Annotated in this window: 223 protein-coding genes, 2 tRNA genes, 1 pseudogene and 1 riboswitch (1 of these 227 cut by a window edge); of the genes and pseudogenes, 109 read left to right on the top strand and 117 right to left on the bottom strand. The window is 47.2% G+C overall.

Annotated elements, in window-relative coordinates:
- Positions 1 to 242: 242 nt before the first annotated feature.
- Positions 243 to 1,343 (top strand): tRNA (uridine(54)-C5)-methyltransferase TrmA, encoded by a 1,101-nt coding sequence (trmA, locus tag NJR55_RS04045; protein WP_253618088.1) that lies wholly within the window; start codon positions 243 to 245, stop codon positions 1,341 to 1,343.
- On the opposite strand, the gene NJR55_RS04050 is transcribed toward trmA, so the two are convergent.
- The 3 genes from NJR55_RS04050 to efp form a co-directional block, all read right to left on the bottom strand.
- Positions 1,340 to 1,744, bottom strand: a complete 405-nt coding sequence (locus NJR55_RS04050; protein ID WP_253618091.1) for a MerC domain-containing protein — start codon at positions 1,742 to 1,744, stop codon at positions 1,340 to 1,342. The two genes, trmA and NJR55_RS04050, sit on opposite strands and share 4 nt — an antisense overlap.
- A gap of 102 nt (positions 1,745 to 1,846) precedes the next feature.
- Entirely contained in the window at positions 1,847 to 2,824 is a 978-nt protein-coding gene (epmA, locus tag NJR55_RS04055) for an EF-P lysine aminoacylase EpmA (RefSeq protein WP_275978044.1), read from the bottom strand.
- 6 nt (positions 2,825 to 2,830) lie between these two features.
- Complete coding sequence (efp, locus tag NJR55_RS04060) at positions 2,831 to 3,400, bottom strand: elongation factor P (protein ID WP_253618093.1); 570 nt, start codon at positions 3,398 to 3,400, stop codon at positions 2,831 to 2,833.
- Between the two features lie 108 nt (positions 3,401 to 3,508).
- Here efp and epmB point away from each other — a divergent pair, with 108 nt between their 5' ends.
- The gene (epmB, locus tag NJR55_RS04065; RefSeq protein WP_253618095.1) at positions 3,509 to 4,555 is read left to right on the top strand and encodes an EF-P beta-lysylation protein EpmB; all 1,047 of its coding nucleotides are present in this window, start codon (positions 3,509 to 3,511) and stop codon (positions 4,553 to 4,555) included.
- Entirely contained in the window at positions 4,552 to 4,872 is a 321-nt protein-coding gene (locus NJR55_RS04070; protein ID WP_253618097.1) for a primosomal replication protein PriC, read from the top strand. The genes epmB and NJR55_RS04070 overlap by 4 nt, the downstream gene beginning before the upstream one ends.
- Here the strand turns inward: NJR55_RS04070 and NJR55_RS04075 are convergent.
- From NJR55_RS04075 to NJR55_RS04085, 3 genes are all read right to left on the bottom strand, one after another.
- A complete protein-coding gene (locus tag NJR55_RS04075) occupies positions 4,853 to 5,359 on the bottom strand; it encodes a DUF3016 domain-containing protein (RefSeq protein ID WP_253618099.1) in 507 nt (168 codons plus the stop codon). The two genes, NJR55_RS04070 and NJR55_RS04075, sit on opposite strands and share 20 nt — an antisense overlap.
- Positions 5,360 to 5,482: 123 nt before the next feature.
- Positions 5,483 to 7,129, bottom strand: coding sequence for a chaperonin GroEL (groL, locus tag NJR55_RS04080; RefSeq protein WP_253618101.1), 1,647 nt, complete (start codon positions 7,127 to 7,129; stop codon positions 5,483 to 5,485).
- 58 nt (positions 7,130 to 7,187) lie between these two features.
- Positions 7,188 to 7,478 (bottom strand): co-chaperone GroES, encoded by a 291-nt coding sequence (locus NJR55_RS04085; protein ID WP_011235507.1) that lies wholly within the window; start codon positions 7,476 to 7,478, stop codon positions 7,188 to 7,190.
- 164 nt (positions 7,479 to 7,642) lie between these two features.
- Between NJR55_RS04085 and cutA the strand changes: the two genes are divergently transcribed.
- The 12 genes from cutA (at position 7,643) to NJR55_RS04145 (ending at position 20,094) form a co-directional block, all read left to right on the top strand.
- Positions 7,643 to 7,963 carry a divalent-cation tolerance protein CutA gene (gene cutA, locus NJR55_RS04090; protein WP_253618103.1) on the top strand — a complete coding sequence of 107 codons (321 nt, stop codon included), beginning with the start codon at positions 7,643 to 7,645 and terminating at the stop codon, positions 7,961 to 7,963.
- Positions 7,960 to 9,666, top strand: coding sequence for a protein-disulfide reductase DsbD (locus NJR55_RS04095; RefSeq protein WP_253618104.1), 1,707 nt, complete (start codon positions 7,960 to 7,962; stop codon positions 9,664 to 9,666). Before cutA ends, NJR55_RS04095 begins: the two co-directional genes overlap by 4 nt.
- 144 nt (positions 9,667 to 9,810) lie before the next feature.
- Entirely contained in the window at positions 9,811 to 10,269 is a 459-nt protein-coding gene (gene aroQ, locus NJR55_RS04100; protein WP_011235510.1) for a type II 3-dehydroquinate dehydratase, read from the top strand.
- 14 nt (positions 10,270 to 10,283) lie between these two features.
- Entirely contained in the window at positions 10,284 to 10,739 is a 456-nt protein-coding gene (gene accB, locus NJR55_RS04105; protein ID WP_253618106.1) for an acetyl-CoA carboxylase biotin carboxyl carrier protein, read from the top strand.
- A gap of 20 nt (positions 10,740 to 10,759) precedes the next feature.
- Entirely contained in the window at positions 10,760 to 12,109 is a 1,350-nt protein-coding gene (gene accC / locus NJR55_RS04110; protein ID WP_253618107.1) for an acetyl-CoA carboxylase biotin carboxylase subunit, read from the top strand.
- A gap of 3 nt (positions 12,110 to 12,112) precedes the next feature.
- Positions 12,113 to 12,994: a 50S ribosomal protein L11 methyltransferase gene (gene prmA / locus NJR55_RS04115; RefSeq protein ID WP_253618109.1), complete on the top strand. Its 882-nt coding sequence runs from the start codon at positions 12,113 to 12,115 to the stop codon at positions 12,992 to 12,994.
- A gap of 124 nt (positions 12,995 to 13,118) precedes the next feature.
- Positions 13,119 to 14,090, top strand: a complete 972-nt coding sequence (gene dusB / locus NJR55_RS04120) for a tRNA dihydrouridine synthase DusB (protein WP_253618110.1) — start codon at positions 13,119 to 13,121, stop codon at positions 14,088 to 14,090.
- A 7-nt stretch (positions 14,091 to 14,097) separates the two neighbouring features.
- Complete coding sequence (fis, locus tag NJR55_RS04125) at positions 14,098 to 14,391, top strand: DNA-binding transcriptional regulator Fis (protein ID WP_011235515.1); 294 nt, start codon at positions 14,098 to 14,100, stop codon at positions 14,389 to 14,391.
- A 78-nt stretch (positions 14,392 to 14,469) separates the two neighbouring features.
- Positions 14,470 to 16,026, top strand: a complete 1,557-nt coding sequence (gene purH / locus NJR55_RS04130; protein ID WP_253618111.1) for a bifunctional phosphoribosylaminoimidazolecarboxamide formyltransferase/IMP cyclohydrolase — start codon at positions 14,470 to 14,472, stop codon at positions 16,024 to 16,026.
- 86 nt (positions 16,027 to 16,112) lie between these two features.
- Complete coding sequence (locus NJR55_RS04135; protein WP_253618112.1) at positions 16,113 to 16,940, top strand: class I SAM-dependent methyltransferase; 828 nt, start codon at positions 16,113 to 16,115, stop codon at positions 16,938 to 16,940.
- Between the two features lie 18 nt (positions 16,941 to 16,958).
- Positions 16,959 to 18,242, top strand: coding sequence for a phosphoribosylamine--glycine ligase (gene purD / locus NJR55_RS04140; RefSeq protein ID WP_253618113.1), 1,284 nt, complete (start codon positions 16,959 to 16,961; stop codon positions 18,240 to 18,242).
- 73 nt (positions 18,243 to 18,315) lie between these two features.
- Positions 18,316 to 20,094 (top strand): bifunctional diguanylate cyclase/phosphodiesterase, encoded by a 1,779-nt coding sequence (locus tag NJR55_RS04145; RefSeq protein WP_253618114.1) that lies wholly within the window; start codon positions 18,316 to 18,318, stop codon positions 20,092 to 20,094.
- Here the strand turns inward: NJR55_RS04145 and NJR55_RS04150 are convergent.
- Positions 20,078 to 20,443: a MaoP family protein gene (locus tag NJR55_RS04150; RefSeq protein WP_253618115.1), complete on the bottom strand. Its 366-nt coding sequence runs from the start codon at positions 20,441 to 20,443 to the stop codon at positions 20,078 to 20,080. The genes NJR55_RS04145 and NJR55_RS04150 overlap by 17 nt on opposite strands.
- 207 nt (positions 20,444 to 20,650) lie before the next feature.
- On the opposite strand from NJR55_RS04150, the gene NJR55_RS04155 reads away from it, so the two are divergent.
- On the top strand, positions 20,651 to 21,646 hold the full coding sequence (locus NJR55_RS04155; RefSeq protein ID WP_253618116.1) for a DUF4382 domain-containing protein: 996 nt from the start codon (positions 20,651 to 20,653) through the stop codon (positions 21,644 to 21,646).
- Between the two features lie 39 nt (positions 21,647 to 21,685).
- Here the strand turns inward: NJR55_RS04155 and NJR55_RS04160 are convergent, their stop codons facing one another.
- Entirely contained in the window at positions 21,686 to 22,909 is a 1,224-nt protein-coding gene (locus tag NJR55_RS04160) for an Nramp family divalent metal transporter (RefSeq protein WP_253618117.1), read from the bottom strand.
- 166 nt (positions 22,910 to 23,075) lie between these two features.
- On the opposite strand from NJR55_RS04160, the gene NJR55_RS04165 reads away from it, so the two are divergent.
- The 3 genes from NJR55_RS04165 to NJR55_RS04175 all read left to right on the top strand — a co-directional run bounded on the left by NJR55_RS04165 (position 23,076) and on the right by NJR55_RS04175 (position 27,058).
- Positions 23,076 to 24,917 carry a GNAT family N-acetyltransferase gene (locus tag NJR55_RS04165; RefSeq protein WP_253618119.1) on the top strand — a complete coding sequence of 614 codons (1,842 nt, stop codon included), beginning with the start codon at positions 23,076 to 23,078 and terminating at the stop codon, positions 24,915 to 24,917.
- A 2-nt stretch (positions 24,918 to 24,919) separates the two neighbouring features.
- Positions 24,920 to 25,837 carry a histone deacetylase family protein gene (locus tag NJR55_RS04170; RefSeq protein ID WP_253618120.1) on the top strand — a complete coding sequence of 306 codons (918 nt, stop codon included), beginning with the start codon at positions 24,920 to 24,922 and terminating at the stop codon, positions 25,835 to 25,837.
- A gap of 75 nt (positions 25,838 to 25,912) precedes the next feature.
- On the top strand, positions 25,913 to 27,058 hold the full coding sequence (locus tag NJR55_RS04175) for a dicarboxylate/amino acid:cation symporter (protein ID WP_253618122.1): 1,146 nt from the start codon (positions 25,913 to 25,915) through the stop codon (positions 27,056 to 27,058).
- Positions 27,059 to 27,130: 72 nt separating this feature from the next.
- On the opposite strand, the gene NJR55_RS04180 is transcribed toward NJR55_RS04175, so the two are convergent.
- The 3 genes from NJR55_RS04180 to orn form a co-directional block, all read right to left on the bottom strand.
- Positions 27,131 to 27,206: transfer RNA gene (locus tag NJR55_RS04180), tRNA-Gly, on the bottom strand.
- Between the two features lie 31 nt (positions 27,207 to 27,237).
- Positions 27,238 to 27,313 (bottom strand) — tRNA-Gly (locus NJR55_RS04185).
- Positions 27,314 to 27,381: 68 nt separating this feature from the next.
- Positions 27,382 to 27,933, bottom strand: a complete 552-nt coding sequence (gene orn, locus NJR55_RS04190) for an oligoribonuclease (RefSeq protein ID WP_253618123.1) — start codon at positions 27,931 to 27,933, stop codon at positions 27,382 to 27,384.
- 69 nt (positions 27,934 to 28,002) lie between these two features.
- On the opposite strand from orn, the gene rsgA reads away from it, so the two are divergent.
- From rsgA to NJR55_RS04205, 3 genes are read left to right on the top strand one after another with little or no spacing between them, the layout of a single operon-like run.
- Entirely contained in the window at positions 28,003 to 29,046 is a 1,044-nt protein-coding gene (gene rsgA / locus NJR55_RS04195; RefSeq protein ID WP_253618125.1) for a small ribosomal subunit biogenesis GTPase RsgA, read from the top strand.
- 2 nt (positions 29,047 to 29,048) lie between these two features.
- Positions 29,049 to 29,927 (top strand): archaetidylserine decarboxylase, encoded by an 879-nt coding sequence (gene asd, locus NJR55_RS04200; protein WP_253618127.1) that lies wholly within the window; start codon positions 29,049 to 29,051, stop codon positions 29,925 to 29,927.
- Positions 29,924 to 30,652, top strand: a complete 729-nt coding sequence (locus NJR55_RS04205) for a glycerophosphodiester phosphodiesterase (RefSeq protein WP_110013392.1) — start codon at positions 29,924 to 29,926, stop codon at positions 30,650 to 30,652. The genes asd and NJR55_RS04205 overlap by 4 nt, the downstream gene beginning before the upstream one ends.
- 12 nt (positions 30,653 to 30,664) lie before the next feature.
- On the opposite strand, the gene NJR55_RS04210 is transcribed toward NJR55_RS04205, so the two are convergent.
- From NJR55_RS04210 to nudC, 4 genes are all read right to left on the bottom strand, one after another.
- Positions 30,665 to 33,763 carry an efflux RND transporter permease subunit gene (locus NJR55_RS04210; RefSeq protein ID WP_253618129.1) on the bottom strand — a complete coding sequence of 1,033 codons (3,099 nt, stop codon included), beginning with the start codon at positions 33,761 to 33,763 and terminating at the stop codon, positions 30,665 to 30,667.
- A 3-nt stretch (positions 33,764 to 33,766) separates the two neighbouring features.
- Positions 33,767 to 34,822 (bottom strand): efflux RND transporter periplasmic adaptor subunit, encoded by a 1,056-nt coding sequence (locus NJR55_RS04215; RefSeq protein ID WP_253618130.1) that lies wholly within the window; start codon positions 34,820 to 34,822, stop codon positions 33,767 to 33,769.
- 108 nt (positions 34,823 to 34,930) lie between these two features.
- Complete coding sequence (gene hemE / locus NJR55_RS04220) at positions 34,931 to 36,007, bottom strand: uroporphyrinogen decarboxylase (RefSeq protein WP_253618131.1); 1,077 nt, start codon at positions 36,005 to 36,007, stop codon at positions 34,931 to 34,933.
- Between the two features lie 78 nt (positions 36,008 to 36,085).
- Positions 36,086 to 36,883, bottom strand: coding sequence for an NAD(+) diphosphatase (gene nudC, locus NJR55_RS04225; protein ID WP_253618132.1), 798 nt, complete (start codon positions 36,881 to 36,883; stop codon positions 36,086 to 36,088).
- A 102-nt stretch (positions 36,884 to 36,985) separates the two neighbouring features.
- On the opposite strand from nudC, the gene rsd reads away from it, so the two are divergent.
- A complete protein-coding gene (rsd, locus tag NJR55_RS04230; RefSeq protein ID WP_253618133.1) occupies positions 36,986 to 37,462 on the top strand; it encodes a sigma D regulator in 477 nt (158 codons plus the stop codon).
- Positions 37,463 to 37,536: 74 nt separating this feature from the next.
- On the opposite strand, the gene fkpA is transcribed toward rsd, so the two are convergent.
- Positions 37,537 to 38,277, bottom strand: a complete 741-nt coding sequence (fkpA, locus tag NJR55_RS04235) for an FKBP-type peptidyl-prolyl cis-trans isomerase (protein WP_253618134.1) — start codon at positions 38,275 to 38,277, stop codon at positions 37,537 to 37,539.
- A 124-nt stretch (positions 38,278 to 38,401) separates the two neighbouring features.
- On the opposite strand from fkpA, the gene NJR55_RS04240 reads away from it, so the two are divergent.
- From NJR55_RS04240 to NJR55_RS04250, 3 genes are all read left to right on the top strand, one after another.
- The gene (locus NJR55_RS04240) at positions 38,402 to 39,367 is read left to right on the top strand and encodes a WD40 repeat domain-containing protein (protein WP_253618135.1); all 966 of its coding nucleotides are present in this window, start codon (positions 38,402 to 38,404) and stop codon (positions 39,365 to 39,367) included.
- Positions 39,364 to 39,588 (top strand): SlyX family protein, encoded by a 225-nt coding sequence (locus NJR55_RS04245; RefSeq protein WP_011235537.1) that lies wholly within the window; start codon positions 39,364 to 39,366, stop codon positions 39,586 to 39,588. The genes NJR55_RS04240 and NJR55_RS04245 overlap by 4 nt, the downstream gene beginning before the upstream one ends.
- 74 nt (positions 39,589 to 39,662) lie before the next feature.
- Positions 39,663 to 40,562: a phosphoribulokinase gene (locus NJR55_RS04250; protein ID WP_011235538.1), complete on the top strand. Its 900-nt coding sequence runs from the start codon at positions 39,663 to 39,665 to the stop codon at positions 40,560 to 40,562.
- Here NJR55_RS04250 and NJR55_RS04255 read toward each other — a convergent pair whose 3' ends face one another.
- From NJR55_RS04255 to NJR55_RS04280, 6 genes are all read right to left on the bottom strand, one after another.
- The gene (locus tag NJR55_RS04255) at positions 40,563 to 41,414 is read right to left on the bottom strand and encodes a 23S rRNA (adenine(2030)-N(6))-methyltransferase RlmJ (protein WP_253618136.1); all 852 of its coding nucleotides are present in this window, start codon (positions 41,412 to 41,414) and stop codon (positions 40,563 to 40,565) included.
- 3 nt (positions 41,415 to 41,417) lie between these two features.
- Positions 41,418 to 41,849: an OsmC family protein gene (locus NJR55_RS04260; RefSeq protein ID WP_253618138.1), complete on the bottom strand. Its 432-nt coding sequence runs from the start codon at positions 41,847 to 41,849 to the stop codon at positions 41,418 to 41,420.
- Positions 41,850 to 41,878: 29 nt separating this feature from the next.
- Positions 41,879 to 42,229, bottom strand: coding sequence for a DUF3802 family protein (locus NJR55_RS04265; RefSeq protein ID WP_011235541.1), 351 nt, complete (start codon positions 42,227 to 42,229; stop codon positions 41,879 to 41,881).
- 69 nt (positions 42,230 to 42,298) lie between these two features.
- Positions 42,299 to 43,768: a succinylglutamate-semialdehyde dehydrogenase gene (gene astD / locus NJR55_RS04270; RefSeq protein ID WP_253618145.1), complete on the bottom strand. Its 1,470-nt coding sequence runs from the start codon at positions 43,766 to 43,768 to the stop codon at positions 42,299 to 42,301.
- Positions 43,769 to 43,782: 14 nt separating this feature from the next.
- Entirely contained in the window at positions 43,783 to 44,805 is a 1,023-nt protein-coding gene (gene astA / locus NJR55_RS04275) for an arginine N-succinyltransferase (RefSeq protein ID WP_253618147.1), read from the bottom strand.
- Between the two features lie 13 nt (positions 44,806 to 44,818).
- Positions 44,819 to 46,036, bottom strand: a complete 1,218-nt coding sequence (locus tag NJR55_RS04280) for an aspartate aminotransferase family protein (RefSeq protein WP_253618149.1) — start codon at positions 46,034 to 46,036, stop codon at positions 44,819 to 44,821.
- Between the two features lie 328 nt (positions 46,037 to 46,364).
- Between NJR55_RS04280 and NJR55_RS04285 the strand changes: the two genes are divergently transcribed.
- Entirely contained in the window at positions 46,365 to 47,069 is a 705-nt protein-coding gene (locus NJR55_RS04285) for a flagellar brake domain-containing protein (protein WP_253618150.1), read from the top strand.
- A gap of 5 nt (positions 47,070 to 47,074) precedes the next feature.
- Here the strand turns inward: NJR55_RS04285 and NJR55_RS04290 are convergent, their stop codons facing one another.
- From NJR55_RS04290 to rpe, 5 genes are all read right to left on the bottom strand, one after another.
- Positions 47,075 to 48,247: an HDOD domain-containing protein gene (locus tag NJR55_RS04290; protein WP_253618152.1), complete on the bottom strand. Its 1,173-nt coding sequence runs from the start codon at positions 48,245 to 48,247 to the stop codon at positions 47,075 to 47,077.
- A gap of 68 nt (positions 48,248 to 48,315) precedes the next feature.
- A complete protein-coding gene (locus NJR55_RS04295; RefSeq protein WP_253618153.1) occupies positions 48,316 to 48,897 on the bottom strand; it encodes an anthranilate synthase component II in 582 nt (193 codons plus the stop codon).
- A gap of 4 nt (positions 48,898 to 48,901) precedes the next feature.
- Positions 48,902 to 50,947 carry a bifunctional diguanylate cyclase/phosphodiesterase gene (locus NJR55_RS04300; protein WP_253618155.1) on the bottom strand — a complete coding sequence of 682 codons (2,046 nt, stop codon included), beginning with the start codon at positions 50,945 to 50,947 and terminating at the stop codon, positions 48,902 to 48,904.
- A gap of 8 nt (positions 50,948 to 50,955) precedes the next feature.
- Positions 50,956 to 51,963 (bottom strand): tryptophan--tRNA ligase, encoded by a 1,008-nt coding sequence (gene trpS / locus NJR55_RS04305; RefSeq protein ID WP_253618156.1) that lies wholly within the window; start codon positions 51,961 to 51,963, stop codon positions 50,956 to 50,958.
- An 11-nt stretch (positions 51,964 to 51,974) separates the two neighbouring features.
- On the bottom strand, positions 51,975 to 52,649 hold the full coding sequence (gene rpe, locus NJR55_RS04310) for a ribulose-phosphate 3-epimerase (RefSeq protein ID WP_253618158.1): 675 nt from the start codon (positions 52,647 to 52,649) through the stop codon (positions 51,975 to 51,977).
- Positions 52,650 to 52,784: 135 nt separating this feature from the next.
- Here rpe and NJR55_RS04315 point away from each other — a divergent pair, with 135 nt between their 5' ends.
- Positions 52,785 to 53,087, top strand: coding sequence for a hypothetical protein (locus NJR55_RS04315; protein WP_253618159.1), 303 nt, complete (start codon positions 52,785 to 52,787; stop codon positions 53,085 to 53,087).
- Positions 53,087 to 53,308: a DUF2970 domain-containing protein gene (locus NJR55_RS04320; RefSeq protein ID WP_253618161.1), complete on the top strand. Its 222-nt coding sequence runs from the start codon at positions 53,087 to 53,089 to the stop codon at positions 53,306 to 53,308. Before NJR55_RS04315 ends, NJR55_RS04320 begins: the two co-directional genes overlap by 1 nt.
- A 90-nt stretch (positions 53,309 to 53,398) precedes the next feature.
- Here the strand turns inward: NJR55_RS04320 and prlC are convergent, their stop codons facing one another.
- Entirely contained in the window at positions 53,399 to 55,438 is a 2,040-nt protein-coding gene (gene prlC, locus NJR55_RS04325) for an oligopeptidase A (RefSeq protein ID WP_253618162.1), read from the bottom strand.
- A gap of 134 nt (positions 55,439 to 55,572) precedes the next feature.
- Between prlC and NJR55_RS04330 the strand changes: the two genes are divergently transcribed.
- The 4 genes from NJR55_RS04330 (at position 55,573) to NJR55_RS04345 (ending at position 61,100) form a co-directional block, all read left to right on the top strand.
- Complete coding sequence (locus NJR55_RS04330) at positions 55,573 to 57,870, top strand: S9 family peptidase (RefSeq protein WP_253618164.1); 2,298 nt, start codon at positions 55,573 to 55,575, stop codon at positions 57,868 to 57,870.
- Positions 57,871 to 58,009: 139 nt separating this feature from the next.
- Complete coding sequence (gorA, locus tag NJR55_RS04335) at positions 58,010 to 59,362, top strand: glutathione-disulfide reductase (protein ID WP_253618166.1); 1,353 nt, start codon at positions 58,010 to 58,012, stop codon at positions 59,360 to 59,362.
- Positions 59,363 to 59,449: 87 nt separating this feature from the next.
- Positions 59,450 to 60,160: a cold-shock protein gene (locus NJR55_RS04340; RefSeq protein WP_253618168.1), complete on the top strand. Its 711-nt coding sequence runs from the start codon at positions 59,450 to 59,452 to the stop codon at positions 60,158 to 60,160.
- Between the two features lie 688 nt (positions 60,161 to 60,848).
- A complete protein-coding gene (locus NJR55_RS04345; protein ID WP_253618170.1) occupies positions 60,849 to 61,100 on the top strand; it encodes a hypothetical protein in 252 nt (83 codons plus the stop codon).
- 112 nt (positions 61,101 to 61,212) lie between these two features.
- Here NJR55_RS04345 and NJR55_RS04350 read toward each other — a convergent pair whose 3' ends face one another.
- Complete coding sequence (locus NJR55_RS04350) at positions 61,213 to 61,680, bottom strand: hypothetical protein (RefSeq protein ID WP_253618172.1); 468 nt, start codon at positions 61,678 to 61,680, stop codon at positions 61,213 to 61,215.
- A 375-nt stretch (positions 61,681 to 62,055) separates the two neighbouring features.
- Between NJR55_RS04350 and NJR55_RS04355 the strand changes: the two genes are divergently transcribed.
- The 7 genes and pseudogenes from NJR55_RS04355 (at position 62,056) to NJR55_RS04380 (ending at position 65,074) form a co-directional block, all read left to right on the top strand.
- Positions 62,056 to 62,697, top strand: coding sequence for a hypothetical protein (locus NJR55_RS04355; RefSeq protein WP_253618173.1), 642 nt, complete (start codon positions 62,056 to 62,058; stop codon positions 62,695 to 62,697).
- Positions 62,690 to 63,442 (top strand): DUF3307 domain-containing protein, encoded by a 753-nt coding sequence (locus tag NJR55_RS04360; protein WP_253618175.1) that lies wholly within the window; start codon positions 62,690 to 62,692, stop codon positions 63,440 to 63,442. The genes NJR55_RS04355 and NJR55_RS04360 overlap by 8 nt, the downstream gene beginning before the upstream one ends.
- Before the next feature lie 37 nt (positions 63,443 to 63,479).
- Positions 63,480 to 63,674 (top strand): hypothetical protein, encoded by a 195-nt coding sequence (locus tag NJR55_RS04365; RefSeq protein WP_253618176.1) that lies wholly within the window; start codon positions 63,480 to 63,482, stop codon positions 63,672 to 63,674.
- 24 nt (positions 63,675 to 63,698) lie between these two features.
- Positions 63,699 to 63,890 (top strand): annotated as a pseudogene (locus NJR55_RS13710) (pirin family protein); the annotation flags it as partial.
- A gap of 15 nt (positions 63,891 to 63,905) precedes the next feature.
- Complete coding sequence (locus NJR55_RS13715; protein WP_338034527.1) at positions 63,906 to 64,394, top strand: pirin family protein; 489 nt, start codon at positions 63,906 to 63,908, stop codon at positions 64,392 to 64,394.
- 50 nt (positions 64,395 to 64,444) lie between these two features.
- A complete protein-coding gene (locus tag NJR55_RS04375) occupies positions 64,445 to 64,840 on the top strand; it encodes a hypothetical protein (RefSeq protein WP_253618178.1) in 396 nt (131 codons plus the stop codon).
- Positions 64,841 to 64,882: 42 nt separating this feature from the next.
- The gene (locus NJR55_RS04380) at positions 64,883 to 65,074 is read left to right on the top strand and encodes a hypothetical protein (RefSeq protein ID WP_253618180.1); all 192 of its coding nucleotides are present in this window, start codon (positions 64,883 to 64,885) and stop codon (positions 65,072 to 65,074) included.
- A 19-nt stretch (positions 65,075 to 65,093) separates the two neighbouring features.
- On the opposite strand, the gene NJR55_RS04385 is transcribed toward NJR55_RS04380, so the two are convergent.
- Positions 65,094 to 65,768, bottom strand: coding sequence for a hypothetical protein (locus tag NJR55_RS04385; protein WP_253618181.1), 675 nt, complete (start codon positions 65,766 to 65,768; stop codon positions 65,094 to 65,096).
- Between the two features lie 138 nt (positions 65,769 to 65,906).
- Here NJR55_RS04385 and NJR55_RS04390 point away from each other — a divergent pair, with 138 nt between their 5' ends.
- On the top strand, positions 65,907 to 68,783 hold the full coding sequence (locus NJR55_RS04390) for an insulinase family protein (protein ID WP_253618182.1): 2,877 nt from the start codon (positions 65,907 to 65,909) through the stop codon (positions 68,781 to 68,783).
- Between the two features lie 22 nt (positions 68,784 to 68,805).
- On the opposite strand, the gene NJR55_RS04395 is transcribed toward NJR55_RS04390, so the two are convergent.
- From NJR55_RS04395 to NJR55_RS04410, 4 genes are all read right to left on the bottom strand, one after another.
- The gene (locus NJR55_RS04395; RefSeq protein ID WP_253618183.1) at positions 68,806 to 70,494 is read right to left on the bottom strand and encodes a M1 family metallopeptidase; all 1,689 of its coding nucleotides are present in this window, start codon (positions 70,492 to 70,494) and stop codon (positions 68,806 to 68,808) included.
- A gap of 127 nt (positions 70,495 to 70,621) precedes the next feature.
- The gene (gdhA, locus tag NJR55_RS04400) at positions 70,622 to 71,974 is read right to left on the bottom strand and encodes an NADP-specific glutamate dehydrogenase (RefSeq protein WP_253618184.1); all 1,353 of its coding nucleotides are present in this window, start codon (positions 71,972 to 71,974) and stop codon (positions 70,622 to 70,624) included.
- A gap of 62 nt (positions 71,975 to 72,036) precedes the next feature.
- Entirely contained in the window at positions 72,037 to 73,233 is a 1,197-nt protein-coding gene (locus tag NJR55_RS04405) for a GGDEF domain-containing protein (RefSeq protein WP_253618185.1), read from the bottom strand.
- 2 nt (positions 73,234 to 73,235) lie between these two features.
- Entirely contained in the window at positions 73,236 to 73,679 is a 444-nt protein-coding gene (locus tag NJR55_RS04410) for a YaiI/YqxD family protein (protein ID WP_114982459.1), read from the bottom strand.
- A 127-nt stretch (positions 73,680 to 73,806) separates the two neighbouring features.
- Between NJR55_RS04410 and NJR55_RS04415 the strand changes: the two genes are divergently transcribed.
- Together NJR55_RS04415 and NJR55_RS04420 are read left to right on the top strand one after the other, a co-directional pair.
- Positions 73,807 to 74,436, top strand: coding sequence for a peroxiredoxin (locus NJR55_RS04415; RefSeq protein ID WP_253618186.1), 630 nt, complete (start codon positions 73,807 to 73,809; stop codon positions 74,434 to 74,436).
- A 128-nt stretch (positions 74,437 to 74,564) separates the two neighbouring features.
- Entirely contained in the window at positions 74,565 to 76,205 is a 1,641-nt protein-coding gene (locus NJR55_RS04420; protein WP_253618188.1) for a methyl-accepting chemotaxis protein, read from the top strand.
- On the opposite strand, the gene NJR55_RS04425 is transcribed toward NJR55_RS04420, so the two are convergent.
- From NJR55_RS04425 to hemH, 4 genes are read right to left on the bottom strand one after another with little or no spacing between them, the layout of a single operon-like run.
- Positions 76,202 to 78,502, bottom strand: a complete 2,301-nt coding sequence (locus tag NJR55_RS04425; protein ID WP_253618190.1) for a putative bifunctional diguanylate cyclase/phosphodiesterase — start codon at positions 78,500 to 78,502, stop codon at positions 76,202 to 76,204. The genes NJR55_RS04420 and NJR55_RS04425 overlap by 4 nt on opposite strands.
- Before the next feature lie 27 nt (positions 78,503 to 78,529).
- Positions 78,530 to 79,033 carry a type VI secretion protein gene (locus NJR55_RS04430; protein ID WP_253618192.1) on the bottom strand — a complete coding sequence of 168 codons (504 nt, stop codon included), beginning with the start codon at positions 79,031 to 79,033 and terminating at the stop codon, positions 78,530 to 78,532.
- An 18-nt stretch (positions 79,034 to 79,051) separates the two neighbouring features.
- Positions 79,052 to 79,555: a retropepsin-like aspartic protease family protein gene (locus NJR55_RS04435; protein WP_253618193.1), complete on the bottom strand. Its 504-nt coding sequence runs from the start codon at positions 79,553 to 79,555 to the stop codon at positions 79,052 to 79,054.
- An 11-nt stretch (positions 79,556 to 79,566) separates the two neighbouring features.
- Entirely contained in the window at positions 79,567 to 80,661 is a 1,095-nt protein-coding gene (gene hemH, locus NJR55_RS04440) for a ferrochelatase (protein ID WP_253618196.1), read from the bottom strand.
- 134 nt (positions 80,662 to 80,795) lie between these two features.
- Between hemH and NJR55_RS04445 the strand changes: the two genes are divergently transcribed.
- Together NJR55_RS04445 and NJR55_RS04450 are read left to right on the top strand one after the other, a co-directional pair.
- On the top strand, positions 80,796 to 81,380 hold the full coding sequence (locus NJR55_RS04445) for a YqaA family protein (RefSeq protein WP_253618198.1): 585 nt from the start codon (positions 80,796 to 80,798) through the stop codon (positions 81,378 to 81,380).
- 15 nt (positions 81,381 to 81,395) lie between these two features.
- Positions 81,396 to 82,442 (top strand): hemolysin family protein, encoded by a 1,047-nt coding sequence (locus NJR55_RS04450; protein ID WP_253618199.1) that lies wholly within the window; start codon positions 81,396 to 81,398, stop codon positions 82,440 to 82,442.
- Here NJR55_RS04450 and NJR55_RS04455 read toward each other — a convergent pair.
- The gene (locus NJR55_RS04455) at positions 82,359 to 83,117 is read right to left on the bottom strand and encodes a sulfite exporter TauE/SafE family protein (protein ID WP_253618201.1); all 759 of its coding nucleotides are present in this window, start codon (positions 83,115 to 83,117) and stop codon (positions 82,359 to 82,361) included. The two genes, NJR55_RS04450 and NJR55_RS04455, sit on opposite strands and share 84 nt — an antisense overlap.
- A gap of 145 nt (positions 83,118 to 83,262) precedes the next feature.
- On the opposite strand from NJR55_RS04455, the gene trhO reads away from it, so the two are divergent.
- From trhO to NJR55_RS04485, 6 genes are all read left to right on the top strand, one after another.
- Entirely contained in the window at positions 83,263 to 84,186 is a 924-nt protein-coding gene (gene trhO / locus NJR55_RS04460) for an oxygen-dependent tRNA uridine(34) hydroxylase TrhO (RefSeq protein ID WP_253618203.1), read from the top strand.
- A gap of 146 nt (positions 84,187 to 84,332) precedes the next feature.
- A complete protein-coding gene (locus NJR55_RS04465) occupies positions 84,333 to 84,809 on the top strand; it encodes a Dps family protein (protein WP_253618205.1) in 477 nt (158 codons plus the stop codon).
- Positions 84,810 to 84,978: 169 nt separating this feature from the next.
- Entirely contained in the window at positions 84,979 to 85,374 is a 396-nt protein-coding gene (locus NJR55_RS04470; protein ID WP_253618207.1) for a response regulator transcription factor, read from the top strand.
- Complete coding sequence (locus tag NJR55_RS04475; RefSeq protein ID WP_253618209.1) at positions 85,371 to 86,123, top strand: YaiO family outer membrane beta-barrel protein; 753 nt, start codon at positions 85,371 to 85,373, stop codon at positions 86,121 to 86,123. Before NJR55_RS04470 ends, NJR55_RS04475 begins: the two co-directional genes overlap by 4 nt.
- Before the next feature lie 256 nt (positions 86,124 to 86,379).
- Positions 86,380 to 87,195, top strand: coding sequence for a HEAT repeat domain-containing protein (locus NJR55_RS04480; RefSeq protein WP_253618211.1), 816 nt, complete (start codon positions 86,380 to 86,382; stop codon positions 87,193 to 87,195).
- Positions 87,188 to 88,597: a glycosyltransferase family 2 protein gene (locus NJR55_RS04485; protein ID WP_253618213.1), complete on the top strand. Its 1,410-nt coding sequence runs from the start codon at positions 87,188 to 87,190 to the stop codon at positions 88,595 to 88,597. Before NJR55_RS04480 ends, NJR55_RS04485 begins: the two co-directional genes overlap by 8 nt.
- A gap of 59 nt (positions 88,598 to 88,656) precedes the next feature.
- On the opposite strand, the gene NJR55_RS04490 is transcribed toward NJR55_RS04485, so the two are convergent.
- Positions 88,657 to 91,113 (bottom strand): TonB-dependent receptor plug domain-containing protein, encoded by a 2,457-nt coding sequence (locus NJR55_RS04490; protein WP_253618215.1) that lies wholly within the window; start codon positions 91,111 to 91,113, stop codon positions 88,657 to 88,659.
- A 179-nt stretch (positions 91,114 to 91,292) separates the two neighbouring features.
- Between NJR55_RS04490 and NJR55_RS04495 the strand changes: the two genes are divergently transcribed.
- Positions 91,293 to 91,490: a DUF3185 family protein gene (locus NJR55_RS04495; protein WP_253618217.1), complete on the top strand. Its 198-nt coding sequence runs from the start codon at positions 91,293 to 91,295 to the stop codon at positions 91,488 to 91,490.
- Positions 91,491 to 91,505: 15 nt separating this feature from the next.
- Here NJR55_RS04495 and NJR55_RS04500 read toward each other — a convergent pair whose 3' ends face one another.
- The 9 genes from NJR55_RS04500 to trxA form a co-directional block, all read right to left on the bottom strand.
- The gene (locus NJR55_RS04500; protein WP_253618219.1) at positions 91,506 to 92,831 is read right to left on the bottom strand and encodes an MFS transporter; all 1,326 of its coding nucleotides are present in this window, start codon (positions 92,829 to 92,831) and stop codon (positions 91,506 to 91,508) included.
- Between the two features lie 15 nt (positions 92,832 to 92,846).
- Positions 92,847 to 93,590: a phosphotransferase gene (locus NJR55_RS04505; RefSeq protein ID WP_253618220.1), complete on the bottom strand. Its 744-nt coding sequence runs from the start codon at positions 93,588 to 93,590 to the stop codon at positions 92,847 to 92,849.
- Complete coding sequence (gene pnuC / locus NJR55_RS04510) at positions 93,587 to 94,213, bottom strand: nicotinamide riboside transporter PnuC (RefSeq protein WP_253618222.1); 627 nt, start codon at positions 94,211 to 94,213, stop codon at positions 93,587 to 93,589. The genes NJR55_RS04505 and pnuC overlap by 4 nt, the downstream gene beginning before the upstream one ends.
- Positions 94,206 to 94,463, bottom strand: a complete 258-nt coding sequence (locus tag NJR55_RS04515; RefSeq protein WP_253618225.1) for a YkoF family thiamine/hydroxymethylpyrimidine-binding protein — start codon at positions 94,461 to 94,463, stop codon at positions 94,206 to 94,208. Before NJR55_RS04515 ends, pnuC begins: the two co-directional genes overlap by 8 nt.
- A gap of 11 nt (positions 94,464 to 94,474) precedes the next feature.
- A complete protein-coding gene (locus tag NJR55_RS04520; protein ID WP_253618227.1) occupies positions 94,475 to 96,604 on the bottom strand; it encodes a TonB-dependent receptor in 2,130 nt (709 codons plus the stop codon).
- 49 nt (positions 96,605 to 96,653) lie between these two features.
- A riboswitch (TPP riboswitch) is annotated at positions 96,654 to 96,752 on the bottom strand.
- 50 nt (positions 96,753 to 96,802) lie between these two features.
- A complete protein-coding gene (fre, locus tag NJR55_RS04525) occupies positions 96,803 to 97,504 on the bottom strand; it encodes an NAD(P)H-flavin reductase (protein ID WP_253618229.1) in 702 nt (233 codons plus the stop codon).
- Complete coding sequence (ubiD, locus tag NJR55_RS04530; protein WP_253618231.1) at positions 97,505 to 98,977, bottom strand: 4-hydroxy-3-polyprenylbenzoate decarboxylase; 1,473 nt, start codon at positions 98,975 to 98,977, stop codon at positions 97,505 to 97,507.
- 7 nt (positions 98,978 to 98,984) lie between these two features.
- Complete coding sequence (rho, locus tag NJR55_RS04535) at positions 98,985 to 100,253, bottom strand: transcription termination factor Rho (RefSeq protein WP_011235587.1); 1,269 nt, start codon at positions 100,251 to 100,253, stop codon at positions 98,985 to 98,987.
- A gap of 250 nt (positions 100,254 to 100,503) precedes the next feature.
- Positions 100,504 to 100,830: a thioredoxin TrxA gene (trxA, locus tag NJR55_RS04540; protein ID WP_253618233.1), complete on the bottom strand. Its 327-nt coding sequence runs from the start codon at positions 100,828 to 100,830 to the stop codon at positions 100,504 to 100,506.
- Positions 100,831 to 100,921: 91 nt separating this feature from the next.
- Here trxA and rhlB point away from each other — a divergent pair, with 91 nt between their 5' ends.
- Together rhlB and NJR55_RS04550 are read left to right on the top strand one after the other, a co-directional pair.
- Positions 100,922 to 102,199: an ATP-dependent RNA helicase RhlB gene (gene rhlB, locus NJR55_RS04545; RefSeq protein WP_253618235.1), complete on the top strand. Its 1,278-nt coding sequence runs from the start codon at positions 100,922 to 100,924 to the stop codon at positions 102,197 to 102,199.
- A 37-nt stretch (positions 102,200 to 102,236) separates the two neighbouring features.
- Complete coding sequence (locus NJR55_RS04550) at positions 102,237 to 103,127, top strand: Ppx/GppA phosphatase family protein (RefSeq protein ID WP_253618237.1); 891 nt, start codon at positions 102,237 to 102,239, stop codon at positions 103,125 to 103,127.
- On the opposite strand, the gene hemB is transcribed toward NJR55_RS04550, so the two are convergent.
- From hemB to trmH, 11 genes are read right to left on the bottom strand one after another with little or no spacing between them, the layout of a single operon-like run.
- Entirely contained in the window at positions 103,124 to 104,131 is a 1,008-nt protein-coding gene (gene hemB, locus NJR55_RS04555) for a porphobilinogen synthase (protein WP_253618239.1), read from the bottom strand. The genes NJR55_RS04550 and hemB overlap by 4 nt on opposite strands.
- 17 nt (positions 104,132 to 104,148) lie before the next feature.
- A complete protein-coding gene (locus NJR55_RS04560; protein ID WP_253618241.1) occupies positions 104,149 to 105,927 on the bottom strand; it encodes a sensor domain-containing diguanylate cyclase in 1,779 nt (592 codons plus the stop codon).
- Positions 105,920 to 106,711, bottom strand: coding sequence for a TatD family hydrolase (locus NJR55_RS04565; RefSeq protein ID WP_253618243.1), 792 nt, complete (start codon positions 106,709 to 106,711; stop codon positions 105,920 to 105,922). The genes NJR55_RS04560 and NJR55_RS04565 overlap by 8 nt, the downstream gene beginning before the upstream one ends.
- A complete protein-coding gene (tatC, locus tag NJR55_RS04570) occupies positions 106,701 to 107,435 on the bottom strand; it encodes a twin-arginine translocase subunit TatC (protein ID WP_253618245.1) in 735 nt (244 codons plus the stop codon). Before tatC ends, NJR55_RS04565 begins: the two co-directional genes overlap by 11 nt.
- Positions 107,428 to 107,778, bottom strand: coding sequence for a Sec-independent protein translocase protein TatB (gene tatB / locus NJR55_RS04575; protein WP_253618247.1), 351 nt, complete (start codon positions 107,776 to 107,778; stop codon positions 107,428 to 107,430). The genes tatC and tatB overlap by 8 nt, the downstream gene beginning before the upstream one ends.
- Complete coding sequence (tatA, locus tag NJR55_RS04580; protein ID WP_253618249.1) at positions 107,779 to 108,000, bottom strand: twin-arginine translocase TatA/TatE family subunit; 222 nt, start codon at positions 107,998 to 108,000, stop codon at positions 107,779 to 107,781.
- 20 nt (positions 108,001 to 108,020) lie between these two features.
- Positions 108,021 to 109,682, bottom strand: coding sequence for a ubiquinone biosynthesis regulatory protein kinase UbiB (ubiB, locus tag NJR55_RS04585; RefSeq protein WP_253618587.1), 1,662 nt, complete (start codon positions 109,680 to 109,682; stop codon positions 108,021 to 108,023).
- Positions 109,683 to 109,684: 2 nt separating this feature from the next.
- Positions 109,685 to 110,290 (bottom strand): ubiquinone biosynthesis accessory factor UbiJ, encoded by a 606-nt coding sequence (locus NJR55_RS04590; RefSeq protein ID WP_110013436.1) that lies wholly within the window; start codon positions 110,288 to 110,290, stop codon positions 109,685 to 109,687.
- Entirely contained in the window at positions 110,290 to 111,045 is a 756-nt protein-coding gene (gene ubiE / locus NJR55_RS04595) for a bifunctional demethylmenaquinone methyltransferase/2-methoxy-6-polyprenyl-1,4-benzoquinol methylase UbiE (RefSeq protein ID WP_011235599.1), read from the bottom strand. The genes NJR55_RS04590 and ubiE overlap by 1 nt, the downstream gene beginning before the upstream one ends.
- Before the next feature lie 41 nt (positions 111,046 to 111,086).
- Positions 111,087 to 113,168 carry an ATP-dependent DNA helicase RecG gene (recG, locus tag NJR55_RS04600; protein WP_253618250.1) on the bottom strand — a complete coding sequence of 694 codons (2,082 nt, stop codon included), beginning with the start codon at positions 113,166 to 113,168 and terminating at the stop codon, positions 111,087 to 111,089.
- A 9-nt stretch (positions 113,169 to 113,177) separates the two neighbouring features.
- Positions 113,178 to 113,858: a tRNA (guanosine(18)-2'-O)-methyltransferase TrmH gene (gene trmH / locus NJR55_RS04605; protein ID WP_253618252.1), complete on the bottom strand. Its 681-nt coding sequence runs from the start codon at positions 113,856 to 113,858 to the stop codon at positions 113,178 to 113,180.
- Positions 113,859 to 113,954: 96 nt separating this feature from the next.
- Here trmH and NJR55_RS04610 point away from each other — a divergent pair, with 96 nt between their 5' ends.
- Positions 113,955 to 115,163, top strand: coding sequence for an EAL and HDOD domain-containing protein (locus NJR55_RS04610; protein ID WP_253618259.1), 1,209 nt, complete (start codon positions 113,955 to 113,957; stop codon positions 115,161 to 115,163).
- A 5-nt stretch (positions 115,164 to 115,168) separates the two neighbouring features.
- Here NJR55_RS04610 and NJR55_RS04615 read toward each other — a convergent pair whose 3' ends face one another.
- Positions 115,169 to 116,698, bottom strand: a complete 1,530-nt coding sequence (locus tag NJR55_RS04615) for a bifunctional GNAT family N-acetyltransferase/carbon-nitrogen hydrolase family protein (RefSeq protein ID WP_253618261.1) — start codon at positions 116,696 to 116,698, stop codon at positions 115,169 to 115,171.
- A 122-nt stretch (positions 116,699 to 116,820) separates the two neighbouring features.
- Between NJR55_RS04615 and NJR55_RS04620 the strand changes: the two genes are divergently transcribed.
- Entirely contained in the window at positions 116,821 to 118,161 is a 1,341-nt protein-coding gene (locus NJR55_RS04620) for a Na+/H+ antiporter NhaC family protein (protein ID WP_253618264.1), read from the top strand.
- Here the strand turns inward: NJR55_RS04620 and NJR55_RS04625 are convergent, their stop codons facing one another.
- The 4 genes from NJR55_RS04625 to gmk form a co-directional block, all read right to left on the bottom strand.
- Positions 118,162 to 118,554: a RidA family protein gene (locus NJR55_RS04625; protein WP_011235605.1), complete on the bottom strand. Its 393-nt coding sequence runs from the start codon at positions 118,552 to 118,554 to the stop codon at positions 118,162 to 118,164.
- 1 nt (position 118,555) lies between these two features.
- Positions 118,556 to 120,661: a bifunctional GTP diphosphokinase/guanosine-3',5'-bis pyrophosphate 3'-pyrophosphohydrolase gene (gene spoT, locus NJR55_RS04630; protein ID WP_034822695.1), complete on the bottom strand. Its 2,106-nt coding sequence runs from the start codon at positions 120,659 to 120,661 to the stop codon at positions 118,556 to 118,558.
- A gap of 102 nt (positions 120,662 to 120,763) precedes the next feature.
- Positions 120,764 to 121,033, bottom strand: coding sequence for a DNA-directed RNA polymerase subunit omega (rpoZ, locus tag NJR55_RS04635; RefSeq protein ID WP_011235607.1), 270 nt, complete (start codon positions 121,031 to 121,033; stop codon positions 120,764 to 120,766).
- Positions 121,034 to 121,101: 68 nt separating this feature from the next.
- Positions 121,102 to 121,734: a guanylate kinase gene (gene gmk / locus NJR55_RS04640; RefSeq protein ID WP_253618266.1), complete on the bottom strand. Its 633-nt coding sequence runs from the start codon at positions 121,732 to 121,734 to the stop codon at positions 121,102 to 121,104.
- A gap of 76 nt (positions 121,735 to 121,810) precedes the next feature.
- Here gmk and NJR55_RS04645 point away from each other — a divergent pair, with 76 nt between their 5' ends.
- On the top strand, positions 121,811 to 123,058 hold the full coding sequence (locus tag NJR55_RS04645) for a CynX/NimT family MFS transporter (RefSeq protein WP_253618268.1): 1,248 nt from the start codon (positions 121,811 to 121,813) through the stop codon (positions 123,056 to 123,058).
- Here the strand turns inward: NJR55_RS04645 and NJR55_RS04650 are convergent.
- Entirely contained in the window at positions 123,042 to 123,632 is a 591-nt protein-coding gene (locus tag NJR55_RS04650; RefSeq protein ID WP_253618270.1) for a TetR/AcrR family transcriptional regulator, read from the bottom strand. The two genes, NJR55_RS04645 and NJR55_RS04650, sit on opposite strands and share 17 nt — an antisense overlap.
- Before the next feature lie 143 nt (positions 123,633 to 123,775).
- On the opposite strand from NJR55_RS04650, the gene pyp reads away from it, so the two are divergent.
- Together pyp and NJR55_RS04660 are read left to right on the top strand one after the other, a co-directional pair.
- Complete coding sequence (gene pyp, locus NJR55_RS04655) at positions 123,776 to 124,153, top strand: photoactive yellow protein (RefSeq protein ID WP_253618272.1); 378 nt, start codon at positions 123,776 to 123,778, stop codon at positions 124,151 to 124,153.
- Position 124,154: 1 nt separating this feature from the next.
- A complete protein-coding gene (locus NJR55_RS04660) occupies positions 124,155 to 125,423 on the top strand; it encodes an AMP-binding protein (protein WP_253618274.1) in 1,269 nt (422 codons plus the stop codon).
- Here NJR55_RS04660 and NJR55_RS04665 read toward each other — a convergent pair.
- Positions 125,420 to 126,679, bottom strand: a complete 1,260-nt coding sequence (locus NJR55_RS04665; protein WP_253618276.1) for a PAS domain-containing protein — start codon at positions 126,677 to 126,679, stop codon at positions 125,420 to 125,422. The genes NJR55_RS04660 and NJR55_RS04665 overlap by 4 nt on opposite strands.
- A 58-nt stretch (positions 126,680 to 126,737) precedes the next feature.
- Here NJR55_RS04665 and NJR55_RS04670 point away from each other — a divergent pair, with 58 nt between their 5' ends.
- Both NJR55_RS04670 and NJR55_RS04675 read left to right on the top strand, forming a co-directional pair.
- Positions 126,738 to 128,780 (top strand): BCCT family transporter, encoded by a 2,043-nt coding sequence (locus NJR55_RS04670; protein WP_253618278.1) that lies wholly within the window; start codon positions 126,738 to 126,740, stop codon positions 128,778 to 128,780.
- Positions 128,781 to 128,892: 112 nt separating this feature from the next.
- On the top strand, positions 128,893 to 129,783 hold the full coding sequence (locus tag NJR55_RS04675; RefSeq protein ID WP_253618280.1) for a MaoC family dehydratase: 891 nt from the start codon (positions 128,893 to 128,895) through the stop codon (positions 129,781 to 129,783).
- 14 nt (positions 129,784 to 129,797) lie between these two features.
- Here NJR55_RS04675 and NJR55_RS04680 read toward each other — a convergent pair whose 3' ends face one another.
- From NJR55_RS04680 to NJR55_RS04690, 3 genes are all read right to left on the bottom strand, one after another.
- Entirely contained in the window at positions 129,798 to 131,072 is a 1,275-nt protein-coding gene (locus NJR55_RS04680) for a metal-dependent hydrolase family protein (protein ID WP_253618282.1), read from the bottom strand.
- 94 nt (positions 131,073 to 131,166) lie between these two features.
- Positions 131,167 to 131,619 carry an RrF2 family transcriptional regulator gene (locus NJR55_RS04685; protein ID WP_253618284.1) on the bottom strand — a complete coding sequence of 151 codons (453 nt, stop codon included), beginning with the start codon at positions 131,617 to 131,619 and terminating at the stop codon, positions 131,167 to 131,169.
- An 18-nt stretch (positions 131,620 to 131,637) separates the two neighbouring features.
- Positions 131,638 to 132,579 carry an META domain-containing protein gene (locus NJR55_RS04690; protein WP_253618286.1) on the bottom strand — a complete coding sequence of 314 codons (942 nt, stop codon included), beginning with the start codon at positions 132,577 to 132,579 and terminating at the stop codon, positions 131,638 to 131,640.
- Positions 132,580 to 132,809: 230 nt separating this feature from the next.
- Between NJR55_RS04690 and NJR55_RS04695 the strand changes: the two genes are divergently transcribed.
- Positions 132,810 to 134,945: a TonB-dependent receptor family protein gene (locus tag NJR55_RS04695; RefSeq protein WP_253618288.1), complete on the top strand. Its 2,136-nt coding sequence runs from the start codon at positions 132,810 to 132,812 to the stop codon at positions 134,943 to 134,945.
- Between the two features lie 65 nt (positions 134,946 to 135,010).
- Here the strand turns inward: NJR55_RS04695 and NJR55_RS04700 are convergent, their stop codons facing one another.
- Both NJR55_RS04700 and NJR55_RS04705 read right to left on the bottom strand, forming a co-directional pair.
- On the bottom strand, positions 135,011 to 135,958 hold the full coding sequence (locus tag NJR55_RS04700; protein ID WP_253618289.1) for an ATP-grasp domain-containing protein: 948 nt from the start codon (positions 135,956 to 135,958) through the stop codon (positions 135,011 to 135,013).
- 9 nt (positions 135,959 to 135,967) lie between these two features.
- Positions 135,968 to 137,191 (bottom strand): APC family permease, encoded by a 1,224-nt coding sequence (locus tag NJR55_RS04705; protein WP_253618291.1) that lies wholly within the window; start codon positions 137,189 to 137,191, stop codon positions 135,968 to 135,970.
- An 88-nt stretch (positions 137,192 to 137,279) separates the two neighbouring features.
- Between NJR55_RS04705 and NJR55_RS04710 the strand changes: the two genes are divergently transcribed.
- From NJR55_RS04710 to NJR55_RS04720, 3 genes are read left to right on the top strand one after another with little or no spacing between them, the layout of a single operon-like run.
- Positions 137,280 to 138,644, top strand: coding sequence for an SLC13 family permease (locus NJR55_RS04710; RefSeq protein WP_253618293.1), 1,365 nt, complete (start codon positions 137,280 to 137,282; stop codon positions 138,642 to 138,644).
- 60 nt (positions 138,645 to 138,704) lie between these two features.
- On the top strand, positions 138,705 to 139,043 hold the full coding sequence (locus NJR55_RS04715) for a zinc ribbon domain-containing protein YjdM (RefSeq protein WP_253618294.1): 339 nt from the start codon (positions 138,705 to 138,707) through the stop codon (positions 139,041 to 139,043).
- A 21-nt stretch (positions 139,044 to 139,064) separates the two neighbouring features.
- Complete coding sequence (locus NJR55_RS04720; RefSeq protein ID WP_253618296.1) at positions 139,065 to 140,273, top strand: alkaline phosphatase family protein; 1,209 nt, start codon at positions 139,065 to 139,067, stop codon at positions 140,271 to 140,273.
- Here NJR55_RS04720 and NJR55_RS04725 read toward each other — a convergent pair.
- Positions 140,270 to 140,764: a DUF4199 domain-containing protein gene (locus NJR55_RS04725; protein WP_253618298.1), complete on the bottom strand. Its 495-nt coding sequence runs from the start codon at positions 140,762 to 140,764 to the stop codon at positions 140,270 to 140,272. The genes NJR55_RS04720 and NJR55_RS04725 overlap by 4 nt on opposite strands.
- Before the next feature lie 103 nt (positions 140,765 to 140,867).
- Between NJR55_RS04725 and pgsB the strand changes: the two genes are divergently transcribed.
- The 3 genes from pgsB to pgsW are packed head-to-tail and all read left to right on the top strand — an operon-like array spanning position 140,868 to position 143,811.
- Entirely contained in the window at positions 140,868 to 142,073 is a 1,206-nt protein-coding gene (gene pgsB, locus NJR55_RS04730) for a poly-gamma-glutamate synthase PgsB (protein WP_253618300.1), read from the top strand.
- Positions 142,070 to 142,645, top strand: a complete 576-nt coding sequence (pgsC, locus tag NJR55_RS04735; RefSeq protein WP_253618302.1) for a poly-gamma-glutamate biosynthesis protein PgsC — start codon at positions 142,070 to 142,072, stop codon at positions 142,643 to 142,645. The genes pgsB and pgsC overlap by 4 nt, the downstream gene beginning before the upstream one ends.
- A gap of 14 nt (positions 142,646 to 142,659) precedes the next feature.
- On the top strand, positions 142,660 to 143,811 hold the full coding sequence (gene pgsW / locus NJR55_RS04740; protein WP_253618304.1) for a poly-gamma-glutamate system protein: 1,152 nt from the start codon (positions 142,660 to 142,662) through the stop codon (positions 143,809 to 143,811).
- A gap of 25 nt (positions 143,812 to 143,836) precedes the next feature.
- Here pgsW and NJR55_RS04745 read toward each other — a convergent pair whose 3' ends face one another.
- Positions 143,837 to 144,727, bottom strand: coding sequence for an LOG family protein (locus NJR55_RS04745; protein ID WP_253618306.1), 891 nt, complete (start codon positions 144,725 to 144,727; stop codon positions 143,837 to 143,839).
- 77 nt (positions 144,728 to 144,804) lie between these two features.
- On the bottom strand, positions 144,805 to 145,251 hold the full coding sequence (locus tag NJR55_RS04750; RefSeq protein ID WP_253618308.1) for a GNAT family N-acetyltransferase: 447 nt from the start codon (positions 145,249 to 145,251) through the stop codon (positions 144,805 to 144,807).
- A gap of 133 nt (positions 145,252 to 145,384) precedes the next feature.
- On the opposite strand from NJR55_RS04750, the gene NJR55_RS04755 reads away from it, so the two are divergent.
- Complete coding sequence (locus tag NJR55_RS04755) at positions 145,385 to 146,563, top strand: MFS transporter (protein ID WP_253618310.1); 1,179 nt, start codon at positions 145,385 to 145,387, stop codon at positions 146,561 to 146,563.
- 135 nt (positions 146,564 to 146,698) lie between these two features.
- Here the strand turns inward: NJR55_RS04755 and NJR55_RS04760 are convergent, their stop codons facing one another.
- Entirely contained in the window at positions 146,699 to 147,121 is a 423-nt protein-coding gene (locus NJR55_RS04760; protein ID WP_253618313.1) for a secondary thiamine-phosphate synthase enzyme YjbQ, read from the bottom strand.
- Between the two features lie 86 nt (positions 147,122 to 147,207).
- On the opposite strand from NJR55_RS04760, the gene NJR55_RS04765 reads away from it, so the two are divergent.
- Both NJR55_RS04765 and NJR55_RS04770 read left to right on the top strand, forming a co-directional pair.
- Positions 147,208 to 147,642 (top strand): nuclear transport factor 2 family protein, encoded by a 435-nt coding sequence (locus NJR55_RS04765; RefSeq protein WP_253618315.1) that lies wholly within the window; start codon positions 147,208 to 147,210, stop codon positions 147,640 to 147,642.
- 26 nt (positions 147,643 to 147,668) lie between these two features.
- Complete coding sequence (locus NJR55_RS04770) at positions 147,669 to 147,947, top strand: peptidylprolyl isomerase (RefSeq protein ID WP_034822733.1); 279 nt, start codon at positions 147,669 to 147,671, stop codon at positions 147,945 to 147,947.
- A 21-nt stretch (positions 147,948 to 147,968) separates the two neighbouring features.
- On the opposite strand, the gene NJR55_RS04775 is transcribed toward NJR55_RS04770, so the two are convergent.
- On the bottom strand, positions 147,969 to 148,439 hold the full coding sequence (locus tag NJR55_RS04775; protein ID WP_253618317.1) for a hypothetical protein: 471 nt from the start codon (positions 148,437 to 148,439) through the stop codon (positions 147,969 to 147,971).
- Between the two features lie 131 nt (positions 148,440 to 148,570).
- Here NJR55_RS04775 and NJR55_RS04780 point away from each other — a divergent pair, with 131 nt between their 5' ends.
- The 3 genes from NJR55_RS04780 (at position 148,571) to NJR55_RS04790 (ending at position 150,462) form a co-directional block, all read left to right on the top strand.
- A complete protein-coding gene (locus tag NJR55_RS04780) occupies positions 148,571 to 149,194 on the top strand; it encodes a methyltransferase family protein (protein ID WP_253618319.1) in 624 nt (207 codons plus the stop codon).
- Positions 149,176 to 149,334, top strand: a complete 159-nt coding sequence (locus tag NJR55_RS04785; protein ID WP_253618321.1) for a DUF2256 domain-containing protein — start codon at positions 149,176 to 149,178, stop codon at positions 149,332 to 149,334. Before NJR55_RS04780 ends, NJR55_RS04785 begins: the two co-directional genes overlap by 19 nt.
- 228 nt (positions 149,335 to 149,562) lie before the next feature.
- Positions 149,563 to 150,462, top strand: coding sequence for a sensor domain-containing diguanylate cyclase (locus tag NJR55_RS04790; protein ID WP_253618322.1), 900 nt, complete (start codon positions 149,563 to 149,565; stop codon positions 150,460 to 150,462).
- A 63-nt stretch (positions 150,463 to 150,525) separates the two neighbouring features.
- Here the strand turns inward: NJR55_RS04790 and NJR55_RS04795 are convergent, their stop codons facing one another.
- The 3 genes from NJR55_RS04795 to NJR55_RS13720 all read right to left on the bottom strand — a co-directional run bounded on the left by NJR55_RS04795 (position 150,526) and on the right by NJR55_RS13720 (position 152,790).
- Entirely contained in the window at positions 150,526 to 152,394 is a 1,869-nt protein-coding gene (locus tag NJR55_RS04795; protein ID WP_253618324.1) for a DUF885 domain-containing protein, read from the bottom strand.
- Positions 152,395 to 152,493: 99 nt separating this feature from the next.
- Complete coding sequence (locus NJR55_RS04800) at positions 152,494 to 152,640, bottom strand: hypothetical protein (RefSeq protein WP_253618326.1); 147 nt, start codon at positions 152,638 to 152,640, stop codon at positions 152,494 to 152,496.
- A gap of 18 nt (positions 152,641 to 152,658) precedes the next feature.
- On the bottom strand, positions 152,659 to 152,790 hold the full coding sequence (locus NJR55_RS13720; protein WP_275978045.1) for a hypothetical protein: 132 nt from the start codon (positions 152,788 to 152,790) through the stop codon (positions 152,659 to 152,661).
- A gap of 105 nt (positions 152,791 to 152,895) precedes the next feature.
- Here NJR55_RS13720 and NJR55_RS04805 point away from each other — a divergent pair, with 105 nt between their 5' ends.
- From NJR55_RS04805 to NJR55_RS04830, 6 genes are all read left to right on the top strand, one after another.
- A complete protein-coding gene (locus NJR55_RS04805; protein ID WP_253618328.1) occupies positions 152,896 to 154,041 on the top strand; it encodes a Fic family protein in 1,146 nt (381 codons plus the stop codon).
- A 205-nt stretch (positions 154,042 to 154,246) separates the two neighbouring features.
- On the top strand, positions 154,247 to 157,180 hold the full coding sequence (locus tag NJR55_RS04810; protein ID WP_253618330.1) for a di-heme oxidoredictase family protein: 2,934 nt from the start codon (positions 154,247 to 154,249) through the stop codon (positions 157,178 to 157,180).
- A 242-nt stretch (positions 157,181 to 157,422) separates the two neighbouring features.
- Positions 157,423 to 158,058, top strand: coding sequence for a DUF2975 domain-containing protein (locus tag NJR55_RS04815; RefSeq protein ID WP_253618332.1), 636 nt, complete (start codon positions 157,423 to 157,425; stop codon positions 158,056 to 158,058).
- On the top strand, positions 158,058 to 158,270 hold the full coding sequence (locus NJR55_RS04820) for a helix-turn-helix domain-containing protein (protein ID WP_253618334.1): 213 nt from the start codon (positions 158,058 to 158,060) through the stop codon (positions 158,268 to 158,270). Before NJR55_RS04815 ends, NJR55_RS04820 begins: the two co-directional genes overlap by 1 nt.
- The gene (locus NJR55_RS04825) at positions 158,267 to 159,541 is read left to right on the top strand and encodes a serine hydrolase domain-containing protein (protein ID WP_253618336.1); all 1,275 of its coding nucleotides are present in this window, start codon (positions 158,267 to 158,269) and stop codon (positions 159,539 to 159,541) included. The genes NJR55_RS04820 and NJR55_RS04825 overlap by 4 nt, the downstream gene beginning before the upstream one ends.
- 31 nt (positions 159,542 to 159,572) lie before the next feature.
- Positions 159,573 to 162,002: a serine hydrolase domain-containing protein gene (locus tag NJR55_RS04830; protein WP_253618343.1), complete on the top strand. Its 2,430-nt coding sequence runs from the start codon at positions 159,573 to 159,575 to the stop codon at positions 162,000 to 162,002.
- Between the two features lie 5 nt (positions 162,003 to 162,007).
- Here the strand turns inward: NJR55_RS04830 and NJR55_RS04835 are convergent, their stop codons facing one another.
- The 3 genes from NJR55_RS04835 to NJR55_RS04845 all read right to left on the bottom strand — a co-directional run bounded on the left by NJR55_RS04835 (position 162,008) and on the right by NJR55_RS04845 (position 165,752).
- On the bottom strand, positions 162,008 to 163,078 hold the full coding sequence (locus NJR55_RS04835) for a hypothetical protein (protein ID WP_253618345.1): 1,071 nt from the start codon (positions 163,076 to 163,078) through the stop codon (positions 162,008 to 162,010).
- A complete protein-coding gene (locus NJR55_RS04840; RefSeq protein WP_253618347.1) occupies positions 163,078 to 164,763 on the bottom strand; it encodes a molecular chaperone HscC in 1,686 nt (561 codons plus the stop codon). Before NJR55_RS04840 ends, NJR55_RS04835 begins: the two co-directional genes overlap by 1 nt.
- Before the next feature lie 125 nt (positions 164,764 to 164,888).
- Complete coding sequence (locus tag NJR55_RS04845) at positions 164,889 to 165,752, bottom strand: YicC/YloC family endoribonuclease (RefSeq protein WP_253618349.1); 864 nt, start codon at positions 165,750 to 165,752, stop codon at positions 164,889 to 164,891.
- Between the two features lie 211 nt (positions 165,753 to 165,963).
- On the opposite strand from NJR55_RS04845, the gene NJR55_RS04850 reads away from it, so the two are divergent.
- Positions 165,964 to 166,860 carry an alpha/beta fold hydrolase gene (locus NJR55_RS04850; RefSeq protein WP_253618351.1) on the top strand — a complete coding sequence of 299 codons (897 nt, stop codon included), beginning with the start codon at positions 165,964 to 165,966 and terminating at the stop codon, positions 166,858 to 166,860.
- Positions 166,850 to 167,923 (top strand): RNA polymerase sigma factor, encoded by a 1,074-nt coding sequence (locus NJR55_RS04855; RefSeq protein WP_253618353.1) that lies wholly within the window; start codon positions 166,850 to 166,852, stop codon positions 167,921 to 167,923. Before NJR55_RS04850 ends, NJR55_RS04855 begins: the two co-directional genes overlap by 11 nt.
- A 21-nt stretch (positions 167,924 to 167,944) precedes the next feature.
- Here the strand turns inward: NJR55_RS04855 and smrA are convergent, their stop codons facing one another.
- Positions 167,945 to 168,532: a DNA endonuclease SmrA gene (gene smrA / locus NJR55_RS04860; protein ID WP_253618355.1), complete on the bottom strand. Its 588-nt coding sequence runs from the start codon at positions 168,530 to 168,532 to the stop codon at positions 167,945 to 167,947.
- A 137-nt stretch (positions 168,533 to 168,669) separates the two neighbouring features.
- Between smrA and rph the strand changes: the two genes are divergently transcribed.
- Positions 168,670 to 169,383, top strand: a complete 714-nt coding sequence (gene rph, locus NJR55_RS04865; protein ID WP_224798449.1) for a ribonuclease PH — start codon at positions 168,670 to 168,672, stop codon at positions 169,381 to 169,383.
- Positions 169,384 to 169,419: 36 nt separating this feature from the next.
- A complete protein-coding gene (gene pyrE, locus NJR55_RS04870) occupies positions 169,420 to 170,064 on the top strand; it encodes an orotate phosphoribosyltransferase (protein ID WP_253618357.1) in 645 nt (214 codons plus the stop codon).
- A gap of 85 nt (positions 170,065 to 170,149) precedes the next feature.
- On the opposite strand, the gene NJR55_RS04875 is transcribed toward pyrE, so the two are convergent.
- Positions 170,150 to 171,826 (bottom strand): cyanophycinase, encoded by a 1,677-nt coding sequence (locus NJR55_RS04875; protein ID WP_253618359.1) that lies wholly within the window; start codon positions 171,824 to 171,826, stop codon positions 170,150 to 170,152.
- Positions 171,827 to 172,176: 350 nt separating this feature from the next.
- On the opposite strand from NJR55_RS04875, the gene NJR55_RS04880 reads away from it, so the two are divergent.
- Positions 172,177 to 173,463, top strand: a complete 1,287-nt coding sequence (locus NJR55_RS04880) for an ABC transporter substrate-binding protein (protein ID WP_253618361.1) — start codon at positions 172,177 to 172,179, stop codon at positions 173,461 to 173,463.
- On the opposite strand, the gene trmL is transcribed toward NJR55_RS04880, so the two are convergent.
- Positions 173,447 to 173,911: a tRNA (uridine(34)/cytosine(34)/5-carboxymethylaminomethyluridine(34)-2'-O)-methyltransferase TrmL gene (gene trmL, locus NJR55_RS04885; protein WP_253618363.1), complete on the bottom strand. Its 465-nt coding sequence runs from the start codon at positions 173,909 to 173,911 to the stop codon at positions 173,447 to 173,449. The genes NJR55_RS04880 and trmL overlap by 17 nt on opposite strands.
- A gap of 54 nt (positions 173,912 to 173,965) precedes the next feature.
- Between trmL and fieF the strand changes: the two genes are divergently transcribed.
- Positions 173,966 to 174,895 carry a cation efflux pump FieF gene (gene fieF, locus NJR55_RS04890; protein ID WP_253618365.1) on the top strand — a complete coding sequence of 310 codons (930 nt, stop codon included), beginning with the start codon at positions 173,966 to 173,968 and terminating at the stop codon, positions 174,893 to 174,895.
- Here fieF and NJR55_RS04895 read toward each other — a convergent pair.
- The 6 genes from NJR55_RS04895 to glnA all read right to left on the bottom strand — a co-directional run bounded on the left by NJR55_RS04895 (position 174,885) and on the right by glnA (position 181,951).
- Complete coding sequence (locus tag NJR55_RS04895) at positions 174,885 to 175,889, bottom strand: alpha/beta hydrolase (RefSeq protein WP_253618367.1); 1,005 nt, start codon at positions 175,887 to 175,889, stop codon at positions 174,885 to 174,887. The two genes, fieF and NJR55_RS04895, sit on opposite strands and share 11 nt — an antisense overlap.
- A complete protein-coding gene (locus NJR55_RS04900; RefSeq protein ID WP_253618369.1) occupies positions 175,886 to 177,148 on the bottom strand; it encodes a sensor histidine kinase in 1,263 nt (420 codons plus the stop codon). The genes NJR55_RS04895 and NJR55_RS04900 overlap by 4 nt, the downstream gene beginning before the upstream one ends.
- Before the next feature lie 95 nt (positions 177,149 to 177,243).
- Entirely contained in the window at positions 177,244 to 177,924 is a 681-nt protein-coding gene (locus tag NJR55_RS04905; RefSeq protein WP_011235659.1) for a response regulator transcription factor, read from the bottom strand.
- A gap of 75 nt (positions 177,925 to 177,999) precedes the next feature.
- Positions 178,000 to 179,406, bottom strand: a complete 1,407-nt coding sequence (ntrC, locus tag NJR55_RS04910) for a nitrogen regulation protein NR(I) (protein ID WP_253618371.1) — start codon at positions 179,404 to 179,406, stop codon at positions 178,000 to 178,002.
- Complete coding sequence (gene glnL, locus NJR55_RS04915; RefSeq protein ID WP_253618373.1) at positions 179,396 to 180,469, bottom strand: nitrogen regulation protein NR(II); 1,074 nt, start codon at positions 180,467 to 180,469, stop codon at positions 179,396 to 179,398. The genes ntrC and glnL overlap by 11 nt, the downstream gene beginning before the upstream one ends.
- Positions 180,470 to 180,541: 72 nt before the next feature.
- A complete protein-coding gene (glnA, locus tag NJR55_RS04920; protein ID WP_011235662.1) occupies positions 180,542 to 181,951 on the bottom strand; it encodes a glutamate--ammonia ligase in 1,410 nt (469 codons plus the stop codon).
- Positions 181,952 to 182,261: 310 nt separating this feature from the next.
- Between glnA and typA the strand changes: the two genes are divergently transcribed.
- Entirely contained in the window at positions 182,262 to 184,103 is a 1,842-nt protein-coding gene (gene typA / locus NJR55_RS04925) for a translational GTPase TypA (protein ID WP_253618375.1), read from the top strand.
- Positions 184,104 to 184,177: 74 nt separating this feature from the next.
- On the opposite strand, the gene trhA is transcribed toward typA, so the two are convergent.
- Entirely contained in the window at positions 184,178 to 184,843 is a 666-nt protein-coding gene (trhA, locus tag NJR55_RS04930) for a PAQR family membrane homeostasis protein TrhA (RefSeq protein ID WP_253618377.1), read from the bottom strand.
- A complete protein-coding gene (locus tag NJR55_RS04935; protein ID WP_153850151.1) occupies positions 184,840 to 185,121 on the bottom strand; it encodes a DUF3081 domain-containing protein in 282 nt (93 codons plus the stop codon). The genes trhA and NJR55_RS04935 overlap by 4 nt, the downstream gene beginning before the upstream one ends.
- Positions 185,122 to 185,301: 180 nt before the next feature.
- Here NJR55_RS04935 and NJR55_RS04940 point away from each other — a divergent pair, with 180 nt between their 5' ends.
- Positions 185,302 to 185,916, top strand: a complete 615-nt coding sequence (locus tag NJR55_RS04940; RefSeq protein ID WP_153850152.1) for a TetR family transcriptional regulator — start codon at positions 185,302 to 185,304, stop codon at positions 185,914 to 185,916.
- Here NJR55_RS04940 and NJR55_RS04945 read toward each other — a convergent pair.
- From NJR55_RS04945 to NJR55_RS04965, 5 genes are all read right to left on the bottom strand, one after another.
- Entirely contained in the window at positions 185,913 to 186,413 is a 501-nt protein-coding gene (locus NJR55_RS04945; RefSeq protein ID WP_253618379.1) for an MgtC/SapB family protein, read from the bottom strand. The two genes, NJR55_RS04940 and NJR55_RS04945, sit on opposite strands and share 4 nt — an antisense overlap.
- Before the next feature lie 3 nt (positions 186,414 to 186,416).
- On the bottom strand, positions 186,417 to 186,932 hold the full coding sequence (locus tag NJR55_RS04950) for an NADPH-dependent FMN reductase (RefSeq protein WP_253618381.1): 516 nt from the start codon (positions 186,930 to 186,932) through the stop codon (positions 186,417 to 186,419).
- A 21-nt stretch (positions 186,933 to 186,953) separates the two neighbouring features.
- Positions 186,954 to 187,595: a DUF2959 domain-containing protein gene (locus tag NJR55_RS04955; protein ID WP_253618383.1), complete on the bottom strand. Its 642-nt coding sequence runs from the start codon at positions 187,593 to 187,595 to the stop codon at positions 186,954 to 186,956.
- Positions 187,592 to 187,831: a hypothetical protein gene (locus tag NJR55_RS04960; RefSeq protein WP_011235670.1), complete on the bottom strand. Its 240-nt coding sequence runs from the start codon at positions 187,829 to 187,831 to the stop codon at positions 187,592 to 187,594. The genes NJR55_RS04955 and NJR55_RS04960 overlap by 4 nt, the downstream gene beginning before the upstream one ends.
- A gap of 70 nt (positions 187,832 to 187,901) precedes the next feature.
- Complete coding sequence (locus NJR55_RS04965) at positions 187,902 to 188,621, bottom strand: SDR family NAD(P)-dependent oxidoreductase (protein WP_253618385.1); 720 nt, start codon at positions 188,619 to 188,621, stop codon at positions 187,902 to 187,904.
- Between the two features lie 69 nt (positions 188,622 to 188,690).
- Here NJR55_RS04965 and NJR55_RS04970 point away from each other — a divergent pair, with 69 nt between their 5' ends.
- From NJR55_RS04970 to NJR55_RS04980, 3 genes are read left to right on the top strand one after another with little or no spacing between them, the layout of a single operon-like run.
- Positions 188,691 to 189,545 carry a virulence factor BrkB family protein gene (locus NJR55_RS04970; protein ID WP_253618589.1) on the top strand — a complete coding sequence of 285 codons (855 nt, stop codon included), beginning with the start codon at positions 188,691 to 188,693 and terminating at the stop codon, positions 189,543 to 189,545.
- Between the two features lie 55 nt (positions 189,546 to 189,600).
- On the top strand, positions 189,601 to 190,038 hold the full coding sequence (gene dtd / locus NJR55_RS04975) for a D-aminoacyl-tRNA deacylase (protein ID WP_253618388.1): 438 nt from the start codon (positions 189,601 to 189,603) through the stop codon (positions 190,036 to 190,038).
- Positions 190,039 to 190,043: 5 nt separating this feature from the next.
- Positions 190,044 to 190,946, top strand: coding sequence for a bifunctional GNAT family N-acetyltransferase/hotdog fold thioesterase (locus NJR55_RS04980; RefSeq protein ID WP_011235674.1), 903 nt, complete (start codon positions 190,044 to 190,046; stop codon positions 190,944 to 190,946).
- A gap of 9 nt (positions 190,947 to 190,955) precedes the next feature.
- On the opposite strand, the gene hutH is transcribed toward NJR55_RS04980, so the two are convergent.
- The 3 genes from hutH to hutC are packed head-to-tail and all read right to left on the bottom strand — an operon-like array spanning position 190,956 to position 194,882.
- Complete coding sequence (gene hutH / locus NJR55_RS04985; protein WP_253618390.1) at positions 190,956 to 192,491, bottom strand: histidine ammonia-lyase; 1,536 nt, start codon at positions 192,489 to 192,491, stop codon at positions 190,956 to 190,958.
- Positions 192,492 to 192,500: 9 nt separating this feature from the next.
- Entirely contained in the window at positions 192,501 to 194,177 is a 1,677-nt protein-coding gene (gene hutU, locus NJR55_RS04990) for a urocanate hydratase (protein WP_253618392.1), read from the bottom strand.
- 3 nt (positions 194,178 to 194,180) lie between these two features.
- The gene (gene hutC / locus NJR55_RS04995; protein ID WP_253618394.1) at positions 194,181 to 194,882 is read right to left on the bottom strand and encodes a histidine utilization repressor; all 702 of its coding nucleotides are present in this window, start codon (positions 194,880 to 194,882) and stop codon (positions 194,181 to 194,183) included.
- 123 nt (positions 194,883 to 195,005) lie between these two features.
- On the opposite strand from hutC, the gene hutI reads away from it, so the two are divergent.
- Entirely contained in the window at positions 195,006 to 196,232 is a 1,227-nt protein-coding gene (gene hutI, locus NJR55_RS05000) for an imidazolonepropionase (RefSeq protein WP_253618396.1), read from the top strand.
- Here hutI and NJR55_RS05005 read toward each other — a convergent pair.
- Positions 196,183 to 197,232 (bottom strand): formimidoylglutamase, encoded by a 1,050-nt coding sequence (locus NJR55_RS05005; RefSeq protein WP_253618398.1) that lies wholly within the window; start codon positions 197,230 to 197,232, stop codon positions 196,183 to 196,185. The two genes, hutI and NJR55_RS05005, sit on opposite strands and share 50 nt — an antisense overlap.
- Positions 197,229 to 197,714, bottom strand: a complete 486-nt coding sequence (gene rraA / locus NJR55_RS05010) for a ribonuclease E activity regulator RraA (protein ID WP_253618400.1) — start codon at positions 197,712 to 197,714, stop codon at positions 197,229 to 197,231. Before rraA ends, NJR55_RS05005 begins: the two co-directional genes overlap by 4 nt.
- Positions 197,715 to 197,874: 160 nt before the next feature.
- On the opposite strand from rraA, the gene NJR55_RS05015 reads away from it, so the two are divergent.
- A complete protein-coding gene (locus NJR55_RS05015) occupies positions 197,875 to 199,947 on the top strand; it encodes a putative bifunctional diguanylate cyclase/phosphodiesterase (protein ID WP_253618402.1) in 2,073 nt (690 codons plus the stop codon).
- Positions 199,948 to 199,970: 23 nt separating this feature from the next.
- Here the strand turns inward: NJR55_RS05015 and hslU are convergent, their stop codons facing one another.
- The 5 genes from hslU to priA all read right to left on the bottom strand — a co-directional run bounded on the left by hslU (position 199,971) and on the right by priA (position 206,584).
- Positions 199,971 to 201,323 carry an ATP-dependent protease ATPase subunit HslU gene (gene hslU, locus NJR55_RS05020; RefSeq protein WP_253618404.1) on the bottom strand — a complete coding sequence of 451 codons (1,353 nt, stop codon included), beginning with the start codon at positions 201,321 to 201,323 and terminating at the stop codon, positions 199,971 to 199,973.
- A 1-nt stretch (position 201,324) separates the two neighbouring features.
- The gene (gene hslV / locus NJR55_RS05025) at positions 201,325 to 201,882 is read right to left on the bottom strand and encodes an ATP-dependent protease subunit HslV (RefSeq protein WP_253618406.1); all 558 of its coding nucleotides are present in this window, start codon (positions 201,880 to 201,882) and stop codon (positions 201,325 to 201,327) included.
- Between the two features lie 83 nt (positions 201,883 to 201,965).
- Positions 201,966 to 202,532 carry an SPOR domain-containing protein gene (locus NJR55_RS05030; protein ID WP_253618408.1) on the bottom strand — a complete coding sequence of 189 codons (567 nt, stop codon included), beginning with the start codon at positions 202,530 to 202,532 and terminating at the stop codon, positions 201,966 to 201,968.
- Between the two features lie 6 nt (positions 202,533 to 202,538).
- On the bottom strand, positions 202,539 to 204,281 hold the full coding sequence (gene argS, locus NJR55_RS05035) for an arginine--tRNA ligase (RefSeq protein WP_253618410.1): 1,743 nt from the start codon (positions 204,279 to 204,281) through the stop codon (positions 202,539 to 202,541).
- A 92-nt stretch (positions 204,282 to 204,373) separates the two neighbouring features.
- On the bottom strand, positions 204,374 to 206,584 hold the full coding sequence (gene priA, locus NJR55_RS05040; RefSeq protein WP_253618412.1) for a primosomal protein N': 2,211 nt from the start codon (positions 206,582 to 206,584) through the stop codon (positions 204,374 to 204,376).
- A gap of 167 nt (positions 206,585 to 206,751) precedes the next feature.
- Between priA and rpmE the strand changes: the two genes are divergently transcribed.
- Together rpmE and NJR55_RS05050 are read left to right on the top strand one after the other, a co-directional pair.
- A complete protein-coding gene (gene rpmE / locus NJR55_RS05045) occupies positions 206,752 to 206,970 on the top strand; it encodes a 50S ribosomal protein L31 (RefSeq protein ID WP_011235687.1) in 219 nt (72 codons plus the stop codon).
- A 241-nt stretch (positions 206,971 to 207,211) separates the two neighbouring features.
- Positions 207,212 to 208,456 (top strand): malic enzyme-like NAD(P)-binding protein, encoded by a 1,245-nt coding sequence (locus NJR55_RS05050; protein ID WP_253618415.1) that lies wholly within the window; start codon positions 207,212 to 207,214, stop codon positions 208,454 to 208,456.
- Positions 208,457 to 208,615: 159 nt separating this feature from the next.
- Here the strand turns inward: NJR55_RS05050 and metJ are convergent, their stop codons facing one another.
- Positions 208,616 to 208,939 (bottom strand): met regulon transcriptional regulator MetJ, encoded by a 324-nt coding sequence (gene metJ / locus NJR55_RS05055; protein ID WP_011235689.1) that lies wholly within the window; start codon positions 208,937 to 208,939, stop codon positions 208,616 to 208,618.
- 174 nt (positions 208,940 to 209,113) lie between these two features.
- On the opposite strand from metJ, the gene NJR55_RS05060 reads away from it, so the two are divergent.
- The gene (locus NJR55_RS05060) at positions 209,114 to 211,555 is read left to right on the top strand and encodes a bifunctional aspartate kinase/homoserine dehydrogenase II (protein ID WP_253618417.1); all 2,442 of its coding nucleotides are present in this window, start codon (positions 209,114 to 209,116) and stop codon (positions 211,553 to 211,555) included.
- A gap of 38 nt (positions 211,556 to 211,593) precedes the next feature.
- Here the strand turns inward: NJR55_RS05060 and NJR55_RS05065 are convergent, their stop codons facing one another.
- A complete protein-coding gene (locus NJR55_RS05065; RefSeq protein ID WP_253618419.1) occupies positions 211,594 to 214,056 on the bottom strand; it encodes a penicillin-binding protein 1A in 2,463 nt (820 codons plus the stop codon).
- 190 nt (positions 214,057 to 214,246) lie between these two features.
- On the opposite strand from NJR55_RS05065, the gene NJR55_RS05070 reads away from it, so the two are divergent.
- The 12 genes from NJR55_RS05070 (at position 214,247) to NJR55_RS05125 (ending at position 224,946) form a co-directional block, all read left to right on the top strand.
- Positions 214,247 to 215,071, top strand: coding sequence for a hypothetical protein (locus tag NJR55_RS05070; RefSeq protein ID WP_253618421.1), 825 nt, complete (start codon positions 214,247 to 214,249; stop codon positions 215,069 to 215,071).
- Complete coding sequence (locus NJR55_RS05075; RefSeq protein ID WP_253618423.1) at positions 215,059 to 215,595, top strand: hypothetical protein; 537 nt, start codon at positions 215,059 to 215,061, stop codon at positions 215,593 to 215,595. Before NJR55_RS05070 ends, NJR55_RS05075 begins: the two co-directional genes overlap by 13 nt.
- The gene (locus NJR55_RS05080; RefSeq protein ID WP_253618424.1) at positions 215,588 to 216,415 is read left to right on the top strand and encodes a hypothetical protein; all 828 of its coding nucleotides are present in this window, start codon (positions 215,588 to 215,590) and stop codon (positions 216,413 to 216,415) included. Before NJR55_RS05075 ends, NJR55_RS05080 begins: the two co-directional genes overlap by 8 nt.
- Complete coding sequence (locus NJR55_RS05085; protein ID WP_253618425.1) at positions 216,412 to 217,695, top strand: type IV pilus secretin PilQ; 1,284 nt, start codon at positions 216,412 to 216,414, stop codon at positions 217,693 to 217,695. Before NJR55_RS05080 ends, NJR55_RS05085 begins: the two co-directional genes overlap by 4 nt.
- A gap of 137 nt (positions 217,696 to 217,832) precedes the next feature.
- The gene (aroK, locus tag NJR55_RS05090) at positions 217,833 to 218,366 is read left to right on the top strand and encodes a shikimate kinase AroK (protein ID WP_011235696.1); all 534 of its coding nucleotides are present in this window, start codon (positions 217,833 to 217,835) and stop codon (positions 218,364 to 218,366) included.
- A gap of 18 nt (positions 218,367 to 218,384) precedes the next feature.
- A complete protein-coding gene (aroB, locus tag NJR55_RS05095; protein WP_253618426.1) occupies positions 218,385 to 219,458 on the top strand; it encodes a 3-dehydroquinate synthase in 1,074 nt (357 codons plus the stop codon).
- A gap of 45 nt (positions 219,459 to 219,503) precedes the next feature.
- On the top strand, positions 219,504 to 221,099 hold the full coding sequence (locus NJR55_RS05100) for an AAA family ATPase (protein ID WP_253618427.1): 1,596 nt from the start codon (positions 219,504 to 219,506) through the stop codon (positions 221,097 to 221,099).
- 81 nt (positions 221,100 to 221,180) lie between these two features.
- On the top strand, positions 221,181 to 222,053 hold the full coding sequence (locus tag NJR55_RS05105; RefSeq protein WP_011235699.1) for a Dam family site-specific DNA-(adenine-N6)-methyltransferase: 873 nt from the start codon (positions 221,181 to 221,183) through the stop codon (positions 222,051 to 222,053).
- A complete protein-coding gene (locus NJR55_RS05110) occupies positions 222,050 to 222,502 on the top strand; it encodes a GNAT family N-acetyltransferase (RefSeq protein ID WP_034822789.1) in 453 nt (150 codons plus the stop codon). The genes NJR55_RS05105 and NJR55_RS05110 overlap by 4 nt, the downstream gene beginning before the upstream one ends.
- Complete coding sequence (locus NJR55_RS05115; RefSeq protein ID WP_253618428.1) at positions 222,499 to 223,290, top strand: class I SAM-dependent methyltransferase; 792 nt, start codon at positions 222,499 to 222,501, stop codon at positions 223,288 to 223,290. The genes NJR55_RS05110 and NJR55_RS05115 overlap by 4 nt, the downstream gene beginning before the upstream one ends.
- Entirely contained in the window at positions 223,274 to 223,765 is a 492-nt protein-coding gene (locus NJR55_RS05120) for a peroxiredoxin (protein ID WP_153850173.1), read from the top strand. Before NJR55_RS05115 ends, NJR55_RS05120 begins: the two co-directional genes overlap by 17 nt.
- Positions 223,765 to 224,946 carry a BaiN/RdsA family NAD(P)/FAD-dependent oxidoreductase gene (locus tag NJR55_RS05125; RefSeq protein WP_253618429.1) on the top strand — a complete coding sequence of 394 codons (1,182 nt, stop codon included), beginning with the start codon at positions 223,765 to 223,767 and terminating at the stop codon, positions 224,944 to 224,946. The genes NJR55_RS05120 and NJR55_RS05125 overlap by 1 nt, the downstream gene beginning before the upstream one ends.
- 135 nt (positions 224,947 to 225,081) lie before the next feature.
- On the opposite strand, the gene NJR55_RS05130 is transcribed toward NJR55_RS05125, so the two are convergent.
- From NJR55_RS05130 to NJR55_RS05140, 3 genes are all read right to left on the bottom strand, one after another.
- Entirely contained in the window at positions 225,082 to 225,453 is a 372-nt protein-coding gene (locus tag NJR55_RS05130) for a hypothetical protein (protein WP_253618430.1), read from the bottom strand.
- Positions 225,454 to 225,548: 95 nt separating this feature from the next.
- Positions 225,549 to 226,283, bottom strand: a complete 735-nt coding sequence (locus NJR55_RS05135) for an SIMPL domain-containing protein (RefSeq protein ID WP_253618432.1) — start codon at positions 226,281 to 226,283, stop codon at positions 225,549 to 225,551.
- Between the two features lie 109 nt (positions 226,284 to 226,392).
- Positions 226,393 to 226,977, bottom strand: a complete 585-nt coding sequence (locus NJR55_RS05140) for a hypothetical protein (protein WP_253618434.1) — start codon at positions 226,975 to 226,977, stop codon at positions 226,393 to 226,395.
- A 364-nt stretch (positions 226,978 to 227,341) separates the two neighbouring features.
- On the opposite strand from NJR55_RS05140, the gene NJR55_RS05145 reads away from it, so the two are divergent.
- Positions 227,342 to 228,304, top strand: a complete 963-nt coding sequence (locus NJR55_RS05145; RefSeq protein WP_253618436.1) for a DUF4350 domain-containing protein — start codon at positions 227,342 to 227,344, stop codon at positions 228,302 to 228,304.
- A gap of 129 nt (positions 228,305 to 228,433) precedes the next feature.
- Here the strand turns inward: NJR55_RS05145 and NJR55_RS05150 are convergent, their stop codons facing one another.
- From NJR55_RS05150 to NJR55_RS05160, 3 genes are all read right to left on the bottom strand, one after another.
- The gene (locus NJR55_RS05150; RefSeq protein WP_253618438.1) at positions 228,434 to 229,603 is read right to left on the bottom strand and encodes an acyltransferase family protein; all 1,170 of its coding nucleotides are present in this window, start codon (positions 229,601 to 229,603) and stop codon (positions 228,434 to 228,436) included.
- A gap of 152 nt (positions 229,604 to 229,755) precedes the next feature.
- Positions 229,756 to 230,490 carry a LytR/AlgR family response regulator transcription factor gene (locus NJR55_RS05155; protein ID WP_253618440.1) on the bottom strand — a complete coding sequence of 245 codons (735 nt, stop codon included), beginning with the start codon at positions 230,488 to 230,490 and terminating at the stop codon, positions 229,756 to 229,758.
- On the bottom strand, positions 230,487 to 230,686 hold the final stretch of the coding sequence (locus tag NJR55_RS05160; protein ID WP_253618442.1) for a sensor histidine kinase. It continues 886 nt past the right edge of the window; the window shows 200 of its 1,086 coding nt (coding positions 887-1,086); its start codon lies off the right edge, out of view; the stop codon is at positions 230,487 to 230,489. Before NJR55_RS05160 ends, NJR55_RS05155 begins: the two co-directional genes overlap by 4 nt.

Here is a 230,686-nt window from a genome sequence, read left to right on the forward strand (position 1 = left end):
TTTTTAGAAAACTTAGGTTTTCGGCGGCTTCGTTGCCTGCCTTGAACGTGGAGCGCATTTTAGAGATTTAACTCGTCCCGTCAAGCGCTTTTAGCGCCTTTCTAACTGTTTTTTTACTGACTGCGTAAAGTTTCAGCAAATGTGATCAAATCCAACATAAATAAAGGGCGTTGGCACATAAAGGCATTGATGCGTAAAATAGAAGCCAGACTAATTACTGGCAAATATGGCGTAACTTCATAATGACTTACAAACGAATCGATACATCTGAATACCCACAACAACTCGCACAGAAGGCAGACCGGGTTAGAGAGATGTTTCGTCCTTTTCACATTAATGAGGTGGAAGTGTTTGAATCGCCCGCCAGTCACTACCGGATGCGCGCTGAGTTTCGGGTTTGGCACGAAGGCGACGACTTGTACTACATTATGTTTAACCCTGAGACACGTGAAAAAATCCGCATGGATAAATTCATGCCAGGGAGCCTGCTTATTAATAAACTAATGAAAGAGCTTATTAGTTTATTAAAGCCGAATGAGGTTTTACGTCGCAAACTGTTCCAAGTGGATTTCCTGACCACCACCACCGGTGAAGCCATTATCTCTTTACTCTACCATCGCTCTTTAGATGACCAATGGGAACAGGAAGCCATTCAGCTTCGCGAGGCCCTGATCTCTATAGCTAAGGTTGAGCTTATAGGAAGAGCTCGTAAACAAAAACGCGTGTTATATAAAGAAAGCGTCACTGAAGAAGTTAAGGTTGATAGAAAAAGCTATCTGTCTCTACAAACCGAGAACAGCTTCACTCAGCCAAATGCCATTATTAATCAGCAAATGATCAGTTGGGCTAAACGCCACGCTGGCAACAATTCGCATGACTTACTAGAGCTTTATTGCGGCAACGGCAATTTTACCTTACCGCTGGCTGAGAATTTTAATCGCGTTTTAGCTACTGAAATTAGCAAAAGTTCTGTTGCGGCGGCTCGCGAGAACGCAGAATTGAACAACATTCAAAATGTCACCGTTGTTCGTATGTCTGCCGAGGAGTTTAGCGCAGCTTTAAGCGGTGAACTGGAATCTAAACGGGCGGCTGATGCCGAGATTCACAGTTTTGATTGTAAAACCGTATTGGTTGATCCACCCAGAGCCGGGTTAGATAAAGACACATTGAAGTTGGTGTCTCAGTACCAAAGGATAATTTATATTTCCTGTAACCCGGAAACTTTGACAGAGAACATTCATGATTTATCCAGTAGTCATAAAGTGACTGCAGCTGCAATGTTCGATCAGTTTCCCTACACAGACCACATTGAAACGGGCGTTGTTCTGGAAAGGAAGAGTTAGCCTTGAACAGGCTCTTCAGCCACCGGGCCAAAATTAAGTTTGCGGCTTAAGCGGAGATTCGAGACGTGAGCATAAATAATAAGGCCGGCACCGAATAGAATAATAACAGGTTCACCCCAGTGTCCCAGAATATCGCGTTGGGAGTAGATAAATGCGCCTAACAGCAATAATGACAACAGGTGCCATTTACCATGCTTTCGAGCTCCGCTAATAAGAGATAAAAGCCCGATAACAACACTGAAGCCTAAAATGGTGTTTTCTAGTAAATCTTCACCGATAAAAGCCAGACCAGCCATAGCTAATAACGGCAGAATAACAGGCAGCAATAAGCAATGAATCGCACACAAAGTGGTGACCCAAATTCCTGCTTTATCCAAATTTTTGGATGCTGTTGCTGACATACTCGAAACTACCTTCTACGTAAACCTAAGCTGTAATATTATAACATACGAAAAGAATAGCCAAGGGAGATCAGAAAAAATTGTTTTCTCAGGCGATTCTGATCAAGCAGTTTGAATAGAAAAAGGCAGCACTTCGGTTATTGATTTCGCCCTACAGGCAATCATCAGCAGCCGATCGAAACCCAATGCAACGCCTGAGCACGCAGGGAATCCCGATTCTAACGCCGCCAATAAACGAGTATCTTCGGGTTGTGTGGGCAAATTCAACTGTTTACGTTGTTGGTTATCCTGGTCAAAACGCAGGCGTTGTTCGGCTGGATCCGCAAGCTCATTATAACCATTGGCCAATTCCACGCCCTGATAATAAAACTCAAACCGCCTGGAGACACGCGGATTGTGCAAGTCAATTTTTGCCAAAGCAGCTTGCGACTTCGGAAACTCGGTGACGCAAACCGGTACCTCCGCAGGAAACTTGCCTTCTATTAATTCCGAAAAGGCGACTTGAAGAATGGTACTTTCATCGGCTTCTTTGGACATCCAGTCCGTTAAAGCAGGTTGTTCAACAAGCTGTTGTCTGATGTTTTCAACACCGGAAGTCGTCAAAGGGTCTTCGCCAAGGTGATCAATAAAACACTGCTGATAAGTGATGACTTTCGTTTCCGGTGCGCCACACATTTCAACCAGTAGTTCTGAAACTTCTGCAATTAGCTGAATATCGTCGTACCCAACCCGATACCACTCAAGTAAAGTAAATTCAGGATTATGAAAGCGTCCTATTTCGTCGTCGCGAACCACATGGCTTAATTGATAAATGTCTTTTCCATAAGCCGCAAGAATTCTCTTCATTGCGTATTCTGGAGAGGTTTGCAAATAGAGCGTTCTATTTCCTGAAGCCAGCGGGTACTTGAATTCCGTGGTGAGATTATTCAGATGGCAATCGGTTACCCCAAACTGAGACAACAAATGCGTATCGACTTCGGTTACCTTCCTTTCATAAAAAAACTGGCGGACTTGCCGCATGAAATCAGCGCGTTTAACAAGCACTGACCAATCTGCTGCTGGCCGCCAGTCGGTCGTCATATCTATTTACTTTTGAACGCGGGAAACGTATTCGCCCGAGCGAGTATCAACTTTGATCACTTCGCCAATTTGTACAAATAACGGAACACGAACAACAGCGCCTGTACTCAGCGTGGCAGGTTTACCACCAGTGCCGGCAGTATCACCTTTAAGCCCAGGGTCAGTTTCAGTAATTTCCAATTCAACAAAGTTTGGCGGCTGAACATTAATCGGCTTCCCTTCCCATAGGGTCAGAGTACAAACATCCTGCTCGACTAACCATTTCTCAGCATCGGCAACAGCTTTGGCGTCTGCCGGAACTTGCTCAAAGGTTTCGTTATTCATAAAATGCCAGAACTCACCATCGTTATAAAGATAAGACAGTTCCAACTCAATAACATCAGCGCCTTCAACAGACTCACCCGACTTAAAGGTTTTCTCAACCACTTTACCGCTGATTAATTTGCGAATTTTAACGCGGTTAAAGGCCTGACCTTTACCGGGCTTAACCATTTCATTTTCAACGATCGAGCATGGCTCGCCGTCCTGCATGATTTTTAAACCACCTTTAAATTCACTCGTACTATAATTCGCCATAACAAGACTTTCCTTTGTAAATGCCTGATCATTTGCGCGCAATAATAAAACAAATAGCGACTTTTTTCAGGTAAAATATAGAGTATTTGCAGCAGTCGCGGAGGCGTAGTGCCTGAGCCAGCGTATCCTATCTCTATAAATGATCGTCCTGACTGGCAGTTCGAGCTGAAACAAGCCTATACCCAGCCAGAAGAACTGCTACGTGCACTCAAACTCGATCCCGCATTATTTAGTGAGGATATCAAAGCCCGTAAGCTCTTTGCTATGCGCGTGCCAAAGCCTTTTGTTGCACAAATGAAAGAACAGGACAGTAACGATCCATTATTACGTCAGGTTCTTCCTTTACACAATGAATTTAATTCGGCTCCCGGTTACAGCACCGACCCCCTGCAAGAGCAGCAAGGCCCCGTAAACGGACTTCTGCACAAGTATAAAAGCCGGGTATTGTTGATACTGCAAGGCGGCTGTGCAGTCAATTGCCGTTATTGCTTCCGGCGTCACTTTCCATACGACGAATTAATCTTCAGTAAACGCCAACTAGCGGAGACACTGGAGTACATCCGACAACATCCGGAAATTAATGAGGTGATTCTGAGCGGCGGCGACCCTCTGATGGCGAAGGACGAGCGGCTTAAAGGTTTAATTAACGAATTTGAATTATTGCCCCAACTCACCCGTTTACGTATTCATAGCCGGTTGCCAGTCGTGATACCCTCCCGCCTGACGCATAAGCTTAAAGAAGTGCTCAGCAACAGCCGCTTGCAAAGTGTTCTGGTGCTTCACGCGAATCATGCAAATGAGATTTCTCCTGAGTTAGCCGAGGCACTCGATGACTGGCACCACGCGGGTATTCATTTACTGAACCAGAGCGTCTTACTTAGCGGAGTAAATGATAATTTAGCCGCGCTTACCGAGCTTAGTGAAAAGTTATTTAATGCCCGGGTTATGCCCTACTACTTGCACCAGTTGGACAAAGTTGAAGGCGCGAGCCATTTCGCGGTTAGTGACGAGAAGGCACAAGCCTTGTGGCAAAAAATGACTCATGAATTACCTGGGTTTCTGGTTCCTCGTCTGGTCAGAGAGGAAGCTGGCGAGCTCAGTAAAACAGCTATCATGCCGGACGGCACTAATACATTAACAGAGGAAAAACTATGAGCGATAACCTGGAAAGTGTAGAAAATAAACTACAGGAGCATCTTCAGCAACTGTATCGTCAAGTAATTGATGCAGACCAGTACCTTGATGACCTGCGTCAACAAGGCAAAGCCAAGTTCCAGGGCGTTTTCGCTGAGCAAACTGTATTTGAAAGCACGGGTAACCGTTTTCAGCCCTACCTTAATGAAATTGCCGGAAACTTTGAAAAATGGCAGCAGGACAAAGAAAACGAGCAGCAGTTGCAGTTACTGGTACAACAATTACAGTTAATGACTGAAACTCTCGCTCGTCTTAAAGCTATTCGTCAGGCTGGTTAACAAAGGTTTCTTCGAACCACTGAGTCAGCATCTGCTTTTCAAAATATAAGTCATCCCGTCTCATTCGTGATGCCAGGCTGTCGTAGTTAAACCCCATATTTTTTACGTGAGCCTGGCCTTCCTTTATAGCGTCGCCCGATTTATCGACTAAGCGATAATCAAATTCCATTCGCGGGAAATCAATTTCCCGAACAATGCGCACGTAATTTGAACTCGAGCGTCCAAATGTCGGTTCAACCCGGCCAGTTAAATCGACGTCCGTTACGGTAATTTCCAGTTTCTGATCTTCCGGAAGCTTTGCCGCCAACCCCTGAAAATGCTCAGTAAGCTGATCCATGACCTTTTTCTGGTAACGATCACGTAAACCATCCGCCGGTCGAATATCTGTGTAACTATCAACATCTTTCCAGGAAACTTCAGCCGTACCAGCATATGCTGTAAAACTACAGGCTAATAAAGCCGCTCCCAATATACCTTGAACACGCATGCTATCTTCCTCCCATACAATCGCCAAGGGTGTCATCTTTCTGTTAGAACACGAATAACGAAAAAAATTCCATAAAAAAAGGGAGCCATCAAGGCTCCCCTTTTCAAAAGTGGGTTGGGAGGCCTACATCATGCCGCCCATACCGCCCATTCCACCCATGTCGCCGCCAGGCATGCCGCCTGCGTTGTCATCCTGAGGAATGTCAGCAATCATCGCTTCGGTGGTGATCATCAGTGCGCCAACAGATGCTGCGAACTGAAGTGCTGAACGGGTTACTTTGGTTGGATCCAGAATACCCATTTCCAGCATATCGCCGTAGGTATCGTTACCCGCGTTGTAACCGTAGTTACCTTCGCCGCCACGAACATTGTTAGCAACCACTGAACCTTCAGCGCCAGCGTTCATTGCGATTTGACGCAACGGCGCTTCCATCGCACGCAGGGCTAAACGAATACCAACGTTCTGTTCTTCGTTGTCACCACGCAGTTCTGCCAGTTTGCTCGCAGCGCGAACCAGAGCAACACCACCACCAGGCACCACGCCTTCTTCAACAGCTGCACGAGTTGCATGCAACGCATCTTCCACGCGTGCTTTTTTCTCTTTCATTTCCATTTCAGTAGCAGCGCCGACTTTAATCACCGCAACACCGCCAGCCAATTTTGCCAGACGCTCCTGCAGTTTTTCACGGTCGTAGTCAGACGTAGTGTCTTCCATCTGCTGCTTGATTTGGTTAACGCGACCGTCGATAGCGGTATCGTCGCCATTACCGTCAACAACAGTAGTATTGTCTTTAGTAATCACAACGCGCTTCGCTGTACCTAAGTCTTCCAGCTGAGTTTTTTCCAGCTCCATACCAATTTCTTCAGAAACCACAGTACCGCCGGTCAGAACAGCAATGTCCTGCAGCATCGCTTTACGACGGTCGCCAAAGCCTGGTGCTTTAACCGCAGCAACTTTAACGATGCCACGCATGTTGTTCACAACCAGAGTTGCCAGCGCTTCGCCTTCAACGTCTTCAGCAATAATCAGCAGAGGTTTACCAGCTTTAGAAACACCTTCTAATACCGGCAGTAACTCGCGGATATTAGAGATTTTCTTATCAATCAGAAGAATGAACGGGTTGTCTAATTCAACCGAACCGCTTTCCTGATTGTTAATGAAATAAGGAGACAAGTAACCGCGGTCGAACTGCATACCTTCAACAACGTCCAGCTCGTCAGTCAGTGCCTGGCCTTCTTCAACGGTGATAACACCTTCCTGGCCTACTTTGTCCATTGCCTGAGCGATGATTTCGCCAATAGTGTGATCAGCGTTTGCAGAAATAGTCGCTACCTGAGCAATGGCTTTGCTGTCGGCACAAGGTTGAGAAATTTTCTTCAGCTCTTCAACTGCAGCGATAACCGCTTTGTCGATACCGCGCTTAAGATCCATTGGGTTCATGCCCGCAGCTACTGACTTCAGACCTTCGTTAACAATGGCTTGAGCCAGAACGGTAGCGGTTGTTGTACCGTCACCCGCTTCGTCGTTTGCTTTAGACGCGACTTCTTTAACCATCTGCGCGCCCATGTTCTCGAACTTGTCTTCCAGCTCGATTTCTTTCGCGACAGAAACACCGTCTTTGGTAATAACAGGAGAACCATAAGATTTATCTAATACAACGTTACGACCTTTTGGACCCAGCGTCACCTTTACTGAATCAGCAAGAATGTTAACGCCTTTCAGCATTTTTTGACGTGCTGTGTTACCAAATTTGACTTCTTTAGCTGCCATTTTTGCTTTTCCTCTTAAATTCGTTTATTCGGTTGTGCTAGTAAGCGTTTCTGACGTCTTATTCTTCAACAGCCAGAATGTCGCTTTCACTCATGATTAAGTACTCTTCACCGTCAATTTTCTCGGTTTTAACACCGTAGCCTTCATTGAACAGCACTTTGTCGCCAGCTTTTACGTCTAGTGCACGTACCTCACCGTTATCCAGAATGCGGCCTTTGCCTACTGCTACGATTTCACCGCGAGTAGATTTTTCTGCCGCAGAACCAGTCAGAACAATGCCGCCAGCCGATTTCGCTTCGACTTCGGTGCGCTTAATAATGACTCGATCGTGTAAAGGACGAAGTTTCATTGTTGATAACTCCTCAACCTATTGTTGTTAGTGGTTAATACCCCTAAGGGGCGGATAAATATGTGTGTGCACATTAAATGGGGGAGGAATTTTTGTTATCAAGGGGGAAGCACAAAAATTTTTATGCTAATTTGCAAAACGGACAGGCGCTATAGGGAGGTTCTATGACTCAGCAACCACAATTAATTTTATGCACCACAGACAGTTCTGACTCAGCTAAACAACTGGCTCGTTCTCTGCTCGAAAAAAAGCTCGTGGCCTGCGTCAATATAGTGCCTAATATGACCTCTATTTACTCCTGGCAGGGTGAATTGCATGAAGACCAGGAGTGGCTTTTGCTGATAAAATCGACTGCGGAACGTTTCAGTGACATAAAAAGTGCCATCAGTGCTATTCACCCTTACGATTCTCCAGAATTAATCAGCATCAATATTGAAGATGGTTTACCCGATTATCTGACGTGGATACAGGACTCAGTTAAATGATACAAAGATTCATCACATGTCTCGCAGCCTTAACCCTGGTTTTTGCAGTCGTTGCGCCAGCACATAGTGTGCAGTCGAATCCATTCCAGCAGGACAATCAGTTTTTGTCGGTAGATCAGGCTTTTGATTTCGACAGCGAAGTTAACGGCAACAAAGTGACCGTCAGTTGGGTTGTTGCCCCCGAGTACTATTTGTATCAACACCGCTTTAAGGTGGTTCCGGAAAATGCGTTAGCCGCAGAACCCGAACTCCCGCAAGGCGAGTCTCATAACGATGAGTTTTTTGGCGAATCAATTGTGTACCGGGACTACGTTGAGTGGTCTTTTACACTTAACCCGAAGTTTTCCAGCAACACCATTACCGTTCAGTATCAGGGCTGCGCTGATGCGGGGCTCTGTTACCCGCCCACAGAAAAGCAGATTAAACTCTCCAGTATTAGTGAGATTAGCTCCACCACCGCACCGCCAAACACAGACAGCAGCCTGTTCGGTATAGGTGAACAACATTTAATTATTACATTGTTACTCTTTTTTGCTTTGGGTATTGGCTTAGCTTTTACCCCCTGCGTGTTTCCTATGTACCCCATTTTATCCGGCGTTGTGCTGGGCAACCGTGAACGTAACTGGAAAAACACACTTTGGCTTTCCTTTATATACGTTCAGGGTATGGCCATTACCTATTCTTTATTAGGTCTGGTTGTGGCGTCGGCGGGTATGCAGTATCAGGCTTATTTTCAGCATCCGGTGGTGTTAATTGTTCTGGCTGTATTGTTCGCCCTTTTTGCTTTAAGTATGTTCGGGGCTTATACGCTGCAGCTTCCTATTAGCTGGCAGTCGAAACTGCAAAGCTTTAGCGGCCAGCAAAGTGGTGGAAATGTCATTGGCGTCTTTATTATCGGCGCTATTTCCGGCCTGGTTGCATCGCCCTGCACCACGGCTCCGTTGTCAGGAGCCTTACTCTTTATTGCGCAATCGGGCGATATGGTAAGCGGCGCCGCTATTCTTTACGCATTAAGTCTGGGTATGGGCGTGCCGCTTATTTTATTCGGCTTAAGTGGCGGCAAGCTTCTGCCCAAAGCCGGCGCATGGATGAACGTAGTTAAGCAGTTCTTCGGTTGGCTGTTATTGGCAGTTACCTTATTCTTAATTGAGCGCCTTATTCCGACCAGTATCAGTATGTGGCTATGGATTTTCTACTTTATTCTTGCCGCCGTATCTCTGGCTGTTTCGATAAGTCAGCCGCTTCGCACCACCACAAAAGTTATCACTATTGTATTTCTGGCAGCGGCAGCTACTACAGGCAGTTACTGGCAGGTGAATAAAGCGCAGCTGGAACAAAAAAGTCACGGCCTTTTTACTGTCGTTAGTAATGTTAGCGACATACAGCAACAAATAGCTGAGAGTGACCGTTGGGTAATGCTAGACCTTTACGCTGACTGGTGCGTGGCCTGCAAAGAATTCGAGCAGTACACCTTTTCTGATGAACAGGTTCAGACGCAATTTCAGAAATTTAAACTTATTCAGGCCGATGTTACCCGCAATAATGCGCAAGACGTGGAAATTCTGAGTCGCTACAAGGTGCTGGGTCTGCCCACTATTCTGTTCTTTGACCCGGAAGGCAAAGAACGCTCTGAATACCGGGTGACCGGTTATATGAACGCTGAAGATTTCGAAAAGCATCTGGAAAAGATAGTTTCCGAGTAAACTTGTGCCTAAATGCGCTGATAAGACCAGTAAAGTGCTGCAATCTTGCTTTTTTTCCCTATAATACTGTTGTTATAGGAACCCAAACTGAAAGTTGTGGTCACTTTAAATAGTTTTCGTAACTTCACAGCAAATGGCGGCACAATGGCAGAACGTTTTAAAATATTAGTGCTCAATGGCCCAAATCTAAATTTACTGGGGCAGCGTGAACCAGAGCTTTATGGCAAGCAAAGCCTGGATGATATCGCTGATTCGCTGGGAGCCATTGCTAAACAACACGCAACAGCACTAGATTTCCGTCAGTCCAATGCTGAACACCAGTTAATTGACTGGATTCAGCAAGCCGCCAAAGACTCTGTCGATTATATTGTTATTAATCCGGCAGCCTACGCACACACCAGTGTGGCCTTACGCGATGCGTTATTGGCTGTGAAAATCCCTTTTATTGAAGTACACCTTTCTAATATTTATCGCCGTGAGAGCTTCCGCCACCATTCGTATTTAGCGGACGTGGCCGACGGCGTTATCTGCGGGCTTGGTGCCCGTGGTTATGAATACGCTTTACAAGCAGCTTTAACTACATTGAACAACACAGATAACTAAAGGTAGACGTTAGCATGGATATCCGAAAAATTAAGAAACTGATCGAGCTCGTTGAAGAATCTGGCGTAGCGGAACTGGAAATTACCGAGGGCGAAGAGTCAGTTCGGATTAATCGTTACAGTGCGCAGCCTGCGCCTATGCAATACGCGCCGCAGCCGCAACACGCCCCTCAGCAAGCGCCACAATCGGCTCCGGCAAGCCAACCGGCAGTTGAACCAGCCAGTGAAGAAATTAGCGGTCACGTTGTTCGCTCGCCTATGGTTGGAACCTTCTACGAAGCTCCATCACCTGATGCAAAGCCTTTCGTTACTGTTGGCTCTCGCGTTAACGCTGGTGAAACACTGTGCATTATTGAAGCAATGAAAATGATGAACCAGATTGAAGCAGACAAATCCGGTGTCGTTAAACAGATTTTAGTAGATAACGAAGAGCCGGTTGAATTTGATCAGCCACTGTTTATCATCGAATAAAGTAACCGCAGGTATTTGTCATGTTAGATAAAGTGGTCATTGCCAACCGTGGCGAAATTGCACTGCGCATACTGCGAGCCTGTAAAGAGCTCGGCATTAAAACAGTGGCAGTTCATTCAACGGTTGATAGAAACCTTAAACACGTTTTACTTGCAGACGAAGCAATTTGCATAGGTAAAGCGCCAGCGAACGAGAGCTACCTGAACATTCCCCGTATTATCAGTGCAGCTGAAATTACGGATGCAGCAGCTATTCACCCGGGTTACGGCTTTCTGGCCGAAAACGCCGATTTTGCTGAACAAGTTGAACAATCTGGCTTCATTTTTGTCGGACCAACGCCGGATCTTATTCGTCTTATGGGCGACAAAGTATCAGCCATTAAGGCAATGAAGAAAACCGGCGTTCCTTGCGTTCCGGGGTCAGATGGCCCTCTGGATGACGACGACGAGCGTAATAAGAAGCTTGCTAAGCGCATTGGTTACCCTATTATTATTAAAGCAGCAGGCGGCGGCGGCGGTCGTGGTATGCGGGTTGTACGCGAAGAGAGCGAATTACTCAGCTCTATCACTATGACTCAGAACGAAGCTCGTGCAGCCTTCGGCAACCCTGTTGTTTATATGGAAAAATTCCTTGAAAATCCTCGCCATGTGGAAATTCAGGTTCTGGCCGATGGACAAGGCAATGCCATTCATTTAGGTGAACGTGACTGCTCGATGCAGCGCCGTCACCAGAAGGTTGTGGAAGAAGCACCTGCGCCGGGCATTACGCCAGAAATGCGCAAATTTATTGGTGAGCGTTGTGCCAAAGCCTGTGTAGAGCTGGGCTACCGTGGTGCCGGTACATTTGAATTCTTGTACGAAAATGGTGAATTCTACTTCATTGAAATGAACACCCGTATTCAGGTTGAGCATCCGGTTACCGAGATGGTCACAGGTATCGACTTGATTAAAGAGCAGCTGCGCATTGCGGCCGGTCGTCAGCTTTCGGTCAGCCAGGAAGATGTTGTCATTCGTGGTCATGCAATTGAATGCCGGATTAACGCCGAAGACCCTGAAACCTTTACACCGTCGCCAGGCACTATTACCCGTTTCCACTCTCCGGGTGGCTTTGGTGTGCGTTGGGACTCACACGTTTACGCGGATTACAAAGTACCGCCGAACTATGACTCAATGATAGGTAAGCTCATTACTTACGGCGAAAACCGTGATATTGCGATTGCCCGCATGCGTAATGCTTTAAGTGAATTGATCATCGAAGACATTAAAACCAATATCCCTTTGCAAAAATCGATTATGGCAGATGAAAACTTCCAGCACGGTGGAACCAATATTCACTACCTTGAGAAAAAACTTGGTATAGGCGGGCATTAATTAATGCCCTGGATACAACTCACCCTCTCCTGTAGTGAAGAGCATGCGCCCCAGGTGGGTGACATGCTCATGGCTAACGGCGCTCAGGCGGTAACTTACCGCGACGGCGCCGACACACCCATTTTTGAGCCCCGCCCCGGCGACGTTATATTGTGGGAGCACACTCTAGCCACAGGCTTATTTGACGCCGACGCAGATGTCAAAGCCATTATTGCCAACCTGAAACAGTCCAACATTTTCGGTAGTGACTTGCAGTACAAAGTCGATGCACTGGAAGACAAAGACTGGGAACGCGAATGGATGGATAATTTTCATCCGATTCAGTTTGGCGAGAATTTATGGATTTGCCCCAGCTGGCGGGAGATACCAAAACCTGAAGCCGTTAATATTTTGCTCGACCCCGGCATGGCTTTTGGTACCGGAACACACCCAACAACCGCTATGTGTCTGCGCTGGATAGATGCCAACCCGCCAACAGGAAAAACCGTTGTCGACTTTGGTTGTGGCTCGGGAATACTCGGCATTGCCGCGTTATTATTTAACGCTGAGCACGTAGTTGGCATTGATATTGACCAACAGGCGCTGATTGCGACGAAAGATAACGCTGAGCGTAATAAAGTGGGCGATAAATTTAGCCTTTACCTGCCCAGCCAACAGCCTGAAACACAGGTTGAGCTTGTGCTTGCCAATGTCCTTGCCGGACCTTTGCGAGAGCTTGCTGATACCATACTCGGCTTTGTTGCCCCCGGAGGACAACTGGTTTTATCCGGTATTCTGGAACGGCAAATAGAAGGGGTTATTGAGGCTTATGAACCTCAGATCAAATTCGACACTCCGACTATAGACGGCGACTGGGCAATGCTCAGCGGCACCCGCGTTGGTTAACAAGCGTACGCTTTGTCAATAGTAAAAAATGAAAAAAAGACTCAAATTGCGTAATAAATAGCCTTTTCTTTATCGCGCAAATTCCCTAAAATTCCTCACCCTTTCGCTGAGTAGTTTTTAACCGATGCGGATTGGTCCATATCAACTCGACAATCAGGTCATATTAGCTCCCATGGCTGGAGTTACTGATCAGCCGTTCCGTCAGCTGTGTTACAGCACGGGGGCTGGACTTACAGTATCAGAGATGCTGTCCAGTAACCCGAAGGTATGGCAGACCGATAAATCCAGGCAACGCATGGATCATTCGGGAGAGCTGGGCATTCGTGCTGTGCAGATAGCAGGCTCTGAGCCGGCATTAATGGCCGAAGCAGCGCGCGTGAATGTGAGTATGGGTGCGCAGATTATTGACATAAATATGGGCTGCCCGGCGAAAAAGGTAAACAAGAAGATGGCTGGCTCGGCGCTTATGCAGCATCCCGAGTTAGTAGAAGAGATATTAACAGCTGTGGTTGCAGCTGTTGACGTTCCGGTAACACTGAAAACCAGAACCGGTTGGGATCCTGAACACAGAAACGGTATTGATATAGCGCAGCTGGCAGAACGTTGCGGTATTCAGTCTCTTGCCATTCATGGTCGTACTCGTGCCTGCATGTACAAAGGCATTGCCGAATACGACACCATAAAGGCAATTAAGAAGGCTGTTTCTATCCCGGTAGTGGCTAACGGCGATATCCGTACACCACTGCAGGCTCAACAGGTTTTAGAGTACACCGGAGCCGACGCCATTATGATTGGTCGCGGCGCGCAGGGTAACCCCTGGCTGTTTCGGGAAATTGCTCATTTTCTTGAAACAGGACAGGAGCTAAGCCCGCCGTCCTTAACCGAAGTGGCTGAGACCGTTATTCATCACGTTGGCAAACTGCACGAATTTTACGGCAGTTACCAGGGTGTCAGAATCGCCCGGAAACACGTTGGTTGGTATTTAAAAGAAAAAGCCAGCAATGATGAATTCAGGCAAACATTTAATCGTCTTGAGGATGCCTGCGAGCAACTTAAGGCACTTGAAGATTATTTTGTCACTGTAGAGAAGAGATAAGCGCATTATGTTTGATCAAAACCCTAGTCGTGAGAACGTATCTCCCCTAACCACTATCGGCAATAACGCACAGCCAAAGCCACTGCGTGATTCCGTAAAACAAGCATTGAACAGTTTTCTGCGTCAGCTTGATGGTCAGGATCCTGAAGAACTTTACGAGTTAGTGCTATCTGAAGTAGAAGCACCGTTACTTGAAGAAGTCATGACTTACACCCGGGGTAATCAAACCCGCGCCGCAACCATGTTAGGCATTAACCGCGGCACCTTACGCAAGAAGCTGAAAAAATACGGCATGAATTAAGAAGTTTTTTGGGCGCCTTTTGGCGCCCTTTTTTTATTAACCTCCCCGTAAGTTAACTCAGTATAGAAAGGCAAAACAATGGAAACCCGTCCAATCCAACGCGCTTTAATCAGTGTTTCTGATAAAACCGGTATTGTTGAATTCGCTCAAGCTTTGGCTAAAAAGAACATTGAAATTCTCTCTACAGGCGGTACAGCCAAACTGCTTCGTGACTCAGGCATTGCCGTTATTGATGTTTCTGAACATACCGGTCAGGAAGAGATTATGGGCGGACGGGTAAAGACACTGCACCCTAAGGTTCATGGCGGTATTCTAGGTCGCCGCGATGTCGACCAGAATGTTATGCAGGAGCAAAATATTGCTCCTATCGATATGGTTGTAGTGAACCTGTACCCCTTCGCTGAAACGGTTGCTAAAGAAGGCTGTTCTCTCGAAGACGCTATTGAGAATATCGATATTGGCGGTCCGACTATGGTTCGTGCGGCTGCTAAAAACCACAAAGACGTGACCATTGTTGTGAATGCCAGTGACTACCAGCGCGTGCTTGCTGAACTTGAGGAACAGGGTGGAGTCAGCCACAGCACCCGTTTTGACTTAGCTGTCGCGGCATTCGAACACACCGCTCAGTACGACGGTATGATTGCCAACTACCTTGGTAAACAACTGAGTGAGAATAACTTTGCGCGCACTTTGAATCTGCAGGTATCGAAAAAGCAGGACTTACGCTACGGCGAAAACTCGCATCAGTCGGCGGCATTCTATACTGAGCGCAATGCACCAAAAGGTACCGTTTCCAGCGCGACTCAAATTCAGGGCAAAGCGTTGTCCTTTAACAATATTGCCGACACAGACGCGGCACTTGAGTGCGTAAAAAGCTTTGTTGAACCAGCCTGCGTTATTGTTAAGCACGCAAACCCTTGCGGTGTTGCAATAGGTGAATCTATTACCGACGCGTATGACCGCGCCTTTAAAACCGACCCTACCTCCGCATTTGGTGGCATTATTGCTTTTAACCGCGAGCTAGATGAAGCAACCGCAACCGCTATTGTTGAGCGTCAGTTTGTGGAAGTTATTATCGCTCCGAGTGTCAGTGAAAGCGCTAAGGCTGCTGTTGCCGGCAAAAAGAACGTTCGCTTACTGGAATGTGGTGAGTGGTCGGACTCTGTTGAGCAACTGGACTACAAGCGCGTCAACGGCGGTTTACTGGTACAGGACACGGATAACCAGGACTTCATTCAGGACGACCTGAAAGTCGTCACCGAGAAACGGCCAACTGAAGCACAGATGACCGACTTACTGTTCTGCTGGAAAGTCGCTAAGTTTGTTAAGTCTAATGCCATTGTTTATGCCAAAGACGGTATGACCATAGGTGTTGGTGCAGGCCAGATGAGCCGGGTTTACAGTGCCAAAATTGCGGGTATTAAAGCCGCTGATGAAAACCTCAGCGTACCGGGTTCGGTCATGGCGTCGGATGCTTTCTTTCCGTTCCGCGATGGCATTGACGCCGCAGCTGAAGCCGGTATAACCGCTATTATTCAGCCGGGCGGTTCTATCCGCGACGAAGAGATCATTGCTGCTGCCAATGAACACGGTATTGCGATGGTCTTTACCGGCATGAGACATTTCCGTCACTAAGCACCTTTGCTGATAACTGCAGCATTGCGTCAGTAACGTTTGGGGGCTAGTCTTATAGGCTAGTTCTCAACTCTACAGGTGATAGTATGAAAAAAATAATAACTTCTGTTTCCGCCCTTGCACTCGCAAGCATCCTTGGTGCCTGTTCGCCAGCTCCTGAAGCCGACTCTTTGCAAGCCGCTATTGACCATGAATCACGTACTGACAAGTATCAGGCTCGTGACGAATTCCGTCATCCCAAAGAAACCTTAGAGTTCTTTGAATTAGAGCCAAGCATGACGGTCGTTGAAATTTGGCCGGGCGGCGGTTGGTACACTGAAATACTGGCACCTTACCTTGCCGACGAAGGACAGCTTTACGCTGCGCACTTTCCTGAAGATTCAGGCAGCGATTATTACCAACGCTCTCTGGAAAAATTCAAAGAAAAATTAACCACCAACCCGGTTTATGGGAATGTAAATTTAACTGAATTTGCCCCGGGCTCTGATAGCGAAATTGCACCGGCAAGAAGTGCCGATAGAGTTCTGACTTTCCGCAACCTTCATAACTGGTACATGCAGGAAGGTGAAGAAGGCGTAGTACAGGCATTCCGTCAGTTTTATCAAACACTAAAGCCTAACGGCATGCTGGGTATCGTTGACCACCGTCTGCCTGAGTCGAAAGAGGCTGAAGCATTCAAAGATTCGGGTTATGTAAAAGAAAGCTGGGTCATCGATTTAGCCGAGCAAGCAGGCTTTGAGTTTGTCGCCAGTGCCGAAATCAACGCAAACCCGAAAGATACAGCCGACCACCCTAAAGGCGTATGGACTTTACCTCCGACTCTAACTCTGGGTGATGAGGATAAAGACAAATATGAAGCCATTGGTGAAAGTGATCGTTTCACCTTGAAGTTTCGCAAACCCGTTACAGACTAACAGGACAAAGCTAACCTTATGAAAGTATTGGTCGTTGGCGGCGGAGGCCGTGAACACGCTCTGGCGTGGAAAGCAGCACAATCAAACCAAGTTGACTGTGTTTATGTTGCACCCGGTAATGCAGGTACAGAGCGTGAGCCAAACCTGACAAATGTTGCCATTGGTGCCGAAGACATCGAAGGCTTACTTAACTTTGCCAAAAAGGAAGGTATAGAGCTGACTATCGTCGGGCCGGAAGCGCCATTAGTTGCAGGTATCGTTGACCGCTTCAGCGAAGCAGGATTAGCGGCTTTCGGCCCAACGGCTAAAGCATCACAGTTGGAAGGTTCTAAAGCTTTCAGCAAGGACTTTCTGCAACGTCACAGCATACCCACAGCCGACTACCAGAACTTTACTGAGGTTGAGCCAGCGAAAGCTTATGTCGCTGAAAAGGGTCTTCCTATTGTCATTAAGGCCGACGGACTGGCCGCTGGCAAAGGCGTTATTATTGCCGAAAGTCAGGAACAGGCTGATGCCGCTATCGACGACATGCTGGCCGGTAACCGTTTCGGCGATGCCGGGCATCGCGTTGTTATCGAAGAGTTTTTACGCGGTGAAGAAGCGTCTTTCATTGTTATGGTTGACGGTAAACATGCCATACCTTTTGCCTCAAGCCAGGATCATAAAGCCCGCGATAATGGCGACAAAGGACCTAACACCGGCGGTATGGGCGCGTATTCGCCCGCTCCGGTGGTTTCTCCGGCGATCCATGACTGGGTCATGCAGCATGTGATTAAACCCACTGTCGAAGGAATGGCAGCAGAGGGGGCACCTTACAAGGGCTTTCTGTACGCTGGTTTGATGATTGCTGAAGACGGCACCGCCAAAGTACTGGAATACAACTGTCGCTTTGGTGACCCGGAAACTCAGCCAATTATGATGCGGTTGAAATCCGATCTGGTCGAACTTTGCCTTCAGGCAATTGAGGGCAAGCTCAACCAGGCACCTATCGACTTTGATGAGCGTGCCGCAGTTGGCGTGGTTATGGCCGCGGGTGGGTACCCTGAAAGCTATGCAAAAGGTGACGTCATTCACGGTTTGCCGGATCACGCACCTGAGAACCAGAAGGTATTCCACGCCGGGACTAAAATGGACAATGGCAAAGTGGTCACTAGTGGTGGTCGAGTTTTGTGTTGTACGGCTTTGGGTGACACTGTTACAGAAGCACAAAAACTGGCGTATCAACTGGTCGATCAAGTGAGCTGGAACAACGCCTATTACCGTACGGATATCGCTCACCGCGCAATAAAACGCGAGAGCTAAATACTTACCTCCTGTCATAGCACTGTCATAAAATAAAACTAAGCTTTTATGTCGTGCTGTAACAGGAGGTTCCATGTCAGGGTCTGATTTAACTCAAGAGCTGTTAAGCCTTATTCAGGAAAAACAGCTTTATCCTCTATTCCAGCCTGTTATGGACACTTCCCGCGGAATTGTTATTGGCCACGAAGCTCTTATTCGTGGACCCAAAGGCCACCCTCTTGAATTCCCGGATCGCCTGTTTTCTCTCGCCAGCCAGGTACAGTTACTCTCTGAACTAGAGCTTGCCTGCCGCTCGGCAGCAATGGAAGCGTTTCAAAAAAACGCAATGCAGGGAAAGCTATTTCTTAACGTTAACCCTAACGTTTTGCAGGACGACAGCCACCCTCATGGCTCAACATTACGCTTGTCTCAGCAATTCGGCATAGCGCCGGAACAAATCGTTATCGAAATTTCAGAGCGTTACCCAATTGAAGATACCGAGAACTTAAAACACGCTATTATTCATTATCAGAAACTGGGGTTTATGATAGCAATTGATGATTTAGGAGCCGGTTACTCAGGGCTGAAACTCTGGTCAGAATTACGTCCTGACTATGTGAAAATTGATCGATACTTTATTCATTCTATTGAAACGTCCTCTGTAAAAAGAGAATTTGTACAAAGTATTTTATCGCTGGCCACCAGTCTGCGCACAAAAGTTGTTGTGGAAGGCATTGAAACCCCAGATGAGCTTGAGCAATTGCAGGCCATGGGAGTTAATTATTGTCAGGGGTTCCTGCTTGGCAGACCCGCGCCTTATCCGGTGTTGGAGGTTCCGTCCTCGCTGCTGCTGCCGCATCATCATGTTGCATTAAACTACCAAAGCACTATCGCCAGTGTGGTCGATACCATTCATTGCGTATCAGCTCATACGCGCTCATCTGAAGTACTTGATACCTTTACACAGGACAAAACCTTATCTTCCCTGCCCGTTATTCATGAGAAGAGAGTCGCCGGAATTATTCGCAGAGAAAAGATTATGGAATTCTTTTCCGGTTCCTACGGTCATGCACTTTATGCCAACAAACCGGTTTCTTACATAATGGACGAACACCCTCTTTCCGTTGACTGGCAAACGTCGCTGGAAGAAGTAAGCCAACTTATTACCGATAACGACGAAGTCGATATTTATCAGCACATTATTGTGACTAAAAGCGATGTTTACTACGGTGTGGCATCCATTAAAAACCTACTACGCAGGATAACTGAATTAAAGGTTAACAATGCACGCCATGCTAACCCTCTAACTCAACTGCCGGGCAACGTGGCCATTAACCAAATTATCGAAGACCAACTTTCCCGGGCACGGTCATTTCACGTAGCCTACTTTGATTTGAACCATTTTAAGCCCTACAACGACATTTATGGGTACGAACAGGGCGACCAAATTATTAAATGGCTGGCACAGATACTGCAAAAGCAATTATTCAGACACGGTCATTTCATTGGTCACATTGGCGGAGACGACTTTGTGGCCATTTTCAAAGACACAGATAAAGAACAAACCGAACAACAATGTAATAAAATTATCAGAGATTTCGAGCAGGATATTACCCGTTTTTATCATCAGGAACACATTGATTTAGGGGGAATAAAAGCGCTATCCCGAAACGGCACACCGGTTTTCTATCCTTTACTGGGCCTCGCTATAGGAGTTGTTCAGCCTGACCCTTCCGAGTGTTTATCGCATCACGATGTCGCACTGCTGGCCAGTGAAGCCAAAAAAGAAGCCAAACAATCTGACGGCAGCCATTGCTACATGTGCCACCGTCAAAAACCCAGACGTTTACGCCAAATCAGTCCTCAACAATAAGATCGTCTTCCGTATCCGAGGCTGAACTGAAGGTGTCATCAGCAAATTTCCCCCGACCATACATACTGGCAACCTTAGGCCGGTGAATTCGCGCCTGATACTTGGCCCAAACTTTTTCTACAGTACTTACCGGAGCTTGCTCACCTTTGCACGCAGCCAGTAATTGGATGTCTTCTTTTAAAGTCGGCTTAAACTCACCGTTCAGCATAGCTGTAATCAAACAACCATAATGAGTCAATGCGTCGCTTTCCCGAATTGAAAAGTCGCCGGAGCGTGAAAAGCCATAAGGATAGTTGCGGAAATCGTTAAACGGTTTCTTTAACAGTGATTCACGGGTCATCTTGGTCATGTGTAAGCCCTTCCTACAGACTAAAAACCGAACAAAAGTCTGTCGTTGTATACGACAAAGACGATATAGAGCTAACTCAGAACTTTGTCAATGAAAATTTTTGTAAAATGCCTTTTAACAAATTCTTACCGCATCTATAAATTAGCCTCACGTAATCAAATATGCCATTTTTTCCCCTATTATTTTACAGCTGAAAGGAAGAGCACTATGAATAAGTTAATGTTAACAACTCTGGCTACCGCTACGTTAAGTCTGGCTGCATGCGGAGGCTCAGATAGTAATGACACTAACGATGTCGCTCAGTTCTCATTAGGTATCAGTGACGCCCCTGTCGACAATGCAGAATCCGTTGTCGCCTGCTTTAACGCAATTGAGCTTACGGGAAATGGCGACTCTCCCCGCACTTTCACTGTTGGTGAAGACATAGAGGCCCCTGAAGAAAATGATCTTTGCACTAACGAGGAAGGTCAGCCCATAGCTAACACCATAGGTATTAATTTATTAGAATTCACCGGTAACGATTCTATGATGTTTCTGGAAGATGCTGAAATAGAAGCAGGGCAATACGGTCAATTGAGGCTGGTTATGGCCGATGGCTCATACATTATGGCCGACACAAATAGTGATGGGGAAGCAGAGAAGGTGAGTGTTCAGGTTCCTTCTAATGAACTTAAACTGGACGGCTTTATTGCCGATGCCGGTGGCAACCTTAACTTTACGGTGGAATTTGACTTACGCAACTCAATGACCAACCCAGTAGGACAAAGCCACTATATTCTTAAACCCAGAGGCGTTCGTTTAGTCGATAATTCTACGGTTGGCCACCTGAAAGGAACCGTAGCTGAAGGCGCACTGCTGTTTAATAACACTTGCACCGTGGCACCGGAAAACACGGAGGAGCCAGTTGCTTATGTCTATCTATACGAAGGTAGTGATCTTGACGAAGCAACTCTGGCGGATAACGGTGGTGCAGAAGAAAATACGCCGTACGCCAGCACAGCGGTTTACTTTGATGGCGTTAATACCTACGACTTTTCGCTTGGGTTTATTGCCGCAGGGGACTACACCGCCGCGCTAACCTGCAATGGTAACGACGATCCTGAAGCCGACGATGACATTAACTTCTTCTTAACGGAGGATGTCAGTATTGAAGCGTCCAGCGAACCACAAGAACTTGAGTTTATTGGTGCCGCCAGCGAGTAACCTCAAATTAAAATAAGGCTACAGGGACGTAGCTTTTACCTACCAAAACCCAAAAGCGGAACCAAGACTTCTACCACTCAGCACTACAGAAATCAGAAAAATAATTGCAGCTAAAATATTTTGCAGCAGTGAGTTGCGATATTTCCCCAACAGAGGGCTTTGGCAAAGCCACCAGAGAAAGCCGACTATCACGGGCAGCAAGATGCCATTAGCCACCTGTGCAAACCAGATTACGGTAACTGGATTAATACCAACACTGGAAATAACAATGCCAATTACCAGAATCGTGAACCAGATAATCCGAAAGGCTTTGCTGCGTAAATTAACTGACCAGCCCATAATTCCACATAGTGCATAAGCACTGGCTAAAGGCGCTGTTGTTGCCGACGAAATACCCGCCGCGAACAACCCTATTGCCATTAAATATGTGGCGCCGTCTCCAAACAATGGTCTTAAAGATTCAGCCAGGTCGCCGGCGCTTTCTATCTCAATTTTCTGACCAAAGAAGGCCGAGGCAGCTGTAGCCACAATAGCCATAGAAATAAGGCCACCAAAAGGAATAGAAAGAAAAAGATCACGTCGCGCGGCTGGCAATTCTTCTGCTGTTTTCCATTTTTTGGAAACACTGGATGCATGCAGGAAAATATTATAAGGAACCACAGTGGTACCAATTAAAGCCACCACCGTTAAAGTCGCTCCGGTCGGCATGGAAAAACCAAAGGTACCAGTGAATACCGCGTCCCAGTCCGGACCTGTTAATAGAAACGTGCCGATAAAAGCCACGCTCATTAACAGCACCATAACGATAAGAGCTCGCTCTATCACGCGCGCATTCCCGGACCAGAGTATCAATAGCGCAATAATACCAATGACAAGCGCCCAGGCATTGCTCAGCCAGCGGTCAAGTAAAGGTACCGGTCCAAGCAATTCGCTTGCACCCAGGCTTGCCCCGGAAAGGTTGCCCCCCTGATAGACACTATTGCCAATAGCAATAGCACTAAAAATGAGCAACAGCGCCAGCCACCGAAGCCAGCCAGAGGTTAAATTATTACGAATATTCTCGCCCAGACCAGCTTGAGTGACTAACCCAATACGGGCAGACATTTCCTGCAAAATGACACAGGCGACAACGGAAAACAGCAACGCCCACAGCAGTGCATAGCCGAAATTAGCACCAGCTAATGAAGCAGTAACTACCGTTCCCGGACCAATAAAAGCAGCAGCGACCAGAGCGCCTGGACCAAAGTTAGACAGTTTCAGCATAAGTATTCCTGTTCCCCGGCGACAACAGAAAAGTTAATTTTTTGAGTAACCCATTTATTGTTTTTATTTTGCATGGGAAGCATGTCCGTTTGACGGTAATTTAACCGCTGAGTCTATCTCACTTTAGAGGATTGCACAAAACACCTCACTGCGGTAAAACAGTGCTATGACAAAGACAAAACTAGACTGGTCAAAAATACTAAAATCCGGGCAGAGGATCTTTATAGGTTCGCATGCTGCGGTGCCTACGGCGCTTATTGATGACCTGATAGAAAATGCGAAAAACCTGCACGATATTGAAATTGTGCAGTTAATGACGCTGTCCGATAATAAGTGGGCAGGTCCTCAGTATCAGCAACTCTTTAAGGTAAACACCTTTTTTATTGGTGGTGATACCGTACGAACGGCGGTTAACGAAGGGCGCGCAGATTACACCCCCAGCTTCATTTCCGATATTCCTAATTTATTCAGTAACGGAATTCTGCCACTGGATGCGGCCTTAATTATGGTCAGCCCCGCCGACAAGTATGGTTACCATTCCATGGGCGTGTCGGTTGATGTAGTTGCCGCGGCAGCTAAATCGGCTAATACGGTGATAGCTCAGGTTAACCCTAATATGCCGGTTACCTATGGTCAGTCGTTTTTACACACGAATCAGATTGACCATTTTTGGGAACATGCTGCACCACTACCGGAGCTGCCACCGCCAAGCCTGGAAAACAATAAAATCATTGAACGTATAGGCCAGTACATTGCGTTGCTGGTTGAAAATGGCGCGACTCTGCAAATTGGCGTGGGCACTATTTGCGCGGCGGCACTGCGTTACCTGAGCAATCACAAAGATCTTGGTATTCATAGTGAGCTTATCACCGACGATGTTATGCACCTCATGCTCAAGGGAGTTATCAACAATCGTAAAAAAACCTTTCACCCAAACAAAATCGTCACCAGTTTTTGTATGGGCTCTAAAGCCTTGTATGACTTTGTTGATCACAACCCGCACGTTGGCTTTTACCCCAGCGAGTACGTTAACTCGCCGGCTAATGTCGCCCGTAACGACAAACTCGTAGCTATTAATAGCGCCATTGAAGTGGACTTAACCGGACAGATTGTTTCCGACTCCATAGGACATCAGTTTTACAGCGGTATTGGCGGGCAAGTTGACTTCAGTCGTGGCGCTTCCTTAAGTAAAGGTGGTAAGCCCGTCATTGCCCTGCCGTCGACTACCGAAGACGGTAAGGTGTCACGGATTGTGCCTTTTATTCGTGAAGGAGCCGGAGTGGTCACCACACGAGGGCACGTGCACTATGTCGTAACCGAATTTGGGGTGGCGTCGCTGCGCGGGAAAAGTATCCGCGAACGCGCGTTAGAACTGATTCGTGTTGCTCACCCTAAATTCCGTAGCCACCTGTTACAGGAAGTACGCAAACACTACTGGGTGCCCAACTACCAGCAACAAACGCCTGTCGATGTGCCTGAACTTGGTGACATCGGCTTTAAAAAACTAAAAATCAATAATGAGTCTTTTGATTTAAGACCGCTTTATCCCTCGGATGAACGACGATTGCAGGAGTTTTTCTACTCTCATACAAAAGAAACTCTGCAGCTACGATACAACGCAGTGCCCACCAACATGACCCGGGAAAAATCCTGTAATTTGGTCAGCGTTGATCAGTCCAAAGACCTGGCTCTGTGTATTGTTCGCCAAAAGGGTTCAGCGGTTCAAATTCAGGCCGTAGGACGTTATTACTTTATTGAGTCTCAAAATAGCTGTGAAGTGGCTTTTGTTACCCGTGAGAAGTATCAGGGGCGCGGCATGGCAGGCATGTTACTGGATGAAATGATCCGTATTGCCAAAGAGCGCAAACTGGACAGTATGCAGGCCTATGTTCTGGCAGCTAATAAGCCCATGCTCAGCGTGTTCGAGCGCGGAGGCTTTAAACGTCTACCCAGTGAAGAGCCCGGAGACGTGCTGCTGAAACTCGATCTGAACGAGGACGCAGACTAGCTATGTCTATCGTTGTTTTTAGTCACTCAGATTGCCTGGATCATATTCCTGATGAACAACACCCGGAGTGCCCGGCGCGCATAGCAGCCATTAACGACCAACTGATTCGCTCCGGAATGGACTTTGTTCTGGTCAGAAAAGACGCCTCCGACGCGCCTCTGGAGGCTATTTACAGAGCCCACACCAAAGAGCATGTCGACTTTGTTTTCGCGCAGATTCCGGAGTACGACCACGAGTGGATTGATCCGGATACCTTAGTAACCGCAGGCAGTAAAAGCGCCGCCCTGAAGGCTGCCGGAGCCGCCATCAATGCGGTGGATGATGTGCTGACCACTTACAACAAACAGGCCTTTTGTGCTGTACGCCCGCCCGGACACCACGCCACTCGCGATAAAGCGATGGGCTTCTGCCTGTTTAATAATGTTGCTATTGCCGCTTATCATGCTCTGGAAACGCACGGACTTGAACGCGTTGCCATTGTCGACTTTGATGTGCACCACGGTAACGGAACGGAAGACATTGTTCAGGGCGACGAACGCATCTTATTTTGTTCTTCTTTTCAGCAGGCGTTTTACCCCTTTACCGGCGAGGACACCAGCGCAGACAATGTCCACAACGTTCCCTTACCCGCAGGATGCAAAGGCCCGCAATGGCAGGAAGCCGTTAGCCAGCAGTGGTTTAAGGCGTTAGAAGACTTTGCACCGCAATTGATACTAATTTCCGCGGGCTTTGACGGCCACGCCGAAGACGACATGTCGCAGTTCTTACTGAAAGAAGAAGACTACCACTGGATAAGCCTCAAACTTAAAGAAATTGCCGATAATCATTGCGACGGCCGTATCGTATCTTGCCTGGAAGGCGGGTATAATCTCAGCGCTTTAGGCCGCAGCGTGGTTGCGCATTTAAAAGGCTTGCTCTAATTAGCTAAGGCTTAAATAGTGCCTAAAACAGCAGGCCTCCATTCGTAAAAACATTCATAAAAAGAGTCGAGTATTATGGGATTAATTCTTAAGCTAGTTGCGGGTATTGTCGCCGGTATTCTCATTGGGCTATACCTGCCCGAGTGGGTCAGCCAACTGTTATTGACCTTTAAAGCTCTGTTTGGTCAGTTGTTATTCTTCACTATCCCATTACTTATTTTATTCTTCATTACCAGCGGTATTGCCAGCTTACCAAGCAACTCCGGAAAAATGCTGGGGAAAACCTTAGGTATTGCTTATGCCTCTACCGTCATCGCGGGTAGTGTTGCGTTTTTCGCCGCCAGCCTCGTCGTGCCCTGGCTAACCACCGATGCTCAGAGTGTTTCTACCGAAGCCAAAGCCACTATCGAGCCCTTTATTGAGCTGTCAGTTCCGCCGCTTATGGAAGTCATGTCAGCGCTGGTTTTAGCCTTCATCTTTGGACTGGGTATAGCCAGTACCAAAGCGGAAAGCTTGAAGAAACTGTCAGATCAGGGCCGTGACATTATCGAGTTGCTGTTAGTTAAAGTTATTATTCCATTACTGCCGCTGTATATTGCCGGTATCTTTGCTGAAATGGCCGTTGCTGGCACCGTGTTTAACACCCTGAAAACCTTTGGTGTGATACTCGTACTCGCCGTTGCCCTACACTGGGTTTACCTTACCTCTATGTACATTATGGCGGGAATTAAAACCGGCCGGTCACCGCTGTTTTTAATCAAAAATATGCTGCCAGCCTATTTCACAGCATTAGGTACTATGTCGAGTGCCGCAACTATTCCGGTCACCCTGCAAAGCGTGCGTAAAAACAAAGTCGATAACGACGTAGCCAACTTTACTGTGCCGCTTTGCGCTACCGTTCACTTAGCCGGCTCCACCATTACCATTGTCAGCTGTGCGGTCGCGGTTATGGTGCTGCATAATTCTCTGGCCATTCCCGGTTTCTTTACCATGCTGCCGTTTATTTTAATGCTTGGCATTGTCATGTTAGCCGCACCAGGTGTGCCCGGCGGCGCCGTTATGTCGGCGGTTGGCCTATTGGGTTCAATGCTGGGCTTCGGCGAAACCGCTATCGCCTTAATGATAGCCCTGTACATGGCACAGGACAGCTTCGGTACCGCCTGTAATATTACGGGTGATGGTGCTATAGCTATGTTTGTGGATAGTTCGAAGAAGAGTTAGCAAACGAAGGTTCAGAACATTGAATCGCTGGTGCGTATCAAATTCAATTTAAACGTACTAGCGATTAAAATTTGGAGCGGGAAACGAGATTCGAACTCGCGACCCCAACCTTGGCAAGGTTGTGCTCTACCAGCTGAGCTATTCCCGCGTATTGGTACTTCTGGTGGAAAGACTGACGTTGGAGCGGGAAACGAGATTCGAACTCGCGACCCCAACCTTGGCAAGGTTGTGCTCTACCAGCTGAGCTATTCCCGCTTCGTCAGTGCGGCGTGTATTCTACTGATACCACCGATAAGGTCAATAGTTTTCGCGCCGCAATTGGTTTATTTGCTGAAAAAATGCTCTCGATAGTGCTGTAATTCTGCAATAGACTCGCGAATATCCGCTAAAGCCTCATGCGCACCTGACTTTTTAAAGCTATTAGCAACTTCCGGGTTCCAGCGTTTAGCCAGCTCTTTTAACGTACTGACGTCTAAATTACGGTAGTGGAAAAAAGCTTCCAGTTCAGGCATATGCTTTGCCAGAAAACGGCGATCCTGACAGATACTGTTGCCGCACATTGGCGATACACCAGCATCAATGTACTGCTTTAAAAACTCAATGGTCTCTGCAGCCGCTTTACGTTCGTCGTGCTGACTCTCCTTTACCCGCTCAACCAGACCGGAGCCGGTGTGCGTTTTTACATTCCAGTCGTCCATTCTGTCCAGGTACTTTTGCGGCTGATGAACCGCAATAACAGGCCCTTCGGCCAGAGTGTTTAACTCGGCATCGGTGACTATGGTAGCCACTTCAATAATATGATTCTCATCAGGCTCCAGGCCTGTCATTTCAAGGTCAATCCAAATTAAGCGTTGTTTCTTATTGTCCTCGGTCATTACCCTGCTCTCTCAATACAATTTGTTGTATGATAGCGTCATTTCTAGCACGACAACAGGTTAACGGGCTTGGTAAAACGCAGACGTCTTAACAAAGGTCAGCAACGGCAAGTATCAGTCAATCAGAAAAAACGACTGAAAAACACCGATATAGAATGGACTGACAGCCAACTTAATGCGCCGGAGCCCGGTCGCGTTATCAGCCGCTTTGGCCAACATGCCGATATCCGTGACGAGCAGGGAAACACCTACCGCTGCCATATTCGCCGAGTCATCAGTAGTCTGGTCTGTGGCGACAGCGTTTTATGGTCCAGATCTTCAGTCGAGCAACAAGGAATGCAGGGTGTGGTGGTTGCCGTTCAGGAGCGCGACAGTTTGCTTTCGCGCCCCGACTACTACGACGGTCTTAAACCGGTTGCCGCTAATATTGATCAAATCTTTATTATCTCGAGCGTATTACCCAGCTTCTCCTCTCCAATTATCGATCGCTACTTAGTCGCCTGCGAAGACATTGGCATAGAGCCGGTTATTGTCCTGAATAAAGCCGATTTACTGCCGGAAATAGACGAAGAAGAGCGCAACCATATCCAGCAGCGCTTAAAAGACTACGAGAGTATTGGCTATAAAGTCCTTAACGTCAGCAGCGCGACTCTGGATGGTCTGGATGCCCTGCAGGACATGCTAAAAGACAGTATTTCTATTGTGGTTGGACAGTCGGGAGTGGGCAAATCCTCGCTGGTCAATCAACTGCTACCTGACGTGAACGCCGAAACAAATTTAGTGTCCGATAATTCAGGATTAGGACAGCACACAACCACAGTCGCGACTTGGTATGACTTAAAGCAAGGCGGCGCATTGATTGACTCCCCCGGGATTCGGGAATTTTCATTGTGGCATCTGGAACCCGAGCGAATCGCTCGTTGCTATGTGGACTTTCGCGACTATTTAGGCGGCTGTAAATTCCGTGACTGCAAACACGCAGACGACCCGGGTTGTGCATTACAGGAAGCTGTCAGCAACAATCAATTGCATGACTGGCGTCTTTCTAATTATCATCGCATTATTGAGACTATGAAAACACAAAAGCCCAGTCGGGCAATTAGAGGTAAATAACTGTGGCTAAGACCGATAAAGTCAAAATCTTCTTCCAGCATGTCATGCCTAAGCATTTAATTTCCCGGTTAATAGGAAAGTTTGCTGCGGCGCGTGCCGGATGGTTTACTCAGCTGTTTATCCGTTGGTTTATCCGACAGTATAAAATTGATATGAGTGAAGCCATTGAAGAATCGCCAAAAGCTTATAAAACCTTTAATGCGTTTTTTACCCGCCATTTAAAACCTGAGCTCAGACCCTTAGAGGCCAGCGAAAGCGAACTGGCTCATCCGGTCGATGGTGCAGTCAGCCAATTGGGCGACATTGAAAACGGACGTATTTTCCAGGCCAAAGGCCACGATTATTCGTTACAGGAATTACTGGGAGGCAACGAAGAAGACGCGAAACCTTTCGTTGACGGTAAATTCGCGACCATTTATTTAGCGCCAAAAGACTACCATCGCATTCATATGCCCTGCGACGGCGTGCTGAAAAAAATGATTTATGTGCCAGGTGACTTGTACTCCGTTAACCCTTTAACGGCGGCTAATGTCCCTAACCTTTTTGCCCGAAATGAACGCGTGGTTGCCATTTTTGATACCGAAGTTGGCCCCATGTCACTCGTATTGGTTGGCGCTACAATCGTTGCCAGTATCGGTACTGTATGGTCCGGTACCATAACGCCTCCTACCGGCGACCGCATTCAAAGCTGGTCATATCCAACCTCGGGACACTCTGCTATACATCTTAAAAAAGGTGAGGAAATGGGGCACTTCAAACTGGGCTCAACCGTTGTGTTAACCTTTGCTAAAGACGCTATTGAGTTTGACGATGAACTTAAACCTCAGTCAGTAACTCGCATGGGTGAGGTGATGGCAGAAATAAAAGAGAGCGACGATTGATTTTATGGGCTCACCGAGGAGCCAGTTATGAGGCTCCGGAAAACACGCTCGCCGCGTTCTCGCGCGCAATGGACAGCGGAGTGCATGGCATAGAGCTGGATGTATACGCCATTGACGGTGAGCGTTTTGTCTTTCACGATCGGTATTTAGAACGCCTGACCGCCACCCCGGGCAGATTAAAAGATTTAACCGCAGAGCAAATTCGGCATCTGAAGGTCTTCGGTCAGCAGTCTATCCCCACGCTGCGAGAAGCTTTAGCTCATATTAACGGACATTGTCATGTCAACATCGAGCTTAAAGGCGATGTGCCGACCAAAGAGCTGTTACTGGACGTTGATTACGCTCTGCAGAACTCGAATTTTAAGCCCGAGCAACTGCTGGTTTCGTCTTTTAACCACCATTGGTTACAACGCCTTAAAAAGCGTCGTCCCAGCATTAAAATTGGAGCGTTAAGTGCCAGTTGCCCTTTGAGTTATTGCTACTTCGCTGAAGAACTCAAAGCCTTCTCAGCTCATTTCGCTGTCGACTTTGTGACACCTGAGTTAGTCGCAGATGGTCATCGCCGGGGCTTACAAGTTTATGTCTATACTGTGGATGGCCAGCACGACATTGAAGAACTGCACGCAATGGGAGTCGACGGTATTTTTACTAATCACCCAAGTTATGCACAAAACGTCGTTGCCGGCCTGACCACTGCCGGCAACGAACCTATTCTGCACTATTAGCACCGCAGACCATCAACTATGATGGTCTGGATACTCTTCCTGTAAAGATTCCAGTTTACGCGTGATAGCCATTGGTGAGCTGGTATTCTTCGCCAGAGCGATATACAGAGCCGGAATAACAAATAACGTCAAAAATGCTGACACTGCAACCCCGGCAAAAATCACCGTACCAATGACCATACGGCTTTCAGCTCCCGGACCTGAACCGAGGATAAGTGGCACGGAACTCATTAGAGTAGTGAACGCCGTCATCACAATAGGTCGTAAACGCTGTTGCGCGGCTTTAAGCACGGCTTCTTTGAACTCCACTCCTGAGTCACGCAACTGATTCGCAAATTCAACAATAAGAATACCATTTTTCGCAGCCAGACCAATGAGCATCACTATGCCTATCTGACTATATATATTGATGCTCATTCCGGCCAGATACAGCGCCATTAAAGCCCCAACTATAGCCATAGGCACCGCCAGCATAATGACCAACGGATGGATAAAGCTTTCAAACTGCGCAGCCAGAACCAGGAAGGTAATGACCAATGCCAACCCAAAAACAAAGACAATTGAACTGCCACTCTCTTTGTACAGTTGAGACTCGCCTTTATAATCAATTGAGACATCTTCCGGCAATTTTTCCTGCACCACGCCTTCCAAATAACTTAAAGCTTCACCCAGTGAATATCCCTCAGCCAGATTCGCTTCAATGGTTACGCTGCGCATGCGGTTGTACCGGTTAAGTCGGGCTGAAGTCGCCTGCTCAGTAATGGTTACGAGGTTAGAAAGCGGAATCAATTCATCACTTTTACGCGAACGTACATAGATATTATCTATGGCGCTGGGGCTACGGTAATCGGCCTTTTCGCCCTCCAGCATCACGTCATATTCTTCGCCGCGATCAAGGTAGGTTGTCACTCGCCTTTGGCCTAATACAGACTGCAGGGTGATACCTATATCCTGCACTGAAACGCCCAAATCAGCCGCGCTGGCTTCATCCACCTGAATCAGTAATTGTGGCAAAGTTTCTTTATAGTCACTGTCCAGATCCTGTAAACCCGGGTTGGTAGACGCTTCTTCAATAACAATGTCACGAAATTCAGCTAAGCGCTCGTAGGTATTCCCCTGCAACACGAATTCGACCGGACGACCGCCTCCGCCGCTAATACCACTCCGCATAAAAGCGAACGCCTGAACGCCGACAACCGAATCCAGCTGAGAACGCATTTCTTCCATAAGATCAAAACTTGACCAGTCACGCTCATCAAAGGGAACGGCACCGACGATAGCAATACCGGCGCTACCACCCCAACCGGGAGCACGAACAATCAAACGGTCAATCTTGCCTTCATCAATATAAGGCAAAAGAATCTGTTCTATTTCGTCCATATGTCTGGAGCTGGACTCGAAACTTGCGCCTTCGGCACTGCGCACCTGAATGTAAAAAGTACCGCGGTCTTCAGGTGGCGCGAATTCTTGTGGAATAAAGCTGAATAAACCAAACGCAACAACGCCCGACATCACCACCAACACTATTGCCATCACAGGCCGCTTAACGCTTTTCTCAAGCACGCCACGGTAACCTTGTTCCAGCCAATTAAAAGTTGCATCAAAAGCCTTACCAAATTTACTGGTACGCTCTTTTTTACTCAGTATTTTAGAGCTCAGCATTGGCGTTAGCGTCAGTGCAGCAATACTGGAGAAAGCAACAGCAGCGGCTATGGCAAGGGCAAACTCCGTAAAAAGCTTACCGATATTTCCATCTAAGAAAGCCAGTGGCACAAACACCGAAATTAACACCAGCGTGGTGGCAATAACGGCGAACCCGACTTCTCGGGCACCGCGATAAGCGGCCAGGATAGGTGGCTCTCCCTCTTCTATGCGACGGTAAATGTTTTCCAATACCACAATGGAGTCATCAACCACCAAACCAATAGCCAGTACCAGCGCCAGCAGGGTTAGCAAGTTTATGGAAAAGCCCAGCGCAAATAGCACCATGTAGGAAGCGATAATAGCCACGGGTACTGTCAAGGCAGGCACTATGGTGGCTCTGATATTCCCTAAAAACAGGTAAATAACGACAATAACCAGTGCCATCGCCACAGCCAGAGTGTTGTACACTTCATCAACAGAGCCCTGGATAAATATCGACGAGTCATAGCTGGGTGCCAGATACATGGTTTCGGGCAGAGTTTCCTGAATTTTTTTCATTTCTCGGTGAACGTTCTTCACCACATCCAGGGTGTTACCTTTCGACTGTTTAATGACACCGACACCAACCATGTTAACGCCATTACCCCGGAAGTCGGTTTTATCATCTTCGGCACCCAGTTCTACCCGGGCCACTTCACCCAACCGGACTAAGTAACCGTCGTCGCCCTGTCGTATTACCAAGTTTTTAAAGTCTTCCGGCGATAGATACGCTCGAGCCATACGCACCGAAAACTCTCTGTCGGTTGACTCGACTTCACCTGCCGGAAGCTCAACGTTTTCTTCACGCAAACGGCTGACGATGTCGGTTACCGTCACCTGCCGTGCCGCCATAGCATCGCGGTCCAGCCAGACACGCATGGCGTAGCGACGGTCACCACCAATAACTACCCGTGCAACACCATCGGCAACTGACAGACGGTCTACGATGTATCGCTCCGCATAGTCAGTTAGCTCCAGAATCGACATGCTCTCGCTGCGAAGGTTATACCAGACAATGGTACTCTCATCGCTTGAGGCCTTTGAAACTTCAGGGGGGTCAGCTTCTTCCGGCAGGTTATCAAGTACCCGGGACACCCGCTCACGAACGTCGTTAGAAGCAGCATCAATGTCTCGAGTCAGATTAAACTCGATACTGATACTGGATCGCCCGTTGCGGCTGCTAGAGCTAATGTTTTTAATGCCTTCTATGCCGCTAATACGGTCTTCGACTAACTGCGTGACCTGAGTTTCTACAACTTCGGCGGAGGCGCCGGGGTAGTCTGTATCAATAGTAACTATGGGACGATCAATATCCGGATATTCGCGCAACGGCAGCATGGTAAAAGCCACAATACCGAAAACCACCAGCAGAATATTCAGTACGGTTGCAAAAACCGGACGTTTTACAGAAAGGTCTGACAACAACATAATTTAACCTCCCTGCACAGCAACGGGTACACCGTCACGAAGGCGAACAATACCTTCTATAATAACTTCTTCTCCGGGTTTAAGGCCGCCTGTAATTTCCACAATACCGGGCTTACGTCGACCAATAGTCACTTCTTTTTGGCGCGCCCGGTTATCTGGTGTTAACACATACACATATTGTCTGTTTTGAATGGGGATAAGCGCTTTTTCCGGCAGTAACAAAGCTTCGTCAATGCTTCGCAACAAGGTTATTTGTAAAAGCATTCCCGGACGCAGACGTTCATCATCATTATTAATTTTCGCCCGCACTTTTACTGACCGCGTTACCGGATCCACACGAGAATCAATGCTGGAAATACGCCCAATAAACTGTTCTCCCGGATATGCACGGCTGCGGGCAATCACTTCCTGATCTACGGCAATACTAGCGAAATAACGTTCAGGAACGCTGAAGTCCACTTTAATAGGTTTGATATCATCAAGCGTTGTAAACACATCACCCGGACTGACCAGAGAACCGGCGCTTATTTCACGAATACCTACACGACCTGAAAATGGCGCATAAATTTTCATTTCATTTAAGGTTGCTTCCGCCACTTCTAAATCGGCCTGGAGTCCATTGACCCGAACTTGTTGTTCATTAAGTTGTTGTTGTGAGGCTGCATTACCACGACGCAATTCATTTATTCGTTCCAGCTGGCGCTTTGCTTCGTCTAAACTAAATTTGAGTTGTTGCACACGAGCTACTTCTTTACGCGCATTTAACTCAGCCAGAAGTTGTCCCTGCTCAACTAAGTCACCGCTTTCAAAATAGATTTTTTCAACAACATCCTGAGTTTGCGCGGTAATACGAACCGTTTCATTGGCCATGGCGGTGCCTAACGCTTCGATAGTATCGCGGAACTCACTAATTTCAGCGGTCTGAGTTTTAACCGGAACCGACTGTTCCTTTACCTCTTCAACCTTAGTTTCAGGCGGAAACCCAAACAGATACACAGCTGCCGCAATCAGGACAACGACAACAATAGTAATGGGATTAATCCAGGAACGTTTCGCCATGCTTACCTCTAGGTTCTTTGTACAACATTTTTACCATGAACTATTGTACGCAAAACACCGCTCAAAGGCGGTGCACTTAACGAGGATTCTGGCGGTTTAATCGCAAATTCAATCGTTTGAGTGAAACGCGGGGCTGTATTTGTGAATAGCGTTAATAAAAGCAGCAGCATGCTCCGGGTCTACTTCGGGGTGAATGCCATGCCCCAAATTGAACACATGACCAGTACCTGAACCATAGCTTTGTAATATGCTTTGTACTTCTTGTTCAATCCGCTCTGGTTTCGCATACAATACGCTAGGGTCCATATTTCCCTGCAGCGCGACTTGCCCACCAACACGAGCTCTGGCATCGGATAAATCAGTGGTCCAATCCACACCCAGCGCATCAGCACCGCTGGCAGCCATTGCTTCCAACCATTGCCCGCCATTTTTGGTAAATAAAGTAACCGGCACTTTGCGTCCGTCGGCTTCACGTGTGAGACCCGCTACAATTTTTTCCATGTAAGCCAGAGAAAATGCTTTGTAGTCACGTGGTGATAAAACTCCACCCCAGGTATCGAATATCATGACCGACTGCGCACCTGCGGCAATCTGCGCATTTAAATACTGAGTAACGGACTCAGCCAAAACATTTAACAACGTATGCATAGCTTCAGGATCAGCAAACATCAGTTGCTTCACTTTGGAGAAGTTTTTGGTGCTGCCGCCTTCAACCATGTAGGTTGCCAGTGTCCACGGGCTGCCAGAGAAACCAATAAGTGGCACACTGCCATTCAGTTCACGACGAATAGCACGCACAGCATCCATCACGTAACCCAGCTCATCTTCCATATCGGGCACGGCCAGGTTTTTAATAGCGGCCATGCTGCGTACCGGGTCTTTAAACTTAGGACCTTCGCCAGCCTCAAAATATAAACCCAGACCCATAGCATCGGGAATGGTCAGAATATCACTGAATAGTATGGCGGCATCCAGGTCGAACCGGCGCAACGGTTGCATGGTCACTTCGCAAGCCAGCTCAGTGTTTCGGCATAAAGACATAAAGTCGCCAGCCTGACCGCGCACTTCTTTATACTCAGGTAAATAGCGACCAGCCTGGCGCATCATCCAGACGGGTGTGCGATCAACAGGTTGTTTTGCCAATGCACGAAGATAACGATCATTTTTAAGCGCCGGAGCGGTCATAGCGAATCCAATTATTTGTCAACATCAATGCCCGGTATTTTATCAGTCCGCAGGCATTGGCTCCATGAAAACTTATGCTTACCTCTTTTGAGATAGGTCAATCAACGTTCTTGCTATGGTTCCTTCCGGCGGAATATCCGGAAGGTCGTCAAAAGCAAACCAGTCGCCTGTCACCAATTCGTGCGGATCAATATGCAATTCGCCCTCTGCCCAATCTGCAGTGTATCCCATCATTAGCGAATGAGGAAAAGACCAGGGCTGGCTTAAATGATACTGAATGTTCTTAACACGGATGCCAGCCTCTTCATAAACCTCGCGTTCTAAGGCCTGCTCCAGACTTTCGCCAGCTTCAACAAAGCCTGCCAATATAGAGTGCAAGCCAGGTTTATGGCGCTTACCCTGAGCCAGTAAAATTTTGTCATCTTTGCGAATAGCCACGATAATGCATGGCGACACGCGCGGGTAACAACGGTGCTGACACTGATTACAGTGCATCGCCAGCTCCCACTCAATGGTCTGCATGCGGGCACCGCAGCGACCGCAAAAGCGATGAGTATTCAAAAAGTCGCTGAATTGACGAGCTCTGCCAGCCATCGCAAACTTTTCCATGTCATCCACGGTAAGCAATTGTCGTAAAGGCGCGAACTCCCCACCAATAAACTGTTCGTCCATATAGTCGGCCATAACCAAATAACAGCTACGCTCCCGCAGTTCACCTATTTCCACTACCCGGTAGTCATTTAAGTCTGGAAAGCCCAGATCTTGCAGACAGCCAAAGGGGACTTCTCCGGTATCATCCAGAAAAAGATGGTCAGAGCTCACTACAAACCACCAGGCAGGTTCATCAGCCGCCGGTTTTGAATACAAAGTCGCCATATTAATCCCGCGTATCAAATGCGTTTGGTTTTCTGTAAAATCAGTTGAGTTCTAATGCTTCTGAATTTACATTAGGTACTGAAACTATAGACGGAGAGTATCATGTTAAGCCGTAATGAGCAGGCAAAAAAGCGCTGGGGCGGCGCTCATAAAAGTATCGACCTATGGCTATCCGAGCGCCAGGACTTACTGGTGAATTACTTTAAACTTGCCGCGCTCCCGCCTTATGAAAGCATTCGCTCGGGCTTACCCGATGTCACTGATATCCGTGACTTTTGCGGTCAATTAGTCGACTACGTCTCGAGTGGTCATTTTGAAATTTATGACCAAATTGTGCGCGAAGCTTCATCTCAGGGAAACTCAGTTGATGATTTGGCTGATGAGTTATTCCCTTTAATTTCTGACACAACCGAAATAGCGTTAGATTTTAACGATAAGTACGGTGAGATAAGTTCAACTGACCACTGTGAAACCTTCGATAGAGATTTATCGGCACTTGGTGAAGCATTGGAATTGAGAATGGAGTTTGAAGATAAACTTCTCAACCATTTAGACGAGCATAATTTAATAACAGCTTAAGCTGACTTTTATTGAATTTATAAAAACGCCGGCAATTCGCCGGCGTTTTTGTATAGATGAAAACTCAACTGAGCTTATTCGCTATCCGGTTCGTCTTTTTGTACGTTAAGTAATTCAACGGTAAAAATCAGCGTTGAATTTGGTGGGATTTGACCATCACCCAGTTCACGATCTCCATAGGCAAGTTCAGACGGGATCACAAAACGGTACTTAGCACCTTCCTTCATCAACTGCAGACCTTCAGTCCAGCCCGGAATAACTCGGTTTAGCGGAAAAGATGTAGGCTCGCCACGTTCATAGGAACTATCAAAAACTTCCCCATTAACCAACGTGCCTTCGTAATGAACTTCTACCATGTCGGTTTCCGAAGGGCTAATACCGTCGCCTTCTTCAAGAACTTCGTACTGAAGACCTGAATCCGTTGTTTGAACACCTTCTTTTTTCGCGTTCTCGGCTAAATAGGCTTTGCCTTCTTCCGCCGCTTTCTTACCCAATACGTTTTGACGTTGTTCCATAACTTCTTTGCGCATAGTGTTCAGGATTTTTTCAGCTTCCTCATCACTTAACTGAGGATCACCTTTAACCGCATCCACAAAGCCAGCAATAACAATATCGCGTTCCAGCATGAAATCCGCTTCTTCCTGACGTTCTAAGTTACGTGCAATAAACCCGCCAACAGAAGAGCCTAAAGCATAAGCCTGCTTGTCTTTGTCTGTTTTTAATTCCGTATCATTCGCCGGAAATTTTTCTTGTGAGCAGGCCGCCAGTACCAGCGCGATAGCTGAAATAGCTAACGGCTTCATCAGTTGTTTCATCGTTTTCTCCAATTATCGTCTTGCATCCTTTCGGACTATGCCATAATAGTGTTATCTAACAGAACCATACTACACAACCACAAGGAACTTGCCTATGCCTTTTCTTAAGCTCTGCGGTGCGTTTATGTTGCTGGTTGTAATCACCGGTTGCCAACCTGCACCGGAAAAGGTCAAGAAAACAATTCACGCTGAAAACGGCACCTACGCCGCTGATATTTCCAACGACGGAAACTATAGTCTAGTCTCTACAGACGAAGCTGGTTTGCTGCTGTGGCCACGTTATGCCACCAATGCCAAGTACCAATGGCAGCATAATGAAAACACCGTCTCTCAGATTATAGACGTTGATATCAGCGCCGACGGGGAAGTAGCGGTTGCAGCATCGCGTAAAGAATTCTCCATGTGGGATATTAATAATGGTGAAAACCTGGGATTCTGGCAAATAGGTTCAGGCGATATACAGAAACTGGTGGTCAGTAAAAAAGGTGGAACGGTGGTGCTTGGAAAGCAAGACGGTACACAGGTTGCTTTCAACCCCGCCTCGGGTCGACGTATTGAGTTTTATGGTCATACCGAAAGTATTAATGTTCTTGATATTTCGCCCAATGGTTTTTACGTTCTAAGCGGTTCAAACGACCATTCGGCTATTCTGTGGGATACCAGGAGCGGCCAAATAGTACACCGCTGGCCGCTGGAAGGGCGGATCACACAGGTTGCTCTGCACCCTGATGGTAACTTCGCGTTTATCTCAGATGCAATTGATAATGCGGTTATCCGCTCGCTGCCAGATGGCGAAATTGCTTCAAAACTTAAATTCATAGAGCGCCATAAAATTTTTAGTGCTGCGCGGTTTAGCGCATCCGGTGATTATCTCATTACCGGGTCGCCATCACGTCAAATTGCAATCTGGGACACCTCGACGGGAGAAGAACTCACGCACTGGCGGGTTGATTTACGCGACGGAGGGCGTCCCAGCAACGCTGCCGTGTTGGCCGTCGTATTTGATGAAAAACAGCAACAGGTAATTAGCGAGAGTTCTGCAGGTCTTGCTGAGTGGTGGAATATTGATTTAACAGGTAGTAAAGAATGACAGTAGAGAAGATAGAAGCACAATTAACTAATTTGGAAATGCAGTTAACATTTCAGGAAGACACTATTGATTCACTAAATAAACTGGTTACTGAGCAGACTCAGCAAATGAGTGAAATGCAAAAGCAAATTCGCTGGTTAGGAAAGCGCCTAAAACAAATGCAGGAGAATCAGTCGACTGACTCAGATCCGGCAGACGAACCACCCCCTCCTCATTATTAAAGCGTTGGGTTTACCTTGACCTTAGTAAGTCAGGTCAGTATAACAACTGTTCTTATTTAGTTTGCGAGAATGTTATGTCATCAAAGCACCCGATTATTGCCGTTACCGGTTCATCTGGAGCAGGAACAACCACCACAGGCCAAGCCGTACGCCATATCTTTCGTTCGTTAGATGTGAGTGCAGCTTTTGTGGAAGGTGACAGTTTTCATCGCTACTCCCGCCCTGAAATGGATTTAGCTATTCGCAAAGCTCAGGAGCAAGGTCGTCATATCAGTTACTTTGGTGCCGAAGCCAATGACTTTGACCGGTTAGAATCCTTATTCCGCTCTTATTCACAAACCGGCAATGGCAAAGTACGCCGTTATTTACACAGCTTTGATGATGCAGTGCCCTATAACCAGATGCCCGGCACTTTCACGCCCTGGGAAGAACTTCCTGAAAGTACCGATGCGCTTTTCTACGAGGGTCTGCATGGCGGTGTTTGCGGGGACGGCTACGACGTAACTCAATATGTTGATTTATTAATCGGCATGGTACCCATTGTTAACCTTGAGTGGATCCAGAAGTTGATTCGCGATACCTCGGAGCGGGGGCACTCACGTGAAGCGGTTACCACCAGCATTATTCGTGGAATGGAAGATTACATTCACCATATTGTTCCGCAGTTTTCGCGTACTCATATCAACTTCCAGAGAGTACCTACGGTTGATACGTCCAACCCTTTCAGTGCCAAGGATATTCCCTCACTGGACGAGAGTTTTGTTGTTATTCGGTTTCGCGGTATTAAGAACGTCGACTTCCCCTATTACCTGCAGATGATAGACGGCTCGTTTATGTCACGTACCAGCACCCTGGTTGTGCCCGGTGGGAAAATGGCCTTAGCCATGGAGCTTATTCTGACACCGCTGATAGAACAAATTATGGAAAGGAAAAACCAGGTTCGCCGTCAGGTTGACTGGATATCAAGTAAGTAATTACTCACCAACTAACCAGCGACTGTGAAAGTTAGCTCCTTTATCCTGAGCCAGAGTCTTGCACAAGACGGGTAACAGATGCTCGCTGTCCTGCACCACGCCATAAGGCGGATTAACCCAGAGAAAGCCACAGCCGTGAAGTCCCTTACGCTCATCATTGGTGCGTATATTCAGCTCCATGATCAGAGTCTTAGGCAGACCCGACAAAGCGCCAACATCACGGTGAAAAGCCGCCGTTTTCAGCTCATCTTTAATAGGATACCAAACCGCAAAACTACCGCTTTGCCAGCGTTTTAAGCCCTGTTCAAGCGCACTGACAACATCGTCAAACTCCGTGGTGTTCTCAAAAGGCGGATCAATAAGTACCAACCCACGCTTTTCAGCAGGGGGCAATTGCGCACGCACAGCCTGATACCCGTCCATAGGAGCCAGTATTTGCACTTGTTTGTGTCGACCCAAAGGGGTGTTTTTAAGGGTTTCTGCGTCTTCTTTATGCAGTTCACAAACAACTAACCGGTCATTTTCACGTAAAAATTCGGAGGTTATGACTGGTGAACCGGGATAATACCTAAGCTTATCTTGCTCTTCGTTTAATTTACGCACGGAGTTTAAGTAAGCGGCGGCTAAAGGTTCTTCAGCTGAGTACTCAGCAAAACGGACAATGCCCTGTTCAGCTTCGGCGGTTCTTACTGCCTGATCGCCTTGCAAATCGTAGTAACCGATACCACCGTGAGTATCGAGTACGAAGTAGGGCTTATTTTTTTGCTGAAAATACTCCAACGCCCGTGCCAACAGCAAATGCTTAAAAACATCGGCAAAATTGCCGGCATGAAAAATGTGTCGATAGTTCAAAGATCAGTCGTCTTGTTGAGGAGATTCAATACGGTAACTGTGGGTAATATTAACCGAAGCTTCCAGCATTTTAGCTACCGAACAGTACTTGTCGGCTGACAGTTTCACCGCACGCTCTACGTGCTTCTCGTTGATATCCGTGCCCACTATCACGAACTCCAGGTGAATGTCGGTAAAAACCTTTGGTACTGAATCAGCACGTGTTCCTGACAACTCACAATAGCAACGCTGAAGGTTCTGCTTAGCTTTTTGCAATATACTGACCACGTCAACAGAAGCGCAGCTTCCCGCGGACATGAGTACCATTTCCATAGGACTCGGGGCTTTACCGGGGCTGTCACCATCCATAACCACTTGATGACCACTACCTGAGGTAGCCACAAAAGTCATGCCCTCTACCCAGGTGATCTTTGCATTCATGCTATTTGCTGACATTGAAGATCCTTGCTGAAATCAATAAAAGACTACAGTCGGTAACTTTGCAGACGCTCATCGAAAAGGTTTTTTACCAGACCGACAAACTCGTTAATGAAGGCTTCCTGCTGCGGAGTCGGGTGTGTATCCAGAACTTTCGATAACACTTCTTCTAAATCGTAAACGATAGCATCCGTTTCCCGGACAATATCCAGCCGCACAGCCTCATCAAGCTCATTCTGCTCAAACACTGCCATCATGCTCTCTGACAAGCGTTCTTCCATAAAGTCGCGCAAAGTGTAATCCGCAGTTCTTGCGCTGCTACTTTGTTCAGTGAAGACCGGTAACTGACCTGTCAGGTACTGGATTAACTCAATGTATCCGTCTGTTTCAACTATCATCTGTTTCTCTTTGTCACGCGGCCAGGCAACCCATACGTTGCCCAGCCACTAAACTAGCACAGATTGCGATTAAAATTTAAGCCCTGGTGCTAAACTCTCAGGTAAGCTCATGCTGTCAGCTTCCACCGAGGCAACCGGATACGCGCAATAATCCGCCGCATAATACGCACTAGCACGGTGATTACCGCTTGCACCAATACCACCAAAAGGTGCGGCACTGCTGGCACCAGTAATCGGCTTATTCCAATTCACAATACCTGCACGAATGTGTTTAAAGAAGTAACGATAGGTTTGCTCATCGTCACACAATACACCAGCAGACAAACCATAACGCGTATTGTTCGCTTCTTTGATAGCCGCATCGAGATCTTTAAAACGATACACTTTCAATAATGGTCCGAAATGCTCTTCGTCCGGTAAATCTTCAACTCCGGTTACATCCACAATACCCGGAGTGACAAACCCTTTCTTCGAGTCAGCCTGCTTCATACGAACTAATGACTTAGCTCCTTTATGCAACAGCTCATTCTGTGCATCGACCATTTCGCCCGCAGCTTTAGCAGAAATCATAGCACCCATGAATGGCTGCGGATCAGCTTCGTAGTCGTCGACCAGAATATTCTCGGTTACTTCAATGAGGCGTTCCAGTACAGCACGGCCTTGCTCAGAATCTTCGATGAACAAGCGGCGTGCGCAAGTGCAGCGTTGACCAGAAGTAATAAAGGCCGATTGCACAATATTGTGCACCGCTGCATCAATATCAGCCACATTAGTCACCAACAATGGGTTATTACCGCCCATTTCCAGCGCCAGAATTTTATCCGGACGACCGCCAAATTGTTTGTGCAATAAGTGGCCGGTGTTTGATGAGCCGGTGAAATACAGACCATCAATTTGTGGATGTGCTGACAATGCTTTACCGGTTTCCACTTCGCCCTGAACAAGGTTGAGAACACCCGCTGGAATACCCGCTTTTTCCCATAACTTAACAGTTTCCTGAGCCACCATAGGAGTCAATTCGCTTGGCTTAAATACCACGGTATTACCCGCAATAAGCGCCGGTACAATGTGCCCGTTAGGCAAGTGACCCGGAAAGTTATAAGGACCATAAACGGCGACCACACCGTGAGGCTTGTGGCGGATAAAGGCTTTTGCGCCCGGCATGTCGTTTTCCACGGTACCAGTGCGTTCATGGTAGGCTCGTTCTGAAATAGCCACTTTACCCATCATAGCGCCAACTTCGGTACGAGTTTCCCAAACGGGCTTGCCGGTTTCTTTAGCCATGGTACGAGCCAAGTGCTCTTTATTTTCTTCCAGCAATTCAGAGAATTTTTGGCAGACAGCCAAGCGTTCTTCAACACTGCGACCAGACCAATCCGGAAATGCCGCTCGCGCTGCCAAAATGGCCTTTTCAACCTGAGTTTCACTGGCAGCTTCGCCACTCCAGATAACTTCGTTTCGTGCTGGATCAATCGATTTAAACAGCTGGCCTTCACCAGCTTCCCAACAACCGTCAATAAATTGAATACTGTTCGTCATACAAATACTCCTGCTTAGAGTGCAACAATGCGGGCTTCATCGCCGCTTTCTAAATGCATTGCCTGGGCTTGTTCTGTCGTCAATATGAGTTCGTCTGCACCTGCTGGTAAAGACAGTTTGGTCGCACGGAAGTTCTTCAGCTGTGTGTTGCAGACAATATGAGGAATACCTTCAGCTTCCGTGGTAGATTCGCTTACAGTTACCGTCACTAAACGGCTGTTACGAACACTGTTCAGATTACACACTTCGGCTTCAACCGTGGGTCCTGCGTCAAATATATCGACGAAGCCGCGGAAGCGGAAACCTTCCGACTCCAGCAATTTCAGTGCCGGGCGAGTATTATCGTGAACTTTACCGACAACCGCCTGCGCTTCTTTACTCAACAAGTTAGTATAAATAGGGAAGCGTGGCATTAACTCAGAAATGAAGACTTTATCTCCTATGCCACTTAAGTAGTCGGCTTTAGGAAAGTCCATTGAGAAAAAGTTCTCTTCCAGCCAGTTCCAGAATGGCGAATCACCATTTTCGTCTGAAACACCACGCATTTCGGCTATTACCCAGTCGCTGAAACGCTGTTTAAATTGCGCTAAAAACAGCATACGGAAACGAGACAAAGTACGTCCGTTCATATTGTGCCGGTAGGGTTCGCGCAAAAACAGAGTGCATAGCTCGGAAACACCTGTGTAGTCGTTACACAAGGTTAAGGTTTCCAGTGCATTATAAATATTGAGCTTTTCTGAATGATGCACAACTTTACCCAAACGGTAATGCCAGAAGGCTTCATTCAAACCCACCGCAGCTTCAATACCACTGACACCTGCAATAGTACCGGTTTCAGTATCTTCCATAACAAACAGGTAGCTTTCATCACCCGGTGTTTCAACGGTATCTTTAGCGAATGCTTTTTGCGCCGCGTTAATGCGGCGCTCCAGCAGCGACTGGTCTACCGGTAAGGAAGTAAAACCATGACCGGACTCAATCGCACACTGGTATAACGCTTCGTAATCTGACGGCTTAATGGGTCTGATTAGCAACATAAAACAGCCTCAGTTATTGACCGACGACCTGAGCAACAGCTTTTTCAAAGCGCTGCAGGCCTTCTTTAACGTCTTCTTCAGAAATAACCAGTGACGGGGTAAAACGCACCACATTAGCACCGGCAATCAGTACCATCACGCCATGCTCCTGGCCTGCCAGCAAGAAGTCGCGCGCACGCCCTTCGTACTCTTTATTCATTGCCGCGCCAAGCAATAAGCCCTGACCACGGATTTCGCTAAACACGTTATATTTTTCGTTAATTGCGGCCAGTTGCTCTTTGAACCACTGCTCACGTTGCTTCACACCGTCCAGCGTTTCCTTAGTATTCACAACATCAAACACCGCTTCTGATACAGCGCATGCCAGTGGGTTACCGCCGTATGTACTACCGTGTGTACCCGGCTTAAGATGCTCCGCAATTTCCGTGGTGGTTAGCATAGCGCCAATAGGGAAACCGCCGCCCAATGCTTTTGCTGAAGTCAGAATGTCCGGCGTTACGCCTAGCTGTTCATAAGCATAAAGGCTACCGGTACGACCAAAGCCTGTTTGCACTTCATCAAAAATCAATAACGCATTATTTTCGTTACACAGTTCACGTACTGCTTTAACGAATTCTACGTCAGGGCTTACTACGCCACCTTCACCTTGCAATGGCTCCATCATTACGGCGCAAGTTTTGTCGGAAATCAGTTCTTTTAGCGCGTCGATGTTGTTGTAATCCACATGCTCAATAGCGCCAGGTTTTGGACCAAAACCGTCAGAGTAAGCTGGCTGGCCACCCACGGTTACGGTAAAGAAGGTGCGCCCGTGGAAACCTTTAGTGAAAGCAATAATTTGTTGCTTATGCTCACCGTGCTTTTCAATTGCCCAGCGACGCGCCAGCTTCAATGCGGCTTCGTTGGCTTCAGCACCAGAGTTAGCATAGTAAACGCGGTCAGCAAAGGTGGCTTCGGTTAGTTTCTTTGCCAGACGAATTGCCGGTTCGTTGGTAAACACGTTACTTAAATGCCACAGCTTCTGGCTCTGTTCCTGTAGGGCTGACACCATCGCAGGGTGGCAATGACCAAGACAGTTCACAGCGATACCGCCAGCAAAGTCGACATACTCACGACCTTCCTGATCCCAAACACGAGCACCTTCTCCTTTAACGGGAATCATCGATGCCGGGTTGTAGTTTGGAACCATTACATCATTAAACATTTCACGGTTTACTGTCTTATTGTCTGTCATTACTCTCGTCCTTATCGCCTTAGCGAGTTAACAAAGGTGTCAACAAATTCATCTCTAAAAGTAGCCGGCTATTATGCCAAAATTTGCGCAGTTTGTCTGTGATAATTCGGTTATAAATCCCTAAACCCGAGGGTTTACGCTTTTCTTGCATAAGATACGAATAGTTATGCTAATGCATGCTGAAACTATGAATCTTTAGTCATTATTTTTTAGGACAGGAAAAATGTACTCCCTGAATTAACATTTAACTACGTATAATTACATTGATTTTTAATTGGTGTTAATTTAGCCTGAATTATTGAATAAATGTTCGGCTGGAAAAGACGTTATGGAAAATCAGACTCCGCCTCTGAACGCCTCATCTCAACCACACTTAAAGCTTACCTATTTACGTCCGGGCGACGTAATTGATGTTGAGTTTTCTTCGGCAACCAAGGTACGCACCAAGCTTCAGATTGTAGGCTTTGATACCGGTAACTATTTATTGTTAAAACAGCCGAACCCACGCACTGATGGAAGTTACGCCGATGTGTTATATGAAGGTAACCCGGTTATTGTTCGCTTGGTTTTAGAGGGGGAAGCGGGTGAATGCCTGGCGTTTAAAACAAAGATCCGGGCCGTCTCGAATATCCCTTTCCGGTTGCTGTATCTGGATTATCCAAAACAAATTGAGAATCGCGCATTGCGGGCGCAACGGCGTGTGCGAACTCATATTCCAGTCGATGTTACTGCAGACGGCAGTCAGACCAAAAGCAAGAAAAAGTTAGCCAGTGGCGTTATTGTCGATATCTCTTCTGCCGGTTGCCGAATTGTGTTTAAGGCGCAGAATCAGACGGGTAATGTCACTCATATGAATATAAAAATCAGTATTGGCTCGGGTTCACAGAAAGAGCCTCTGACCCTTTCAGGTCAAATTATGAATCAACGCAAAGAGCACGGAATGATAAGTGTTGGCGTGCGCTTCACTGACGAGGAAGCGCATATCGGTAAAGTGTTCGACCATTTATTAATCGACACCGAGTTCGAGTGTTGAAGCTGCTATTCCGGCACAACTATTGGCGGGCGTTTTAAGCTCACATTGTGCAAGCGGGCCACAGTTTCTGAGGTTATCGAATGCTTGTTTAACAGATGCTTTCCCTCTTCCAGACTGGCCAGATCCACTTCCCGCAGCATTCTGAATTCGCAATAAGCATTAGCCTGAGCTAAGGCTTCGGCGTATTCAGATTCATAACCTTTGTCTTTCGTTTTACTTTGCGTAAAAGCCAATAAGTGTTTGCTTACCGGAACACGCTTTAACCCCCAGCCTTCAGCGACCAGGTAACTTACGTCTTTATCCTTTTCCAGCATTAAATCGCGCAGAAAACGCTCGTCCGGAGTCAAGGTAACAATAGTATTGTGGCGCTCCGGTGACTTATCGTTAACGCTCTGCATAGCGAATTCGCGCTGCACATCATCAAATAAACGCAAATAAAGCTTGGTTAAGGCAATTTTTCCCAGCTCATGGAACATACCAATGGTATAGGCTAAGACCGGATCTCGCAGGTTACGCTCTACCGCAATATTGTGAGCAGCAATAGCCGTACCCAACGAATGCTCCCAAATTTTGCGGCGGAATAAGGTGAACGGTTGTGTGGCCGGCGGCAGCCAGTTTTGCATAATGTAAGCAGGAGCCAGCAGGCGCAGGTTTTCGGTACCCACGAAGCTCATCGCCACCCGAAGGTTATCAATTTTCATCTGCTTATTGCGATCAATAAACGGCGGTTGATTGACCGTACGGATTAAGCCCGTATGAAACCAGTCCATACCTTGCACAACAGACTCAATCCGGCGCATAGAAGCGGCCTTCATGCTAAGCGTATCGAGCAATTCAGGTAATTTTTCGGGTAGTGGAATCAAGCGTTCGCGAATGTAGTCACCATCTTCTATGGTTTTCAAAGCACGATGATAAATCTCTTCATGCAATTCATCAGAAATACGATCGGCATAACGTTGGCGCGCCTGCGCTTTACGATCTCTCTCCTCGTAATTCAGACGCTCAACTTCTAATAGTTTACGTAGCTGCTCATGTTCCTCGTCATCGGTACCATCTTCCTTTGAACGAGTTTTACGCGCAAACGGGAAGCTTATCAGATAGTTGATGAAGCGTTTTTCTAAGCGCAAAGCGGGGTCGTTACTGCCGCCTTCTGTGGTACCCGCGAAAAAGTGGAACATGTTACCTCGGTATTAGCTGAACTGCGGCAGTATTATGTTGAATAAGCAGAGAAAATACTACTTACTGATTATCGTATATAACGTAAAAAATTCGCTAACAGATTATGTCCTTGTGCTGTCATCACAGACTCGGGATGAAACTGAACACCAAACAGCGGCAAATGCCGGTGTCTTATTGCCATAATCTCGAGCTGACCTTTTTCGGTTTCTGTATCGGCATCAATGACAAAATCTGTTGATAAGCTTTCAGGAGAAACAACAAGGGAATGGTAACGGGTCACTTCTAATGGGTTATTCAGCTGTCGGAAAAGTCCTTCGCCGGTATGTTTAATCACACTGGTTTTTCCGTGCATAACTTTTTCTGCCCGGACAACATCTGCACCAAAAACCTGCGCCAATGCCTGATGACCAAGACACACACCTAATATTGGCAGCTTAGCCTGAAAGTGCTCAATAGCAGCCAAAGATATTCCCGACTCGTCGGGGGTACAGGGTCCAGGTGATATAACAAGCGCTTGCGGCGCTAACTGTTCTATGTCGGTAAGAGTTAATTCATTATTCCTGAAAACACTAACGTCTTCGCCTAGTTCCCGAAAGTAGCGCGCAAGGTTGTGAGTAAATGAATCAAAGTTATCAATTAAAACAATCATACTGCTAGGCCAGCCGCTCGCTTAGCCAGTCTTTAAAATGGACTGGCCGGGCGAAGTAGAACCCCTGCAATAAATCAGCGCCATTTTCTTTCAGTAATTTAACCTGAGTTTCAGTTTCTACGCCTTCTGCTACCGAGGAAACCGATAGAGATTTAGTCATATTCAGCATAGCCAGCAGCAGCCCCATATGTTTGTCATTCACCTCTGCAAGCTGAACAAACTCCCGGTCTATCTTTAGTTCGCCTATTGGTAGTTGCTGAATGCGCATGAAATTAGAATACCCGGTACCAAAGTCATCAATAGAAAAAACGACGCCGAGCTCGGCAAGCCGAGACATTGTTTGCTCAACTATTTCAGGGTCCGCTAACAGTAAGTTTTCGGTAATTTCAATGGTCAGTTGATTCAGCGGCGCATCCTGTTCGGCAAATATTTTCTGTATTGTCTCGACATAGTCGTTTTGTAAAAATTCAATAGGACTGACATTCACCGCTATACGATCATTAAGCCCTTTATCGCTCAGCTGCCGCACAACAAAAGCAACCTGACTCAGCAATTCTTTAGCCATAGGAATAATCAGCTTAAAACGCTCCGCAATTGGAATAAATTGATCTGGAGGAATGATCTCTCCGGCTTCGTTGCGCCAACGCATTAGAGCCTCTGCACCGCGAACAACGCCGTTGGTATCCACCTTAGACTGCAACCAACATTCGAACTGACCTTTACCCAAGGCTGCCCGCAAAGCCACTTCTGTTTTAGCATCGGTTACAACCGAATTAGATATTTCTGCTCTGTATACCGCAACTTTATCCCGGCCGCTATGTCGCGCATTAGACGTTGCCGTATCGGCCTGTGACAGCAGTCCGGAAGCATTTTCATCGCCGCCACTTAAACTGACACCAACACTTGCTGTGAGGTAATGCGTCTGGAACGCCGTTTTAAACGGCTCGCGCAGTACGCTATGAAGCTCATCAATAATAGCCAGGCTGGTCTCGGTAGAGTTCTGCATAACCCCCACCCAGAATCTGTCACCAAGATCTCTCGCTATCCAGCCCGAATCGCCAATAGTTTTTCTCATTCGTTGTGCAATTAACTGAATAACACGGTCACCTTCCTCGTGTCCGTGAATTGTATTAACGCGGTTAAAGTAGTCAATATTAACGGCTGCGACAGCAATGGGTAAATGGCTTTCAATGCGTTTCTCAACCAGGTCAAGAAAACGATGACGGTTTGGTAGCCCCGTTTGTTCGTCAAAATTTGCTAAATACTCAAGCTTACGGGCATTTTCTTTTTGCTCGGTAATATCCCGTATAACGCCGACATACTGCGTTTCACCAGAATGAGTGACCTCGGTTACCGCCAAATCAATAGGAAACACTTCTCCGGTTTTACGCTTAGCCTGAACTTCGCGGCCAATACCAATAATGCGGGCGCGGCCTGTTTTTTGATAAGCACTAATATAACGGTCATGTTCACGGGCATAGGGTTCGGGCATTAACACGCTGACATTTTTACCTTTCACTTCAGCGGCGCTGTATCCGAACATGCGCTCAGCCGGCGCACTAAAGTTAATAATAATGCCGTTATTGTCGATAGTAATAACCGCATCCAGTAAGTTGTCCAGTGTACTGCGTAAGGTGTTAGCTTGCTCTTGTAACTGCTGCAAACGGTACTTTTTAACCGTAATATCCTGAATGGCACCAAATAGTGCCATGTCACCATTTTTCAGCGTTCGGGTAATACCCGTAATAGCAACCCAGTGAATTCTTCCACTTCTGTCTTTAAGACAACTTTCAGCTGACCAGCTATGGTGATTTTGAAAGCTTTGCTCGACCAGGTGTTCAATATTTTCACGGTATTCAGGAAGGTGAAACGCCATTGCCTGTTCATAAGTAATGGGTTCATCCTCGGCTACACCATGAATTTCTCTTAACTGAGGGCTCCAGTATAAGTCTCCGGACGCGGGTCCATACCAAAAGCTGCCAATGTTTGCCATGGTTTCAACACTAGTTAGCAACTCCTTTTCGCGCTGTTCCGAAGATTCATCTGCCATAGTTAAATTTATCCTGGGTAAGGTACAAAACCTACCGCTTTATAAACATCTGACAAAGTTTTTGCTGATGCTTCACGGGCCTTATCAGCACCTTGTTTCATAACCTGCTGCAAAAATGCCTGGTCATTACGCATTTCGTGATAACGCTGCTGTATAGGTTCCAGCATGGCCACCACAGATTCCGCCACATCCACCTTTAAATGCCCGTACATTTTATCTTCGTACTCAGGTACCAGCTCGTCTATCGACTTACCGGTGGCAGCTGACATAATGCTCAGCAAATTCGAGACACCCGGCTTTTCTTCCTGATTAAAGTAAATGCGTGCCTGCTCATCAGAGTCGGTAACGGCTTTCTTAATTTTCTTCAGAATCTTCTTCGGTTCTTCCAACAAGCCTACAAAGTTATTCGGGTTATCGTCCGACTTTGACATTTTCTTAGTCGGCTCCTGCAGTGACATCACCCGCGCACCGACTTTCGGAATCATTGGCTCCGGAATCGTAAAAATATCGCCATACAAGTTATTAAAACGCTCAGCAACATTACGGGTCATTTCCAGGTGCTGCTTCTGGTCATCCCCCACCGGCACTTCATTCGCCTGATACAACAGAATGTCTGCCGCCATTAGCGCTGGGTAGGTAAACAAACCCGCGTTAATATTACTGGCGTGACGCTGAGACTTATCCTTAAACTGCGTCATACGGTTTAGCTCACCCATTTGCGTGTAGCAGTTAAGCACCCAGGCTAATTGAGAATGTTCCGGCACGTGCGACTGAATAAACACCGTACTCTTTGCCGGATCAAGGCCACAAGCCAGATACAAAGCCAGTCCATCCAGAGTTGCTTGCTGCAGTTTTTCGGCTTCCTGGCGTACAGTAATGGCATGCTGATCAACCAGCATAAACTTACAGTCATGAGTGTCCTGCATCTTAACCCACTGACGTAATGCGCCAATATAATTACCAATAGACAACTGTCCCGACGGCTGACAACCACTTAACACAATTGGTTTCGACATTCCTGTTTCCTCTAAGAACCTGTTACCGCAGCGATTTCATCGCGCATTGTCTGGATGACACTGGCGTAATCATCCGCATTAAAAATAGCGGAACCGGCCACGAACATGTCCGCACCCGCTTCCGCTATTTCACCAATATTTGAAACCTTAACACCGCCATCCACTTCCAGGCGAATATCTCGCTCACTCTTATCTATCAACTTGCGCACCGCTCTGAGCTTATCAAGCGTTGACGGAATAAAAGACTGCCCACCAAAACCCGGGTTAACCGACATCAGTAAAATGACATCCACTTTATCCATAACATGCTCAAGGTAATGCAACGGTGTCGCAGGGTTTAGCACTAACCCCGCCTGACAGCCGTGCTCATGGATAAGTTGCAACGTCCGGTCAACATGGTCGGATGCTTCCGGGTGGAAAGTAATGATAGAAGCCCCGGCCTCTGCAAAGTCAGGAATAATACGGTCAACGGGCTTAACCATTAAATGCACGTCAATTGGTGCTTCAATTCCGTAGTCACGTAACGCTTTGCATACCATAGGACCTATCGTCAGGTTAGGCACGTAGTGGTTATCCATCACGTCAAAATGCACGACATCGGCGCCGGCGTTCAATACCGCGTCAACTTCTTCCCCTAAACGCGCAAAGTCCGCAGACAGTATTGACGGTGCAATTAGTGGTTTCATTGTTCGTTTTCCTGACCTATTTCAAAATGATGCTTATTGTAGCAGTTAACCCATGACAAAAAAATTCGCAATGATGACTAGAATTTTTACAAAATCGCTGATAAATTAGTCAATCAAGACTTGAGAGGGACTTTCATGCGATTACTCACAATAATAACGTCACTGGCATTAGCTGCGTTTACTGCGCTTGCTATTGTGAGTCCTTCCTCGCTCGTTGCTGAGCAAAACGCCACCCAGCGCTGTCAGCAGCTTGTCACTGAAATGGAACCCAGTAACACCTCTGTTGAGTGTCAGTTAGCTGCAGAGCAAGTGACATGGTTTAGCTGGTTAAAAGGCGACAGCCGTTCCGTACAATTTCACTTCTTCGACTTGATTGAGTTAATCTCAAGTTCAAGCGACAGCAACAAAAAACATTATCAAAACGAATACACTGATTAATGTCTGAATCTACCGAAAACAAAACCTCTAAACCAGGTGTCTTTAGTATGGTTATGAGTGTGTTGGCGGCATTTTTAGGTGTACAAACAGAAAAAAACCGCCAACGAGACTTCCAGCATGGTAGCCCGAAAGCCTACATCATCATTGGCGTTATTCTTACTATCCTATTCGTCTTTGGTTTAGTCGGCCTCGTCAACCTGGTCATGGCTATCGCAGCCTGATGCCCCACCGTACCCTGACATTCATCTCAGGTGCAATGTCGAAATAGCACACACAATTGTGAATTCAATATCGCACCTGATGCAATAGCATCAGGCTACTATGCCGCTATGACGTAACAAAGCTTCGGCATTCGGTTCGCGACCACGAAATTCCTGGAATAAATCTGCGACTTTACGGCTGCCACCACGTTCCAGAATGACGTGTAAAAAGTCTCGCCCGGTTGTAGCGTTGAATATGCCTTCCTCTTCAAAGCGTGCAAACGCATCAGACGACAGCACTTCAGCCCATTTGTAACTGTAATAACCTGCCGCATAACCGCCAGCAAAGATATGACCAAAACTGTGCTGGAAACGGTTGTATTCCGGTGGAATACGTACCGAAGTTTGCTGACGCACTTCATCCAGAATTTCGCTAATTCGCGCACCTGTATTTTCGTCAAACTCATGGTGAATACGCATATCAAAAAGCGAGAATTCCAATTGTCGCATCATTTGCATAGCCGACTGGTAATTGCGCGCAGCCAGCATTTTCTCCAACAGTTCCTGTGGCAGCGGCTCGCCGGTTTCGTAGTGACCAGAAATAAGCGCCAGTGCTTCCGGTTCCCAGCACCAGTTCTCCAGAAATTGACTCGGCAACTCAACAGCGTCCCATTCAACACCGTTAATACCAGACAGACCAGCGGTATCGACCTGAGTTAACATGTGGTGCAAACCATGACCAAACTCATGGAATAATGTCAGCACTTCATCGTGAGTAAAGAGTGCAGGCTTACCACCCACCGGCTTACTAAAGTTACAGGTTAAAAAGGCCACCGGGTTTTGCAGTTCGCCGTCAGCATGCACTCTGCGGCCAACAAAGTCCGCCATCCAGGCACCACCACGTTTGCCTGAACGTGCGTAGAGATCCAGATAGAAACTGCCTCGCAAATGTCCATCGGCGTCGTGAATGCGGAAGAAGCGCACATTCTCATGCCAGGTTTTTACGTCTTTTTGCTCGCTAACCGTCATGCCAAACAGGCGCTTAACCACCTCAAACAAACCGTTTAGCACTTGTTGCTCAGGAAAGTACGGGCGTAATAATTCATCAGAAATAGAATAGCGCTGCTGTTTTAACTGCTCACTAAAGTAAGGAACATCCCAGGCTTCCATTTTCTCCACACCTTGCTCTGCAGCAAAGGTTTCAATTTCAGCATACTCGGCTTTCGCCTGTGCTTTGGACTTGTTAGCAAGATCCTGCACAAAATCTAACACCTGCTCCGGTGAATCGGCCATTTTCGTCGCCAGCGACATTTCAGCAAAGTCGTTAAAACCTAATAACTCAGCCATTTCATGACGCAAAGCCAAAGTTTCGTTCATTACCTCGGAGTTATCGAACTCTCCGCCATTAGGCCCAGTTTCCGACGCACGAGTCACAAAAGCCTGGTACATTTCTTTGCGCAGCTCCCGGTCTTCGGCGTACAGCATGACCGGCAGATAACTTGGAATATCTAAAGTGAACAGCCAGCCTTCTTTTTCCTGGTCTGCTGCGGTTTCTTTTGCCGCTTCTTTGATGCTTTCCGGCAAACCCGCAAGGCGGCTTTCATCGGTAATCAGGCAAGTCCATGCATGGGTGGCATCCAGCAAGTTGTTGCTGAAGGTTGAAGACAGGTCAGACAGCCGCGATGAAATTTCAGCATAACGTTTCTTTTTGTCTTCGGGTAAGTCCACACCCGACAAACGAAAGTCACGTAAGGTGTCGTTAATGAGCTTTTGCTGAGCTTCGGTCAAGGCGTCGAACTCGTCACTTTCACGCAGTGCCTGATAAGCATCAAATAGGCCTTTGTGTTGTCCTACATAGGTTGCGTAGTCAGACAACAACGGCAGGCAACTGTCATGCGCTTCACGCAGTTCCGGCGTGCTTACTACAGAGTTCAAATGCGAAACCGGCGCCCAGACATGCTCAAGCTTTTCATCCGCATCGGTCAAAGGTTCAATCAAACCATTCCAGCTAAAATCACCACGTTCCAGTACTTCATCAATAGTTTTTCGAGCGTGTTTTATGCACTCTTCAACAGCGGGTTGAATATGTTCGGGTTTAATTTTCTCAAAGTCCGGAAGCTGGCTCTGTTCTAATAGCGGGTTATGGCTCATTTTTACCTCAATTTTTCAAAATGCTTACAATGGATATTGGGGCTTTCGGCTAGTCTTCAACCACGCTTATGTGGTTTCCTACGTTTTTTGCGGTATTATCAGTTCGTTAATAAATCAGAATAAAGGTAAATGTCATGTCTGACACCTCTTTTCGATCTTTACGCTTATTGGCCGGATTAACGGCTATTATTACCTTAAGCGCCTGTAGTAACCTGGGTGGACAATCCACTGCGGACTCCGATGAAGCTGACGTAACAGGCGTTAGCCAGCTGACAGCGGAAAAAATATTCGCCAGCGATACCTTCAGTATTGACCGCCCGGCTCCAACTCGCTGGCTGGAAGACGGCTCAGGTTACACGACTTTAGAGCAGTCCAACTCAGCCGATGGTCGCGATATTGTTCGTTACCATCCTGAAACCAACGAGCGCACGGTTTTAGTCAGTGCTGAACAGCTTACCCCGAAAGGTAAGGACAAAGCGCTGGATATTGCCAATTACGTCTGGTCCGACGATGGCGAGAAAGTGCTTATTTTCACCAATACCAAGCGCTCGTGGCGTACCCATACTCTGGGCGACTACTGGGTGCTGAACCGCAACAACAACGAATTACGCCAACTGGGTGGTAATGCGCCCGAGTCGACTTTGCAGTTTGCCAAGTTTAATCCGCAAGGTACAAAAGTCGCATTCGTTATGCAGAACAACATTTATGTGCAGGACCTTAGCAGCTTTACTGTCAGCGCGCTGACTAACGACGGCAGCGAAACTATAGTTAACGGCACCTTCGACTGGGTTAACGAAGAAGAGTTTTTCCTGCGCGACGGTTTCCGCTGGAGCCCGGATGGCCAGCACATTGCATACTGGCAGTTGGACACCGAAGGCACGCCAGTATTTACTATGATCAACAACACCGACGGACTCTACCCAACGTTAAAAGAGTTCCCTTACCCGAAAGTAGGTGAAACTAATGCCGCTATGCGCATTGGGGTAATGCCGGCCAGTGGAGGTAAAACGCAGTGGATGGATATTCCCGGAGACCCTCGCCAGCATTATCTGGTGCGCATGAACTGGGCCGGCAACAGCGAAAAACTGTTAATTCAACAACTGACCCGCAAGCAGCACATTAACCGCGCTTTTATCAGTGATATCGAAACCGGCCGTAGTCAGGAGTTGTTACGCGAAAGCACCGACTCGTGGGCCGAATATGTCGACGACATTCACTTTTTAAATGATGGTCGCGAATTTACCTGGTTAAGCGAGCGCAGCGGTTATCGCCATATTTACCGAGTGCAACGCGACTCAGGCAGAACCACCGCCATTACCCGCGGTAACTGGGACGTAGTTGAAGTACTGCGTGTAAACGAAGAAAACGGCTGGGTCTATTTTATTGCCTCACCAGAAACACCGCTGGAGCGTTACCTGTTCCGCGCCAGCTTAGACGGCAGCGGTCGCCTGGAGCGCTTAACTCCGGACATGGACGGAACCCACAGTTACAGCATTTCGCAAGACGCCAAATACGCTGAACATACCTTTAGTTCGGTTAAACAGGTTCCGGTTACTAATATGATTTCACTGCCGGATCATGAAGTTATTCGCACGGTGGTTGACAATAACGAGGTACAGCAAGCGGTTGAGCAGGTGCAGAAACAACCGGTTGAGTTTTTCCGGGTGGAAGCTCGTGACGGGTTAGAGCTGGACGGCTACATTATGAAGCCGACTGACTTCGACCCCAGCAAAGAATACCCCATTTTGTTCTACGTTTACGGCGAACCCTGGGGGCAGACAGTGGCCAACCGCTGGGGCGGCTCACTGTATTTATGGCATACCATGCTGACACAGCAGGGCTATATTGTTGCATCTATTGATAACCGCGGCACCAAATCACCACGCGGCTTTGACTGGCGCCGTTCTATTTACAAGAACCTGGGCGTTGTTACCGTACGCGACCAATACGATGCGCTGCAACAAATGCTGGAACGCTGGGACTTTATTGATGAAAACCGTGTAGGCATCTGGGGACACAGCGGCGGCGGTTCACAAACCCTGAATGCGTTATTCCGTTACCCGGACAGCTACCACATGGGTATGGCGCTGGCACCGGTACCCGATTTAACGCTGTACGACACCATTTATCAGGAGCGGTACTCTGGTTTACTGCCTGAGTCTGCCGAGCGTTATAAAGAAACCTCAGCCATTACTCACGCTGAAAACCTACAAGGCGACTTACTGTTAGTGCATGGTACGGGCGACGATAACGTTCATTTCCAGGGCAGCGAGCGCCTGGTCAATGAGCTGATTAAGCATGGTAAGCAGTTCGAGTTTTTTGCCTATCCGAATCGCTCTCATGGTATTTACGAAGGTGAAGGTACCACCCTTCATTTACGCACCATGATGACCGAGTTTGTGAAAGAGAACTTACCAGCTGGCGGGCGTTAGTCGGTAGAGCAATAAACTGATCTTTCGATTACCGCTATCGGTATAAAAGTCATGACAACCCCGTGTCTTTATTTGCAAGATGCGGGGTTTTTATTCAAGATATGCGCAGTTTTTGAATTAAGTACAGGAGTTAAGCCGTATGAGCAGACATTATGACTATCTTGCGATAGGTGCAGGTAGTGGTGGCATTGCCTCAGCTAACCGCGCAGCTATCCGTGGCGCAAAAGCCGCCGTTATTGAAGCAAAAGCCGTTGGCGGCACCTGCGTAAACGTGGGCTGCGTTCCGAAGAAAGTCATGTGGTATGGCGCTCATATTGCTGAAGCCATAAAGTACTCACCTTCATACGGTTTCGAGCTGGAGCAAAAAGGTTTTGACTGGGCCACTATGGTTAAGAACCGTGAAGCTTATATTGAGCGCATTCACGGTGGCTACCATCGAGGCTTTCAGGGCAACGGGGTAGAGTTTATTGAAGGCTTTGCTAAATTCGTTGACCACAAAACAGTTGAGGTTAACGGCGAAAAAATTACTGCCGACCATATTACCGTTGCAACCGGCGGACGGCCGCTAATTCCGGAAATTCCAGGCGCTGAGCATGGCATCGACTCCGATGGCTTTTTTGCTCTCAATGAACAACCTAAGAAGGCAGCCGTTATTGGAGCCGGTTACATTGCGGTGGAAATTGCCGGTGTCTTCCATGCCTTAGGTACTGACACTCATTTAATGGTACGCCGTGACCGCCCTCTGCGCAGCTTCGATAAAGATATTACTGACGGCTTGCTGGAGCGCATGAAACAGGACGGCCCTGAGCTTCATACCGAAACGACCGTTCGTGAAGTGGTTAAGCAAGACGACGGTACGTTAACGCTGCACTTTGAAAATGACCAGTCAATGGAAGGCGTAGACTGTTTAGTGTGGGCAATAGGCCGCGTACCATCCACCGATAAAATTAACCTCGAATGTACCGGTGTAGAGGTGGATAGCGAAGGCTTTATTAACGTCGATAAATTCCAAAATACCAACGTACAAGGTATCTACGCTGTAGGCGATAATACGGGTGCCGCAGCACTAACACCGGTTGCTATAAAAGCAGGACGCTTACTGGCGGAACGCTTGTTTAACAACATGCCAAACGCACACATGGACTTTGAGAACATTCCAACCGTGGTATTCAGTCACCCGACCATTGGCACCGTTGGCCTGAGCGAAGAAGACGCTAAGTTAAAGTTCGGTGAAGACAACATTACCGTGTACAAGTCATCGTTTGCAGCCATGTACAACGCCGTTACACCGCACCGCGCTCTTAGTTATTTCAAGCTGGTATGCCAGGGTAAAGAAGAGAAAGTGGTCGGCATTCACGGTATTGGTGAAGGTATGGACGAGATATTACAAGGCTTTGCCGTCGCTCTGAAAATGGGTGCTACTAAAGCGGATTTAGATTCTACGGTTGCGTTGCATCCTACTAGCGCTGAAGAGTTTGTCACGCTCCGCTAATTGTAAAAAGCATCGACAGAAAATAGACTACCAACTTAGTCGCTTTTTGCGGCTAAGTTTATTTAAAAATAACCTAATGGATATCTGATGAGTCGCAAGGAAGGCGTTGTAAAGTCGCTGAAGCCAGTAAGTGGCTATGGTTTTATTGAAACAGGTTTTGGAGCCGATGTTTTTTTTCACGAAAGCGCATTAGGAAAAGCACGATTCAACTCTTTAAAAGTAGGCCAACCACTAGAATTCGAAATCAAAGTAACCTATAAAGGGTTAGAAGCTATAAATATCAACCCCTTGATTGAGTCTTCCACTCTACGCCTGTATAACAAAGAGTATGGATTATTCGAGAGTAGTAAGGAAACAGTCGAGAACAAAATTATCTTTGTTCGACTACCTGTCGTTTCCCAGTGGTTTAAAACTATTGAAGAAGCCGAGACTGATGCTCGTCAATTTGCTTTAAAGCTCGGAGCAAATGCACTTCTTTGTAAACAAAGGCAAAAAGATCAGAGAAAGTCTGACCACAACAACTATATTTATCATGTTCACCGGATAACGGCTCAAGCGTGCTTAGTAGCTAAGAAAGATCTTCAAGGCAATTTCAGTAAAGCCGACTTAGAAGCCCAAGCTTTAGCAATGGAGAATACTTTAGAGCAATTCAAAGGTGAATACAAAACGAAAATGGGTCGCTCTATATACGACTCCGCAGATATGACCTCAGAAAAAGTATCTCAGACAGGAGCTATTACTTTTGGGGCCGTATTCTTCATAATTATCATGATCTTTATCTCGACTGGAATTGCTTAATAATTGAGCCTAGTGATTAGTGTTCAGTGGCATTTGAGGTTTATTCGAGTCCTCCTTACCCAAGGCAAGGGACTAGGGCATTTTTTCAATATTTATAACACCTTCAACGAGCACCTTGGAATACACATGGACTGATTGGCAGCACCGAAGCGATCTTAGCAACGGTAAAGAAGATAAACCGCGGGACTTCCACTCTCGACATTCAAGATAAGCCTCTGCAAAAACTATAACTTACTCTGTGACCAAACGCCTCGGCTGCTCTGACTATGCCTCACTTTAAATGTGTCCTTAAAATCGAGGCAGAACCCAATGCGGCTAATGAGCTTAACTCTAATTTACATCAATTAGCAGGTTTGTGAATTCTTGCTAATGAGCATCTTCAGATTCTTAACAGGAATTCAGGTTTAAGCAGTTTGTCCCGTGGGTTGTTTAAAGGTTATAGCGATCCAGTAGCTGGTGTTTTACACGGTTTGGGACAAGGATCCATACAAGCTGACGTTAACTCAAATGTGCAATATTTCAACTCTACGACTACTATAGTTAACGAGTCCATTGACTCTGTTTCGAACTCCTTACACTTAGTTCTTGAAAAGTGGAATCGAGTTGGAGCTATACTTGAAAGTGAATAGTGCTTGACCGGACAAGCTAGCTTGACACAATAAGATAATCAAACTTTAAGGGAGTCGTTATGATTCAAAAAGGAATTATCGCTTTTTTATCAGTTTTAGCTATTGCTTCTTGTGGTGAGAGCAACGAGGCAAAAGTCGAGAGTGAAAGCCAGGAAAAGGATACATACAACCGTTGTGTAAGCCTTGGAGTTCAGTACTTTAAGGAAATAGGCTCTTACCCAACTTTAAAATCAACTCCTGATGCAGGGCGAGACGCTATTGAAGTCGCGCGAGAACGATGTGAAAGCGCGCCAGAAACCGCCTTCCGATAATAGCAGAGCACTAAGCCTTCGGCCGAACGATACTAACCGTTCATTAGTAGCTTTAAAGGGAATCTCGTCGAGGTCATGGTGCAATTTGGAGGGGGCAAAGAGGTTAGTCTGATTACACCTTTACATCAATGCCGATATGCTCCCGACTTCCCTTAATAAAACTCTCTAAATTATACAAAGTATGAAGGGCATCGCCGTATATCTTTACAGATTCAGAGAAGCCTTGCTCTTGACGATCAATTTCTTTAATTCGGGCATACCTTTCTTCAAGGTGACTAATCGCATCTATAGAACTTTCATTACCGAAATCTTGCCCAACCATGATAAAAACTGATGCTGCATTGCCGGATATTTCGCCAGATTCAAATAGGTACCCTCCTAATTTACGTAAGTCATCAGGATTCATATCACGTAAATTATACTGTGAAATTTCATTTCGAAGCTCTTCTGACTTTTGGCTAATAATGTCATCCGATACTTCATCCGCTAATCCAATGGGGTTTTCTGTGGAAAATGGCCCATTACTATAATGAGAAGATACTTGCCCAGCATATGTATGATTCAGTGCATTTATATTCATAACTCGCTCCGCTCCACTAAGGCCAAATAATGATTTTTGATTGAACTTTCACTTTTGGTTCCTCTTTCGTATGAGGCTTCTAATATGGCTATCGGCAGATTTGAATGAATATTGAGCAACAAATCGATTTTTATTTTTTTCCCACTATAAAGGCATTCTTAAAAACTCAAAAGTCAGATACAGCATCTGCGCCACTAAGCCCTCTGAACAAATCAGAGGGCTTTCTTCCCCCCACAGACCGTCTCATATCACTATCCAGAAAACCGCTTATATGTAACTTAATTTGGTTACATTTGAAAAAGTAACTAAAAACGGCTACATTATCTAATGTAACTATAATCGGTTACTTATCTTTCGAGTTATTTGGACAACCATATGAAGAAGCATGTTATAGCAGTTATCACCGGCGACATTGTTGACTCACGAAACTTAAGTTCAGCGCATTATGATGAGCTATTAAAACAGCTTAAGAACGAGCTGACGTCCTTTGAAGCAAGCGACAAGGCTACTTTCGACATCTACCGGGGCGACTCTTTTCAAATCACGTTTTTTTGTCCCTGGGCGGCATTAAAAGCAGCCATCTTGATTCGCCTTAAGCTCAAATCTAATAATTATAAAATCGACGTGCGTCAGAGTATCGCGATTGGTAACGTAAAAGATCTAAGAAAGGATGTTAAAACTTCTACTGGGCAAGCCTTTATCTTATCGGGTAAAAATCTTGATGAAATGAGGTCACATCGCCTCGTTTTTAGCTCGGAAAACAAACTGCTGAACCGCCATATTCCTATTGTTGTGAAGTTACTCGACACTCACCTTAGCTCTTTAACATCCATGCAATCTGAAGCGCTCTACTTTTATTTACTGGATGACTCACAAACACACGCCGAGCTGGCAAATAAGCTGAACAAAAGTCGCGCTAATACAACAAAAATCCTTAATGGCAGTGAATATCTACTTGTTGTTGACTCAATTCACTATTTTGAGACATTGGTTCGTGAGGAGCTAAATCATGATTGAGCATTTTGTCATACTGGCTCTGTTAATTTTGGCTCATGTTGTCGGCGACTTCTATTTGCAAACCAGTCGCAGCATAAAAAGTAAGTCCTCTAAAGGAGCTAAAACCTCAGTACTGGCAAACATTAGGCACGCAGCGTCTCACACCGTTCTGGCTCTTATCGTTCTATTGTTTGCCTCAAGCTTTGAGCTCGCACTGATATGGGCAAGTTTAGTGATCGGCGGCACTCATTTCATGATTGACCTCATTAAATCACGCCTGTCTAAATGCAAAGGTTCGCTACTCTGTTTTACCGTCGATCAGTTGCTACACTTACTTGTCATTCTCAGTGTCTGGGCATACCTGTTCGGCTACTTTGCCTTTATCAATCTTGACACACTACGCGAAGCAACCACATTAGAATTTGTCGCAGTAGTACTGGCTTACCTACTAATTTTAAGGCCAACTTCTATTCTTATTCAGTTCGTACTCAGACCCTGGCGTTTATCAAATAATACCGACAACAATAATCAAGACACAGACGAGCCGCTGGACAAAGCGGGTTCTTTAATTGGAATTTTAGAACGATTTATTATTTTGACACTTATTTTAATGAACCAATTTACCGCTATTGGATTCGTTATTGCAGCAAAATCAATTCTGCGATTCAAAGAAGAGAGCAAGCACGAATATGTCTTGCTAGGAACCGTAACCAGCCTAGCCATTGTTTTGATCATAGGCTTAATCACCCAGTCATTATTGAATTAGCTGCTAGTATTAAATGGAAAATTCACCGAGGTGTTCCATGAGCAATATTCTTAACAATGCTGAACAAGGTTGTGACTCGCACGAACAACCGTCGTCTGCAATAGAAGTTATTATTGAACCTCGCGACAGCGACTTAGGCGGCTTTTATGTCCGCCGCGCATTACCTACTCGCCAAAAGCGTATGATCGGACCATGGATTTTCTTTGATGAAATGGGTCCAGCCGACTTCTAGCCAGGAGAAGGCGTCAATGTCGCACCCCACCCGCATATTGGGTTATCCACTGTCACTTACTTATTCGATGGCGAAATGCTGCATCGGGATTCAATTGGCAGTTATCAGGTAATTAAGCCCGGCGATATCAACCTGATGGTCGCAGGCAGGGGCGTTACACACTCAGAAAGAGAGCGCCCGGAAATTACCGCCCGTGAACACAGGCTGCATGGCTTGCAACTCTGGTTAGCTTTGCCTGAACAGTACGAACAGATAGAGCCCGCCTTTTATCATATTCCGTCAGCCGATATTCCGTCCGCTAATGTGAATGAGGTTTCGGTTCGCGTCATGATAGGTGAAGCTTATGGCGTAAAGTCACCTGTACCCACCTTGTCTGAAACTTTGTACGTGGAAGCCCAATTGGACTCTGCCCAAGAACTAACGTTACCGACAACAGAAGAGTTAGCTGTTTATATCGTTTCTGGTCGCTTAAATTCAGAAGGTAAAGAACTAGCGGCAAGAACATTGGCTGTATTAAAAACTGAAGCGCACCCCGTTATTACAGCTCAGGAACCATCACATATTGTCATTATTGGCGGCAATGCATTGGGCAATAGATTTATTAACTGGAATTTTGTGTCGTCTAATAAAGAACGTATAGAGCAGGCAAGAAAAGATTGGCAGAATCAACGCTTTGATAAAGTTGTTGGCGATGAAGATGAGTTTATTCCTTTGCCTTAATGGCTCCCAAAAGCGAAATCAGTACCTTTATTCAGCAGGAGAATGACATTATGCAGTCTACTACAAGCAGTTTCACTATGCGGACATTACTCTTTACCGGCTTCCTTTCAATAACGGTGGCCTCTCCGTTGTCCCTTGCCAAAGATATCGATACGGAGAATAAAAGCTGCTCTTACAGCGAAACTGAAATGTTAGAACTTTCTCCCAGAGAATTTGATCAAAACTTTGAAAAAGGCTGGCCGGTTCTTGTTGAAAACGGTGACTGTCTGGATGTCGCGGCTGACCTTATTCATACTTACTACACCGAAAATGAAGTTTCCTCAGGCGCATTAAAAACTTTAATCTGGCACGAAGGGCAACTTCGCGCGGAAGTGGGGCAGTATCAACAAGCAATTAGCTTAATGGAGCAAACCAAAAAGCCGCCACAAAGAGATATAGCAGGCTGAAACCACTACGTTGACGCCACCATCGCTTTTTTGCAGTCAGATATGGAAAATTTAAAAACGCACAGACAAAGGCTGGCCACAGTTCCTAAACCCGAAGGTTTTAATCCGACAGATGCAGACGGAAACCCTATTGAAATACAGTGGCCACCAAATTTAGCGGTAGTTGATAACTTCATTCGTTGCTTTGATCAGCCTTATGCGAAAGTTTACGCTGGATGTGCTACTGAAAAATAGACTTAGTACGTTACCGGGTTTAATAGTGAATGATCATAAACTCACAGTTTTCAGGTAATACTTTATTGTCGCTTTTCGTAATAACTATTTTGTCTGCGGATTTCATTCCCGCATAGGTTTCTACAGACACTTTAGAAAGCCTCAGTGTTACGGGGCTTTCCAGTCTGTCGAAATTAGCATGAATGGTGTCAGGTAATATCGACTGATAGCTTCCTTTGTACGAGGTTATCTCTTCTTTTTCTACGTCAATATTTACTCGCTTATTATTGTTAAACTCAAGGATCATACGCTGATTATTACAGGTTTGGTGGTTACCGCGAAGAACCGGTGGAAGCCTTAAGTCAGGAGCATTACCTCGCACGTATAACCCAACATTACGCCCTTTATAATAATGCTTCTGTTGATAAAATTTTTGATAGGTTACAGGTTCAAGGTTTTGCTGCTGAATAACCTGCTCAAGTTTAGCGAAAAACTCAGGGCTTTCATTGGCGGGGTTTGTCGCCACAACCACATCTGGGAATTCTTCCGGAACCATCACGCCTGAAGTTGCTTTAACTTTGAAGCCATTTTCAGACAATGCAGAAATTAATTCCTGACGCTCTTTCTGCGGCAACCGCTCTGTTGTGAGAAATACAGTAGGTGAACTGCAGCCAACTAATAAAAAAAGCACCGCTATTATAATAATTTCTTTCATTTTGACATCCCTGTACCAAAAGTATGCTTTAACTCTCACAATCTGTTACATATTAGTCAACAAATAATTAAAGGTTACCCTCAACAAGAAGGGTAGTCCTCGTTATTATATTGTGGTCATTTTTTAAGGGATATTCTTATGAAAAAGTTATTACTCGCAAGTGCTATTAGTTCTGCTCTTTTAGCCGCAGGCTGCAGTCAGCCAGTTACCGAAACCAGCACCTCACAAAACGCCGTTGCCGGCGAAGTCATTAAAAGCCCAAACGATGAGCGCCAGTATCGCGTCGTGACTTTGGATAATAATATTGAAATTATGTTGGTTTCTGATCCGAATACAGATAAGTCGGCTGCCGCTTTAAGTGTTGGCGTTGGTTTACTGCAGGACCCGGAAGCTCAACAGGGGCTGGCACATTATCTGGAGCACATGTTGTTTCTGGGAACCGAAAAGTATCCCGATACCAACGAATACAGCGAGTTTATGAGTAATAACGGTGGTAGTCAGAATGCCTCTACCTGGCTGGATGTCACCAACTACATGTTTAAAATTAATAATAGCGCCTATGATGAAGCTTTAGACCGATTTTCTGACTTTTTTAAAGCGCCCAAACTATACCCTGAGTATGCAGACAAAGAGCGCAATGCTGTGAACGCAGAGTGGTCAATGCGCCGTGAAATGGACTTTTTTGGGCAGTTTAAATTAGGCCGCTTATTGTTGGGTGAACACCCTTCCAACCGTTTCCTTATTGGCAACCTCGACAGCCTGAGTGACAAAGAGAACAGCGAGCTGCATAAAGAAACCGTCGATTTTTACAACCGTTTTTACTCTGCCAACATTATGAAAGTTGCCATGATAAGCGACCGCTCGTTAGAAGAGATGGAAGCCTTAGCTCGTAAACACTTTGCCGGCATTGAAGACGACGGTATTGAAGAGCCCGAAGTCGCGGCTCAAATTAACTTCGATGACGTTGGCAAGAAGCGTATCCACTATGTACCAAATGAAGACGTTAAGCAGCTAAAACTGGAATTCATTATTGATGACAACCAGGAGCAGTTTGCGGTTAAACCCAACCGTTATGTCAGTTACTTGCTTGGTTCAGAAATGCCTGGCACGCCAGCACAACAACTAAAAGACGCAGGCCTTATTGCTAGCTTAAATGCATCGGCACAACCCACTTTTTACGGGAACTACGGTGTTCTGGCCATTGATGTTGAGCTCACTAATGCCGGCATGAAACAGCGTGAAGAGATTGTCGCGCTTATTATGCAGTACATCGATAAAGTTCGCGCTGAGGGCGTTGATGAAAGTTACTTTAAAGAAATAAAAACTAGCCTGAATAACCGTTTTCGCTTCTTAGAAAAAAGCGATGAGTTCAGCTACGTTTCTTCTCTGGCTGAAACAATGCAGAATTTCCCTGCCGAATATGCTATCAGCGCCCCCTATGAGTACCGTGAATTTGATCCTGAAGCCATCCGCTCGGTACTGTCACAACTAACACCGGAAAGATTGCGTGTTTGGTATATTAGTCAGGACGAACCGCACGACAGCGAGCTCGATTTCTATGAAGGCAAATACAAGGTTGTTGACATACCGCAAGAAGAAATCGCGAGCTGGGATAACGAACCGAAAATGGCCATTAACCTGCCGAAAGTGAATACCTTGTTGCCAGAGAGTTTTGCCATTAAGCAGAACGACGCTTTTGATAAACCCAAAGTGGTTATCGAAGAGGAAGGCATTCAGGTCTGGCAATATCCAAGCCAGTTATACAGCGACCAGCCGCGCGGTGTGTTTTATATTCAAATAAACAACGACGCACCTATTAAAAGTATAAAAGCGGACGTTTTAACTGCTTTATGGCGCGATTTATACAATATGAATGTTAGCGCTCTGGACACCGAGGCGAATATTGCGGGTATGAACCTGAACCTTAATGATGGCACCGGCCTGTCACTAACGGTGTCCGGCTTTACCGATAAGCAGCCTCAGTTGCTTGAACGAGCTATCGATAATTTGAGCTTCAACGTAGAAGAGCAGGCCTTTAAACAGGCTGTTGATCGCTATATCAGAGAACTGCAGAACAAAGGCCAGCAATTTCCTATTTATCAAAGTTTTGACGCCTACGGGCAGTTGATTCGTGAAGGAGGCTTTAATCAAACGGACTTAATTGAAACAGCGAAAGAATTAACTCCGGCAGACTTGTCTGACTTTATGAATACCTTACTCGGTAATAATGCGATACGCGTATTTGCCTTTGGTAATTATGACCGAGGTGACCTGGAGGAGTCGGTTAAAAACATTCAGGCCAGTTTACCCGAAGACCGTAAGGTTACTGACTTTAAAATGGCTAAATTCTGGAAGCCTGAAACCGGAAAATCCATTGTATTACGTCGTGACCTGGACGTTGCTGACGTAGCGGTGGTCGATGCGCACATTCACCCTCAGCCAGGCTTTGCCGCGTTAGCGGCAGGAACGGTTCTGCAAAGTCACTTCCGTACCGTAGCCTTTGATACCCTGCGTACAGAAGAGCAACTGGCCTATGCTGTGGGCTCATTCGCACCGAGCCTGGATAATTACGCAGGTTTTGGTCTGTATATTCAGACGCCGGTTAAAAGCGTTGCCGATATGCAGGAGCGCTTTGATAGCTTCAAGGAAGAATATTGGGAAGACTTACAGAAAATGACGCCAGAAGAGTTCAATCAAATCAAACAGAGTACCTTGATTACATTGAACGAAAAGCCTAAGAACTTGATGGAAGAAGTTTCTCCATTCCTGGCTGATTTGAGTTTGCAGCGCTTCGAATTCGACAGCAAAGAGCAGTTAATTGATGCTGTTGAAAACGTAAGCCTTGCGGACGCCAAAGCGTTTTACCAGCAAACCATGTTAAATCCCGATGCGGCGCGTATTTCGGTGCAACTGCGTGGTACCAAGTTTGCTGAACAACCCTACGCGGAATTGCCAAACCAGAAAGTTATTTCCGATTTGGCAGAATTTCATCAGGAGATGGAAAAGCAGCAGTAACGCCTAGTATTGAGCAACCTCATTATTGAGGTTGCTCTTTCGCGTAAGCATCTAAATAATCTTCCTGCTTCAAAATCTTATGCAACGGGTCTAATACATAATGTGCATCGGTTGTAGGTAACGCAACCTGAATAGGAGTTTTCCCAACAACAACTGTCGATATGGTGTCACCAACTTGCACTTCTACAGGTAATTTAAAGGCTGCTTCGTTAAAAGTCTGCCAATGCAGGCTTAACTTATTCCCTTCTTGCTCGGCAACCAGCTCTGGTAACTTCGCTGTATAAAGGTAGTGTTCAAAAAACCATGTAAAGTCCTCGCCTGTTTGCTCATTAACAGCATCAATGAAGTCTTGTGAGTCCGCAAAATGCGGTTCAAAGTTTCCAGGTTTCGGGTCAGTAGTTTGGTAAACCAGTTCTCTCGTTGCTGCAAAGAAATCATCGTCGCCAATCAAGTTTCTTAAAGTATGCAATATCCATGCGCCTTTTTGATAGATATCGCTACCCGGCCCTCTGTCAGCTTTATAAACATCATCTTCTGACATCGGTTTATTCGATACAACCGGATGCTCGTTTCGTATACCTATGCGTGAGTCATACATCATACTGTGATAGACAAAGTCTCCATGCAAATATTGCCCATATAATGGTTGCATGTAAGCGCCGAAACCTTCATGCAGCCACATGTGATCCCAGTCGGTGTTAGTAACTTGATTTCCAAACCACTCATGAGCCAACTCATGATGAAGTAACCAGTCGAAATTGTATTTTCCAGCTTTGTATTCTTGCCCATACGCATTAATGGTTTGATGTTCCATCCCCAAATGCGGAGTTTCCACGACACCCATTTTTTCAGCGTAGAATGGATAGGGACCAATGACGTCTTCGTAGAAGTCTAACTGCTCAGAGAACTCATTGAACAATTTTTCCGCTTCAGCTTTTTTACCTTCTAAATAGTAAAAAACCAACGGATACTCATGTCCATAACGACTTTGGTATGTGTCCTTAAGAACCTCATAAGGGCCAACATTTAACGCAATACCATAGTTATTCTGTGGCTGCTCACTACGCCAGTGGTACTGCGACCAACCCTCACCCTCACTGCTTTCAATTAACTTTCCGTTACTGGCGGCAACCAGGCCTTTCGGCACCCGAATAACAATATCGGTTTGCTTAGCCTCGAACGTTGGGTGGTCAATACAGGGCCAAATCAAATCACAGCCTTCTCCCTGCACAGCAGTGGCTATCCAGGGTTTACCATTTTCAGTTTCGTCCCAAACGTAGCCGCCATCCCAGGGAGGGTTTATTGCGACATGAGGTTGTCCTTTATATTCAATAGTGACTCTTAACTTATCACCAGCAGCTATTGGTTGCTCAAGGCTAAAGCGAATTTCACCGAGTTCGTGAGTGTAGTCATTTGTTTTAAGACTATTAATAGAGAGTGCTGAGATTTGGTAGTTATTGTCAAAATCGATAAGGAAGTCTGACTGTCTCTCAGTAACAGAGAGCACCAGTTCAGTTTTACCTTTAACTTCACGTTTTTCCGGGTTTATATCGAAAAATAAATGCGCTTTTTCAAGGTTAATGTGTTGATGTTCTGGTTTTAGTGCCCCACCCGTTTCCAACGTTTCAGTCAGAGTATCCTTAGGTTCAACGCCAGCGCACCCGCCGACAATTAATGGGACAAAGGCCGTCGCCAAAAGTGCTTTTTTCATATTTTTCTCCCCAGTTGTTTATTAACTGAGCATGCCTTTATTATTAAAAACACTAAAGCACTTTTGCGACCAATGGTTTGTTTCAAACGTTTGTCTGAATTTAAAGGAAATAACGAGCTTAATTAAATCAAACCACACCTTGTTCCAGCATGGCGTCGGCGACTTTACGGAACCCGGCAATATTTGCGCCAAGCACTAAATTATTAGGGTGTCCGAACTCTTCGGCAGTGCGTTTTGCATCTTGGTATATATTGCTCATAATCTCTTTGAGTTTTTCATCCACTTCTTCAAAGTCCCAGCGCAACATACTGGCATTCTGAGCCATCTCTAACTGGCTAGTGGCAACACCGCCTGCGTTTGATGCTTTGCCCGGACCATAACCAACGCCACTCTCAATGAAAAGCTCGACTGCGGCCTGGGTGGTAGGCATATTTGCCCCTTCCACTATGTACTTGCAACCGTTTTCCAGAAGTGCCCGGGCATCTTTTTCGGTCAATTCATTTTGAGTCGCACAGGGGAAAGCAATATCAGCTTCGTAGCGCCAAACGCTGTGTCCCTCTTCGGGATAGTCGTCTTTGGATGTGTATTCGGCGTCATCATGAGTTTTAAGGTACTCTTTAAGCCGCCCGCCTTGTTCTTCTTTTATGCGCTTGACCAAGTCAAGGTCAATACCGTTATCATGGTAAATGGTTCCGCTGGAGTCACTGCAACTTATCGGTTTAGCCCCCAATTCATACAGCTTTTCCATAGCATGAATAGCAACATTACCTGATCCTGAAATCAAACAACGCTTTCCGTCCAGCGAGTCATCCTGGTCATCCATCATGCATTGAGCGAAATAGACAACACCGTACCCTGTCGCCTCTTTTCTAACTTGCGAGCCGCCCCATAATTCACCTTTTCCGGTTAAAACACCGTCAAAACGGTTGGCCAGGCGCTTATATTGACCAAACAGATAGCCAATTTCCCTTGAGCCCACACCGATGTCTCCCGCAGGAACATCCGTATGAGGACCGATATGACGATACAGTTCACTCATAAACGACTGGCAAAAACGCATAATCTCCGCGTCCGACTTGCCTTTAGGATCGAAATTGGCACCACCTTTGCCGCCGCCAATGGGTAAGCCGGTCAGAGCATTCTTAAATATTTGCTCGAAACCAAGAAACTTAACAATACCGGCATTAACACTTGGGTGAAAACGCAGCCCGCCTTTATAAGGCCCCAAAGCCGAGTTAAACTCTATTCTGTAGCCTTTATTGACCTGAATTTTACCGTCATCGTCCATCCAGGGGACACGAAACATGATTTGTCGCTCAGGCTCAAGCAGCCGCTCAATAATAGAGTGCTCCCGATATTTAGGACGTTCTTCCAGTAAAGGTTCTATCGATTCAAGTACATCCTCTACCGCTTGATAAAACTCGACTTGCGCCGGACTGGTTTGCTTTAGCTTTTCGATGGTTTCTTTTATGTAGCTCATTAACTTGCCCACGATTTAAAACAATATAACTATTAACGTATATCGTTGGTTTTAGATCGCTTCTATTTCAGTACCGCTCTATTACGCCCAGCCTTTTTCGCAGAATAAAGGTTCTCATCTGCACGTTTCAAAATGCTATCCGCAGTATCATCAGGTTCCTTTAAAGTCGCACCTAAACTGATAGTGACTTTGACCGTTTTACTCTGCTCTTTTTTACCCCGCGCTTCTTTGCCTTTTGTCTTACTCTCCGGCCGCGAAGGCTCTCTCAATTTAAGCGGATAATTAGCGACCTTGCTACGAACGCTTTCCAGCGAACTTTTTAGCTTTTCTTCATCGTTGTGGAAAAACACTAAGGTAAATTCCTCACCGCCATAGCGGTAGGCCTTAAACCCGCCATGATCTTTTAAAATACTGCCTAACAGCCGCAACACCTGATCACCAACCTCGTGTCCATAGCGGTCATTAAATTTTTTAAAATGATCAACGTCGAGCATGCAAACGGCACTGCGTTTGCGTAAGTGTTGCAACTGACTCATTAACGCGCGCCGTTGCGGCAGCCCCGTTAGTTCATCAATGTAGGCCAGCTTCAACATTTGGTCGGCCAGCGCCAGCAATAAGCCAGCGCTGGCTGCCAAAGCTGCCCAGGTAGAGGCTTGCTGATACTGTACAGCCAACAAAAAGACCATAAGAGAAAGCCAGGCCGCCCAATGACTCCAGGCAAAAGCGGAAGCGCTTTTATAAAGCAAATAAGTTGCCCAGACGCCGCCCATGGCGACTGTCCAAATGAGCAGCCCAATAGCAAACGAACTTTGTTGCCAGTCAGGTAAAGTCAAAACCTCCGCGGGGTTCAATAAAGCGAGAACCTGGGCAACTGGCGGCAGCAATAGCGATAAAGGCAGTATTACCAAAGCAACAAATATCAGTATGCCTTTTCCGGTTAGTAGTACTGGCTTTTTCAGGAGGGTCAGGAGCAAGGCACTAAGCGATAACCACACAGGAAGTGCATCGTACAGCTGGGAAACCTCTTTCTGCGCCAGCGGTTGCTGTAAACCGAGCTGAATCGTAGCGTAGATACCACCAACCCATGCGCACCAATAAAACCATTGCCATTGCCGAAAGAAAGCGGCAACCAAAAACACCGTCCCTAACGCGGCTGAGACAGTTCCGGGAACTGAAAGCGAGACAGACATAAGCCACTCAGGAAAAAACCAAACCATAAGAGCCCAGATAATTGCCGGTAACGCTGCAAAAAAGGTCAAGTTCAACTCCCTGCTAATAAACGATCTAAATGATCCGCAAAGTTCTTGCGATCCACATTCGACAACGGCGGTGGACCACCAGACTGGATACCACTGCTGCGCATGGTGTCCATAAAATCTCTTATGTTCAGCCGCTGTCGAATATTATCGGGAGTGAAGAGCTCCCCCCGGGGGCTTAATGCCTTAGCGCCTTTGTCTATCACTTCAGACGCCAGCGGAATATCACTGGTTATAATTAAGTCACCAGCTTCACAGCGCCGGACTATTTCATGGTCTGCCACATCGAAACCACTGCCTACCTGCACCATATGAATAAATTTCGATTTAGGTGTTTGAATGCGTTGATTAGCCACTAAGTAGAGGTGCAGTTGTTTTCGTTGTGCCGCGCGAAAGAGAATTTCCCTTATTGCCACAGGGCAGGCATCGGCATCAATAAATAAAGTCATTGCTAATAGTCCACGCATCTATATTAGAGTAAAAGGTTATAAGCCCAATGCCTTGTAATGTATTCCGTACGCTATTATTTAATGGTTATCAGCAAAGCTTATCAATAATTGCTTCAGGAGGCACTCTATGACATTACGTATTGGCGATACTGCACCCAATTTTACCATTGATACCACACAGGGTTCGATAAAATTCCATGACTGGGCGAAAGGCTCGTGGGTATTTTTCTTCAGCCACCCGGCAGATTATACACCGGTTTGCACTACGGAAATGGGTCGCACAGCACAACTGGCACCAGAGTTTGAAAAGCGCAACGTGAAACCTCTGGGGCTATCTACCGATACCGTGGAAGCTCACAAAGGCTGGATTAACGATGTTAATGACACTCAAAATACCGTACTTGAGTTTCCTATTGTTGCCGACAAAGATTTAGAAGTCGCTCAGCTTTACGACATGATCCATCCAAACGAAAGCGCTACAGCAACAGTACGTTCGGTTTTTATTATCGATCCGAACCAAAAAATTCGTTTAATCATGACGTACCCAATGACTGTCGGGCGCAACTTCAATGAGATTATACGCGTGATTGATGCTTTACAAACGACTGATCGTGACGAAGTGGCCTGCCCGGCAGATTGGATGCCCGGAGATTCTGTCATTATTCGTCCGACAGTCAGCGACGAAGATGCAAAAGAGAAGTTCCCCCAAGGCTGGAAAACCATACGTCCGTATTTGCGGTTGACCGATATTAAGTAATGCAAAAAGCAGATATGCTGAGTGTAATATGACGCTCAGCATTTACTGTTGACCGGCTAAAGTAAGCCTGCTTAGCTTCCGATAATGGGTAACACGACATCGGTCGCAAGCTATCTAGAGGCACAATTATGAGCTGGTTTAACAACCTTACATTTCGGTACAAATTAATACTTCCTATTGCACTACTGGCTTTAGTGCTTATTGGTATTGCTACAGTCAGTACCGTGAATTTTAAATCCGTTGCTAACAGCGTTGATGAAATAGCCAGTGAACACTTACCCGGCCTTAATTACTTATTGCAAGCCGATCGCGACCTACATCAGGCTCTGGTAGCAGAGAGAACCTTACTTTCAGTTCCACCCGACTCGTCAAGAAAACAAACACTTGTCGACACAGTCAATGAGAACCTACAGCAAGCTTCTCAACGAGTTGACCGTTTTTTGGCTCTCACTTCAAGCGCCGAAGAGCGTCAGATGGTTGCTGATTACAAAAGTAAAAATGAGACCTGGGTCGCGACTAATAAGCGAGTAATAGAGCTTCATGGCCAAAACCGGGTTGAAGAAGCCATTAGTTTAAGTGAGCAGCAAAGCGGCCCTCAGTTCGAGACCATGCGTGACGTTCTTGACCAACTAGAGCAACGCAAAGAGGAAGCTGCACTCAGTCAGTCTGACATTATTGACGAAGTCATCAGTCAAAGTAACTGGACAGAGATGGTTGTTCTGACCATAGGTTTAATTATCTGCGTATTGTTGGCGTTATTCTTTCCACCGCTAATTACCAGACCATTGAACTTAATGCTTGAACGTTTTGAAGATATGGCCAAAGGCGAAGGGGATTTAACCGCACGCGTTAATCTGGACAGAACAGATGAACTGGGTCGGGTAGCCGACGCTTTTAACGCTTTTGTCGAAAAGCTGCAGCGCATTATTACCAAAATTAATGAAATGACTGAACAACTGGCAACATCGTCTGAAGAACTTTCCAGCATTTCAGAAGAGTCTAACGAAAGCATCAGAAAGCAACACGAAGCGGTTGAGCAGGTCGCAACGGCTATCCATGAAATGTCGACCACAGTAGATGAAATAGCCAAAAGTGCCAATGACGCAGCGACTTCTGCGAAAACAGCTGACGATCATACCAAGCAAGGTCGAGATGTCGTTAAGTCGACAGTCGATGCTATTCAGAATTTAGCTAACCACGTAAATCAAACATCTCAAACCATTTCTAAGGTAGCGGAAGATAGCGACAACATAGGTAAAGTATTAGACGTTATCGGTAGCATAGCTGAACAAACCAACTTGCTTGCGTTAAACGCGGCTATTGAATCTGCACGCGCGGGTGAACATGGAAGAGGCTTCTCTGTTGTCGCTGACGAAGTCAGAACCTTAGCCAGTCGCACGCAAAAATCAACTCAAGAAATTCAGGAAATGATTGAGCGTTTACAAGCGGCAACTCATGAAGCAGTGCGCTCAATGAATACCGGTAAGGAAGAGGCAGACCACACTGTTGCAAGAGCAAGAAATGCTGACGAGTCACTCCAGGCAATAACCTCGGCGGTAGCTGAAATTAATGACATGAACAGTCACATTGCCAGCGCGGCTGATGAGCAAAGCTCAGTTACAGAGGAAATTAACCAGAACATTAATACTATTAGTAGTATTTCAGATCAGTCCGCGCAAAGTTCGGCGCAGGTAAAAGAGTCCAGTGAAAATTTGGCGGAGCTATCTGCCAACCTGCAACAGGAGCTCCGTCAGTTCCGAATCCGCTAACGTTCGTTCTCGAAAGATTGCTGGCGTTCTGCCCATTTGAGCAGTTCGCCCAGCGGCTTCGGTTTACTGAATAAGAAACCCTGCATAAAGTGGCAGCCATGCTCCGTTAAATAAGCACACTCTTCTTCTTTTTCTACACCTTCAGCGACAGTTTCAATACCTATGCTTGCAACCATGCTCAGAATACCGCAGGTAATAGCGGCGTTATGCGAGTTCTCATGAATATTTTCAATAAAGCTGCGATCAATTTTGAGCTTATTTACCGGCAACATATTTAAATAACGCAAGCTGGCAAAGCCACTACCAAAATCGTCAATAGCCACATCCAAACCGAGATCTCGCAATTGTTGCAATAATTCAGCAATACGCTGAGTGTCATTAACTAATACATTCTCTGTTATTTCGACGGTGACCTCACCGGGTTTAATATCAAACTGTTCGAGTATCGCTTTCGTTTTACTGACAAAATCTTCGCGATAAAACTGGATAGGCGAAAAGTTTACGGAGACAGATTTTATGCCGTACCGCTTAAGCTGCTGCAGATCGTGACAAGCTTGTTTTAGCACCCATTCGCTAATTGGAATGATTTGCCCTGTGCGCTCAGCAACAGGGATAAAGTCTGCAGGAGATACATAGCCTTTGGTTGGATGTTGCCAGCGAATGAGCGCTTCGGCTCCGGCAACTTTACCTTTGTCGGTCATAATGGGTTGATAGAATAGCTCAAACTGCTCGTGCGCCAGCGCTTCCTGAATTTTGGTCCGCAATGCCACTTTGTAGCCTAAGCCTTCATCAAGGTTTGCGGAATACCAGTAAACAGAGTTACCTCCTCGCTTTTTCGCTTCATACATAGCGACATCGGCACGTTGAGTAAGCTCCATAGGGTGTTTAAACTCAATATCATTTGCTGAAACACCAATTGCTGCCGATAAAGAAACCTCAACTTCACCAATCCGAAAGGGCTGTTCAAATACCGCTAAAACTTCAGCGCATAACGCATTAACTTGCTCAACAGCACTCATATCCTGAATAACGGCGACAAACTCATCGCCACCAAAACGGCAAAGTAAGTTAGGTTCCGAAACGACCTGTTGCAGGCGTTGCGCCGTTTCAATTAAGACCTCGTCTCCAAGGTAGTGCCCCAGGCTATCATTTATAGGCTTAAAGCCATCTAAATCGATAAAGAGGACGAATATTGCCGCGTCAGTCTTATTTTCCTGCAGCTGTTGTAGTCGCTGCTCCATTGCACTGCGGTTTACCAGGTGCGTTAAGCTGTCGTGAGAAGTGAAAAATTCTAACGCTTCTTCTCGCTGAATTCGTTCGGTAATATCCTTAGCAATGCCGTGTACGCCGGTAATCTCGCCATCGATAATAATCGGAATATTGGTTATCGCTAAGTCATGAAGCTGACCTGTCTGGTCTTTTACTTTTATCTCGTAGGACTGCGGAATGCCGGCTTTAGCCGCTTCAAAGTGCTCTGCGGTTCGTTTCTGGTCACTTTCAGGCACTGCCAGTTCGTAGTGTTTACCCAGTAAATCCTCTTCTTTAAGCAATAAAAGTTCGCAAACCGAGCGATTAACACTAGTAAAGTTGCCTTCTAAATCAAGCATAAACACGGCATCAGGGTTGTGCGTAAAAAGTGAACTTTGACTCTGCTCAAGACGAGCTTGTCTCCTTCTTTGCTCCTCCTGCTCAATGATGAGAGCCACCAGATCGCGATTACGGACAATAATCTCAAGTTCCGGTCCTAAAGGCACTCTCGGCTCTGAAAAGTAAATTGCGAAAGTTCCAATAACGTCACTGTCCGAGGTTGCAAAAATAGGGTGGGACCAGCACGCCACTAAACCCTGCTGTTCAAGGAGAGACAGGAACTCATTGAAGCGCTGATCCTTTCTCATATCAGCAACCAGCACGGGCTCACCGAGCGCTGCCGCTGTACCACAGGCTCCAACACCATCGGCTATGGCTAAGCCGTCTAAGGCTTGGTTATAGGACTTGGGCAGGGAAACTGAAGCGGCGGTTGATAAGGTTTGTGTTTTTTTATCAACCGCCATAATGGCGCACATGGCACCATCAATTTGGGACTCAATAAGCCGACAGATGCCCAGCAGACGGCTTTCAATATCCCGATGCCGGGCTAGCGAGTTAAACGCTTCATAATGTGACTGAATTAAGTAATTTGTGCCTTGGTATTTCTTTTCCGCTCTTTTGCGGATCACTACGACAAAAATTGTCGTAGCAATCAGAACAATAGCTATGCCTGTCGCCAACAGACTGTATTCGGGGAGGCTATCCTGCATTGGCTCGCTGCATATTTACCGCCTGTTTTATTTAACCCGCTGCACTCGCATACGGCGATTTGAACCTTCACGGCCAAAGAAAAATGAATTTAATGCGCCGCGTTCAATATAATATGTGTCATCTTCGTCCCAGGGAAAGTAACCGCCGCTGTCGGTCTGTTTCCAAATCTGGCCATTACTAAGTTCAATACGCCACTTGTCATAAGGCCCCTGTTCTTTCGCTGCGACTTCAACCTCAATTCGGTCAAGCTGGCCTTCTTCTTTGTCTTTATGCTCCATGCCAAACGCTCGTTCTAAAGAAGAGTTACCACGGCGCTCAGCCTTGGATTTCTGTTTTTCAGCCTGCGCTTTTCCTCTGGCTTTTCCTTCTGCTTGTTTCGACTCACCCTGAGACTGCTTAGCAATATTGTCATAACATACCAGTCGCTCCAGCGAGTCTTCAATCCCTGCACATTGTTGCAACGCCTCTTGTTGTGCATTAACACTGCCCGCCGCCAACAATAAGGTTGCCCCTAGTAATGTTTTGTACATACATCATTCCTGTTTTGTTTAATAACGTAATGTAAGAGTATCGCCTTTTTGCGTTAACTCAAATTCCTTCAACGCACTCATGCCCAAAAGTATGACATCACCGTCCATCCCGGGAGTGATAGAAGCAGCGACATTCGTCAGCTGAATTTCACCCAGCCCTAACCTGTCAATTTCTGTCCTATAAGTTATAACACGTCCGTTAGCTGTTTGAGACATACCTTGCCGTCCTTTACGCAAACCCAGTTTTTTAGCCAAGTTTTCAGGAACAGCCACCAGTGTTGCCCCGGTATCCAGCAAGAAAGTCACAGGCTGACCATTCACATCACCCTGAGCAACATAGTGACCCATCCGGTTTTGCTCCAGCACAACGGTGACTTGCCCGTTATCGACATGGCTTTGCACCTGAGAGTTCGGGTTAAACTGTTGCTGCAACTGGTCTTCAAAAAACCAGACCAACATGACAATGGCCAGCCCCCAGGCAATAAACATAAAGGGCTTGCCGAATGAAGTCGTACGCGCCAAGTCAGTCTCCTTTAATCATCATAGGGCAAACTCTGCTTTTTTACCTGGTCGGCTCTTTGCTGTCGCTGTTCAGTTACTTCTTCAACTGACCAGCCTTGCAGATTATTTTCAATAAGTTGACTTAACGCATCAATATGCCCGCTCTCAGCATTCAGAGCTGAAATGTATTCGTACCGCTCGCCGCCACTTTCCATAAAGTATTCACGGTTTTCTTCGCCAATTTCTTCTACGGTTTCTAAACAATCGGAAGAGAAGCCAGGGCAAAATACCTGCACCGACTTAACTCCTTTGCCAGGAAGCGCTTTCATTGTCATGTCGGTATAAGGCTGCAACCACTCTTCACGGCCAAAACGTGACTGAAAAGTCGTCAGATACTCATCCTTTCCAAGTCCCAGTCGCTCAGCCAGTAGGCGCGATGTTTTGTAGCATTCGCAATGGTAAGGGTCGCCATTTTTCAAATAACGCAACGGAATTCCATGATAAGAGAACAACAACTTATCTGCGCGTCCATGAGCGTCCCAGTGTTTTTCAATACGCTGTGCAGCTGCCTCGATAAAAGGTGAAAAATCGTGATAGTGGGTAATAAAGCGAAGTTCAGGTAACCAACGGCGTTTGGTAAAGTCTTTGGCCAGCGCATCGAAAGTTGAGGCAGTAGTCGATGCCGAGTACTGTGGGTACAAAGGCAACACCAGCAGTTTACGAACGCCTTTTTGCATCATTTTCTCAACTACATCGCCAAGAGCCGGGTTCCCGTAACGCATGGCAAAATCCACAACAATGTTGTCACCCCAGGTTTGTTTCAGCTTTGCTTCAATAGCCGAAGCCTGGTCTTGTGTATGAAATAACAAAGGGGAGCCACGATCAGTCCAGACGGTCTTATAAGCTTCGGCTGAACGTTTAGGACGAAAGCGCAAAATAACCCCATTCAAAATTAAAAACCAAAGTAAACGCGGCACTTCAACCACTCGTGGGTCGGATAAAAACTCTTTTAGATAGGGCTTGAGCGCTTTTTTTGTTGGGGCCTCTGGAGTTCCTAGATTAGTAACCAAGACACCAATTTTGTCCGCCTGCCCATGAGAAAAGCCCGGGCTTCCTTGATATTTCATTTTGAGTTACCTTTTAACAACACGATGTAAGTGCAAATTTTACGTAAGTTTTAACGGCTTCGATCCCTATTTGCAAAAAAATCACGCTACACTGAGCCGATGAATGCTATCGAAAATAATATGTTGACGCGCCAATGACAGAAAACTCGAAGACGCAACAATGGTATCAGAAACTGGCCAGTTCCCCCCATGCGTTGATACTTCTATTTTTTCTGTCTGCCCTGGAGGCAACGATACTTCCCATAGCCTTAGAGTTGGTTTTGGTGCCTTACATGGTACTAGAACGCAAGCGCATATGGCTGGTTTCAACTGTTGCTTTAGCGGGGTTCTTAGCCGGGGCTATTGGTGGTTATTACATTGGTTTTGCCTTATTTGATAGCGCTGGCGAATGGTTTATCAACTACCTGTCCATTCAGGAATACTATAAAGAATTTCAGGAAACTCTGAGCGAAGACGGTTTTATTGCCATTTTTCTGGTAGGCGTTACTCCCGTTCCTTTCCAGGTCGCCATGTTAGCTGCAGGCGCAGGGGACTATCCACTTTCATTGTTTTTACTAGCGGCAGGTGCAGCGCGTGCTTTACGTTATTATGTATTAGCACTTATCGTTTTGTGGTTAGGGCCTTATACTGAACGCCTATGGGGTAAATACGCAGGTCCTGTCGGTTGGTCCATTCTCATTGTGGCGGGAACTATGTTATTACTAATACAATTTTTGTAAGTATTTAAGGTAACAATGTTCCTACTCATTCTTTTTGCCATTATCGCTATTGGCGTTTCATTTATTTGCTCGGTTTTAGAAGCAGCTCTTTTATCGGTTACGCCAAGTTATGTTGCGCAACTAAAAGAGACCAGACCTAAAACTCACCAGCAGTTACGTAAGCTAAAAGATTCTATTGATAAACCCCTTGCAGCGATATTAACGCTGAATACAATAGCCCATACCGCTGGCGCGGCAGGTGTTGGCGCTCAGGTTGGAGTTGTTTTCGGCGACGGCTACCTGGGTGTCGCTTCGGCCGTTATGACACTGCTTATTCTGGTACTTTCGGAAATCATACCTAAAACGATTGGTGCCAAGTTCTGGCGTAGCATAGCTCCTGTGCTTCCTCCTGTACTGAACTTTATGATTTTATCCCTAAAGCCGTTTATCTGGCTTTCCGATCAAATCACAAAACGTATCGGTAGCGGAGAAGCCGACATTGACGTTCGCTCCGAAATTAAAGCCATGGCGACTATTGGCCACGAAGAAGAAGCGTTAGATGACGACGAGCGCCGGGTCATTCTGAACATTCTCGACTTACATGAAATTCGGGTACGTCAGGTTATGACTCCCAGAACAGTCTGTGAATCTATCCGACCCGACTTGAGCATGACCGAGGTTAGCGAAAGAATTAGAAAGCTGCCCTTTTCCCGATACCCGGTTATTGATAATGATGAGGAGCCACAAGGTATCGTTTTTCGTAGCGATGTTCTTGATGCTGACGAATCAGACTCGCTAAAAGACATTGTACGACCGGTTGAGATCGTCACAGAAACCGTCAGTGTCGAGGCTCTAATGAGCCACCTGCTTAAAGAGCGTCAGCATATGGCTTTAGTTTATGATGAACACGGCAGCTGGCTGGGACTCATTACTCTGGAAGATATTATCGAAACCATACTGGGCACCCCTATTATGGATGAAACCGATAACATAGCCAGTTTACGACGTTATGCTCGTCAACGCTGGGACAAAAGGCTCAAGCGCGACCCAAAGCAAGCGCAGAGCCAACAAGGTAATGATTAAACGAAATAGCTGATCAAAGCGCTGGTCAGTAATTTTTTTCAGCCAGTGCAGGCCAATCCAGGTGCCGGCAAAGCCTGCAGCTATCATTGCCAATACCAGCGGTAACCAGTCCTGAAACACAAACCCGGCCATGCCGAACACCAGCGCTTTAGGCGCGTGTTGCATGGTCATTACTGCGGAAAAAGTGGCGACGGTTTGCATTCGCTGGCTAAACCGGGCTTTTACAAAAGCGGCAACCAGTGGTCCTGAAGCACCAACAAAAAGAGAAATAAAGCCGGTAACCAAGCCACCACCGACCAAACCGGCACGCCCGCGGAAACTCTGTGGCAACTTAGGCCCCCAGGTTAACCAGATTAAAAATAGTGCGATGGTAATTTGTAGAAAATGTGTCGGAAGCTGAACCAGTAATAAACTGCCGATAAAGGTGCCTAACAAACCAAAAGGCACAAACCAGGCAACGGTTGGCCAATGGATGTGCTTCCAGGACAACCCGGTTCGGCCCACATTAGACCCCATTTGCACTAATCCATGTACCGGAATAACCGCGCTACCGGGTAATACCAGAGCCATCACACCAATCAATACCGCCCCTCCGCCAGCGCCTGCCACGGCTGTTAATAACGAGGTTGCGGCTGATAAGAGTACCAGGCCATAAAACAAGGCTTCGTTAATCATGTTTTCTTACTGCTCCCTAAGTCCCTGATTTGCACTGTTCGGGATCAAAACGGTATAATCCGCGCGATTTTTACGCGAATTGCTAACGCGATTTAAATAAGGGCTCCGGATTTACGTTCCGGACCGCTGAAAAAGGTAACATGATATGTATATTTGTGCGGCATTGTATAAATTTGTTGAGCTAAATGACTATAAAGAGCTCCGCGAACCTCTGTATCAGACGCTTATTGCAAACGATGTAAAAGGCACTTTGCTGTTAGCTCGGGAAGGGATTAATGGCACCATTTGCGGTACCCGAGAAGCCATTGACAACGTTTTGAATTACCTACGTTCCGACGAACGTTTTGCTGACATTGAACACAAAGAATCCCCTAGTGACGGACAAGCGTTTTATCGCACCAAAGTAAAACTGAAAAAAGAAATTGTCACCCTGGGCGTTGACTGGGTTGACCCTAAAAGCTCGGCCGGTACTTATGTAGACCCGGAAAAATGGAACGACCTGATAGCTGACCCGGAAGTGCTGGTTATTGATACCCGCAACGAATATGAATACGCCGTAGGAACCTTTGAAGGCGCCGTTAACCCTAAGACCGATACTTTCCGCGAGTTTCCGGAGTACGTGAAGCAACATCTGGATCCGGAAAAACATAAAAAAGTTGCGATGTTCTGCACCGGCGGTATCCGCTGCGAAAAGTCGACCGCTTATTTAAAAGAACAGGGCTTTGATGAGGTTTACCACTTAAAAGGCGGAATTCTTAAATATCTGGAAATGATGCCGGAAGACAACAGTCGCTGGAATGGTGAGTGCTTTGTTTTTGACCAGCGGGTTACCGTTAAGCACGGTCTGGAGCAAGGCGAATACGACCAGTGTTATGCCTGTCGCATGCCCATTACTGCTGAGGAAATGCAGTCAGAGCATTACCAAAAAGGTGTCAGTTGTCCGCATTGCTACGACAAAACCTCGGCCGAACAGAAAGAACGCTTCGCCGAACGTGAGCGTCAGATTCAATTAGCTAAAGCCCGCGGTGAAAAACACATCCGCGACGGCAAACTTGAAAGCCTGAGTTGATTTAACTCACAACGTCCCCTTACTCCTTATGTAAGCATAAGCTGACAGTTATCGAGTTTAACTGTCAGCGTTATCGATTTTCATCGCTTTCTTTAACCCTATGATTCAACTATGGTTAAGGTATAACGATGACAAAGGAGGGTTTTATGAAACAGTTAAGCGTTATTGGTCTAGATCAGAAAAAGGCAGAAAAACTTGGCGACAAGCTAAATGAGCTGCTCTCAAACTACCAAGTTTTTTACATGAATGTTCGTGGTTTCCATTGGAATATTAAAGGCGAACGTTTTTTCGAATTGCACGCTAAGTTTGAAGAAACCTACGATGACTTACTGCTGAAAATTGATGAAATTGCAGAGCGTATTCTAACTCTGGGTCAACGTCCTCAGCATGCTTACTCGACTTACATCAAGAACAGCGAAATTGAAGAAGTTAAAGACGTTCACGATGGTCGTGCCTGTGTCGCCAATATTTTGGACAGCTATCAGACGACCATCCGTCTACAGCGTGAAATTCTCGAAATTTCTGACGAAGCTGGAGATGAAGGTACCAATGCACTGATGAGCGACTACATTAAAGAGCAAGAAAAAACGGCGTGGATGCTGACCTCTTATTTAGGTAACTAATGACTGATTCATTTGGTCAAAAACGTTAAGAGAGACGGGAGAGACCGGGTGGTTTTACACACTCGGTCTTTTTTTGTCTAGAAAAAGCTTACTGCTTGTTTCCTAAACAGAGTTTTTCTTGCCCCAAAAGCCTAAGCTACTTATGCTTGAAATAAGCTAGGAGGCGTATATGGGTAAGTTTCGGATTTTAATTGTTGAAGACGATACCGTTTTACGTGAACTATTGGAGTTTTTATTACAGCGGGAAGGTTATGAAACTCAATGCTGTAATGACGGCTCCGCAGCTCAAGAATGGTTACAGACATATACTCCCGACTTGGTGCTGCTGGACTTGCAGTTACCCATAGTATCAGGGGCACAATTGATTCAATGGCTTCGCGATCGAGAGTCCAGCTACCAGCTACCCATCTTGGTATTAACCAGCCTGCAAGAGGACGATGATATTGCCAATGCTTTGGATTCGGGAGCCAACGATTACATGGTTAAGCCTTTTCAACCAAAAGAATTGCAGGCCCGGATCCGTAAACTGCTTAATATCCGAAGTCAGAAAAGGAATTTCTCATGAAGCGCAGTATGATTACCGGATTGAGCCTCCTGTTAAGTACAGCCCTGCCAGCCCAGCCTTATGATGAGGCACTGGAAGCAGGTTTTGGTTTCGATAGTCTGTCCGGAAATTATGACAATTGGCAAAATGCTTACGTTCAGTACGAACAATCTCTATCGAACAAAACGCTAGGCTATTTACGTTTTAACCAAACTCGCCGCTTTGACCTTAGTGATAATGAACTTTTGGCCGGTTTTTATACCGACCTTAATGAAAACTGGCAATTATTCGGAGAGCTTGGTGGTTCAGGAACCTCCCGTGTACGTCCTGAACTGCAGGGGCAGATCATACTGAGTCGGGCACTTAGCAACGGCTACCTAATTAGCGCAGGTACTCACAGAAGCCATTGGCCAACAAGCACCAGCCAGGGCTATAGCCTCCAGTTAGAACGCTATTTTGCTCAATGGCGGTGGTCTTACCGAATTCGTCAGGATCACCTTTTAGGCGGTGATTCAGCACTGTCTCATGCCGCAACCCTTAGCTATTTTTATGATGAATGGAGCACCGTAACGCTGGCGCTCAACCAAGGTGAGGAAGCAGAAAAAGTTGCCCCTCAGCGGGTTTTAATAACCGATGTCAAAGGTATCAGCGTTTACGGCTTACATCAGCTATCAACTGCCTGGGGACTTCGCTGGGCACTAAGCTTTAATCAGCAAGGTGATTTTTATGACCGCAGGGGGGTATTGCTTGGACTTCGCTATCGATTCTGAGCAGCTCCTTCAATGGATGCACACGGCTCTCCTTGTTATTGCCGTTTTGATCCTATTGGTATGGTCATGGCTGTTCATCTTGCGGATTATTCATCAGGGGCATGACAAAAAACGAAAGGCATTACAACATCATTGGCGCCAATTTCTATTCGAGTTTTGTGCAAACCCTCAAGCAGAATTACCCGATCAATCCCAAATAAAACAGCTCTGGCGAGATACTCAGGCTTTTCTATGGTTTATACAGTTGTGGTCATTAATGCATCGTTACGTTCGCGGCGATGCTGACGATGGTCTTGAGCGTTTAGCTCACCATATTCGCTTAGAGCGTCAGGCACTTGAGTTGATGCGCGGTCAGGACGTGAGAACCTTGATAGCAACCGCTATCGCCATGGGCGATTTACAAAAACTTTCTCCTGCAACAATAAAACGTTTAAAAGAGCTCACCCGACACTCCAGCAGTATGGTTGTTCTTACCGCGCTACGTGCTTTAATGCGAAATGATCAAACAGTAGCAGTCCCAATACTACTTGAATTGAAGAACTTCGTTGCTTCAGAACGTTTAGTCACTATAGCTAAAGAATGCGACTCGCGTTATCTGATTCAACAAGCTCAGCAAACTTTACTTCAGACCACACCTGAACATGCCGTTTACCTGCTTAAGGTGTTGCAGGGGGTCGATGTACCCTTGTCAGCCAGCGAAGCCAAACAATTGGTCAATCACTTTAAATCACAACCCGAAGCTATCGCGCAACTAATACCACTGTTGGATCACCCACACCATCTGCCTCTCGTTCGACGCTTGACGCATTCCGCTGAACTTGGAGTCAGGGTTCAGGCTACCCGAATGCTAGGAGAACTGGCACGCAACAAACAAGATTTAGAACGTTTGTGGCAACTGCTTCAAGATTCCGCATGGTGGGTTCGTTATCGCGCCGCTCAAGGCGTTTTCTTGCACCCGGAGTTTTCACCAACCTATCTTAAAGAACAACTGACCGAACTGGCCGACCCATTTGCCAGAAACATGTTGATGCAAGTGGCGAATGAAATGAATTTGGAGATAACTGATGCTTGATAAGTGGCAACCATGGATTGAAATTACACAACTGAGTTTTATTGGTTATTTCGTCGCGTTAACCGCAGTTTATCTTGTACTCAACATCATCAGTTTTGTTGTTATTCGACAGTACATGCGCCGTTACGATAACCAGCTACTACCGATGAGTTTCGGTCCTCTGCTACCGCCAGTCTCAGTCATCGTTCCTGCATATAATGAAGCAATTGGGATTGTTTCATCGATTAAAAGCATCCTGCAACTAGAATATCCGAAATATGAAATCATCGTCATTAACGATGGTTCAAGCGATGAGACTATGACAAAACTTATCGAAGCATTTGACCTACAAATTTATCATGAGGCCTACCGAAATCAGTTGGCCACTCAGCCAATCCGACAAGTATACCGGTCAAAAAAATACCCACAGCTTAGAGCTATTAATAAAGACAATGGCGGAAAGGCCGACGCCCTCAATGCAGGGATAAATGCATCGCGTAATCCCTTGTTTTGTGCGGTTGATGCCGACTCAATTTTGCAACGCGATAGTTTAGACAAAATTGTCCACCCTTTTATCGACGAACCAGAAACGATTGCCGTTGGAGGTTCCATTCGAGTCGCTAATGGTTCAACGATTCGCCAAGGGCTATTAACCAAAGTGAGCCTGCCGAAATCCTGGCTAGCCCGGCTACAGATTGTCGAGTATTTACGAGCCTTTTTATTCGGTAGAATGGGCTGGTCACCACTTAACGGGATGCTTATTATCTCGGGCGCATTTGGCGTGTTCCGTAAGCAGCGAGTTATTGAATGCGGCGGATATCAAGCCAATACTGTGGGCGAAGATATGGAACTGGTTATTAGACTTCACCAGCACATGAATAAAGCGAAACTTCCTTACCGTATCGCCTTCATACCCGATCCCGTATGCTGGACCGAGGCGCCCGAAGATTTAAATACGTTAAAGAATCAACGCATTCGGTGGCAGCGCGGTTTAATGGAGAGCTTAACAACCAATATTGGTCTTCTGCTTTCACCAAGAGGCAAAGCTGCCGGCTGGATAGCTTACCCTTTTATGCTCTTGTTCGAGGGGATTGGCCCAATCATTGAGGTATTGGCTTACCTACTCACCGCTTATTTCTTTTTCGCCGGTTTGGTCGATCTAGACTTTACTCTGGCTTTTTTGCTTGCCGCTTTTGGTTTAGGAGTTTTTATTTCCATATTTTCCCTTATTTTAGAAGAGTTGACCTTCAGAACCTACCAATCAAAAAAAGAACTCATGTGGCTTATTTTCACCGCAGTACTGGAAAACTTCGGTTATCGACAATTAAACAGTTGGTGGCGGTTACGCGGATTATTCCAATTTGTCCGAGGCCGCAGACATAATTGGGGAGCAATGAAACGAGTTGGCCGGCTAGGGCAGTAAATACCACATAAAAAAGCCCCTTAGAAGGGGCGTTTTTATACGGCGAGTTAATACAACGCCTAGAAGGTATAGTTCAGCCGAGCGTAGTAGTACCCCCCATTAATGCCAAACGGGAAGGTTTCCCAGCCATATTTAAAGCCCGCATCAGAAAATGGCGAACCTGCACTGCCCCATTCGTCCGGATAAGTATCAAACAGGTTATTCGCACCAATACGAACGTTTAAACTGTCAGTAAAGTCGTAGCCGATAGAAAGATCAGTCAGCCACTTACCACCCCACTCATGACGCACACCGGTAAAGGCTTGCCCTTCAACAGGCCCAAAATAATTAAAGGCTAAATTCACATTCCAGGCATCACGAGTCCAGTCACCACTTAACGTTGCTTTCTCACTGGGTTGTCCCTCTTCAAGACGCAGGACTTGAGTGTCGTTGAAGATCTGTTCACCCGGAATTAATGAAGAGACCGAATTCACCTGCTCTACATCGGTATTCATAAAGCTCATTGCGGCAGTTAAATTTAAATTGCCATCCATAAATTCAGTCGGGTAAGAGGCAATCACATCCAGACCTGTGGTTTTGGTATCAACAGAGTTAGTGAAGAATTGCGCTGCCCCCAGATTATTGTCTGCCAAAATTTGACCAAACTCTGCGCCTACATCAGCTGTCAGTGACTCCGACAAAACAATGCGATCATCAATATTGATTTGATAAAAATCCATGGTCAGATCGAAACCGTTGTTGAAACGCTTTATAAGACCCAGGCTTATGCTTTCAGACGTTTCTTCTTCCAGCTCGTTAATACCAAATTGACGTGCCACTTCGTCATCATTGGCAATGGTTCCGGTTTCAACCAACGTGCCATTAACGATGTTAGTTGATACCTGGCTGTAATAAATTTGCTGCACGCCTGGAGCCCGGAATCCGGTCGATACTGTGCCACGCACAGAGAGGTCACTGTTGATATCATATCGGGCAGACAGTTTACCGGAAATATTATCACCGGCGATGTCATAATCTTCGTAGCGTAAAGCCCCGGCTAACAAGAAGTCCGGCGTTACATAGTATTCTGCATCGACATAAGCCCCATAACTGTCACGGTCAGCGTCTACCGCCTGGCTCGGACTAAAACCCGGGAAACCTTGTATGCCGGCTTCTGCGGGGTCGCCAGATGGGGTTAGGATTTCAATGCTGGGATCATTGGCTCTGCCATAGGACCAGGATACCGGGTCACCGGGGTTAATTTGATAGCCGTCACGGCGCATCTCTAACCCCACCGCCAGATAAAGCAGCTCATTTGCGATATCAACCGTACCATTAAAATCTAAATTGAATGTCGTCTGCTCAAAGACCAGTTCACCATCAAAAGCTTCTGTTGGCGTTTCGCCATAAATACCGCCGTCCGGGCTCGGTTCGTAGTACCAACTTACATTTGCTGAGTTGGACGAATTAAAGCCAAATTCATTTTTCCCGTAAACCACACTGGCATCCCACAGCCAGGCGTTAGGCAGATCTCCGCGAATGCCAACAGCCAACGATTGATCATCCGCTTCGGTCTCTAGTTTCGGCAGAAAACCATCGGGGTAAATGGCTTCTATGGTTCTCGGGTGTCCGCGTCCGCGGAAAAAACCTGAAGAACCACCGTCACGGCTGGAGATACCACCAAAAGCATAAAGCTCTGTCGTTGCACTAAAGTTATAACCGGAGTTAAACCAGGCGTATAAGTTCTCCGAATCGGCATCACCAATATGCAGACGAACCACAGGGTCACCGCTGGGCGATGACCAGTCCCCTATGAGCGATGCTTCAGCTGGAGACGCCCGGTTCGTCATTCCCCGGTCACGGTACTCCAGAGTGCCGTTGAAAAAGCCGTTGTCTGACTCAACACCAAAATTAACGCCAATAGTATTAACTTCGCCATCACCCTCATAAGTTTGACCTATTTCAGCGGAGACACTGCCGCCTTCGGAGCTTTTCAGCGTGATATTAATGACCCCGGCAATAGCATCAGAACCGTATTGAGCCGCCGCACCGTCTCGCAGAATTTCGACACGCGCAACAGCGGTAATTGGAATGGCGTTAATGTCATAACCTGCCGAGCCTTTACCAATGGTCTCCTGAACGTTCACCAGAGCTTGTTGATGCCTGCGTTTACCGTTAACCAGAACCAGAACCTGATCCGGATTGAGCCCGCGCAGTGTCGCCGGGCGAATGATGTCAGAACCGTCAGAAATGGTTGTGCTGGAAAAGTTAAAAGAAGGCGCACTCATTTGCAGAGCTTTACCGAGTTCGGTCGCTCCTGTATTTACGAGTTGCTCTGCGGAAATAATATCAATTGGCGAAGCCGACTCTGTCGCCGTTCTGCCATTGACCCGTGAACCCAAGGTGACAATGCGCTCCATAGATTCATCAGACTCTGCATTAGCATCTGCTTGTTGCGCAAAACCGGTACCCGGGATTGCTAACGCTGCTGACATTGAAATGGCCAAATACCCAAGTTTAAAAGATGCTCTGCTCATAGTTCTGCCTTACTTTTGTTGTTTTTTTGTTTTAAACGCGACCAGCTTTTTAACAACTACAGCCATTTCATTGGCTTGTGAATATGCCATATGATATAAATCAATATTTGTAAGGAAACTTGCGGATCTGACAGAGTGCTTTATATTGATAGTTGTAAACACAACAAAAGGAAGACTTTATGACTCGTATCGTAGGTATTGTTCTATTAGTTGTTGGCGCTATTTTATTGTATTTCTCATATGAGGCCTCACAATCAATTGCCTCTAGCGTATCAGAAGTGGCTACAAATCAGCCAACCGATAACACCATTTGGTATTTAGTGGGCGGTGTTGCTGCGGTCATTGTCGGACTTTACGCGGTTATCCGCGGTAAGTAGAATGAGCTAGCCCGGTTAGCCAGACGTGTCACCTGATACGTCTGGCAATCTTAAGGCTGTAAGAGTCGCGAGTACGCCAATAGCTCCCAGTACCCATAAAACAGCGGCAACGCCATAAGCAGCATCAACCCAGCCCAGTAACAGCCCCGCTAAAAGCACGACACCCATCACAGTATTGGATACCGCCGTAAGTTGCGCTCTATTATCTTGCGTTGCCATATCAACCAGATAGGTTTTTCTGCCTACTCGTGCCCCATGATGTGCAACCGCCGAACTAAACAATAGTAGCCCCGCCACCCACGGTGCACCTAATGCTGTTGGGAGCCAGTAATAAAGTGCCAGGGCGGCTCCCATTACCAGGGTCGACATAACGGAAGCTGCCGCCATCACATGATGACTGGCAGAATCGGACCAACGCCCCCAAAAGCGCCCTGCTAGTAAGCCTGCGAGCCCACTGGCTAGCATTAAACTGCCCAGGCTGGTCAGTTCTGACTCACCTTGACGCTGAATCAAAACAACAATATAAGGAATAGCAAAAGCGGCGGCGACCAGTAACGCCCGCGAAATGACAAAGTGTCCAAACTGACGATCCTGCCACAGCAAAGACATTGATTTGAACGCTTCGGTCAGCGCGTTACCGCCGCCCTCGGTTGCACCAGCAACCTCAGGAATGCCCGCATAAAGTAAAGCCGCGGCAAACCAGAGCACAACACCGGTACCCAATAGTCCAACAAATAATGAGCGCTGACCTTCCATATCCGGTGCAAATATAATAACCAGTGCGGTTAACAGCGTCAGTAATCCGGCGGCGGAAGCTGCTACACCGGACATTCGTCCACGACGCGTTTTAGACACCGTTTTACCGGTGACATCTTTATTCGCCACGGAACAGATGCCTCGCGACAAACTAAATATTGCCAGTAAAACAACCACAGACCAGCCCAGTGCAGATTCATCTAAAGTTGCTACCGCAAACAGCATCGCCAGCAACGAGACAGCCTGACCAATGCTGCCTGCAACCCAGAACCATTTGCGTACCGGCTGTTCACGGAGCTTTTGAGCAACAAAGAGCTGGGGTAATAAAGCAAGGGACTCCCGTAAAGGCACTAAAGCGCTAATAAACATCGCCGGGGCGCCCAGCGAACTCAACATCCACGGCAACACAAGGCGCGCGCTGACTAAGCTGTCACCCAGTTTGGTCAGAGTTAACGACAACAACATCAAAACGAATGAACGCGGTTGCTCGTTACAGGCAGACTCAGGAATATCCTTACAGACGCGAGCATCTTCGTCTTCAGCCAAGTAGCCGTAAACGCGTTCAGTCAATTTTTTATCAGTCATGGCAATGTGTTCGCTTTAAGAAAGGTGTCGAAATAGATGCTGCCATACTTTATTCAGCCATTCCACAAACTCACACCATTGTGCCAAACGTTGCCGATCAATTTGATAATGGGTTATTTTTTCGTACTCAGTTATTAAGCGAACCGCCACGTCGTCACTGAGTTCGTTCACCACAATTGCGCTGGCAATATCAAACAGGGGGTGGCCAATACCCGCGTATTCCCAGTCGATAACCCGGATAGGATCCATCATTAGAATATGATTCATGGATAAATCGTTATGGCATAACACCGGATAACTGAGCCAGTCCTCTAACAGGGGTCGCATAGGTGATAATTTTTGGCTCATTTGCGCAGCAACGACCGAATTGACCGAACGCAGCTGTTGCAAATAGTGCTCGATCCGCTCAGCCATAGACCAGGCCGGAATATCAACTCGTGTATCGTGGATTTTCGACAGCGTTTCAGCCAGTACAGTGGCTTTAATTAAAGGCGACAGCGTAACTTGCTGTAAAGACGGAGCCTGATAGTAAGGCTGTAAAAGCCAGCACTGGTCAACATCGTAGTCTAAAACTTCGGGAGCAAGAGCCTTCTGCGCCAGTTGTTTTTGTATGGATACTTCAAGTTCACGATCAACCGCGAATACCTGTTCATAGCGCCAACGTTTTAACACATAATCTTCAGTATCTGTTTGCAGTCGCAACGTCTGATTCGACTGCCCGGACGCAAGCATCTGTATTTCACGGGGCCGACCAATCACCCGGCTTCACTCGCAGATTTCAGCGAAATGTCATGACGCCAGCGCCACATGGCATAAACCACCAGTATTAGATAAACCACAAACAACAAGGCGGTGGCGACAAAGCCTTTGCTGGCGTACAAATAAACGTAAACACTGTCTATAATCAGCCAGTACCACCAGGTTTCATACGCTTTTTTGGTGACCAACCATGTGGCCAGCAAACTGAATATTGTTGTATAAGTATCGAGCCATACGGCATCTGCGTCGGTATAAACCGAAAGCAAATAAGCAATACCGGCTGCCAGGGGAACCAACCAAGCCCATTGTAAAAGATGCCAGCGTAGCGGGTATTTCGCGCCGTCCGGGCTCTCCTTTGCTGCACTTTGCTGACGCTGCCATTGCCACCAGCCATAGCCTGCCAAAGCAATATAAATAGTCTGCAGCAAGGACTCCATGTATAGCCTGCCTTGCCAGAACAACACAGCGTAAATAGTACAGCTGACCGCAGCAGCAGCCCAGCACCACTGGCGCTGATGCGCCGCCAGCACTAAATACCCCAAAGCCATGACTAAAGCCGTCAGCTCCCATGGGGAACTGACCATCAGCTGCTCAAGCCAGGATTCAAGCAAAGACTCAGGCATTATCCGGCCTCAGGTCTTTATTAATAAACTTACATACCAGAACATTAGAGGGCACGTTCTGAAAAAGCAGTTCCATTTCGTCGCCTAAAATTCGCATAACATCCTGCATTTCCCCAAACACTTGGGTACTCATGGTGTTGGTCAGAACCGTTAGTTCTGAATGCTGGTTTAAACGCTCAATAAAATCTTTAATGGTATCCAGATAATTTTCAGCCAATGGATACAGCGACATTTCTACTGAAACTCGCATATTAAGCCCCCTTAAAACGATTTACTGACAGTAATGCCAAAGCGACGTGGCTCACCGTATTGGACGTAAGTTTCCGGCACATATTCCTCACGCGGATCATTACCAAAATAGAAACCTCGAATTTCATAATCTTCGTCTGTTAAGTTACGTCCCCACAGACTGATTCGCCAATCCTGATAATGATAGTTTAGCGCAAGATGCAGCACAGCCATGCTGTCCGCTTTCTGATTATGCGAATCGGAGAAATAGAACTCATCTTTTGCATCAGCCTGAATCACCCACTGGAAGTTCTCACCTAACCAACCCTCAAAACCAATATTCAACTGATAGTTGGGGGCTTGAGCCTGCTCCCGCCCGGTCATATCGGTGCCATCTTCGGTGACGAAGCCTTCAATTTCAGTTTTTAACCAGCTAGCCGAAGCAAAAACCGCCAACCAGTCCGTAAACTGGTTACGAATTTCCGCTTCCAGACCGTAACCTGTGCCTTCAGCGGCGTTCTCAATGTAACCTACAAAAGACTGATCACGGTTTACCCAACCCTTGAGCTGAACGTCGTCACGCCAATGGTAAAATGCGCTGACTCTTGAGGTTAACCGCCCATCGGCACTGCTGCCTTTAACGCCAAATTCGGTACTCCAGAGCGTTTCCGGAGCAAAGGTTGAGCGGTCTAGTAAGTAATTTTCTAATTCTTCCAGCCCCTGATCTTCAGCTTTTCCTAAGGCTTCACCATTAACGCCGCCGGCTTTGTATCCGCGAGCCAGAGTCGCGTACAGATAGCTGTCGTCAGACGCCTGATAGCGGACACTGAAATTACCTCCCACCATGGTGTCTTCAGGCTCAGCAGTAATACCGCGGCTGTCCAGGTAGTCATTGTCGTAACGTTCTACCCGCAAGCCCGTTATGGTACTGACACGGTCACTCCAGTGCTGAGTGAACTCACCATAAATGGCGAGGTGGTTGCTGTCGTAATCACTGTTGAAAATACTTGGCTGGCCTAAGTCCCAGTTAAAATAGTCACGTGTCAGCTGTACCGACTTGTCGTAATAGTACAAACCTACAACCCATTCACTGTCGATGCCAAACAGGCTTTCGGGTTCATCGGAGACCCAACGAACTTCGGCGGTTTTGTCGTCACGGTCGCGGAAGTACGCGTCAAAAGCTGAGTATTCCCAGCCCGGAGCGATACCTTCATAGGTCCAGTCTTCGTCATAAGCGTAGCCGGTGTCTGCATCCAGGTAGTTAACAGACATTTCCACACGGCTGTTGTCAAAACCCAGGTAACTGAGCTGCAGGCGCAATGCCTGACTTTTTAAGCGATCAAAACCGGGCTCGTCGGACAAGGTTTCGCGGGTATTATCGAGACTAAACGCATCGTAGCCATTGTCGACATCGTTATAATGCAGAACCGTTTGCAGCAGCCAGTCTTTACTGAGCTCGGTATCCAACTTGAAGCGGGCAGAGAGTTCGTCGCGCTGTTCCGTGTCGTCGCGTTCAAGATAGGTATTTTCAATGTAACCGTCTTGCTGAAACTGACTGATCGAGAAGCGAGCGTTACCTAACACCCCAAGGTTTCCACCCATAGCAAGGCCGCCCATCGCTTCGGAATAGTTTCCTGCCGACAACTGAAACTGGCCGTTAAAGTCGCTGCTCGGTGCGGTGCTATCCAGCAACAATAAACCGGCCATAGCGTTCACACCAAAACGTCCACTTTGCGGACCGCGAAACACTTCCACGTGATCGATATCGAAAAGCGACGCGGCACTGCCTAACCCGCTGTAATCAATACCATCAATTATCAAACCGACCGAGGGCGTTACAGGATCAACAAACTGAGAGCGCTCGCCAATACCACGAATTTGAATAAAACGAGCAGTGGAAGTACCACCTGAGAAATTCACGTTGGCCAAACTATTCAAAGTGTCTTGTAAATGCTGGGAATGACGCTGTTGCATCGCATCTTTATCGATAATTGAAACACTGCTGGTGGTTTCATTTAGGGTGCGGCGGTGAAAGTCACCACTCACTTCAATAATTTCAATGTCTTTTGTATCTTGTGTATCTTCTGCTGCAAAGGCAAAAGCGGGAACACTGGATAGCGCCGCAGTAATGCTGACGGCTAAATATGAATTGATTATTTTCATGGATCATTTCCTCAAAACAAAGTCAGAAACGATCCGGTAAGGCTGTATTAGACGGGTTTTCTACCATCCCTACGCCAGTATTAACCGGATCAGGTTTTAAGGGTTCGCTTTCGCATCTCAGCCGTTGCCGGCACCCCTTGGTAAAGCGGCGTCAGTATAACGCAGCTTGTTAGTTAAACAAATTTACTTTCAGTGCAATTAAATAAAGGACAGAGCGTCGCCGTAAAGGTTTTCTAACGGTACGTCTTTAGCGACAAAATCGTCGCGAATAACGCGTATCATTTCAAAGCGGCCAGCCATGTAAATTTCACACTCAGGCAGGCTTTGCTCACGAGCCATAACCGCGTGGTGCACTAAACCAATAGAATAAGCCCAGTTATTATCCGCGTCTTCGACCACCGGATGATAATCAAAGTGCTCATATTGGCTTGCTAAGTGTTCCAGTTCGTCATGCAAATACAGGTCGCTTAAGCTTTTTGCGCCCCAGTAAAGGGTCAGAGGCCGCTCTGGCGACAAACGTAAGTGCTGCTGCAAAATAGAATAGGTGTAAGAGAAACCGGTGCCACCAGCAATTAACACTGCCGGCTTAGTGTTTTCCTGACGGTAAAAAGCAACGCCATCCGGCGCGTCAATTTCTAATTCCCCGTCGGCACGCACTTTATCCAACACTTCCATTGCATAGCTATTGTCCGGCGTGGCGCCCACATGAAGTAACCACTCACTTTTATTGGACGGGCACGAGGCAATACTGAAAGGCCGCTTATCGCGTTCACCCATCACCACCATAAGGTACTGGCCTGCTTTAAACTCAACCGGCTGCGGCAGTTGCAAACGCACTTCCCACACAGCATCCGCCAACTGGCGCGAAATTTCAGCTTTACAGGTCATTTGTTGACTCATTCACGACTCCATAATATTCAGTTCGTCCCACAGCTCGTCAACACGCTGTTTTACCTCGTCGCTCATGACAATAGGTTCGCCCCACTCACGGTCAGTTTCACCCGGCCATTTATTGGTGGCGTCCATTCCCATCTTCGAGCCCAGTCCTGAAACCGGTGAAGCAAAATCAAGATAATCAATCGGCGTATTTTCGACCAGGGTCGTATCACGTGCCGGATCCATCCGGGTTGTCATAGCCCAGATAACATCTTTCCAGTCACGCGCATTCACGTCGTCGTCGCACACAATCACAAACTTGGTGTACATAAACTGACGTAAGAAAGACCAGACACCCATCATCACACGCTTCGCATGACCCGGGTACTGCTTCTTCATAGTGACTACGGCCAAACGGTACGAACAGCCTTCCGGTGGCAAATAAAAATCGACAATTTCTGGGAATTGTTTTTGCAGCAACGGAATAAAAACTTCATTTAAAGCAACGCCCAGCACAGCAGGTTCGTCCGGTGGACGTCCGGTATAGGTGCTGTGGTAAATCGGATCTTTACGATGGGTAACATGAGTCACGGTAAACACCGGAAACTCATCCACTTCGTTATAGTAACCGGTATGGTCGCCATAAGGGCCTTCAGGTGCCATCTCGCCCGGCTCTATATAACCTTCAAGAATGACTTCAGCGTGCGCCGGTACTTGTAAGTCATTACTGAGGCACTGCGTTACTTCGGTTTTGCTGTCGCGCAGCAAACCGGCAAAGGCGTATTCCGACAAGCTATCCGGCACCGGTGTTACGGCACCTAAAATAGTCGCAGGGTCGGCACCCAAAGCAACTGACACCGGGAACTTCTCGCCCGGATGCTGCTGACACCACTCCTGGAAATCCAGCGCGCCGCCGCGATGCGACAACCAGCGCATAATGAGCTTATTCGGACCTAGGAGTTGCTGGCGGTAAATGCCTAAGTTCTGGCGTTCTTTATGCGGACCGCGAGTAACCGTAAGACCCCAGGTTACCAAAGGCGCAACGTCGCCCGGCCAGCAGTGCTGAATCGGCAGCTTGGTTAAGTCAACGTCATCGCCGCTCATAACCACTTGCTGACACGGAGCCTTTTTAATGCTTTTTGGCGACATGCTCAGCACTTTTTTGTACTTAGGCAATAAATTCAACGCGTCGCGAAAGCCTTTAGGAGGCTCCGGCTCTTTTAAAAAGGCCAGCAATTTGCCCACATCCCGCAAAGCGGTTACCGACTCCTGACCCATACCTAAAGCCACCCGGTCAGGTGTACCAAACAGGTTAGCTAATACCGGCATATCATGGCCTTTTACGTTTTCAAACAATAAGGCCGGGCCTTGTGCTTTTAACGTACGGTCTGATATTTCGGTAATTTCGAGGTAGGGGTCTATTTCTTGTTGGATGCGCTTAAGTTCACCGCGCTCCTCCAGGAGCGCGATGAAGTCACGCAGATCTTGATATTTCATACGCCACTTAGCTGTTGCGCTGACGTTTCATCGATTCGAAGAATTCGTCATTGGTTTTGGTCATCTGCAGACGATCAATCAGGAACTCCATGGCTTCAACTTCGCCCATTGGATGCATGATTTTACGCAGGATCCACATTTTCTGAAGCTCGTCCGGCGTGGTCAGCAACTCTTCGCGACGCGTACCTGAACGGTTGAAATCAATGGCAGGGAACACACGGCGTTCAGCCAATTTACGATTCAGGTGCAGCTCCATGTTACCGGTACCTTTAAACTCTTCGTAGATGACTTCGTCCATCTTCGAACCGGTATCAATAAGCGCGGTTGCAATAATGGTTAAACTACCACCTTCTTCTACATTACGCGCAGCACCAAAGAAACGCTTAGGTTTGTGCAATGCGTTGGCATCAACACCACCGGTTAACACTTTACCCGAGCTTGGAATAACAGTGTTATAAGCACGAGCTAAACGAGTAATTGAGTCCAGCAAAATCACCACGTCTTTTTTGTGCTCAACCAGACGTTTGGCTTTTTCAATAACCATTTCAGCCACCTGAACGTGACGGCTGGCAGGCTCATCAAAGGTTGAAGCAACCACTTCGCCATGCACCAGACGGTGCATTTCGGTAACTTCTTCCGGACGCTCATCAATCAACAGAACGATCAGTTCAGCATCAGGGTGATTCGCCGCGATAGAAGTCGCAATATTTTGCAGCAACAAGGTTTTACCGGCTTTCGGTGGTGCGACAATAAGACCACGCTGGCCTTTACCAATTGGCGCTGATAAATCCAGTACCCGTGCAGTGATATCTTCTTTACTGCCATTACCACGCTCTAAATGAAAACGCTCTTCCGCGTGTAGCGGCGTTAAGTTTTCAAATAAGATTTTATTGCGGGAGTTTTCAGGCTTGTCGAAGTTAACTTCACGAATTTTCAGCAGGGCAAAATAACGTTCGCTGTCTTTCGGTGGGCGAATTTTCCCGCCGATAGTGTCACCCGTACGCAGGTTAAAGCGACGAATCTGGCTTGGTGATACGTAAATATCGTCCGGTCCAGCCAAGTAAGACGAGTCGGCTGAACGCAAGAAGCCAAAGCCATCCTGCAAAATTTCCAGCACACCGCCGCCGTGAATGTCTTCACCACTTTTAGCGTGAGCTTTTAAGATAGCAAAAATAATGTCTTGCTTACGTAAGCGGGCCATATTCTCAAGGCCCATTGAGTCCGCGAGCTGAACCAGCTCGTTTACGGGTTTATCTTTAAGTTCTGTTAGATTCATAGGAGGGTTTTCGAGTTATCGATTGAACACAAAGCCTTTTTTAATTTGACTCTAGAAAGTAAAACAATTGGAACATTCGGAATTCGCGAAGTGCGAAACCAGAAACAGACGTTTCATTTAAAAACAGGCTAACCGGTGGAGTTGGTGAACCCGTATGAACAGTTAATGAGCAGAAGTTATCACCAAAAAAGCGATTCGTCCAGTTTTCTCAACAAAAACGGCGCATAACACGCCGTTTTTTTGATAATCATTAAATGTGCTGGTCTAAAAATTCAGTCAATTGAGCGCGTGATAATGCGCCCACTTTAGTTCCGACAACTTCGCCGCCTTTAAACAACAATAACGTTGGAATGCCACGAATATTGTATTTAGGTGGGGTTTGTTCATTATGGTCGACGTTCAGCTTACCAATAACTAATTTGTCAGCGTATTCGCTGGAAATGTCATCAAGAATAGGTGCTACCATTTTACAAGGCCCACACCATTCAGCCCAAAAGTCGACTAATACGGGTTTATCGGAATTTATGACATCAGCATCAAAACTGTCATCACTTAGCTGAACTATTACGTCACTCATGGTACTCTCCGCTACTTTCTTCGCGTGGAAATATTAGAATAGTATTATTTCTGTTTTTGAATACAAGCGCAAACTGATATGCTTATAACTTATGACTAAAAAACATCTTACAGAAACTCGCTTTGCTGATTTGGCGCTTCACCCCAAAATCCAGCAAGCAATATCCAGTGCCGGATTTGAGTATTGTACTCCAATTCAGGCGTTAAGTCTGCCCGTTGCTCTGTCTAACCGCGATGTTGCTGGTCAGGCTCAGACAGGTACAGGCAAAACCTTGGCATTTCTGCTGGCTACTTTCAACCGCTTAATGCAGAACGAATCGTCCGAAAAAACCGAATCGGGCCCACGCGCATTGATTATGGCACCGACTCGGGAGCTCGCTATTCAGATAGCACACGATGCTGATGCCCTCATTGAGCATTGCGGTTTGAAAATGGGCGTTATATACGGCGGCGAAGGCTACGAAGGTCAAAAAGAACAACTGGCGGCACAACCCGACATACTGGTCGGCACCACGGGTCGTCTTATCGACTTTTATAAGCAGGGTCTATTTAGCCTTAACGATATTGAAGTTGTGGTGCTGGACGAAGCCGACCGCATGTTCGATCTTGGCTTTATTGATGACATTCGCTATTTATTGCAAAAAATGCCGGATCCATCCAAGCGCCTGAACCTGCTGTTCTCTGCAACATTGTCTTATCGTGTGCAGGAACTGGCTTACGAGCATATGAATGCACCGACTAAACTCGAAGTGGAACCGTTACAAAAAACCGCCACACGGGTAACTGAAGAACTGTTTTACCCTTCTAAACCCGAAAAGTTTCCGTTGCTACTAACATTAATTGAAGAAGACTGGCCGGATAAAGCCATTGTTTTCGCCAACACCAAGCACGGTTGCGAGAAAGTGCATGGCTGGTTGGTCGCGAACGAGCACCGTGCGGGCCTGTTGACTGGCGATGTTCCGCAGAAAAAGCGCTTACGCATTCTGGAAGACTTCGCCGAAGGAAAGCTCGACTTTTTAGTTGCTACCGATGTCGCTGCACGTGGTCTGCATATCCCCGAAGTCACTCATGTCTATAACTTCGACTTACCGGATGACTGCGAAGACTATGTGCACCGGATAGGCCGCACAGGTCGTGCAGGAGCCAGTGGCGCTGCAATAAGCCTGGCGTGCGAAGAGTACGTATACAACTTACCGGCTATTGAAGACTATATTGGTCACACCATTCCGGTCACCAAATACGATGGCGATGCTTTGCTTTCTGATTTACGACGTCCACGTCCAATTCAGCGCCGTCGTCGTCATAACTCAGGCGGAGGCAAGGGTAAACCTCGCGGCCGTCGCTCGGGACCTCCGCGCAACGCGTCATAATATGCCAGCCAAAAAGCGCAAACTTGCTGCCATCGACATGGGATCCAACAGTTTTCACCTGTTGATGGCAGAAGTTTCAATGACGGGGTTCTTTCCTAAGCCCCGAATTCTTTCCCAGCATAAACAGAAAGTTCGTTTAGCCGACGGCTTGAATGACAATGACAGCATAGACGACGCTGCCATTTCCCGCGGCGTAAATTGCCTTACCCTGTTCGCCAAAGAACTTGAACGCTTCCAGCCCTTTGCGGTAAAAGCGGTAGCGACAGCAGCGCTGCGCAAAGCCAGTAATCAAAAAGAACTTCTTGCACGCTTTGAGTCGACTTTAGGCTTCCCTATTGAAGTTATTACCGGAGAGCGTGAAGCTGAATTTATTTATGCGGGGGTTTGCAGTGCGTCGCAATGCCGGGATAAAGTTCTGGTTATTGATATTGGCGGTGCCAGTACCGAGGTTGTAGCCGGTAATGGAACCCAGGCTAATGTGCTTAATAGTCTGGATATGGGATGTGTGGTATTTCAAAACCGTTTCTTTAAAGGTGGAGAGATTACCCCGGATAACGTAGAACTAGCTATTCAGGCCGCGGCTAAGCTTATTACGCCCTACATCGCTGATTATCAGCAACATGGATGGCTACGAGTTCTTGGCGCATCGGGTACTTTTCGCGCGCTTACCGAAATAGCGGCGGCGGAGAAACAACCGAGGCTTACTCAAAGCTGGTTAAGTGAGTTGATTCAGCGTTGTATCCGGCAAGGGCAAGTTGAACGGCTGAATTTTGCCGGATTACGTGATGACCGCCGTGCTGTTCTAATGGGCGGAATCACCATACTTTTGGCTGTGCTGAAGGCACTTAGTGTGGACGATTTTGAGGTGACGACAGGTGCGTTGCGCGAAGGGCTACTCGCACAACTTGCCAATGAAATCACAGCTTAGCGTTTTTTCGTTGCCAGACGTTCAGCTACCGATTTTGCAAAGTAGGTAAGAATGCCGTCAGCGCCCGCCCGCTTGAAACCCAGCAAACTTTCTTCAATAACGTCCTGACCCAGCCAGCCATTTTTAATGGCGGCCTGCAGCATGGCATATTCACCACTGACCTGGTACGCAAAAGTCGGCACGCCAAAGTTGTCTTTTGCACGGCGCACAATGTCTAAATAAGGCATGCCCGGCTTCACCATTACCATGTCAGCACCTTCCTGAATATCCAGTGCAATTTCCTGCAGGGCTTCGTCTGAATTAGCCGGATCCATCTGATAGGTCTTTTTGTCAGCCCCCTTCAGGTTGCCTGCAGAGCCGACCGCGTCGCGGAATGGGCCGTAAAACGCGCTGGCATATTTAGCCGAATACGCCATAATTTGAGTGTTGATAAACCCTTCGGCTTCCAGTGCTGAACGAATAGCGCCAATGCGCCCGTCCATCATGTCCGACGGAGCCACAACATCTACCCCTGCCCGCGCGTGGGACACCGCCTGCTTTACCAGAACCTCAGTGGTAACGTCATTGACTACATACCCGCTGTTATCAAGAATGCCGTCCTGACCGTGAGTTGTAAAAGGATCCAAAGCTACATCGGTCATTACTCCTAGCTCCGGAAACTCAGCTTTTATGGCTTTGACTGCACGCTGAGCCAGACCGTTATCATCATAAGCTGCCTCAGCCATCTCCGACTTAGCCGAAGCGGGAGTCACCGGGAATAAAGCAACCATAGGAATACCCAAGGCAACCAACTGAGCGCATTCTTGCAACAACAAGTCAATGCTCACACGGTCAACGCCAGGCATTGAACTGACCTGCTCACGCTGATTCTCACCTTCGAGAACAAACATAGGGTAAATTAAATCATCCACGCTTAACTGGTTTTCTGCCACCAGCCGCCGGCTAAAATCGTGGCGGCGTAAACGTCTTAGGCGCCTGCCCGGAAAAGTACCCTGATTTGTCATTCTTGACTCCTGATTGGTTACTGCACCGCTAATCTGTCACGGCCTTCATTTTTAGCTGCATATAGCGCATCGTCTGCTGCTTTAAAAAGCTCATCTACATTATCAAAAATACGTACGCTAGTGGAGATCACCCCAATACTCAGCGTGATCTTAAGCAAACCGGCATCGGTTTTAAATTCGGTATTACGAACCGTTTCCAGTAACTGACTAGCAAAAGTTTCAGCCTCCTGAAGGTCAGTTTCCGGCAAGATAATGGCAAACTCTTCTCCACCATAACGACAGACAATATCAGCGGCCCGTTTTGCGTGTTGCTGCATCAATTTTGCCAACTGCTGCAGAATTTGATCTCCAGCAAGATGACCATAGGTATCGTTCACGGGTTTAAAATGGTCGACGTCGATCATCAATAATGCAAGCGGTAACTCGCGGCGTAATGTGCGCCGCAGTTCACGTTCCAGATGCTGTTGGAAATAACGACGGTTATACAAACCGGTTAAAGGATCTTCGGTATTTTTCTGTTCCAGTTCCGTATTAACGTCCTGAAGTTCGCGCAGAGCGACCTGTAGCTCGAACGTACGTTCATCAACACTTTCTTCCAGCTCACGATTATAACGTTGCTCGGCCTGCAGCCGTTCTTTACGTTGCTCGCTGTAACGCACAGCCAGAACCCAGGACAACAGTAGAATTTCAATACCTGAACCTATCATAATAGCATGACGCTGAATGAACATGCTGTCGATGATGCCCAGATACCCGAGAGAGTTCACAACTACAGAAACGAGCAAGCTACACCAGGCTAAGGTGAAAATGCGGGCGTAAACAAAACCCTTACGCCACATATATACACCCACAACCAGCAGGAATAAACAACCAGGCACAGCTAAACTCAACAACACATGAATGCTAACCCGATAGTTGGCAAAAATAGCAATTAGCAGACTCAAACCAGCAAGGAAGGCCATCACCATCAACCCTCTGCCCCAAGTGTATCGGTAACGTTTTAGTTCAAGGAGCTGATAAGCAAACAAGGCAGCGGTTAGAAAGGTTAGACTACCAAATATAGGAATTCCCTTATCCTGCAAATACAGAGAGTCAGGCCATAAATAATGAAAGCCAAGCCCCTCTAATGACAGCATCAACCCGGCAAAAAATAACGTATAAAGCGAATACACACCAAATTCCGGCTCGCGTGACGCAATAAAACCGAAAAGATTATAAACCGCCATACAAAGCAGTACGCCAAAGTAAACTCCTTCGGCAATACGACGGCTCATTTGTGTTTCAAAAAAGCCAACTTCTGTGCGTACAGCAATGGGAAGACGCATAGAACTTTGCGTATTCACCTTGATATAAATTTCGCCATTTGTGCCTTCTGACAAGGGGACCGCAAATTCTGAGGTGGGTATTAGCCGGTCACTAAAAGGAATTGTGTCACCCATAAGATAGGTTCTTACCCCTTCGGACTGCATCACATAAATAGTCAGCTCATCGAGCAAAGGGTAGGCAATATGCAAAATACGGTCGTAAGGCTTAGCGTCGAGTTTAAAACGAAACCAATATTCATCAGTGGTGTAACCAAAAGAAGCGCGGTCTGTATCCAGTTTACGCCAGTCAGTTGAAGGTAAGTTTTTTGCGGTTTCTAAGTCCAGCTTTTGCTGACTGTTAGTGTATTCAATTGCCAGCTCCGACTGGTTCTCGGGAAGTATTTGCGCCGCAGCAGCGGATGCAGAAAAAAGCAGAGCCACTAGAGCTAAAAATAGCCACTGCAATGCACTTACTCCGGAAGCTTTAGTCACTGTTCTCTCCCAGCCCAAAAAACCGTTCCGTATTAGCATAGGTCAGCTCGGCTAAATGCTGTACCGACACCTCAAGATAATTAGCCAGAGCTTCCCCAATTACCGGTAAAAGCGCAGGCTCATTCATTTTAGGGCGCGGCTTCAGCCCCCGAGGTAATAAAAACGGTGCATCCGTTTCAAGCACCAGCCTGCTCAGAGGCAGATACGGCAAAGCTGACACCAGTTCCTGGTTACGTCGCTCATCACAGATCCAGCCGGTAATGCCAAACCAATGCCCCCGCTCAGCATAACGGTTGAGCGCTTCAACGCCACCGGTAAAGCAATGAGTTAAGCAGGGCGTTGAGTCATTACAATACTGGTTTAACAGTTCTATTTGACGGTCAATTGCATCGCGTTCATGTAAATACAGCGGAAGGTTTAGCTCATTAGCCAACTCAATTTGAGCAACGAATACCTCTTCCTGCGCATCGCGGGGAGAAAAGTTCCGGTTAAAATCCAGACCACATTCACCAATAGCGACAACATAGGGCAGCCCGGACAATTCGCGCAACTGCTCTTTGTAGTTTGCCGGCGCTTCGCCGGCGTCGTGTGGGTGAATACCCACGCTCATCAGCAACTTCTCAGGAAACTGCTGACACAATTTAGCGGCTTGTTCTGCCTCTTCAATAGAGGTCGATATAATCAGCTGCTTTTGCACATTGGCCTGCTCGGCACGAGCCATAACCCCGTCCAGATCGTTCAACAACCGTTTGTTGGTTAAATTCACACCGGCATCAAACCACATCGTCGTCTTCCTGCTGGGTGGGTGTATACCAACGGCTAACTTGTAAACCTAACTCAAACAACAACCACATAGGTATTGCTAGTAAAGTTTGTGAAATAACATCGGGAGGGGTTAGCAACATACCAATAGCAAACGCACCAACAATAATATAAGGCCGTTTTTTAGCCAATGATTCGCGAGTGCAGGTGCCGGTCCAGATCAACAACATAATGGCAACCGGCGTTTCAAAGGCAATACCAAAGGCAACGAAAATCGCCAGAATAAAGTCCAGATAACGGGAAATGTCGGTTGCAACCGTGACACCCTCCGGCGCTGCACTGCTAAAAAATGCCATGGCAAGAGGCAGAACCACAAAATAGGCAAAGGCGATACCGGCATAAAACAGCAAAGTGCTGGTAGCCAAAAGCGGAATCACCAGACGCTTCTCGCGACCATATAAACCCGGCGCTATAAAGCCCCATATTTGCCACAGTAAATAGGGAACGGTGAGAGCCAGCGCCACAACCAGAGTTAACTTAAAAGGCGTGAAAAAAGGCGCGGCAACGTCTGTGGCTATCATTTGCGAGCCAGCAGGCATGTTCATCAGCAGCGGCTGGGCGACAAAGTGGTAAATGTCATTGGCAAAGTAAGCGAGCGCAGCGAACACAACCAGAATAACCAATACCGAGCGTAATAGTCGGCTTCTGAGCTCCAGCAAATGATTTAATAAAGGGGAGTCACTCATTACCTTTACCCACGTCGGTTCCGGGCTTTTCTTTAGGTTCAGAATCTGGCTTAGAGTATGGTCGCTGAACCTCTTCTGCTGCACTTCTTAATTCAACTAGCGAGCGTTGCAGTTCCGGACTTAAGTTTTCAAGATCCTGACTCTCTGCTTGCTTCAAGTGTTCGTGCAGCTCTTTTATACGCAGCTCGTGGTCAAGCTCATTCTGTACTTTTTGAGAGTACTGCTTAATACCCGATAAGGTTCTCTGAAAGCCACGGATAGCCGAAGGCAGGCGCTCGGGACCAAGTACCAGAAGGCCTACTATGGCAATCAGCAATAACTCCCAGAAACCAATATCGAACATTTAAGATTTCCCGGATTTATCCGAATTGGACTTATCGTCATGTTCTTCTTTGTGCTGCAAAGAGTCGTCTTTATCTTTGCTGTCATTCTCGTCACCCATAGACTTTTTAAAGCCTTTTACCGCATTACCTAAGTCTGAACCCAGGCTACGCAGACGCTTGGTGCCAAACAGTAATACAACAATGACCAACAAGATGAGTAACTGCCAAGGTGATACACCCATGTTATTTCCTACCGTTTAAGTTAAACAAATTCACTATTCGTTGTTTTCGGACGAGTCCGCCAGGCCATAATGCCCAGCAGCGCCGTGACAATACCCGCACCAACAGTCACTTCTGAAAGCTCAGTCTGATTCCAGAGCAATGTCGTACAAATTAAGCCGCTGCCAGTTAACACAGTCCAGAACAACGAAGTCGATGCTTGTCTTTGAGTTAATAACTGCTGCTTGCGTAACTCTCGCTCGCGCTCGTCAATATTATGTTGTTGGCGAAGGTTTTCATACAACATCATTGGCATTTCCGGCAGTTTTTCCGCCCAGTACGGCGCATTCTCTTTTACCGACCGCACAATTGCACGCCAGCCAAGCTGCTCCTTCATCCAACGTTCAAGGAAGGGTTTAGCGGTTTTCCATAGGTCCAGTTCCGGGTACAACTGGCGCCCCAAACCTTCAATGTACAACAGAGTTTTCTGCAGTAATACCAACTGCGGCTGCACTTCCATTTCAAAGCGTCGCGCCGTATTAAATAAGTTAATCAGCACATGTCCGAATGAAATTTCCGCCAACGGCTTCTCAAAAATAGGCTCACAAACCGTTCTTATGGCAGATTCAAACTCTTCAATATTGGTATGCTTCGGGACCCAGCCTGAGTCAACATGCAGCTCCGCAACTTTACGATAGTCGCGGTTAAAAAACGCCAGAAAGTTCTCGGCCAAATAGCGTTTGTCGTCGCGGTTCAGGGTTCCGACAATACCAAAATCAATACCGATGTAGCGCGGGTTCAATGGATCGTCTTTCGCCACAAAAATGTTACCCGGGTGCATGTCGGCATGAAAAAAGCTGTCGCGGAACACCTGGGTGAAAAAGACTTCAACGCCCCGCTCGGCCAGTTTCTTCATATCTACGCCGCGGGCTTTCAGGGTGGCAATATCACTCACGGGAATGCCATCAATGCGCTCCATTACCATCACGTTATGGCGACTGTAGTCACTGTAAACCACGGGAATATAAAGCATGTCGGAGTTTTCGAAGTTGCGCTTGAGCTGTATCGCGTTACCGGCTTCGCGCATTAAGTCCAGCTCATCCAGCAAGGTTTTGCGATACTCTTTAACCACTTCTTTAGGTTTTAAACGCCGCCCGTCGGGCAAATGATGCGCGGCTACAGAGGCCAGGGTTTCCATCAATTCTAAATCCGCATTAATGGTCTCACGGATATCCGGGCGAATAACCTTTATGACAATATCCGTTAACTCACCGTCTCTGGTTTTCAGCTTTCCGGTGTGCACCTGAGCAATTGACGCTGAGGCTAAAGGCGTTGTGTCAAAATCCGTAAAACAGTCATTGATGCTCTGCAAGCCTAAGGACTTTTCGATAATACGCTGTGCGGCATGACCATCGAAAGGAGGCACTTTGTCCTGCAGGCGTGCCAGTTCAATTGCAATATCAGGCGGCAGTAAGTCGCGGCGGGTCGAGAGCATTTGACCAAACTTAACCCACACTGGCCCAAGCTCTTCCAGCGCCAGTCTTAAACGTACACCGGCAGGCTTGTCTTTATGCTTATTGGGCAACCAGAAAAAAGCATGGCGGCCTAAACGAATGGTCCAGGGCAACCAACGCGCAGGGATGAGATCATCTAACCCGTAACTCAGTAGTGTTTTGGTAATTTTGTAAAAGCGACGCGTCCGCATCATTAACCCTTCTTCTCACGACACTGGCGTTCAAGGCGCTCGATTTGAGCCCGCAGCTGTTGTAAATCGGTTTTAAACTGATCAAATTCAGCTCTTACCGGTAATAATTTTTTCTCTTCAGTCAACACACCATGCACCCAGCGCTGCTGCTGTTGCCAATGTGTTTTTACCTGCTCGCGGCTGCGTCGCCACAGCTTACCCAGCCAGTAGGCCGGCGCGTCACCAACGGTTTTCGCCAGTTCGGCTTCCCAGTCTACGTTCAACGACTTAAACAAGCTAACCACTTGTTGCGCCAGCATGGGGTCACCATCAATATCCAGTAAGTCCGCTTTTATCAGCCTCGTGAGGTTAGCGGTATCCTGCAACTCAGGCAGTACACCCATTTCTGTTGCAATACGGCAGTCTACTTCGCTGTCATCGGAGGTACTAAGCTGAACACCGTGAGCATCGACACTCACAGTGACTTCAAAGGGCAGCTCCTTCAGGTGAAAACGCAGGCGCTTGCCGTCCAGCCGCTGCAAGCGCTCCGCCGATTCCGGGTCACGGTGCAGCACATTGTTTGCTAACTTCTCGACCAACAAAATTGGAATAAGCGGTAATAACGTCATCAGAACTTATACCCTCGGTGCAGTGCGACTACGCCACCAGTCATGTTCTGGTAGTCAACTTTCTCATAGCCAGCAGCTTCCATCATTGACTTCAGTGTTTCCTGGTCCGGGTGCATACGGATAGATTCCGCCAAATACTGGTAGCTGTCAGAGTCGTTAGCAACAACCTGCCCCATTTTTGGCAAAATGTTGAACGAATAAAAGTCGTACACCTGATTCAACGTAGCCGATACCGGCTTAGAAAACTCAAGAATTAATACCCGACCGCCAGGTTTCAGCACCCGCAGCATAGAACGCAGAGCCTTGTCTTTGTCAGTGACATTACGCAAGCCAAAAGCAATGGTAATAACATCAAAGGTATTGTCATCAAACGGAAGTTCTTCCGCGTCAGCCTGCACGTAACGAACATTGCCAATAATGCCTCTGTCACGCAGCTTGTCTCGACCCACTTTCAGCATGGCGTCGTTAATATCGGCCAGCACAACTTCGCCCTCAGCACCGACACGACGTGAGAACTGAGCCGTTAAGTCGCCGGTTCCACCGGCAATGTCCAATACCTTCATACCACGGCGCACACCACTGCAGTCAATGGTATAACGCTTCCATAAACGATGAATGCCAAACGACATTAAGTCGTTCATAACATCGTATTTTGCCGCTACCGACTGAAAGACATCAGCGACCAGGTTTTTTTTCTGATTACGGGCTACTTTTTGGTACCCGAAATCAATGGATTCTTCGTTTTTATCGTTCATTTAACTATCCCGAACTGATTTTGTACTAGTGTACTTGATGATCACACCTGAGCATAGTGATCGCGACGCGGTAACCAACGCTCAATTAGCGCTTCTGCGCTTTGCGGATAATGCTCTAATACGTGCTGAGCAATATTCTGGGCTTCTGGTATTAACGCCTCATCGCGCTCTAAGTCAGCCACTTTTAATTCGGCTAACCCGGTCTGTCGGTGACCCAACAATTCACCCGGCCCACGAATTTCCAGGTCGCGCTGTGCAATCACGAAGCCGTCGTTACTTTCGCGTAAAACACCCAGCCTCTGTTGCGCCGTTTGCGATAACGGACTGTGATACAGCAGCACGCAATGACTGGCAACCGAACCCCGACCAACGCGCCCGCGCAATTGGTGCAGCTGCGCTAAACCTAACCGCTCCGGGTTCTCAATGATCATGAGCGACGCATTGGGAACATCCACTCCAACCTCTATGACCGTCGTTGCGACCAATAAGTCAATATCACCCGCTTTAAACGCCTGCATGACCTGCTCTTTCTGCTCATGTTTAAGCCGGCCATGCACCAGTCCGATATTTAAGCCCGGCAACTGCTCCTGCAAGTCGTTGGCGGTGTCTTCTGCCGCCTGACATTCAAGTACGTCGGACTCTTCAATAAGGGTACAGACCCAATACGCCTGACGGCCTTCAGTGGCACAAACCTCGCGCACTCGATCCACAATTTGCTCCCGCCGGGTGTCCGGAATGGCAACCGTAGTGACCGGTGTGCGACCGGGTGGAAGTTCATCAATTACCGAGGTGGCAAGATCGGCATAGGCGGTCATAGCCAAAGTTCGCGGAATGGGTGTTGCAGTCATAATCAGCTGATGAGGGTGCACACCCGCCTGAACGCCTTTTTCGCGTAATTGTAACCGTTGGTGCACACCGAAACGGTGCTGCTCATCAATAATAACTAATGCCAGACGCTGATATTCAACATCCGCCTGAAACAACGCATGGGTACCAACCAGTAAATGAATTTCACCCTGCTTTAACTGTGTCAGCAACTCCCGACGGGACTTACCTTTCGATTTGCCACTCAACCAACCGACATTGACGCCCAGCGGCATCAGCCACTGGCTAAAAGTAATGGCATGCTGCTCAGACAAAAGCTCGGTTGGTGCCATTAGAGCCACCTGGTATCCGGCTTCAATGGCTGCCAGAGCACTGAGCGCAGCGACCAGTGTTTTGCCTGAGCCGACATCGCCCTGCACTAACCGCATCATTGGTTGGCCTTGAGCCATATCGTCGGTAATTTCTTTCACCACTCTTGCCTGCGCACCAGTGGGTGAGAACGGCAATTGCTTTAAAAATGCCTCTTGTAAAGCACCATTGCCTGTTATGGTAAAGCCCGCCTGAGCCTGTCGCGCCTGGCGTAGCTGCAACAAGCTGAGCTGATGAGCAATAAGCTCTTCCGATGCCAGCCGCTGCTGCGCCGGATGTTCGCCTTGCTCCAGCAGTGCCAGGGGAACATCCACCGGCGGCCGGTGCAGAGTCAAAATAGCCTGCTCGAGAGAAAGTTGATGGGGTCTTAAATTTTCAGGCAGAAGTTCAGGTAAAGAACCGGGCTGAAGATACGCCAGTGCCTGTTCGATGATTTTACGCAAAATTCCCTGAGTCACGCCTTCCGTCGTGGGGTAGACCGGCGTAAGAGTTTCCTGCATATTCAATGGCTCGCCAGCTTTGACCGTTCGATACTCGGGGTGAATCATCTCCCAGCCGGTCATGCCCCGGCGCACTTCGCCAAAGGCTAATAACTGAGTGCCTTGTGCGAATTGCTTTAACTGAGCCGCACTAAATTGAAAAAAGCGCAGACTGATACTGCCGGTTTCATCACTGGCCTGACAAATCAGCATACGCTTACGGCCGTACTTGATATCGGCGTGCCGCACCGTGACCAGAACATTGGTAGCCACACCCGCACGTAAATTTGCAACGTCAGTTACCTGAGTACGGTCTTCGTATCGCAGCGGTAGATGCAACAGTGCATCACTGACAGAGGCTAAGCCCAGCTTGCGCAGCTTAACCGCAACCTTTTCGCCCACACCTTTAAGTACCGTCAGTGGAATGTGCTGCAGTCCTTTTACCGCCACTTTTGCTCCTTATCTTGCGCGCATCGCCAGCCACCAGGCTTCATCAGCGACAATCTGTCCATTTTCGTCCAGCTCGGGATAAGGCATATTCTTACGTTTACAAGCCTTGGCATAAATTGGATGACCACCTTCAAATAACACCCTGTGCCGCTCTTCGGCGCTGATATGTGTTTTATCGTACAAGCCCGCCTGCTCCCGTTGTCGCTGCGCTTCATACAACATCACAGCGCCAGCCACAGAGACATTCAGTGACTGTACCATGCCTACCATAGGAATCATTACGTGATGATCAGCAATATCCAAAGCTTCATCGGTAACGCCGTATTTTTCCTGCCCCAGCAGAATTGCGGTTGGTTTGGTGTAATCCACTTCACGAAAATCCACCGAATGCTCCGAAAGGTGAGTCACTACAACTTGCATGCCCCGACCTTGAGTTGCCTCCAGCGCTTCACCAACAGTTTTATGATTATGGATTTTCACCCAATTTTGACTGCCCAACGCCGTACCACCCGACAAACGTGCCTTTTTGGTCAGCCATATCGCGTGCATTTCATGCACGCCTATCGCATCCGCTGAGCGAACCACCGCAGACAAATTATGGTTTTTATGCACGTTCTCCATAACAACGGTCAGGTCTGGCTGGCGCTTGTCCAACATTTGGTTAATTCGTTGATATCGTTCAGGACTCATTGCTTTTTTATGAAAATAGGACTAGATATAAGCAGTATACCCGAGAGATTCGGTCAGAACTAACCCTATGCTTCACTCAGGATAATAAGAACAACAATGTCGTACTCCTACATTGCACGGCAACCTATTTTAACCAGAGACCAAAAAGTTTTTGGTTATGAATTGCTGTTCCGCAACAGTACTGAAAACAGTTTTCCGAATATTGATCCTAACGAGGCCACCTCCAAACTGCTTTTGCAGCAGCATTTATTGGGTGACATTCAGACGCTTTGTATGGGAAAGCAGGCGTTTATCAATTTTCATGCCCGTACTTTGTTAAATGACTTCCCTTCCTTTCTCAACGCCCGCACCGTGTGGGTAGAGCTGCTGGAAACCGTAGGCGTTGATGCGCCTTTATTAGAAGCATGCAGCGCCACTCGCGCAAAAGGTTACCGAATTGCATTGGATGATCACGATTTTGCCGGGCAATGGGAGCCTCTCATTCCCATGATCAACATGGTAAAAGTTGATATCCAGGAGCAAGGTTTAGAGCTTGACGAAAAAATTCGCTTCTTTAAAGAAAAGGGCGTTCCACTGCTCGCGGAGCGGGTTGAAACCCGGGGCGAGTTCGAACGTTGTCTGGAGCTAGGCTTTGATTATTTTCAGGGCTTTTTCTTCGAAAAACCGCAAATAGTCCAGCAAAAATCTCTCGCGCCTAACCGCATTAGTATGCTGACATTGTTATCTGAAGCACATAAAAAAGATCTAGACTTAGATACCATACGACAGGCTATTGAACAGGACTTATCACTTACTTACAGCTTGCTTAAACTGGTCAACAGCGCTCTATACGGCGGTCGCAAGAAGATTGAAAACATCCAGCACGCGCTGGTTTATTTGGGTACGACCGAAATTCGCCGTTTTATCACTTTGGTTGTTTTAGCTAATGTATCAGCGGGGCAGCCTGAGGAGCTCACAATTAAGTCGGTAACCCGCGCCCGGTTTATGGAGTTAGTAGCCGTCGAAATTCTGAGTGAGAAGCATCATTCCAGTGCCTTTTTAACAGGCATGCTCTCTTTACTGGATATTATACTGGGGCTGTCGATGGACGATGTGCTTAAACAGCTTCCGCTTTCTAAAGACATTACCAAAGCACTCAAAAACCGCGAGGGTGTATGGGGTTATCTGCTGCAAATGACTGAGCTTTATGAGCGCGGCGAATGGGAAGCTCTGGATAAGCACCCGCTAAAACAAAAATTAAACGGCACCGATATTGGCCAGCTTTATATCGATGCCAGTCAATGGTGCCGTTTAGCTCTATTCTAAATGCCCTAGCTCATCCGTTTACGAGATACTTCATAGATATCCGTACGACGATCCTTTTTATTCGTCACCGAGCCTTCATGATGCAAATAACGCAGTTCATCCAGATTTAAATCTGAAAACATCAGCATTTCCGTGTTCGGCGTGGTCTCCGACATAATCGCGTCGTGCGGGAAGGCAAAATCCGAAGGAGAGAATACTGCCGACTGCGCATATTGCACATCGAGACTTTCCACTTCCGGCAAGTTACCGACACTGCCACAAATCACGACGTAACACTCGTTCTCTACCGCACGAGCCTGAGCGCAATGCCTAACACGCAGGTAGGCGTTACGGGTATCTGTCCAGAACGGTACAAACAGAATTTCTAATCCCTCGTCCGCCATTATGCGACCCAGCTCAGGGAATTCCACGTCATAGCAAATTAAAATGCCAATGCGTCCGGCATCAGTATCGAAGACTTTGACTTCGTTGCCGCCTTCAATGACCCAGTCGCGCTTTTCGTGCGGGGTAATATGCAATTTGTACTGCTCTTCTACCGAGCCATCGCGACGACACAAATACGAGACGTTATAAATACTATCTCCGTCCTGCACCGGCATCGATCCCGTAATAATATTGACGTTATAGCTGACTGCCATTTGCGACATTTCACGCTTAAACAGATCGGTGTACCCAGCCAGAAAGCGAATTGCATCCATTTGCTGGCTCTGGTCAGTTAACCCCATTAACGGCGCATTGAAAAACTCCGGAAAGACGGCAAAGTCACTTTGATAACCCGACAGAGCATCAACAAAGTATTCCACCTGCTTCAGCAGTTCTTCTACCGACTCCACCGAGCGCATTTGCCACTGCACGGCACCCACACGCACATTCTGAATACGGGTTGTCAGAATATTGTCTGAAGGCTCGTACAGAAAGTTATTCCACTCCAGTAAAGTGGCAAAGCCGCGTGACTTTTTATCTTCCGGAAGGTACTTACCCAACAGACGTTTTACGCTAAAGTCATTCGCCAGCTGAAAGGTCAGGATCGGGTCATAAATTTCACGCCGCTGCACTTTGTCCAGATACTGACTTGGCGTCAGTTCATTTGCATATTTGTGGTAATTGACAATACGGCCACCAGCCAGAATGGCGCGCAGGTTGGCCTGCCGACACAGCTCTTTACGTGCATCGTACAAGCGACGCCCCAAACGATAACCGCGGTATTCCGGGTGGATTAATACATCCAGCCCATAGAGCGCGTCACCTTTTTTATTGTTAAGAATCGCTTCTCTGTGGCCAATTAAATCGTCATAGGCGTGAGGGTTAGAAAACTTGGTGTAGGCCACCTTAACCGTTAAGGCGACACCGACAATGCGGCCATTATCTTCCAGACAAAACTGACCTTCGGGAAAGTCTTTTATCAGTTTTTCTATGGTGAACTGGCTCCAGGAGCCGCCTATGTCTGTGTAAACAGCATCCATTAATTCTTTTAACTGTTCGTAATCTTCCAGCCGCAAATTTCGTATTTGCAAATGCAGTTCATCGGGGCTCATTATCTCTATCCTGATCTAAAACAACTTTACCGACAGTCTACACGTAATTGGAATAAGGTTGCATCAGGATAATTAGCTGTATAAACTTCTGGACGTCCAAATAAAAATAAAAAGGCTGACACATGACCAATGCTTCGCCACAACCGGCTAGCGCTAAAGCGCTGTTACCTCTGGCTTTATTCTTGATCCTGTTCTTAGGAACCGGATTGTATTTTCAAAGCGAAGGGGTCGAATACGCGTTTTACCAATTACCCAGCCCGGTTGCGATTCTGCCGGCAATAGTTCTTGGCATTTTACTGAGCAAGCAGGAATTTGAAGAACGCATCGAAACCTTCGTTGGCGGTGTCGGCGACAATAACATTATTACCATGTGCCTCATTTACTTACTGGCGGGTGCGTTTTCGACAGTGGCAGAAGCAACCGGCGGTGTCGATGCTATGGTGGCACTGGGGCTAAATGTTATTCCGGCTTCTTTCTTGCTGCCCGGCTTGTTTATTATTGCCGGGGTTATCTCAACCGCAATGGGCACCTCCATGGGAACACTGGCAGCGCTGGCTCCGGTGGTTCTGGGCATTGGTGAAGCAACCGACATTAGCTTACCGCTGCTGGCCGGGGTACTTGTTAGTGGTGCCATGTTTGGCGATAACTTATCCATTATTTCAGACACCACCATTGCCGCAACTCGTACACAGGGCTGTACCATGCGGGACAAGTTTCGCGCGAACTTAAAAATAGCCATACCAGCAGCTATCTTTACCGTGATTTGGTTAGTGACATACGATACCAGCCAGGTGCCTTTAGAAATTCCAGAGGCCAACCTATGGCTGTCACTACCTTATTTCATTATTATTGTTTTAGCGGTTATGGGGCTTAATGTCTTTGCCGTACTCGGGCTAGGCATTGTCTTAGCCGCCGCTTTTGGCATGTTCACTGTCAACTACGAATGGGTAGCTTTTAGTCAGGATATCTACGAAGGTTTTGGCAGTATGCAGGAAATCTTCCTGCTGTCGCTACTCATAGGCGGCTTGTCAGCGTTAATTCGTCAGCAAGGGGGACTCGCCTTCTTAGCAGGTTTTGTCGAAAGCGCAGCGAATAAGGTCAGTAAACACAAGCAGCGTGCATCGGCCATTGGTGTGGCAGCCCTGACAGCTCTGACAAATTTATGCGTCGCCAACAACACCGTTAGCATCTTATTGGCTGGCGAAGTTAGTAAACGTCTGGCTAAAGTGGGAAATTTAGCGCCGCGCCAAAGCGCCAGCTTATTGGATATTTTTGCCTGCGTCGTGCAGGGAGCTTTGCCTTACGGGGCACAGGCATTGCTAATGGGAGCCAGCTTTAAAATCTCGCCGCTATCGGTCAGTCTGCATACGGGGTATTGCTTTATTCTGGCAGCAGTGGCTATTGCTATTATCATCTGGCGTCGCCCTCTGGAAGACAGAGAGCCGACACCAGAAACAGCTTAATTAATAGGTACTGGGCAGTTCCATAATGCCGTCAATTTCAATTTGCGCGCCTTTCGGCAACTGTTTTACGCCGATAGCCGCGCGAGCCGGATACGGCTCTCTGAAATGCTTCGCCATAACTTCATTTACAATGGCGAACTGCCCCAAGTCGGTCAGATAAATCTGTACCTTTATCATGTCCTGCAGTTCGCCGCCGGATGCTTCACAAACAGCCGTCAGGTTTTTAAACACCTGCTCGGCCTGAGCAGTGAAATCCTCGCTGACCAGCTCCATACTTTCAGGCACCAGAGGAATTTGTCCGGAAAGATACACCGTCGTACCAATTTTTACCGCCTGTGAATAAGTGCCGATAGCTGCTGGCGCTTTATCCGTTGAAATAATCACTTTAGACATATTACTTCCTTAAGCGCGTCACGCGCTGAACATCCGGCATCTTACGAATATGACGTATCACATCCGCTAAATGCTTACGGTTTTTTATCGTTAAAGCCACATCAATAAAATAAATGTTGGCATCAATTTCTTCGGTCTGCAGACCATCAATATTACAGCCCGTGGTTGCAATAGCCGAGGTTAACTTAGCCAGCACGCCCTGATTATTGACAATTTCGATACGAATTTCAGAAATAAACTCGGCTTCGGGTTTGTTATCCCACTCAACCGGAAAGTAGCGCCCCGGGTCATCTTCGTGTCCACGAACGTTTTTACACTCGCGTCGATGAATGACCAAACCTTTACCCGGGCTCACATGAGCAATGATGTCGTCGCCCGGAATAGGCCGACAGCATTTGGCAAAACTGACCAGCAGACCTTCGGCGCCCTTAATCGAGAGGCTTTTCTGTGATGCGTTGTCATCTTTTATTGGCTGTAAGTCACCCAATAGACGCTTCGCAATGGCCACCGACATCATATTGCCCAGGCCAATTTGTTTCAGCAAATTCTCGCGGCTATCAATTTTTGTTTCCTGCAATACCCGCTTAAATTCCGACTCTGGTATTTCGTCGTAACTGACTTGCCCGAGCGCTGAGCGAAGTAAACGTTCACCTAGTTGTTGCGCTTCGTCAGCTTCCTGACTTTTCAGGTACTGACGAATTTTCGCCCGTGCTTTACCCGTTACCACAAAGTTTAGCCAGGCAATGTTCGGCCGCGAGTTAGGTGCTGTTTTTATTTCAACCGTTTGTCCGGTTTCCAGCGGTTTACTCAACGAATAAGTACGATGGTTAACTCTCGCACCTATACAGGTGTTACCAACGTCGGTATGCACCGCGTACGCAAAATCTACCGCCGTAGCGCCCTGAGGCAATTCGGTAATCCGGCCATCCGGACTGAACACGTATATTTCATCAGGGAATAAGTCGGACTTTACGCTTTCAATAAATTCAAAAGAGTTACCAGCGCTTTGTTGCAACTCTAACAAGCTTTGCATCCACTTACGCGCACGTACCTGAGCCGTGGTACTGGAGTCATCTGATTGTTTGTACATCCAGTGTGCCGCGACACCGCGATCAGCCATCAGATCCATCTCTTCGGTACGAATCTGAATTTCTACCGGCACCCCGTGAGGGCCTTTTAAAGAGGTATGCAGCGACTGGTAACCGTTCGACTTCGGAATAGCGATATAATCTTTAAACCGAGTTTCAATGGGCTTATACAAATTGTGCAACGCCCCAAGAACCCGGTAACAGGTATCGACACTGTCCACAATGACGCGGAAAGCGTAAATGTCCATGACCTGTTCAAACTTCACTTCTTTGGCCTGCATTTTTCGATAAATGCTGTGCAGATGCTTTTCGCGGCCAGACACCCGCGCCTGAATATTGTTACCGTCCAGGCGCGAACTGATTTCGCTTTGCACACGCTCTGTAAACTCGCGACGGTTACCGCGGGCACGTTTTACTTCTGACTCAAGCAATTTTCCACGCCAGGGGTACAGCGCCCAGAAGCCCAGTTGCTCCAGCTCATTTTTAATATCGTGCATACCCAGCCGGTGCGCCAGCGGAGCATAAATTTCTAAGGTTTCACGGGCAATACGGCGGCGTTTGTCGGGGCGCAGATGCTGAATAGTGCGCATGTTATGAGTGCGGTCAGCCAGTTTAATCAGAATAACCCGAATATCCTGCACCATCGCCATAATCATCTTACGATAGTTTTCGGCCTGGGCTTCTTCTTTGGAGTTAAACTGCAACTTATCCAGTTTAGACACACCCTCCACTAAACTGGCAACGGTTGCCCCAAAACGCTCGGCCAGATCTTCCCGGCTGGTTTCAGTATCTTCAATAACGTCATGGAGTAAAGCCGCCATTAAGGTTTCGCAATCCAGTCTCATGTCGGCAAGCAGGCTTGCAACCGCAACCGGGTGCGTAATGTAAGGCTCGCCGCTGCTGCGTTTTTGCGAACTGTGGGCTTCGTTTGCTACAACAAAGGCATCACGAATACGTTCCACCTGCTCGGACGGAAGATACTCACTAACCTGAGCCTTTAAGCCTTCAAATAAGTACACCAGTTAACTCCCCGGGTAATACCGGACTATGAATATACTTTCAGAATAAGGGGATTTGACGGAATTGCCAACGGCATTGATGCCGTTGGCGAACAGAAACTTTTATTCGATACCGCGCAGCGCATCTACCGCACGCAGTTCTTCAGCGTCTTGCTGCTTTTGAGCCGCCTGATCTTCAATATCAAGGCGTTCGTTGTCGATAAGGCCTTGCTCTATTTCACGCAAAGCAATAACAGTTGGTTTTTCGTTTTTTGTTTCAACTAATGGCTCTTTACCATTGGCCAACTGACGCGCGCGGCGTGAGGCTAACAAAATCAAATCAAAACGGTTACCAACACGGTCTACAGCATCTTCTACAGTTACGCGAGCCATGGTTTACTCCCAATAAAGCGTGAGTCGTATTTTTCGAAAGGCTAAGAATTATACGGAATTAAGGTCTATTATCCAAGCAATTCCTTCAATACGCTTGAATATCTTATTTGCTGATGCGGCATTTTTTGTCGCTGAGCTAAAACGATATGCTCCAGCGATGCCAGGCTGTTGTTGAAGTCATCATTTACCAGTAGGTAGTCAAACTCATGATAATGCGACATTTCTGCCTGAGCTTTTGCCATGCGCTCGGCAATAACTTCGTCGGAATCCTGTCCGCGAACACGCAAACGTTCTTCCAGAATTTCCAGACTGGGCGGAACAATAAAAACCGAACGCACTTCCGGGTGATGCTCACGAACTTGCTGAGCGCCCTGCCAGTCAATATCCAGGAAGACGTCTTTGCCTTCAGCCAACAAAGACTCTACGGCTTTACGGGAGGTGCCGTAATAGTTGCCAAACACACGCGCCCATTCGTAAAACTCACCGGCATCAATACGTTGTTCAAATTCTTCAGTACTGAGGAAGTGGTAATGGACACCCTGGACTTCTCCCGGGCGCGGAGCACGTGTGGTAGATGATACAGACACCTGCATGGACTGATCAGGGTGCTTTTCCAACAAAGCCCGAATCAGGCTCGACTTGCCTGCGCCACTGGGGGCCGCAATGATAAACAAATTCCCTAACACCGGAGACGCGGTCATAACGGGTTCTCTTTTTAAGAAACGGACGATCACTGTTGGCGCGAAATAATAACACGGTTTCACACCGCGATGAAAATTGAGTAAAGTATGGCTTTTAAGGACTCGTGGTATTACTTTGCAGACTCAATCGGCGCCTGTCGCAAAACCGTCTAAATTTCCCCTGCTGTTCGGCTTGCTCGTACTGGTATTACTGGGGCTTAATCTGCGCCCTTTGCTGACATCTGTAGGGCCGCTGACCGATGAGCTACAAACCATCACAGGTCTGTCTTTCAGTCAGGTATCGTTGTTAACCACATTGCCCATTCTAATGATTGGTTTAATGGCCTTATTTGCCGGACGCGTGACGACCGCTTTAGGCTACAGGCAAGGTATTGGACTGGGCTTGCTGATTCTTTGCGCAGGCCTTACCGCCCGGCTGTTTGAGCCGACCAGCACCAGCATGATTACCAGTGCTTTAGTCGGCGGAGTTGGCATAGCGTTACTGCATATCGTTATTCCGGAACTGACCAAACAACAGTATTTGAATCGTTTGGGGTTGGTCACTGGCCTTTGGTCTGCGGCACTCATGGGCGGCGCCGCGCTAGGTGCTGTTGCTACCCCATGGGCTGCAAATTTATTACCAGAGCGCTTTCAGGCACTAGGCAGCTGGTCTCTATTAGCGATGATAGTGCTGATTATTTGGTACTTACCATTTAACCGCACACCGGTTGCCAGTATTCCTCCCCGGCATCTGTTACTGCGGGCTCACCGTTACCCTCGCGCATGGTTACTGGGCATTTATTTCGCCTTAGTGAACGCCGGTTATGCCGGCTTTATTGCGTGGATAGCGCCATTTTATGGTGAGTTCGGTTGGCCGGCACAAAAAGCAGGAAATTTACTGGCACTGTTTTCTCTGGTTCAGGTTATCGGAGCTTTGCTGCTGCCGGCTCTATCGCGAACACAAGACCGACGGTTATGGCTAACAGCCGCAGTACTTATTCAAATGGCTGGCTTTGCGGGGTTAAGTTGGTTTCCGACCGAAGCTCCCTGGCTGTGGTCTGCACTTTGTGGCTTTGGCTTAGGTGGTGCCTTCCCGCTATGCATTGTTATGGCGCTGGATCATATCGATAACCCTGTGCAGGCAGGACGTCTGGTTTCTTTTATGCAAGGTATTGGTTTTATGTTTGCCAGCCTGATGCCGCTTTTAACCGGATGGTTCAGAGACGTTTCCGGCAATTACAGTTTAGGCTGGCAGTTACATATTATTCTCGGCATTCTCATTTTGCTGATAACCTGGCAATTTAATCCTGACAGCTACCGTGGCCTATTTAACTTGCGGGAATGATTCTCGCAATTATATCCTCAGCTAAACTTTCCAGCTGCTGTCGAGAAATTTCTCGTCTGGCCATGGTGCGCAAACCAATAATATTGGTTTGTAATAAAAGGCCGAGACGTTCAGGAGACTGCGAACTACCAATTTCTCCGCGTTGCTGCGCCTGCTGAAACGCCTCTGTAAAGAGCTGTTCAAATTTATCAAGATAACTTTGTACCGGCTCGCTAAACGCTTTGTCTTCAGGCGTAAATTCCAGCAAAGTTTTTACCAGCATACAGGCCTGCGTTGGCGCACAAGTCGCTGTCATTACCGCAATATTACGGAGGTACAGACTTACTCCCTGCAGCACCGAAGATTTTTGCGCTAAGGCTTGCTTAAACTCTTCCTCTGCGAGAGATGAGTATTCTTCAAGGGTCTCTTTAAAAAGGGCTTCTTTATTGCCAAATGCAGCATAAATACTTCCTGGCCTCATATCCATTTCTTCCTCTATGTCTTTCATAGAGGTTGCGTGGTACCCCTTGCGCCAGAAAAGCTTCAGCGCATTGTTAAGCGCTGTTTCCCGGTGAAATTTAGGCGTTCTGGGCATTATTTTTATCCTTAATTATTTACCTGAGGGCAAGTATAGACCTGCTTGTTGTTAATTTCACTTTAAGAAGTGTTAAGAAAACATGATCTAAATGTCTCGGGACCAACTATTAACCCATACATTTCGTACTTAGAGGAAATACAATGGAAATTGTTCAATTCGGTTCTGATGATATCGAAAACACATTAGCTAAAATGTCAGATGACAAGTTAAACGACATTGCCTTTGGTGCTATTCAGTTAGATTCCAGCGGTAAAATTATTCAATACAACGCCGCCGAAGGCGACATTACCGGTCGTGACCCGGGCGCTGTAGTTGGTAAAAACTTCTTTAACGAAGTTGCGCCATGCACCAACAGTCCTGAGTTTAAAGGACGCTTCGACGAAGGCGTTAAAAACGGCAATTTAAACACCATGTTTGAATATGTTTTTGACTACGAAATGCAACCGACCAAGGTTAAAGTTCATATGAAGAAAGCTTTAACCGGCGACACCTACTGGGTATTCGTTAAGCGACTATAAAGTGACAGACTCGCTTCAGCAGCACCTTATTGTTACTGTCATCGGCGATATTATCGCCGATGAACTTGCGCGTATGCGTCCAGCTGAAAGTGAGTACTGGAAACGTCGCCAATGGCATGAAGACGACACGTTAATAGCAAGACACAAGTCAACCAAAGACAGTGGTGAGGATGGAGTTGCAGTTGATTCGCTGGAAAGGCTGGCGTTAGCCGGCCGGGTAGTTCAGTTCTTTCATATGGGCGACAGCGGAGTTGAAGATTACCTTCTGCGCCGTAACAGTCTGGCCGAATGGGCTAAAATTGTTCTGAAATCGCGGCAAGTTCACACCCAAAACGTAACAGTTACAACTTCTGGCAGCACCGGGCAGCCCAAAGCCTGCGAGCATTCATGGAGTACATTGGTTGAGGAAGTAAGGGAGTTTGTCCGTATCTTTGACAACGATTATGAGTTACCTCCAGCTCGTATTGTCGCTTTAGTGCCCAGCCATCATATTTATGGCTTTTTATTTACTATATTGCTGCCGCATCTTGTTGATGCCCCAGTTCTGCGCGGCTTTAAAGCTTATAGCCATGTTCGCAACGGTGGCTTACGTGCCGGAGATGTTGTTGTCGGTTTCCCTGAATTACTCACTCAGTTATCGTCAGAGATGCCACCATTACCGCCCGGAGTACTTTTTATCAGCTCTGCCGGACCATGCCCGGCCAGCACCTTGCACCAGTTATATGCCATAGGTGCAGCACGCACTGTCGAAATTTATGGTAGCTCAGAGACTGCCGGTATGGGTTACCGAAGTAAACCCGAAAACAACTACCGTTTGTTATCCCGCTGGCGCAGGAATGCAGAAAACCATCAGCAGTTAATTGATAGACAAGTAAAAGTTATTTACGAAATACCAGATAATACCCAATGGCATACAGAGGATGAATTCCAAATCACCGGACGAGTCGACACGGCAGTTTCGATACGTGGGATCAATGTGTTCCCGGCTCATATTGCTGAGTGTCTACGCCGACATCCGGCGGTCGCCGATGCAACGGTACGTCCGATGAGATCCGACGAAGGCTATGGACTGAAAGCCTTTATTGTTTTGCAGGAAAGTATTAGCGAAACGGTAACTGAACAAAGTGTTCAGGCCTGGTTGAGCGACAACCTCTGTGCTGCAGAAATACCTGAGCGCATTAGCTTTGGGAACCAGTTACCTATAAATTCCATGGGTAAGGCGCAAGACTGGAGTGTCGATAACTCGCCAACCGGTAAGCCGTTAAATTAAATCAACGCGCGTAGCAACACATCATCAAACCTCAGATCTGTTATTTGTGCGCATTCCAACGCTATTTTATGCTCAATTTCGTGCTGCTCTAACAACTGCCGGGTAGCCTTTAGGCAATTCTTGTTTTGCTCTGCTGACAGCGTTGACATGAGTACAACGATAATTCCTTTTCCTAAACAACCCGGAGTGTCGTAATCCTGAATGTTCTGGCGGACAATTTTACTGACGATTTTTAAAGTTTCTGCGTTGTTAGCAACGCGCACGACCATTATATAATACTGATGCTCAGAATGAGCCTGATACAAACTAAAGCGCCTTTGCAGAGACTGCAGCATAAGCCGACGATTATAAAAACCGGTGTGCTCGTCGTTGCCACCGGTTTCCCTGAGTTTGAGCTCCAGTTCTTTATAATCGGTAATATCCTGCGTTGTGCCAAAAATAATTTCACGCCCAGCTTCGTCAATACGATAAATTCCCGAGCGTCTTAACCACCGAATTTCACCGTCACCCAACATAATGCGATGCTCAACATCTCTCGCGCCGGACTGTTTAACGGCGTTAATGGCTTCTGTTACGGCTTGTCTATCTTCGGGGTGAGTTCTTTCTATCGTCAGAGCTAAGGAGGGGGTAACTTTGGCCTTGTCCAAACCATGCAAATTGTACATGGTATCCGACCACAACGACTGGCCGGTTTCTAAGTCAAGCTGCCAATGCCCGAGCCCGGCAACTCGCTCAGCAAGCATTAAATTACGCTGATTTTCTTCAACTTTCAGCTCCAGCATTTTTCTCTCAGTAATGTCCAGCATCTGTCCATTCCAGAGTGTGCTGCCATCGGCCTGTTGACTGGTCACTGCGTGCCCGTAAATCCAGCTTACCCTGCCATTTTTAATCACCCGATACTCTTTCACCCACAAATATTGATAGCGGGCAGAGTTATGCATACTGCTCAGAACAGATTGTAAGTCGTCGGGATGAATAATTTCACTCAGCAATGTCACATCATTTGCCAGTGACTCAGCAGAGCACCCAAAAATGGCCTCAACGCCCTGACTGACATAATTAAATTTCAATTGCCCGTCCGGTGAGCGTTCAAGCTGGTATAGCGCACCCGGTACCGAGTTTGCTAATTGTTCAAGATTAACCAGTTGTTTCTCATGATCCATAAATTGCAACATAACTCGTTGTCGATAAACATACGCCGCAATATTAACCCACAGACCAGAAACTAAACAGCAAATAAATGCAAAGTGACCCATTACAAATCTTTTTAAGTAGTCTATATATAAATAAATCATAATAAAAACAGGAGCTTTTATGTCGACCGAGAAGCGAAAGTGGCATTCAGCGATTTTACTGCCTGTCTTTCTTCCTGCGGTTATCGTTATAGCTTTACTGGTTGTAGGAACTTTAAGTGCCCCGGAAAAAGCCGGCGAGCTGTTTAGCTGGACTCTTGCTGGTATTACCGAAAATTTCGGTTGGTTCTACATGTTAGCCGTCGCACTTTTCCTCATGTTCATTATTGGCGTGGGTGTTTCAAGCTGGGGAAAAATTAAACTCGGCCCCGATCATTGCGAACCCGAATACAGTTTCACCTCTTGGTTCGCCATGCTATTTTCGGCCGGGTACGGTATAGCCTTGCTCTTTTTTGGTGTCTCTGAGCCCATACTACATTATGCCGAGCCCCCGGCTGGTGCGGCTGAAACCGTCGGCTCAGCTAAACAGGCGATGCAAATCGCTTATTTCCACTGGGGCTTTCACATTTGGGCAATTTACGGCCTGGTCGGTTTGGTTCTGGCCTATTTTTCATTTCGCCACGGCTTACCGCTCACCATGCGCTCAACCTTGTACCCACTCATCGGTGATAAAATTAATGGCCCCATTGGGCATGCTATTGATACCTTCGCCATTCTCGGCACCATGTTCGGCATTGCCACCACATTAGGGCTTTCGGTTATTCAAATTAATGCCGGTCTCAACTATTTGTGGGAAGACATTCCGGTCGGAACCACGGTTCAGGTTATCGCTATTGGCATTATTACCTTGGCCGCAATTGCTTCAGTAGTTGCAGGCATGGATAAAGGAATTAAACGATTATCTTTGATCAATATAGCTTTAGTCCTGTTCCTGGTTCTGTTTGTTTTTGCTGTTGGGCCTACTATCCATATTCTGGAAACCTTCCTGCAAAATACTGGCGCGTATTTGAGTGGCATTGTTGAGCGCACTTTCAACTTGCAAGCCTATGAACGCAGTGACTGGATTGGTAACTGGACTTTATTCATATTTGGCTGGACTATTGCCTGGGCACCTTTTGTCGGGCTGTTTATTGCCAAAATCAGTCGCGGCCGTACCATCCGTCAGTTTGTGTTTGGCGTCATGCTGGTACCGACCATATTCACCTTCTTCTGGTTTGCCGTATTTGGCGATACCGCGTTGAATATGATTATGAACGAAGGCTACACAGCCCTAATTTCAGAAGTTCAGGATAACCAGGCAATAGCGTTATTTAAGCTCTACGAAAACCTGCCTATGACCAGTATTTTGAGCTTCCTGACGGTATTACTCATCATCACGTTTTTCGTAACGTCATCGGATTCCGGATCGTTGGTGATTGATTCGTTGTCCTCTGGCGGCATGATGGAAACACCTGTCTGGCAACGTGTTTTTTGGGCAAGCACCGAAGGAATTGTTGCCTCTGTGCTACTGGTAGCCGGTGGTCTAGAAGCTCTGCAAACTGCCGCTATTACCAGCGCCTTGCCATTTGCGATTATTATTTTAATATCGGCGGCAGGCATGTGGCGCGCACTTATCATAGAAGGACACCAGTCCAATAGTCTTCAAAGTCACCGCCACTCTCATCGTCGCGGAGTCAATGAGGGAGCCGACTACTGGAAAAAACGTCTGGCGGGTCTGGTCGACTTTCCAAAGAAAGAGAAGGTACTTGAGTTCATCAACGGACCTGCAACAAAAAGTATGAAACAAGTCCGGGACGAGTTAAGAGATCAGGACTGGCCGGCAGAATTCAAAGCTGACGAAGAACATAACCGTATTATTCTCAGCGTTGAGCGAAAAGGCGATTTAGAATTTGCTTACGAAATTCGTTTAAAAGACTATCTGTTGCCTGAATTCGCTTTAACCAACGATAAAAACAGAGAAGTTTACTATCGGGCTGAGGTGTTTCTCAGACAGGGCGGACAGTCTTATGACCTATACGGTTATGAGCAAACCGATATCATTAACGATGTGATTAATCAGTTTGAGAACTATCTGCACTTCCGTCATAACAGCCCCGGAGTTCTCCCGTGGGACCTGGAAAAGCATGACGAAGACCTTAATGAAGACCTTGAATCACAAAAGTAAAAGGAACGTAAAGAAGCCGCTCTTCGGAGCGGCTTTTTAGTGGTCGGACTGTTGATAGCAGGAGACATGTGCGAGAATAGCCGTATTGTCAGTATGGAGTTTAACTATCACTATGGAACGTGTTGATACAAGCCCTCAAAAGCTAAGCCCAATGCCCAGCATGTTACTGCGTTCTCTGTTGACGTTACAACGCAGTGATGAGTCAGCAGCAGAGTCTGAAACTTTGCTCAAAGAATATTCTATTCCTGCGCCAACAGCTAAGCACCTGAGTCGTTATCAACAGTCGTTCGGTGGTTTCGTCAGTGATGTCCCCCTGGCCATGCTGTACTGCATTGCGCAAAGGGCTCATTTATCGCAAATGCTTGATGATAGCTTTCCCTGGCCTGCGCCTGGTCTGGTTCATGTCAGTAATAAAATTGAGCGCCATCAGGTTATTTCTGCACAAGTGCCTTTTCAACTGGTATCCAAAGTAAAAGTACCTAAGCGTGGCCCTGATGTTTCTCCGCGTCGCCTGCGTCCTCAGTTTGTGGTTGAGTTCTGGCAAAATAACGAGAAAGTCGCAACTTGCTCCAGCGTTTATCAGGTGATGAACGGCCAAAATACTGGAACAACGAAAAAATCGACGCCTCCGATAAAAGCATTTGAGCCGGAAGCCGGCTGGGAAAATCTCAGTCACTGGCAATTAGGCAGTGGTATGGGCCGACGCTATGCTCGCATCTCCGGCGACTTTAACCCTATTCACCTGCATCCGCTGGTCTCACGCTGGTTTGGTTTTGAAAAACCAATTATTCATGGCATGTATATGATGGCAAGAGCTCAGGCGGAGCTCGAACAGCGTCAGCAAAAGCCAGTAACTTATATCGACGTTACCTTTAAGCGCCCAGTTATTTTACCTGCCCGGGTACAGCTATGGGCGTCAGAACAAGATGATAAAACCAAATATGAAGTGCGCAGTGCGGATCACAGTTCATTAAAACTGGAAGGGTCAGTTCGTTTCGACTAACCCTTCCGGGTGCCTTACTGGTGCTTATAAACCTTGCCGTCTTTCATCACAAAGCTCACATTCTGTAATAGCGTGATGTCATCCAGCGGATTCCCTTTTACAGCAACAATATCGGCCAGTTTACCTTCCTCCAGATGACCAATATTTTCATTTTTCAGTAGCTTCGCTGCTGTTTTAGTCGCTGACTGAATTGCTTCTGCTTCCGATACCCCGGCCTCTACCATGTACTGGAATTCAAGCGCGTTATCGCCGTGCGCTGAAACACCGCTATCGGTACCAAAAGCAAAGTTCACACCAGCCTTATAAGCTTTAGCAAAAGTATCCTGAATTTTAGGTCCTATGGCGCGTGCTTTGGGTCTTACAACATCGGGGAAGTAACCATCAATTTCAGCTTTCTTGGCAACAAATTTACCGGCCATAATTGTCGGAACCAAATAAGTACCATGCTCTTTCATCGCAGCAATCACTTCGTCATCCATGTAAGTGCCGTGTTCCACCGACGTGATACCTGCTTTCACAGCACGTAGCATACCCGCTTTACCATGAGCATGAGCTGCAACGTGAAAGTTATAATCGTTAGCTATATCCACCAGAGCTTTTAATTCATCATCGGTAAACTGTGGGTTATCGCCACTACTGGCCATACTTAAAACACCACCAGTTGCAGTAATTTTGATGAAATCAGCTCCATCTTTATAATGCTGTCGTACCGCTTCACGTGCGCCCGCCGCACTATTAATGACACCGTCTTTTGGTGTGGGACGCCCCATTAGCTCTTCTTTCCAGCCATTGGTAGGATCAGCATGCCCACCTGTCGTTGCCAACGACTTGCCAGCCGAATAAATCCTGGGACCATCGACTACACCAGCATTAATAGCATCACGCAGAGCAATAGTTACGTTATGAGAGTCCCCCGGATTTCTTACCGTAGTAAAGCCGGCATTCAGCGTTTTCATGCCATAATGCTGAGCCGTTAAAGCGAGATCGGCTGGGTTTTCAGTAAACTGCTTTATATATGAGTTCGGCCCTGACTGACCGTCAAGGTGCACGTGCAAGTCAATGAGGCCGGGTAAACACGTGTGCGAGCTTAAGTCGGTAATCGAAGCATCATCACCGGGCCGGTTCACTTTTACAGCGGTAATTTTGTTGTCAGTGACTTCAATATAACGCTCACCAGCCAGGCGACCACTTTCACTATCAAAAACGTTTCCACAGTGCAGCCATTCACCGGCTTGAGCAGAATGTCCGGCTAATGCAACAGTCAATCCGATAGCTATCTTTTTCAGCATAGTTCCCCCTAATCTTCATTCTAGTTATTGTTCTTCTTTGATACTCCGAACTCTAACCAATTGCAACGGCAGCGACCAACATTGAGACAAAAAGTCAGTCTTTGTCGATAGTTACCGGAATAGGGGTCCCCCAAAACTCTCTAATTTTTTCGTCGTTGCTGACCAATGAAGCAAGAGTATAGTTTGAGAGAAAGTCGTAGAAGGTTTCTTTACCCTGATTAATCACATTTTTCAGCTCGCAAACAGGAAAAATTGCGCACTCGGGTTTATGACAGTCGACCCAGTACTCATCGCCCTCTAGTCTGCGTATGACTTTATCCAGCCGGATATCAGACGCCTTAATAGCCAATAAGAAGCCACCATTTTTACCACGACGCGTTTCAATTAGACCTTCTTTACCTAATTGATGAACAACCTTATTTAAGTGATTGCGGGGAACATTAAATATGCCGCTCAACTCATCAATAGTGGCGCGCTTCGTATCCTCTTTTGCAGCCAGATACATAAGAACTCGCAGACCGTAATCCGTGTACTTTTTTAATTGCATGGTGGCGCCCTTTTGCCTTTATTCGCTCTGTTGCTTAAATGTCATTTGACGGCCCCCGCGAGTGCTCAATATCAAGCGCCCTTTATCATCAATATTCACTTGATAAACTCGCTCCAGAACACTGCTGAACTCCTGTGAGAGTTCGTTAGCCTCGCCACTGCACGCCATTCTTGTGCTTCCTGTAATACGAATCTGAGCAAGTTCTCCACCCATGTTGTAGTTCCCAAAGTAACGATTACAACCATTAAAACCGGCAAGCTGGCTGTCTTTCAAAAACTGAATTGTTGCTGGTTTAGAGTGGATGGCATGGCCTTCAAATTCCGAGAGCTCCCAGGTAGCCCCCTGAAGTAACCATTCGCTATCGCCGCCGCAGCCAGAATACATGCGGTCAGATTCTTGTAAGTCGACCTGATATGGATATAAACGTCCGCTCATCGAATCGCGACATAGCCTGTCAATAACAATAAGATGTTTATCGGTCGTCGACTCAATACGCCATTCATAAGGCTGCTTAGAAACAACCTCCGCGGCAACTAAATCAATAATTGCTTCGCTCTCAGGGGTAGTCAGCGCCATATGCTGCGGATTTACCGCCACTTGCCAAAAAGGTTCATTGCCTCTTGCCGTAAAGTGTTTGGGTAAAGTTCCCTGCTCGATGCAAAGCGGCATTTCCTGACCCCTCCAGATAATGTCGGCTTCGTTACCTTTATTCCAGACTTGAGTTAATGGCTCTTTATCATTTGAGTAGCGAGCCCCTGAGCCACTCACAGCCTGAGGTAACTCTTCCTGTTGCGACCCGTAACTTAACAGCACGCCGTCTTCTTTTTGCAGCACACTGAGCTCGCTCGCTCCACACTGGTAATATGTCGGCACTTGCTCTCCCGGAGTTAACAAGGCGCAACCTGACAGCAGCATTACGACGAGAATAGAGACACTTTCTTTCATATGTATCGCGGGCATACTTGCCATCCTTATATTTTTAACCGTTAAGTTAGAATTCTATAGATCGCGCTGGTAATTGCATTAATTCTTCCAAGTCTTTTTCAAATCTGCGGAAGCAACGGCAGAATCAAGAGCTAGATCAAAAAACAACGGAATCTATTATTGCGAATCATTCTTATTTTAATTATCATCCCCTCGAATTTAATTAATCTAAAATAATTTTTTAATAAAGGTGAAATGAGTCCGTTATGAAGAAAACGATCTTAGCCAGCACCATATTGGCCGCTCTTGCAACTCCCGCTATGGCCAATAACGCCAGCGGCGATACTGATATTGAGCAAATCAAAATTATTGGCAGTAAAACAGACGCCCGCAATGTCGCCGGCTCCAGTGCTGTCATTGACGAAGAACAGATGCGCATTGAGGTTCCAAGCGATATCAATCAGCTGATGAAAACCATCCCAGGCGTTTATGTACGTGAAGAAGATGGCGAAGGCCTGCGCCCTAACATCGGTATTCGTGCTGCGACAGCTGGTCGCGTCAGCAAGGTCACGCTGCTGGAAGACGGCGTCATGATGGCTCCGGCACCTTATTCAAACCCGGCGGCCTACTATTTTCCGACTACCTTCCGTATGTCATCAGTTGAAGTATTAAAAGGCGCACCTTTATTACGTTACGGCCCACAAACAACTGGCGGCGTTTTAAACCTGGTTTCAACACCTATTCCAGAAGACTTTGGTGGCCAGGTTCTGACTCAGTTTGGCGAAAACAGTAGCCGTGACATTCACGCTCATGTGGGCGGCACTGAAGGCCAGTGGGGCTTTTTATTAGAAACAGTGCAACGCAGCAGCGACGGCTTCAAAGAAATTGATCGTAGCAGTCGCGATGCCGGTTTTGATATTGAGGACTACGTTGCAAAACTTCAGTGGACAGGCGAGCGCCAGAGCCTGTTGGCTAAGGTGCAATATTCCGAAGAAATCTCAAACGAAACTTATCTCGGTTTGACCGATGCCGATTTCGCTCAGAATGAAAACCGTCGCTACGGGCTTTCTGAAATTGATCAGATGGATAACTCGCACAAAGGCTACAGCTTAAACTATGCATTTGAAGCGACGGATAATCTGACTTTCAGTATTTTAGGCTATTACAACGACTATGCTCGCAACTGGTTCAAATTGGATGGCGGTAATGCATACGTCAGTGCGGCTAATAACGGAGACGCCGATGCATTGGCTATTTTGCGAGGCACTCAGGATGAAGCCGGTCTGAACTATAAAAACAACAACCGCGCTTATGAATCTAAAGGCATTGAAGCCAATGCTCAGTTTATTTTTGGAACTCATAACCTGGAAGTGGGGGTTCGTGACCACAGTGACGAAATGGATCGTTTCCAGCCAGTTGAAATTTATGATCAGGTTAACGGTAGCCTCGTTTACCAGGGCGAAGTTATGCCTACCGGCAGTAATAACCGTTTAGAAGGCGCTGACGCAATCAGCTTTTGGCTGACAGACCAGTGGCAGGCAACCGAAAACCTTAAGGTGCACTTTGCACTGCGCTATGAAGATGTCGAGTCCTATCGTAACCAGTTTGCGGACACAGCACGCGAACAGTTGGACAGCACGCGTTCAAACGACAGCGACGAATGGTTGCCGGGCGTATCCTTCACTTATGACGTCAACGACAACTGGCAGGTACTGGCCGGCGCACATAAAGGATTTTCTCCTTTAGGCGGCGGTGCGAAAGAATTCCAGGAACCAGAAACCAGCAACAACTACGAAGCCGGTGTTCGCTTTAACCAAGGCTCTTTCTTTGCGGAAGCTATTGGTTTCTACAGCGACTTCAGCGACACCACACAGCAGTGTTCAATTGCTAACCCGTGTGACAATGGCGCTGAGTCAGGCTCTTATGTACTGGGTGAGTCAACCGTAGCCGGTCTGGAATTACAGGCAAGCAATACCTTTGAACTTGGTCAGTTCCTTATGCCGGTTGATTTGGCTTACACCTACACCAAAGGTGAAATCAGTCAGGACAACGCGGTAACAGGTTTGATGGACGGCGATGAACTGAATGACATTCCGCAGAATACCTTCAGCATTCGTGTTGCACTAGACAACAATAAAGGCTGGGTAAACTATGTGGTCGGTAAATACATTGATGAAATGTGTGTTTCTGTTGGCTGTAACCGCGACAACAGCCGTTTTAACAAAACCGAATCACTGTTCGTGACTGACTTTGTCAGCCGTTATGAAGTGGACAATAACATGGCGGTTTATTTCAAAGTTGAGAACCTGTTCGATCAGCAGAAAATTGTTGCTCGCTCACCACATGGTGCGCGCCCGAACAAACCTCAAACAGCTTCTTTCGGTGTGGAATACACTTTCTAAAAATGAATCCCTCTCTGGATTTATCATGGCCCCATTTTTATGGGGCCATTTTTTTCAGAGTTACCTTACTGAGCTAAGCTAATAAGGTAATCCGCTAACGCGCCCATACCGGTTCTTTTAACGTCAGCTTCACGCTCTGCACTCTGGTTATAATTAGTGTTGGTGTTCACATCGTAAACGTACAGTTCGCCTTTTGCATCTTCAATAAATTCAATGCCCGCCACATCAATATCATTGGCTTTCAAAAAGGCTTCCAGCGCAAAAATAATTTCATGGTCATTAAAGCGCTGCGTAATAGTGAATTTATTGGGTTGATTGCCATCAGCAGGTGCTTCGCTGGTTGGGCAAAACGCATCATCCACACTGCATACATCGGCAGGGCATAACTCAAAGCCTTGCTCAGTATTAACGTTAACCGCGTAAACAAATTTCTGCCCGACAAACTCACTGCGGGTAATATGCGGCTGCTTTGGCTGAATGTATTCTTGTAACAACCAGATGCCATCTAACGGCTCTTCGTAATCGTCACTGTTTATGTAGTTCTTTAAGCTCGCAACATCATCAAACTTAATAACACCTAAACCCTTACCACCGCGATTAGGCTTTAAAATCAGTGGCCACTCGGCAAATTTCTCAGCGGCATCTGCCAGCAGTTCTTTTCCCACCACAGCCTGAGTTTTCGGCACGTTAAGTCCGGCTTTCTGTAACGCCGCATATTGCGACAGCTTACACACTTCCAGCGCCAGCACCCGGGTGCCATTAACCACAGTTCTATTACTGTTTTCCAACCAGGTTAACGCCATGCGAGTCAGTTCCGGTGCAAACCGATGACCCCGTGTGTGCGAGGAAGCACTCATACGGTTATAGTAAACCGCATCTTCCGGAAGCTCGGAAAAAGGTATAACTCCCTTATCCAGAAACCATTCTTTGGCTTCTACGCCGCGCTTTTCAAACTCTGCTCTTAGCGGCACCAGCCACTCTTCATTTTCGTGCAGAATAACAATATCTCGCATGGTTACCTCTTAGCGTCTCAGCTGATGTATCAGCAGAACTACGACAATAAAAACAAGCCCTGACAACAACACCTGCCAGGGAACAAAAACGGCCAGCCCAAGACAGCTGACTAAACCTAGTATGGATACCCACTTAGGCACAAAACGATCACTTTTTGCGACTTTCAGCGCCGCTAAATTCGTAATGCCATAATACACTAAAACCGTAAAGGCGCTGAACGACCATGCGGTCTTTATATCACCAATTGCGACCAGCACCAGCATGACAATACAAGTTAGCCAGGTTGCCGGGGGTGCCGAAGTTTGTTGGTCGTTTAAGTTAGCAAAGCGCATGGGTAAATCGGCGCGACGCCCCATAGCCAGAACCACCCGGGACACGCCCAAAATTAAGTTGAGGATAACTCCGCCCATAGCAACCACTGCACCAGCGGTGACCAACCATTGTATTGGTCCATTTGGTAGCAAACTCGCCAAGGAGAAGTGCTCCGCCTGAAAGTCCGCTATGCCGGGAAAATGCAATAGGGCGCTACCAACACCTAAATACAGAAGCGTTACAGCCGCCAGAGTTAAAACAACAGCAAGAGGAATAACCCGGCGCGGGTTTTGTACTTCTTCTCCCATGGTGGCAATACGTCCGTAGCCTGTGTAAGCAACAAAAAGCAGAGCTGCCGCCTGCAAAACGTGCCACCACTTGACCGAAGCTCGCTCAACAACAACGGCAGTTTGCTGATGAGCTGTAAAAATAAATGTCAGCAGAGCGGCTATGCTAACCGTAACAATGGCTGCATTAACCCAGTTTGTGCGCTTAACGCCACCCAGTACTAATAACGTGAATAACACCAATACCGCGGCAGCTATCCACTGTGCTAAATATTCCGGTATTGCCGTAGCATTCGTCACATACCAGCCTACCGCCAGCGCAGCGGTTGCCGCTGATGCACTTTTCGCCACAACGAACAAACTACCGGCTGTTACGCCATAAGCCGGAGTCAGGAACCGATAACCATACTCATAGGTACCTCCGCTTACCGAGTGTGCGGAAGCCAACTGCGCCGAAGACAGGCCATTGCATAAAGCCGTTACCGCCGCAATAAGAATGGCCCATAAAACGGCACCGCCGGCAATATCAGCACCTATACCAACACTAACGAAGGCACCCGTGCCTAAAATGGAACCCAACCCCAAGACAATGGCGCCCGCCAGCGAGGTGGAACGAACCAACTGCTGATTCATGCTATCCCCTTTAATCTTTCGTTGCTGATTCAGTCATTTCTCTATTATCTTACAGGGTAAAAGATGAAATGGATGTGACAAGACTTTAATGAAACATTTAGCACTGGGGCCCATAACCGCCCTTATTGTATTGCTCACAACACAACTTGCAGCCATGCCATTACCCGCAGCGCTAACCTTAAGCACCGTGATCTGGGTGGCCTGGTGGTGGGTAACCGAGTGTATTCCTTTACCTGTCACCTCATTACTGCCTTTTGTATTGCTTCCTGCTTTTGGGGTTATTGATACACAAACCGCTGCCAGCGCTTTAGGCGACAATATTATTTTGTTGTTTATGGGCGCCTTTATGCTTGCCAAAGCCGTTGAAGCCAGTGGTGTCCATAAACGTATGGCCCTGTCTTTGGTTGCCCGCATTGGTGCTGACAATGGTCGCAAAGTGGTTATTTCCTTTATGGCCGCAACGGCATTTCTGTCCATGTGGATATCGAACACAGCGAGTGTTTTAGCACTTTTACCCGTTGCTTTAGCTCTGGCCGATGCCAGCGACGACGAGAATTTCCAACGGGCTCTGCTGTTAGGTCTGGCCTACGCAGGTTCGCTTGGCGGCATAGCTACTTTAGTAGGAACGCCGCCGAATCTGATTTTTGCGTCTATTTACCAGAATATTACCGGCGCGGAGTTCAGTTTTACCCGTTGGCTGGGCATTGGTTTACCCATGGTTCTGCTGGGGTTACCTGTTATCGCACTTTGGTTAACGCGTAACGTCAAATTGTCAAAGCCACTTGAGTTACCAACCACCAGTGAAATGACAACCTATGAAAAGCGCGTGCTGATGGTTTTCGGTGCTGTCGTCATTTTGTGGATAACACGTACCGCTCCCTTTGGCGGCTGGACAGGCTTACTGGGTATTGGCAGCCTCAATGACGCGACCGTTGCACTAGCCGGTGTGGTTGCCATGTTCGTTATCCCAACCGGAAAAGTAAAACACGAAAAGCTATTAAACTGGCCATTAGCAAAAGATATTCCCTGGGGCATTTTATTGCTGTTTGCCGGTGGTATTTGCTTAGCCCGCGGCGTTATGGAAAGTGGGCTTGGCGACCTTATTGGTCAGTCGCTTACTGCATTGGGTGTGCTGCCGTTATGGTTACTCATTTTTGTGTTAACACTGACCGTGTCTTTTGTTACAGAATTCACTTCCAATACCGCAACTGCCACCTTACTGATGCCCATTCTGGCAGCCACAGCAACGGCACTTGAGTTACCTATCGAGTTACTCATGATACCGGCGGTTATTGCCTGCAGTTGTGCCTTTTGCATGCCGGTTGCCACACCTCCAAACTCTATTGTTTTTGCCTCTAATCGAGTCACCATAAAAGCCATGGCGAAAGAGGGGGTGGTGCTGAATGTTCTGCTCGCCGTTGTCACGACACTGGTCGTACTCATTTTTGTCTAGTGCGCCGACAGCTCTGACAGGCTATAATCGCACGCTTTCATCTCCTCAAAAGGATCTGACATGAGCGACTTCCCAGCCTGCCCTGAGTGTAAATCAAGCTTCACCTACCACGATGGTACCTTATTAGTTTGTGCTGAATGCGGGCACGAATGGTCTGAAAACGAGCCGGAAACAACTGACGATGCGCCCACTTTTCGCGATGCCAACGGTGCACCACTGGAAGACGGCGATACTGTCACTGTCATTAAAGATCTTAAAATTAAAGGTTCATCATCGGTGGTTAAAGTCGGTACCAAAGTTAAAAATATCCGCTTAATTGATGGTGACCATGACATCGACTGTAAGATTGATGGTATCGGTGCAATGAAACTGAAATCTGAATTTGTTAAAAAGGTCTAAAATCGGATACCGGAATTTACTATGAAAACGCTTTTAGCTGTCTGCCTTGTTCTTTTTTCCTCATTTACTTTCGGAAAAAGTAACGAACAAACTGTGGTGCTTATTTCAATTGATGGTTTTCGTCACGATTATATTGAAAAACATGACGCCAAAAATATTGCAGAGTTAGCTAAAAATGGAGTGCGTAGTGAAGGCCTTATTCCCGTTTATCCGTCAAAGACTTTTCCAAATCATCTGTCTATTATCACCGGTCGTTACCCCACTAATCACGGCCTGGTCGATAATAATTTTTACGATACCGAGCGCCAGCAAAAGTACAGCATGGGCGACGGCTTAGAGGACAGTAGCTGGATTACCGCTTTACCTCTGTGGAACCTTGCCGAATTTCAGGGCGTAAAAGCGGCGACCTTTTTCTGGCCTGAGTCCGATGCCCGCATCAACGGCCGGACGCCCAGTTACTTTTATCATTACAGTACACCGGTTCCTAACCGCCAACGGGTAGACCAAATTATTGAATGGTTAAAGTTACCGGAGAAAGCACGTCCAAGACTGGTTACTGGCTATTTTTCTGTCGTTGACACCATGGGCCACCGTTTTGGCCCGGACGCTAAACAAGTGAAAGGTGCAGTTCAGCACGTTGACAAGCTTATTGGCGAGTTATGGCAACGAATGCAAACAGAAGTGGATGCGCCGGTTAATCTGGTTTTGGTTTCTGACCACGGCATGGCGCCGATAAAGGCCAACAAGATGATTGATGTTAATGAGCTGAATATTGATGAAGAGCTTTTTAACGTTGTAAATGCACAAACTCGACTGCTCATTTACCAAAATGAGGAGACTTCGGACAAGCAAGTAGAGTCACTCCGACAACGCCTGAACCAAGTGGCTGACGCCTCCTTTTATACAGAATCGGAAGAAGCCTTGGCGCAACGACACTTCGTTAACAGCCCGCGGGTCCCTTCCATTGTTTTAGCAACGGATGCTCCTACCAGCTTCGCTACACGGCCGCGTGATCAGTGGTCAGACGGCGGCACTCACGGGTATTACGGCACCCGCGATATGGACGGCTTTTTTGTTGCAGCCGGAAGCGGTTTTCATCGTGGCCAGCAAATTGAGCGTTTTGAGAATATCCATATATACCCAATGCTGGCAGAATTACTCAATTTAGAGCTGCTCACCGAAATTGATGGCCGGGCTGAAGTGCTCCGGCCAATCTTAAAAGCGAATTAATTATCGTCAAGTTGCGGTGTTTTCATAAATATCGCGACTATTGCTGCCGTGATGGTGCCGACAACAAGGGCAAAAAGCATTGACTGAATAATATAGCTACCTAAAGTAAAATAAACTTCTGCTTGCTCAGCGTCCATTCCACCTTCATTAACAGCAAAGTTACTAACGTTTTCAAAATAATTCGGTGAAATAATAACGTGCGTTATCCACTGGCTAATTGGCGTTAAAACCGCCACCACAATGGCTATAATCAGACCACTAATAAACCCCTGCTTCCAGGTCATTGATCCATTAAGATCTTTTTCCCGTTTTTCTCTAAGTGCTAATACGTAAATGGCGATAGCAATAAGTGCAAAGAAGTTCGAGTAAGTTGAATGGTAAGCAATGTAATTGTCATGAAGACCAACTAGCCTTGCTATTAATACCCACAACATACTGGCTATAATAAAAATAACGCCCCACTTTATTTCTGTTGTTCGTGTTTTAAGCATTCTGGATTACCCTTTTGTAAAGATCCCTAAAAACAATAGCACTATTAAGGGATAGTCTGTAATTATAGTCCCGTTTTAAACGAATTAATTCAGGAGGATTCCCGTGGAAATACCCAGCATGCTCGCTATCGTAGCTGCACTGTGGGTTGTTCTGGTCATAGCCGGCGTTTTTGAGGCCGTTCGCCATTGGGCACTTGTCCGTAAAATTCCCGTTCGAGTCCATGTAAATGGTACTCGGGGTAAAACCAGCGTCACCCGGCTAATTGCGGCGGGGTTACGCAGTGGTGGCAAACGTATTTGTGCTAAAACAACTGGTTCTGCAGCAGCTATTACTGACCCGGATGGTCGCGAATTTCCTATTTACCGAATAAGCGGTGCAAATATTATTGAGCAAATGCGTACGCTAAAAAGAATGGCCGCGTTAAAGCCTGAAATTGTGGTTATAGAGTGTATGGCACTGCAGCCACAGTATCAGTCTTTGAGTGAATTGCGAATGGTTCGCTCAACCGTTGGTGTTATTACCAATGCCCGTGCCGACCATTTAGATGTTATGGGCCCGGGTGAAAACGACGTAGCCCTAGCACTGGCAGGCAGCACTCCACTTAAAGGCGACTTATTCACCGCCGAACGCGACTTACTCGATGTATTCAAATATTCATGCAAAGACCGTAAAAGTGAACTGCATGGCGTAACCGAGGACGAAGTTAACGCTATTACCGATGACACCATGAAGCGTTTCCGTTACGCAGAGCACGCCGAAAATGTTGCTTTAGCTCTGAATGTCTGCCAGCACCTTGGTGTTGACCGGGAGAAAGCTCTGGATGGAATGGTTGCATTAGAGCCGGAAGCGGGTGCCATGCAGGTTCTTCACGTTAACTACTTCAAGCGCGAAATTGTATTCGTCAACGCCTTTGCAGCCAATGACCCTGAGTCTACAGGACGCATTTGGGAGAATATGCTGGAGAAACATGGAGAAGGTCGCCGCAAAATTGTTTTAATCAACTGCCGGGCTGACCGTCCGCACCGCTCTCAGCAAATGGCCGAAGACATCGTCAAATGGAGTCACGCGGATAAATATCTGCTGATGGGTTCAGGTACATTTATTTTTGTTCGAAATGCCGTCAAATATGGCCTCGATCCAGAAAAACTATTAGTCATGGAAAACGCTCATATGACCGAAATTACTGAAACAATTTTAGAAGAGTCCGGCAGTAGCGCATTAGTTGTCGGTATGTGCAATATTCACGGTGGTGGCGAAGAAGTTGCTCGTTTCTTCCAGAACCGGGCAATTAAGGAGGAAGATCTATGATTGCATTAAACATTCTTGCCGTCGCCATTGGGGTTGGTCTATTTTTCACCTTGTTATTGACTCAAACCTTAGGTCTGGCCGCTGGCGGCTTAGTTGTACCAGGTTACGTTGCATTACAGCTGACAGACCCTCTAAGCTTAGCTATCACACTTATTGCTGCGCTAATCACCTATCTCATTGTCAGAATTATCGCTAGCTTCGCTATTATCTATGGTCGTCGCCAAACCATTATTATGATTCTTACCGGTTATCTCATTGCTGGCCTGATGGATTTATTCCTTGGCAACATCGTTAACTGGGTAGATTTACAAATGATTGCAGGCGGTGATGATGCTCAGGCTCAAATAGCCACGCTTGAATCGAGCTTTATGATGTCAATTATGGAAAGCAGCATCATTGGTTACATTATTCCCGGGCTTATTGCCATTTGGTTTGACCGGCAAGGCGTACTGCAGACCTTATGCGGACTTGCGGTAACGGCGGTACTAGTCCGTCTTGCGCTTATCATTATTATGCCGGAATCATTACAAATGTACGAAGCAAGCCAAGCATTTCAGATGCCAGGCTGGTAACAGGAGGACGAATCATGAGTAGTTTTACAAAGATTTATTGGCGTTCGTCGGGTGTACCAACCTGGGGACTTCTTTTTCTTATCGTGCTGTCAGTTATCGTTATGGTTGCTGCTGAGAATGTTAAGCAGCGTGATCCCGTTGTTGATGACAACTACGCAACCATGGTTAACGCGTCAAAAATAATGCGCGAAGGTATGCAGGTGCTTAAACCTCTGCGTGCGAAACTGGCGCCAATTAACCCGGAATTCGACCCCCAGCGCTCTGGTCTGGTTGGCCTGGAAAACAGTATTGTGACCACTAACCATGGTGGTCGAGAGTCGAAGCAAACAACGGTTAATCCAAACTGGGCAGCTGTCGCAGTAAAGTTAATGGCTGACGCTGGCGTGCAGGAAGGAGACTTGGTTGCAGTTACCGTATCAGGCTCATTCCCGGCACTGAACCTTGCGGTGTACTCAGCCATTGAAGCTATGGGGGCTGAAGCGGTTATTATCGCATCGGCGTCGTCATCACAGTGGGGCGGAAACGTGCCTAACTTCCTGTGGCTTGATATGGAACGTGAGCTTCGCGAAGCTGGCGTACTAAGTTCGAAACCCGTTTATGCTTCTATCGGTGGCATTGAAGACCGCGGTATCGGTATTGCCGAAGAAGGCATCACCTCAATACGCAACACTATCGAACGGTCAGGAATCAACTTTATTGACCCAGCCAGCTATCAGGAGGCAGTTGCTGATCGTATCGCGATATTCCGCGAATACTCGGCTGATCGCCAGTACAAGGCGTTTATTAACGTCGGTGGAGGCGCAACTATCGTTGGCCCTCCGGGAATTGACGATATGTTTAAATCCGGCTTACAGGAAGACGCTCCGGCTCGCGCCTTTGCGGTAGATACCGTAATGGGTTACTTCTTACAAGAAGACATTCCAGGTATCCATTTCATAGGCATTAAAGATATGGCCACTCGATATGGTCTCCCGTTGATGCCGCAAGAAGTGGTTCCGGTCGGGAATGGTGGCGTTTATTCAGCAACGATATACAACCGCTGGCTAGCGCTTGGTTTAGGACTTGGCTTATTTGCTATGACCTGGCTTATCGTTCGTTCTGCGCGTATTACCAGCTTGTGGCGCCGAACAGGCGAAAGCGGCAAGAGCACCAAACCTATGGTTTAATAAAACCAACCACAACGGGAGCAGGTTAACCTTTGCTCCCGTTCTTTAAGTCATAGCAATGACAAATAGCCTGCCACGCGTCTTCTGCACTATCCACAATCTGGAACAAATCTAAGTCGTATTCTGCAATAGTGCCTTCTTCGACCAGCAAATCAAAATCAATTGCCCGACGCCAGAATTCGGAACCCACCAAAACGATAGGTACCGGCTCGGATTTTCTGGTTTGTACCAGAGTTAAGGTTTCGAATAACTCGTCGAGTGTTCCAAAGCCACCGGGAAAAGCAACTAACGCACGGGCTCGTTGCAGGAAGTGCATTTTACGAATAGCAAAATAATGAAACTGGAAGCAGTATTCCGGGGTTATGTATGGGTTTGGTCGTTGCTCATGAGGCAGCACAATATTCAGTCCAATACTTTCACCTCCGGCTTCCATCGCACCCCGGTTCGCAGCTTCCATTATGCCGGGACCACCGCCACTGACAATCATCAGGTTTTCATCGTTGTGACGAAGGTTGTGTTCGGTCGCTATACGGGCAAATTCCATTGCCTGCTGATAATAAGCACTATTTTTTAATGCCCGCTGAGCACGCTTTAAGTTACCCTTTAAGCTGTCGTTTTCCGGTTCTTCTGCTAATGCCTGCTCGGCCATGCGAGCATCATGTTGCGCCTGTTCGGGGGATAAAAATCGTGCACTACCGAAGACAACAATGGTTGCGTCTATTTGATGCTTTTCCAGAGTTAACTGAGGCTTTAAATATTCCAGTTGCAAACGTACCGCACGCAAATCGTACTGCAGTAAAAAATCATGATCGGCAAATGCCAGCTTATACGAACTTTGTCCTTCTATTTTTGCGATAGATTCTTCAGACTGCTTTGCCGAAATTAAGCGGCGTCGATGTAATTCATTTTCTGTCATGGGAAGCCCGTATACACGAATTTAATGGCAATCAATAACGGCTAGTTTATCTTAAATACAGAGCAAAGCCTTTTGAATTATTCTTTCTCCAGCCGCATAGCAACCATACCGTTATTCTCACCCACCACGTGAAACCCCAGGTCTTTATAGAGTGACCGCGCTGGCGTATTTTCGGGGTATACATTCAACGTAATAAACCGCGTTTGCTGCTGCGCCCAGGCATTTCCCAGTAAGGCTTTTACAAACAACCGGCCCAGTCCTTTGCCTCTCACTTTCGGGTTAACAATAAGGCAGGCTATGTGAATACCGTTCTCGACTTTTTCATAAGCCTGAGCAAAACCGACCAGTTCACCTTCCTGATAAAACCCGAAAGCCCCGCGCTCGTTGCCTTTAATCTGCTGCCAGATGGCCTCTGCCGGACTGCCATACCGAACTTTATCGCCAAACCACAGCCGGAACTCGGCGGCATTCTCAGGCCAGGTTAGCGCCACTTTTAACTCGTTGATTTCAGCTTTCTTTAACATCGCTATTTGTTTTAACAATGGGTTTCCAACGTAAATTAGCACAGAAGAAAACCTGACGTCGCGTTAGTTCGCTAACTAAGGTAATGTAAGGCCAATAAAAAATAACCTCCTAAAAGATGCAACTAAAGGCGCCATGCTAAGCAATACCAAACTGCACCAGCAACTCGCTTTACCCTTGATTATTCTCTCTCAATTACTGGGCACGTCCTTGTGGTTCAGCATTAACGGTGTCTGGCTTCCTTTATCGGCAGAGCATCACCTTAACGAAGCAGACTTAGGCGCTTATACCCTGGCTGTGCAGCTGGGCTTTATTATCGGAACTCTAACGCTGGCATTAACAGGTCTTGCTGATCGTTACCGAGCCAGTCAGATATTCTTACTCTCGAGCATTGCCGGTGCCCTGGTTAATGCCCTATTTATTGTTGCAATTGATCACTCAACTCTCGGCTGGCTATTACGCTTCTTAACTGGACTTTGCCTAGCCGGAATTTACCCAATGGGAATGAAACTGGTGATATCCTGGGTTCCACGCTACGCTGGTAGTGCCCTCTCCTGGTTATTAGCCATGCTAACTCTCGGAACAGCACTGCCACATCTTATGCGCGGCATAACTCTGGACTTTTCCTGGGAAATTCCTCTTTTAACTTCGTCAATACTGGCATTGCTTGGCGGTTTATTAGTGGGCTGGCTTGGTAGTGGACCTCATTTACCTAGCGTAGCGACATCCAACACTTTACGCTCCGGATTACGCGCACTAACCCAACCTAAATTTCGTGCCATAGCAATAGGCTACTTTGGTCATGCCTGGGAACTCTACGCGTTTTGGATGCTGACACCATTGTTGGTATTGCACCCATTAGCGACTCTCAACTTGCCGTTAGCCGCGGTGCCCTGGCTGGCCTTTAGCATTATTGCTATTGGTAGCCTGGGCTGCATTGGCGGCGGTATCATGAGTAAAAAAATAGGTGGTTTACGCGTTGCCCGACTGGCTTTATTCAGTTCCGGCGCAATTTGCTTACTATACCCTTTAATGACAGGGCTTCCTGCAGGGTTAATTTTCGGTTTGTTACTATTGTGGGGACTGACTGTTATCGCCGACTCCCCACAATTTTCGGCACTAGCCGCCCAGTTTGCGCCAAAGGAGAATATTGGCTCGGCACTGGCTATAATGAATGCCATTGGCTTTTCTTTAACGCTACCGGCAATATGGCTAACCAGCAATTTGTGGTCTATACATAATGAATGGGTAACCTGGCTTTTACTGCCCGGCCCCGTTATTGGTTTATGGGCAATGCGTAAATTATCAGCATAGAGAAAAGACATGACGACAGAACAGAAAGATCAGCGTATCTACAAACACGGCATTTTTACCATTGTCGGGGTGGTTGCTGCTTTAGTTCTTATTTTTCTTATTGCCAGGTTTGGCTAAGTGAGTACTCGCTACCCCTCACTCACCCTGCAATGTCAAAACTAGAGTGCGGGCACTACCATGATCCCTATGCTCGCATAGATAAATGCCCTGCCATGTTCCCATATTCAAGCGCCCATCGATAACCGGAACCGTTAGACTACTGCCTAAAATACTGGACTTTAAATGCGCGGGCATGTCATCAGGACCTTCAAATGTATGCCTGTAATAGGGAGCATTCTCCGGCACCATTTCATTAAAATGGCTTTCAAAATCCTGCCGTACTGTTGGATCAGCGTTTTCATTGATAGTGAGTGACGCCGATGTATGTTTTATAAATACGTGTAACAGCCCTGCTTTAACCGAGCCGAGTTGCGATAAAGCATGCTCAACTTCATGGGTAATAAGATGAAACCCTCGTGTTTTGGACTTTAACTGAACTTCGGTCTGTTTAGTAAGCATATGTAAACCTATTTGCCGCTTATGAAAGCTTGCCATATGCTGACAGCATACAGAAAATAAAAGTATAACTTAAAGGAAGAATAACCATGCGATACTTAATTATAGTTTTAACTTTGCTATTCAGCAGTGCGGTTTTAGCGCAAGAGAGCGTAGAAGAGGCTACAACGAAAGCTGTTGAAGGCTTTCTTTATGGCGCCAGCATTAACGACCCTCAAGCTCACGATCGTTTCTGGGCAGATGAGTTAACTTACACCAGCTCCAGCGGTAATCGCTTCGATAAAGAACATCTTATGTCCGGCATGCAGAAAGCGAAAGCCAAAGACCCTGAAGAGGTAGAGGTCTGGTATGGCGCCGAAGATATCGAAGTAAAACAATTTGGTGACACGGTGGTTTTTAATTTCACACTAACCGCCGAAGAAGAAGGAAAAGTGACAAAATACTATTACAATACCGGCGTTCTTATTGAACGGGACGGTCGCTGGCAGGCTGTTAACTGGAACTCGACTGAAGTCCCTGAATAAAACCGATATAAACTCCGGGGGTAAAAATGGCAAGAGCACACGCATTACATATTTTAGTGGAAACTAAAGATGAAGCCGAAAAACTAAAAGAGCAACTGACCAAAGGTGCAAAGTTTGCCGAGCTTGCACGTAAGCACTCACTTTGCCCCTCGGGTAAAAAAGGTGGTGACTTAGGCGAGTTTAACCGGGGACAAATGGTACCGGCTTTTGACAAAGTGGTGTTCGGTAAGCCCACTCTTGAAGTCCATGGCCCGGTCAAAACCCAATTTGGCTGGCACTTAATTAAGACGTTGTCTCGCAGTTAGCTAACCGAGCCGATGCCGGACTTAATTGTTTTGTTCCGGCTTAACGGCTTTCTCGTCTTCAGGTTTTACATAAATAGCAATGCCTTCTCCGGTTTTATCAGTCAACCCAAAAGCCTTACCCACACTGACTCCTAAGCCCAAATTACCAGAGTATTTCCCGGCACCAGTACCGACATAAACAGAGTTACCTTCTTTTTCACCCGTTTTTTGAAGCAAAATTCCATTCGCCCCAACTTTTGCAGCTTCCTGTTTCAGGCGCTTTAATACAGCATCCATTTTCGCCTGCTCACCAAAGCTCCATGAAGAGTCGCTGGTTGCTTCAATTAAAGCTATTTCCTCATAGTTCGCTGGCTTTTCTAAATAGACTTTTACCTGCTCAACCGGAATTTCAGGACGAGCATCACCAATAAGTACCGAAGATGACGGTGATGCACACCCAGCCATTAAAGCCGCCAGGGTAAAAACCAAACCATAATAAACTTTAAATTGCATAATACGAATCCTGCTTTCAATTCCATCCTTAATCAATAGCACAGAAGTGGAGATTTCACTCAACTCTTTCAATATCTTTAAGGAGCCGTAAAATGGAAAACATTAAGCAGACCAATTAAACGGAGAGTTTTTTGTTTGATATAGACCTGATTAGCCGTCACTTTTTAGCCCTGTACTTTCTATTTATTGCGGTTCATTACGCCAGTACTGCCATTGGTTTATCCAGCCGTACCGCACAGAGCCATATACAATATGGAAAGAAAGGCAGTGTCACCTGGTGGGTAAGACAGGTTTTTAACCTTTTCCGCGGAGCTATTTTAATAGTTTGTATTGCCCGGGTCTTTTTTCCAATAGACCCCTGGCTTGGTGTGATTACACCGCTTTATAACCCGTGGCTGCTTTCTATTGGCATGGTCACTATGCTGGCATCTCTGGGGTTAGTAAGTTATAACCACGCCTACATGAGACAAGACTGGCGCTCAGGTATCGATAACGATAAAAATCGTAATTTACTGACCAGAGGTCCTTTCTCTCGCTCACGTAACCCCATGTTTTTAGCCATTATGCTGGGACAGCTTGGTCTCTTTTTAGCACTACCCAGTTTGTTTACACTGGTCTGTCTGGCTACAGGTGTGGCGATGATAAGACTACAAGCATCAAAAGAAGAACAGGCGCTTCAGGAGCTTTATGGTGATGAGTACCTACAATACCAATCGCAGGTGCCGCGTTGGTTCAAATGGATGCACACTCGTTGACACACCAAAAACCACACCTGCCCGGTAAGCTATGTCCGGTTTGCCAACGCCCCTTTATCTGGCGTAAAAAATGGAAGGACTGTTGGGAAGAAGTTAAATACTGCTCTGAACGCTGTCGAAGGCAACGTCGTCAAAACTAGCGACAACCGTATTTCTTCCGTCAGCTTTAGCTTGATAAAGGTTTTTATCCGCTTTTTTTCTGTGCTAGCGCGGTTTTGTAAATATTGGAATGTGTATACTGAACCTACAAACACAAAATTGCGTATTAGTCGCACAGGTAAAACCTGCTTAAAACAGTGGACAATGGTTTTGCTTATGCGCAACCATGTCCGTATTCATATTTACACCAGCCGGGTCCTATATTTTCAATGAATAAAACCGCGTTCGCCGATCTTGCCGAATACATGGATTTGCTATTAGATGCGATTTGCGTTGTTAATAAGCAGCATCAGTTCAGTTATCTGAGCCCGGGTGCGGCCCGTGTTTTTGGTTATGCCCCTGAAGAAATGATCGGTCATTCAATGTTTGACTTTATGCACCCCGACGACCATCAGACAACAATGGCCGTGGCTCAACAAGTCAACTCAGGTAACGAGGTTGTTCACTTCGAGAACCGATACATACGTAAAGACGGTTCTATAGTCTATTTGCTGTGGTCGGCGCGCTGGTCTGAACGAGACCAGATGCGGGTTGGCGTTGCCCGCGATATATCCGAGCAGAAACAACTTGAAGCAGAACGTGAAGCTTTAATAGCACGCTTAGAACATATGGCACTAACCGATCCATTAACCCAGTTGCCCAACCGCGCACTATTTTATGACCGGGTTCGTACATCGCAAACACGAGCAGAACGCGATGGCGGCGGCCTGGGTCTGTTGTATTTAGATCTCGATAAATTCAAAGTTGTTAATGACGCCCATGGGCACGCAACCGGTGACCAGTTACTGAAGGGCGTTGCGAAGCGGATTGCGGCTTCAGTTCGTGCAACCGACACAGTAGCGCGCTTAGGTGGCGATGAGTTTGTGGTACTTATTGATGCAGTTCCGACGACGGAGGAAGGAGTCGATGTAGTGCGGGCCGTTGCTGACAAAATTCGTCAGGCAATGCAGGCACCATTAATGCTTCCGCATGGAGAAGAGGTTATTACCGCCAGTATGGGAATGGCTCTGTGGCCTAAACATGGCGACACTGTCGATGCTTTAATCAACCGCGCCGATCAGGCGATGTATCAGGCCAAACGCGATGGCGGAAATCGACTGAGTGAATAGCGAATGGAAGTAGCGCATCACCTTAGAGTAAGTGCGATGATGCGCTGTATTTAGAGAAAACGTCTAAGAACTTTTCGTTTCACTAATGTAATCGTTAACGAATTGCTCCAGGATATTAAGTGGAACTGGGCCACTACCCAGCACAACATCATGGAACTCACGAATATCAAACTTATCACCAAGCTCTGATTTCGCTTTCTCACGCAATTCCAGAATTTTGTTCATACCAATTTTATAGGCTGTTGCCTGACTTGGCATAACAATATGACGCTCAACCATTTTCACGGCATCGGCTTTAGCGTTCGGTGTATTGTTTACGTAGAAATCGATACCCTCTTCACGAGTCCATTTTTTATCATGGATACCGGTATCAACAACCAAACGCACTGCACGCCACAATTCCATAGCTAAGCGACCGAAGTCGGAGTATGGGTCTTCATACAGACCAATCTCTTTTGGAAGTTTCTCGGTGTAAAGCCCCCAACCCTCAGTGTACGCAGTGTAACGGCCATACTTTCTGAAGCTAGGAATACCTTCCAGTTCCTGCGCCATCGCAATTTGCATATGGTGACCCGGAATACCCTCGTGATAAGCCAAAGCTTCCATCTGATAGGTCGGCATGGAGGCCATGTCATAAAGGTTGGCGTAGTAAATTCCCGGACGTGAACCGTCCATTGACGGTTGCTGATAGAAAGCTTTACCCGCAGATTTCTCGCGGAAAGGCTCTACCGCTTTTACCGTTAAATCAGCTTTTGGCTTGTTCAGAAACAGTTCGTCAAGACGTCCACGCATATTGTTAATAATAGCTGTAGCTTCATCCAAATAGCGTTTGCGGCCGTCTTCGGTGCTTGGGTAAGTAAAGTCATCACTGTTGCGCATGTGCACAAAGAACTCCTGAAGCGTACCGTCAAAGCCAACTTCTTTCATTATGCCGCGCATTTCTTCGTGGATACGCTCTACTTCGTCCAGACCAATTTGATGAATTTCTTCTGCGGTTAAATCTGTGGTAGTAGTGCGTTGTAGTGCGTTATTGTAGAACGCTTCACCGTCAGGAAATTTCCAGACACCATCTTTCGTGTTCGCTTGCTCCGCAATGCCCTCCACTGAGGTGATTAAGCCTTCATAGGCAGGTTTTACCGACTCCAGCATCGCTTTTTTCGCAGAATCCAGCAGAGCGTCACGCTGACTGTCGTCAATATCCAGGCTTTCCAGCTTCTTGGTAAAGTCCGCCCACAGTGCACTTGGTTCGCCATCGTCAAACGGCGCACCGCTAATAATATTTCTGCTGTCGCTAATTACATAAGGGTAAACGAACTTAGGTGCGATAATGCCTTTTTCAGCACGCAGCTCGAGATTCTCAGCCAACTGCTCAAATAACTCAGGCAGGCCATTAAGACGCGCAATATAATCTTCTGCGTCGTCCACTTCGCTAATACCGTGCTGATTAATTAATAACGACGCAACGCTCGAGTGCATACCGAACATTTGGTTAACCGGGTAGTTATAGTGACGCCATTTAAAGTCAGCTATCTCCTGCTCCAACTTCTGCTTCATCAGTAGCCAGCTCACTCTGGTCTGCTCATTAAGCTTCGACTCATCAATTGCCATTACCCGCTCAAGCTGCTCTTTTTTAAACGCCAGGTCTTCCTGAGCCTGCTCTTCAGAAATATCGTCCCATTTATCCTGGTCATCTTTAATACCAAGGTAAGACTGATACATTGGGCTGCGCATGACCGTTTTCATGAAAATATCTTCAAACAGCTTATTCGCCTTTTCCGATTCGGTTTGCTCCGCATTCTGAGTAGCGTTTTCAGTCGTCGCTGTTTTCGACTCAGCAGTTGCCGTCGTCGCTTCTTCTTTGGAAGCGTCAGAGCAGGCCGTTGTCATTAACACTAGCGAGACCGCCAGCGCTATCTTTTTATATTCAAACATGTGTTCTCTCCTGTCAGGTTTATAAACTTAATATCTGTTGTAGCACAGTATGTCAACGCAGGCACGACCGCAGGGGGAATTGTTAAGGCAGGTAGCGGCTTATTGCAGTCTATGTTCCCGGCAAGCCTCAATTTGCGCTGCGGGCAAGGACTCACCTATTACCGGTTCAAGTGCTAACTGCACTTTTGGGATCAGTGCCTGAAACTCCGCCAGCAAAACCTCTTCGCTTACGCTTTCATTAAACACAAGTGTCACCTTTAAGCTTTACGGAAAGCGCTGGTAGTTCACTTCATGAGTCAGCCAGATAAAGCCCTCATGATCAAACTTTGCGACTTCGCACATTTGAGTCAGTTCGCGGATTATCTCACGTTCAAGTTTTTTGTCTGTTTTTCGCATCAACAAACCCTTTTTATTCAAGCTGTGGATAGAAGCAATCTAATCGCCAAAATCGACATTTATTATGTATAGAAAACCCCACTTTCTATACATAATTAGCCTTTCATGCATAATATTTTCGATTATTTATATATATTCCGACTCAAATACACAGAAAAGGCAAAAATCTATATGCCAGCTTCGCCACCATTTCTTCCGTTGGAAAACATTGAGCAATGGGAAACACGAACAGTGCTCAAAAGAACAGCAGAAGCCCATCGTTTTCTGGCTGAACTTAAAGGTATTGCGGCCAGTATTCCCAATGAAGCAATTCTTATTAATACGCTCTCACTTCAAGAAGCAAAAGATAGCTCTGAAGTTGAAAACATTGTAACCACTCATGACGAACTCTATAAAGCGAACCTGTTTGAGGATGCGCTGGTTAATCCTGCCACTAAAGAAGTTCAGGATTGCGCTATTGCTTTGAAACAAGCTTTCGCAACCGTGCGAAAAACAAAGACTATTCGTTTGCATGATATTCTGGTCGTACAACAGCATCTTGAGCATAACAACGCAGGATTGCGTCGTTTACCAGGAACCGAACTCAAAAATGTAAACACTGGCAAAATAGTTTACACACCACCACAACAAGCTGATGAAATCTCCTCGTTGATGGACAACCTTGTTCAATACATTAATGACGACGAGCTCTGCGATGCCGATCCACTGGTAAAAATGGCAATTATCCACCATCAATTCGAGAGTATTCATCCGTTTTACGATGGCAATGGCCGGACAGGTCGTATCGTCAATATTTTGTATCTAGTAGCAAAGGATTTACTTAATCTTCCGGTGCTTTATCTGAGCCGCTTCATCACACAGCATAAAGCAGACTACTACCAGCAACTCCAAAGTGTGCGAGAAACGGGAAACTGGGAGCCCTGGCTTCTTTATATTCTAGACGGTGTAATTGATACAGCTAAAAACACAATCGCATTAATTTCAGAAATGAAGGTGTTGATGACAGACGTAAAACACCGCATGCGAGATCAGTTGCCTAAGATCTACCGGCAAGATCTGCTCAACAATATGTTTCACCACCCCTACACCAAAATCGAATTTGTCATTGATGAACTTGGGGTTACTCGCATTACGGCGACTAAATACCTAGAGCAACTCGTCGAGCACGGTTTTTTGCAAAAACAACGCATCGGACGCGCAAATTATTATATTAATCAGCCGTTATGCGCTCTGCTCATGGTTCGCGGTTAACCACCTAAATAACTGGACCTTATTCCGGGTGTGGCTGTTGCTAAGTCAAATCTAGTCAACGCTCATCTACTCCGGCGAAAATTAGCGCTGATTTGTTTCTTTTCGCTATCTAACAAGTATCTCTTGTATATGTTTTAAGCAGTGCTACATTAATTTATGTCGCTTTATAAGATGAAAATATTCATATTTTTTAACGGAGAAAGGCATGGCTGCGCACTGGTTACTCATTCCGCTATTGGTATTAACACTTTCAGCCTGCGGCGGAGACAGCTCAAGCGACAATAGCAGCCCCCCGCCAACTAGCGGTACTCCTGCCGAGCCTGATCCCGTTTCGCCACCCACCGAAGACTTACCCGAACCAGATTTTGAACCAGCGCCAAATACCGACATCAGCCCACTGCCTTCGCCGGACGCGCCCATCTTACCGGCCCCTCCAGACACGCTCCGTCTAGCGGATAGTTATGACAAAAGCCAGCTGGCAGAGACCATTGTCGGGGTTGTTGCAAGTTCATCCGGTGACGAGAACAACAATAATACAGCCGATAAAGCCGTTGACGGGGACTTTAATAGTCGCTGGGAAAGTGCCTGGGGAGAGAATATCAGTGATCCCGATGATGCGTGGATACAATTCGACTTTGGCTCAAAAACCGCTATCGGTTATATGAAACTTTATTGGGAAAACGCATACGCTGACGAATACGCTATCTATGTTTCTGACGACGCAAAAGACTGGTATCAGTTACGTTATATCACTGCCGGTAAAGGCAATACAGAAGCTTTTTACAATCTCAACGCGCATGTTCGCTACATTCGTTTGCAAGGTGTGCGACGACACACTCAGTACGGTTACTCGCTATTTGAGGCCGAATTTAAAAGCCCCGGCCGCGATAACTCCATGCCAACACTAGAAACCTCTTACGTAGCCTATCCGTTGGACGGCAATAGCCGTACGCCCTTGCCTGCGCCGGCTAAACCAGTTGAGAGCATAAGCTTCACTTTAGCCGATGGCACCTTAGTAACCCGTTTTGGTATGGTCGGCAGGTCGCGTCACGCGCGGGAACGTGGTGAAGAGTGGAACGAATATGGTTTCGGTAGCAACGATACTATCGACGGCCAGGGAAACGCAGTTGATAAAGGGCCAGGGGCACACTTAAATTTTGTTGCTAATTACTTTAAAAACCGCACCTGGGGCGTTGAGTTTATCGACAACAGCAACGTCGCTGGCGTTAAAGAGCCACGTATTATCGTCAACCAGTACTTCATGCAGGCGCAAAAAGGTGGGGGACACGCCTTTGTTCGTCGCTTCGATGACCCGAATGTCACCGGCTTTGGCTGGATGAGTCCGGGCGATCTGTTGGACGACTCAACCTACTTAAGCGACGGGGCACCTTGCCCGGTAGTCCCAAAACCCGACAACGGTAAACTATTAAATCCAGATAGCGGATATAACGACATTATAGGCGCTAACGACGGCTGCAGCGTAGTGTTTGACACCTACCCCTCGCATAGCCAACTCAGTGCAAACGCAGATGGAGTACTTGTTCCCAACGGTACCAATGTTCCTGCCAGACCATTAAAAAAAGGCGACATCATCGAGTTCACCAGCTCTTTCTTCTCCACTCGCGAAGCCATGGATGCAATCGGCGACGACGGCGCAGTCCGTTATTATACTAACGAGCTGACTTACGTGATGGGCGAAGGCTTACGCCCCTGGTACGGTGTACAACCACGGTTAATGAACAAGCCACTACCTAAACGCGTTCTGCAAGGTGGTTTAGGATCGGTGTCATACGATTACGCCGATAACTCGAGCTTTATCTTTCAGCAGCCTCACAACACCATCGGCATGCAAAATATTCAGCGTTTTATGGAAGGCCGGCGCTGGTTACACACCAACCTCTGGAGCGGCGATCATAACGAAACCGGCAACGACCGTAATGATGACGGCCGCAGGTTACAAGGCCAACATTTTAACCAGTCAACCTGTGTCAGTTGTCACATCAACAACGGCCGTAGCGTCGCTCCAGTGGTTGTTAACCAGCGGCTAGACACCATGGTGGTACGCGTAGGGGCGGAAGACGAACCGGCAAACGGTCAGTATTTACCTCATCCAATTTATGGTCAAAGCTTACAAATGAATGCTCGCTCGACCACCACCGGTGCCACTGAAAACTGGGGTAATGCCGCTTATGTTAGCGACTTTAATAGCAGTAAAATCACCCTTGCCGATGGCACTGTGGTGGAATTGCGTGAGCCCGTTATAGCCTTTGAAGGCCCTGTACCCGCCTCTTACTCCCTGCGTTCAGCACAACCGTTAATCGGCATGGGACTGCTGGAGGCCATCTCTGATGAAACTATTTTAAATAGAGTACGCAATACCCCGGATGTTGATGGTGTCCTCGGAACCGCCAATTATGCCTATGACCCGGAGACAGGCGATGTGCGTTTAGGCCGCTATGGCTGGAAAGCCGGCAAGGTCAGTCTGCGTCATCAGGTAGCAAACGCGGCTTTACTGGACATGTCGGTGACGTCTTCAATTTATCCCAACCGCACCTGCTTAGCCGGACCGCAGTACTGCGATGCCGCCAGCGGCACTGAAGCAGGGTTGCCAGATGATGCCTTGCAGTTGATGACGGACTACTTGCAGTTACTAGCAGTACCCGCCCAACGCAGTATGAGCAGTGGTTTTCCTCAGGGTGTATCACCACTTGCCTATCTCGACATCGAGCCAGAAAAGATCGCACAAGGTGAACAGGTATTTAAAGAAATTCGCTGCAACGCTTGCCACCTGGACGAGGTACAAACCAGTACCCGCTCTAAGTTTGCCGAAGTCCGCAACCAAACCATTCGCCCTTATACCGATATGCTATTACACGATATGGGGGAAGGCCTAGCTGATGAATTTGTCGAAGGCCTGGCCAATGGGCAAATGTGGCGTACCCCGGCGTTATGGGGCATCGGTTACACTAAATACGTTGCCGCTGGCACACCTACCGGTTATTTGCACGATGGTCGAGCTCGCACTCTTACCGAAGCCATCGTCTGGCACGGTGGCGAAGCCGAAGTGATTAAAAACCGCTTTATCAACCTTAACAGCGACGATCGGCAAGCACTGCTGGCATTTTTGGGATCGCTGTAGACAAGCAGAGCAATATGCCTTCGGACGTAGCAAGTAAGAGCCTCAGACAGTTCTAACGGGAAGTTCTTGCACAAAAGCTTGTGGCTTAGCTCAGGAAGCTAAGCCACAACGCTACCACCTCATGTTTTCACTCCGATCAACGATCTCTCACACTATTTAATTACGTTTTACGTAAATTTTTTATTGCAAAAGATTAATTTATAGTTTAATTTTCATCCATCAACCAGAATTTAAAACGTGTTATGACAGCAACTAATTTTCACCGACTAATTAATTTCGCTCTCGTTGTTACCGTGTTCGCAACCATAAGCCTAGCCCTTGTTGCGATAGCTCTGCCGGCTTTTGACGAACATTTGCTGACAACTTGGCAAATTGAGCTTGCTAACTCCGGGACGTCTTACCACGATGTTCTTCCCGCAGGGAAATGGGGAATAGAGAGAAATCAAGGCACATTATATATTCAGACATCAGGATTTGGATTCGCAATTAGTCGCGCACTCACGATTTTATTGATTGGCGGACTGATTAGCTATTCCTTATTCGGCTTACGACTGTTCGTGAGTGACTTGCGAACGGACAGGCCCTTTAAAGCCTCAACGCCCAAGCTGCTGAAGAAAGTAGGCACCTCGTTTATCGCTCTCGCAGTACTGTTCTACATTGAAGTCATTGCTCGTTTTTACCTTTTCATGCCCAACGCGACCGATATCGCCGACTTTTACGTTACCCATATAAAAGTGTCACCGCCTAATACCCCAGTGTTCTCTATCCTTCCTTCGTTTTACTGGGGTTTGGTTATTGCTGGTTTATTTCTTTTAGCTATCTCAAAAGCCTTCGCTTTGGGACTGTCCTTACAAACCGAAAACGACGAGATTATCTAATGCCAATTATTGTAAACCTGGATGTGATGATGGCTCGTCGGAAAATGAAGATGAAAGATCTGGCCGATGAAATTGGTATTTCACAAACCAACCTGTCGCTCTTAAAAAATAGTCACGTTCGTGGTATCCGCTTTAATACCTTAGAGAAGTTGTGTGAGGTGCTGGAATGCCAGCCGGGCGACTTACTCGAATACAAAGAGGATGAATCATGAAACCGCTCTCACTATTATTAGCGTGCTTTTTATTAACAGCATGTCAGGACTACGAGACAGCTAAGCTCAGCGACATTCCTCCTGATGTAAAGGAAAGCGTTCGTGCAGCGGTAGATAACCAGCATCGTCCAGGGGTCGTCATTGGTTTGCTAACCCCCAATGGCACCTACTTTTACAGCTATGGCGTAACGCTAGCCGGTGGAGAAGATGTGTTATCAGAACATTCACAGTTTGCAATTGGCTCGTTGACCAAGCTCTTCACCGCAGAAATGCTAGAGGTACTAGAAAGAAAAGGGGTTGTAACTCAACAGACATCAGTCTCTGAAATTTGGTCGACAGTTAACGATAAGAGCGATACGCGCCTTATTCACTTGGCTAGTCACACCGCAGCACTGCCAAGAGATTTACCTCAAGAAGCCGTCGCTGAAAACAGCGTAGATAAGCTGCTCAATGAACTCTTGCGCAACACGAGTCTACCTGCCGATTATTCGTATTCAAGCGTTGGCATGGCCATCCTCGGCGTATCACTAGCCAAAGCCTCTGACTCAAGTCTTAAAGATGAGCTGACGAAAGAAGTCATAACTCCGCTCCAGTTAGCCGGCACAGGCTATGAACCCAACGAAAATATTATTGCGGCTCGACATCAAACCACTACACCCATCGAATCTTCGGCAGATACACCAGAAGTTGCGTACGGTGCCGGAGGTTTATACTCAACCGCGAAAGACTTAATGAGCTTTTTGAAAAATGAGATGAAACAGTCAGAGCATTTGGGATGGAAACATTACCAAAATCAGAGTTTTGAAGCTTTTTATCATGGTGGAGACGGCAATGGTCATCAAGCATTTATTGCCTTTCGCCCAGATAATGGTGTTGGCGTAGTCTTACTTAGCAACTCATCATCTGACGATGAGCTTCAGAATATTGCACTTCACTTAATTGATCCGGGCATGGACTTACCAACCTTTGAGCACCGTCCTCACCAACAGTTAACCGCAGAAGCACTTTCGCTGTATGTGGGTAGCTACCGACTAAAGGAAGATGACAACAGCAATCAAATCAATTTGAGCCTTGCCAATAACCGCCTCATTTATCACGAGTTCACCCCCGAAGGGAAAACTGTTCGCAAAACGCCGCTTTATGCGATTGACAGTAAAACGTTTGAGTTAGCCGATGTACCAGTCACTATTTCGTTTGAGGATGCAGAGAATAAACCTGAGGCAACACTAAGCTTTGGTGAGCAAGCATTCACAATGGTGCGGGTAGATTAAGTTTAGTAAAACTAACAATAAGAAATGCATCATGAAAAAATTTACCCTTATTACCCTGCTTTTTCTTGGGAGTATTGCCAATACGGCGTCTGCGCAAACCGTCCAGTCTATTGAAAGCGAATTATTACCCAACCAGTTTTTGGAAGGGCAGTTGAAAACAAAGTCAATTGCAGAAGTGATGCTGCGAGATAATATACCCGGTGTCAGTATGACGTTTATTGATAACGGCAACATAGCCTGGCAACGAACCTATGGCTACGCAGACTTAAATAAGTTCTCACCCATCACAACACAGACTGTATTTGCCGGAGCCTCACTCAGTAAGCCGCTGACCACAGTTACGGCAATGCAACTGGTCGAAGCGGGTAAAGTCAGTCTTGATGACGATATCAATCGTTATTTAACCTCGTGGCAGCTCCCGGCTAATGAGTTCACCGACAGCCAGAAAGTCACACTTCGGCATCTTATCGGCCACCGCGCCGGTGTCAGTAATCATGTTCCGACACCTTACGCGGTAGATGAAAAAACGCCTACGGTGACTCAGATGCTCGCCGGAGAATCGCCATTTACCGGCCCTGAGATTACGCTTTTCACAGCGCCTGGCGAGAATTATCAGTATTCCAACCCGGGTTATACGATAATCCAACAGCTTATCGAAGATGTGACAGAAACAAGCTTCGAAGCGGCGGTTCATAATGCGATATTCGATCCACTGGACATGGAAAGTAGTTCTTTCAAGCAGCCTATTCCTGAAAAGCTTATGGCTCATCGTGCAACCGGCTACAACAAAAACGTGACTCCATACCCTTACCAGCTCTTTCCTTTCAAAGGAGCTGGCGGTGTATGGACGACACCTACTGACTTAGCCACGTTTACTATGACGCTTATTGATGATTACCACTCCAATGAGAGTCGGTTGATCTCACAGGAAATGGCGGCCGAAATGTTCGCCCGTAATCCAATTCGGCTTGGATTTAAGAAGCACTATATAGACGGTTCAGACGATATTATCTTTGACCACTGGGGCAGTATTCCAGGCTTCACCAGCTACATGGTTGGCTCAGTACAGAACCGGCAAGCGCTGGTTATTATGACCAATAGTGATAACGGATTTAACTTGATGGCCGCTATCGCCAGAACTGTCGCACAGCAGTATGACTGGGAACCCATTCAACCCAAAGTTTACCAACGATACGACATTGATTCTAAGCAGCTGCCCAGTTTAGCCGGGACATTTGGTAAACCATCGGGCAACGAAGTACAGCACGTTTTTGCAGTGAAGGGTAAACAATTGCATTTAATCTCGAATGTTGATGGTGGCACCGCTCCGCTCGTTGCCGTCGATAACTATAAATTTATCGACCCGGCATCAAATACGACGTTTGAGTTTTTACCCAGCAAAACAGGCGAGGTCAATTGGATTCGGGTTACTCTCGAAAGTGGCTACAATTATGACCAACCGAGACAACAAACACTGACAGACTTTATTGAAAAGAGCATGAATGAAGCCAACGTCGAAGGGCTTGCCGTTTCGGTCATTCAGAACGGTGAGATAGCCTTTAACCAGGGGGTTGGTGTGGCTAACTCGGATACAGGCACTGAAATTACATCGCAAACGCTATTTGAAGCAGCTTCTTTATCCAAGCCGCTTTTTGCTTACTTTACGTTGCTTCAGGCTGAGAAGGGAGTGATTGAACTAGACCAACCGCTTTATACCTATTTACCATACCCTGATCTTCCTGATAATGAATGGCATAAGTTAATCACCGCCCGGATGGTGTTAACTCACACCTCGGGGCTACCTAACTGGCGCTCTGATACCGGAGGCCAGCTATCACTTTTATTCAAGCCAGGAACAAGCTTTCAATACTCGAGCGAAGGTTATGAATACTTAAGGCAGGTTCTGCAGAAACAACTGAAGGTTGATGATAGTGGATTGCAGGCCTTAATAGACGAACAAATAGCGAATGAAATTGACGCAGACTTTATGAAGTATGTCTGGGATGAACGCATACCCGAACAAAAGGCGTTTGGACACCGCAATGGAAAACCCACCGATAACGACAAGCATGACCACAATTTTGGTGCCTCATACAGCCTAATAACCACGGCTGGCGACTACGCCAAATTTATCACAGATATTTTAGTGCCTGCCACGGCTGAAAAGCAGAAGGTTGCTGAAGAATTACTCAAGCTTCAGACAGATGTTCCTCAGGAAAAAGGAAAGCTTCATCGAGCTTTAGGCTTCGCTGCCAAACAAGTTGATGGGCGACTAAAATATTATCACTCAGGAAATAACGGTGATTTTCTTGCTTATGTGGAGTTCGACCCAGCTAGTCGCGACGGTGTCGTTATTTTTAGCAATTCTGACAAGCTCTTTTCGTCGCATCTGGCCAGAGACATTGTTGAGTATCTGCAAAATAGTAGTAAGGATTATCCAGACGAACCTAAACCAAAGTAAAAGTACTACCTCGCATAACGAAAATACTTCAAGCCTCGGCTCAAACAAAGCCCCATTCTTACGCCCAAAAAAGTTCCTATAGGGAAGAAAAAAAGCAATAAACATGACGTTGGCCACATAGTGTAGAGAATATACCTATTTTTAATAGTGACTCCTACCAACTGTATAATAAATAAAATAAAAAATGTGCTACTGAAGGCAATTTCACTAGGTACTTGTTTCTCCATTAAGGTGTTAATTGAAAATAGAAGAACAAGAATTCCTATACCATGAGTAAAATAAGTAATGTTTTTTAGTTCTCCTAAAGCATCTCTAGCTTCGGAAAACGCTCTCGCTTCGTCAACTCTCTGACTAGCCTTCTCTTTAACCTCACCACCTTTAACTGATTTTATTGCGCTGATTTCATCAATGTTTTGATCATATTCATCTAACATATTCAGTATTTTTACGGTATCGTCGTCTCCGAAGTAATAACGTAAATTTTGAACTTTTCCTCTCCAATAAAAAATTGTATCGAGATATCTGACCGTTTCTTCTCTCACCGTTGCATCCGGTAAACTGTATCTCTTTTTATGGCGAGTTAAATTTTGAAAATCATTATTTATCGCCAAAATATTCTCAATCACAAAAAGACCTAGCTCTTCGTTAAATTGAGGGTCTAATATGCAATCCGACTTGAAAAGGAACTTCCATTGTGAAATATCGTTTCGAGTTTTTGTATTTTTCAATACTTCCGTAATTATCCGAGTATAATTCTGATATTCCTGATTTAACTTTTCAGTATAAGCTACAGATCCTATTGTTTTTTCTACTTCTTGATTTTCCGTAACCTTGAGAGGCTCATCTACCAGTTTCGAATTGTCGATATAAACTTGTTCTGAATCCCGACTACTTTTACTATTTAGCTCATTCTGTTCATGAGCTATACGTAGAGCTTCTTTGTATGCTCTATGTAATACTTGAAACCCTTCAGGATCTATATCAGGTCGACAATTCTTTAATTGTTTTGCATAAGCATTTTTTATTTCATTTACGCTTAACGTTTGTTGTATAGCTAAAGCTTCCCACACAGACATTAAAAATGTCCTTCTTTATCAAGCTCTTCTAAATAGTCGGAAAATTCCTTTTGCGCTCTTTCAATCTGCACTTTGTTTTGCTTTTCCAGAACTCGCTCGAAATTAGAGATTGCCATTGCAATTTGATTTCGGACTTCGCCCAAACTTGATGTATACAACCTGTCTCCTTTAGCTATCAGTTGCGCGTTCTTCTGATCGTCTCTCGGGTGAAATTTTAATTTTTCTAACTTTTTGAGGGAACTTTGTTTTTCAGCATCACTGAGCATACCCGGAGCATTCTCAATAACCTTATTAAAGATTTTTCCTGTAGATTCCACTGTGACATCAACAACTAATAAACCATTCATATCATAACTGTAACGAACTCTGACCGATTCAATTCCCGCTTTAGATTTTGGTACGGGCACATTAACAAACCCGAGAAAAACATTTTTTTCGACTAATCTATTTTCGCCTTGGTAGACTTTTATCATCAAGAATTTTTGATCGTTTTGAGTTGTATATACTCTTCTCTCAATACTGACGGGAACGATGGAGTTTCGCTCAATTATAGGTAAAAATTGTCCCGGCTTACCATTTTCATCCACTACTTCTATACCCAGTGTGTAAGGACATACATCTGTAAGGACAATATCATCCAAAGCCCGGTTTTTTTCGAGCAACCCAGCCTGAATTCCCGCGCCAATACCTACTACAGTATCAGGATCGATATCACAAAAAGGAAGTCTTCCAAAGATTTTTGCTACCATAGAGCGAAATTGTCGAAGCCTCGTTGCTCCCCCAGCCAAAATAATTTCATCAATTTGTTGAGCGTGCATACCTGCATCGTTTAAGGCCATCTGAATAGGGGTTCTGACTCTTAATAAAAGAGGGGTGATGGTTGTTGAGAACCACTGTTGGCTAACCTTAAAATCGACGAACTCATCACCTACTTGAATCTGTAGTGTTTCTCGATCCACTTGGTCAATTCGGTTTTTCAAGGATTCCATTTGCAAGTAAAGGAGATGGTTTTCTTTTGAAGTTAGTTCTTCTTTTCTTAAATTTAGTTTAACCAAGGCATCGTCAATCATTGCCTGAACAAAGTCTTCTCCTCCTAGGAAGTTATCTCCAGAACTGGCATGGACCTCCATAACACCTGAAAAATATTCAAGTATTGAAACATCAAAAGTCCCTCCCCCCATATCAAGAATTAAAAACGTACCCTCTTGGCGTCGATTCAGTCCATAAGCCATAGCTGCTGCAGTAGGTTCGTTAATTAGGCGTCGAACTCTCACTCCAGCAAGTTCTCCAGCGAGTTTTGTGGCGGCTCGTTGATTTTCGTTGAAATAGGCAGGAACACTGATTACTGCTTCTGTCACTTTTTCATCAAGATGAGTTTCAGCATCTTCGATCAAACTTCTAATAATAATCGACGAGAGTTCTGGAGCAGAATATGAGTTAGACGCGATCTTAACTTTATGATCGCTTCCCATAAGACGCTTAAATACAGCAACCGTTTTATCCGGATGGGTCAGCAGCCGTTCCTTTGCTGTTTGACCAACTATAATCGTCTTATGATCATCTATTCCGACTACAGACGGTGTGAGAAATGAATTTAGGGCATTGGGAATTTTTAACAGTTCATTACCTTTCCATGCACAACAGGTACTATTTGTCGTACCAAGATCAATACCGATAATCGCCATAGGGATCATTAATCCTTTAATTCTAATTATTCGCTTTTTAACTATTACTAAGCCAGCATAAACTACTACTGACGCCCTAAACTCCAGTAGACTATTCTTTAATTAAAGCACTTTATAGTCTAACATTACTCAATATTCTGGATTTGCTCTCTCATCTGCTCAATCAAAACCTTCAATTCCACTGCAGCGGCGGTAATTTCAGAGTTGATAGACTTAGAAGCCAGGGTGTTTGCTTCGCGGTTGAACTCTTGCATCATAAAGTCCAGGCGGCGTCCGCAGGGGCCACCTTTTTTAAGTATTTTGCGGGCTTCTTCCACGTGAGCGTCTAAGCGGTCGAGCTCTTCGGCTACGTCGGTTTTCTGCGCCAGCATGACCATTTCCTGTTCAACGCGTTGCGGGTCCAGCTCCACTTTCGCTTCTTCAAAGCGGGTTAGTAAGCGCTCACGTTGCCATGTCATAACTTCCGGCATGCGCTCACGCACAAAAGCCACCTGCGAGGTCACACCGTCTAAGCGCTCCTGCAGCATTTTATCAATAGCTGCACCTTCGCTTTTGCGGTTTTCAATAAAGTCATTGGTGGTCTTTTCCAGTGCAGCCAGAACGTCTTTTTGCAGCTCGTCCATATCCTGATCCTGAGCGGCAACAACGCCGGGCCATTTTAGAACATCAATAGGGTTTAACTGACCCGCGGCGGAATGCTGGCTCACCCACTTGGCGCTGGCAATCACGCTTTTTGCCAGGTCTTCGTTAATCGACAAGGCACTTTGTTGGGCTTCATCTACCTGCAGGCTCAGCTTGCACTCAACTTTGCCGCGCTGCAGCTTTTTACGAAACTGTTCACGCAATGAGTTTTCCAGCGAACGGAAAGTTTCCGGCAAGCGGAAGTAGGTTTCCAGATACCGTTGGTTAACGGAACGTATTTCCCAAACTGCGGTGCCCCAGTCAGCTTTTTGCTCGTAACGAGCATAGCCAGTCATACTTTGAATCATGTCGGTTCCTTTGCTGCTAAGCAGCCGTTGCGGATGACGTTGTGATAACAATGTGCGCTGATATTACCTGTGATCCCGACCAAGGTGAAGTCAAAGCCTCGATAAATAAAGATGTCACACTTTTAACGGCCAACCTGACTTTATTACTGAGTACGCAACATTAACCCACACAGTAAACCGCCGTAGCCGGCCACAACAAAGGAAATAAATAATGAAATTCACAATAACCGTTATTTTGTCATTCATAGTCAATGCCAGTATGAACCCTGCGTTTGCCAATGAAAACTCAGACATTCTTTCAAGTCAGGTGTCAGGTAGCGGGCAGGATGTGTTGCTCATACCCGGTCTTACCAGCGACACTCGAGTTTGGCAGGATACTGCACATAAACTGAGTGAAAATTATCAGGTTCATCAGCTCAGTATTGCCGGCTTTGGTGATCAGCCACATTACCCGCCACTACGGCAGCAATTTACCCAGCCCGTCATGGCTGCCATATCCAACTATCTAACTGACCATACTTCCGGGAATGCGATAATTGTAGGTCATAGTCTGGGCGGCTTCCTCGGTTACCAGTTAGCCTTAGCCGATAAGCCTGCCATAAGCTGTGTGGTTGCCGTTGATGGCATCCCGTTTTTCTCTGCATTAGTGACGATGAATCCAGCTTTAACTGCAGACCAAGCCAAACCTCAGGCACAGCAATTACTGTCGGTTTATCAGAAAATGTCTGCAGCAACCATGGCGGATCAAACAGCGCAGGGAGTCTCCCGGCACACTGCTTCAACTCAAGGGCAAAAACTTATTGTAGATATGGCTAAATCGTCCGATCCGAAAACGGCAGGGCGTGCTATCTATGAGTTGATGACAACAGATTTAAGACCTCAACTAACACAACTGGAGATTCCGGTGTTACAGATGGCAGCAACGGGTGCATTTCCGAAAGAGCAACGCGCTACCGCTATGACGCATTACCAAAAACAAGTCAGTGGTAGCAACCTGATAACCTTGGTAGAGTTTGAGCAGGCGCGGCATTTTATTATGTGGGACCAGCCGCAATCCTTTATTCAGCAAACCACCGACTTTATCGAGGAGCGTTGTCATGCACAGTAACATCGCTGCGTTAACTCAACACGTCAAACACGCGCAAGCCGGTGATAAATCAGCTTTTGCTGAAATTATTCAGTGCACACAAAACCTGGTTGCCAGTGTCGCGTTGGCCATTGTTCAGGACGTTAAAGCCAGTGAAGATGTGGCCCAAGAAGCCTATATACTGGCCTGGCAGAAAATGAACCAGTTGAAACAGGCACAAAGCTTTTTACCCTGGCTTCGACAGACCACTCGCCATTGTGCTTATCAATGGCTTGAGAAGGAAAAACACAATCACCGTCAACGCCAAAAACCTCTCGACAAAGAGCTGGAACAACTCATAGCAACTGAACAGCCAGATGAGGACTTTACACAGCAGCAGCGGAACCAAATTATTGCACAAGCACTCACTCGCCTGCCCGATGACAGCCGCGATATTGTGCTGCTGTACTACCGAGAGCAACAGTCCAGTGAGCACGTTGCTGAACTGTTGGGTGTTGACGCTGCAACGGTGCGTAAACGTTTGTCCCGCGCCCGCAAAATGCTTGCGGCGGACTTACTGAGTCGAGTCGGAAAAGCCGCCTTACTCAGTGCTCCGTCTCTCAGCGTCACCACGATACTCAGCTCGACACTAACATTTGGCAGTCCACCGGCAGCAGCGGCTGGCTTATCCGCTTCCGGTGCACTCGGTAGCGGAATCAAGTGGATCACCTTTTTGGGTATTGCAGCCATTGGTATTTTTGCAGCCTTAGCCGGCTTGTTTATCGGCTCCCGTCAGGCACAGAAGTACGCCGAAACACAGCAAGCCAAGAAGCATCTGGTCCGTTTAAGAAATCGGGCAGCAATATTTTTGGTGGTTATAGGCGGTTTGTTTTTTGCTAGTTATGAGTTGGACCCCGGCTGGGTTCTGCCACTTACCACCTACAGTCTGTTGGTAGCCGGCATCATGTACTATCAGGTTCAGGTGCAACGCCACGTTAATACGCCAAAGTCCAAACGTTGGGGGTGTTATTTAGGCGTTATTCTGGGGTTTGGCGGCGGCGGCATATCCTTCATTGCCGGCTTGATCATGAGTGGCCGACTGTAGTCGGCCTCAGATTATTCTGGCTTACCGCTTAGCGTGCTTTTCACGGTTCTTTTGTTTCTGTTCGGCGTTCTTTTTCATCATTATGTAGGCTGCGCCGCGGCCACCATGGGGTCGCTGTGCGCTATGAAACGCCAGTACCGGCGCCAGCTCGCGCAGCCATTTATTCACGTAACTTTTAATCAGTGCCGGGTGCGGTTTACTGTGCTTACCCTGACCGTGAATAATCAACGCCGTACGCACACCCGCTTTATGGCAATCTTGCACAAAATTGAACAGTGCTGTGCGCGCTTCTACCAGCGTATGGTGGTGCAGGTTCAGACTGGCTTCCATGGTATAACGACCTTGTTTCAAACGTTTATAAACACCGGCCTGAACACCGTCGCGATGAAATTCAATAATGTCGTCCGGCTCGACCAAATCCACATACTCGGTCGATAAAAAGTTTTCGTTTTCAGCCTCTTCCGCCTCCGCAGCGCGGCGACGCTCTTTTTGTGCCAGCGTGGGTTCAAAAGCCTGCTTAATATCGGCAACTTCTTCACCGGCCAAGGGTGTTACGTCAGTCATTTCCTGACGAAACAGCTCAAATTCTTCATCATCTGAACGCGACATACTGCCTCCCGCTCATATTTTTCTACTGGGTCTAGTGTAATACGTTGCTGCGCGAATCGCGATCCATTACTCGTGCAATTCTGCTACAATTGCGCCCAATTTCATACATTGCGACATTCACTCAGTAAGGAGATGACATGCGTCCAAGTGGCCGTACGGCACAACAAATTCGACCGGTAACCATTACCCGTAACTTTACCCGACACGCAGAGGGCTCGGTTTTAATTGAGTTTGGCGAAACCAAAGTGCTTTGTAATGCCTCGGTAGAAAGAGGTGTTCCTCGCTTTTTAAAAGGTAAAGGTCAGGGCTGGGTTACCGCTGAATACAGCATGTTACCCCGCGCAACGCATACCCGTTCTGCCCGCGAAGCATCCCGTGGTAAGCAAGGCGGTCGTACCTTAGAAATTCAACGCCTGATTGGCCGCTCACTGCGTACCTGCATCGACATGAGCGCCTTAGGTGAACACACCATTACTATCGACTGTGACGTGATTCAGGCCGACGGTGGCACACGTACCGCATCTATCACCGGTGCTTGCGTCGCCTTAGTTGACGCACTGAACTGGATGCGCGGTCAGGGCATGGTCAAAGTGAACCCGTTAAAAGAAATGGTCGCAGCAATTTCAGTCGGTATTTTGGACGGAGAGCCGGTCAGCGATCTGGAATACATTGAAGACTCAAAAGCCGATACCGACATGAACATTGTCATGACAGAAGCCGGCAAGTTTATCGAAATTCAGGGCACCGCCGAGGGCGAAGCCTTCAGTTTTGACGAAATGAATAGCTTAGTCGAAATGGCGCGTCACAGTATTCGCGAGTTAATTGATATTCAAAAACAAGCGTTAGCGTAAGCTTCAGTATAAAAGTAAGCGAGGAATAAGCAGGCAATGAAAGCGTATCAAAAAGAGTTTATTGAGTTTGCCATAGAGCGTGGCGTATTAAAGTTTGGTGAATTTACCTTAAAGTCCGGCCGCACCAGTCCGTACTTTTTTAATGCAGGGCTTTTTAATAAAGGTTCTGACTTAGCCCGTTTAGGTCGCTTTTACGCCGCCGCGCTGGTCGACTCCGGTATCCATTTTGATGTGCTTTTTGGCCCTGCCTACAAAGGCATTCCTATTGCCACTGCCACAGCGGTCGCCTTATACGACCACCATCAGCAAGACACCCCATATTGCTTTAACCGCAAGGAAAAGAAAGATCACGGCGAAGGCGGTAACCTGGTGGGGTCTGCGCTCGAAGGTAAAGTGATGCTGGTTGATGACGTGATCACCGCCGGCACAGCTATTCGTGAAGCCATGGAAATTGTCGAAGCAAACGGCGCCGAATTATCGGGCGTTCTTATTGCTTTAGACCGTCAGGAAAAAGGCAAGGGGGAGTTATCCGCCATTCAGGAAGTTGAGCGCGACTTTAATGCTCAGGTGGTCAGCATTGTGAGCTTAAATGATGTCATCACCTTTTTGAAAGATGACGACACCTTTAACGAGTATTTGCCCAAAGTTGAGGCGTATCGCGCCGAGTTCGGCGTCGCCTGATACGTATTTCGTAGCCTGGCGTTTACGTCAGGTCCAGTACCTCACCTGACATGAATGTCAGGCTACGCACTCGATTCTCCAGTTGTTACAGCTGCTCCTGTGGCTGCCAGGCAATACCAATGCTGCCGTTTACAATCTGGCATTCGCCACCTGAAGACTGTACGCGACTGGATTCCCCGCGCTGTGCAATTAGGCGGAAGTCCTTATTCAACAAGCTGACCTGCTTACGCTCGCCACACAAAATGCGCATGGAATCGATTAAGCCACGATCGCTGAGAAAGTTGGTTGTTGGCTCTTCCTGGATCACGTCATCACCTTCCGCAAATTCGGCAGTTTGTAATCCATACGGAGAGATAACCCCCGATGCTCCGGCGACCAGATAATGAAACGTAGCAGCTACTGCATTATCGGTTCCCTGTGCATCTTCCACCATAAATGCACCACGCTCACCAATAATGTTGAAAGCACCGCTCTCTAAATTCACTTCCATTGCAGTGTTTTCGTCAATACCAATAGACAACGGTGTTGAGCTGGAAGCCGCCAAACGCATTAAGCGCCCCTGACGTCCACGCTCAGAAAACTCAGTATCTAGTGTGGCATAGTGAAACAAACTTAACCCACCCAGCGGATGGTAAGTCAGGCTATCAGGCTCGACATTCGGCGGACAAGTAGTGTCTAAATCGCAACCAAATAGAGGAGGATCGGAAGCAATAGCTCCCTCTTTTATGGCCTCGGCGGTTGTGCCATTAGAAATCATCGGCTTAGACGTCATAACCGCAGTGCCGGCACCCGTTCCGCCAATAACCAATTCCTTCTGTTGCACAGCTGCGATAATTGTCTTCAGCACATCGCCGGGTTCATTGTTCACCTTAATAAAGGTTGAACGAGTCAGGTTCTGATCACCATCATTAAAAAACAGTCCATCGGCGTCCGCTAGCATCTCTGCAGCCGCATCAGAATCTTTGCAAAAAGCGACTTGCTCCTGATACCGGTCCTGATGCACTCGGTCACGTTCATAAGCACCTAATTGCTTTTGCTGAATTTTTGCTAGTTCATCGCAGCGACCTTCCCGCTGAGCTTTTACTAAAGCAGAATCCAGTGGCAGCCAATGCACTTCCGCTCCCAGCTGTTCAAATACACTATTGTAAAAATCTACCTTATCGTACGGATTACGTGATGCAGAGGTCAGGAAATACACCTTTGGCTTCCGTTCATCTCCGGCAACTGACTGCGCCATTTCAACAAAGCGCTGAAAAATAGCTTTTGACTCGCCTTTGAGGTTTTCATCCAGATTAACCACTTCACGTGCGGAATCCGGAACCGGCAACTCAATTAAATCAATAATCCGGTTCCATTCCGCATCTGACAACGAGTTATAAAGCTGTTGTGTCGCCCGCCGGGTAAATTCACGCAGAAAAACGCGCTCAGGAACAATGTCCTCTTTTAAACGTTCATGAATTAATTCCAGCGCATCAGCGACTTTTTTGCGAGTCTCTTCGCGATAAGTTGGCCAAACCGATTCTGCCGTTGCTTTCGAGCGAAACTTTTTCGACAGGTTTAAATATCTGTCTGTGCGCATCGTTTCCTTATCTATCCAGTCAACGTCGTCACAGTTATCCGACGCGAAACTCGAACAGGCCTTCAGACCACCACCAGCCAACAGTAAATGCCGATACGTATCATTATCGGCAGCATTTGACGGCGCAGTAAAAACTGATGACAATGCCGCCAAAGAGAGCAAGGAAAACAACGACCTAACCATAAATAAACCCCTAGTTACCGACGGCTTTCACCGCTAAAATATTTCAACTGATAAAATCAACAGACTGCAACGCTAGAGCGTTAACGACCTAACTGTCAAATTAGGACAATAGATTAACGCATTTATTATCAACAGACCTAAAATTCTCACGCAGTTAACTTATGTAATACGCCTTAGTAGACCCACTGTTAACAAGCGTAACCATATGAAAATAAATAACTTTCAGGGCTCGTGACGAGCCTCTGAAGACTGCTATACTAACCACTCTTTTATGAAATAAGATCACACGTGTTGTTATGAAGTCACCGTTACGTTTTTGCGTTCTGTTACTGCTCACGGGCCTGCTCCCGATGACCAGTTTTGCCTTCTCAGAGCAGAAACTGACCTTCCGTGCTCCCGAGGAAGGCCCCTTTACGCAATATGTAACAGCGGTGCTTGAAGAGGCATACGAAAAACTCGGTATTGAACTCGAGTACATCGAACTTCCCCGCTTACGAGGTGAACAGTTGGCTGCTGAAGGTACCATCGCCGGGGAGCTAGGAAGAACAGCGCTACTTGAAGACAAACGTCGACACCTGCGCCGGGTGCCTTTTCCACTATTCACTTTCGACATTATCGCGGTAGCCGATCGTCGTAACTGTGGTTACTGCCCATTGTCAGAAATGAAAAGTCTGGCCTATGTTAACGGTATGGACTCAATTACCAAATTGGTCGAAAACCTGCCTTACGAACCGTCTATTGTCACCCCTATTGATATTGAGCAAGTGGTAAAATTACTCGATTCGGGGCGCATTCAAATGGCATTTATGGGGGATTTTCAATTTGAAAATTCAGATCTGAAAGATAACCCTCATTTAATTACTCATAAGTTATCGACAGAGGTTGGCTTTCATTATCTGAATGAAGAGCATGCGAGACTGATACCTCAACTGACTTATCACCTGCAAACTATGCGCGACAACGGCCGGATGAAGGCACTGCGCGAGCAGTATGGTGTCACCCTGGAAACACCAATACAGCCCATAAAGCGTCCTGAGCAACTGACGGTTGTAGGAGCCATACACCAGGGCTTACTGAATGCCGACGGCACAGGTAAATTATGGAATTTAGCTAAATCCGTATTTCCGACTTTTACATCCCGGCTCAATACGGTTGTCAGCAGCTGGCAGCGAAGTATTCAATTACTACAAGAAGGCCGTGCAGATGCGTTAATCGGTGTTCGTCCTGATCAGAAAATAAAAAATATCATTCTGTCTAAATATCATATTGCCTACGACGACAGCATTTTTCTCTTTACTCTTGAAAAGCCGAATGATGGTCCTATTTGTGTATCCGGGCCCCGCTTCATGCAAACCTTAGTGAATACCGAGCAACCCTTTTACCGGGCATCGAATTCTCTGGACTGCTTTGCACTACTGGATATGGAAAGAGTTAGTGCGGTAATAGACTATAAAGATAATCTGCCTGACTGGACTGAAAAGCCCTACAAGAAGCAGAAGCTGTCGGACCCACAACCTTTATTCGTGGCCTTTTCCGACAACAACAGAGGCCGTGCACTTCGTCAGCTATTTGATAACACGCTGTTCGAACAGACAATTGAGAAAACAGCTAAGCAGCAAATTAACGAGCGCCTGTAAAATCATGCTGCCGCCAGGCTTCATAAGCAAAAATAGCCACTGAATTAGATAAATTAAGGCTTCGGCTGGTATCCGCCATTGGCAGTCTCAACCAATTCTCTTGTGGAAAGGTTTCCAGAACTTCCATTGGCAGTCCGCGGGTTTCAGGGCCAAACAACAAAACATCTCCGGCCTGATAAGCCACCGCAGAGTAATTTGTCTTACCTTTAGTTGTGCACGCAAAAATGCGGTTAAACGAGGTATTATTCAAAAAGCTCTGCCAGTCTTTGTGAATATTCACAGAAGCTAAATCGTGATAATCAAGACCCGCCCGGCGTACTTTTTTTTCATCCAGCTCAAACCCTAAGGGTTCAATTAAATGCAAGGACATGCCCGTGTTCGCCGCCAGACGGATAACGTTACCGGTATTAGGGGGAATTTCAGGCTCAAACAGTACAAGGTGCAACATGGTCGTTTTCATCACTTAGGTAAAAGCGGTAGAATAGCAGAATATCTTTTATAAATGTGTACCGGTACTGTGGCAATTCAGAAAAACTACCAACAGAATTATGCGTTTTGGGTGCGACTGGCAAGTACAGCTTCGGTTATAGTCGCCATCACCCTAATTACCATTAAGCTTTTTGCCTGGTTCCAGACCGAATCCGCCAGTATGCTGGCATCTCTCACCGATTCAATTTTAGACAGCGGCGCTTCCATATTTAGCTTTTTTGCGATTCGCTACGCTTTGCAACCTGCAGATGAAGAGCATAGATTCGGTCACGGTAAAGCTGAGTCCCTGGCGGCATTAGCGCAAAGCGCTTTTATTTCTGGTTCCAGCATGCTGCTTATTTTTCACAGCGTTCAACAATTTATGCAGGGCGGCAGTGTGCCTAAAGTGGGCTACGGCATCGCGGTTTCTGCCATTGCTATTGTCATTACCTTTGTTTTAATTGTTATTCAACGTATGGCTATTCGTCATACTAACTCTCAGGCCGTGCAGGCCGATAATCTTCACTATCAGTCGGACATACTGCTGAATTTAGCCGTTATTGTGGCATTAATTTTAAGTAGCTATGGGTGGCTCTGGGCTGACAGTATTTTTGCCATGGGCATTGCGGTTTATCTCATTATTGGCGCAGTTCGTATTGGCTGGGACGCATTTCAGGCACTGATGGATCGCGAACTGTCAGAAGAGCTACAAGAGCAGATTGGTAATATCACAATGGAGGTGGACGGCGTAAGGGGCTTTCACGGTCTACGCACACGCGAAGCCGGCCCGGTACGTTTTATTCAGTTGCACATTGAGCTGGCCAACGAGTTGTCTCTATTACGGGCACACGCCATTGCCGATGATGTTGAAGCCCAACTGATGAAAGCTTTTCCGGGAGCCGACATTATTGTCCACATGGATCCTGAAATTGTCGCCGTGGTAGAAGGCTCACTCAAGCGTTAACAAGTTTCCGGGTTTCTTCAATAAGAGCGTCAAGCACAGGTTGACGAAACTCGTCAGTTTCCATCATCAGCTCGTGCGACGCACCTTTAATGATCTCAAACCGAAAGTGGTCTCCGGTAACCGCTGCCGCCACTTTCTTTTGCCCGGAAGCGGAAACCACTTTGTCATTCCCGGCCTGAAACAGAATGACCGGAATGGTGATGTCATTTACCAGCTTCTGCGCGCTGATAGCGGCACTGATAGCTTCATACAGCCAGTTAAATGTCGGCCCTCCCAGCTGAACATCCGAAACATTATCGTAAACATCACGAAATGCCTTATACCGCTGTCGACTATGTGTCAGAACGTTATCTTCAAAAGGCACCGACTTGTAATTTCCCATACCGAGAAAGTACCAGGGTTTTGCCAGCCAGCGGTTTAGCCAGGCTCCCGCAAAAACTATCCAACGCGCCAGCCAATAGGGAACTATTCCTGTTTCTATGGAAAACATAGGAGCGGAGAGTATGAGTTTTTTATAAGGGTGGGGGTAAGTAGCACAGTAAATGGTCGCTATCGTTCCGCCCATCGAATGGGAAAACAAGATTTTAGGTACATCGCCAAATCGTGCCATTAACTGGTCGGTAAAATCCGAGAAGTCACGTACAAAGTCGTTAAAGTTCTCGACATGTCCCTGATGAGGGTTCGCCGTCAGACGCCCCGACAATCCCTGACCCCGATGATCCAGTGCGGCAACGGAAAAGCCCTGCTGCGCCAGTTCCCAAAACAGTTCCTGATACTTCAGGGCTGATTCAATTCGCCCTGGAGCAATAACCACTAAGGGTGCGGAATCACTATGCCGGTAATAGGCAAAGTGTAGTTTGATACCATCAAATGCAGTGAAATACTCAGAGGTAACTTGCTGCTCCCAAAAGACTTCGACTTGAGAATTAAAAAATTCCAGCCATTCGGGCGTGTCGTCTGCAGGGCGTTGTTGTGTAGTAGGTGGTTGCTTCATTCTTTCTGTTCGGGCTGACTTTTGGGTAAGTCTAACACGACTTCAAGTCCCCCTTCAGAGTGATTATGAGCTTTTAGTTCACCACCCAGAACAGCCGCCGCGCGATGACTCAGGGCTAAACCAAGACCAACGCCAGCTTTATGGTGTCGCGCCGGATCGCCGCGATAAAAGGGCACAAAAAGTTTACTTATGGTGCTTTCATCAACCCCCGGACCGTGGTCCCGAATGCGTATATGACACCCTTTGCCGTAGTCGTCACAAGAAAGCTCTACGTTATCTTCGGTGTAGTGCAGCGCGTTACGAACAATATTCTCGAGAACCAGCCGCAGCAATTCAGGGTCGGTATCAATAACCGGCCAGTTGCTACCATGCCGCAGCAAGCGCTCGCGTACTTCTGGATGCTGATAACACATATCGTTAATCAGCTGCTGTACCAGTTCGCCGCTATCCAGGCTTTCATGGTTCAAATCAACCAGCCCGTTCTCCAGTCTCGATAACGACAGAATACGTTCAATAATCACACTGAGACGCTCAGTATCGCGGCGCAGCTGTTGCCAATTGGGGTCGTCCTCATTGCAATCGGCTAAATCCAAAGCCACCTGCATACGTGCCATAGGCGAGCGCAGCTCATGCGATACATCGCTGAGTAGTCGCCGTTGCGCGTCACGCGAAGTTGCTAAGTCGAGCGCACCTTGCGATAAAGCTCGTGCCAGTTCGCCAATTTCATCACCACGTTTAGGTAAACGTTTAAGTTCAGGCGTCGCACTACCGTCAGCCACTTCACGCATTGCCAGAATCATTCGTCGTATGGGACGAATAAGCCAAATACCAAGTAATACCGCTAGCAAACCGCTACCGACCAGTAAGGTCAGTATGCGTGCGCGGGTGGATTCTGCTTCCAGGCGTTCACGGTCAACCTGCTCTTCAATGCCTAAGGGCTTAGTCACCAGAATTTTATTGCCATTGAGCTCAAACGGCCCCATTAACAAACGTTCATCCAGAGGAATTTGCTGAGGTGAATCCTGACCCAGCATACGCAATAGCGTGGAGCCGTGACTCACGCGCAGCATCTCATCCATTAAGAGCTTCTCGCTGCCCTGTACCGATAACTGCGCGGCAACGCGGTAGTCGCCAGCAATAAGCCGGCCGGGTTGTAGAGAGTGAAAGGTTAACGCATCGCTCAATAAAGGCTGTAACGTCTGATAAATCTCCGGCTCCAGTGGTTTAAGTTCAGCTTTGGGTTTGTTCCAAACCGCCAACAAATAACCACTGGCCGCTGTGACCGAAAGCAGCGCCCAAAAAATGAAAAGTAATCTCAGAGCAAGCGATCGGTACCACCGCGTACGCCGGTTCTTCATAAGCTTGCAATCAGTCGGTAGCCGCGACCTCGTATAGTTTGAATACGATCAGGTTTTGCCGGGAATTTCTTCCTGATGTTGCTAATATGCACGTCAAGACTGCGGTCGAAAGGTTCCATTTTTCGTCCCAGTGCAGCCACTGAAAGCTGATCTTTACTGACCATTTGACCGGCTTGCTGCATCAGGCAACGCAAAATATCAAACTCGGTTGGTGTCAGTATCAGTTCGGCGTCATCGCATTTCACTTCGGTGGTAGCCGGGTCCAGCACTATGCCGCAAACATTCAGGCTCTCATTCTGCATAGTCGTGTTTGGCGTGCGACGCAGCAGAGCTCTGACACGGGCGATCAGTTCACGTGGATTAAAAGGTTTTGGCAGATAATCATCTGCGCCAAGCTCCAGCCCCATAACTCTGTCGTCATCGTCGCCACGAGCCGTCAGCATCAGTACGGCGGTATCACGATGTTGTTGGCGTAACCGCTGCAAAAGCTGCATACCATCAATGCCGGGTAACATAACGTCCAGCAAAATAAGTTCGTAGTCACCGTTAAGTGCTTTATCAAGACCAGTGACACCATCTTCAGCGACACTTAAATCCACAGATTCACGTTTAAACAATTCTGTCAGCATGACAGACATTTCAGTATCATCGTCAATGAGTAGTACGGAATGTCTCATAACTTGTTGTTCTCTCCAGAAATAAATCCATGATCCAAAATGCCGGGGATGGATACGACCCTCTTTACATAACTTTTACTTTAGCAGAGTTTTTAGCTTTCGGGTTAAGGTATTCCTTCCCCAGCCCAGCCATGCGGCTGCTTTTTGTTTATGTCCGGAAAAACGTTTTAACGCAGTCTGTAACGCAACCTGCTCCAGCTGCTGCTGATAACTTTGCAGAACATCCTGCGAGTTTAACGGCTGCTGTTCCAGCTCAGTTTGCAAAAAGTGTAACCAGGTAAGTTCACCGCCAGGCTCTGTCGAACCTGGCTCTGAAGTCACTAGAATGTCTTCAGGCAAGTCCCGGGGACTTATTTGCTGCCCGGGCGCCATAACGGTTAGCCAGCGACAGGTATTTTCCAGTTGTCGGACGTTCCCTGGCCAATTGTAACTCTTTAATGTGCTAAGCGTTTCATTTAACAACGATTTTGGTGTGACATTCAACTCTTCAGCCGATTTTTTAAGGAAGTGTCTGGCCAGAGTATCAATATCCTCTGATCGTTCTCGCAGAGGCGGCAGCCGCAAACGAATAACGTTAAGACGATGATAAAGGTCATCCCTGAATGTGCCCTGGTTAACCAAGTGTTCCAGCTCCCGGTGAGTGGCAGCAATAACACGCACATCCACTTTTACCGGCTGCAGCGCTCCCACCGGATAAAATTGCCCTTCGGCCAGAACCCGCAGCAGCCGGGTCTGAACCGGTAACGGCATATCACCAATTTCATCCAGAAACAAAGTACCACCGTCGGCTTGCTGAAAACGTCCTACGCGTTTTCGGTCGGCTCCGGTAAAGGCTCCACGCTCGTGCCCGAACAGTTCCGACTCAATTAAATCGGCCGGTATCGCAGCCATGTTAAGTGCAATAAAGGGTTTATCCGCCCGCGGGCTGTGTTTATGCAGAGCACGCGCAACAACTTCTTTGCCGGTACCAGTTTCTCCGGTAAGCAGCACACTAACACTTGAGCCCGACAAGCGTCCGATAGCACGAAACACGTCCTGCATAGGCGTGGCTTCGCCAATAAGTTCGGGAACTGAATTTGCATCCGCTTCCGCGGGCGCATTTTCGCTTTGTCTGGCATGCTGCAAAGCACGGTCAACGGCGGTAATAGCTTCATCAATATCAAAAGGCTTTGCCAGATACTCAAATGCGCCGCCCTGAAACGCTTTTACCGTTGTCTCAAGATCGGAATGCGCGGTCATAACAACAACAGGCAGATGCGCCTGAGTCTGATGCAGACGCTCCAGTACAGCCAGGCCGTCTTCTCCCGGCATACGGATATCGGTGAGCACAACGGTTGGTTTATCACTCTTTAAAGCCGTGAAAAAATCTTCGCCATTGGCAAAACTGCGCACGTGATAGCGGCTATCGGCAAAGGCTTTTTCCAGTACCCAGCGAATAGAATCGTCGTCATCAATTATCCATAACTGAGCATTAGTGGTCATCCGTCACCTCATTACCATTTTCTGCAGAAAGATAAGGCAAATACACTGAAAACCGGGTTTTTCCGGGACTGGAATCAAAATCAATTTTCCCTTTATGCTGATGCACTAGGTTTTGTGCCAGCGACAAGCCGAGCCCGGTTCCTTCCGCACGACCACTTATCAACGGATAAAACAGGGTATCGCGCAACTCTGTCGGAATACCGGGTCCATTATCGGTCAAAGTAACCACTGCACATTGCCGATAGCGCTGTCCAAACAGAGTCAATTGATGCTCTACCCGGGTTTTAATTGTAATGGTGCCTTCGCCGGACATCGCTTGTGCTGCATTTTGGGCAATATTCAAAAATACCTGCTCACAAGCTTCCGCAACCACCTGAATATCCGGTAGCGACGGGTCGTAATCCCGGATCAAATGCAGCGAGTCGCCATATTCGTACACCAGAGTTCTGGCAACTCTTTCCAACACCTCATGAATATTGGTTTCCTTCGGCTCGCCCCTTTTTACCGGCCCAAGTAACCTGTCGACCAAATACCTTAACCGGTCCGACTGGCTAATAATCAAATCCGTATACTCTGTCAGGCTCTCGTCCGGAAGTTGCCGGGCCAATAATTGCGCCGCGCCGCGTAAACCTCCCAGAGGGTTCTTTATTTCATGCGCCATACCGCGCAATAAGTGCTGGGTAGCGAATAGCTGATTACGCTGTTGGTCTTCCTGATTTATCCGCCGCAACTGGTCTACTTGTTTTAATTCCAGTAGCAAAGCACGCCCAAAAGGTTGCTCTACCGTCTGAATGCTGGTTTCCACCTGAATATTGTGCCCCGAATGCAGCGCAAACTGAGCTTCCGCATTCAGCACCGTCTGCTCACTATTCAGACACTCCATCAGCGTTTCTGAGGCCAGCGAACATTGGTAAAAAGCCGCAGTAAAGGGTTCGCCCAACAAGCGTTTTGCACTGTGATCGAGCAAGGATTCAGCAGACGAATTGACGTAACGGATGGTCAGGCGATCATCGAGGATGAGTATGCCTGTGAGTAGTTGGTTAAGTAGCGCGCTATCGTTCACGAAGGCAGGATAAATTACGCACCAAGTTGGTGCAACCGGGTAAGGCAAGACACCTTACCCGGCCAGTAACCATTAAACGCTGTAGTACATATCGAATTCTACCGGGTGGGTAGTCTTCTTCAATGTTTCTACTTCGTTGTACTTAAGATCGATGTAAGCATCAATCATGTCGTCATCCATAACTCCGCCCTGCTTCAGGAAGTCGCGGTCTTTATCCAGCGCGTCCAGAGCCATTTCTAATGAATGACAAACGGTCGGAATGTCTTTCGCTTCTTCAGGAGGCAGATTGTATAAATCTTTGTCCATGGCATCGCCAGGGTGGATCTTGTTACGGATGCCGTCAAGACCAGCCATTAACAGCGCAGTAAAGGCCAGGTACGGGTTCGCACTTGGGTCAGGGAAGCGAACTTCAATACGGCGGCCTTTCGCACTGGAAACCAATGGAATACGGATAGAAGCCGAACGGTTACGGGCAGAATAAGCCAGCATGACCGGTGCTTCAAAACCAGGAACCAGACGCTTGTACGAGTTAGTTGAGGCGTTCGCAAAGGCGTTTATGGCACGTGCGTGCTTAATAATACCGCCAATGTAAAACAGTGCCGTTTCACTTAGGCCTGCGTACTGGTCGCCGGCAAATAAGTTTTCGCCGCCTTTGTTCAGTGACATATGCACGTGCATACCAGAACCGTTATCTCCAACCAATGGCTTCGGCATAAAGGTTGCTGTCATGCCATAAGAGTGTGCAACGTTGTGTACCACATACTTATAAACCTGCAGTTCATCGGCTTTCTTAGTCAGGGTGTTAAAACGAGTTGCAACTTCGTTCTGACCAGCTGTTGCTACTTCGTGGTGATGGGCTTCAACAACCATACCCATGTCTTCCATTACTAAGCTCATGGTGCCACGAATGTCGTGCGCTGAGTCTACCGGAGGTACCGGGAAGTAACCGCCTTTTACACCAGGACGGTGAGCCAGGTTACCTTCTGAATATTCACGGCCTGAGTTCCACTTCGCTTCTTCAGCGTCAATTTTGTAGAACGAACCACTCATATCAGTATGGAAACGCACGTCGTTGAACAGGAAAAACTCAGGCTCAGGACCGAAGTAAGCGTCGTCTGCAATGCCTGATGAACGCAGGAAGTCTTCCGCACGCTTTGCAATTGAACGCGGGTCACGGCTGTAACCTTGCATAGTTTCCGGCTCAAGAATGTCGCAACGTACATTCAATGTGACTTCATCAGTAAAGGGGTCAATCACCGCAGACTCGTTGTCTGGCATCAGTACCATGTCTGATTCGTTAATACCTTTCCAACCGGAAATAGATGAACCATCAAACATTTTACCTTCTTCAAAGAAGTCTTCGTCGATTTGCGACACCGGAATAGTGACGTGTTGCTCTTTACCTTTAGTATCGGTAAAGCGTAAATCGACGAATTTTACGTCGTGTTCTTTGATGGTATCGAAAATCTTATTAGCTGACATGTTGTCCTCCGTAGACAGCGTCTAAAAATACAGCTTGAGTATAGCAAAGCCTGTGCCAACTGACTTTTTTGTTTATATTCATAAAGTTAGTTCATTTAGCACTATAATGCGTAAATTAATGCGCACCAGTATAGCGCATAACGCACAAAATTGGTGCAAAAGTAAAACTTTAGAATAACGTCATAAAAATATAACGAACAAAAAACAATCAGGTCTTTCTTAATCCAACTCAAAAAGGTAGAATACGCCGCTATTTTTCACAAAACCCCTTGGACGGGTTTCATTCCCGGACAACTACAGGCAGTTCTTAATGACAATTCAGGTATTTGATATAGAAAAATTACGCAACATCGCGATTATCGCGCACGTTGACCATGGTAAAACCACCCTAGTCGACAAGTTGTTGCAACAGTCTGGCACTTTAGAAAGCCGTGGCGAAATAGAAGACCGTATTATGGATTCCAACGATCTTGAAAAAGAACGTGGTATTACTATCCTCGCCAAAAACACCGCGGTTAACTGGCAAGATTACCGCATCAACATTCTGGATACTCCGGGACACGCCGATTTCGGTGGCGAAGTTGAACGCGTACTTTCTATGGCAGACTCCGTATTGTTGGTGGTTGATGCCGTTGACGGTCCTATGCCTCAAACTCGATTTGTCACGCAGAAAGCCTTCTCTCATGGTTTGAACCCTATTCTTGTTATTAACAAAGTTGACCGTCCTGGTGCACGCCCTGACTGGGTAATGGATCAGGTATTCGACTTATTCGATAACCTGGGCGCTACTGACGAACAACTAGACTTTCCGGTAGTTTACGCATCAGCGCTTAACGGCTGGGCATCATTAGACATAGAAGATCAAGGCGGCGACATGACGCCATTGTTCGAAACTATCGTTAGTAAGGTAAGCCATCCCGATGCTGACCCTGAAAGCGACCTGCAAATGCAGGTGTCACAGCTTGATTACTCGAGCTACTTAGGCGTTATTGGTATTGGTCGTGTTACCCGCGGTAGCGTTAAAGTTAACCAGCAAGTGACTATTGTTGGTGCCGACGGCAAAGAACGTAACGGCAAAATTGGTAAAGTCTTTAGCTACTTAGGTCTTGATCGCATTGAAGCGGACAAAGCTGCAGCAGGCGACATCTGCGCCATTACCGGTCTCGGCGAGTTAAAAATCTCCGACACCGTGTGTGCAGTTGGTAAAGCTGAAGCTATGAAGCCACTGACAGTTGACGAGCCAACAGTAACTATGACCTTCCAGGTCAACACCTCACCTTTCGCAGGTAAAGAAGGTAAATTTGTTACTTCTCGTCAAATTCTTGAACGTTTGCAACAAGAATTAGTTCATAACGTAGCTTTACGCGTTGAAGAAACTGACAACCCGGATCGTTTCCGCGTATCAGGCCGTGGTGAGCTTCACTTAGGTGTTCTTATTGAAAACATGCGTCGTGAAGGTTTTGAATTAGCCGTTTCTCGTCCAGAAGTTATCATCAAGTACGAAGATGGTAAGAAAATGGAACCTTATGAAACCATGACTGTTGATATTGAAGAACAGCATCAGGGCGCCGTTATGGAAAAATTAGGCTTGCGTAAAGCTGAAATGACCAACATGACACCAGACGGTAAAGGTCGCGTCCGCGTTGACTTTGAAGTACCAAGCCGTGGTTTGATTGGCTTCCAGACAGAATTCATGACACTGACGTCAGGTACTGGCCTTATGTACCATACGTTTGATCACTACGGTCCGCACAAAGGCGGAACCATTGGTCAGCGTAGTAACGGTGTACTAATTTCAAATGCTCAGGGTAAAGCTCTGACTTACTCACTGTTTAACCTGCAGGAACGCGGTAAGTTATTTGCTTCGCACGGTGATGAAGTTTATGAAGGCCAGATCATCGGTATTCATAATCGTTCAAACGATCTGACAGTAAACTGTCTGAAAGGTAAGCAGCTGACCAACGTTCGTGCATCAGGTACTGATGAAGCGCAGACGCTGAGTACACCAATTCGTTTAACGCTGGAACAGGCGCTTGAGTTTATCAACGATGATGAGCTGGTCGAAGTAACGCCAGAGTCTATTCGTATTCGTAAACGCGCACTGACAGAAAACGATCGTAAACGTTTAGGCCGTGAGCCGAAGAACGGTTAATAGATGACTTAATCTGTAATCAAAAAAGCCCGCTACATCAGCGGGCTTTTTTATGTCTGAAACTCAACGAAAAGCTAACCTACGCTGAGCAATTCCGGCTGCGGCAGCACGAAATAAAAAATCGAAAAGAAATGGAAAACACTGCCAGCCAACACGAATAAATGCCAAATGGCGTGGTGATAAGGCAAAGACTTCCAAACATAAAAAACAACGCCCAGCGTATAAGCTAAACCACCGGCAACAAGCAGCATTAATCCACCACTGTCAACGTTATCGATCATCGGGTTCACTGCAATTAAAGCCATCCAGCCCATGCCAAGGTATAGAGTAAGGGACAACCAGCCAATTCGCTTTTTCATACAAAGTTCAAGCACGACACCCACCAAAGCTATGCCCCAGGCCACACCCAACAACGTCCAGCCCCACGCATCTCTTAAATTTATTAAGGCAAATGGTGTATAGGTACCGGCAATTAAAATATAAATAGCGGCATGATCAAGCTGTTGGAACACCGCTTTCATTCTTGGCCAGGGGAAGGCATGATAAAGCGTAGAGGCGGTATAAAGCAGAATAAGGCTTGCCCCGTAGATACTGGCCGCAACAATATGCCAAGCGTCGCCATAGGCAGCAGACCAGATCAACATGAAAACTAAGGCAACAATACTCAAAACGGCACCAATGCCATGAGTTAGTGCATGAGCCACCTCTTCCTTTATGGTGTAAGCTTTATCCTGGCTCATCCCCTTTCCAGTCCCGGCGTTTCATAACCTTTGCTGATATTCTTAAGTGCCCGTATAAATTGGTCATACTGTCTTTCGTTATCGTACTTTAGGTTGTACGAATTATGGAATTGCAGGGTTAATGTAACACCATGCCCTTCCAGAAAGACCGTATAGCCGTCATGGTCAGTATAAGCTTCTATACCGTCTAAATAATGGCGCCCCTGACGAGCTTCTCCATGAGTGTGGATCTTTTCGTACGCATCCAACATCAGTTTGTTATCAAGTTCGTTTTTCATCACACACCTCAGCGTTTGCGAATTAAATGTATACCCTTATTATTAGGGTCGAATGTCCATTCCACAACCGCTTTTCCCTATTTGTTTTAAAAACCTTGTATCAAAATATACATACATAGGTGCATGATTACGCAAAAGCCGTTATAATGATGAACGGATGCTAAGAAATAGGAGCCCGAAATGGTTCGACGCACAAAAGAAGACGCAATGGAGACCCGCGCCAAATTGTTAGATGCTGCTGAAGCTTTGTTCAGCGAAAAAGGTGTGACTCAAACGTCGATGATGCAAGTGGCGGAGAAGGCAGGCGTTACTCGCGGTGCAATTTACCATCATTTTGAGAATAAAATGGACTTAATTGAGTCTCTTATGGGGCGCGTTAAACTACCATTTGATGAAATGCGGGAACAAGTTGCTGAAGGCTCCGAGTTTGATCCATTAATTGAAGTCAAAGAACGCTCTAAAGAGTTTATTCGCCGTGTTCAGGACGACGATCAGGTACGTTCATTAGCCAGTATTCTTCTACATAAATGTGAATACATTGACGAAGTAAACCCAATTAAATTAAGACATATAAGCGGTCGCAACGAGTGCATTTGCGATGTCGAAAAGCTCTTCGAAACTGCTTTAAAGAAAAATGAACTTGCGCCGACAGTCCACTCACGCGTGGCGGTTATTGGCTTGTTCTCTCTGGTCGACGGCCTTATTTACAACTGGCTACTCGCGCCTGATTACTTTCCTCTAGTTGAGTACGGCAACCAGGCTATCGATAGCTACGTTAATGGATTAAAACGCTAAGGCTCATTGCTGTCACCGCGGCTACGACGCCAACCACTGTATTTTCGGTGTACGCCGCGGGTCAAGGACTGAAAAGTGTCTTCTAGTAGGTCAACGCCAAGTAATACACCAACAATAACCAGCGACAACACAATGCTAACCCCGTACATACCCAGGCCAACCGCAATGCCAATTGCCGCCAGAGCCCAGATGGTCGCTGCTGATGTAACACCAACTACAACACCATCTCGTGCCAGCATAACGCCAGCGCCAAGAAAGCCAATACCGGTAATAATTTGACCAATAACCCGAGATGGATCGCCGCTTTCACCAACGGCTGAAGAACCACCAACCAAAAACAAATAGGTTCCCAGAATAATCAGTGCCGCTGTTCTTATACCTACGGGCTTACCCCTAATTTGTCGTTCCAGTCCCACAATAGCACCACATAGTAGCGCGGTGCCTATACCATTCCATGAGTAAGGACCTAATTCCTCTACAACTTGCCAGTCAATCACTAACTAGCCCTCTCCTTGTTCTAAAAATTGTTTCAGAAAACTTTCATCCATTGCCGCAATAGCGTCATCGCTGGCCTTAGGACAACTGGCGCATAGAGGCGCAGTCCACGCCTGAACATTGGCAAGAATATCGCGTAAATGACTTACGGCTCGCAAACCACCTAAACCGCCGGGAGACGCAGCAGCCAGTAAAACTGTTTTACCGGCCCACGCTTGGCTATCAAGCCGTGACACCCAGTCAATCGCATTTTTTATCAGCGGCGACACCGACGAATTATACTCCGGGCTCACCAGAACAACTTTCGATGCTGCCTGAATTTTCTCACCTAAGGTCTTCATCGACTCAGGCACTCCGTCGGTGGCTTCTAAATCACCATGGTAAATCGGCGCGTCAAGCGCATCCGCATCGACCAGTTCATAGCGAATACCGTGTTTATCAGCCACTTCGGCTAAACGGTGTTTCAGTTTGGTATTAAGTGAATCCTTACGACGACTGCCACCAATAAATAAAACGGTCATATTATCTCCTGCTTATTAAGATTAAGAGTCTTTCATTGCTTCGATAAAACGGTTCGACTCAGCTACGGCCGCTTCCATATCTTTTATTAATACGGAAATATCGCTTTGCAGATTACTAAACTCACCCCGAATGGCGTCAATAGCCTTAGCATTTAAGTTATGTTTCAGATAAAGCACGTTATCCTGCATTTTATCCAGAACCGGCTGCATTTTATCTGCCGCACGCTCCATAACCCTCAATAGTTCAGCATAGCGACGCTCAGTTTCGCGCAACTGCCGCTCGCTCTCGCGGCGCATATTGTCGTTACTGTATTCACCCAGCTCTTCGCTCCACTCGTCGAATAAGTCATTGGCGACTTCATCAACTTCGTCTATGCGGCTACGAACACTCTCTGCCGCCGATTTACTGTCTTCGTAATCATCAAGTAATGCATTATATTGCTTTTCCAGATTACCACCATCAATATCCAGCATGGCGTCCAGCCGTTCTAACGCAGAACGAAACTCTTCCTGAGCATCGGTTTGCGAATCGCGTGCATCATCCACTCTATCGACCAGAATATCGCGCTTTTCTACACCAAATTTTTCCATAGTACCGTAGTAAGCACTTTGACATGCTGACAGCATAAAGACCGTTACCAACGGCAATGTCCATTTTCTCATTTGTCACCTCGTGCAGCTTTAATGATACGTTCGTCGCGTTTGTCCCGGTGATAACCATGCACCGCAATAATAGCGTGAAGAATAGCGATAATGTAAAGAGCGCCCAGCGCACCAAGTGAAACAATAAAAAGCACCACGCCGACAATGGCGATAACCGCATTAAATATCGCCTGAAAGATTTTACCTGTAAGTAAAATTGCAACAGGTGGAAGTAAAATAGCTAAAATATATAACATTGCATTCTCCTTGCACTGAATTGTGCCTCATATCAAGTAAGAGACATTCCTTTAGAAAAAGCAAACTAAATCAGTAAGGTAAACGGCTACCATCCCAGTGCCATAGCGCCCCGGTATTTTCCGGCTTTAAGTTTTTCACAACAGCCACAATGCGCTCTGCAGAGAGCTCGGGCGAATACAATTTGTCGGCAGATATTCGTTCCTGAAAAGGTTCCGACAAACGGGTGTCTGTTGTACCCGGGTGTATTGCCGCTACAGTCAGGCTTTTATGAGTACGCTTTAACTCTATTGAAGCCGTTTTCAACAGCATATTTAACCCGGCCTTGCTTGAGCGATAGGCATACCAGCCACCTAAATAATTATCCTCAATGCTGCCGACTTTCGCTGACAACTGTACCCAAAAGCGAGTCTTCTTTCTGTCAAGAATTGGCAAAAAAGCCTTTAGCGCCAGCATAGGTTTCGCTGCGTTAACGGAAAATAACTTATTCAAATTGTCGGCCGTTATATCGGTCAGCTTTTTCTCCGGAAAGGTTTCTTCGTCATGCAACATACCTATGGTTGAGATAACACCACTTAACTGCTCACCGTTATTTCTAAACTCACTAACCCAGGCGCCAAGTACTTTCTCATCATAGTCTTCTATTTGGCAATAGGTTACGTCTGTCGACTCTTGCTCCGAAACCCGCTGCCGCGACAACGCGAATACTCTGTCATCGGGGTATTGCTTGCTTAATTCCAGAGTGATGGCCCGACCTAATCCGCCGCCAGCACCTAATACCACCATTGCCATTTGCACTACTCTCTATCATGATAGTTATAACTTCCCTACGTGAATAAAGCTGGATTAGCTCAATACACCATGAAGCAAATTGAATGGAAATTGTATTTCAACCACACCTTAGGCTTTCTAAAGTACTTTGGGCAAAGGTTTAACAGCGACAATACCAATATCACCGCAGGCCACCTGACCTACGTCAGCATGCTGTCGTTGGTTCCCCTTCTGGTTGTTATGTTCACAGTTTTCTCAGCCTTTCCAATGTTTGAAGAGTTGCAGGAAAACCTGGAGCAGGCAATATTTGCTAACTTACTCCCCACTTCGGGTGAACAGCTCGAGCAATACCTTAACGAGTTTGTGACCAATGCCTCCAAGATGACAGCAATTGGTGTCGGTTTCCTGTTTATTGTCGCCATTATGCTCATGTCGGCCATTGATAAAGCGCTGAATAATATCTGGCGGGATTCAAGCAAACGCCATTGGTTGGTCTCTTTTGCTGTGTACTGGATGCTGCTTACATTAGGCCCGGTGCTTATTGGCTCAGGCCTGGCTGCAACCTCTTATCTGATGTCGCTCAGCCAGTTTGCTGATGAATATGTTTCCGGCATACAAAGCTTTGTCTTATGGTTCGTACCCATTGTGAGCTCCTTTGTATTCTTTGTGCTCATGTATCAGTTAGTGCCTAACCGTCAGGTTAGATTCCGTTACGCGGCCTTTGGTGCGGTTATTGCGGCATTTCTGTTTGAACTGAGTAAACAACTGTTTTCATTGTACATTACTTTCTTCCCAACTTATCAGGCCATTTACGGCGCACTGGCAACCATCCCGATTCTTATCGTATGGATATATCTGTCATGGTTAATCGTACTTATTGGCGCCGTTTTAACCGTCAGTTTAGAGGAGTATCAGTTACAGCAGCCTGAGCCGAAGTCTGATTGACCTGCTTCGCATTTTCACCGACCATAGCCATTCTGTTTTTGAAAGGTATGTACTCATGATCGGACTCATTCAGCGCGTTAGCCGTGCCAAAGTCACTGTTGCCGATGAACTGGTCGGTTCTATCGGGCCGGGGCTGTTAATCTTGTTAGGTGTTGAACACAAAGACGACGAAGCCAGTGCTACCAAGTTAGCTCAGCGCATAGCCAATTATCGCGTATTCAGTGACGCCGAAGACAAAATGAATAACAGTGTTATCGATGCCCAGGGTGAAGTTTTGGTGGTTTCTCAATTCACCTTAGCCGCCGATACTCGTAAAGGCCGTCGTCCCAGCTTTTCTTCAGCGGCAACGCCCGATCAGGCACAGCATTTATATCAGGTATTTTGTAAGCAAATAGCTGCGCAAGGTTTGCCGGTAAAAACCGGACGTTTTGCAGCGGATATGCAGGTTGAACTGGTCAATGACGGCCCGGTCACATTTGAATTGAAGGTATAACACCTATGTATCGCGTTATTACTCCGGAAACAGACGAACAACTCGAGCGTTATTACTACCTTCGCTGGCGGGTTCTGCGCGAGCCTTTTCAACGCCCTCTAGGCTCGGAACAAGACGAGTACGATCAGGTGGGTCATCACCGAATGGTGGTAAATGAAGCAGAGGAACCGGTTGCGGTTGGCCGCCTGCATTTTAACAGCCCAGAGGAGGCTCAAATACGTTTTATGGCGGTTGCTCCTGAATACCGGGGCGAAGGGCATGGGGTCGCTATTATCTACGCTCTTGAGCTTGCTGCGCGCAAAGAAGGCGCAACCCATGTGGTGATCAACTCACGCGACAACACCATTGGCTTTTATAAAAAGTGTGGTTACGACGTAGCGGAAGAAGCCGATACCGTAAATAACCCCATGGCAGAACATCATCTACGTAAATCCTTCACTGAATATAACCGCATTATTTATCGGCCTGAGTGGTGTACCGAGCTGCAGAAAACCTGGCAGGAAGACATTCCTATTTCCGATGCCATGGGGATTAAAATTCATCAGTATACGGGCCGGGTATTCGAAACCCGCGCGGTACTCTCGCGAAACATTAATGTGCACGGCACCATGTTTGCCGGCAGCATTTACTCACTGGGTACCTTAACCTGCTGGGGATTGCTACATTTACAGCTGTTAGAGCGGGAACTGGAAGGAGCAGTGGTATTAGGCGATGGTAACATTCACTACCACAAGCCAGTTACCCAGGAACCCCGGGCAATAGCGCGTTTAAGCGACGTTACCGGTGACTTTTCTGCATTAAAACAAGGGAAAAATGCACGTTTAACGATTAAAGCTCAAATATTAGATGAAGAGCAGCCGGTAGCAGAATTTACCGGCCGCTTTGTGGTTCTGGCAAAACGGGACTAGCCCGCAGAATTAAGCTTCAGACAAAATATGCGGTAGTTTCACCACTGCCGCTAACTCACCATTTTGAATCAGGTCGCTGGCTGCTTTAATGTCCGGCGCAAAGAAACGATCCTCAGCATAGTAAGCCACTTGCTCACGTAAGCAGTTAAATGCAGTCTCAACGGCCGCCGCACCTTTTAAAGGACGACGGAAGTCCAGACCCTGCGCCGCCTCTAACCATTCAATGGCAATAATATCGCTGACGTTTTTAGCTATGTCCGTTAACCGGCGTGCCGCGAAGGTTGCCATCGACACATGGTCTTCCTGATTAGCCGAAGTCGGCAGACTGTCCACAGACGCCGGATGCGCCAGCGTTTTATTTTCTGACGCCAATGCTGCAGCGGTAACCTGTGCCAGCATAAAGCCCGAGTTAACCCCACCGTCATTGACCAAAAACGCAGGTAACTTGCTTAAATGGCTATCTATGAGCAGGGCGCTACGACGCTCTGACAAAGCACCAATTTCGCTGGCAGCAATCGCCAGAATGTCTGCCGCCATAGCGACTGGTTCGGCGTGGAAGTTACCACCGGAAATAATGTCCTGCTCTTCGCTGAACACCAGTGGGTTATCAGTGACCCCATTAGCTTCACGCACCAAAATGCCCGAGGCGTGCTCAATTTGGTCTAAAACCGCACCCATTACCTGAGGCTGGCAACGCAAAGAGTAAGGGTCCTGCACTTTCTCGCAGTTCTCGTGATCTTTGGCAATTTCAGAGCTGTCGGTCAGTATATGACGCAACATTTCCGCTGCTTTAATCTGCCCCGGTTGCCCACGCACCGCGTGAACGCGTTCATCAAATGGGGCCCGTGAGCCCATTGCCGCTTCAACAGAGGTCGCCCCTACCACAATGGCGGCATGGAAATTACGTTCAATACGGAACAGACCTGCCAACGCTAATGCCGTTGATGCCTGAGTGCCGTTCAGCAAAGCCAGTCCTTCTTTCGGAGCCAGCTCAAAAGGTTCAATGCCCGCTATTTTCAAGCCTTCCTCGGCGCTGAGCACCTCGCCGTTATGGCGGACCGTGCCTTCACCCACTAGCGGCAATACCATGTGTGCTAACGGCGCTAAATCACCCGACGCGCCCACTGAACCTTTTTCCGGTATGCAAGGGTAAACTTCGGCGTTCAATAGCTTGATCAGCGCATCAACGAGCACCGGACGCACGCCCGAAAAGCCGCGCGACAAGGAATTTACTTTCAGCAGCAGCATTAAGCGTACAACCGCGTCTTCCATTAAGTCACCGGTGCCGGCGGCGTGCGATAACACAATGCGACGCTGAAGATCGGTCAGACGCTCCGGAGGAATACGAGTATTAGCCAGTAGCCCAAAGCCGGTATTAATACCGTAAACTACACGGCCCTGCTCCAGCACATCCGCAACGGTTTTCGCCGAAGTCGCAATGTTGTCTTTCGCTTCATCAGACAGCTTTAACGTCTGATGCTGATAAAACCAGTTGCGCAGTTCACTTAACTGCAACTGTCCTGGCTGTAATTCAAAATGACTCATGCAACCTCCTTACTTCGTATCCAGCATAGGTAAATCAAGCCCTTGTTCACGGGCGCAGTTTTTCGCAATATCGTATCCGGCATCGGCATGACGCATAACGCCCGTACCCGGGTCATTCCACAGCACGCGACTTAAGCGCTTGTCGGCTTCTTCGGTGCCGTCGGCTACAATGACCACACCGGCGTGCTGTGAGTAACCCATACCCACGCCGCCGCCATGATGCAGGCTAACCCAGGTCGCGCCACCCGCTGTATTCAACAGAGCGTTCAGCAGTGGCCAGTCCGATACTGCATCAGAACCGTCCTGCATAGCTTCAGTTTCACGGTTCGGGCTGGCAACAGAGCCAGAATCCAGGTGGTCACGGCCAATAACGACCGGTGCTTTTAGCTCACCACTTTTGACCATGTCGTTAAACGCGCGGGCAATGCGGGCGCGATCTTTGAGGCCAATCCAGCAAATACGTGACGGTAAGCCCTGAAAGCTAATGCGCTCTTTGGCCATATCCAGCCAGTTGTGCAAATGCTCGTTATCCGGAATCAGTTCTTTGACCTTCTGGTCGGTTTTGTAGATGTCTTCCGGGTCACCGGAAAGCGCAACCCAACGGAATGGACCTATGCCTTCGCAAAACAGCGGACGAATATAAGCCGGCACAAAGCCCGGGAAGTCAAAGGCGTTATCAACACCTACGTCTTTGGCCATCTGACGAATGTTGTTACCGTAATCCAGTACTGCCGCGCCTTCTTTCTGGAAGTGCAACATAGCGCGCACCTGCACCGCCATAGATTCTTTCGCAGCAGTTACCGTACCAGTGGCATCGCTTTCCTGCTTCGCTTTGTATTCTTCCAGTGTCCAACCCTGTGGCAAATAACCATGCAGAGGGTCGTGGGCAGACGTCTGGTCAGTCACTACGTCTGGCGTCACGCCGCGTTGCTGCAATTCAGCGTAAACGTCAGCGGCGTTACCCAGTAAGCCCACTGAAATCGCTTCGCCTTTCGCCATGGCGTCATTAATCAATTCTAACGCATCGTCTAAGTTGGTGGCTTTATGGTCGACATAGCCGGTACGCGAGCGAAAATCGATGCGCGACTCGTCACATTCAACAGCCAACATACAAAAACCGGCCATGGTTGCCGCTAATGGCTGAGCACCACCCATACCGCCAAGGCCACCAGTAAGTACCCACTTACCTTTTGCATCACCGTTAAAGTGCTGACGCGAGACCGAACCAAAGGTTTCATAGGTGCCCTGCACAATGCCTTGTGAACCAATATAGATCCACGAACCCGCGGTCATCTGCCCGTACATCATCAGGCCTTTTTTATCGAGCTCGTTAAAGTGTTCCCAGTTAGCCCATTCCGGCACCAGGTTAGAGTTCGCAATCAATACTCGCGGCGCGTCTTCATGGGTAGGGAATACGCCCACTGGCTTACCTGACTGAATCAAGAGAGATTCGTTTGGCTTCAGGCGCTCTAAGGTTTCAATAATTTTGTCATAACATTCCCAGCTGCGCGCTGCACGACCAATGCCGCCGTAAACAACCAGCGCCTGTGGGTGTTCGGCCACTTCGTCATCCAGATTGTTCATCAGCATCCGCTTTGCAGCTTCTACCTGCCAGTTGCAGGTGGTTAGCTCGGTTCCATGAGGTGCGCTTATCTTGCGACTTTTATCCAAACGGGTGAATGACATGACTTACTCCTTAAAGGTTAAATGGCCGCCTAATTTAAAGCGGGAGCCGGGGTGGGTCAGCGTGGCGAAAGTCACCACACCACCCGAGCTCCAGGTGCGGCGCAAAATTCTGAGACAAGGTTCGTGACGGTCGATACTTAAGTATTGGCATAGCGTGTTGACCGGCAGAATGGCTTCAATTTGATGACTGGCTTCGGTGAGCGGGCTGACCACGCATAAATATTCGTGCGGAGTCACCTTGCTGTAATCCTGCTTAAGATAATCGGGAACCAGTTTGGGGTTAACAAAACGCTCTTCAAGCTGCACCGGCAAGTCGTTTTCAAAATGGGTGATTAACGAATGAAACACCGGACTGCCTTCTTCCAGCTCAAGCGCTTCAGCTACCTGAGTTGAGGCTGGTTGTTCTTTCAGCATATGCACTTTGGCGCGGTAGTCGTGACCACGTGAACGCACTTCATCGGCAATATTGCGAATAGCCATAAATGAGGTTTGTGACTTAATTGGCGCAACGTAGGTACCAGAGCCCTGAGTACGAATGACCAGACCCTCGTCGGCCAATTCCTGTAGCGCGCGTCTTGCCGTCATTCGACTGACAGAAAACTGCGCCGACAAGGCATTTTCTGAACTGACAGGGTGGTTTTCAGGCCACTCACCGGATTCTATCTTCAGATAAATATGCTGTTTTATCTTTGAGAACTTGTTCATCCCGACCCCAAAATGTAAATGACATGACTCGATGTTTTTGAGGCTAAAAGTCTAGTTCAGAATAATTGTATATACAAGAAGCTTTTGCTACTCTTTTATTAGAATCAACCTTAAAGGACTGTTATGCAACGCATAGAAAATATCAACGCAGCGACAATGACGGATGATAAGGGTTATGGCCTTATCCAGGACGCTACAGTCATTATTAATAAGGGCAAAATTGAATTTGTGGGTGCCGCTTTTGACGCCCCCGCTACCCCGACTGCGGAAGTTATTAACGGTAACGGCGGTCTACTGACTCCCGGGTTAATTGATTGTCACACTCACCTGGTTTGGGCCGGGTCCCGCGCCAACGAATTCTCGCAACGTCTGCATGGTGCCAGCTACCAGGAAATTGCCGAGCAGGGCGGTGGTATCAAGAGCACGGTTAAAGCCACCCGTGAAGCCTCCGCGGAAGAGTTACTGGAACTGGCTTTAGAGCGCGCAGAAACGCTTATGTCGCAAGGGGTGACGACCATAGAAGTGAAGTCCGGTTACGGCCTGGACCTCGAAAACGAGCGCAAACAGTTAACCGTAGCACGCCAGTTAGCTGAGCAGTTGCCGGTGAACATTAAAACGACTTTACTGGCTGCGCACGCGGTACCTTCCGAATTTAGCAATAACGCCGACGGCTATATTGCAGAAATTATCCAAAACATTTTACCGACGCTGGCTAATGAAGGCCTGGTCGATGCGGTTGATGCTTTTTGTGAAAGTATTGGATTTAGCCCGGCACAAACCGAAAAAGTGTTTAAAGCAGCAAGAGAATTAGGGCTACCAATTAAGCTTCACGCCGAACAAATCACCAACCAGAAAGGTGCCAAGCTGGCGGCGGACTATCAGGCGTTATCGGCTGATCATCTTGAACAGCTGGATGAAGAGGGTGTGAAGGCCATGGCCGAAAATGGCACTGTGGCAGTGCTGCTGCCCGGTGCATTTTACTTCCTGCGCGACACGCAAAAACCGCCGGTTGAGTTACTGCGAAAACATGCTGTGCCCATGGCCATTGCCACCGATGCAAACCCAGGCTCATCGCCAATTCACAACTTACCGTTAATGCTGCAAATGGCGGCTACCTTTTTCCACATGACACCGGAAGAGTGTCTGCGGGGCGTTACCGTCAATGCAGCAAAAGCATTAGGCGAAAACCAGCGCGGCGTTATTGCCGAAGGCTGTTACGCAGATTTAGCACTATGGAATTGCAAAGACGCCGCTGAGCTCACTTACCAGTTTGGCGTGAACCCGCTAAAAACCTTGTGGTTTAACGGCGTCGCTCACGACCGTGTAAGTAAGCCGTGGTCAGCTCGCTAAGCAACTGTCCACATATTTTCATACCTTCGTCGAAGCCTGCACTGCACAATGACGGCGCGGCTTCGGCAAGATGTAAATAGCGCGCTTCGTTCACCTCAGCTAAACGCTTAACGTACTGAAAACCCTGCCCAAGACTCAAACCAACATAATTCACCGCACTGGCAGGCACGGCATTTAATGCATCAACGTCTACCTCAATACCCAGCGGTCGCTGCCAGGACACGGCTTTCGCTACCACTTCGTCCATTACCTCGACAAATGAGCGCTCATATAAGCGGTGCAGGGTATGATAACGCATTCCCGCATCCTGAAGCTGACGCAGACTACTGGCTGAGTTTTTCCCCTGATGCAGACCAACAATATGATAAAACTCCAGCGCGCCTTCCATATAAGCGTAACTAAAGCCATTGCCCGAATGACGGCCTTCACGCGGACGGAAGTCTGCATGAGGGTCTAAATTGACCGCACCACAAGCTTCCTTTGTCACTTTATGTAAGCTTTTCAGCAGCGGATACGCATTATTGTGACCCCCGCCAATGACAATGACCTCAAAACCCTGCTCGAATAGCGGCGTCAGGATTTTCTCAACACGGGCATCAACCTGCGCACAAAGTTCACGTAAAGTGGCCAGATCATGAGCGTCTGTCGCATCGAGTTCAGCGGCCTTTTCGTTTAAGTCGTCACAATTAACCGCTCCAACCAACAACAACTCATGTGTGGAAAGCAGGCCGGTTTTTTGCAGGTTAAGGAAGCTTTTTAAAAAAGACTGCCAGCCATCCTCTGCGCCGGCACGGCCAAGGTTTGCGCGCACTCCAATACTTTCAGGAACGCCCACCAGTGCAACTCGCTGACCGTCTTCCCAGGCTGCAGCCAGGCTCTCTTCATAAGTGCCCTGTTCCGAGAGCACCCGAATAGCCTGACCAATTTTGGTTTCTTGTTCGCGTACCGTCACCCACTTTGCCGGGTCGGTTAGTTCCAGGTAAGAGATCTCACTCATCATTCAATATCTAATGGTTCCGGAGACAAGATAACGCCAGTGGTATCAACATAAAGGTGGTCTTCCGGCAAAAAGGTTACGCCGCCAAAGTTTACCGGCACGTTCAGCTCACCCACACCTTCACTAATTGCTCCAACCGGAATAGAAGCAACGCCCAGAATGCCAATATCCAGCTCTTCCAGCGCATCAACTTCGCGCACGGCGCCGTAACAGACTATGCCTTCCCAGTCGTTATCCATGGCTTGCTCGGCTATGGCAGCATCAACCAGAGCGCGGCGTGATGAGCCCCCACCATCAATCAATAAAATCTTACCACCACCGTCGGCAGCAATGGTTTCTTCAATCAGCCCTTTATCTTCGTGACACTTGATAATAACCAAACTCCCGCCAAAAGAGCTGCGGCCTCCGTAAGACTCAAACATGGGTTCAACCACATCGACCATGTCGGGGTATAAATCGCAAAGTTCTGAAGTGTTGTATTCCATGATTGTATTCCTGACGTTGCTATAGCAGTAGCTGGCAGTATACCTGCTATCCGGTGCGGACAAAAGCAACCTGATAGCGGCAACGAAACCCTTGAATTATAGAATAAAAACCCGTTTAATCTAACTAACTATAATAATAATAAAGTGAATTGCTATTTTCATGCCCCAGCTTGACCTCATGACCAGTCTGGCTATAGAGACCTTTGCGCATTCAATACAGGCAGTTTTTCTGCTCGGATTTGCCGCTTTGCTGATGTATTACCATAAATATTACCAGCGCGATTATCTAGGCTACTGGGCTTTCGCCTGCTTTGCATTTGGTCCAGGAGAAATCATCAGAGCCTTTCTGGCTGGCAGCGCAATGGTGGTGCCGGAGTCCGCGCTTAGCTGGTCCAGTGGTTTACAGGGAATCGCCTTAACCTGCCAGTACCTCGCCATTTCGTTTATTGCGCTGGGTGCCTCTTGCGCCGCTTTTAATAAAAAACCGCAAAATTACTGGCAATATATAGCTTATGGTGTGTCGTTGGTTGGTGGCATTATTTCGTATTTTTGGCTAGATCCCACCATCAGCGATGCAGGTAACACCCCTAATGCAGGGTTTATGCGGTTCCTGGTCACTGGCGTAGCGTTAGTCGCCATCAGCTTGCTTATGTGGCGGAAATTAGGAAGCGGTATCGGCCCCAAACTGGTGTCTGGTGGCTTTTTCAGTATCGGTTTTAAGAACTTAATCGTACTTAGCGTTATTTTCTCTTTACCCGGAAACGCCGTGGACTGGGCTCTCAGCTTTCAGGCACTTTTAAATATCATTATAATTGCGGCAATTATCGTCGGTATTATCATTTGGTTACTGGAATCTGAGCGCAATACCGCAGTTCGCGCCATCCAAAGAGCTGAGTATCTGCATACCCATGACGCACTGACTGGAGTCTCTAACCGTGACCAACTGGTCAGTAAAATTCCTTTATTCATCGAGTATTGCCGCAGTAACAACCGCCAGTTAACCATTATGCTTGTTGGCGTCAGTCGCTTTAAAGTGGTTAACGAAAACATTGGTATTCGCGGTGGTGACCAGGTGTTAAAAGAAATTGCGCGACGCCTGCAGAACTTTCGCAAACAGCCTCTGGCGGTATCCCGTATTAGTGGCGATGTCTTTGCTCTTGCCTTTGATCACTTAAAAAGCCGAAGTCTTATAAAAGATTTGGCTGCAGAGCTTCAGGACACACTGAGTAACCCCATTGAGGTGGGCGATAAAACGCTGAATATTGCGGCGGGTATTGGTATTGCGCGCTACCCTCAGCACGGCAGTCGCTCGGAAGTTCTACTCAATAAAGCAACCATTGCGCTGACTCAGGCAAAGCAGTCACACCAGCCCAGTGTTACCGTTTATGAACGGGGTATGGATGAGATGTACTCCTATCTGGTTGATATGGAGCCAATTTTGCGCCGCGCTATGCAAGAGAATGAATTCACTCTATATCTTCAGCCGCAGTTTGACTTTGACCATCAACAACTTTGCGGCTTTGAAGCCCTTATCCGTTGGCAGCACCCAAAACGTGGCCTGCTGAGTCCGGCGGAATTTCTGCCTTATATCGAGCAATTGGGGCTGTCCACCGAACTCGATGACTGGGTTCTTAATAATGCAGCCGCTATCCTTGCTTCCTGGAAACAAAAGTTTGGTCTCTGCTGGCCCATAGCGGTGAATTTATCCGCGCCACAATTTCAGCATTTTCAGTTAATAGAAAAAATGCAGCAGTTACTGGAAGACTACGAAATTTCACCCGAATGGCTGGAGCTGGAAATCACCGAAAACGTGGCCATGTCAGATTTACACAACGGCATGAGTGTTATCCAGCGGTTACGGGAAATGGGCTTTGGCATTTCTATTGATGACTTTGGTACCGGCCACTCTTCCCTAGCTTATCTTCGTTCATTACCTATTAACAAAATTAAAATAGATCGCAGCTTTGTCAGCGAACTGCAGCAAAATAATAACGATGTCACTATTTTAAAAGCTATGATCCGCTTGTCTCACGGTCTGGGTAAACGCGTTATCGCCGAGGGCATTGAAACCCAAGAGCAGCAGGACATGTTGCAAAAGCTGGGTTGCGACATGATGCAAGGCTATTTCTATTCACCGCCAATGCGCCTGCAATTTGCCGAACAGTTTATTGAACGCCAAATTCAAGGCGATAAAAAGCCGTTGCCACCCGGAGAGTTTGCAACGGCTTTCTAGCTCTACAATTTCTGCAGAGTATTTTACAGGATGAAGCGGCTTAAGTCTTCGTCCTGCGATAGCTCACCGACATGTTCATTCACGTAATCGGCATCAATAACGAGCTTCTCACCGCTGTGGTCCGTAGCATGGAAGGAAATTTCTTCCATTAACCGTTCCAGCACCGTATGTAAGCGACGCGCACCAATGTTTTCTGTGGTTTCATTTACATGGAATGCCACTTCAGCAATGCGTTGGATACCTTCTTCAGTAAAGCTAACTTCAACACCTTCGGTGTTCAGCAGAGCATGATACTGAGTCGTCAGCGACGCGCTTGGCTCTGTCAGAATACGCACGAAGTCGCCACTGGTCAGTGCTTCCAGCTCAACCCGAATAGGCAAACGCCCCTGTAATTCAGGAATAAGGTCTGACGGCTTACTCATCTGGAAGGCACCGGAGGCAATAAACAAAATATGATCGGTTTTGATCATACCGTGCTTGGTATTCACCGTAGTCCCTTCAACCAAAGGCAGTAAGTCGCGCTGCACACCTTCGCGGGAAACATCCGGCCCGCTGGTATCACCGCGCTTACAGATTTTGTCAATTTCATCTAAAAAGACAATGCCGTTCTGCTCAACAGACTCAATAGCAGCTTCTTTTACTTCGTCGGGGTTCAGCAATTTCGCCGCTTCTTCCTCAACCAACTGCTTATAAGCATCTTTAATACGCATTTTGCGTGCTTTTGTCTTATCGCTGCCCATATTCTGGAACATGTTCTGCAACTGCGACGTCATTTCTTCCATACCCGGCGGCGCCATAATTTCAACACCCATTTGCGGCATGGCTAAATCAATTTCAATTTCTTTGTCGTCCAGCTGACCTTCTCGTAATTTCTTACGGAATACCTGACGCGTACCACGCTGGTCATCGTTTTCCGGCGTCTCTTCCTGTTGCTGAGCCCAACCAGAAGAAGACTTTTTCGCTGGTGGCAGCAGCACATCCAGAATACGCTCTTCCGCCGCTTCTTCAGCGCGGTAACGTACCTTCTGCATCATTTCTTCGCGCGTTTGTTTCACAGCAACGTCGGTTAAATCCTTAATAATGGATTCAATTTCTTTACCCACATAACCCACTTCTGTGAACTTAGTCGCTTCAACTTTAATGAAAGGCGCTTTCGCTAATTTAGCCAGGCGACGGGCAATTTCAGTTTTACCCACACCGGTAGGGCCAATCATTAAGATATTCTTAGGTGTCACTTCCTGACGCAGCTCGTCATCCAGCTGCATCCGGCGCCAGCGATTACGCAAAGCTACGGCGACAGCGCGTTTGGCTTTATCCTGCCCAATAATATGTCGGTTTAATTCATCTACAATTTCTCTTGGGGTCATCTCAGACATCTTATTTTTTCCCCTGCTTCGTTTTGTCTTCAGCAATAGACTCTTCTTCTTCAATGGTCTGATTGCCATTGGTATACACGCAAATATCGCCTGCAATGGTCAGTGCTTTTTGTACAATGTCGCGGGCACTCAGATCAGTGTTTTCCAGCAAAGCTCTTGCTGCCGACTGCGCAAACGGGCCACCGGAACCAATCGCAATAAGGTCATTCTCTGGCTGCACAACGTCACCATTACCGGTAATAATCAGTGACGTTTCTTTATCAGCAACCGCGAGCAGAGCCTCCAGTCGCCGCAACGCCCGGTCAGTACGCCAGTCTTTTGCCAGTTCCACAGCCGCACGCATCAGGTTTCCCTGATGTTGCTCAAGCTTCGATTCAAAACGTTCGAATAAGGTGAAAGCGTCTGCGGTTCCGCCGGCAAAACCTGCCAGCACTTTATCGTGGTATAGGCGACGCACTTTACGCGCATTACCTTTCATTACGGTATTACCTAAGGAAACCTGGCCGTCTCCGCCAATTACAACTTTATCGCCGCGGCGAACAGATACGATAGTAGTCAAATCAAGACCCTCTTTTTTGTCTTAGTGACGTCGATGACAAGTATTTGAGGGTCTATATCGTATTTTTCAATGGTGTCAGTCGATTAATCCAGATTCCAGTTCCAAATAGCACAACCAAACACCTGATTGCGCTGAAGTTTATGACGGTCACTTTCAGCATCTCGCTTGGTTTCATAAGGGCCAAGAATAACCCGGTACCAAAGCCCGTTGCTGCCTTCAGTCGAGCGTACCTGAGATTCAAGCCCCGCCATCGCAATTTGTGCTCGTAACCTTTCAGCGTCTTCCTGCTGACGGAAAGAACCACATTGCATGAGTTTCGGTGGACCTACTTCGCGTTCAGGCACATCCACTTCCACCTCTTTACTTTTTAACTCTTCTATATAACGCCAGCGTTCAGCCGATTTCTCCGGCAATACGTCAGCCGGTGGCGGTTGTACCTTTGGTTGTTCAACCCCTTCAGACTTACCGCTAATTTGCAGCAGAATATAGGTGAAAAAGGCAATCAGGCCAATGGCAACAGCAATCACAAACCAAGGCACTGGTTTACGCTCAGTAACGGGTTTTGCGCCGCGTTGCTGCTTTTTATTGGTTGCTTTTTTCTTAGCCGGCTTACGTTTTGGCGGTTTTGGCTTACGATTCGCGTAATCCATAGTGCGTTACATCTTCTCCAGGGTTGGAATGCCCAGTAATTCCAGACCTTGCTTCAGCACGTTGGCGGTTAACATCGACAACTTCAGACGGCTGTTACGAAGGGCTTCGTCTTCCTGATTCAAAATTGGACAGGCTTCATAAAAACTGGAGAAGCGGCCGGCCAAATCAAACAGAAAACCACATAAGAAATGCGGCATGGCTTTATCCTGAACCTGATGCAGCACTTCGTTAAAACGCACCAGCTGATTCGCCAGCGCCAGCTCACGTTCATCGTCCAGAATAATGTCCGCGTCACGGTCAAATGCCGTGTCGCCTAAACGATCAAAAATGCTGTTCACCCGGGTGTAAGCATAAAGCAGGTAAGGTGCCGTGTTGCCTTCAAAAGTCAGCATATGGTTCCAGTCGAAAATGTAGTCGCTGGTACGGTTTTTCGATAAGTCTGCGTATTTAACCGAGCTAATACCCACCACTTCAGCAACCCGCTTCTGTTGTTCTTCGCTAAGGTCAGTAGTTTTCTGCTGCAGTAGCTCTAGTGCGCGACGTTCTGCTTCATCTAATAAATCAGCCAGCTTGGTCACACCGCCGTCACGACTTTTGTAAGGTTTGCCGTCTTTACCCATCACGGTGCCAAAACCGTAATGGTCGAGCTGTATATCGCCTTCCACAAAACCGGCTTTGCGCGCCAGCGTAAATATTTGGTCAAAATGCAGCGACTGACGGGCATCCACAAAGTACATCAGGTGATCGCCACCTAACTGTTTCTGACGGTATTCAATAGCGGCTAAGTCGGTAGTGGCGTAAAGGTAACCCCCGCCTTTTTTCTGCACAATAATAGGCAGCGGTTCACCTTCTTTGCCTTTGTATTCTTCAAGGAACACGCATTGCGCGCCCTGATCTTCAGTCAACAAACCTTTTTCACGCAGGTGCTCAATAACACCCGGTAACTTGTCGTTATAAGCACTTTCTGCCATCACATCGTCACGAGTCAGCTTAACGCCTAAACGGTCATAAACGTCCTGACAATGGCTCAGTGACACATCAATAAATTGGTTCCACAGCTTCAGGCAGTATTCGTCGCCCGACTGCAGTTTTACGACTAGCTGACGTGCACGGTCAGCAAACTCTTCACTTTCGTCAAAACGCTGCTTGGCGGCTTTATAGAAAGTCTCCAGGTTGCTCAGCTCATATTCTGCAGACTGATTATCCAGCGCTTCCATGTACGCTAAAAGCATGCCGAACTGCGTACCCCAGTCACCCACGTGGTTCTGGCGAATCACTTTGTGCCCTAAAAACTCACACACACGGGACACCGCATCACCAATAATGGCTGAGCGTAAGTGCCCTACGTGCATTTCTTTGGCCAGATTAGGCGATGAGTAATCAATAACAATGGTTTTGCTTTCTTCCGCCACATCCACGTTCAGACTGTCGCTGTTCAGCATTGCGGTTAGCTGGCCTTTCAACTGGTCCTGCGAAATGGTGAAGTTAATAAAACCCGGACCCGCAATGTCCATTTTTGACAGTAAAGAATTTTCCGGAATCGCAGCAACAATGGCTTCTGCCAACTGACGTGGGTTCGATTTTGCTGGTTTTGCCAGCATCAATGCCAGGTTTGTCGCAAAGTCACCGTGCGACTTATCGCGGGGTCGATCCAACTGAATATTTACTGAATGCTCTGCCGGAATTGTGCCCTGTGCTTTAAGTTGACCAATGGCTTCGGCCAGTAACTGTTCAAGTTGTTCTTTCATTAATGCGACTACCTGTATGAAAAATCGAAGAGGAAATTCAAGACGCTTAGTTTAATCGCTACGCCCGATAAAAAAAACCGCTTAGTTGTTAATCAGCTGAAGTCTTGCGGATCAATATCCAGCGACCAGCGCACTTTTTTCAATAACGGCAAGGCGTTAATCTGCGGCAACAAGTGTTCAATAAGCTGAAAACGCAATTTACGTGACTGACAATGTAACAGTAATTGATAGCGGTAACGACCAGCTTTACGCTCCATTAAGGCGGGCATCGGCCCCAGTAAAAATGCACCCTCCACCTGCGGCATTAACTGCTGAATTTGCGTCATTGCCTGCACCACCGAGTCACGGTCGGTTGCTTCGCCACGGAACAGAGCCAAATAAGAGAACGGCGGCAGCTCACTTTGTTGCCGCTCGGCAAGTGCGGTCAAAGCAAAGTGTGAATAACCGTTGTTGAGTAAGTCCTGAATTAAGTCGTGCTCCGGATGGTGGGTTTGCAATACCACCTTCCCGGCTTTGTGCTCCCGCCCGGCGCGCCCCGCCACTTGGGTATAAAGCTGACCTAAACGCTCCGCAGCACGAAAGTCCGCACTGTAAAGCGCGCCGTCGACATCCAGCAGCGCCACCAGAGTGACATGGGGAAAGTGATGGCCTTTTGCCAACATCTGCGTGCCGACCAGCAACGGATATTCATTGTTGGTGGCTTTTTGCAGATAATCATCCAATTGCCCTTTGCGACGGGTGGAATCCCGGTCAATGCGCAGCACCCCTCGGCCGGGAAACATCTCTTTCAGGCTGTGCTCTAACTGTTCGGTACCCACGCCATGCGAAATTAAGTGAGTGGAACCACAGGAACCGCACTGCTTAGGTATGCGCTGCTGACTGCCACAATGGTGACACTGCAACTGGTGATGAGCCTTATGCACCGTATAATAAGCGTCGCAGCGATGGCACTGCGCCAGCCAGCCACACTCGTGACACATTAACGCCGGTGCAAAACCACGGCGGTTAAGGAACAGCAATACCTGATTACCGCGTTCAATTTCTGCCTGAATTTGTTCCTGCAACGCTTTGGAAACGCCGGCCTTAATTGGTTGTTGTTTAAGGTCAATAAGTTCGTGTTTGACCATTTGCGCACCACCGGCGCGCTGCCCCAGCTTAAGCCAGTGAAAGCGTTTGCTCACCGCGTTATTCAGGGTTTCGAGCGAGGCCGTTGCACTGCCCAGAACCAATGGAATATTCAGCAACGACGCCCGTTTAATAGCAATGTCCCGGGCATGGTAGCGAAAGCCGTCCTGCTGCTTGTAAGACAAATCATGTTCTTCATCGACCACAATAAGGCCGAGCTTCTGACAGGGCGTAAACACCGCCGAGCGGGTGCCTATAATAATTGCAGCGTGCCCGTGCTTAGCATCCAGCCAGGTGTTAAGCCGCTCTCTGTCACTCATTCCCGAGTGCAGCATCACCACCGGGGCGTCAAAGCGTTCTTTAAAGCGCTGCAAAGTCTGTGGGGTCAGGCCGATTTCCGGTACCAACACCAATACCTGCTCACTACGCTCCAGTACTGGCTGCATAGCCTGCAGATACACCTCGGTTTTACCACTGCCGGTAACACCCTCCAGCAATAGCGTACTGTGCTTCTGTTGTTGGTTAATGGTGGAAACCGCTACCGCCTGCTCGGTATTTAACGCATGACCCTGCTCTCTTAATACCGACGATTTCTGCTGCCAGCTTTGTGGTTTTGCTGGTGCCTGCTCGCGTACCTCAATCCAGCCTTTGTCCTGCAAGGTACGCAACACCGCTGAAGTCACACCTATGTCGGTTAAGTCACTGCGTCTGAGCGGCTGGTGTTTAAGTGCCGCCAACACTTGTTGCTGTCGCGCTGCCCCTTTTAAGTCGTTAATGGATTGAGCGACACCTAAATCGGTCAGAGCATAAAAGGTTTCCGTCAGGTATTCCGGCGCGTCGCCTTTGCGCAGTAAAACCGGCAGACTATTAGCAGCTACATCCCCCAATGAATGGTGGTAGTAGTCAGAAGACCAGCGCACCAACTGCCAGATATCATCCGGCCACAGTCGTTGCTCATCCAGAACCGAAGCTACCGCTTTCAGTTCAAATGTTGGCGGCTCGTCATTGGCTTCGGCAACCACGTAACCCACTAACTGACGCTGGCCAAAAGGCACGCGCACACGCACTCCCTGCGACAGTGGCTCGGCACTTTTGCACAGATAATCATAGGTTTGTCGAAGAGGTAACGGCAATGCGACTTTATAACGTCGTTCACTGCCGGTGCTGGCTTGCTTCATGGCTCTATTCTGGAACGCTACCGCGCAGAATACAAGGCAGCAGATTCTGCTTGATCACAGGCGCAGGATCACATAAAATGCGCGGCTCTTAATTCATTGATGTTTTTTTGCGCATGGTGTTCGGCTTTGGATCGAATGGCGATGCGGCCCATAACTGAGGTAACCCCATGAAACAAGGTATTCATCCTAAGTACGAGACTTTAAAAGTCAGCTGTTCTTGCGGTCACACGTTCGAAACGCGTTCAACCCGCTCAGAAGATCTTCACCTGGACGTATGTTCAGAGTGCCACCCGTTCTACACTGGTAAGCAACGTGTAATGGACACTGGTGGTCGTGTTGATAAATTTAAGAAGCGTTTTGGTGCTCTGGGCAAGAAAGACTCCTAAGAAAACCTATAGAAAACGCTGCTTAACAGCAGATTTTAAGAGAAAGGCGCTAAACAGCGCCTTTTTTTGTGCCCGCTCGCCTAAACCTCCTATTGTTAACGAAAAGTTAACTGGTGTACTTTTGAACACTCGTTAAATTTAGTTCGCGTCATTCGGCATAAAGACGGAGGTAAGATTTGTTTCTTAGCATAAAAGCGATAGACTGATCGGCATTCTGATAACCAGACTCAGGTATCACCGCATGACAGATTTTCGCCAACAGGCACTGGATTACCACGAATACCCAACTCCGGGTAAAATTTCGGTTGAACTCACCACTCCCGCAGAAACCAGCAAGGACTTAGCTCTGGCCTACAGCCCGGGCGTAGCAGAGCCGGTTAGGGAAATAGCTCAGGATCCGGACGCCGCCTACCGTTATACCGCCAAAGGCAACATGGTTGCGGTTATTACCAACGGAACCGCCATTCTTGGTCTGGGAAATTTAGGGCCGCTGGCGTCAAAACCGGTAATGGAAGGCAAAGCTCTGCTATTCAAGCGCTTCGCCGGACTGGACTCTATTGATATTGAAGTGAGTCACCGTACCACGCAAGACTTTATCAATACCGTAGCTAACATTGCCGATACCTTTGGTGGCATCAACTTAGAAGACATTAAAGCCCCTGAATGTTTCGAAATAGAACAGGCGTTAATAGAGCGCTGCAATGTACCGGTATTCCATGATGATCAACACGGTACTGCCATTGTAACGGCCGCCGGTATGCTTAATGCGTTGGAAATTCAAGGTAAAGACCTGGCGGAGTCACGCATTGTTTGCCTTGGTGCCGGTGCTGCCGCCATTGCCTGTATGGAGCTTTTAATTAAATGTGGCGCACAACGCGAGCACATTTATATGCTTGACTCAAAAGGCGTTATTCATACTCGTCGTGATGACTTAAATGAATACAAACAGCTGTTTGCCAACAATACTGACAAGCGTACGCTAAAAGACGTTATTGAAGGTGCCGATATCTTTGTTGGGGTTTCAGGACCAAACCTACTCAGCGCAGAAGAGTTAAAACTTATGGCACCTAACCCGGTTCTGTTTGCCTGCTCTAACCCAGACCCGGAAATTAAACCGGAAACCGCTATGGCGGCGCGTGATGACCTGATTATGGGCACCGGACGCTCAGACTACCCGAACCAGGTGAACAACGTTTTATGCTTCCCGTTTATGTTCCGCGGCGCGTTAGATGTGCGGGCTACTGCTATTAATGACGAAATGAAGGTTGCCGCGGTAGAGGCCATTCGCCAGCTGGCGAAAGAGCCGGTGCCGGAATCAGTATTAAAAGCGGCCGGTGTCAAAGAATTAACCTTCGGTCGTGATTATATTATTCCCAAGCCAATTGACCCGCGCTTGTGCCCACGCGTATCGCGCGCCGTTGCCGAAGCTGCGGTGAAGTCCGGTGCAGCCAAAATCGATTTACCAAAAAATTATATGCAGGATTAATCACGTAGCCTGACATTTATGTCAGGTGAGGTGCCGTTCCTGACGTGAACGTCAGGCTACAAGCTGCGCGTAGGCTTCTGGGGGACATGTAGCCTGACATTTATGTCAGGTGAGGTGCCGTTCCTGACGTGAACGTCAGGCTACAGACACAGGCACTGTTTAATCGTCGAGCTCTTCGTCGGTTGGAATGGGTAATCCCCGGGCTTCCAGCTCTTCGCGCACGGCTTTGGGGATTTTATTCGGGTTGGATTTTTGCAAATCTTCGTCTTCCGGTAGCGGCTGACCGGTAAAAGCGTGTAAAAACGCCTCACACAGCAGTTCGCTGTTGGTAGCATGGCGCAGATTATTAATTTGGCGACGAGTTCGTTCATCGGTCAGTACTTTTAATACGCGCGTGGGTATTGAGACCGTAACTTTTTTCACCTGCTGACTCTTACGACCGTGTTCAGCATAAGGGTAAATATATTCGCCGTTCCATTTCATTGTTATTGTCCCGCTATATAACAAAACCACATAAGTTATAATGAATTGTACCCGAATGAATGACCCCGTCAAATTTTATCCGTCTAGATGGCTAAAAGTTGCTGACATTTGCCTGACAATATTTTAGCCTTAGTAGCAGTAATCTAATTCAAGCGAGTAGTTAAGGAAGGCGGAATGACCACAACTCAGCTCACAGAAGAGCAAAAGCAAGCCGTTGCCGACAGCGTTCAGGTGCATAAGTTTGGCGGCAGCAGTCTTGCCGATGCGTTCTGCTATCGCCGCGTTGCCCGAATTGTAACCGAGTACGCCGGTGCCAGCGACTTAGTCGTCGTTTCCGCAGCCGGAGATACAACCAACCGCATTCTTGCCATTATTAATGCCAAAGCTCAGCCGGGCGACACCGCCAGCATTCTGCTCGATCAATTAGAGAGCTTTCAGCAGGGGTTAATCACCGAACTATTGAGCGGTGATTTACAACAACAACTGCTGCAACAATCACAACAAGACTTCACCCGCTGGCGTCATTGGTTAGCCGGCGACGAAGTCATTAGCCATAACGCCGAATTACTGTCCTACGGTGAGCTTTGGTCCGCCCGTTTATTATCAGCTTTACTGCAAAAACAGGGCACCCGTGCCGACTACATTGATGCCCGCGACTTTTTACTCGCCGCAGATGCTCCTGAGCCGGTTATTCAGGTAGAGCATTCGCGTGAGAAACTGTTACAAAGAGTTGCCCTTCACTCGGGCACCCGCTTTATTGTTACTGGCTTTATTGCCCGCGGTTTAAACGGCGAGAGTTTAACTCTGGGGCGTAACGGCAGCGACTATTCAGCGACCTTAGTAGGCAGTCTGCTGGATACACGTCAAGTTACTATCTGGAAAGACGTTGCCGGCGTTTATTCGGCAGATCCGCGCAAAGTTGAGCGTGTAGTAAGCTTACCAACATTAGACTGGACCGAAGCTGAAGAACTCGCACGCCTTGGCAGCCCGGTTCTGCACCCAAGAACCTTTCAGCCGGTCGACCGTCAACGCATGGTCATTTCCGTTCGTTCCAGTTTGAAAGTAGAAAATCAGCAAACTCGTATTGGTCAGTTCCAGAATACTCAGCCCCGCGGAAAAGTTTTCACTTCTCTGTCTGAGGTGGTTCTGTTTAAGGTTGAGTTGCACGATAAAGCCTTAGTGAAACGTCTGGATGAACTGGAATTAGAACCGCTGGTCAGCTGGACCGAGCCGGAAAATCATCAGCAGTATCTGGTGTTTCATCAAAATCACTTAGACTACCTGACCGGCTGGTTAGACAGTCTGGGCGCGGGTGATGCCATTACTCAAATTCGCGGCTATTCCATGCTGGCCATTGTCGGTAACCGCATTCAGGAAACCGACCAGTTCTCGACCTTTAAATTACAACTTTCCGAACAAAAAGTGCGGCGTTTTGCGCTAACACAGAACGGCGACTCTGCTGTTGCTATTCTGGAACAAAAGCTTGATAACCGCTTACTCAATCGCTTGCACAGCCAATTATTCAATTATCGTCGCAGCCTGGGTGTGCTGGTCATTGGCCGCGGCAACATTGGTACGGCCTGGCTGGAACTGTTCCGACAGCAGCGCGACCGCATTAACCAAGTGATGGACGTTCGGGTTATGGGCATCGCCAACTCGCGGCGTTTATGGCTGGATTACAATGGCGTCGAGCTCACTCAGTGGGCAGAAGACTTCGATCGTCTGGCGCGGCCTTATGTACTCACGGAACTGTTGCGCGAGTTGCCAAATGCACCATACGACGAGATGGTCGTCATTGACTTGACTGATGCCAAGCAAGTCGCGCAACTGTATCCCAGCTTGTTCGCAAACGGTCTGCATATTATCAGCGCCAACAAACGCGCGGGCTCCGCCGACGAAGCGCTGTACCGGGAAATTCGTACCATTCAGCACGAGTACGAGCGTGAATGGCTATACAACACCACGGTGGGTGCCGGATTGCCGCTGAATTATGCCATAAACGATTTGCGAAATTCCGGCGACGAAATTCGCAGTATCTCCGGTATTTTCTCGGGTACCATGTCGTGGCTGTTTGAGAATTTTACCAAAGGAGTCACTTTCAGTTCATTGGTAAAAGAAGCCAAAGAGCGGGGTTATAGCGAGCCTGATCCTCGTGAAGACCTGTCCTGTCAGGACTTGGTGCGTAAATTACTGATTCTGGCACGCGAAATTGGCTTAAAACTGGACTGGCAGGACATTGAAGTAAAAAGCCTGGTACCGGAGCATTTACGTGAGCTACCACTTAGCGAGTTTATGCAACGCTTATCCGAACTTGATGAGCCCATGGCGGCGATGCTGGACGAAGCGGCTAAAGACGGCAAAGTGCCGCGACTGCTGGCCAGCTTTACCGTCAGTGACGAGCAAAGAGTTACTGCTCAGGTTGGTATTGAATACATTCCGGAAGGGGACATGCTGGCCAACTTAATACCCGGCGAAAACATCTTCGTTATCTACACCGACTGGTATTCCGAAATGCCGTTAGTTATTAGCGGACCTGGTGCGGGTAAACACGTTACTGCTGGCGGCGTGCAATCGGATCTCAATCAGTTACTGAGTAAACTGGCAGTGGGAGCTTAATGCTCCCACTAATTTGTTAGTGCACAGATTTTACCTGACTAGAATAAGTCGTCATCATCTTCTTGAAAGATGTCGCCATTAGACTGACCGTTATCGCGACTGTACTCAGTGGGTTCGGTACCACGTATAAAGTATTCAAACCGCGTGGTGTAGTCACTTTTGTGCGATAACTTGCCGCTTTCTAAGTCGATACGGACATTCACCACACCCGGCGGAATACCAAAATCGCGTGACGGAAACAGCGGTAGCGCCTTCTCCATAAACAGGATCCAGCCCGGCAACGCAGTTTTCGCACCCGCTTCACCGCCAGTTATTGCCTGCTGACTGGAGTCTACTTCAGGATGCTTTGACGTGCGTCCTAATTTACGGGAAACATCATCAAACCCAACCCAGACAGTTGTCGCAAGGTCCGAGGTAAAACCTGAGAACCATGTATCACGAACATCGTTGGTGGTACCGGTTTTACCGGCAATGTTGCGGCCAACGGCTTCAGTAATGGGTTTAGAGCGCTGAATACGCCAGGACGTACCGTTCCAGCCTGTGCCATTTGCCCAACTGCCGCCGCCCCAGACCGCTGAGTTCATTGCCTGCTCAACCAGAAACGCATTTTGTTCGCTAATCACCTGCGGAGCCGGGTTGTCACAGTCGAAACAAGCGCGCACTGGGTCTGTTTTTTCAATCACATTACCATCAGCGTCTTCAATACGTTTGATAAAGTAGGGCTCTATCAGAAACCCACCGTTTGAGAAGGCTGCGTATGCACGAGCTACCTGCATGGGTGTCATTGAAAGAGAGCCAAGAGAAAGCGATTCGTTCTCGGGAATTTTTGAGCGGTCCAGACCAAATTTGGCCAGGTGATCCGCCACTTTTTTAACTCCCAGTTCGCGAATTAAGCGCACCGAGACCACGTTCTTTGACTTAGCCAAAGCTTTACGCAAACGGATAGGGCCTTCATAGACTTCCGGCGAGTTTTTAGGTCGCCAGGCTACACCGGATCCCGGATTCCATTGGTTAATGGGCGCATCATTCACCAAGGTAGCCAGGGTCAAACCCTCTTCAAATGCGGCTGAGTAAATCAAAGGTTTAATATTTGAACCGACCTGACGCTCCGCCTGCAAAGCACGGTTGTACTGGCTCAGCTGGAAACTGTATCCACCGACAACAGCGGCAACGGCACCATCGTCGGGCCGTAAAGAGACAATAGCGGAACTGGGTTCGGGAATTTGCGCCAGTCGCCATTCGCTGCCGTCATTTACCCGACGCAACCAAATAACATGACCCGGCTGCATAATGTCAGCTGCGGTTTCCGGAGGCGGGCCCTGACGTTCCTCGTTTAAGTACTCACGAGCCCAGTGCATAGCTTCCCATGGCAGGGTGAGTTTGCCCTCTCCCTTCACTAATACGTCAGCCGATTGCTCTTCGACTGCAGTCACAACCGCTGGAGTTACCGCACCAATAACACGCAGTTGCTCCAGGTACTTGCGTATAGCTGGTTCTTTAACCGGCTCTTCATTCTTCTCTGCTGACCACAATAAACTAACAGGACCGCGATAACCGTGTCGCTCATCATAGCTGTGCAGGTTATCCCATATAGCCTGGCGCGCAGCCAACTGTACGTCGCTTCTGATGGTCGTGTACACCTGATAACCTTCGTTATAGGCTTTATCTTCACCATAGCGATCAACCATTTCCTGACGCACCATTTCTGCCAAATAAGGCGCATTAACTGTCACCTCAGCTCCATGCCGCTGAGCAGTTACCGGGGCGTTAGCAGCTTCTTCAAACTCAGCACGAGTAATTTTCTTCTCGTCCAGCATGCGCAATAAGACAACGCGTCGACGAGCTTTAGAAGCAATAGGGTTTGAAATAGGGTTCAGGTTAGACGGTGCTTTTGGCAAACCGGCAATGGTTGCCATTTGCGCCAGCGTCAGTTCGTTTAACGGCTTACCGTAATACACCTGCGCGGCTGCACCGACACCATGAGCACGGTGACCAAAGGTAATTTTATTCAAATAAAGTTCAAGAATTTCGTCTTTACTCAGCAACTGTTCAATGTGGACAGCGATAAAAGACTCTTTCACCTTGCGCATCCAGGCACGGTCAAAGCTTAAGAAGAAGTTTCGCGCCAGCTGCATGGTAATGGTACTGGCACCTTCCTGAATTTCACCGGTGGTGAGCAACACGCTAAAAGCCCTGGCAACCCCTATAGGATCGACCCCAAAGTGCTGATAAAAACGGCTATCTTCGGTAGCGAGAAAAGCATCAATAAGCGGCTGAGGTACATCTTCCAGTTTTACCGGAATTCGGCGCTTTTCACCAAACTGTGAGATCAGTTCACCGTCCGCGGTAAACACCTGCATGGGTGTTTGCAAACGCACGTCCCGCAAGGTTTCCACACTGGGCAACTCGGGCTTAACGTATAAGTAAAGGCTGCCAACCGTTACCCCGCCAAGAATAATACACACCAGCAAGGTGTAGATTAGCCGCTTAAACCACTTCAATTATCTGCTCCATGACTTCATTTTTACTACGTCAGAACTTACGCCAGAACTTACTCCAGAAACACGCCAAAGTGTTGAAACCGAAATCACCGACATAAATTAGCTCATAACTCTTACTGACTATTATGGAGGATTTTTGTTCACAACACTACGCTTGCATCTGGCTTTTCTACAATAAGGATATTGTCTAATGTCATTACTTCGGCAACAACCGCTTGCTGTGCAAATTAATCGTGAAAATTGTCTGGTTTTACAATTGTCCCGCCGGGGTCGGCATTTTGTTGTCGAACACTTTTCTCAGCAGCACCAGAGCAGCTTAACTGACAAGGGCTTAAAACCAGACAGCATAGTCTCGGCACTGGACTATAGCGCAACCCACTATCAGAAAATTCCGTTAGACAATAACCAGCAGGTTGAAGAGCAATTACTAGAGAGATTGCCACCCCAGTTAAAGCTCAATACAGGTATAAGTTACGACTACTTCACCCATGACCGTGGAGAGGAAGCCGAAGCGGTTATTGGTCAGCGTTCAGCACTGGAGGAATTACTGGTCTTACTGGCCCCCCTGAAAATGCCGGTACAGGTGGTTGAACCCGTTTATCAGTCGGTTGTGCGGGCAGTTAATGCGGTTTTGCCTTACCTTTGGCCTGACAATACCAAGTTCGAGACCAACATGAAGTGGGTAGTCGTTGAGCTCCGTCAACAACAATCCATTTTACTTTATTGCAAGAACGGAGTCTTTCAGCGACTCGACTCTGTCGACACCAACAATTTGGTGGACTTTTTACTTAAGGCTCAGCTTTCTCAGCAATTCGGTTGGGTAATGAGTTTTGGCGATAAAGCCATTCAGTCACAACTTGAGCGGCAACTTTCTAATCAACAACAACTGAAGCATCTGGCGCTTTCGACAGCACCCTTTTTCCAGAATAACGTCGCCCCCATTGTTTCAGCCCTGGACAACGAATTAGTGCTGCTGGGCTTAGCTTTGCGGGGGTTCAGTCAATGGCATCGCTAAACCTGTTGCAATGGCGGGAGCAAAGCCTATGGCTGCGCTACCGCGCGCTGCATTGTCTGGGTATTCTTCTGCTGCTTATTGTTGGCATTTTATCTGTGCAATGGGTCATTTCTTATGAGAGTTACCTGGGCAATCTAAAGCATCAACTGGCGGAGCAAAAGCTGGCACTGGAAGAACAGAGCGTTCTGCAGCAACGCTGGGAGCAATACCAAAATCAGCAACAGTTGCAAAAAGCCTTTATCCAACGAAAGCATACTAGCCACGAGATGCTCAATGCATTTTACGCTCTGCTTGAGCGAACACACCACCAACTCCAGCAGCGCGAGCTTTCCCTTAGCCAGTCACAAATGAAACTCACCGCCATCTACCGGCAGATACAGCAGGTTAATGAACAGTATCTATGGCTGGAAAAACAGTTAGCAAGCCCCGTTCTAAAGCAGCAGCTATTGCCTCAGCAAGGTGTGGTGTTCTCCTACATTCGTTCTCAGAAAAGCGCGGATAGCGGAGCTCAACCTAATGGCTGAATCACTTAAAAAACCACTGCGGTTATGGATCGCCGTGGTTCTGCTTTTCACCGCAGGGGCTATTGGTGTCAGTTACTTTCTTACCAGCTATCAGGCAAGCCAGCTAAATGAGCAGCTTCGGAAGCAAGAGAAACAACTGCATCAGGCCGTTCCCGGGGTTCCTGAACAAACCGAGCCAGTTGTAACGAAGCACGCAGAAACGGATGTCTCCACTTTATTAACGCAGGCGGCAAGGCAGCACAACGTCGACCTTTATTATCAACAAAGCCCGGAAAACGCTGAGCAGTGGCTGGTTGGTGCTAACGGAACTTACCAGAACGCGTTGCGGCTGGTCGCTTCTATCATGCAGGCGCAGCAGGAAATGCGACAGCCGTTCCCGTTTACGCAAACATTAAAATGGCGTGACACCGGGGAAAACAGCGGCAAATTAAGCTGGCAATTTCTCTGGTTAACGGCTGGCAGCCCAGCGCCCTCAGAACTTAGCGCCCATTCGTTGTTTAAATCAGACTTCCCGGACGTTATCGCAGAGCCTACCGAGTGTTTGGGCAAACCTGAAATGCAAAGTGATATTCACATTAGCGACTGGTCTCTGGTGCAGTTAATTGCCACTCAAACCTCTCCGGTTAAAAAAGCCCTGTTGAAAATACCGGATCAACCACTGCTGACACTTGCGGAAAGTAGCTGGATAGCTGTTCCGCTCATGCAGCTGCAAGACGTTAACGGCGAATACGCCGAATTTCAGCTTTGGGAAAAGCAATCCGGATGCTGGTCAGCAAAACCGTTGAAAATCCATTTAACTAAGGACAATTCCTCACAATGATACCAACACGACTCTCTTTTTATGTCTTTTTGCTGCTGACTATTCTGAGTTTCCAGCCCGTGTCTGCAGTCTATGCAGCCGACAAGAATTGGCAAAGCCTGCTAAGCGAACAACAGCGCTTACAACCGGTGTCACTCAACACCCGTAAAATGCCGCTGCGCGACCTCATACAGCTATTAGCAGATCAACACCAACTGAACATATTGATGACCGACAACGTGAAAGGTGAGTCCAGCCTGAAACTGAATGGTGTCGCATGGCAGGACGCATTTGCGACGTTAATCGAGAGCCATGATCTCGCTATTCGTCTGCAGGGCTCTATGCTGCGCATTGATGTTGCCGGCGAACACACCGCAGATAGCAGCGGGTATCGCTCTATTTTACTCAGCGTTAACTTCGCAAAGGCCAGCGACTTAGCCAAGCTATTAAAGAACGAGCAGCAGAGCTTTCTGTCACCAAATGGCGCGGTAAGCGTCGATGCACGTACCAATACACTTATTTTACGGGATACACCAGAGCAACTGGCAACTATCCGGCAACTGGTTAATGATCTGGACGTGCCGGTTAAGCAGGTGCTGATTGAAGCCCGGATGGTCACCGTAAAAGCGAATGTCAGTAAAGAGCTGGGCATTCGTTGGGGCGTTTCAGAATACGGTCTGGCGATACCCGAAGACGCAGGCAGTTTTGTTAAAGGCATGCAGGTAGACTTGCCTACCGCCGCGCCCGCAGGCACTTTTTCTGCCAATTTAGCCCGACTGAGTGACGATATTCTGCTGGATCTTGAACTAACCGCGCTGGAGCAGGAGAACAAAGCCGAAATTATTACCAGCCCAAAAATTTTCACGTCGAACCAACAGCCCGCCTACATAGAGCAGGGCACCGAAATACCTTATGTTGAAACCGCCGCACATGGCGCTACCGCCGTGCAGTTTAAAAAAGCGGTAATGGGCTTAAGCGTTACACCGCAAATTACTCCCAACAACCATGTTTTAATGGAGCTGACCATAACTCAGAACACGCGCGGCGATACCGTTGCCACCCCAACCGGCCCCGCTGTTGCTATCGACACTCAGGAAATGTCGACCCGTGTGCTGGCAAAAAATGGCGAAACTATCGTTCTGGGCGGAATCTTTCAGGAACATAACTTGAATGATGACAGTCGCGTCCCCATCTTAGGGTCGCTGCCATTAATCGGGAAATTGTTCTCTCATCAGCAGCAACGCGATGAAAAGCGGGAACTTATGATTTTTGTAACACCAACGATATTGCCACAAAGTTAGTCCAAAAGCCGATTACTATTGCTAAAGTGGGCTCAAGTTGCGATAATCGCGCTTCTTTTCGTTGGGTTGGGGGACGTCTCCAGACACTCCGGATTCGTGAGTTACAGCTAATTTTAACCAATGATGTAAGCAGGAATATGGCTGAGAAACGTAATATTTTTCTTGTTGGGCCCATGGGGGCTGGCAAAAGTACGATTGGCCGTCAAATCGCCAGACAATTACATTTAGAGTTCTACGACTCAGATTCTGAAATTGAGCGCCGTACCGGTGCCGAAATCAGTTGGGTGTTCGAGCTTGAAGGTGAAGAAGGCTTTCGTGCACGCGAAGAAAAAGTGATCGAAGAGCTTACCGAAAACATGGGCATTGTCTTAGCGACAGGTGGCGGCTCGGTCATGAGCAAAGAAAGCCGTAATCGGTTATCGGCTCGGGGTGTGGTGGTTTATTTAAAGACCCCTATCGAGAAGCAGTTGGCTCGTACCCAGCGTGATAAACGCCGGCCTCTAATTGCCGAAGCTGAAGACCCACGCAAAGTGCTTGAAGAACTGGCACAAGAGCGCGATCCTTTGTACGAAGAAATTGCCGACATTACGGTGCAAACCGATGAGCAAAGTGCAAAGTTTGTGGTCAACGACATTATCGAACAGCTTGAGTCCATTAACGGTCTTGGGTAAGTAAAAGGAGCTGCGTTCATGGCCGAGGTTAACGTCTCTTTAGGTGAACGCAGCTACACTATCTACATTGGTAACGCCCTGTTACCCAACTATGTAGAGCGCCTTCCGCACAAACTGAATCAACAACTGCTGGTCATCACCAACCCGACCATTAGTCAGTACTACCTTAAACCGTTATTAAAAAGCCTGGCCGGTCACCAGGTAAAAATATTTGAAATGCGCGACGGTGAGCAGTTCAAAAGCCTGGACAGCTACGCCGAGGCCATGGATATTCTGATAGACGCAGGCTTTAACCGCGACTGTGGCATTATTGCTTTAGGCGGCGGTGTGGTCGGTGATTTAGCCGGCTTTGTGGCGTCAACTTTTCAACGCGGTGTCGATTTTTACCAAATTCCGACCACTTTATTGTCGCAAGTTGACTCTTCAGTCGGCGGGAAAACAGCGGTTAATCACCCCCAGGGCAAAAACCTGATTGGCGCTTTTTATCAGCCTAAGTCTGTGGTTATCGACATTGACTGCCTGCAAACCCTGACAGAGCGTGACTTCCGTAGCGGTTTAGCTGAAATAGTAAAATATGGTGTTATCTACGACGCCAACTTTTTCGAATGGCTGGAACAACATACCGAAGAATTAAATCTGCAAGACCCTGCCGCACTGACCTACGCTATTCAACGCAGTTGCGAAATTAAAGCCGAAGTTGTGGCGTTAGACGAGCGCGAAAAAGGCCTGCGGGCATTGCTGAATTTAGGCCACACCTTCGGCCATGCCATTGAAGCCGCCACCGAATACGGTGCATGGACACACGGCGAGGCTGTGGCTGCTGGCATTATAATTGCATCTAAGCTGTCAGAAGTGACACAGCGGCTCAATTCGTCAGATTTTCGACGCATTAAAGATTTACTGCTGGCACTTAGCTTGCCAACAAAGGGCCCGCAAATGCCCTGGCAGGACTGGTTAGATTACATGCAGCGCGATAAGAAAGTAAAAGACGGTCAGCTGCATTTTGTTCTTCCGGTTGCTATTGGTCAGGCTGAAGTTGTCAGTACTGTAGAACACAATACCGTTGCTGCTGTGATCACTGAATGTTGCTAACGCCAACGCGTTATCTCTATTCGGCTGACAGACAGGAACAGACAGATGCAAGCACTTGCAAACCCACAACATATTGTTGCCGCGCCGGTAAAAACCAAACCGAGCCAACAGCAGGTTATTGACCAGCTACACGAGCAGTGCCAGCAGAGCGTGTCGCTTATTATGCTGCACGGTAAAGAAGGCAGCGGCAAAACCACCATTGCTGAAGTCTTTCTTGAACAAGCATCGGAATACGCTGAAGTCGCTTTTATCAGCGCCAACGAGCGCTCCACCAATGACCGCCTCCGCGCCCAAATTCTGAACCAGCTGTTCGGTACTATCAGCATTAACGACGAGTCGTTAAGTCGTCAAATTCAACGCCAACGCCCGCTAAAGCACGCCATTGTTGTTATTGATAACGGCGAGCAGCTATCCGAAAGCTTTATGGCCGAGTGCATTTCTACCGTTACCCAACTGAGTGCCATTGGCCAGCGCACCAGTATTATCATTACCGGCGACAGTCGCTGGGCTCAACAGCAGCGTCCGGCACCGCACTTACGCGTACAGGGGCCGACCATGATAGAAGTACAGCCGCTGAACCACGACGAACAAATACGTTTTGTACAGGCGTTATTACCAGAAAAACAACGCAGCTTCTGGAACCTGGAACGCATTCAGCAATTTTTAAATTCCATTCATGGGTTTCCCGGTGAAATTCAGCAACGTCTGCAATTTACCCTGACCACTCAGGCTGCCCGTTATCGCGACACTAGTACAGACGAGAATGTCGACGGGAAAGACGCCAGCGAGAAGAGCACAGCGAAACATAGCCCGGAACAAAACAACCGTCGGAAAATGCGCCTTTGGCCCATTATTTTAGTTACAGTGCTTATTAGTCTGGCTTTTGCTGGCTTTTTGAATAAAGAACAGTTAACCGCCTATTGGCAGCAAGTGAATCCTGAATCAGCGGCACCGGCAGAAACGGCCGCAGGAGACGCTGCAAACAACACGACAGAGAGCGCGGCTGAAACAACAGCAGAAGAAACAGAGCAAGCCGCCAGCCTGCCAAGTTTTGAGCCTTTAACCGAGCGTTCTTTAGAACTGGTTCCTGCAGAATTAGCGGCGTCTTACCGGAACGCTCTGGGCACACTGAATACTGTCGCTGCCTCCGAAATTACAGAGGGCGAAATTTCGCTGGGCTTTATTAAAAAACAACAGCCAAAGCAACAGCAGCCGCAGGAAGCTGAGCCTGTAGGACAATCTGACGAGCAGTCGGCAGCCGAATCAGGCATTGATACTGTTGTAGCCCAACCGGAACCAGAAGTTAAAGCAGAACAACCTGAGCCGCAAGCGCAACAGCCCCAACGTGCGTTGCCGTTCCAGACCCAATGGGCGCTGGATCAGAACGCTGGCAACTATACGCTGCAAATCAGCATTATTAGTGACCCGCAGCTACTGCGTAACTTCCGTAACGACTACGACATAGCCGGTAATACCCAGGTTTACCAGCGTGCCGACCAACGTTATGTGGTTATTTTTGGTAGCTATCCCAACATTGAGCAAGCACGTGCAGCCGCCACGCAGTTGCCGGCTGAAGTGCAGCAAATGGAGCCCTGGGCTAAGTCATTCGCCAGTGTACAAAGCGACATTAATAGCCAGTAGCGGGACGAATCACGCAGTCAGCAATTTTCATCCCCCGGCCTTTGGGTTACAATCCGCAAAGGATAAACCAACGGCCGGCGCATGAAGAAGAATCGGGCATTTTTAAAATGGGCAGGCGGTAAGTACTCACTTATCGAGCCGATAACAGCACGCTTGCCGCAAGGTAAAAAGCTCATCGAGCCTTTTGTGGGCGCCGGTTCAGTCTTTCTGAATACCGACTACGACAGCTACCTGCTGAACGACATTAATCAGGACCTCATTACCCTGTATCAGTTTGTGAAGCGCCGTCCGAAAACTTTTATTCAGGACGCCCGCAAGCTATTCGTTGATCGTAACAATCAGGCCGACGCTTATTACGCCCTGCGCGCCGCCTTTAATGCCAGTAGCGACCCTTACTTTCGCTCTCTGCTTTTTCTGTACATGAACCGTCACGGTTACAATGGCTTGTGTCGTTATAACAGCAAAGGCATTTTTAACGTGCCCTTTGGTGATTACCGCAAACCCTATTTCCCGGAAAAAGAACTCGAGCATTTTGCCGAGAAAGCGCGCAAGGCTAAGTTTATTTGCCGCCCGTTTGAGCAAGTGTTTCGACGTGCGCGACAAGGCGATGTGATTTACTGCGATCCACCCTACGCACCGCTGGATCAGACCTCTAACTTTACCAGCTACGCGACCGGAGGCTTCGGCCTGACCGATCAGGACGAGTTAGCTCGCCGCGCGGTACAGGTTGCGAAGAAACGCCATATTCCGGTACTGATCAGCAACCACGACACCGACCTCACCCGCGCCTTGTACAAGCACGCCGACATCAGTAGCTTGTCGGTTTCGCGCAGCATCAGTCAAAAAGGCGACGGTCGTAAACCCGTAGCCGAGCTGCTCGCCTTGTATGATAGTGAAGTCAATAAAAGTAACGTGGTTTCTCTTAGCAACTCATTAAAGAAAGTAGGCACATGAACTGGCACTTAAAAGCATTTAACGACCTTTCACTGCATGATCTGTACGACTTACTGAAACTTCGGCAGGAAGTTTTTGTGGTAGAACAAACCTGTCCATACCTTGACGCTGACGGCGCCGATGAGCAGGCCTTACATTTGTACGCCCGCAACAATGCCGATGAGATGATCGCCTACGCGCGGCTATACCTAGCCACCGCCGATACCGGCTATTCTCGTATTGGCCGGGTAATAACACATGAAAAAGTGCGAGGTCAGAAGCTGGGTGTTGAAGTTATGCAGCGCAGCATCGACTATCTTGAAGAGTACGCACCCAAAGCCCCAATTCGGGTAGGCGCTCAGGTTTATCTGCTGAAGTTCTATCAAAGCTTCGGCTTTGAGGCCATTAGCGAAGAGTATCTGGAAGACGATATTCCGCACATTGATATGCAACGCAAGGCTGCGCAGTGACAACTACGGCTCGGGTTCCCATTCTTGCAGGCAGCGATGCTGAAACCGTTGCGGTAAAAGCCATTGCGGAGCGCTGGGGACTCCCGTCTGAAACCATGGATAATGACGTTTTTCAGCTTTGGCTGACCGACGGGGTACTGGCACTACACTGGCTGCAAAGCCCTCAAAAAATGTCGCCTTTAGTGGTGGACTTTCATCAGGGTAAAGCCGCCTACCGCGCGCAGCATACGCAGTTAAAAAACGAAGCTATTGCCAAAGCCGTTGGTGTTAGCGGGCAGTTTAAACCATCGGTTGTCGATGGAACTGCAGGCCTTGGCCGGGACGCTTTTGTACTGGCGGGCTTAGGTTGTAACGTGCAGCTTATTGAACGACATCCGGTTGTCGCCGCGTTGCTCGATAACGGCTTACACCGCGCCCGGCAGGAAGGCGACTTTATTGGTGACACCTGCCAGCGCATGCAGTTAATTGGCACCGACAATCTTTTTACCGGTAATGGCTATACTCAAGAGCCCGACGTGGTTTATTTAGACCCCATGTATCCAAAAACCGGCAAGCAGAAGGCCCAGGTAAAAAAAGACATGCAAATGTTCCAGCAGTTAGTAGGCAGTGACGAAGACGCCGATACCCTGCTGGAACCCGCCCTCGCCTTGGCCAAATATCGGGTAGTGGTTAAGCGCCCCAACAGCGCACCTTTTCTGGCCGGGCGTGAACCAAACAGTCAAATTAAAAGTAAAAAACATCGCTTTGATGTTTACATAAAACGAGGGTTTCATGAGTCAGCAAATTAAAGAAGGCGATAAAATTCCATCAGGTTCACTGACCAGCAAAGGTGATCTTGGCATTCAGAACTACGACCCGGCAGAGATATTCGCCAAAGGCACACACGTATTGTTTTCAGTGCCTGGCGCCTTTACTCCGACCTGTTCGGAGAAACACCTCCCCGGCTACGTAGAACACGCCGAAGCATTAAAAGAAGCGGGTGTTCTGAGCATTAATTGTGTGGCTGTAAATGACGCCTTTGTTATGAAGGCCTGGGGCGAATCTTTAGGGATCGGAGAAAAGGTTCGGTTATTGTCCGACGGCAACGGCGCGTACAACCAGATAATGGGCCTTAGCATGGACACCGGTAACTTCGGTGGCATCCGTTCTAAGCGCTACGCCATGATTATTACCGACGGCCAGGTAAAAGGCCTGTTTGTTGAAGAGGACAAGTCCTTTGAAGTGAGCAAAGCCGAATACATACTGGAGCAGTTGCAAAAATAATGTCGAACTGGGATGTGATTATTATTGGTGCCGGCGCGGCGGGGCTGCATTGTGCCGCCCATGCCGCACAGCGTGGTAAGTCGGTGCTGGTACTGGATCACGCCAAGCAGGCAGGTAAGAAAATACTGATTTCCGGCGGCGGTCGCTGCAACTTCACCAATATGTACGCCGGCCCCGAGAACTTTTTGTCTTCCAACCCACATTTTTGCAAGTCGGCACTCAGCCGCTATACCCAATGGGACTTTATTGGCCTGGTGGCTGAATACGGCATTGCCTACCACGAGAAAACCTTAGGCCAGTTGTTTTGCGACGACTCTGCCAAAGACATTGTGCGCATGCTAATGAGCGAATGCGACCGGCACGGCGCCAAAGTTCAGTTACGCACCGAGATTTTGTCGGTAGACTACGACGATAACTACCGCATTGAAACCAGCCGTGGTGACTACAGCTGCGAGAAACTGGTTATTGCCTGTGGTGGATTGTCTATGCCCAAACTGGGCGCCACCCCGCTGGGGTATCAAATTGCCGAACAGTTTGGGCATTCTATTGTGCCGGTACGCGCTGGCTTAGTGCCTTTTACTCTGCAGGACGACGAAAAGGCCCGCTTTGCCGAGCTTTCCGGTGTGGCTGTGCCCGTAAGTGCAGAGGCCCACGACGGTTACTTCCGTGAAGCCATGCTGTTTACCCACCGTGGCGTCAGCGGCCCGGCCATTTTGCAGGTGTCTTCCTACTGGCAGCCCGGCGAAGCCGTGACCATTAACCTGCTGCCCGACTTAGACGCCTTTGAGTGGCTGAAAACGCAACAGCAGCAACAACCCAAAACCCAGCTCAATACTGTATTGCAGCAACACTTCCCTAAACGAGTAGTGACCGCATTAGCAGAGCACCATCAATGGCCGCTGAACAACAAACTGGCCGACACCTCTAACGCGCAGTTTCAGGCCATAGCCGATAACCTTAACCGCTGGCAATTAAAACCCAACGGCACCGAAGGCTACCGCACCGCCGAAGTCACCTTAGGCGGCGTAAACGTCGACGAAGTCAGCTCCAAAACCATGGAAAGCCAGAAACAACCCGGCCTGTACTTTATTGGCGAAGTGCTGGACGTAACCGGCTGGTTAGGAGGCTTTAATTTTCAGTGGGCCTGGAGTAGTGGTTTTGCTTGTGGGTCTGAGTTGTAGATCATTGTCGGAGAAAGCGTTTATACGGATTAGTTCCGATTTGTGCCAGAAGCCAACGTTAGTGCCTGGATAACCGGTACCCAATTAGCGCGTTAGGAGGAGACCCATCAGGCCCGAGCGCATTTGATGCACTTGCTATTTTTTACTCTTGTCCTGACGAGGGAAACTGATTGGAACTCTGAATTTGAGGCGAGACATCGACTGACTGTTTTCTTGCGACTTGCCTTGCGCGCCGAGAGCGAATACTCCCGCAACTACACCGATTCCTCCTCTACTTTCTGTTCCCTCAGCGGCAGTTACAGCGACATCGAATTCGATAGAATGAATCAGGTTTCCGCTTTTATCCCAGCCGATAGCTAAATTCGTCCCACCTGTTTGTGACTCTGTAAACACGTTTTGGACATCGGGGACAATCTTCGCGTCATCCGAACTAAGCCTCCCCTGTGCCTCAACGATGCCGTCTACTATTTCGAAAATACTCTCCGACACAAAATCTTTTAAGTTCATTTTTAGCCCCCCTTTTATCTAACATAATATTTGTACATTGTGCGTGAGAAAATTGTAACTGTTAAAAGCGTCTAGCAAAGTCTGAGACGTCTAGCTTACTCAATAGTGAATACAACATAGATCGTTGCAGAAGCTGTCATCTCGCCAATTTCAAATATTTCGCCTGGAGTCGGTGGTGGAACCCTATATCTTTTTTGAACAGAAGCGTAGTTAGATGATTGCCCATATATATGTTGAGACGGTATTAAAGTGTATGAATTTTCTTCTCTTGTTTTAAACTCAGAAATCGAGTGTACATCTTTCACCTTTTTGCCATTCAAGCTGGCTAGCTGTTCAGCTTTTTCTCTTGCGTCTTCAAGTGCTTTATATAGTACTTCTTTTTTTACTTTTCTCGGATTTTTGACTTTTACTTCAGCATTCAGCTTACCTGAAATTCCTGAGTCTACTAAAGTTTGGTTTAGTTGATGATAAAGGGAGATATCTCTAAGGGTGATATCAATATTTCTCGAAACGCTAGTGCCTTTATCTATTTTCTCCCCATCTTCGTATTCGAAATGAGGAGATATTTGCAACGGTGTGGTTTTGATATCTTCACGCTCTATACCGATATCTTTGGCGGTTTGTATAAGTACCACGGATTTTTTATCAACTTCGCTTTTTGCGAGTGAAGCATTAAGATCGTGATGCTCAACATATGTGCTGATAACAATGATTTCAGGCTGAATTTTCTTTTCAGCGTATCCTTCGACGTAAATATGTGGACTCGTCGGTATAACAGAACCCCACGAAGAAAAGCTTATTATAAGAAAGAGGAGTAAAAAATTTTTCATCAGACTAATTCCTTTTAAAACCTTGATAATTGGCTAAGTGTATAACGCTTTGCCACTACACACCGCCTTGGTTTGTTATGTGTGCGCTGTGAAAGTGTTTTTTATCTGTTCATTTGAATTCAACTCGGTACTCAACATACATACCACAATCCTCACCATATGAGACTGACAAATAATTATCTTTTGCTAGAAAGGATTTAACGGCATATACCGAGTGAATTGTTTTATTACTACCTTTCCAGGTGCCAAGTGGCATACCAAAGTCATGATCCATTTTTGTCGCGTCGTAAGCAGGCTTGCCTTTGAAAAGCCAGATATGCTTAAATTTTTTACCATCCATCTTGGCAGGAACGGATACCTCAACCATGTACCCGTCTTCATCTTTTTGAGTATCAATTTGAATGAGCTCTTTATATTTATCGCTCCAGTCATGAACTGCGCCCTCTGAAATGACGCAAGTTCTTGCAACAACACTAGACGAAATAGAACATACACTTATAAATAGCACTACCATTGCAAGCCGCTTCGTACCCAAAATCATGGCTGACGATTCCTCCAAGAGAGCATAATATGCGTATGGTTTGTGTGCGCGCTTTTTAGCTCGTCCAATCGATAGTTGCCGGTTTTTTAAGCTACTGATCAGGCCAATATTTCGGCCTGGAAACTCTCTGGACAAGAAATTCAATTTGACCATGCTCAGTTGCCCTTTAACAGACGTAAAATATCTAACTTTGATTTTTGTTATGGAATTGACAATAAACGACTTAAATACGCAACACAATAACAAAACACGCAATACCGCTGAGGTAAGTGTGCCGTGTATCGTTAGCATCATCCACTCTTATTAATCAAAGGATGACTAAACACTAGTTAAGGTAGGTAGATAGATAGATAGAAACACCTACAATGCCAAACGTCCGTTTCTCGTTCACAACGGATTTGTCGCTTAGTGCCTAGGCCGGATGTCTAAAGTGTCTTTTATGGTAATCTGAAGAGATTAAGTAGCATATGAGCGTCTGGCAGTATTTGGGGTCTCAGTTTCCCAAAAGGAATTGTGAGTGAAACTATTATCTAGACTTATCTTTCTGTGTTTAGTTTTGGCAATTTCAGCATGCTCTGACAGCTCGCAGCAAGCTGATCGTGACTTTCAGCCCCATGGTAGTACAACCAGTTTGATCTCAGATGCGAGCCCGCTGGTCATCGTTGATGAAGCACACAATAATTTTCTTACCATTTCAGGTCGGTATAAACCTTTCGAGCAAGTTTTGTCGAACAATGGTTATAAGGTCAGGTCGAATACTAAAAGTTTCACATCAGACCGTTTGAATAGAGCCGATATTCTAGTAATTGCCAATGCACTAGATCGTAATAGGAGTGACTGGCAACCACCGTTTGGCAGTGCATTAGATGATGATGAGGTTAATAACATCAAAAAGTGGGTTAGTGATGGAGGCTCACTTTTGTTAATCGCTGACCACACCCCGTTTCCAAAAGTTGTTGAAAATCTCGCACTCGCCTTCGGTTTCGAATTTACTAATGGGCATGTTGGGTCTTATGTATTTCGGAGTGCAGATAACACTCTCGCTGAGCACCCGATTACAACCGGTTCGAGCAATAATTCGTCACGAGAGCCACTTATGCCAGTGTCTACGAAAGCGTTGAATGAGAAAAGCTCACCTTTCGGTCAAGTAACGCAAGTAAAGACTTTTGGCGGATCTGCATTCAAAGCTCCTAATGAAGCAACGTCATTGTTAACAATTGGGCAGGGTGCTGTATCTATAGAGCCGCTCATACCATTTCAGGTTACTTCGTCGACACCTCGAATATCAATGAATGGCTGGAGCCAGGGAGCCGTTCTAAAATTCGGAAAAGGGCGTGTAGCCGTATTCTCTGAGGGTATGATGTTTTCGTCACAACTGGATCTTAAAACAGGTAAAAAATATGGTTTAAGAGCCGTTGGAGCTGAGCAAAACGAACAATTTCTACTCAATATCCTGTTTTGGCTTTCGAGTGCTAATTAATCGCGAAACGAGCTAGTTTTCAGGGGTTTAATCGATAAAAAGATACTAGATTGAACTTCCGCTACTCGCTCACAACAGACTTTCAGCTTCGAGCCAGTAGCGAAATATCAAAATTACCAATAAGAACAACTAAGTTTCACAAACTTTCTTAGGAAGTTTTGAATCAGACTTCTGTAGTTTCAGACCAAATACAAAGCGAGTAGGATTATAAGGTCTGATTAGGTAGTGATATATCCCCCAGGTCACCACAACGGTGCTAACCGTGACCAAAGCAAATTTGGTAAACCAGTGCCATGTCAGTGGTACCAAAAAATACACGGCTATGAGGGTTACGGTCTGATGCAAAATATAGAAGGGATAAACCGCTTCATTGCAGTAAGTGAGGAAACGGTTGGAAAAAGTTAAATAGCATCGACCATAACCCAATACGGCTAATATAATCATCCAGCTTGAGCCGACGTTAATAAAGTCGTACAGGTAGTTAATCAGACCAGAGTCAGGTACTTCCAGTATGTTAAATAACACCAGATAGCGTATTGCGAAAAGTCCAATACCAGTCACCAAAAAGGTGCGACGGGAATCAAGTAAAACTCTCCAATACTTCTGGTTCGAGCAAAATAAGAAGCCAATAAGCAATATCATTGTCAGCACGCTGAAGCGGGTCCAGTCGCCAATCAGGTACTGGTCAGTAGGCGGAAAAATAGGCGATAGAAACCAGTCGGCCGCAACTATAGGCACTGCGAGTAAATGAATGCCGTACGGGTGGCAGGTAATACGGTACAGCCAGTTCAACCGACCTTGACTATTTTTCTGCCGTATCCAGCTAAACAGTGGCAACAGAACAATAATACTGGCAACCAGGTACACAACGAACCAGAGGTGATGCCATGAAAAATTACCTTCTGGGTAAATTCCATCAAAAAAACGAGGGTAAAATTGCCAGTAAGATAGAGTCATCCCCTCAGTCAACCGCTGCACATATATCTGCGGAGGAACGACCACCAGAATGCCAAATATAAGTGGCAATAGCAGCCGTGTAGCACGCTCCTTAATAAACCGTACTATTCCCCGACTATTCAGGCTAAACCAGATCCCCGCCCCTGAAATAAGATAAAGCAAAGGGATACGCCATTGATGAGGAAAGTACATCAAATCAGTTAACCACTCACTTTGCTCCGTATTTTTGATATGCCAGCCCCAAGTATTAAACGCCATCCCAGCATGAAAAAGTATCAATAAGAAAAACGCCAATACCCTTAACCAGTCCAGCTCATAATACCGCTTATGCTCGACGTTCATTACCTGACTCCTGCCTACATCGTAGACGACAATTTATTAACAGGCTTTGATAATGGCATTCAGTAAGTAGGCCTACCGCCAGTTTGTGACCAGTCGCAAAACTATGTGATAAGCAGGTTAAGGGAGGATAAAAGATCGCAAGGTGCGATCAATCAAGAAAATTTCGAAAAGAAGGCGTCGCGATAATGGCGACTCAATTTGACCGTGTTTCCATCGCTCATAGTAAGTTGATAGTCGCCTTTAAATACCGCTTCAACCTTACGTACCTCGTCCAGCTTAACTGAAAAGCTGCGGTGAACCCGAATGAAACGAGAATCTAAACGGGAAAGAAAATTATTCATTGTATCGCGCTCGATAAACTTACCGTCTTCGGTATGCAGCTCCAGATAGTTGCCCATGCTGGCAATCCAGTTAATGCTAGAGATGGATAACGGCAACATTCGCTCACCAGTTCGAATCAATATGCGCGGCGCGTGTTGGGGTGACAGATTTTTTGCTAAAGCCAGAAGCTCTTTGCTCGGTATTATAGCGGGCTTATCAATACGCGAGTAGGCTCGCTGTATGGCGACGTCCAACCTTTGTAGAGAATAAGGTTTAAGTAAATAGTCGACAGCAAACAGTTCAAAGGCTCTTATAGCATACTCGTCATAAGCGGTAACAAATATAACGGGGAACCTATCTCCAATCTCCAGTGCCACTTCAAGCCCAGTCATTTCCGGCATATGAATATCAAGCACTAAAATGTCGGGCTTCTGCTGCTCAATCAGCTCCATTGCTTCAAGCCCATCTCTTGCCTCAATAATGCCATGGCCTGGCGCTAGTTGACCTAACATGCGCTTAAGCTTTTCCCGTGAAGGGGCTTCATCATCAGCAATAAGGATCGTCATGCCTCTGCCCTTGTGGCGGGAAACACGATCTCCAACCGTGCTCGATTATGACCGACATCGAGCGTCAACTCTCCCTCGTCGCCGTACAGTAATTCCAGTTGCTTCTGGACACTTTTTAGGCCAATACCTAAAGATTCTGATGCCGGTTCAGCAGTCGGCAGGGTATTGGTCATCTCAATATGAATATTTCCTTCAT

This window comes from Idiomarina rhizosphaerae, assembly GCF_024159085.1.
Classification (GTDB): Bacteria; Pseudomonadota; Gammaproteobacteria; order Enterobacterales; family Alteromonadaceae; genus Idiomarina; species Idiomarina rhizosphaerae.

Bases quoted from the DNA above. Each gene is read 5' to 3' on its own strand.
- trmA (WP_253618088.1), top strand. From the start codon at position 243: ATGACTTACAAACGAATCGATACATCTGAATACCCACAACAACTCGCA.
- NJR55_RS04050 (WP_253618091.1), bottom strand. From the start codon at position 1,744: ATGTCAGCAACAGCATCCAAAAATTTGGATAAAGCAGGAATTTGGGTC.
- epmA (WP_275978044.1), bottom strand. From the start codon at position 2,824: ATGACGACCGACTGGCGGCCAGCAGCAGATTGGTCAGTGCTTGTTAAA.
- efp (WP_253618093.1), bottom strand. From the start codon at position 3,400: ATGGCGAATTATAGTACGAGTGAATTTAAAGGTGGTTTAAAAATCATG.
- NJR55_RS04070 (WP_253618097.1), top strand. From the start codon at position 4,552: ATGAGCGATAACCTGGAAAGTGTAGAAAATAAACTACAGGAGCATCTT.
- NJR55_RS04075 (WP_253618099.1), bottom strand. From the start codon at position 5,359: ATGCGTGTTCAAGGTATATTGGGAGCGGCTTTATTAGCCTGTAGTTTT.
- groL (WP_253618101.1), bottom strand. From the start codon at position 7,129: ATGGCAGCTAAAGAAGTCAAATTTGGTAACACAGCACGTCAAAAAATG.
- NJR55_RS04085 (WP_011235507.1), bottom strand. From the start codon at position 7,478: ATGAAACTTCGTCCTTTACACGATCGAGTCATTATTAAGCGCACCGAA.
- cutA (WP_253618103.1), top strand. From the start codon at position 7,643: ATGACTCAGCAACCACAATTAATTTTATGCACCACAGACAGTTCTGAC.
- NJR55_RS04095 (WP_253618104.1), top strand. From the start codon at position 7,960: ATGATACAAAGATTCATCACATGTCTCGCAGCCTTAACCCTGGTTTTT.
- aroQ (WP_011235510.1), top strand. From the start codon at position 9,811: ATGGCAGAACGTTTTAAAATATTAGTGCTCAATGGCCCAAATCTAAAT.
- accB (WP_253618106.1), top strand. From the start codon at position 10,284: ATGGATATCCGAAAAATTAAGAAACTGATCGAGCTCGTTGAAGAATCT.
- accC (WP_253618107.1), top strand. From the start codon at position 10,760: ATGTTAGATAAAGTGGTCATTGCCAACCGTGGCGAAATTGCACTGCGC.
- prmA (WP_253618109.1), top strand. From the start codon at position 12,113: ATGCCCTGGATACAACTCACCCTCTCCTGTAGTGAAGAGCATGCGCCC.
- dusB (WP_253618110.1), top strand. From the start codon at position 13,119: ATGCGGATTGGTCCATATCAACTCGACAATCAGGTCATATTAGCTCCC.
- fis (WP_011235515.1), top strand. From the start codon at position 14,098: ATGTTTGATCAAAACCCTAGTCGTGAGAACGTATCTCCCCTAACCACT.
- purH (WP_253618111.1), top strand. From the start codon at position 14,470: ATGGAAACCCGTCCAATCCAACGCGCTTTAATCAGTGTTTCTGATAAA.
- NJR55_RS04135 (WP_253618112.1), top strand. From the start codon at position 16,113: ATGAAAAAAATAATAACTTCTGTTTCCGCCCTTGCACTCGCAAGCATC.
- purD (WP_253618113.1), top strand. From the start codon at position 16,959: ATGAAAGTATTGGTCGTTGGCGGCGGAGGCCGTGAACACGCTCTGGCG.
- NJR55_RS04145 (WP_253618114.1), top strand. From the start codon at position 18,316: ATGTCAGGGTCTGATTTAACTCAAGAGCTGTTAAGCCTTATTCAGGAA.
- NJR55_RS04150 (WP_253618115.1), bottom strand. From the start codon at position 20,443: ATGACCAAGATGACCCGTGAATCACTGTTAAAGAAACCGTTTAACGAT.
- NJR55_RS04155 (WP_253618116.1), top strand. From the start codon at position 20,651: ATGAATAAGTTAATGTTAACAACTCTGGCTACCGCTACGTTAAGTCTG.
- NJR55_RS04160 (WP_253618117.1), bottom strand. From the start codon at position 22,909: ATGCTGAAACTGTCTAACTTTGGTCCAGGCGCTCTGGTCGCTGCTGCT.
- NJR55_RS04165 (WP_253618119.1), top strand. From the start codon at position 23,076: ATGACAAAGACAAAACTAGACTGGTCAAAAATACTAAAATCCGGGCAG.
- NJR55_RS04170 (WP_253618120.1), top strand. From the start codon at position 24,920: ATGTCTATCGTTGTTTTTAGTCACTCAGATTGCCTGGATCATATTCCT.
- NJR55_RS04175 (WP_253618122.1), top strand. From the start codon at position 25,913: ATGGGATTAATTCTTAAGCTAGTTGCGGGTATTGTCGCCGGTATTCTC.
- orn (WP_253618123.1), bottom strand. From the start codon at position 27,933: ATGACCGAGGACAATAAGAAACAACGCTTAATTTGGATTGACCTTGAA.
- NJR55_RS04210 (WP_253618129.1), bottom strand. From the start codon at position 33,763: ATGTTGTTGTCAGACCTTTCTGTAAAACGTCCGGTTTTTGCAACCGTA.
- NJR55_RS04215 (WP_253618130.1), bottom strand. From the start codon at position 34,822: ATGGCGAAACGTTCCTGGATTAATCCCATTACTATTGTTGTCGTTGTC.
- hemE (WP_253618131.1), bottom strand. From the start codon at position 36,007: ATGACCGCTCCGGCGCTTAAAAATGATCGTTATCTTCGTGCATTGGCA.
- nudC (WP_253618132.1), bottom strand. From the start codon at position 36,883: ATGGCGACTTTGTATTCAAAACCGGCGGCTGATGAACCTGCCTGGTGG.
- rsd (WP_253618133.1), top strand. From the start codon at position 36,986: ATGTTAAGCCGTAATGAGCAGGCAAAAAAGCGCTGGGGCGGCGCTCAT.
- fkpA (WP_253618134.1), bottom strand. From the start codon at position 38,277: ATGAAACAACTGATGAAGCCGTTAGCTATTTCAGCTATCGCGCTGGTA.
- NJR55_RS04240 (WP_253618135.1), top strand. From the start codon at position 38,402: ATGTTGCTGGTTGTAATCACCGGTTGCCAACCTGCACCGGAAAAGGTC.
- NJR55_RS04245 (WP_011235537.1), top strand. From the start codon at position 39,364: ATGACAGTAGAGAAGATAGAAGCACAATTAACTAATTTGGAAATGCAG.
- NJR55_RS04250 (WP_011235538.1), top strand. From the start codon at position 39,663: ATGTCATCAAAGCACCCGATTATTGCCGTTACCGGTTCATCTGGAGCA.
- NJR55_RS04260 (WP_253618138.1), bottom strand. From the start codon at position 41,849: ATGTCAGCAAATAGCATGAATGCAAAGATCACCTGGGTAGAGGGCATG.
- NJR55_RS04265 (WP_011235541.1), bottom strand. From the start codon at position 42,229: ATGATAGTTGAAACAGACGGATACATTGAGTTAATCCAGTACCTGACA.
- astD (WP_253618145.1), bottom strand. From the start codon at position 43,768: ATGACGAACAGTATTCAATTTATTGACGGTTGTTGGGAAGCTGGTGAA.
- astA (WP_253618147.1), bottom strand. From the start codon at position 44,805: ATGTTGCTAATCAGACCCATTAAGCCGTCAGATTACGAAGCGTTATAC.
- NJR55_RS04280 (WP_253618149.1), bottom strand. From the start codon at position 46,036: ATGACAGACAATAAGACAGTAAACCGTGAAATGTTTAATGATGTAATG.
- NJR55_RS04285 (WP_253618150.1), top strand. From the start codon at position 46,365: ATGGAAAATCAGACTCCGCCTCTGAACGCCTCATCTCAACCACACTTA.
- NJR55_RS04290 (WP_253618152.1), bottom strand. From the start codon at position 48,247: ATGTTCCACTTTTTCGCGGGTACCACAGAAGGCGGCAGTAACGACCCC.
- NJR55_RS04295 (WP_253618153.1), bottom strand. From the start codon at position 48,897: ATGATTGTTTTAATTGATAACTTTGATTCATTTACTCACAACCTTGCG.
- NJR55_RS04300 (WP_253618155.1), bottom strand. From the start codon at position 50,947: ATGGCAGATGAATCTTCGGAACAGCGCGAAAAGGAGTTGCTAACTAGT.
- trpS (WP_253618156.1), bottom strand. From the start codon at position 51,963: ATGTCGAAACCAATTGTGTTAAGTGGTTGTCAGCCGTCGGGACAGTTG.
- rpe (WP_253618158.1), bottom strand. From the start codon at position 52,649: ATGAAACCACTAATTGCACCGTCAATACTGTCTGCGGACTTTGCGCGT.
- NJR55_RS04315 (WP_253618159.1), top strand. From the start codon at position 52,785: ATGCGATTACTCACAATAATAACGTCACTGGCATTAGCTGCGTTTACT.
- NJR55_RS04320 (WP_253618161.1), top strand. From the start codon at position 53,087: ATGTCTGAATCTACCGAAAACAAAACCTCTAAACCAGGTGTCTTTAGT.
- prlC (WP_253618162.1), bottom strand. From the start codon at position 55,438: ATGAGCCATAACCCGCTATTAGAACAGAGCCAGCTTCCGGACTTTGAG.
- NJR55_RS04330 (WP_253618164.1), top strand. From the start codon at position 55,573: ATGTCTGACACCTCTTTTCGATCTTTACGCTTATTGGCCGGATTAACG.
- gorA (WP_253618166.1), top strand. From the start codon at position 58,010: ATGAGCAGACATTATGACTATCTTGCGATAGGTGCAGGTAGTGGTGGC.
- NJR55_RS04340 (WP_253618168.1), top strand. From the start codon at position 59,450: ATGAGTCGCAAGGAAGGCGTTGTAAAGTCGCTGAAGCCAGTAAGTGGC.
- NJR55_RS04345 (WP_253618170.1), top strand. From the start codon at position 60,849: ATGATTCAAAAAGGAATTATCGCTTTTTTATCAGTTTTAGCTATTGCT.
- NJR55_RS04350 (WP_253618172.1), bottom strand. From the start codon at position 61,680: ATGAATATAAATGCACTGAATCATACATATGCTGGGCAAGTATCTTCT.
- NJR55_RS04355 (WP_253618173.1), top strand. From the start codon at position 62,056: ATGAAGAAGCATGTTATAGCAGTTATCACCGGCGACATTGTTGACTCA.
- NJR55_RS04360 (WP_253618175.1), top strand. From the start codon at position 62,690: ATGATTGAGCATTTTGTCATACTGGCTCTGTTAATTTTGGCTCATGTT.
- NJR55_RS04365 (WP_253618176.1), top strand. From the start codon at position 63,480: ATGAGCAATATTCTTAACAATGCTGAACAAGGTTGTGACTCGCACGAA.
- NJR55_RS04375 (WP_253618178.1), top strand. From the start codon at position 64,445: ATGCAGTCTACTACAAGCAGTTTCACTATGCGGACATTACTCTTTACC.
- NJR55_RS04380 (WP_253618180.1), top strand. From the start codon at position 64,883: ATGGAAAATTTAAAAACGCACAGACAAAGGCTGGCCACAGTTCCTAAA.
- NJR55_RS04385 (WP_253618181.1), bottom strand. From the start codon at position 65,768: ATGAAAGAAATTATTATAATAGCGGTGCTTTTTTTATTAGTTGGCTGC.
- NJR55_RS04390 (WP_253618182.1), top strand. From the start codon at position 65,907: ATGAAAAAGTTATTACTCGCAAGTGCTATTAGTTCTGCTCTTTTAGCC.
- NJR55_RS04395 (WP_253618183.1), bottom strand. From the start codon at position 70,494: ATGAAAAAAGCACTTTTGGCGACGGCCTTTGTCCCATTAATTGTCGGC.
- gdhA (WP_253618184.1), bottom strand. From the start codon at position 71,974: ATGAGCTACATAAAAGAAACCATCGAAAAGCTAAAGCAAACCAGTCCG.
- NJR55_RS04410 (WP_114982459.1), bottom strand. From the start codon at position 73,679: ATGACTTTATTTATTGATGCCGATGCCTGCCCTGTGGCAATAAGGGAA.
- NJR55_RS04415 (WP_253618186.1), top strand. From the start codon at position 73,807: ATGACATTACGTATTGGCGATACTGCACCCAATTTTACCATTGATACC.
- NJR55_RS04420 (WP_253618188.1), top strand. From the start codon at position 74,565: ATGAGCTGGTTTAACAACCTTACATTTCGGTACAAATTAATACTTCCT.
- NJR55_RS04425 (WP_253618190.1), bottom strand. From the start codon at position 78,502: ATGCAGGATAGCCTCCCCGAATACAGTCTGTTGGCGACAGGCATAGCT.
- NJR55_RS04430 (WP_253618192.1), bottom strand. From the start codon at position 79,033: ATGTACAAAACATTACTAGGGGCAACCTTATTGTTGGCGGCGGGCAGT.
- hemH (WP_253618196.1), bottom strand. From the start codon at position 80,661: ATGAAATATCAAGGAAGCCCGGGCTTTTCTCATGGGCAGGCGGACAAA.
- NJR55_RS04445 (WP_253618198.1), top strand. From the start codon at position 80,796: ATGACAGAAAACTCGAAGACGCAACAATGGTATCAGAAACTGGCCAGT.
- NJR55_RS04450 (WP_253618199.1), top strand. From the start codon at position 81,396: ATGTTCCTACTCATTCTTTTTGCCATTATCGCTATTGGCGTTTCATTT.
- NJR55_RS04455 (WP_253618201.1), bottom strand. From the start codon at position 83,117: ATGATTAACGAAGCCTTGTTTTATGGCCTGGTACTCTTATCAGCCGCA.
- trhO (WP_253618203.1), top strand. From the start codon at position 83,263: ATGTATATTTGTGCGGCATTGTATAAATTTGTTGAGCTAAATGACTAT.
- NJR55_RS04465 (WP_253618205.1), top strand. From the start codon at position 84,333: ATGAAACAGTTAAGCGTTATTGGTCTAGATCAGAAAAAGGCAGAAAAA.
- NJR55_RS04470 (WP_253618207.1), top strand. From the start codon at position 84,979: ATGGGTAAGTTTCGGATTTTAATTGTTGAAGACGATACCGTTTTACGT.
- NJR55_RS04475 (WP_253618209.1), top strand. From the start codon at position 85,371: ATGAAGCGCAGTATGATTACCGGATTGAGCCTCCTGTTAAGTACAGCC.
- NJR55_RS04480 (WP_253618211.1), top strand. From the start codon at position 86,380: ATGCATCGTTACGTTCGCGGCGATGCTGACGATGGTCTTGAGCGTTTA.
- NJR55_RS04485 (WP_253618213.1), top strand. From the start codon at position 87,188: ATGCTTGATAAGTGGCAACCATGGATTGAAATTACACAACTGAGTTTT.
- NJR55_RS04490 (WP_253618215.1), bottom strand. From the start codon at position 91,113: ATGAGCAGAGCATCTTTTAAACTTGGGTATTTGGCCATTTCAATGTCA.
- NJR55_RS04495 (WP_253618217.1), top strand. From the start codon at position 91,293: ATGACTCGTATCGTAGGTATTGTTCTATTAGTTGTTGGCGCTATTTTA.
- NJR55_RS04500 (WP_253618219.1), bottom strand. From the start codon at position 92,831: ATGACTGATAAAAAATTGACTGAACGCGTTTACGGCTACTTGGCTGAA.
- pnuC (WP_253618222.1), bottom strand. From the start codon at position 94,213: ATGCCTGAGTCTTTGCTTGAATCCTGGCTTGAGCAGCTGATGGTCAGT.
- NJR55_RS04515 (WP_253618225.1), bottom strand. From the start codon at position 94,463: ATGCGAGTTTCAGTAGAAATGTCGCTGTATCCATTGGCTGAAAATTAT.
- NJR55_RS04520 (WP_253618227.1), bottom strand. From the start codon at position 96,604: ATGAAAATAATCAATTCATATTTAGCCGTCAGCATTACTGCGGCGCTA.
- fre (WP_253618229.1), bottom strand. From the start codon at position 97,504: ATGAGTCAACAAATGACCTGTAAAGCTGAAATTTCGCGCCAGTTGGCG.
- ubiD (WP_253618231.1), bottom strand. From the start codon at position 98,977: ATGAAATATCAAGATCTGCGTGACTTCATCGCGCTCCTGGAGGAGCGC.
- rho (WP_011235587.1), bottom strand. From the start codon at position 100,253: ATGAATCTAACAGAACTTAAAGATAAACCCGTAAACGAGCTGGTTCAG.
- trxA (WP_253618233.1), bottom strand. From the start codon at position 100,830: ATGAGTGACGTAATAGTTCAGCTAAGTGATGACAGTTTTGATGCTGAT.
- rhlB (WP_253618235.1), top strand. From the start codon at position 100,922: ATGACTAAAAAACATCTTACAGAAACTCGCTTTGCTGATTTGGCGCTT.
- NJR55_RS04550 (WP_253618237.1), top strand. From the start codon at position 102,237: ATGGGATCCAACAGTTTTCACCTGTTGATGGCAGAAGTTTCAATGACG.
- hemB (WP_253618239.1), bottom strand. From the start codon at position 104,131: ATGACAAATCAGGGTACTTTTCCGGGCAGGCGCCTAAGACGTTTACGC.
- NJR55_RS04565 (WP_253618243.1), bottom strand. From the start codon at position 106,711: ATGTGGTTTGATGCCGGTGTGAATTTAACCAACAAACGGTTGTTGAAC.
- tatC (WP_253618245.1), bottom strand. From the start codon at position 107,435: ATGAGTGACTCCCCTTTATTAAATCATTTGCTGGAGCTCAGAAGCCGA.
- tatB (WP_253618247.1), bottom strand. From the start codon at position 107,778: ATGTTCGATATTGGTTTCTGGGAGTTATTGCTGATTGCCATAGTAGGC.
- tatA (WP_253618249.1), bottom strand. From the start codon at position 108,000: ATGGGTGTATCACCTTGGCAGTTACTCATCTTGTTGGTCATTGTTGTA.
- ubiB (WP_253618587.1), bottom strand. From the start codon at position 109,682: ATGCGGACGCGTCGCTTTTACAAAATTACCAAAACACTACTGAGTTAC.
- NJR55_RS04590 (WP_110013436.1), bottom strand. From the start codon at position 110,290: ATGACGTTATTACCGCTTATTCCAATTTTGTTGGTCGAGAAGTTAGCA.
- ubiE (WP_011235599.1), bottom strand. From the start codon at position 111,045: ATGAACGATAAAAACGAAGAATCCATTGATTTCGGGTACCAAAAAGTA.
- trmH (WP_253618252.1), bottom strand. From the start codon at position 113,858: ATGAGTCCTGAACGATATCAACGAATTAACCAAATGTTGGACAAGCGC.
- NJR55_RS04610 (WP_253618259.1), top strand. From the start codon at position 113,955: ATGTCGTACTCCTACATTGCACGGCAACCTATTTTAACCAGAGACCAA.
- NJR55_RS04615 (WP_253618261.1), bottom strand. From the start codon at position 116,698: ATGAGCCCCGATGAACTGCATTTGCAAATACGAAATTTGCGGCTGGAA.
- NJR55_RS04620 (WP_253618264.1), top strand. From the start codon at position 116,821: ATGACCAATGCTTCGCCACAACCGGCTAGCGCTAAAGCGCTGTTACCT.
- NJR55_RS04625 (WP_011235605.1), bottom strand. From the start codon at position 118,554: ATGTCTAAAGTGATTATTTCAACGGATAAAGCGCCAGCAGCTATCGGC.
- rpoZ (WP_011235607.1), bottom strand. From the start codon at position 121,033: ATGGCTCGCGTAACTGTAGAAGATGCTGTAGACCGTGTTGGTAACCGT.
- gmk (WP_253618266.1), bottom strand. From the start codon at position 121,734: ATGACCGCGTCTCCGGTGTTAGGGAATTTGTTTATCATTGCGGCCCCC.
- NJR55_RS04650 (WP_253618270.1), bottom strand. From the start codon at position 123,632: ATGCCCAGAACGCCTAAATTTCACCGGGAAACAGCGCTTAACAATGCG.
- pyp (WP_253618272.1), top strand. From the start codon at position 123,776: ATGGAAATTGTTCAATTCGGTTCTGATGATATCGAAAACACATTAGCT.
- NJR55_RS04665 (WP_253618276.1), bottom strand. From the start codon at position 126,679: ATGGGTCACTTTGCATTTATTTGCTGTTTAGTTTCTGGTCTGTGGGTT.
- NJR55_RS04670 (WP_253618278.1), top strand. From the start codon at position 126,738: ATGTCGACCGAGAAGCGAAAGTGGCATTCAGCGATTTTACTGCCTGTC.
- NJR55_RS04675 (WP_253618280.1), top strand. From the start codon at position 128,893: ATGGAACGTGTTGATACAAGCCCTCAAAAGCTAAGCCCAATGCCCAGC.
- NJR55_RS04680 (WP_253618282.1), bottom strand. From the start codon at position 131,072: ATGCTGAAAAAGATAGCTATCGGATTGACTGTTGCATTAGCCGGACAT.
- NJR55_RS04685 (WP_253618284.1), bottom strand. From the start codon at position 131,619: ATGCAATTAAAAAAGTACACGGATTACGGTCTGCGAGTTCTTATGTAT.
- NJR55_RS04690 (WP_253618286.1), bottom strand. From the start codon at position 132,579: ATGCCCGCGATACATATGAAAGAAAGTGTCTCTATTCTCGTCGTAATG.
- NJR55_RS04695 (WP_253618288.1), top strand. From the start codon at position 132,810: ATGAAGAAAACGATCTTAGCCAGCACCATATTGGCCGCTCTTGCAACT.
- NJR55_RS04700 (WP_253618289.1), bottom strand. From the start codon at position 135,958: ATGCGAGATATTGTTATTCTGCACGAAAATGAAGAGTGGCTGGTGCCG.
- NJR55_RS04705 (WP_253618291.1), bottom strand. From the start codon at position 137,191: ATGAATCAGCAGTTGGTTCGTTCCACCTCGCTGGCGGGCGCCATTGTC.
- NJR55_RS04710 (WP_253618293.1), top strand. From the start codon at position 137,280: ATGAAACATTTAGCACTGGGGCCCATAACCGCCCTTATTGTATTGCTC.
- NJR55_RS04715 (WP_253618294.1), top strand. From the start codon at position 138,705: ATGAGCGACTTCCCAGCCTGCCCTGAGTGTAAATCAAGCTTCACCTAC.
- NJR55_RS04720 (WP_253618296.1), top strand. From the start codon at position 139,065: ATGAAAACGCTTTTAGCTGTCTGCCTTGTTCTTTTTTCCTCATTTACT.
- NJR55_RS04725 (WP_253618298.1), bottom strand. From the start codon at position 140,764: ATGCTTAAAACACGAACAACAGAAATAAAGTGGGGCGTTATTTTTATT.
- pgsC (WP_253618302.1), top strand. From the start codon at position 142,070: ATGATTGCATTAAACATTCTTGCCGTCGCCATTGGGGTTGGTCTATTT.
- pgsW (WP_253618304.1), top strand. From the start codon at position 142,660: ATGAGTAGTTTTACAAAGATTTATTGGCGTTCGTCGGGTGTACCAACC.
- NJR55_RS04745 (WP_253618306.1), bottom strand. From the start codon at position 144,727: ATGACAGAAAATGAATTACATCGACGCCGCTTAATTTCGGCAAAGCAG.
- NJR55_RS04750 (WP_253618308.1), bottom strand. From the start codon at position 145,251: ATGTTAAAGAAAGCTGAAATCAACGAGTTAAAAGTGGCGCTAACCTGG.
- NJR55_RS04755 (WP_253618310.1), top strand. From the start codon at position 145,385: ATGCTAAGCAATACCAAACTGCACCAGCAACTCGCTTTACCCTTGATT.
- NJR55_RS04760 (WP_253618313.1), bottom strand. From the start codon at position 147,121: ATGCTTACTAAACAGACCGAAGTTCAGTTAAAGTCCAAAACACGAGGG.
- NJR55_RS04765 (WP_253618315.1), top strand. From the start codon at position 147,208: ATGCGATACTTAATTATAGTTTTAACTTTGCTATTCAGCAGTGCGGTT.
- NJR55_RS04770 (WP_034822733.1), top strand. From the start codon at position 147,669: ATGGCAAGAGCACACGCATTACATATTTTAGTGGAAACTAAAGATGAA.
- NJR55_RS04775 (WP_253618317.1), bottom strand. From the start codon at position 148,439: ATGCAATTTAAAGTTTATTATGGTTTGGTTTTTACCCTGGCGGCTTTA.
- NJR55_RS04785 (WP_253618321.1), top strand. From the start codon at position 149,176: ATGGATGCACACTCGTTGACACACCAAAAACCACACCTGCCCGGTAAG.
- NJR55_RS04790 (WP_253618322.1), top strand. From the start codon at position 149,563: ATGAATAAAACCGCGTTCGCCGATCTTGCCGAATACATGGATTTGCTA.
- NJR55_RS04795 (WP_253618324.1), bottom strand. From the start codon at position 152,394: ATGTTTGAATATAAAAAGATAGCGCTGGCGGTCTCGCTAGTGTTAATG.
- NJR55_RS13720 (WP_275978045.1), bottom strand. From the start codon at position 152,790: ATGCGAAAAACAGACAAAAAACTTGAACGTGAGATAATCCGCGAACTG.
- NJR55_RS04805 (WP_253618328.1), top strand. From the start codon at position 152,896: ATGCATAATATTTTCGATTATTTATATATATTCCGACTCAAATACACA.
- NJR55_RS04810 (WP_253618330.1), top strand. From the start codon at position 154,247: ATGGCTGCGCACTGGTTACTCATTCCGCTATTGGTATTAACACTTTCA.
- NJR55_RS04815 (WP_253618332.1), top strand. From the start codon at position 157,423: ATGACAGCAACTAATTTTCACCGACTAATTAATTTCGCTCTCGTTGTT.
- NJR55_RS04820 (WP_253618334.1), top strand. From the start codon at position 158,058: ATGCCAATTATTGTAAACCTGGATGTGATGATGGCTCGTCGGAAAATG.
- NJR55_RS04825 (WP_253618336.1), top strand. From the start codon at position 158,267: ATGAAACCGCTCTCACTATTATTAGCGTGCTTTTTATTAACAGCATGT.
- NJR55_RS04830 (WP_253618343.1), top strand. From the start codon at position 159,573: ATGAAAAAATTTACCCTTATTACCCTGCTTTTTCTTGGGAGTATTGCC.
- NJR55_RS04835 (WP_253618345.1), bottom strand. From the start codon at position 163,078: ATGTCTGTGTGGGAAGCTTTAGCTATACAACAAACGTTAAGCGTAAAT.
- NJR55_RS04840 (WP_253618347.1), bottom strand. From the start codon at position 164,763: ATGGCGATTATCGGTATTGATCTTGGTACGACAAATAGTACCTGTTGT.
- NJR55_RS04845 (WP_253618349.1), bottom strand. From the start codon at position 165,752: ATGATTCAAAGTATGACTGGCTATGCTCGTTACGAGCAAAAAGCTGAC.
- NJR55_RS04850 (WP_253618351.1), top strand. From the start codon at position 165,964: ATGAAATTCACAATAACCGTTATTTTGTCATTCATAGTCAATGCCAGT.
- NJR55_RS04855 (WP_253618353.1), top strand. From the start codon at position 166,850: ATGCACAGTAACATCGCTGCGTTAACTCAACACGTCAAACACGCGCAA.
- smrA (WP_253618355.1), bottom strand. From the start codon at position 168,532: ATGTCGCGTTCAGATGATGAAGAATTTGAGCTGTTTCGTCAGGAAATG.
- rph (WP_224798449.1), top strand. From the start codon at position 168,670: ATGCGTCCAAGTGGCCGTACGGCACAACAAATTCGACCGGTAACCATT.
- pyrE (WP_253618357.1), top strand. From the start codon at position 169,420: ATGAAAGCGTATCAAAAAGAGTTTATTGAGTTTGCCATAGAGCGTGGC.
- NJR55_RS04875 (WP_253618359.1), bottom strand. From the start codon at position 171,826: ATGGTTAGGTCGTTGTTTTCCTTGCTCTCTTTGGCGGCATTGTCATCA.
- NJR55_RS04880 (WP_253618361.1), top strand. From the start codon at position 172,177: ATGACCAGTTTTGCCTTCTCAGAGCAGAAACTGACCTTCCGTGCTCCC.
- trmL (WP_253618363.1), bottom strand. From the start codon at position 173,911: ATGTTGCACCTTGTACTGTTTGAGCCTGAAATTCCCCCTAATACCGGT.
- fieF (WP_253618365.1), top strand. From the start codon at position 173,966: ATGTGTACCGGTACTGTGGCAATTCAGAAAAACTACCAACAGAATTAT.
- NJR55_RS04895 (WP_253618367.1), bottom strand. From the start codon at position 175,889: ATGAAGCAACCACCTACTACACAACAACGCCCTGCAGACGACACGCCC.
- NJR55_RS04905 (WP_011235659.1), bottom strand. From the start codon at position 177,924: ATGAGACATTCCGTACTACTCATTGACGATGATACTGAAATGTCTGTC.
- ntrC (WP_253618371.1), bottom strand. From the start codon at position 179,406: ATGACCACTAATGCTCAGTTATGGATAATTGATGACGACGATTCTATT.
- glnA (WP_011235662.1), bottom strand. From the start codon at position 181,951: ATGTCAGCTAATAAGATTTTCGATACCATCAAAGAACACGACGTAAAA.
- typA (WP_253618375.1), top strand. From the start codon at position 182,262: ATGACAATTCAGGTATTTGATATAGAAAAATTACGCAACATCGCGATT.
- trhA (WP_253618377.1), bottom strand. From the start codon at position 184,843: ATGAGCCAGGATAAAGCTTACACCATAAAGGAAGAGGTGGCTCATGCA.
- NJR55_RS04935 (WP_153850151.1), bottom strand. From the start codon at position 185,121: ATGAAAAACGAACTTGATAACAAACTGATGTTGGATGCGTACGAAAAG.
- NJR55_RS04940 (WP_153850152.1), top strand. From the start codon at position 185,302: ATGGTTCGACGCACAAAAGAAGACGCAATGGAGACCCGCGCCAAATTG.
- NJR55_RS04950 (WP_253618381.1), bottom strand. From the start codon at position 186,932: ATGACCGTTTTATTTATTGGTGGCAGTCGTCGTAAGGATTCACTTAAT.
- NJR55_RS04955 (WP_253618383.1), bottom strand. From the start codon at position 187,595: ATGAGAAAATGGACATTGCCGTTGGTAACGGTCTTTATGCTGTCAGCA.
- NJR55_RS04960 (WP_011235670.1), bottom strand. From the start codon at position 187,831: ATGTTATATATTTTAGCTATTTTACTTCCACCTGTTGCAATTTTACTT.
- NJR55_RS04965 (WP_253618385.1), bottom strand. From the start codon at position 188,621: ATGGCAATGGTGGTATTAGGTGCTGGCGGCGGATTAGGTCGGGCCATC.
- NJR55_RS04970 (WP_253618589.1), top strand. From the start codon at position 188,691: ATGAAGCAAATTGAATGGAAATTGTATTTCAACCACACCTTAGGCTTT.
- dtd (WP_253618388.1), top strand. From the start codon at position 189,601: ATGATCGGACTCATTCAGCGCGTTAGCCGTGCCAAAGTCACTGTTGCC.
- NJR55_RS04980 (WP_011235674.1), top strand. From the start codon at position 190,044: ATGTATCGCGTTATTACTCCGGAAACAGACGAACAACTCGAGCGTTAT.
- hutH (WP_253618390.1), bottom strand. From the start codon at position 192,491: ATGAGTCATTTTGAATTACAGCCAGGACAGTTGCAGTTAAGTGAACTG.
- hutU (WP_253618392.1), bottom strand. From the start codon at position 194,177: ATGTCATTCACCCGTTTGGATAAAAGTCGCAAGATAAGCGCACCTCAT.
- hutC (WP_253618394.1), bottom strand. From the start codon at position 194,882: ATGAACAAGTTCTCAAAGATAAAACAGCATATTTATCTGAAGATAGAA.
- hutI (WP_253618396.1), top strand. From the start codon at position 195,006: ATGCAACGCATAGAAAATATCAACGCAGCGACAATGACGGATGATAAG.
- NJR55_RS05005 (WP_253618398.1), bottom strand. From the start codon at position 197,232: ATGATGAGTGAGATCTCTTACCTGGAACTAACCGACCCGGCAAAGTGG.
- rraA (WP_253618400.1), bottom strand. From the start codon at position 197,714: ATGGAATACAACACTTCAGAACTTTGCGATTTATACCCCGACATGGTC.
- NJR55_RS05015 (WP_253618402.1), top strand. From the start codon at position 197,875: ATGCCCCAGCTTGACCTCATGACCAGTCTGGCTATAGAGACCTTTGCG.
- hslU (WP_253618404.1), bottom strand. From the start codon at position 201,323: ATGTCTGAGATGACCCCAAGAGAAATTGTAGATGAATTAAACCGACAT.
- NJR55_RS05030 (WP_253618408.1), bottom strand. From the start codon at position 202,532: ATGGATTACGCGAATCGTAAGCCAAAACCGCCAAAACGTAAGCCGGCT.
- argS (WP_253618410.1), bottom strand. From the start codon at position 204,281: ATGAAAGAACAACTTGAACAGTTACTGGCCGAAGCCATTGGTCAACTT.
- priA (WP_253618412.1), bottom strand. From the start codon at position 206,584: ATGAAGCAAGCCAGCACCGGCAGTGAACGACGTTATAAAGTCGCATTG.
- rpmE (WP_011235687.1), top strand. From the start codon at position 206,752: ATGAAACAAGGTATTCATCCTAAGTACGAGACTTTAAAAGTCAGCTGT.
- NJR55_RS05050 (WP_253618415.1), top strand. From the start codon at position 207,212: ATGACAGATTTTCGCCAACAGGCACTGGATTACCACGAATACCCAACT.
- metJ (WP_011235689.1), bottom strand. From the start codon at position 208,939: ATGAAATGGAACGGCGAATATATTTACCCTTATGCTGAACACGGTCGT.
- NJR55_RS05060 (WP_253618417.1), top strand. From the start codon at position 209,114: ATGACCACAACTCAGCTCACAGAAGAGCAAAAGCAAGCCGTTGCCGAC.
- NJR55_RS05070 (WP_253618421.1), top strand. From the start codon at position 214,247: ATGTCATTACTTCGGCAACAACCGCTTGCTGTGCAAATTAATCGTGAA.
- NJR55_RS05075 (WP_253618423.1), top strand. From the start codon at position 215,059: ATGGCATCGCTAAACCTGTTGCAATGGCGGGAGCAAAGCCTATGGCTG.
- NJR55_RS05080 (WP_253618424.1), top strand. From the start codon at position 215,588: ATGGCTGAATCACTTAAAAAACCACTGCGGTTATGGATCGCCGTGGTT.
- NJR55_RS05085 (WP_253618425.1), top strand. From the start codon at position 216,412: ATGATACCAACACGACTCTCTTTTTATGTCTTTTTGCTGCTGACTATT.
- aroK (WP_011235696.1), top strand. From the start codon at position 217,833: ATGGCTGAGAAACGTAATATTTTTCTTGTTGGGCCCATGGGGGCTGGC.
- aroB (WP_253618426.1), top strand. From the start codon at position 218,385: ATGGCCGAGGTTAACGTCTCTTTAGGTGAACGCAGCTACACTATCTAC.
- NJR55_RS05100 (WP_253618427.1), top strand. From the start codon at position 219,504: ATGCAAGCACTTGCAAACCCACAACATATTGTTGCCGCGCCGGTAAAA.
- NJR55_RS05105 (WP_011235699.1), top strand. From the start codon at position 221,181: ATGAAGAAGAATCGGGCATTTTTAAAATGGGCAGGCGGTAAGTACTCA.
- NJR55_RS05110 (WP_034822789.1), top strand. From the start codon at position 222,050: ATGAACTGGCACTTAAAAGCATTTAACGACCTTTCACTGCATGATCTG.
- NJR55_RS05120 (WP_153850173.1), top strand. From the start codon at position 223,274: ATGAGTCAGCAAATTAAAGAAGGCGATAAAATTCCATCAGGTTCACTG.
- NJR55_RS05125 (WP_253618429.1), top strand. From the start codon at position 223,765: ATGTCGAACTGGGATGTGATTATTATTGGTGCCGGCGCGGCGGGGCTG.
- NJR55_RS05130 (WP_253618430.1), bottom strand. From the start codon at position 225,453: ATGAACTTAAAAGATTTTGTGTCGGAGAGTATTTTCGAAATAGTAGAC.
- NJR55_RS05135 (WP_253618432.1), bottom strand. From the start codon at position 226,283: ATGAAAAATTTTTTACTCCTCTTTCTTATAATAAGCTTTTCTTCGTGG.
- NJR55_RS05140 (WP_253618434.1), bottom strand. From the start codon at position 226,977: ATGGTCAAATTGAATTTCTTGTCCAGAGAGTTTCCAGGCCGAAATATT.
- NJR55_RS05150 (WP_253618438.1), bottom strand. From the start codon at position 229,603: ATGAACGTCGAGCATAAGCGGTATTATGAGCTGGACTGGTTAAGGGTA.
- NJR55_RS05155 (WP_253618440.1), bottom strand. From the start codon at position 230,490: ATGACGATCCTTATTGCTGATGATGAAGCCCCTTCACGGGAAAAGCTT.